Source organism: Rubinisphaera italica, assembly GCF_007859715.1.
Taxonomy (GTDB): Bacteria; Planctomycetota; Planctomycetia; order Planctomycetales; family Planctomycetaceae; genus Rubinisphaera; species Rubinisphaera italica.
The window spans coordinates 1,510,399-1,741,084 of sequence record NZ_SJPG01000001.1 but is presented as its reverse complement, the minus strand read 5'-3'; the positions used below and the strand labels follow the sequence as shown (position 1 = coordinate 1,741,084).

The window sequence follows — 230,686 nt, the reverse complement described above, 5'->3', positions numbered from 1 at the left end:
GTTCCCAAGGGATGTCCCGGGCTTCCTGCTGGCTCGATACCTGCAGTCTGTTCGCAGCCCGTCAACTTACTGAGTCTGTTTCCGACGTTGCTGGAGCTTTGTGGCCTACCCGCGGAGTCTGAGCATGACGGTCCCACTCTGGTTCCCTTGTTGCGCGATCCCAAGTCCGAATGGCCTCACGTTTCCATCACATACCTCGCAGATCCTGGCAGTTACGCCGTCAGTGGAGATCGTTGGCGACTCATCCATTATGCCAACGGTGATGAGGAACTCTATGACATTCAATCTGACCCACATGAGTGGAAGAATCTTGCTCAAGACACTATTCATGCTGAGACGCTAGCGGAGTTGCGAGCATATGCCCCCCGAACTTTCGCTCCCAAACGCACTCCTACTGAAAACTAAAGGCCTATCGCCACAGCGTTGATCACTTTCAATGCCGATAAATCAATAAAGATTCGATAATGGTCGCGGTCGCGGATGATTTTTTGAGATTCGTGTTGTTGGTGGTTGCCCTACCCTTCACTGCGATCACTTACGATGGGGACCATACTGGATCGATGTCTGTTGCAATGATCCACAAACTCACAAACTAAATGATCCACATACTGCTTTCCAAATACGATGAACCTATTCAAGCACTCGTATTTGATCGTTTGAAAAAAAGCGACCATACCGACTTTTCCTGAAAAGTAGCGAAAGTACAGTGGTCGACTAGTAAAGGCAGCCTAGACTATTAGGCTAAGCTAAAATCGTGCACCGTAGTTAACTACGATGTGAAGTCAGTCAAGGTCTACATTACGCTTGGTTACTTACGATTCCTTTCAGCATTTTAATTAATAACGTCTCATCCACTCCATGCAATCTCACTTTAACTCCGAATATCCGTCTGTCGAACATCTTCGAGCACGAGCCAGGTCGCGGATGCCAGCTTTTGCCTACGACTATCTCACAGCCGGGTGTTTTACGGAGATCAACTTAGCGCGGAACAAAAGCGACATTCGCAATGTGCAGCTCAAGCCTTGGTATCTGCGTGATTTCGATGGAGCCGATCAAAGAACCGAGCTGTTCGGCGAAACGTATGATGCCCCATTTGGAGTCGCGCCCGTGGGTTTACAAGGGCTGATGTGGCCCAAAGCGTGCGAGTATCTGGCTCAGTCTGCTGTTGACCACAATATCCCATTCACGCTGTCCACCGTCAGTACCGCCAGCATCGAAGAAATCGGAAAGATCACCAACGGCAAGTTCTGGTTTCAGCTGTACCATCCAGCAGAGGACTTACTGCGCGACAAACTGCTGGAAAGAGCATGGGAGGCGGGCTGCCGCACACTGGTGATTCTAGCAGATACACCAACTTTCGCTTATCGTCCAAAAGAGATCCGAAATGGCCTTTCGATTCCTCCGAGGATGACTCCTCGTAACATCGTTCAGATGTTCATGAGTCCAACTTGGGCAATGGGGCAATTAATCGCCGGCAAGCCTGAGTTTCAAACGATGAAACCCTATATTCCCAAAGGTTTAAACATGAAGCACCTGGGCTTGTTTATGAACAAGACCTTTTCGGGGCGACTAACTGAAGCCAAGATCGCACAGATCCGTGAAAAGTGGCAGGGCAACTTAATCGTGAAAGGAATCGTCAATCCAGATGACGCAGAGATCGCCGTCAAACATGGTTTGGAGGGATTGATCGTTTCCAATCACGGTGGTCGACAGCTTGATCGAGGACAATCAACCATCGTTCCTTTGTACAAGCTCGCTCCGGAGTTCGGCAGCAAGTTGAAAATGATGATCGATGGTGGAATGTACTCGGGAGCTGATATCGCAGCGAGCCTGGCATGTGGGGCTGACTTTGCGTTCATGGGACGCACTCCGATGTTTGGCGTGTGTGCCCTCGGCAGATACGGTGGTCATCACACTTTTGAAATGCTCAAGAAGCAACTGCAACAGGTGATGGAACAGGTTGGTTGTGCAAGAGTAGGTGACTTATGTGACCATCTGATTGCTGAAAGCGTCCCCATCTGACTCTCCACATCCTGGCCAATAACATCATGGGCGAACTGAGCGTCGTGTAGGGTGTTAACAGAGCACCAACTTATCAGGCAACTCATCGAATACAGATCTTCATGAAGGAAAATACGTGCATTGGTTTTGAGGTTACTGTATTGTCTGTGCCGTCAGTCTCAAAAAATAACTTGGAAACGAACTATAGCCAGCAACTGTTATGCGTGACTTTCCGTTGAGAAAGCGGAACGAGGAATGAACGACATCGACATAACAATCCGCTTGATATTTCTTGCACACGTTGCAGCCACACTCTATATGACAGGGCTGATTTGGTTTGTCCAGATCGTGCATTACCCATTGCTGGCTGCGACTGGCCGTGCAGAGTTTTCGGCATACGAGAAACGGCACATGTCGCTGACAACTTGGGTCGTGATGCCTCCAATGCTCGTTGAGATCGCCACAGCCGTTCTACTGTTCTGGTTTCGTCCGGCTGATGTGGCGAGTTGGCAAGTGTGGTCCGGGGTCATTCTGCTCGCGATAATCTGGCTTTCGACAGCGTTTCTTCAAGTCCCCTGTCACGAAAAGCTGGCAAATGGCTTTAATGCCGAAGTCCAACAGCGTTTGGTTGCAACGAACTGGATAAGAACCATCGCCTGGACACTGCGTGGTCTATTGGTATTGGGCATGATGTGGAACACATGGGCGGTGACATAATGGTGAATACCGATTATTTTTCATACAGGTCCTTACCTGCCAAAATCTCTGGAATCTCAAATCCATTTTCAGTGTTTCGTTTGCGATTCTTAATCGACTGGGCTACTGGTTCAGCGACCTTTCCATTGCATTCTGAAATTCGGGATCAGTCAGACCATTCTCCCCAAGTGCGTGCAGCACCGCTTCGGGATACGGTTTAGGGCGAATGAGCAGTTTACATCCCTCCCAGCGGAGATTGGAAAACCTGGGCACTTCTCCTTGCCATTGGCCGAGAGTTTTGTTTGTGGGAAGTACTTTGTCTGCCGGTCGGAAAGTGAGATTAGTAATCCCATATCAATCCCAGAGCGTCGTACCGTCTTCGGTAACGAAATCACTCACACTAAGTTCAACACGATGCTTGCCTGCCCTCTCCAAGGGCACGATGGCGGCGTATTGTGAAGCCTATTCTCGATTATGGAAGCGTGCCTGTCTCGTGTGCTGGGTGTCACTCAGAAATGGAATTAGTTAACCATTTTACGAGGTTGGCGTTCTTTGAGGAAGTTTTTCCGTTCAACACAATCCAATTCCAGGATTCTAAAAAAAACACTTTGATTTTGCAAAGAAGGTATAGCATGTCGGAGTTAGACATCGATAGGAGTGGCGAGTACACTTTAGTGCTGTCAAAATGAGTTAATTTCACCTGCAACCCAACAGGATTTCTAATGAGTGATCGAATCGTAATGCGTACCGGAGAGTCTCTTGTCGCTGGCGGACCTCCGTTTACAGCTGCCGAACCGGAAGTTGTCATCGGCGAATTAGACGGGCCCGTCGGAACGGCGATTGCCACATTGACGGGTGATCAATCGGTCGGCCACTCGAAGGTCTTTGCAATTCTCGACACGGATATTCAAGTACGGCCAGTGACTTTAATGGTGAGCAAAGTGACCGTGAAGAGCTCAGCCTACACGAATATCTTAATGGGGACCGTGCAAGCGGCGATTGCCAACGGGGTGCTCGACGCAGTTCGATCCGGTGACATTCCCAAGGAAAAAGCCAACGATCTGGGCATCGTCTGCTCGGTTTGGCTCAATCCTGGAGCCGCGACCGACGAGAACCTCGATCACAAGGCTCTTTTCGAAATTCATCGCAAGGCGATGGCACAGGCCATTCATAAAGCCATGCATAACGAACCGTCCATCGACTGGCTACTTGAGAATCAGGACAAAATTACACACAAGTACTATCAAAGGGGACTCGATGGAACTCTATAGCAGACTGGGACAATCCTCATGTTGTTTCAACATATTCCATATGTTGTCGTTTGCTCGACTACTGCAGTTGACTTTAACGGCTATAAACAGTGAGTGTGTGAACGAAATAGAAAATCATTATGGTTGAGATAAACGAGCTTAAACCGAACACATTCTTTATTGAAGTGTCAGGTGCAGGACTTCCGGAAGTGGATGGACTCTTCGTCCCCTCAACGGCTCCGCCAGCCAAATCGGAATCGGGAACGATATCAAGTCTCGGTTATTGGAATGGCAAAATGGCTTGGGATCGAGCCGATGGCCAAAGTGCTAGAAGCCCCGCCCTGTCGTATTCCAACAGCTACCAATCATGGAGAATCTGCCGTCTGGATGGCCATCTCGCATACGACATGACCTGCGAAGATGATTTACCGCCTACCGACAGGGAATGGCACGTTTACAAAAAAGGAGTCGCACCTGCTCCGAAGGTCGTGATCCATCACTACGATCCCCGGCAGCCTTGTCCCGAACCCAACGTTGTCTTTGTTCTAGGAGGTCCTGGAGCTGGAAAAGGAACGATGTGCGAACTGGCCGAATCGCAACTTGGGTGGACGCATCTTTCGACTGGAAATTTACTTCGAGCTGAACTCGAAAAAGGAGGCGAAACCGCCACAACCATCGAAGAATTTCTTGCTGCTGGAAAGTTAGTTCCAAATGAAATTACAGTGACTCTGCTCAAGAACGCGATGGAAAACATTACGAGAACGACAGGCAAGAATAATTTTTTACTCGATGGATTCCCGCGATCCATGGATAATTTGGAAGGATGGTACAAGATATTCGGTCGAGAAACTGAACTCCCTAAGATGTTGTACTATGAGTGTCCTTTTGCAGTTCTCGAAAAGCGTGTTCTTGGCCGCGCGAAGTTTACAGGGAGAATCGACGATAATGCTCAGAGCCTGAAGCAGAGATTCGAGACGTTCAAAGCCGACACATTGCCGACAGTCGAGTATTTCAAAAGTAAAGATAAGTGTGTGGAAATCGACACCAGTCAAGATCGACAAACCGTCTATTCCCTCGTCCAGAGCAGCCTGGCTGAGTTCACCAATAGTGATTTTGCTACCAAACCGCTCACCCAGAGAGCGGAGATGCTTCTCGGCCTGCGACCTTTTCCCAACTAATTGATGAGCAGGATGAACTGCTTAACATCGAAACGGAAAAAGACAGTGCGTGAGTCTTCGAGAGTAAGTCAGTTCTTTCCCCAAGTACAGCAATTTTCAATAAAAGGTTGAAACTGTTGGCGATCCTCATCCCTGCTATTTCTCACGACATTCTGGAGATTATTGACGAGTTTCCGACATGGGGGACAAGAAAGATCTTTCGGCTCCGAAAAACTCGTCACCTGATTCAGACGAATTCCGGACTGCAAGCTAACTTCTCATTCCATATCTCAATTAGGAACTGGCTTGTTTCTCAGGAATCCTAGTCAAACGGGATATTGGTAGGGCCGGGTTTAGTCTTCTTTTTTTGGAAACAGGTCGATTCCCATTTGCAAATGTGATCACTCTGGTTGCGATTCGCTTCTTACTGGCAGTTTGTCGGGCATACTCGAGTTGCTACGCAATATTCTCACCCGAGGCTTCAACGGTTTCTCGGAACCGTTTTGTGTATTATGTCTCTCGATCATGAATGAGGATCAAGGGACGCTTCTCACGATCGCGACACGAGCTTGCGAATTCAAAATCACTATCACATACAGATCGCGCATTCCCTGTGCGATCTGCGATTTGACTGAAAAGAAGTCGCTGGCCCACAGCGTTTCCGACGTCGGTTAATACTCTGTCCATGAATCGGAAGATCGTGATCTGTCACACTTCACAGAGCGGTTTTTAGCAGCGGGATTTCCTGGGTCAGTTGAATGAGAGTGACACTCGGTCGACCATCGGCTTAGACTTATTCCTGGTCGTATCTGTCAGCCTCATCTCGAATCCAAATCCATAACCGGACGATAGATTGGTCAGATCGAGTTTCGCAGGAGTTTTGTCCACATGTTTAGACAAACCTTGGCTGTAGTCATAGGTTTCGTTGACTTCCATCCAGTCGGTCCACTCATCGAGTTTCCCATCGTTGTTCGTGTCGACACCTACTCGTGTTTCGACTTTCTCAACCCAAGGACCGGGGCTCGTATAATCCGTGCTCTGCTGAGTAAATAAATAGAACTTTCCTTCCGCAAAACCAATATCTGGGTCTGGGTGTCCGTTGCCGATCTTATCACACCAGGTGAAAGGTTTATCGATGCTGGGACTTGTAAACCAGCCAACACTCATCGTATTTCCACCCACAGGGTCGTAGTCACCAAACAGGTAGTATTGTGTACCGATACAGATCGCGGCCCAATCGCCATAAGCCTCCTGCTCCGGTTCGTGCACGTGGTACTCTCCAATGTTGGTATCCCAGTCCGGGTGTTGCAGCCAGTGTGGATGTTTGTAAGTGGCAATCTTGCCGGTATCTTTGGTTCGATTATCCACGGCGGGATCCAGGAACTTCCAATCCTTAATTCCATCATCGCTGACGGCGTGTCCGGCCAAGGGCGAGTCCCATGATCGTTTACTGGCATTGATCGGGCTCCAGTCCTCGTAGATCACATGAAAGCGACCCTGCTTGTCGCGAATGAATCCAGCGTCGGAGCCATGTGACGGATCCTTGACCGCAATTCCCATATTCTTGCCCGGCTTTCCATCGGTCAGGTCCTCATCAATATATAAGTGTGGATCCTGATCGTTGGGGTAGTCATAGTAGATATAGACCTTGCCATCTTTTTCTTCAGCGCTAGTCACCCAACGAGAGAAGCCTTCGGTCACTGCCCCGTGATGAACCCAGTTGATCATATCCCGACTTTGCCAGGCGTGATAACCTCCAAGGCCCTTCTTCAATCCACCTGGCGCGTCGAACTGACCCGGCCACGGCGTCGTTTGCAACTTCACTTCGAAGCCATCGAGTGTCGCTGGTTCAGATTTAAACGCCTTGTTACGCTTGCCTCCATAACGACCGAATACCCAGTAGTTGTTTGAGCCGATGACAAGAAAGACAGGTGCGTCTGCGAGATTCTGAGGACCAAGGTTCTCAACGGGATTCCAGTTCTGCCAAACAGGCGACTGTTCAAATACGATCGACTTCGCATGGCGTTTTTGGTCGAATCGTCGGAGCTTACTGGTGAAAGCCGCAACTTTGTCGTTCGGAACCACCAAGCCGTCTTTGATTTCGAGATGGGATTGCTCGGACATTGCCGCAGTCCAATCGTCCTGTGAATCAATCACCCAGTTGTCCTCAGCCCAGGCTGAAGTTGTAAGGACCAGTGCAAGTAAGGCAAGAATGCAAGGCGTTATTTTCTTCTGTTTCATATCGAAATCCTGTCTGTATTCTTAGTCTTGAACTTAATCGCGAGTAGGCATCGTGACACCAGCAGGCAGGTACTTTACGTCTCGATCATTCTTCACTTTTTCACCGGGAGTGCAGCGACCGTTTTGCACCTGTTCTTCTAACAGTATCAATAACTCTTTGACCTTCGCTGGATGATCGTTTACAAGATTCACCATCTCCGAGTGGTCATCTGAGAGGTTATACAACTGCATGGGCGGCAAGCCCTTCTTCTTTGCATCGCCTTCTCGCGGAGCACTCCAACCGCCGCTTCCGCTCGATAGACACAGCTTCCATGGTCCCTGCCGGATCGCGAAAGAACCGCCGATTGAATGACTTATCAGTGTGTCTCGACCTGAGCTTGCTTCGCCCTGAAATACGGGTAGCAAGCTGTAACCATCTTCACCGCCAAGCGATTGTTTCTCTTGTCCGGTAATCGCTTCCAGTGTCGCATACACGTCGGTCAGGCAGGCCATTGCTTCGGTCTTGCGACCTTCCTCAATCTCACCCGGCCAACGCACGATAAAGGGCACACGGTGCCCACCCTCGTAAATGTCCGCCTTATGTCCTCGATACTTTCCGCTCGGATCGTGCCCATTTTCTATAAGCAGAGGAAAGTTCGCTTCTGGCGAGCAGCCATTATCGCTGGTGAAGATCACAAGCGTATTCTCGTCCAACCCGACTTCTTTCACCGTATGCAAAAGCTGGCCCATGAGATCGTCGAGCTGCATCACGAAGTCTGCATAGGGATTCAAGCCGCTGGCGTCTTTGTAGGGCGGTACCGGGACGATTGGTGTATGTGGGGCGGGTAGTGCCAGATACAGGAAGAATGGTTTGCCTTCCTTAGCGAGCTCGGCTTGCGACTTTACATAGTCTATTGACTTGTCAAACAGATGCGGCAGCACTTCAGGAATATTGAAATCCGAACCGATTGGCCCTTTGCGATACCATCCATAACGATCCTCTGCTTTAGTCACTCCTTCCTCGCGATCTGGTTGTGCTGTGATTTGTCCGGTATCTACCCAGACATAGGGAGGCATGTCCAATGAACCACAGTGCCCGTAGTATTGGTTGAATCCGTTGATGTCAGGACCGTTCTTCACCGATTTAGTGAAGTCGATTTTCTTTCCGGTCATATGCCAATCCCAACCGAGGTGCCATTTGCCAATCATTGCGGTGTGATAACTGGCTTTCCGCATCATGTGACCGAGCGTCGGACGGTCCTCCGGGATCAGGTGTGAACTGGTTCCGCTGAGAACACCTTTAGCAAGTCGCGATCTCCAGTTGTACCTTCCTGTCAGCAACCCGTATCGCGTCGGCGTGCAGACAGAACTCGGGGTGTGCGCATCCAGAAAAGTGAGCCCCTCATTCGCCATCTTTTGAAAATGTGGTGTCTTGATCTTACAGTCTGGATTCGTTGGCGAGATGTCGCCGATTCCCAAATCATCCGCCATAATTAAAATGACGTTTGGCTTCGCGGCGAAGCAACAATCGACATCCAATACTGCCAGTAGTGAGCAGACAAAAGTCGTAGAGGCGATGACTCGGACGAAAGTCTTTGATTTGTTCATTAAGTAAATCCAGTCTGTAATGGACAACGCGGAGTCAGGAAGTCCCTTCAGTTTACCTGCTAAAGTCACCATTTGCGATGATTATGGCCAAGCCACACTCCTTTCAAACGATTTCACATGCCCTGCGAAATACGCTTGTTCCCGATCTATTCTAAAGTGAGCGTCTCGAATGCTTGCGGCTCTTTGCGATATGGAGGCAGACGGTCTCGCCTCATGTGGCTGCGATGTTGATTGGAATCATCGACGAACTCGCTTACCGATCAATCAAGAATAGGCATGCTGAAGAGAATAAAATTGTTCACAACTACCATGCATGATCAACTCGTCTTGAAAAGAGAGTTGATCCACGGACATCCAGATTTGAACTTGGACTAAAAACATATGGCACAGTTTGTGTCCTTATGAATGTTTACTTTTCAGTCCTCTACTGTTCTATTTCTGATGCTCTCAACGTCACCTCGACAAGGTTATCTTCCAAAATCGCGTGGCCCCCCGTGATGGAGACTCCGATTCGATCTCGCTGGCTCTCATACCTGTTCCTAACGACAACCGGCGTGCCTACCGGTTGATCAACCTTGATCCCAATGCTACCGTAGTTTGAGATGTGGTTGTCTGTTGCAGTGACACTCGATTTAGTGGTCTGCACCGCGTGCCGCCAGCCAGAAACCGTGTTGCCGATGAATACAATATCGGAACCTGGCAACCCCCACACGGCAAACTGCGGCGGTCCGCCCTCGCGAAGTGCGGGGCAATCAAACGTATTGTTCGTCACGCGAATGATTCCCTCCGTGCGGATGCCCGCTACACCGCTGCCGCGGAATGTGTTGTCTGAGAAGTTCGCCTCGGCTCCCTGAAAGACCATCACGAGCGGAGGTAGCCCTGCAGGCCGTGAGAGTTCATTACCCGACAGCCAAACTTTCCAGCCGGAGTGAATACCGATAGCCACCTTTTCGTTGTCGAAAACACGGTTGTTAAGCACGTATGCACTGCCAGAATCCGTTTCATCAAATCCGATTCCTACTGCTTTGTTCTTCGAACACTCATTACCAACAATCATCGGCCGTGCATTGTGCTTACAACCGATACCTGCCATCGCGTTCTTGCGGCAACGATTATTGCGAAGCATTGGCTGGCACTCATCCTCGCAGCCAATGCCTGCCATATCGTTCTCAAAGCAGTCGTTGTCTTCGACGACAGGTCGTGTGTCTGCTCCGGTGCGAATGCCGATACCTGCACGGCGATTGTGAAAGCAACTGTTACCCCGAACGATCGGCTGAGCCCCTTCGCTGATACCGATCCCGGCTCGAATATTTTCGTAGCAGACATTCCTGATAACCAGTGGACTGGAACCATCATGGCCAATACCGGCAAAAAAATTCTGGAAGCAGACGTTCGCTTCGATCGTTGCCGTGGAACCGTGCATCGAACCGATGCCACCTCCCATATTCCGATAACATATATTCTGCACCACAAGAGGCGAGCAGCGTTTGCCGTCAGTTCCCTGGATCGCGATACCAGAATATCCGATGTGGTGCACAATATTGTGCTTGATAACACAGGTGACGCCAATCACGCTAATCCCAGCCGTGCCGGGTTGGCCGATGTGCTCATGAGACTGCTCGTTACCTTGCGTCGCGTGATGCTTGTTCCACTCGGAATCGTCGTAGGCTCCGACATTAGTCACGGTGAACCCATCGAGCGTAGAGCCTTCAGCCATCGCCACGCCTGGCCCATCCCCTTGCACTCCTCCGCCGTCGATGATTGTCACCTCAGCCCGCTTCAAACCGAGTTTGCCTTTCTGGTCGTCGCCCTCGCTACGTAGTGTCACGCGGTCTTTCAGCCGAAGCCGTTCGTGATATGTCCCCGCCTTGACAAACACGGTGTCGCCTGTCTCTGCCGCGTCGATTGCTGACTGAATTGTTTTATAGTTTTCAGGAACCCGGATCTCTTTTGCTGAGACGCTCTGCGAAGACACCAATAAAAACACGACAACGAGGCTGTGACGAATCATTCTATTTGGTTTCCTGTACGATTACTCAGATAAGGTGACATCAACGACTCTACTAAAACATATGCCTTTGTTTCCAACACTATCTGAAATAATCTCGTCAGCGATCTTCATAAATAGCAACGTCCTGAACAGAATACGATATAATCAAGGATTTTTCTATTGTAAAGTAGAAGCCTTCAACCATTCAGAATCCCGGCCGATCTCAACGACTCACATTCAACACCGCCTTCCTCTCACACGACTTCACCAATCGCCCGACATAAGACTTCACTTCAATCTCATCCATTATCAGCTTATCGAATTCATCAGGCTCCTCTCGAACAGGCGGTAGATGATTGCCAAGCATCCTTGATTCCACTCGGCTGTATATTCGTCTCCGCGTGGACGACCGGAGTGGTAACGATTAGTCAGTTGGACGTTGAGTGACAGCGGATTGATTGACGAGTCCTGATGATGGGTAAAGGACAACACGCTCGCCTTCTTCGAGTCCTTGGAGCACCTGGGCCTGGACACCATTATTGCGGCCGATCTCGACCTTTCGCTGAGTCGCGAAGCCGTCCTTGACGACGAACACTGCCCAGCTCGCTCCGTCACGGAACAGGGCGCTGGAAGGGACAGTCAGGGCATTATCGTCTTCCCATACCACGATGCGTGTCTCGACGCGGAAACCATGCCCCAGGCCAGTCTGTTTCAAGAAGGGATCTGTGAAACGGACGATCGCATTAACACGCTGCTCCTCAACGCCAAGGGCAGAGTATTTGGTGAAGCCCCAAGGCTCGACGTGCTTGACCACACCTTTGAGGGGATTGATTCCGCCCCAGTCCTCGACGATGACCCGTTGCCCCCGGGTGACTTGTACGGCATCAGTAGAAAGCAGTTCGACGACGATTTCCAGGTCGTTCTCGATGTTGCCGATCTCCAGTATCGGGGTGCCAACTGAAAGGGTTGTTTCACTCCGCTGGAGAACCCGTAATACTTGCCCCGATATTGGTGCGTAAACTAAAGCCTCACCTTCTGCAAGTTCGCTTGAATATGTCGGGAGTGTCTGTTGGTTGAAGCTAATCAGCCGTGCTCTTACGTTAGCCAGTTCGGCTTTACGGATGCCGATCGTCGCTTCGGCAGTTTGCACCGTTGTATCAGCGGCCCGTTCGGCTCGGACAGCCTGGTCCAGTTCCGTTTGAGTTATGGCATCACGCGATTTAAGCTGCCGCGCACGGTCGAGTTCGCTGCTCGCCAGTTCCTTGTCAGCGATCGCCTTGTTCAGTTCCGCCTGGGCTGCGCGGAGCGATGCTTCGGCCGCGGACACAGCTGCGCGGGCCTGTTCACGACTGCGCGAGTCGAGAGCATCGGGATTGCTCGGCATCATGTGAGCCACAATGCTCTCGCCGACTGTCACATGATCGCCTGGTTCCACATCCACCCTCAGCATTCGGCCTGCAAAAGGGGTCGAGACCACATATGTGTTGTGAACCCGCGTCCGTCCTTCCTCGTCGATCGTGTCAACCATTGGGCTGTACGATACCACACCGGTATCCACCATCATCGGCTGTGGCTGGAACGCGATGAACAGACCGGTGCCGATCAGAACAACGACAATCAGAGTTAGAACGTATCGGGATCGTTTAAGGGCCATCGATTTACTCGCGCGTCTTGAGTGCAGAAATGAGGTCGGCTCGGTCCATATCGCGTTTGACCAGCCAACCGGAGACCATGGCTGCTGCCACGACGGACATAGCCGCCTCGCCATAGCACTTCAGGTCTAAAGTTGCGGGGATCTGATAGAGGTCGGTGCTGAAACCTTTTGCAACGACGAACGTGAGCCAGTATCCCAACATTGCACCAATCGGCAATGCCAAAAACGTGACTAAAGCTAACTCGCCGAGCAACACGAAGGCCGTTTCCCCTTTGGTGAAGCCGATCACACGCAGGCTCGCAAGGTCGCGTGCTCTCTCGGCATAGGCAATACTGGCCGCGTTATACACAATGCCGAATGTGATAACTGCAGCGATCAACGCCATCACATATCGAATCGCCCCCGCACCACTGTCGATTATCCGTTGAAATGCCGCTCGACCGTCTTCTTTAAGACTAACGCCAGCCACAGACGGCATATTCTTGAGTTTGCGATAGATCTCACTACTGCGAACAGCGTCGATCCGCAGGTATGCGCCTGAGACCCGGTTCGGCTCGCGGAGGACTTGATTGAGCGTCTCCAAGTCCATGTACGCAGGTGATCCGAGCAGTGTTTGTGCGACTCCCGCCACAGGGACAGTAAGAGTTGGGCGACGGCCCTCACGGACCTCAACAGTCAGCAGTTCGCCAGGCTGGATGTCGAGGATGTTTGCCAATGACTGGGCCAGGATCATACCATCCTTACGCATCTCGATTGTAGAACTGTCGCTGTCGAGAGCGCGATAGAGTCGCGCCGAAGGCACCAGTCCATTGACCGCACCGCGGTGAGTCTTGACACCATTTCGCATGACTACGGAGACATTGCGGACAGGCTCGACTTCAATGACACCGGGCATCCGACGCAGTTCCAACACCACCTTGTTCGACATTGCTTCATTGAAGGTCACCGTTACGTCACTGCGATCGACGACACTGAAGGACAAATCCACGGTATGATCAAAGCTCGACATGATGGAGATCATTGACACCGACAAAGCCATGCCAGCGGCAATCCCCAGTATAGCGCCTGCCATCCTGCCAGCATGCCTGGTCACTCGTCGGAGCACCATTCGGCTCGGTTGGTCGAGCACGGAGTTCAGCGCCCGGCCGATACGTCGGGTGCGACTGTAGTCGGGCGGAACGGGGGGCCGCATGGCGGTGGCAGGGGTCAGGACGAATACTCTCCGCAGCACCACAAGCCCACCCACCGAGGCCGTAAGCACACTCACAGCGAATCCCATTACGAATGAAGACGGATTCACTCGGAACACCAGGAAAGGAAACTTGTAGTACTCGACGTAAAGCCCTGTCATCGCGCGACCTGAAGCCACACCCATCAGGCATCCCGCCAACGCCCCTCCCAGTGAAATTGCCAGGATCAGTTTGAAGTAATGGCAGCCGACTTCCAGGTCGGTGTAGCCAAACGCCTTTAGCAAACCGATCTGATTTCTTTCCGCTTGCACCATTCGTGAGACAACGATGTAGAGTAAAAAGGCCGCGACTGCCAGGAAGACGGGCGGTACTCCTGTGCTCGATGCACGTAGCCCTGTAATCTCTTCACTGATAAAGCGGTTGGAGGTTTGGTCCTCCCGGCCGTAGGCACCCAGTCCACCATAGGGCTCCAATATGCGGTCGACAGCGTTGATAATCGCTGCCTTGTCCGCGTCACGTCCTAGAGATAAGAGTGCCTCGTTAAATGCACCATCCATATCGTAGGCGGCTTCCAAAGCGGTGCGGCTCATCCAGATTACCCCAAAACGGCTGTCATCGGGCACCAGTTCGCCGGGAGCCGTGGTGTAAAGGAACTCCGGCGACTGTGCCAAACCAACGATGCGAAATGACCGCCTGGCACCGTTCATTGTTGCCGAGAGTGTGTCCCCTGGTTGAAGACTATGGGCAAGTGCAAAACTTCGTAATAGTAGTATCTCGTCCTCACGTCGGCTGTCCAACTTACGCCCATCGGTCAGGTAGACATCGTTGAGCCGCGGTTCACGATAGTCGGGCAATGAAACTGCCTGGGCCTGCACGGGAAGATCGCGTGCCACAATGTCCACAAGTGCGTGACCAGTCACGCGGCCTTCGACTGACGCGACGCCCGGAATGGCAGCGAGGTCGTCGACCAGCCGTTCCGGAGCGCGGGTGACAGGTGCAAAAACCTCCGCGAAGCGATGTCGCTCGTAATAGGCACGGCGAGTCTCGTCGAGCGAGGCAACCAGCCCTGTCATCATCACGAGCATCAGCACGCCCACGGCAAGAACCAAGCCGATGGCGACGGCTTGCCCCTTGATCCGCCACAGGTCACGCAGCAGTTTCAGGTCGAGCGGACTCACAAGTACCTCACCATTCGACTTCCTCTGGGGAAACAGGATGCTCATGAACTTCGATATCACGGATGCCGCCGTCGGCAAAGTGAATCACTCGGTTAGCCATGGCGGCAGTCGCGGCGGCGTGCGTCACGATCAATACCGTAGCTCCTAGCTGCTCGTTCACGTCTTTCAGTACGCGGAGTACGGCCCTCCCCGTTTTGCTGTCGAGTGCCCCGGTCGGCTCGTCGCAGAAGAGCACACTCGGTTGCTTCGCCACCGCACGGGCAATGGCCACTCTCTGTTGCTCGCCACCAGAAAGCTGAGCAGGAAAATGGTCAGTCCGCTCCTTCAAGCCGACCAACGCTAGTGCTGTGTCGGCATCCAGGGGATCACGGGCAATCTCAGTTACCAGTTCGACGTTCTCCCGAGCCGTCAGGCTGGGCATCAAGTTGTAGAACTGAAACACAAATCCGACATGTTCGCGACGGTAAAATGTGAGCTGTTTGTCGTTCATTGCAGTCAGGTCCTGGTCGAGGAACAGAGCCTTCCCATCGGTCGGCCGGTCCAGCCCGCCAATGATGTTTAGCAGCGTGGACTTTCCACTTCCAGAGGGGCCAAGCAACACGACGATCTCGCCGGACGGAATCTCCAAGTCGACACCCCGCAGCGCGTGTACGGCTACCAGTCCCGTGCCGTACACTTTTGTAAGACCTTGTGTCGTGAACACCGGGGTTGAGGGAATGTCAGGAGTTCCTTTTTCAAGAGTTTTATATACAATAAACAAAGTGTACCGCTAATGTCGTCAGCATGTCGAGCGTCGGTATGGCACGTCCTGATGTTCATCGATGCTGCTTCACTCGGTCGATGCCTGATGTATTAATCCACAAACTCACCAACCAAATGATCCAGGTGCTGTTTCCCAAACGCGATAAACTTGTTCAAGCACGCGTATTTAATCGTCTGAATAAAGCGTTCGCAGCGGCCATTGTGATTGGGGCTCGCTTTGGGCAAAGGATTCGTTTGGATCCCTTTATCGACCAGCTTCGCGGTGAACTCTTTCGTAAACTTTGTACCCATATCGTGCAACACGATATCGGGTTTGAGGCACGTTGAGCCGTTTCTTCGATGAACAACTCCGTCTGTTTTTCAACCCAGGCGGAGTTCGGATGCAGCGTCTATTCCGTCACGATAACTTCACGCGTCGAGACACAGTTCCAGTCCAGCATGTAAATATCAGGCAGCCCTAAGGCTAATTCTATCCATGAGGAAGTAACTTCTGGCAGAAAATAGAAGAAATCGATATAAGTGGAGTAGAAAGTTAATTCTTCAACATTGGCAGGACAAATGGATTCGCTCGCTCAAAACCTGGCAGTTGACCTCGGAGTATTGAAGGTCCTGACAGGCATTATTGCAGCTTTGGTCCTCGGGACTGTTGTGCGATTGTCATTACTAGTCGGCAAAGATACAGAGACCCGTCAGAAAAAAGTTGGTAGTTTGATTGCCTGGTGGGTGTTGGCAATGGTCTTTACGATTGCATCCCTTCTGGGAACGTCAGCAATAATTATATTGATCGGTGTGATCAGTTTCATGGGGTTGCGTGAGTTTCTGGAAATTACCGATTCTCGATTTCATGAAAAACCTTTGCAGACGATTGCATTTCTGGCGCTTCCTGTCCATTACCTGTTTATCCTGTTGAAATGGTATGAAGCTTTCTGGATATTCATTCCCTCGATTATTTTTTTGCTGTTGCCGATCCGTTTAATCCTGGCTGGTCACACCGAAGGATACATTGAGAAAGCTTCGATGGCGACATGGGGTCTGTTTCTGACGGTCTATGGTTTTTCTCATTCTGGTTTGTTGCTGTCACTTCCTGAGGAAATTAATCCATCCGGAGGCCCAATCGGGCTCTTCTTGTTTCTGGTCATCTTGACGGAAGTCAACGATATTGCCCAAGCCCTGTGGGGAAGAAAATTTGGCCGTACCAAAGTTGTCCCCAATGTCTCGCCCAACAAAAGTTGGGAAGGACTGCTCCTCGGAATGCTTACAACAGTCATCATAGCGATTGTGTTAGCCCCCTTGATTACGCCATTGGCTGGAGAGGCTCGTTCTGCGTTCGAACTCAGTTTTGGGACTGCATTAATATTGCCTGCAGCCGCAGGACTCTTGATAGCGACCGGAGGCTTCTTTGGTGATCTCAACATGTCAGCCGTTAAACGTGATTTGGGAATTAAAGATGCCGGGCACTTAATTCCTGGTCAGGGGGGCATACTCGACCGAATCGATAGTCTGACTTATACTGCACCACTCTTCTTTTACTTTGTTTATTTTACGTATCGGTGATAATCGTCAGAAGGGATCAGTGTGTGCGAAAAATCATCAGATCGAAACCAGGACCGAACGACCTCCCTGCTGACAATTCCGAATATTCTATGCTTCATCCGCTTAATCGGTTCACCGGCATTACTGGGGATTGCCTGGCATCAGGATCAAATGCTCTTCCTGTGGACTTTTCTAGGGCTGTTTTTGACCGATTGGTTCGATGGAAAATTAGCGATCTTGCTCAATCAGAAGTCGGTCTATGGAGCCCGCCTGGACAGTTACGCTGATGTGTCTCTCTATGCATCGGTACTCCTGGGTATCGGCTGGCTCAAATGGGAGATAATCCAGCAAGAAGTCGTATGGATTGCGTTAGGTGTCAGCAGTTATTTCTTGACGTGTACAGTGGGGCTAATCAAATACGGTCGCATCCCCAGCTATCATACAAGAGCAGCGAAAATTTGCTGGATGTTGGCAGGACTAGCGATCGTCTCACTATTGATGAATTGGCCAATCTGGCTCTCTCGTCTGGTGATCATTGGAATTATTTATACCAATCTGGAAACTGTCACGATGACGATCGTTTTGCCGGAATGGACGAATGACCTGCGAACTCTGGCAGCAGCGTTTCGAATGAAGAGAAAAATGGATGCTGAAAATGAAACTGAATTTCATAGCGAATAGTAGTTCACTTATCTTTGAGTTCAGTTTTCTCCGGATAAGTTTTCCAGTATTGGCTGGAAACCCAACGAATCAACACTGGGAATAACCCCATTAAAACCAGAGCCAGAAGTAATTTTGGTGACAATATTGCTGAAGCACCTTGTTGAATGACTTCCTTCAGGGTAGGAATTTGCGTTCCCGCGAAGACGAAGACCATTGTCGAGGGAATGATACCGAGTTGTGTTGGCCACCAGAAGGAGAAGGTTGAGAGAGAAGTTGCTCCGCAGGCATAGTTGGTGAATGTGTAAGGCGAATGCATTAGACGCAGTGCGAGCAGATAAAATGCACCATTCTTTTCGAAAGCCTGGTCGAGTTTCTGCATTACAAACACTAATCGAGATCGTAAAGCATCCCGCAGAAGAGTTCGGCTGATGAGAAATGTCACGATGGCTGCCGCCGTCAATGCGCAGTCGGCGATTATGACCGCTTGCCAGAATCCGAATAACCAACCGTAAATTACCGATTTCCCTCCGGTACCTGGAATGATCGAGAGTAAAAAATAGCTGAGCAGTCCGATTACAAATCCCAGGATCGGTTTTGCCATGAGGAACGTGCGGATATGGATTTCGTAAGTAAGCAGAATTTTAAACAGCCCGTAGCGGCGAAAAAGCAACCCAGCAGCAGTGATTAAGAACGTGAGTATGAGAAATGTCAGAATTTTGCTTTTCATGTCTGCTCGTAAAATCGCATGCCAGGACGAGGAAACGAATGACGACTGACCGGTTCGAATCGATCATGTTCATGAAAGTAGATGTAGTGGGTAATTTGAATCATCCGCGAGTCGACTCGCAGTAAATTCAATGAGTTCTTTTCTTTTTCACGGCCACGTCCGCGGTAAGATGTCGTGGTTCCGCTTTGCACAATGATAATTCCTCGATCACGATTTCGACCGGCATAGAGATCAAGCGTATTGCCTATATATGCTCGATGCAGGTGCCCTCCCATGATCATATCAACTTTGAGATCGACAAATATGTCAATCGCCCTTTTGGCTTTCGGCATCGTCGAATCCCGTTCGTAATCGGGAGCGGGGGCAAAATGGTGATGAGCGACGACAATTTTCAAGGTCTTCTCCGGAAGATCGATAAAGGCCTGTTTGCAGAAGTCCAGTTGCTCAGGAAAAATACGCCCGTTTGAGATGGACGATTTCGGAGCTGTAGAATTCAAGGCAACAATAGTTGCCCCTTCCAACTCAACTGTGTAATCGAGCCGATCTTCGATAATTTCCCGATAATTCCTGAGAGGATCGTTCAGCCGTTCCACGACACGGTAAAGCGGCACATCATGGTTCCCGGGAACCACAATTTTAGGTACGTCAGGTAGCCGATCCAGAAACTCTTTCGCCTGAATGAACTGTTCCTGCGTGGCACGCTGAGTAAAGTCACCGCTGACGACAATGCTGTCGAGTTGCAGTTCTGCCGCCAGTCGCTGAACAGCTTCACCAACTCTCGGTAAATACGGAGGACCAAAATGGAGGTCAGAGCAATGCAGAATGTGAAGCATAAGCGAGTTCTCGATCTGCGGAATCGTTTAAGATGCTAACGTGGAATATCAACAGATATAGCAGAACGAATGAACTCGAACGTGTCAAATACTTGTCAAGATTCCAGCAAAGACACAGCCCTGCTGTCTGTCATAACATTCTGATATTTTCTGTCCGGGTTCCCGGCACGTCGAGAGGTTATTATTGTCACAACGATGAGGCTTAAACCCTTGCTTTCAAGCGAAACCTTCAGGTTCTTCAAATTCAAATTTGTGTGTTCGATTAAATGACAAACGTGAATTGAAAATCTCAGAAATCGCCTAAAACATATTTTTGGCATTCCCTTCTTAGTTGTGTGCGAAATGACTTCAGTCCGACGTTCACAACCATGAGCCCACCGGCTTTAGCCGCTGGTAATTCAGTTTGATCGTGACTGCTAACTCGATCGAATGCAGTCTTCAGCGAATCGGTCCCGATTCCCAGCCCCCTGCTGGTCTCTCAATGAGATGGTCAGTTGTCGTGTATGTTGATCGATACCAAGAAAGAGCATGGTGGTACTGATGTAAAAAAGCGTGATTGTGATTCCCCAGCCGTAGGAAAATCACAATTTCCATTCCAAGCAACTCTTTCATCGATATCAACGGGGGCACGTCACATTACTGGAAAGGGGAATACCAAAAAGTTAGCAATCACTGCCTGCATACATATTTTCGTGATGACTTTGAACTCCTTGATAAAGAGCAAGCCGACATGGAATCAAAATCTCCTATCCCCATGACAATCTCTGCCCCCTATTATATCCAGCTTTTTCATCAGTTGCCTAAGAAAGCAATCCTTTGACAACCTGAGCACCATCAACTCCTGTGAGCTTGAGATCGAGACCCTGATATTTCACGGAAAAGCGATTATGGTCGATGCCCAGACAGTGCAGAACACTGGCATTTAAATCGTTAATATGCACCGGATCTCTCACAATATTATAGCAATAATCATCAGTCTCTCCGTAATCAATGCCCGGCTTAAATCCGCCACCGGCAACCCAGGTTGAGAAACAGCGACCGTGGTGGTCACGGCCGTGATTATCATTCGTCAGTTTTCCCTGACTATAAATTGTTCGACCGAATTCACCACCGAAGATGACAACCGTATCGTCTAATAACCCACGTTGTTTTAAATCTTTGACGAGGGCGGCTGCGGGCTGATCCACCTTGTCACAATTATTGCGGATTGCTTTGGGGAGATTCCCATGCTGATCCCAACCACGTTGAAAGAGCTGAATGAAGGGCACGCCGCGTTCTGCCATCCGACGTGCTAAAATGCAATTCGCCGCGAACGTTCCCTTTTTCTCTGAATCGGGACCGTACATCTCAAAAGTCGCTTTCGTTTCTCCACTCAAGTCCATCAAACCCGGGACCGAAGTTTGCATCCGGTACGCCATTTCGTATTGCGCAATGCGTGCTTCTATTTCCGGGTCTCCCGAAATCTGGGATTTTTCGGCATTAATCTTTGCCAGTCCATCCAGCATTTTACGACGCAGTCCTCTGTCCAATCCTTTGGGGTCAGAGAGATACAAAACGGGATCACCAGCGCTACGAAACTGAACTCCCTGATGTCGTGAGGGCAAGTTGCCGCTGCTCCAGAGCCGTGAATAAAGTGCCTGCCCTGGTGCATTGCCAACGGATATCATCACCACATATGCGGGCAGTTCTTTGTTAGGACTGCCTAGTCCATAACTCAACCACGCCCCGAAACTGGGGCGTCCCAACTGTTGTGTCCCCGTATTAATGTAGGTAATCGCAGGATCATGATTGATGGCTTCGGTATTCATGGTACGAATAATAGAAATGTCATCTGCGATGGAAGCCGTGTGTGGCAGGATGTCTCCATTAATCCAGGTTCCCCGTTCGCCGTAGCGTTTAAAATTGAACATCGGTGCGACACAGGGAAACGATTTTTGTCCACTGGTCATTCCCGTGATTCGTTGTCCATTTCGAATTGAATCTGGCAGTTCCTGCCCATGAATTTTCTTCAACTCAGGCTTGTAATCAAAAAGGTCAATATGACTGGGACCACCAGCCATGAAAAGATAAATCACCCGTTTCGCTTTGGGTGCAAAATGAGGTAAACCGAGTGCCCCTCGTTGATCCGAATAGGACTGGTTGGCAGCGGAGAGTTTGGGGACGTCCCCCAACAATGATGCCAGTGCCGCCGCCCCCAGACATCCACGGGAGCGTGACAATAATTGTCGACGCGTTAACTGTCGCTGATATTCTTCCAGAGGATTCATTGCGTTTTACTCGTGAGTTAAAGTTTCGTCTAAATTGAGAATCATGTTGGCCACGACCGTCCAGGCAGCCAGTTGAGAGACATTCAGATTTTTATCGCGGGGCGACTCACCGACGTTGAGCAGTTCTTCAGCCGCCTGAGGATTGGCCTGATAGTGTTTTAGACTTTCTTCATAAGTATCAATAAGCACTGAGCTTTCTGTTGATCGGGGTTCTCTGGCCGTTGCCAGTAAAAAGGCATAACCAACCTGTTCGGCACTGGTTGCACCTCCCTCTTTCAGCATTCGCTCAGCAAGGTGACGTGCCGCTTCTACATATTGGACATCGTTCATTGTGACTAACGCCTGGAGAGGCGTATTCGTGCGGGGTCGCCGGATCGTACACTTTTCCCGTGTCGGTGCATCAAAGATCTGCATCGACGGAGGGGGTGCAGATCGTTTCCAGTAGGTGTATAGACTGCGGCGATACAGTTTTTCGCCGTGATCCTGAACGAATTTAGGATTTCCACTCAAACCGACTTCTTTCCAGAGCCCGGGCGGCTGATACGGTTTTACTCCCGGGCCTCCCATTTTTGTGTTAAGCAATCCACTGATAAGGAGCGCGCTATCGCGTATCATTTCTCCCTGCAATCGAAAACGCGAACCGCGTGCCAGTAATCTGTTTGCAGGATCTCGTAAATAGGCAGCCCGTGACACATCCGATGTCTGCCGATAAGTAGACGACATCACCATTAGTTTGAGCATACGTTTAACATCCCAGCCTGATTCCCTGAAATCAACAGCCAGCCAGTCCAGTAATTGTGGATGACTTGGGAATGCCCCCTGCGAACCGAAATCTTCCGGCGTTGTAATTAGCCCTGTCCCAAACAACATTTGCCAATACCGATTCACAGCGACGCGAGCCGTGAGAGGATGATTCTCTGCAAAGAGCCATTGTGCTAAACCCAGTCGATTTTGGGGAGCCTCTTTGGGCATCGGAGGCAAAACTGCTGGTGTCCCCGGTTCGACTTTTTGTTCGGTGGGAGCATCGTAAGCACCACGAGCGAGAATAAACGTATCCCGAGGCTTGGACATATCTTCCATGACCATGACAGACGTCAGTGGTTTGAGAAGTTCTGTCTCCTCTGCTTTTAATTCCTGCTTTTCCTTGAGTAACGCAATATATTCTACGTCTTCATGTTCCAGATAGTAATTAAGCAACTGCTGCTGTTGCTCTATCGTTCGCTCCTCTGGAGATACAGCCAGGATGGTCGTAATTGGAAGTTGCTTAGTGAGCGCCTCTACTTCAGACTGATTGAGCACATGGTTGAAGACGGAGACTTCGTCTATGGTTCCCTTTAAACGAGAACTGGGGTGACGACTGCCAATCAATAACGTTTTCGGAGTACGAATGGATTCCGTTAAGCGATCCTGCTCAATCTTCCAGTCCCACAGCTCACCATCAACATATATTTTCACACCCTCTGCTTTGGAAGAACCATCGTAGGTTACAAACACATGGTGCCAGGTAGAAGGTTTGAGTTTTTTCTCCGTAGTTACCTTGATGGCATTCGTCGGCCACGTATTGATGATATGCACTGAGATTTTTTCACCAGAGATGAGAATATCGTACCCACGATAACTATTGGCATCATCCATTTTCGCTAAAAGCGCGCCGTTCCCTTTCGGATCGAGATTGACCCAGCCACCGTAGGAAAATGAATCTGTCCGTTCGAAATCACACACATCACCCAGATCAACATAGGTTTGCCCATCAAAATGAATCCCCTGATCGTAAGGAGACTTGACCCAGTCAGCCTTACCATGAATGGTTCCTGTACGCTTCTGATCCACTTGATCAACAACCTGATTTCCTTTGCCTTCATCAAGCCTAAAATTCAGGATGAGCCCCTCTGGTTCGGATGACGTTGCAAGTTGCTCTTTATCTATTTTCTCCAACCAGTCTGTAAACTGAGGCTCGACTGACTTTTGACGAGCGGCGATTTGCATCTGGTTTTCTTTGATTCGGGCACGTGCTTCGGGAAGTTTTTTTTGTTTTTCCGGATCAACCAATTCTACAGTCGGTTTGGCATTCCCCTTCCGTGTCTGACTACCGGCGTCAGCACTGATATTGAAAAATCCAAAGAAGCGGTAATAGTCTTCGTGTGAAATCGGATCATATTTATGATCATGGCATTGAGCACATTCCATGCTGAGTCCCAACCAAACCATGGACGTCGTTTTCACTCTGTCTACGGCGTACTCAACACGGTACTCCTCAGGAATCAAGCCTCCTTCATCTGTTGTCCCGTTATTCCGATTAAATCCTGAGGAGACTTTCTGAAAGGGGCTTGCATTAGGAAGCAAATCTCCCGCCAGTTGCTCCGTTGAAAACTGATCAAAGGGAAGATTTTCGTTATACATCTGCACGATGCGATCGCGCCAGGCCCACATATCGCGCGGCCCATCAGCATGATACACACTCGTATCACCATAACGAGCTGCGTCCAGCCACATCAAAGCCATTCTTTCGCCGTACTTTTTTGAACTCAAAAGACGGTCAACCAGATTTTCATAGGCGTTGGGAGATTCATCATTCAGAAATTGATTAATCTCGGAAATTGTGGGAGGCAGCCCGGTCAAATCAAATGTAAGTCGGCGGATCAAGGTGCGACGGCTGGCTTCACTCGAAGGCTGTAACTGCTCGGATTCCAGATTTGCCAGAACAAACTGGTCGATAGGATTACTTACCCACTGACTGTTTTTGACGGTTGGTAATTCTGATTTTTCTGGAGATAGAAACGACCAGTGACTGGTCCATTCGGCTCCCTCATCAATCCAGCGTTTAAGCAATTTCTTCTGTTCGGGAGTTAACTCTTTGTTTGAATCAGCGGGAGGCATTTTCAGATCAGCATCAGTACTACTGATCCGTTCATAAAATTCACTTTGATCGGAATGCCCGGGAACAATCGAGTCCGCTTTTGCTGTTTCTGCCAGGTCGAGCCGAAGATCTGCTTCACGATGATTCGTATCGGGACCATGACAATGAAAGCAGTTTTCAGAAAGAATCGGTCGTATATCTCGACTGAAATCGATTTTCGTAGTCGCAACTGAATTCTTTGTCAGATCATTTTCAGCTTGACAGACATTGATGGTTAGAGCGAGAAAACCTGACCACAATAAGTGAACGGAGCGAGGCAGCGTACGCATACTCAATTATGTCCTTAAAATCTGAACACAATTAACGATCCTGGTGCGTCTCAAGAAATTCCGAAACTGCGACATCGCAGAACGAGGAGAACAGGTGGGACCCAATTGAATGATCGTTATTTCTATCGTAAGTCTGCCTGAAGACAATTGTCAAGGCTCTTCCGATGTAAGCGGGATGCCGTTAGCGTAATGATCACACGAAAAGATTTATTAATATGGATGCTGGTGACGTACAACACACTCTTAGTAACGACTCGTATGCGGACTGATTCTGGAAGTCATGAAATAAGGGGATTTACAATAGACTCGAGTGCTCAACGGTAATTCGGAGAGGCGTCGTTAATCCAATACGCTGAGGATCATAGAGCTGAGCACTACGCTGGATGAGTTGGTCGAAGAATTGCAAAATCTTGTCTGGCCGTGTGGAGACCTGACGAGCGAGCAGGGCATCGCCCTGCTGGTCTCTCAGGAAGTCTGTAAGATGTCGTGCATGCTGATTGATACCGATAAAGAGCATGGTGGTCCTCCTGCAAGAATGAGTGCGTGTAATTCCCCAGCGATAGGAAAATCTCAATTCCCATTCCAGGCAACTCTTTCATCGATATCAAAGGACCATTGAGAAAAGATCGGTTGGGACAAATCATTGCTCGTCCCCACGGCTGGAAACGAACAGAATGCAAAATACATAGACGTGTTTCATTACTTTTTCCACAGGACTCAAAAGCTGAAGAATCGTCGGGAATCTTTATCCGGCCATCCAGGGAAATTCCAAACCTGTTTGAATATCGAAACTCGTTACCGTACCTTCAATCACGATCCCTTGTTAATATCCTGTTAATAGAAGTGTATTAATTCGATCCCATCAGGAATGTCTGGTTGGCGTTGATTCGGCAACTTCAATCGCTCTGAAAATTGGAGTTAATCGACTTACTGCAGGCTCATTCGAACGAATCGAAGAAGTCATCGATCAGTTCAATATGATGGAGAACTGACGTAGAATCATTTTTCATTTATAACATTCCTTCTTGATAAAATTGAATTTGACGTTCAATGATTCTATTTTTTTAGCAAATATACAGGGTGAGCATGTCAAAAAAACTTCAGCTGATTTGCCTGCTGGGTTTGTCATTTCTGATTCCCCTACTAATTTGGCATTTACTGCCGTTGGTACCAATGTCAGGAAGTCCCGAAGAATTATTTACTGGCGGCAAAAGTTATCATACCACCCTACTGCCATTTGATCGTCATGTTCTCGGAGAAAGTCCCGTCGGACTGCCGATCATTTCTCATGTACAAGTGGTTGATTTCGACGGGGATGGCAAGAATGATATTATCGCTTGCGATGTCACAAAAAGTTGTGTGACGAAAATCAGTCAATCCAATTCCGGTGAGTTTATAGAACAGATATTAATCGACAATATTTCAGCCCCCGCTCATGCAACAATTATCGATCTTAACCAAGACGGACGCAATGATGTGATCGTTTCTGTACTCGGTAATATTTTGCCAGATGACAATGTGATTGGCCGAGTCGAATATTATGAGCAAACGGACACAGGCTATAAAAAGAGAGTGCTGCTGGATGATGTGCGAAGGGTCGCAGACGTTCAAGCCGCCGATTTCGATTCCGATGGCGATTTGGATCTTGTAGTTGCAGTTTTTGGATATGCACGGGGAGAGATTTTGTGGTTGGAAAATATGGGCGATGAAGTTTTTCTCGATCATCAACTCCATAGTGCACCGGGCACGATCCATGTCCCAGTTGCCGACTACGATAACGATGGTGATCTCGACATTGCAGCTATTGTCTCGCAAGATGAGGAAGAATTATGGACCTTTGAAAATACTGGTGATGGGAATTTTCGCTCTCACAGGATTTGGCGAACAGTGAATCTGGACTTGGGAAGTGCTGGTCTGGTTCAGTCCGACCTGGATAATGACGGGGATATGGATTTAATTTTACCAGTCGGTGATAATCTGGAAGATACTGAAGCTTACCCACAGCCTTACCATGGCTGTCTATGGCTGGAGAATCAGGGAAACTGGAAATTTCAGATGCATCGGATCTCTGACCTGGGCGGAACATACGCTGCATCTGTGGCTGACCTGGATGATGATGGCGACAAAGACGTTGTACTCGTCAGTATGACCAACGATTGGTACGCAGCAGAACATGCCAGCCTGATCTGGTTGGAGAATGATGGTCTCCAGAATTTCACATCATGGCAGATAGATAGTGAGCCAATTCATCTAGTGACAGTGGCGACTGGAGATATTAATGGCGATGGAATTAAAGATATCGTCACGGGGAGCCTGAATTTAAGGAAACCGTTTGAGAGAATTGGGCGAATTACAGCCTGGACGGGAACAGGTAACCACTAAGTATCTTTTTGAACATGCACGAGAAGTATTTACACACCAATAAGTTTTATTGTTGAAATCTATTTGCATTAATAATGCAAAGTGATAATACTTAAAAATTCTGAAAATTCATTCATTCTGAATAATTATACATCAAATCAATTCGATCATTGAGGCTTTCGTGAAATTGCTTTCCAAGTTGATTCCCATTGCGTGTCTTCTCGTAATTGCAGGTTGTGGCGGAGGAGATGTAGAAACCATCGAAACTGCTGCATTTAAGGGCACTGTCACATTGGATGGATCGCCTCTGGAAAAAGGCATTATCCAATTTCGTCCTGGTAAAGATGCGAGCGGTCAACCCTTACGCGGACAAATGACAGAAGCGACGATCAATGCTGGTCAGTACGAATTACCTTCTGATAAAGGTGCAGTGGTTGGTGAAAATGCTGTGCTGATTTCTGCCACTAAAGTTGTCGGCAAAGAGATGGCCGATGGAGAAGAAATCGATAAAGTCGAGCAATATCTTCCGGCGAAATACAATTCCGAAACCACGTTATCGGTCAACGTTACGCCTGAAGACACAGAACACAATTTTGAGTTGAGCACAAAATAATCTATCAACTTTAGTCTGAAGTTAACTCTTTTTCCGACGATCATTCTTTTGGAGCGACTTATGCAGAGCGAGCAAAAACAGAAAATACTGGGATTCACATTGATTGAACTTCTGGTGGTTATCGCAATCATTGCCATCCTTGTGGCATTACTGTTGCCAGCCGTTCAACAGGCTCGTGAGGCAGCCCGACGCAGTTCTTGCAAAAACAACATGAAACAATTGGGCTTAGCACTACACAACTACCACGACACCTTCAATACATTTCCGCCTGCAAGTATTCGAACACCGACAGCTAATGGAATTAGCCATTGGTCGACCAGCATGATCGGTTGGCAGGCTCGTATTCTGGGATTCATGGAACAGTCTGCACTTTATGACATGATCGATTGGGAGATTTATACTGGAAATTCCGGACCTAACAACACAGTTGTCCGAGGGACAGAAGTTGCTGCTTATCGCTGCCCAAGTGATCCAGGAAATCGTGGTAAGACAGGACAAACAACATATGCTCCTACTAACTATGTTGCCTGTACTGGAACGTCAGGAAGCTATGGTGCTGGAGGAACGGTATTCCAAAATAATGGTTTTACTGTTATGTATCAAAACAGTAAAACCCTGATGAGAGACATTACGGACGGAACATCCAACACAATGATTATTGCAGAATGCCTTGTTGGTTCAGAAGCGCTTGGTGCAAACGCAACTGGAACGGCTCCGGCATTGGTTTGTGATGGTACAGGGTCTGTAACTAAGGATCGAGCCTACTCATGGTTTTATGCCAATGCCATGCCTAACTGGTCTTTCGGTACAATCATTGGACCAAATTCCAAAATCACGGAATGCCGTAGTAGTACAGGAGGGCCTGCTGTCCTGGGAGCTCGCAGTCAACATAAAGGGGGAGTTCAAATCCTTCTCGGTGACGGAGGGGTTCGCTTTGTTTCGGAAAACATTGATCTTGCCACTTGGCAAAATCTCGGTCACATGAGTGATGGGAATGTCCTTGGTGAATTTTAAGACGCTTATTTGAAATGCGACAAAGCTACTCGTCTTGTATGAGTGGCTTTTTTTGTGTCTACTTTTCATCAAGAGTATCACTTCACCGCATTTAATCCAGTCAGATGAAATTCTACGATTATGATTTTCGCATGTCGTTTATTGCTCTTGATAGTTGCTGCGGAGTTACTCTTTGGAGCATACGCATTCACGACGAGAAACCGGCAGATCGGCCCTCAGATTCCAGAACGATCTCAAACGGATCCATTTAGCTGGAATGAGCTGAATGATTTATCCAAACAGGTACAGCTTATCAACAGCAGCAGTGAATGGCAGAAACTGGCAGAAGCTCTGATCGGCAAAGGCTTTTATATTCAAGGAGAGCTCGCATTTCGCGAGGCAGTAAAAAGAGATTCCGCTAATCTGACCGCGGCTCAGGGGGTGGCTTTCTGCCTGGATCGTACCGGGCGAATTGCTGAGAGCAACAAATTGTATCAACAATTGGTTTCTAAAACGTCTGGAGAAACACGTCAACTGATTTTGTATGCAATCGCACGGAATCATTTGCGAATCGAAGAACCGCAAACTGCCGAACAACTGTTTTACGAAAATTATGATTTCATCCCCGCAAAGCTGATGTTCAATAAGTTGCTGGTAAAGTCTGACCGGGGTGAGCAGGCGCTCCCACTCATTAATCAATTTCTCAGAAAGTTACCTCAATCGTTATTGTTCCAGCAAGTCAAAAGGGAAGCATTGATTGAGAATGCGGATCAAGCACAGGCATTGCATGCAGCCGACATGATTGAACGGGCTGAATTACTAATTCCAGTCAATTTCAACACCGACTTTTTGACGGAAAGAAATCAGAATTTTGGATTCAACCGGCACTGGTATGAATATCAGACGATTTCAGAGAAATTACCTCCAGCACAAAAGCTAACTGTATTACAGGAGCTTCAAGACAGTCAAAAAGATTATCTCTCCCCCTACACGCTTGTGCTTCTGAAAGAATCTGCGCGAGCTGCAGCGGATGCGAAAAACGCTGAGGTTTTAAAACATCACCTGAATCAAATCGAGAACTATGAAATCGTAGATGCTGAAATCTGGGAGCTTCGGGGAGATTTATTTGATCTGACTGGAGATTCTGATCAAGCAATTCAATGCTGGAATAAATCCGTCTCGATGACACCCAACAATATTGTGTACCAGAAGTTGGCGAGTTTGTATGCCGAAACGGAACAAAATACAAAAAGAGAACAGGCATTAGCCGATGCTGCCCTTGATACAGGATTGACCGCTTTTCGAAATAACGATCTGGTAACAGCCGGAGAGATGCTTAAAATCTCGTCGAAACTCAATTCTAATTCGGCCAGATGTTGGTTTTATCAGGCTGAGTTGGATCGCTTAAAAAAACAGTTTTCCGCAGCCAAGCTCAAATATGAAAAATGCTTACAAATTAACCCGTATCACGGCAGGGCAAGGTTACAGTTGCAACACCTACCTCAGATCCCACCGGCACAATGAATGTGATCTGTGATCCAGAATGTCGTGACAATTAGCACTGAAAAAAAAACTTTGGGTTCGTATTGAACCCAAAGTTGGTCAATTTGTCAGGCCGATGAACTGAAATTAGAATTCGATCGTGTTTACTTCTCCGCTATCGCGGCTGGCAGTGGCTCGCAGCGAATTCATATCGACATTTTCAGAGACAAACTTTACGGATCCGTCAGCCAGAACCACCTGACAGCCCCCCTTGTGGTTACTTCCCATGGATACGTCGTTGAAATTGTTACCACTGGTGTAGGTAGTCGAATTGGGTGAATGCAGCACGTTTTTAAAGGATGCGGAAGCGGTGCCGTTAGATCCACGAGTCCAGAGACGATAATGTGAGGCTGCCGTTCCAGTGCCTGTGCGAGTAAGCGAAATCTCCATCACAGCGATTGTGTTCGAGGTTCCGTCAACAACATCGCGGAATTTCACTTTGCTGTTACGGGAAAAAAGCCCCTGTTGAGAATATCCACCATGAGCAGCCAGTGTTGTGGTCAGGCACTCATTGTTACTACTGTGTCCAGAACAAGTGTAAGTTGGAGTTTGACCGTCAAAGTTTTTCGGCCCCCCGTTACCGTAATAGTGCATCGTGTAATCACTTGTTCCTGATTGGACAAGAATCGTTCCACTCGGACACATGTAAGTGTCCACTTTTGTCTTAGAAGCGGTCGAGCTGCTTGCCCCTATGCCGGAAGCACTTTCAAAGTTGAAGGTGTCGTACAAAGCAGATTGTTCGATAAACGGAAGGATAAATACATGCATACTCAACTGTGTGCGGCCATGGATCGAACCTGGAGGAAACACACTGTGGGTGTCGTGATAGTTGTGCAGGGCCAGGCCAATTTGCTTCATATTATTTTTGCAGGCACTTCGACGGGCTGCTTCACGGGCCTGCTGGACTGCAGGAAGCAGTAAAGCAACCAGTATGGCAATGATTGCAATGACCACAAGCAGTTCAATTAGGGTAAATCCGCGACGAACAGAAACTGTGCACATAAAATACCTCGTAATAAGAAAAGAATGAGTAACCTGGGCTCAAAAATGAGAGAAGGCCAAGGGATACTAAGGCAGTGGTAAAAATGAGAAAATCACGCATGAATTTGCGCGGAATAAATGTAGCTATGTTAACAACTCAAAGAATCCAAGTATGAATACATACTAATCAGATCAAATAAAATATACAAGAAGTGAAGAACATTTAATCTTAAAAAATAATTCTGGAATCCAATGGTTGCTTCAAACTTTAACTGCCTGCACTGCTGTTTTTTATGACACTCTGATTTTTTCTGTCCGAGTGCCCAGCATGACTAGAGTATAATATTTTAGTCGTGACTGGTAATTTCATCATTTATAGTGCCTAGGAAATCGGCACTGAACCTCAGTACCCTGCCCTTTCTAAATCCGTGCTCCTTCATAAAACTCCATATTCTTAATTCTCGATCACGACCAGATCCTCGCACCTCTGACAACACAGAACTCGATTTGTTTTTAGACGTTGCACGAAATGGTCAATTGTCGTGCATGTTGATCGATACCGAGAGAGTGCATGGTGTTGCTTTTTTAAGAAAGAGTGAGTGTGATTTCCCAGTAACAGGAAAATCACAATTCCCATTCCAGGCAACTCTTTCATCGATATCAAAGGCTTGGGCGCGACCAACGCGTTGTAGGCGGATCAGTTGACTGTGTTGCTGGACAACGCGAACCGTATTATTATTTACTGGGGATGTTGGGTGGTCGAAACATGTTGAAAACATCTTGGCTATGCGGTTAAGACATGGTAGCTACGACATCAGCTTTGACGTAGAGATCGATGCGACTGCGATAAACACAGGAGATTTACTGGTTGTGATTTCTAGTTCAGAAGAGCCCAATCAGTTGAATGCTTTTGCAAAGCGTGCAGGGGCGTTTGTCGCAACGATTGTCTTGCTGACAGCAAAGCCAGATTCGACGATTGGTAGTTTGACGGATGTCATTTATTAAACTGGCATTCCTGATATTTATACCAACAGCAATAGTGTTTTTCATTGTAGACTCTGTGCTTTTTTGAAGAAATGATTTCGCGCATCATTTGGAAAATGGGGTTTAGTAAGAGGAATTGCATACACACCATGTGAACTTTGAACCAAAATTTCATCGCTGACTGAAGTTGATGCCCCGAACGCAGAACAGCCCTTCCAAAGGAATATTTTCAAAATGTTTGACATGCGATTTCTACTGATTTGTATCGCCGTCTACGGAGTGCTAATCAGCGCAAACGTCTTTGCTGAGAATGTTGTTGATTATCAAAAAGACATTCTCCCGATCATCTCGAATCACTGTTTCACTTGCCACGGGCCGGACTCGGCGACACGTGAAGGTGGCCTGCGATTAGATCAGCGCGATACTGCCATAGCTGAAGGCGATTCTGGCGAGCAAGCGATTGTGCCAGGCGATTTTAGCGCCAGTGAAATCATTCGTCGTGTCACTTCGCCAGATCCAGATGTACGAATGCCGCCTGCTGATGGTCCGAAGGCACTTGATCAGAAGCAAATCGAATTATTGAAAACGTGGATCAAAAACGGCGCAGAGTACCAGACTCACTGGGCGTTTAAACCAGTCACAGAACCAGTCGTACCAACAACTGGAGGCAGTGATTGGCCGCGGAATGAAATTGATCACTTTGTCTTTGCGAGATTGCTCGATAGGCAATTGAAGCCAGCCTCCGAAGCGACTCGAGAAACGCTGATTCGACGAGTGGCGTTCGACCTGACAGGTTTGCCCCCAACTATTGACGAAGTCGATGAATACCTGGCAGACCAATCAGATCAAGCCTATGAGCAAATGCTCGATCGATATCTGCAGTCGCCGGCATACGGCGAACACATGGCTCGGCACTGGCTGGATCTGGCTCGATATGCCGACACCAACGGTTACCAGTATGACACCGAACGTGAACAATGGGTCTGGCGCGATTGGGTCATCGACGCCTACAATCGCAACATGCCGTTTGATCAATTCACGATTGAGCAACTGGCGGGTGATCTGCTTCCAAATGCGACAGCTCAACAACGCCTGGCAACGGGCTTCAATCGGAATCATGGCATCACCATTGAAGGCGGGATTATCGATGAAGAATACCGCACGGAATATGTGATGGATCGAGTGATTACCACCGGTGGAGTCTGGATGGGGTTGACCGTCGGATGCGCTCGGTGTCATGACCACAAGTACGATCCGATTTCTCAGCATGAGTTCTATCAGCTGTATTCGTTCTTCAATCAGGTGCCGGAAAGAGGCATGCGAGGCTTCACTCCCAGCGAGACAATTCCATCGCCGCTGGCAAGTAATCGACAGCAAGAATTAGAATCAAAGCTTCTCGAATTGCAAGCTGAACTGGATACCCCTGTCGATCTTGATTCCTACCTCGATACATGGACGGAGCAAATCGCAAAGTCACCTGTTGGCGGCTGGAAGGTTCTCATCCCGGAAACTCTAAAGTCATCAGGCGGTTCGACGCTCACGCCACTTGAGGATCATTCCGTTCTGGCGGGCGGTGCGAATCCGCGGCAGGACATCTATGACATTAGCTCCCGGACCGATGCCGTTGATATCACGGCAATTCGTCTGGAAGCATTAACTCATGATTCGCTCCCCAACAACGGTCCCGGGCGACACTCCAATTCGAACTTTGTGCTCAGCGAGTTTGAATTAACAGCAGTTTCGGTAGTTGATAATTCGAAGATTCAGACTGTGAAAATTGCACGAGCTATCTCGGACTACGAACAGATAAACTACGAAGTTGCCAAGGCAATCAACGGCACAGTTGCCAACAACGATGGCTGGGCGGTTGACGGCCCGACTCGGAAGGAACCCGCAACAGCGATCTTTGTTGCAGAAAAGCCGTTCGGATTTTCTGGAGGGACCATGTTGCGATTTCGCCTGCGGCATGAAGCCGGATTCGCGACTCACGGTATCGGTCGGGCACGTCTATCCGTCACGACCGATCAGGAAAGAGATCTCCGTCTTAAGGGAATACCAGCTGAAATTCGTCTTATCGCAGCCACAGACAAATTGGCTCGCTCTGCAGACGACATTGCTAAGCTGCGAGACTACTTCATTGCACATCACGATCCTCAAAGTGATCTCAAACAGCGTGTCAAGGAAATCGAACAGCAACTGGCCAGCGCGTTCCCTGCAACGATGATCATGCAGGACATGCCTCAGCCTCGCAAAACCCATGTGCTACATCGAGGTCAATACAACGAACCGACAGACGAAGTCTCGGCAGGTATTCCCGCCGTGTTCCCATCGATGCCAAAGAGTGCTGCTGCCAATCGGTTGGGATTTGCCGAATGGTTGGTGGCCCCTGAGCATCCGCTGACGGCCCGCGTTGCAGTGAATCGTTACTGGCAACGTCTGTTCGGAATTGGACTCGTAAAAACCTCAGAAGACTTTGGTGTCCAGGGATCTCTGCCAAGTCATCCGGAATTACTGGATTGGCTGGCGACCGAATTCATCCGTAGCGGCTGGGACGTAAAACACATTCAACGTTTAATGATGACGTCGGCAACGTATCGACAGACATCGCGAGTTGGAGCGACCGCATACCAGGCCGATCCAGAAAATCAATGGCTTGCAAGAGGCCCCCGCATGAGACTTGATGGTGAGGAAATTCGCGATGCAGCACTGTTGGCAAGTGGATTGATGGTGAATCAGCTGGGCGGAAAAAGCGTCTATCCGTATCAGCCTGCCGGGCTTTGGATGGAGCTGAATAATCGTCCGGGTTATTCCAAAGAATATCCGCAGGGCAGTGGCGACGACCTCTACCGTCGCAGCGTTTACACATTCTGGAAGCGAACCGTTCCTTCGCCGATGCTGAAGATTCTGGATGCCCCCGAACGTGAGTTCTGCACCATTCGTCGTTCGCGAACGAATACGCCATCACAAGCGCTTGTTCTATTAAATAGTGTGCAATTCGTCGAGGCTGCCCGGCATCTTGGTGAAAGAATGATGAAGTACGATGCATTGCGACTGGAAGATAAGCTGACGTTTGGATTCAGGCTGGTCACAGCACGCAAACCGACGGAGCTTGAGATGGAGGCGATTATGGAAGCGTTTGAGTCTGAACGACGTAAAATGGCCGCCTCACCGCAGACGGCATTAAAGATATTGCAGGTGGGGGAATCGGAATTCGATTCCACACTGGATCAATCGCAGTTGGCTGCGTTCGCCACGATTGCAAGATTGTATTTGAATCTGGACGAAGCGATTACAAAAGAGTAACGGCTGATGGGCACCTTTCATTCCTCGACAGACGCCAACTAACTGCAAAGAACAGGAATACAACACGTGAACAACCCAATTCTGGAATCTCAACTCCTACAAACTCGGCGACACTTCTTCGGTCGCAGTTGCACCGGTATTGGTGTCGCCGCGCTGGCGTCTTTGATGAATGAATCCTTGCCGGCCCATGCGAATCCGGTACCGGATGTCGTCAGTCAGCTGTCTCAGTTCGCACCGAAAGCAAAGCGGGTGATTTATCTGTTACAATCGGGAGCGCCGTCGCAGGTTGATCTGTTCGACTACAAACCGTCACTTAACAAACTCGATCGCACAGAATTGCCGGACAGCATTCGGCAGGGGCAACGACTGACCGGCATGACAGCCGGACAAAAGAACTTCACCGTTGTCAAATCGCCTTGGAAGTTTCAACAGCATGGACAGTCGGGAACGTGGCTCAGCGAGCTATTACCGCACATGTCGAATGTTGTCGACGACATCTGTGTGATTCGTTCGATGCACACAGAAGCGATTAATCATGATCCGGCGATCACGTTCTTTCAATCCGGAAACCAACAACCGGGTCGGCCAAGCATAGGAGCGTGGCTGAGCTACGGTCTTGGCAGCGAAACTCAGGATCTGCCTTCATTTGTGGTGTTGCTCACCAAGAACACGTTTCATCAGGCTCAACCGCTTTACGATCGTCTGTGGGGCAGCGGTTTTCTTCCATCGAAATATCAAGGGGTGAAGTTTCGCAGCCAGGGTGATCCGGTATTGTATCTGAATGATCCCACTGGCCGTTCCAATTCTGACCGCCGCACGATGCTCGACCGGCTTGAAAAACTGAATCGCATGCACGAAGAGGCCATTGGTGATCCGGAAATTTCGTCCAGGATCGCTCAATACGAAATGGCCTATCGCATGCAGACATCCGTGCCCGAACTGGCAGACACTTCCGACGAACCTGCCAGCACGTTCGATCTATACGGAGAGGACGCAAAGCAGCCCGGTTCGCATGCCGCCAATTGTCTGTTAGCACGGCGACTTGCAGAACGTGGTGTGCGTTTCATTCAGGTTTTTCATCGCGGCTGGGATCATCACAGTAACGTGCAGAAATATCTGCCGACGCTTGCGAAGGAAACCGACCAGGGCTCAGCTGGACTGATTCAGGATTTAAAACAACGCGGTATGCTTGACGAAACGCTTGTCATTTGGGCAGGTGAATTTGGCCGCACTGTTTATTCTCAAGGCAATCCCAACACATTCGGTCGAGACCATCATCCTCGATGTTTCTCAATCTGGATGGCCGGTGGAGGAATCAAACCAGGAATCAGTTACGGCCAGACGGATGACTACTGTTACAATATCGCCGAAAATCCCGTGCACGTTCACGACTTTCACGCAACGTTGCTGCAATGCCTGGGAATCAATCACGAGGATCTCACATACCGCTTTCAGGGGCGTGACTTCCGTCTAACGGATGTTCACGGCAAGGTAGTCCGTGAGATCTTGTCTTAACTTTTGTCGTCTATGTCTTATTGACTTTGACAACATTTCGTACTTGCATATGTTGGGAATAAAGCGTGTTTCGCAACTCTGAAAATTGCCGGCAAACAAACATCGGAATGGATCTATCGTTTCTTGCGATGCTGTGTTTGTTTTATGTTTTGAACTTGCCGGTCGCGTACAGCGATGAAACACAATTACCGAACGCTGAAGGTTTGAAGCTCTTCCAATCTCACGTCAGAACTGATCTGATTCATCATTGCCTGGATTGCCACGGGGGCAAATCCACGAAGGGCAACTTCGATCTGACAACGCGAGAAACGCTGATGGATAGTGGCTTCGTTGGGGAATCCTCAGATGAGAGTTATCTGATGGAGCTGATTCGTCATACAGAAGAACCAGCGATGCCATTCAAAAAACCTAAGCTTAAGGACGACGTAATCAAACGCATCGGCGAATGGATCGATCTGGGAGCACCCTATGATTCGCCACTGACGGACACGACTTCAAAACCACAAGGCCCGATGGTTGTTACCGATGAGGACCGTAAGTTCTGGTCGTTTCAGCCATTAATAAAACCGCAGCCGCCCAAGGTCAATAATGAAGCATGGTGCCGAACGGAAATCGATCGGTTCATTCTTTCGGCTTTGGAAGACAAGAATATGACTGCCAATCCGGACGCCGACGCGAGGACATTATTCCGGCGTGCATCCTATGGGCTGATTGGTCTGCCGCCGAAGAGTATATCCGATCAAGCAACTCTGAACGATGCCGTCTGGGAAAATATGATAGACGAATTGCTGGCGTCACCTCAATACGGCGAACGCTGGGCGCGACACTGGATGGACGTGGCTCGGTTTGCGGAATCCTACGGTTATGAACAGGATTATGACCGCCCTAACGCATATCACTACCGCGACTTTTTGATCAAGGCATTCAATGACGACATGCCATACGATCAGTTCGTCAAGTGGCAGCTGGCGGGTGATGAATTTGCTCCAAATGATCCGTTGGCAAAAATGGCAACCGGATTTCTGGGCGCTGGCGTCTTCCCTACTCAGCTGACCGAAGCAGAATTCGAATCGACTCGCTATGACGAACTGGATGACATGACGGCAACAACCGGTGTTGCATTTCTGGGATTGTCGGTGGGGTGTGCTCGATGTCACGACCACAAATTCGATCCCATTCCTTCTCGAGATTACTATCGTTTGGCAGCCACGTTTACCAAGACGATTCGCAGTGAAGTCGAGCTTGATCTAGAACCCGAAGCGAACGAAGCAAGACGTCGCGTCTTTGCAGAAAAGACGCAAGAACTGATCACGGCACTCAATGACTACGAAGCCGGTCCGTTGCAGGCGGAGTTCGATACCTGGATCCAATTGGGTGACGAACTCCCGACAGAAGACTGGATCGTGCTTACTCCCAGTCACATCGAATCCAAAGGCAACTATGAGATTCAGCCGGACAGTTCCATCCTGGCAACCGGGGAAACACCTAACCAGAACACCATCACATTCTATGCGAAAGTTCCGCAACGGAATCTCACGGCGATGAGAATCGAGGCATTAACTGATGATTCTCTTCCCCGTAAAGGTCCCGGACTTGCTGGCAACGGCAACTTCGTATTGAGCAATCTGACCGTTGCGTATGAAGTCACTAATATCGGAGAGCCGAAATCGGAGGAAAAGTCGGAACTTCAGACGAAGACCGTGATCTCGAACGAAATCAAGCTGTCCGCCACCCAGGCGACACATGAGCAAAACACTGGTGAACTCTCGGTAGCGGCTTCCATCGACGATAATACGACATCTGGATGGGCGGTCGACGCGGGTGGCATCGGTAAGGATAACGCGGCAGTTTTCACATTTGCCCAGCCCTTGCTGCCATCGGAATCGGGACAATTGAAGATCGTAATGAAGTTCGACCATCCGAACCCCAAACACGTGCTCGGGCGACTTCGACTCTCCGTTACAACCATAGCCGAACCACCCGTCGTTGTTGGTGGAACTGGGCCGGACGCGGCGACACTCGCTGCTGTTCGTGCCGTGAAGTATGGTTCACAAGATCCAGAACAACTCAAAGCCGCATTCGCCTGGTTCAAGTCAACTCAATCAACATGGAAAGCTCTCAACAAATCGCTCGCCGACCACAAAGCCAAGGGCGCGGGTGTGAAACTTACGAAAGTACAGATCAACAGCGAGAACGTTCCCAAACTCAGTCATCACGCGAACGGTCGCGGCTACCCGCACTATTATGAAACAACGCACCTGCTGTCTCGCGGTGACGTCCATCAGAAGCAGGAAGTCGTTACGAGTGGACTACTGCAGGTGCTGAATGCCGACGGAGCAGATGACTCACGATGGGCGGTGGCGAAGCCAGAAAACGCGACCACGGAATTTACCCGAGCAAAACTGGCCACATGGTTAACAGATCCAAACAACGTTTCAGGGCAGCTTGCTGCTCGAGTCATCGTGAATCGAATCTGGCAGCATCATTTCGGCCAGGGAATTGTGTCAACTCCCAATGATTTCGGTTTTCAGGGAGAACGGCCAACACACCCTGAGCTTCTCGACTGGTTGGCCGCTGACCTGATCGAAAACGGCTGGAAGCTAAAGCGGCTGCATAAGCTGATCATGCTCAGCAGCGTTTATCGTCAGTCATCAGCATTTCATCCCGAGCGTAACAAGATCGATCCAGACAACAAACTGCTCTGGCGACGAACGCCTCGCCGCCTTGAAGCAGAAGCCATTCGAGATTCCATGTTGGTCGTCGCCGGACAGCTTGATCCAACGATGTATGGCCCCGGCACGTTAAACGCTGACATGAAACGGCGTAGCATCTACTTCTTTATCAAACGCAGTAAGCTGATTCCAATGATGATGTTGTTCGATTGGCCAGAACACCTGGTTAGCATCGGACAACGATCGACGACTACGATCGCTCCACAAGCGTTGATGTTCATGAACAGTCCTCAGGGACGAAACTATGCCCAAGCATTCGCTGCGCAACTGAGTACCGATGCCCCAATTACGGATGCATATCAGCGTGCATTCGGCCGCCAGCCCACCGAGCAGGAAGCACAGTTAGCAGAAGCATTCCTGAAGCAACAAACCGATGTTTATCAACAGGCTGAAAATCCCCAAGCGGCCTACACTGCCCTCACAGATCTTTGCCAAACATTGTTCAGCATGAATGAGTTTATCTATGTCGACTAATCTTGAACAATCCACATACGACTTTCAGTCCAACCTGCTCAGTCGTCGCCACGTGCTGACCAAAGCAGGCTGTGGATTCGGCATGCTGGGACTGGCCGGTCTGCTACAAGATCAGGGTCTATTGTCATCGGCCTCAGCCGAAGACCTTGGCAGTCGTGCTCTGAATCCGTTGGCACCGCAGGAAACACATTTTGCGGCAAAGGCTAAACGAGTGATCTGGATCTTCGTTAACGGCGGCCCCAGTCACGTGGATACGTGGGACTACAAACCGGAACTCGAACGCTGGAATGACAAGTCTATCAAGGAATTCGCTCCAGAATTTACGAACACCACCGGCTTCTTTAAGAACGCCGTCGGCAACTTGATGAAGTCTCCATTCGCATTCACTCCACGCGGTGAGTCCGGCAAGATGGTTTCAGAGATCTTTCCAAAGCTGGGCGAACACGTCGACAAGATGGCCTTCATTCATTCTGGTCATACGGAATCTAACAACCATTCGCCTGCGTTGTTCGCGATGAATTGCGGATTGCCGCGAATGGGTTTTCCTTGTGTCGGTTCGTGGGTGACGTATGGATTGGGTAGTGAGAGCAGCGACCTGCCTGGCTTTGTGGTGATGAGTGATCCCAAAGGCCGAGGGCTCCCCAAGGGGCACGCTTCTAACTGGAGTTCCGGATTTCTTCCGGGAGTATTTCAGGGCACGCATCTGAGTCCAACCGGAGCTGCAATTGAAAATCTGCTGCCAGTTCAGGACATCGAGAACGCTCAAAGAAATCAATTGGATTTGCTGAATCGCCTGAACAATCTGCATAAGGAACAACACTTGGCCGAAGCCGAACTTGCCGCCAGAATTGAAAGCTTCGAACTAGCCTACCGAATGCAGTCGTCAGCTCCCGAAGCGCTGGATATTGATTCGGAACCCAAGCACATTCAGGATCTGTACGGAATCGGCGACGAAAAGTGTAACCATTTTGCTCGACAATGCCTGACAGCTCGACGAATGGTCGAACGGGGCGTGCGCATGGTGCAGATTTATTCCGGCGGCATGGAAAACCAGCGATCGTGGGACGGCCATAACGATATTCACGGCAACCACAGCCAGTTCGCCGGAGAAACGGACACACCTGTCGCCGGTCTGCTTTCGGATCTCGATCAGCGAGGCCTCTTGAAGGACACGCTTGTCGTTTGGTGCGGTGAATTCGGTCGACTGCCTGTAGCTCAGAAGGCCGCTAAACCTGGAAGAGACCACAATCCACATTGTTTTACCGCCTGGATGGCCGGTGGCGGCATCAAGGGAGGCACAACCTATGGCGAATCAGACGACATCGGTTACAAGGCAGCCGTTGACAAGGTTCACATTAACGACCTGCACGCCACGATCCTGCATCTGCTGGGTATCAACCACACTCGCCTGACCTACAAATACAATGGCCGTCGCTTCCGCTTAACCGACGTCGGTGGCGAAGTTATTCAGCCAATTATTTCTTAGCCGCTGCCAGCCTCTGGTCTAGCCCATTTTCAAATGGTTTCTGCAGTCGCATGGACATCAAATGGCTTAAAACACTGAGTTTGCTCCTGCCTTACGCTGCAGTTCATTTTTGAAAATGCTCTAACGAAGTGACCCCTGCAGTTGACAAGGGTAAAATTGCACGACAAAAGAAACTTACAGATTTGTTGATGTCAGGAACGCATTATTATGCAATTTCGTGTGTTTGGGATTAGTGATAACTCAACGCTGGTTACGTTAGCAGAGACCAAACTCTCCGCTTCCTGGCAGGAGGATGAAATCAATCGCTGGATCGATATTGAAGCCCCCAAACCTCAGGAACTTGAGGCTTTACTCACTCCTCTGAAATTACGCCCGGAAGTTCTTAAGGCCTGCCTGCAGACGGAACGTACGACACGAATGCTGTCCCAGGCAACTGCGATGTATATGGAAGTCCCCACTCACCTGGGTTGGGACGAACCTGAGAAACCTTATGTTTCTTTCCTCTGTTTACAAACGACAATCATTACAATTCACCATGACAAGCTGCATACCATTGAGGATGTCATCCGGGATCTGGATGGTGATGTTCCTCTCTATGCGAACAACTCATCTGCCCTGCTCTACTATTTACTGGTTGAAATTGGCAAGCAGAACGTGGATGCAGTTCTACAAGTGCGTCAAGAAGCTGAACTGATGGATCAGGCTTCCCATGAGAATCTCGATTCCCTCGATCCTGAGAAGATTTCCACATTGCGTAGAAGGATCAGTCACCACGATTCGGTGCATGACGACCATGCCTATTGTGCAGCGGTCTTGCAAACCATCGAATCGGCTGCATTTCGCTTCAGTGAGCAGTCCAGATTCTTTGGCGATATGCTGCAGTTATCAAAGGTTTCAGGTCAAATCATCGCCGGAGCGGCGGCTCGAGTGGACAGTTTACAACGTGATTATGAATCCGTCGTACAGAATCGTGTGGATAGTCGTCTGCAGTTTCTGACGATTATTTCTGCTGTGTTTCTACCATTAACGCTGATCTCAGGGATTTATGGCATGAACTTCGATGACCTGCCGGGGATGGGAGTGAAATCAGGATATCTCATTGTCATCGCAATCATGCTGGCGACCGCTCTTTTCACTGCAATATTTTTTTATATCCGGGGCTGGTTTGAGTAACCCGTCCAGGTCTTCACAATTTTTGATCGGTTTGCCAACTGAGTAAATTTCTACGGTCCTACACGCAGCAATCACACCGATAGTGAGGCCGGACCGACAGTTTATGGTGAATCGAAGCTGCCGAAGATCCTTGGGCTCAGACAACCAGATGTAAATGAGTGCGAGTCCAATGAGGAAGCGACTCTCAACCACTTCAGCCAGGTTGCTTGATCAGTGACGTTTAAAGCTCGGAGCCAACCATTACTCTTAACGGACTGAACAGGCTTAAGACTACTGGGTGGAGCGTTTTCTACGTTTTCATCGAGACTGTCATCTCTGAGAGTTATTGGCCGAAATCTTTGGGCAGTTGTAGTGACCAAACTTCCTGACTCAAGGGTTGGGCGTGTCCGCCGGCGAGCCAGATTTTATCTTGAAACACAAATGCGGAATGTTCATGGCGCGGCTTCCAGATTGTTTCGGTTTTGAGCTGGGTCCAGTCGCGTCCGTTTTTCGAATACCAGACGTCATTCCAGTTTGTGTGCGGCTCGCCCGACCAGCCACCGAGCACCCAGATGTGATCTCGATAGACTACCGAACTGAACCACAGGCGGGCATGCCAGGGGGCGTTAGCTGTTTCCTGCCGCCAGGTTTTGCCATCAGCAGAACTCCAGACGTCATTATATGCCGTGTATTCGGGAACGTAGTTGCCACCACCTAAAACGTACATACGCCCGTTGAGCGTAACAGCCTGATGATAGGCACGTGGCTTCCACGGAGCGGCTGCCGTGATTTCGCTCCAGACTTTACCGTCTGCCGATGCCCAAACGTCGTTCTTGAGATGACCTGCATTGCCAAAGTAATAATTTTCAGTTCCACCGAGCATAAACATTTTGTCATCGAGAGTGACGAGCCCGGATGCGAGGCGGGGCGACCACTGGGCTGGCCCGGCTTGATCCCAGTTTTTACCGTCCGTGCTGGACCAGACGAGATTACCGGCTTCGTGTCCAGGCAGACGTCCGTTGTACCAGCCCCCCATCAGCCACATGCGGTTGTTGAAAACGACGGTCATCGGCAGATCGGAATGAATCCAGGGAGCGGACGTTTCAACACATTGCCAGTTTGCTCCGTCCGCAGAATTCCAGACATCCCGAGGTGGCGCGGCATAGGAGTTGAACCAGCCTCCAAAGATCCACAATTTGCCATCGTAGACGAGTTCGCCTTGCGAATCCCGCGCCTGCCACGGGGCGTTGCCTTCAAGCTTCCATTGAACAGCCGGGCTTTCTGCAACTGCCGAGGAGGTGCTTGGTAGCAATACCAGACAGATTATGAAAATATAACAGCGCATATCGATTATCCTCTTTTCGCGAATCAGTCATCAACTCGTGTCATCCGGTCGACCAGCTACGCTTTTTCGAGCAGTTTAGCGACGCCTCCCGAGAGCAGCGTGTCGATCTGGGGATCGCACCAGGCGACCGAGACGGCATAGCCTCCTTGCGGATAGGCGTCTTTGGTGGGGATGTACCACGGGCCACCGTCTCCATAAGCTGCACAGGCAACAAATCGATCTGGAGCCGCCCCCTGAGCGCGGAGTTGATATTCCACGAAACTTTCGGAGGGCAGATGCAGCAGCGACGTTTGATTGACATGCAGGGCCGAGAGCGTAATCGGAATCTGTTTTTTGAAGCGACTTGTGTACGAAACGGTGTATGCTGGCCGATTCCTACTAACCGGACTTTGAGCCGGATCCTCAATCTGCTTAACAAGGGCATTAATATCGAAGCGTTCGTCGGGCGGCGGTAAAATATCGGCGGTGGTCCACTGCAGCGACTGAATCGGTTCGGGCGTGAGCGCAGCTTCCGAGGCGACTATTCCAGCATAAATCCGGTCGGTTAAAATGGGCCTCAGTTCGGCAGAGCCGTCGTTATATTTTCCAGCCCCAATGTTTCCGCCACATCCGTTGAAATAAACATGCAGGCAACCGGGCTCATCAGCTTGACGTTTCCGACGTGCCAGTCCGCAAAAGTCGGCAGAGACGCGGCCATCTCCGTAGTAGCTCATCGGATGGCAGGCGTAATAATGACAGGCGACAACTTTTTTCTCACCATTGTAAAAGGCAACCGTTTTGAGCATGGGATCGATAAGACCCTCGGGATATCGGCGGAGCGGTTCGCTACGGGAACTACTGCCCCGCTGCGCGACAACCAATCCATTCAGGCCAATAATTCGTCGATTGCCGGCCACTTTTTCGACAGCCGCTTCTCCCTGTGCGATGTGAGTGATGGGAACTGTCTGTTTCAATGCCGCTTCAATCGCGGCGCGTCCGGCGTCAAGACATTTCTGATAGAAAGCGAGATCGACGATGTGAGTAAAATCCTTGGTGGCGGCGACCATCCGCTCGGCTTCGAGGCAGGCAAACGGTGCATTATGCTGATGCACACATTGCACGGCAACTCGATCTGGCGTGGTGCCTGCCGCCTCGGCGAGGGCTTTCCGCCACTCAACGTGGGCCTCGTTGAGCAGCCCTGTCCAGTCGACGGAGCAAATGACGATCGGGTCCCCTGCCCCGAGCAAAACAAAACCAATCGCTTCGAGGGGATCATCGTAAGCGACGACGGGCTTGATCCAGCCACCACAGAGCGGATGACCCAGCGGTGGAGAGACATCAAATCGGAACGGTGCTATATGCAGATTTCCGGCTGAGCTTGCAGACTGTGCCGCATGCAGTTGAGAGGCTGTGAGACCACTGGCGGCGAGAATAGCGGATGTTTGCAAAAACTGGCGACGTCCGACGTTGAACATTCGTGGATTCCCTGAATTGAATTGCGGGCGGGCATTGACGATTAATGTCACGTGACATCATAATCGCATAATATCCACGTGATGAAAAGTCCCGAATCGGTATGACCTGAAAATATGGCGTAAACGCGATTGTGTCAGCGTCATGATGTCTGCTGGTTTTAGTGGGAATCAGAATCACGCACGCCGCATTCGAGACCCTACCCAAGAGGTATTCATGCCAATTCTGAAACTGTTTTCGCTGCCGGTTGTCATTGTCTTCTTTCAGGTAATCGGCTTATTACAAACGGGTGCAGCTGCGGAACCTGCGTTCAATCTCACTCTGCGATCTCAGGTACCAACCGGGCCGGACGGCCTGCGGTTCCATTATGTGGAATCTGACGAAGTCTGGAAGCCGAGTGAGACGGCTATCATTGTCTGCGATGTGTGGGATTCCCACACCTGTTACAACGCCGTGGAAAGACTTAACGAATTTGTCCCCCGACTGGAAGCAACGCTGAACGCTGCCCGCCAGCAAGGCGCGACAATTATTCACGCGCCAAGCGGCTGTATGGATGCATACGGCGATCACCCTGCCCGAATGCGAGCCATCAATGCCAAACCCGCTGATCGGTTGCCTGCCGAAATCACCTCGTGGTGTTATTCGATTCCCGCCGAAGAACAATCGCTGTATCCGCTTGACCAATCCGACGGTGGCAATGATGACAGTGACCAGGGGCGGGCCAAGTGGCAGGAGCAACTGGCAGCCGAAGGTCGTAATCCGGGGCGGCCCTGGCGCAAACAGTCACCGTTGATCAGTATTGATGCCGAATGCGATCTGATTTCTGATCGTGGAGATGAAATCTGGAATGCGCTAGAGGAACGCGGCATAAAGAATGTTTTACTGGCTGGCGTGCATGTCAACATGTGTGTACTCGGTCGCCCGTTCGGCCTGCGACAGATGGCACAGAACGGCAAAAACGTGGCCCTGATGCGAGACCTGACCGATGCAATGTACAACCCGAATCGATGGCCTTACGTCAGTCATTATTCGGGAAATGATTTAATCATTTCACACATCGAGCGGTTTGTCTGTCCAACGATCACGTCCGATCAATTCGTGGGTGGGAGATCGTTTCGCTATCGTGGAGATCAGCGACCGAATGTCGTGATGGTCATTGCTGAGGATCCATACGACACAAAAACATCGTTGACAAATTTCGCTGTCAACGCGTTGGGCAAAGACTTTCGGGTCACCATTCTGCATGCCGACGAGGAGAATCGCAATTCTATTCCAGGACTGACAGCGATTGAATCGGCCGATGTTGTGCTGATGAGTATCCGCAGGCGGACATTGCCACCCGAACAATTGAATCTCATCAAACAATATCTGGACGCTGGCAAACCGCTGATTGCATTGCGATCGACGAGCCATGCATTTGCACTACGAAGTGAGGATGTGCCCGCCGGTCTGAAGGACTGGCCTGAATTCGATGCGGAAATCATCGGCGGCAATTATCACGGCAGTTATCCGGACGAACTCTTGGCGACAACGCGTATCGCCGAGTCGGCTGACCAGTTGGAACTACTGAAGAATGTGCCGCGTGAGCCATATATACAAGGCGGGCATATGTACAAAACCGGACCACTTCAACCAGGGGCTCAACTTCTGTTGACTGGCCATGTAGACGGACACGAGCCCGAACCAGCCGCTTGGATTTATAAGCGATCTGACGGCGGATCGACCTACTATTTCGCGTTGGGACATCCTAAAGATTTTAGGCAGCCCGGTTTCATCCGACTGCTCGCTAACACTGTCTACATGACAACGGGCCTGCCGGTGCCCGAGGCAACGCCCGGCAGCGGCAGGCGGAATGAATCGAGTCAGCGCTGGATTCGTATCGGTGTGCCGACAACGGAGACTACGCTGAGTGAAGAAGACGCAGCTCAGGGTAACTCTCCCAGTTGGTTTCGTTGTGTGATCGATCTGACCGGGACCTCTAAGCAGGCGCAGGAGTTGACTGTATCACTGGAGAATACTAACCAACAGTTCGATCTGTTCTGGAATGGAACATTGATTTCACGCCGAGCCGACGGCATCGGTCAGCGTTGGACAATTCGGGCAACCGAGGCCGAGATCAAATCCACCAATCTTCTGGTGCTTCGAAGCAATCAGTCCAATACGGGACTAGAGATGTCACCTCGCCTTATGGTTTCCGGTGGGCAGGTGATCGATCTGGCGGGGTGGTGGCAATTGCGTGTCGGTGAAGATGATAGCTGGTCATCATGGCCAGCCGAGCAGTTTTTCGGACAGCAGGAAATCACTTTCAAGGTTGAAGAACTGCTTTGGAATGCACGAATCTTGACCCGTAAGGGTGAATTCACACCCGGCATCGAAGGACCTGCCTGTGATGCGGCGGGCAATTTGTATGCGGTGAACTTACAGCGTCAGGGAACAATCGGCCGTGTGACTCCTGCTGGCTCGGCGTCTGTGTTTGTCGAAGTCCCCGAAGGCAGCATTGGGAATGGCATTCGTTTCAATGCGGACGGCGATTTCTACGTCGCCGATTATCAGGGGCATAATATTTTGCTGGTGGATGTCGACACAAAACAGATCCGCACATTTGCCCACAACCCAGCCATGAATCAACCCAATGATTTAGCCATCACCAAAGACGGGACAATTTTTGCAAGTGATCCGAACTGGAATGAAGGAACTGGTCAGATTTGGCGAATTGATCCAGATGGCAGCACGCTTCTGGTGGCCAGTCAGATGGGAACTACGAACGGGATTGAAGTCAGCTCTGATGAAAAAACGCTGTATGTGAATGAAAGTGTGCAACGAAATGTCTGGGCGTTTCCGATTAACGCTGATCGTTCACTGGGGGAAAAGCAGCTCGTCCGCCAATTTGCCGACCACGGGTTTGACGGCATGCGGGCCGATGTGGACGGGAACTTGTACATCACCAGGTATGGGAAAGGCACGGTTGTCAAGATGTCACCCAGTGGTGAAATTCTCCAGGAAATCGATGTACTGGGGACGCAACCGAGCAACATTTGCTTCGGCGGACCAAACGGAAGGACGGCGTATGTGACTGAAGTGGAGTCCACTCGCGTGGTCCACTTCCGTGTCGATCGGCCTGGACGATCCTGGCAACTGATGCAGCAGAAGAACTGAATTACTTACGCTCGATCCGAGAGTCGGTGATCATCAGATCAACAGAAGTTGACCGAAGACGTGGAACAGCGGGCTGATCTGCTGACGCTAACATGGACTTACCCAGGTAGAGTGGACACGGGATTATGATCAATCCCTGCAGCATAATTTGTCAATCGCCCGAAAACGCTGGGTTTACTTCTGAATAACGCTGCAATTTATTTTAGAATATGCTCAGACGGTTTAATCGCTCTCTGAGACTGGACGGCGAGGTCGCTTTAAACGAGTGTTCTTCGTTCGTTCACCCTCAGCATCAATAATTTCATCAACATATTCTTCGCTCTGATCGATCACATGGACGGGATTATTTCGCGGCTTTTCGGCATGCTGCTGTAATTCAGCGACATCGAACTCGGTCGCCTCTGGTTTTTGATTTTCAATGGGGCTTCCACTTTTTGCAATACAATAAAGATTCGCCGAACTACGCAGCACCATTCGTCCGTTGCTTACTGCAGGTGAACCCCAGAAGTTCTCATTCTCTGTCGTGATCTTGTTGACCGCCAACAGTTCCACATCATCCTCCAGCCCAAAAACGTACGCTTGTCCACTTGCATTCAAATAAAACAGTCGATTATCCACAACGACAGGTGATGCATAGTCAAGTGAGCCAAAACGAGCGTTACCAGTCTGCTGAAAATCTTTTAAGCGAATTTGTAAGAGTCGCTTGCCTGACTTACTATCTACAGCTGTGAGAATACCATTCGAAACGACATACACTTTTGATTGATGAAGTACGGGCGATGCATACGTTGCACTGACTGAACTTGTCCACACAGTGTAATCGTCCTCAATATTTCCCAGTCCGTCGATCTCTAATGTTAAACTTCGACTACCCTGCCCTGAAAAAGCAAACACCTGGTGTCCAAGTGAAATTACGCTCGTGTAGGCCTGCTGAGAACCTGTTGCCTCCGAGTACCATCGCAGTTGACCAGTTTCTGGATCGAGCCCCCAAAGTTCTCCAGAGACCAGCATCACAAGGTCTGTTCGCTGGCTGTCGACTTCCACTAATATGGGCGTGCCCCACATACCATCCAAGCCTGTTGCTTCCTGTTGCCATTTCTTTTTTCCTGTCACTTTATCGAAGCCAATGATTGATTGACTTTCGGCTGAAGCAGTGATGATCAATGTATTCTTGTAAAGAACAGGACTTGAGGAGGATCCCCATTTAGGAGGATCAGATTCCTTTCCTGCATTCGCATGCCATAGTTCGTTGCCATTGAGATCAAAGGCATAGACGCCCCCTTTGCCAAAGAAACAGTAAATATTTTCTCCATCGGAAACAGGTGTGTGCGATGCATACCCGTGCGATGAAACTCCAGACTGATCATAAAGATCTTCAGGTAACGAAGCCTTCACATTATTTTGCCACAGTAACGTGCCTGTTCTCAGATCGACGCACAGGAGATTGCGAACTAAACTTTCGATCTCGCCTGGATGATTGGGATCAAGCCCATATCCGGAATAGCATGTCACTATAACTTTGTTACCAATTATGATCGGACTGGACGCTCCAGGTCCTGGGAGAGGTAACTTCCAGGCAAGATTCACGGTCGGCGACCATTGATTTGGCAGAGACTCAGAATTTTCGACAACGCCAGAACCAGCGGATCCGCGAAAACGTGGCCAGTCATCTGCATACGTAGCAACGCAGGAAAGTGCTATCAATAACACAGAGTCTCTCAAATACATACTCATCTTCTTACCTGAGTTGTAGTGGAATATGTTGGAATCCATTTTGAAATGCACGGGTTGATGGATTCACTGCCATATGTGCTGATCCATGTCCATGCATAATTCTTAATCAAGAATTAGCATGTGCAGAACTTCCATCACGAACTTAACCTGGCCCTCGGTTTAGGCAATACGGTCGACATGCCACCGTCGACAGAGATCACCTGGCCGTTAACCCATTTGTTTTCTTCATCCAGAAGCCAACTAATACATGAAGAGATATACTGTGGCTCTCCTAATGTCCCGAGTGGATTCATTGATTCTGACAGTTGTCGGGATTGATCATTTTCCCAAATTTTTCGAGTCATTTCCGTGACGGTGAATCCTGGGGCAACACAATTGACTCGAATATTTCGATTTGAATAACTGGCAGCTGCTGCTCTTGCTAATCCAGCAACCCCCGCTTTGGCAGCGGCTATGGCTTCGTGGTTTGACATTCCAATTTCGGATGCCACGGAAGTTACAAATACAATCGAGCCACCAGTCTTCTGCATTGGTTTCAAGGAAGCTTTTAACACATGAAAACAGGAATTCAGATTCACATCAATCACTTCCTGCCAATCCTCAAATGACGTTTGGCTGCAGTTATTCAGATACAAACTGCCGATCAAATTCACTACACCATCAAGCTTTCCAAATTTATCGATGGTGAAAGCAACCGCCGATTGGAATGTTTCTGGCTGAGATAAATCTATGATTTGTGTAGCTACACTAAATTTGGCAGCCAGTTGATCAAGCTTTTGATGATCTCGACCGGCGGCGACAACCTTTTGCCCGCGCTTTAAGAGATTTTCAATCAGTGCATTTCCTATTGTGCTAGTCGCCCCGAAAACGAGAGTACTCATAAAATATACTTTGCAAATAAGCGGTTGAATGTCATTTATTTGACTATAGCCATTGCCGCGGCTTAGCCAAATTCCTGATCAGTTATTTTCTATTCCTTCAGGGATGAGGGGACCGAGACAGATACCTTTTGCTTCATCAATCGACTTCTTGTGGAAATAAGCCATGAACCAATCAGAACGATAGTAAAGCCCAAATACAGATAAAGGCCGGGCCAGCTTTCAAATCGAGAACGTCCCGTAAACGTCTGCATCAGTCCAAATCCAGTGAACGCGACAACCAGCGCAAGCCCGGTTTGAACCAGCAACAGTCTGGTTTGAGTTTCATAACCGAAACGCTCTGATAGCCACGAAATCAGCGGTAATACTTGAATTGCGTGCAGCGGGATACCATGCGGAAATTTGAGCACGCCTTTGGCACCAAATGTCTCGGGAGCTTTCCCAAACGACAACTCAAGGTAGCCGATTCCAAGAATGAGGAAACCGATCAGACAACCAGTCAGCAATAAACTCATTCCGCCACGGATGGCCCACTTCATGTCTATCGGGACATTCAAACAATCGAAAGATCGCAACGTCAAATCTGCAATCACAATCACACTCATCGTTATCAATAATTCAGTTGTTAATTGTACGGATGAGTTCAAGGTTGAAACGATATTGAAGTGGGAACGCTCAGACCGCCAGGTCTGCATCGTGATCAACATGACCTCAGCAACAAGAAAAATTCCAACAAGACTAAAACTGAAGGAATCGCGTTTTTTTGTCAGAACCAGTCCCGCTACCCAGGAAAGTGAGAGGAGGGTTACTCCAGTCGAAATACCGAATAGAATCGGTTTTCGCCAGGAAATTGGACCACTCCAGGAATCTCCCTCCATAATAAATGCGACAACATGAAAGCAACCGCTAAGCATCAGAAACAGACCGCAGCCGATCATTAATCTGATTGCGAAACGGTTTTGTTTGCCATTCATGTTCAGTCCCGCGAGCCGTGAGGAAATTTATTACAATTGGATTGTTTCGATTAATACTTCGGGGTGTGTGCTACTGGCACCCTAATTTTTCAGTTGGAACAGAGCGTTCGTGTGTCTTGAAACTATGGTAGCGAAGCAAGGGACAAACCCAAGGTTTGAAGTCAACAGGATTTTTCGTTCCGTTTCTAAATCAAGAGATCTCTGTATTGTGATTATCGATGCTCTTCCTGCGAACGGACATCATTTTTGCACCTCGCTGGTAAGTGGAGAGAGAATATCTCTCCGACTCGCATACCCTATGTAAAATGCCCAAGCACCTATTTACGGCTCAAAGTGGCTCTGAGCACGCTTAATTACCTCTGAAGATCTCTCCAAATGCGTAAATTGATTGATTTCAATTACCAATGGAGTTCCAGTATCGAAAGAGTGATAACAGGTGGAGTGGCCACCGGGACGGGCTCGATTTATTGCAATTTCATACCAAATGACACGAGCGGAGCATTTCGAACGGCGTGAAAAACGGGGAGACCAATACATAAATCTGCGACAATGAACAGTCGACGGAGTCCATGCCATCAGCAATCCGATGTGCAGAATTGTGATTTGACGATTCGGAGCATATCATCAGTGACAACTCAATTCTTTGAACCAGATGGAGCAATTCGATGCAGCGTCTTACCTTTCTTCTTGTGCTTTCTCTCCATTCAATTGCACACGCAGAGGAATGGCCACAATGGATGGGACCGAACCGTGACAACGTCTGGAAAGCAAACGGCATTGTTTCTGAATTCAACGAGGATGGGCCACGAATTCTCTGGAAAGCAGAAATTGGCGGAGGGTATTCTGGCCCGGCAGTTGCAGATGGTCGCGTCTATGTAACCGACTATGTCACCAGCGATGATGTTAAAGTTGCCAACTTTGATCGCAAGCAGTTTTCAGGAACTGAACGCGTTTTGTGTCTGGACGAGAAATCAGGCAAACAAATCTGGAAGCATGAGTATCCCGTTAAATACTCAATTTCCTACCCTGCTGGGCCACGCTGCACCCCAAATCTTTATAAAGGTCATGTTTACACTCTGGGAGCAGAAGGAAATCTATTTTGCTTCGAAGCCAAAACCGGCAACGTGATCTGGTCGAAGAATCTTCCAGAAGATTACAACACGAAAACTCCTCTCTGGGGCTATGCCGCTCATCCGCTCATCGATGGGAACAAGCTGATCACATTGGCTGGTGGAAAGGGAAGTCATTGTATCGCACTTGACCTGAAAACCGGCGAAGAGATTTGGCGAACATTAACTTCCCGCGAGCAGGGTTATTCTCCCCCTACCATTATCAATGCAGGTGGGACACGCCAGCTTGTTCTCGCTCATCCTGAAGGAATTTCCTCGGTGAATCCAGAGACAGGAAAGGAATACTGGACAGAACCTTATGAAGCCAGCAATGGTTCAATCATCATGTCTCCAATACACCACAAAAATCTGCTCTACGTAGGTGGGTACAGCAATAAGAATATTTTGATCGAACTCGATCCCAAAAAAGCGGAAGCCAAAACGGTATGGCGAGATCAGCCACGTATGGCAATCTCTCCAGTGAATGTACAACCTTTTCTGATCGATGAAACGATAATTGGTTTGGATCAGAACGGCCAAATGTATGGCATCGATTTACCGACGGGCGAACGCCTCTGGGAGACTTCCGAGCCGCTCCATTCAGAACGACCACTTGGTTCCGGCACGGCTCTCATTGTGAAACATGGAGATCGCTTTTTTCTCTTCAACGAGCATGGAGAGCTGATCATCGCGAAAATTTCACGCGAGGGTTATGAAGAAATCGATTCCATGAAAGTCATCGAGCCGACCAATGTCGCCTTTGGTCGAGATGTCGTCTGGAGTGCCCCTGCCTATGCGAATAAAAGCGCATTCATCCGCAACGATAATCAATGCATTCGAGTTGATCTCTCTGCGGAATGAGGGAATGCCTGCATTACAGCTTATTTCGATTCAGGAAGTCTCCAGGAATTTCGGTCATTTTCTGTGCAATCACCCGCAAACAGTGGATAGGGAACACACTCCTCAACTGCTAATCAGATGTTTCCTGTCGTTTGCACCAGTTCTTTGATCGATAAGTTATCGAGAATTCGGTTAGATAATTGCGGAATGTTGTGACAGCCTCCAAGGAAGGCCGCATTGGGAAATTCACTACCGGAATTTGAATTTGCTTCACAGGCTGCTTTTATGTAAAGTCATATATGCATGTTTCACTATTTGCAGGACTATACATATGAGCTCATTCCACGATTCTGTTCACGGCTGTACTGGTTTCCGATCGATGCCGCGCCGTCAGGTCCTTCAGGCGGGTGTACTCGGCACGCTCGGATTGTCGATGGCCGATCTGTTTCGACTGCAGGCTGAGGAAACCTCGCCAACAGCAGGCGCTTCAGGGAAAAAGATAGAACCACGTGCCATGAGCGTGATTCAGATCAACTTACCCGGCGGATTTCCGCATCATGAGTCATTCGATCCTAAGCCCGAAGCGCCGGTTGAATATCGTGGCTCCTTTGGCGTAGTTAAAACGAGAACTGGCGATGTGTTCAGCGATAACCTGCCGATGCTGGCGGGCATTGCTGACAAGATCACAGTAGTCCGTTCCGTCGTGGGGAAGATTCCCGACCACGGGCTGGCAACCTATCACCTGCACACTGGTTACACGCCTTCGACGGTGATCGACTACCCGCAGATCGGATCGGTCGTTTCGCACGAACTCGGGGCCCGTGGCGAACTCCCCTGTTATATCGCGATTCCCGGTAAGAATGCCTCCAGCGGGGGGACGGGGTTTCTCCCGAGCATCCATGGTCCGTTCGAAACTGGCGGCGACCCGGCAACACAGAAGAAGAACTTCCGCGTTCGTGACTTCTCATTGCCTGCTGACCTCTCACTCGAACAGCTCCAGCGGAGACGGGCGGTTCGCGACATGGTCGAACAGCGAATCCGCGGACTCGAAGCCAATCCGGTTCTGCTCGATACAATGGATGAGTTCCACTATCGAGCTTACTCACTCCTGACCTCAGCTGATGCCCAGAATGCTTTCTCATTTGATAGTGAAACCGATGAGACATTCGAATTGTATGGCAGCGAGGTTACAGGTGACATCAAAGGACCTGATGGCAGGCTTCACCCCAAAGGACTGGCCGAGCGGCTGATTATTGCTCGACGACTTGTCGAATCCGGTGTGCGTTTCGTAACACTGGAATACGGGTCCTGGGATTGCCACAGCGGTGTCGAAAAAACGTGTCTCGATCAGATGCGGCCCTTCGATTATGCAATTTCGGGACTGGTCTCCGACTTGGATCGCCGTGGTTTGCTCGATACGACTATTGTCTGGGTTACGAGCGAGTTCGGCCGCACACCGAAGGTCAATAAAGAGAGTGGACGCGACCACTGGGCTCGCTGCTATTCAATGATGCTCGCTGGTGGTGGTTTCCAGCGAGGCCTCGTTCACGGTGCCAGCGACTCAACAGGTGGCGAACCTGTCCGAGATGCGGTGACGCTTGAAAACCTCATCGCGACGATCTATCACCAGATGGGGATCGATGCAAACAAAGAGCTGGTCGCTTTTGGTACGCGACCTATCGAAATTATTCGCGATGCTCAGGTCGTCAAACCGCTGATCAGTTAGCTTATCCGATAAGTGTCGATGAGATTTTTCCTGCAGGAGCAAGAGCAGCATGCGCGCGTTCATTGGGCCAATTCTTTCATTATTAATCTGCTTCGTACTATCGAGTGGTCTCGTTTCGGCTGACCCGTGGATCGCCGGAGTGACTCCACGGCTTGTTGGACGAGGCACAACAAGTGAAATTGTGATCGATCGATGGCGGCATGAAGCAATTGACGTGCTGTTCTACCCAGATCATTCCGTAGGACCGGATGATAAGAGCGGCGATCAAACTGGTATTCGTTGCGTCGGTACTCAGTTCGATTCCAAAAAGCAGCGGCTCATCTGTCAGCTCGAGGTCGAGACGGACTGCCGACCCGGCGAGCATCCTTTCCGCGTCCTCACTGCTGTGGGACTCTCATCAATGGGTACGGTTCATGTGGGGCCCTTTCCTGTCATCGATGAAGAAGAGACCAAAGCCAACACAAACGATACCCCGGAAACGGCTCTGCTGATCGATTCAGACATCACCGTTAGAGGTACTCTTTCCAACAGTTCCTATGAGGATGTCGACTGTTTCCGCGTGGCTGGCAAAGCCGGTCAAAGACTTTCTGTTGAAGTTGACATGGTCAAAATGGGCGACGATCTTCGGTGGAATCCTGTACCCGACGGTTACGATTCCGTCGTCACAATTCTCGACCCATCCGGAAAACGGATCGCAAAAAATGATGACTCATCGCTGAATCGCCAGGATCCACTTTTGTCGATGAAGCTGCCAGTCGATGGTGACTACACGATTATCCTGCAACGGTCGATGTTTATTCCAGAAGCGAGGGAATACGCGATCCACATAGGCCGGTTCTTCCGACCATTGGCCGCTTATCCACTTGGTGGACCGACTGGTTCGTCACTCTCAGTCGAATTGCTGGGAGACCCACTCGGCCCGGTTTCACAAACGATCTCGCTGCCCAAGTCAAGTGGTACATTTCCACTCATGGGCGACGCACCATCACCACTCCCTATGCGATCGAGCCCGTTTCCCAATGTACTTGAATCTTCCGGTGAAAATGAGACTGTTGTGTCTGCAATCCCAGTTGCGGTAAATGGGATTCTCGCCAATTCAGACGAGACAGACCGCTTTCGCATCACTGTGAAAAAGAGTGTGCCGTTGCAGGTACGAGTATGGGCCAAAGCACTCGGCTCGCCAGTGGATCCTTCAATCCGGTTGCGACCTGTCGATCCGTCAGGAGAACTTGGAACTATTGAACTTCAAGCCGACGACGCGACGCGACCTGAACGCGACATCTTTGGCGGGCAAGGCGATTTCCCTGATACATTTGACCCGTCCGTCATCTGGACTCCTAAGCAGGATGGCGACTATGTTCTTGAAGTCTTCGATCCGCGTGGTGTCGGCGGCCCCACTCACGTTTATCGTGTTGAAATCGCTCCACCCGAAAATATTCTCCACATTGGCCTTCCGTTTGAGGGATATAAACCTGAGAGGCCGCGAAAGACGTCGCTGTCCGTGCCACGAGGGAGTCGCTGGACGGTGAAGCTTTCGCTCTACCCTGCTCAGGGGAGCAACATTACCGGGCCTCTCGATTTCTCGGTTGAAGGACTGCCCCCCGGTGTGAGAATGCTGTCATCACAACTTCCATCCCTGCAGTCAGCCTGGCCGATGACGCTCATCGCTGATGAGGACGCCCCCCTTTCAGCATCAATCATTCAAATCAAGGCTCAACCTGCTGAAGGAGGCGATCCATTCGTAACCGTCAATCAACAGAACTTGCAGCGGGTATCGTATTCACACTATCCGTGGCGAAACATTCGAGTAGATCGATTTGCGACCGCAATCAGTGAACCAGCGGGATTCGAGGTCATACTCGATGCACCCAAGCAGCCGCTGATGCGAGGGTCCGAACTCACAATCCCCGTACGGATCGTGCGGCAACCGTGGTGCGACGAACCCCTTGAAATACAGTGTGAATTCGCACCACCAGGCGTCGGCACATCGCCAGCTGAGATCATCCCCTCCGGAGAAAGCACAGCCAATCTGACGCTCTCTGCCAATGCAAGCGCGAAACTTGGCAGCTCGCCGCTCTATGTCATGGTCACCACGACTCAGGCTCGAGGTGGACGAGAAAATAGCTCGGTCAGAGGTGACACGGATCAGGGTTCTGAACGTGTGAGAGTCTCGTCGGAAGTCATTAATATCGAGGTCGCCGAGCCGTTTGTATCGCTTGCGAGTGAACCACAAAGTGTCCGCCGGGGCAATAAAATCAAGTACCGCTGGACCGTCAAACAGTTACGTCCCTACGAGGGACAGGCGAGTGTTCGCATGCTTGGCCTGCCAGTCGGTCTGGTAGCGGTCGGGCCTGAGCCAACTATCGATAAAACGTCCAATGAGGTTGAAGTGGAACTTGAGGCACACGACGAAGCATTGCTCGGTCTGGTTGGCGAACTTAATTGTGAAGTGCGGTTCATTGTCGGCGGCGAAGATATTCTCCTGAGAACGGGTTCGGGCAAGCTGAGAATCGACCCGAGACTTGAAAAGTAACCATACGGACAAATCAGAACGCAGAAACAAACAAAGGCTAATTACTGTGAATTTCAAATCAATTCTGACTCTGCTGATTGCAGGTTTGTCATTGTTCCCGAATGTCATCCATGCTGCCGATTCCCTCGGCGACAAGACTGACTCAAGCAGTTCGATCGTGCCAAGTTTCCGGCGTGATGTCATGCCGGTCTTTTTTCGGGCAGGATGCAATTCTGGTACCTGTCACGGTTCGGCCCGCGGCAAGGATGGTTTTATGCTTTCGCTGTTTGGCTACGATCCAGACGGTGACTACCGACGGACAGTCGCGGAGATGCCGGGACGTCGTGTGAACACAGCTCTCCCCCAGGAAAGCCTGCTGCTTCTCAAAGCCATTGGTGCCGTGCCTCACACCGGGGGCAAGCGATTTGAACGTGACAGCGATCTGGCAAAAGTCCTCATCGCCTGGATTGAGGCAGGAGCCCCCGATGACGTCGGCAACGTGCCAGAGGTGGCGGGAATCGAAGTTTCTAAACCTTCAATTGTATTTGACAAGGCCAGTGATACTGTAGATCTGCAAGTGACGGCGACCTATGCCGACGGCTCGACCCGCGATGTCACTCATCTGGCTTTGTTCGGCACCAACAATTCGAGCGTAGCCGAAATCGACCCTGACGGCCGCGTCTCCTCCAAGGGGCCGGGAGACACAACTGTATTTGCGCGATTCAGTCGGTTTACCGTCGGAGCCGAGGTGATCGTGCTGCCATCCATTGAAGGTTTTACCTGGCCCAATCCGCCGGAGAATAACTTTATTGATCGGCTCGTCTTTGAGAGACTGCAAAAATTGCGGATTGCACCTTCAGAACTCTGCGACGACGAAACATTCCTCAGGCGGGTCACGCTCGACCTTGCCGCCCGGCCTCCGACAGTCGAGGAATACGAGGCCTTTATGGCTGACACTTCGGCCGACAAACGGTCGCAGAAAATCGATACTCTACTCGATAGTGAAGACTTCACCGACTACATCACCGCACTTTGGGGGGAGTTGTTCCGGATCAACAGCCAGGACTACACGGGGCGAGCCGACTCTCACAAGCCGGCAAACGCTTTCAATGCCTGGCTGCGTGATCAGATTGCCGCCGACCGACCGTTCGACGAAGTGGTTGCCGATATGACAACTGCAGTCGGCAGTACGAACATCGATGGCCAGACCGGCCTCTACACGATGCTCATTAAAGACTACAAACTGAATCCCAAAGTGCTGGCAGCCGATTACTCCCAACTCTTTCTCGGCGTGCGGATGCAATGTGCAGAATGCCACAATCATCCCTTTGATCGCTGGACGATGGACGACTATTACGGCTTCGTCAGTTTCTTCACCTGTGTGGAGCGAAAAACTGGCAGCGACAGTCGCGACAGGACCGTCATTTTCGATCCTTCTGCCCCGCCAGCAAAGCATGCCCTCGATGGCCGTCCCGTTCCGGCTAAACTCCTCGGTGAAGTCGAACCAGTCGGCGGCGAAGGCGATCCCCGACGAGCCTTGGCAGCCTGGATCAAAGATCCTGAAAACGATCTGTTTAATCGGAATATCGTGAACCGGTTGTGGGCTCACCTGTTTGGTGTGGGAATTGTCGATCCGGTTGATGACTTCCGGGCAACGAATCCTCCGGCTAACGGTCCCTTGCTCGAAGCACTTGCGGCTCGGTTTGCAGAACACGGCCGAAAACTGCGGCCTATGGTTCGAGACATCTGCAATTCGAGGGTGTACCAGCTTTCGATCGAACCGACACCTTCCGGTAAGGATGATCAGCGACAGTTCTCACACGCTCAACTCCGACGACTTCGAGCCGATGTCATGTTAGATTCAATTGTGGCCGTAACCGGTGAGCCACGTTCATTCCCCAAGACCCCGACTGGCACTAAGGCCATCAACTACATCAATCGGCATCATTACTATACAGCCACTGGTGATTTCGTACTCGATACTTTCGGCCAGTCTCCCCGAGATACGGTTTGCGCCTGCGACACAAGGACCGATCCCTCACTTACGCAGGTCATGCACTTGCTCGTGGGCGACACCTCCGGCCCAAGAGTGCACACGGCGGCTACTCGCGGAGTGCTGAAGAAGATCATCGAAAGTCAATCTACACCTGAAGGTGTTATCGAGGCGATTTTTATACGCGTTCTCTCCCGTCGTCCAACAACAGCAGAAATGCAGATGATTCGCGAACTCGTGAATGAGGAAAATCCATCGACCGTTTATGAGGATATCTTCGCCGGACTGATCAACTCGAGTGAGTTCCTCTTCAATCACTGACACATTGACTCGAATTTGCCTCCCCACCAAAAAAGATCACACTTACTCGATTCGGAGATAATGATGAATTTCCTGCTCAGCCACTTATCGCTGCCCGTACTTTCGGCAGCGGTCCTTCTGGCCAGCAGTCCTTATGTCTGTGCTGATGACGGCAAAGAAAAGGACACAGACAAGCCAGTCACCTATGAGGATCATGTCTTTCCAATTCTTAAAAAAAATTGTGCGACCTGCCATGGAGACGGAAAGCAGGAAGCCGGGCTGAATCTTGCGAATTACGCAAACACGATCAAAGGGAGCGGCGGCGGTGAAATCGTGGTGGCCGGTCGGTCTTCAGCGAGTCGTCTGATTGAAGTGTTGACATCGACAGAAGACGGGGAGCGGATGCCACCTGATGGTGATCCCCTCTCTCCTGAAGTGATCGAACTGATCAAGAAATGGATAGATTCCGGGCTGCGTGAAAACGCAGGAAGTTCTGTGGCCGAAATGCGGACACTGGGCTTCAAAGCCACGACTCCGACAGATGAAGCGGGACCAGGTGCTGTTCCGGTGAACCTGTCGACTTTCCCCAGCGTGACCACGTTGCGTCCGTATCCACTACTGGCCATTGCCGCCAGTTCGCGGGCACCTGTTGTTGCCACAAGTGGCTATGGCGAGATCAAGCTGTTCGACCCGACAACTCATAGTTCATATGGAGCAATCCCGTTTCCAGAGGGAGAGCCGCTCGTGCTCACATTCAGCCGATCCGGGCGTCTGCTCCTGGCTGCTGGCGGCAAGCCCGTTCAAAGTGGATCTGTTGTGCTCTTTGATGTGGCCACAGGGAAACGACTGGCTAGCGTGGGCGACGAGCCCGACGCGATCATGGCGGCTGATATCTCACCTGACGAGAAACTGGTGGCGATCGGTTGCACGAGCCGACTCGTGAAACTCTTTTCCACCGAAGATGGCAGCCTCAAGGCAACCATTGATAAGCACACCGACTGGGTCACTGCCGTCGCCTTTTCACCTGACGGAAAATATCTGGCAACTGCGGACAGGATCGGCAATATTCACATCTGGGACGGTAAGTCCGGGGGAGTGATACTACCACTTTCCGAACATAAGAAATCTGTTCGCGCTCTCTCCTGGAGAAGCGACTCGGGTGTCGTTGCTTCCTGTAGTGAGGACGGCACAGTCGTCTGGTGGGATGTGAAAGATGGCTGGCCACTGGCGAACAGACCAAACGCTCACACGGATGGCGTGCTCGACTGCCAATTCGGACCGAACGGGGAACTCGCCACCTGTGGCCGCGATGGGACCGTTAAGATCTGGTCGGCTGAGGGGAACGAACTGAAAAAGTTTACCATTACCGCCGAAGAAACTGCCAAGAGTCAGCTTCCGCCAGGCGTACAACTGCTGCCGACCAGAGTCGCGGTGGCAAGCGACGGCTCCACAGTCCTGGTCGGAGACACAGCCGGAAACCTGCACTCATGGAAGTTTCCCTGAGCTGATTGTAATTACCTGCAGCAGACAAACGTCTGCATTGCTCCATTTCAGATAATGTGTTTTTACTGCAGTTTACTGTAGCGGCTTTTGATGGTTTGAGCCTTATATTTCCAGTCAATCACACGTTACATATTCTTTGAAACGGCTATAGAATCTAAAATATAATCAAGGCATCTATGATCAAGGTATCATCGCATCTTGCGATAGCCCGACGAATGGAACACTTGAGGATTTCACTGGCGACATTCGCTGCGGTCAGACGAGCAATATATTCTCAAGTAATTGTAATCTCATAATGGGAGTTGAAGGTTTTCAATCCCTCAGTGTCTGCAAGTCGGTTCATATATTTTAAGGCATTGGCTGGGCATTTCAAAACCTTTGACATCGAAATCTCCCAAGTAAATCATCATTGCATTCTGAAGCCATTAGACCATTTTCAAATGATTTCTGCAGTCGTATGGACATCAAATGGTTTAAAACACTGAGTTTGCTCCTGCCGAACGCTGCAGGTGTTTTTGAATATGCTTTAGATCCATTGTGTGTCATGTTGGCTCGACACGTTGACTATGTGAGCCTGGAATTCTTCCAACGTCAGACTTGCGTTCCAATCACCGTGCCCCTGAAATCCCCCCCCCATATAGCGGAACGGTACAAGTGTTTGGAAGAATATTGTGGTACTGGATTCGAAATCAAATTTCAATTCAGCACAAAATGAAATAGTGATTCTGAAGATCGTCACACTGAAAATAGAAAATCCGCCTTGACAACGTTTACACTTGTAGTTATTTACACATGTAAACGTTAAAGGAGGATTCAAAATGGCTCATGTTTCGATTTCAGATGCCGAATGGCAGGTCATGAATGTTGTGTGGGAAGAGCAGCCGTTGACGTCGCAGGAGATTGTTGCCCAACTGGCGGATCAGGCCGACTGGGCAGCTGCGACGATTAAAACGATGTTGCATCGTTTAGTGAAAAAGAAAGTGCTTACTTTCGAACAGCAGGGGAACCGCTATGTCTATCGGTCCTGCGTCCGTCGCGCGGACTGTGTTAAACAGGCCAGCCGTTCTTTTTTGCAGCGTGTCTTTGAAAGCGAGCCGGCTCCGTTACTCGCTCATTTTATGCAAACCACAAAACTCTCCGCAGAAGAAATTGCAGATCTTCGTCGCATTCTCGATAAGAAGGAGGCTCAGAAATGAATGGATTCACGACTGCTTTAAATTGGGTCGAAAACTCATCAGAAGAAATGTTAATCATTGTTATCACTTCAGCGATTGCAGCTGGGCTAGTCGCTGCCCTCGTTCTGGCAATCAATCTGTTTTTCCGGCGCTGGCTGACATCAAAGCAAATGGGACTGTTGTGGGGACTGGTGCTGATTCGTCTGGCGATGCCTTTTGCTCCCGAGAGTACAGTGAGTCTTCAAAACTTTTTCGTGTCTTCCGTCCATGAGGCACCTCGACATATGGAGAGACGGGATGCCTATGTTGCAGCATCCACACCAAACCAGGAACTGTTGGATTGGCCTGAATGGCAAATTACCAAATCCGTCGAAACGGCGGCCCCCACGATTGGAGTTGTCGAGTATCTCTTCACATCGTTCATTTCAATCCTCGAATTAGTAATTAGTCTGCAATATTTACCACTGATCTGGCTTTGCGGTTCAGTGGCGATTTTTACACGGATGCTTGTCATTCACTGGCGGTTTGCTCGAAAGGTCCAGCAATCTCCCATCTCTAAGGATGAACGCTTATTGCGATTATGGATATCATGCTGTGAACAGGCCAGTGTTCGTCGCAAGCTGCCTGTCATTCTTTTTGATGGCGTTTCCCAGCCTTCCATTATGGGAGCATTTCGGCCCCGGTTATTACTGCCGACAGACATTATCGAGCTGAACGACGAACAACTCAAACTCATCATGCTACATGAATTGGCGCATGTTCGCCGATGGGACGTTGCCATCAATTGGGGACTGTTTGCAAATCGAATTCTCCACTGGTGGAATCCAATCTACTGGCTTGCAGTCACGCGGTATTGCAGCCTGCGTGAACAAACTTGCGATGCGATGGTCTTACACTGGATGAGTTCGTCTCCTGAAGAAAACACGAATCGCGACTATTGCAGAGAGTACAGCGAATTACTCCTGACATTAGCACAGCGGCCTCATTTCAGTTCGCGTTGGAAAGTCTCTTTGCCCGTTTCCATTCTGGGATTATTTTCGGCCTCTGTTCAAAAAAGATCGGTCTCGAATCGATTGCATGCACTGCATCGTGCGACAATCAAACGTCACGCCGCTGTGACCTCAGTCGTATTTACGACCATTGTTGTTATTGCCGCTTGTGGATTAACGAATGCAAAGCAACCAAGTGCTGAACATTATATTGAGGATTATTTATCGACTAACACCGGCTCTTTTACTTTTCCTTGCCAGCCATCATACGATCAAACCGAACCCTTTAAGGTCATTGTCTATTCGATGGACGAAGCTCTGCATGGTATCGCTAAACAGGAAGGAATCACCGACGAAGACGCCCGTAAATTGCTGGTAGCCCAGGTAAACTTTTTCTTTGAATGCATCCAGCCACCGGTTCCGCTTGAAATGCATCAGGAAAATCCAGAGCACTTAATACCAGAGCAGCTAAAGCCGACGGCCAACTGGAAAGATTTGCACCTTGTTGTAAACGGGCCAGAAACAGTTCATAAGGAATTCGGTATTCAAGTCGATGCCTGGCAGAAAAGTGGACTCAGTCAGATCACCATCGAAGCCCGATTTATTGTAGTGAGTAAGAATATTGCAGATTCCTTGGGAATCAAATGGGACAAACAGGAAGATAATACCGTGAGACCATCGGGTTCAGAACATGAGAAGAGCACGCCAAACGACGAGCACTTTCTTATTCCTCGGACAACAGTGCTGACCACAAAACAGGCATTTGAATATATCCAGGCGGCTCAGGGAGACGAACGATCCAATATCTGGTTCGCCCCTAAGGTGACACTCTTCAACGGGCAAAAAGCAACCATTTCCGATATTGTCCAACGTCCATTTGTCGTTGGCGTTTCCAGGAATGAATCAGGAAAATTAGAACCAGAGATCAGAATTATTGAAGACGGGGTAAAATTGACCTGTCGAGCAACCCTTGCAGCAGATAGTTCCATAATCCATTTCAGTGGAATTTACGACTGCAGTTCCATTGATGATGTTCAAACTTTTTCTTCAACGGTGCAAGGAAGGAAAGCCTCTATTCAGGTTCCCAGCGTGACAGCGCACTGTCTCCATTTTTCCGAAGAATTGAAAGATTCCCAAACTTTTCTCATCGAGTGTTATTCCGATCAAAAGCAGAAAGAATGTGTTTACCTGATGATTGCCCCATACGTCATCAAAGATCCTGATTGATAACTTCAGGAATTAGGTATGGGACAACTTGTTCAATCAATGCCGTCATGGAACGCACATGCATTCAAAAGCCCGGCTCTCTCAATTAGTCGGGCTTTTTTTGCAGGTCGGGTGAGCTCATCATAACGCTGACGAACGGGAATCCATATCGGAAGTAAGTCCAGACTGTATGGCAGACCGTCTGCATCACCTATTGGTGGATCTCGAAATTGCTCAGGATATTTGAGTGCAGATGCTCTGCTTGCACGAAAACACTTCTGGATCGTTGCAAATCAAACGACGGGTTGCATAATCTCGATGGTAGACCAATGTGCCTGCGATAGACCAACGACTTTCATTACGGCAAACAATAAAAGTGTGACATCCTGCAGGCTGGTGGGAGTCCACCAATAAGGAATTCCTTACTTCGATATCTCAAACACGACAAGTACTGGCCGATGGTCGGATGCGATTGATTCATCGATCACTTCAGAACTTATCATTTTAAGTGAAGAGCCACGATAGAAAATGTAATCGATACGAGAACGAGGGTTTTGTGAAGGAGCAGATGGCTGTTTCTGTTCATCAATGGCATTCATCCACTCTTGTTGAAGTATCTGTATTGGCTCTTCATCTGGCTTAGCATTCATATCTCCTGCGAGGATGGTTGGGATGGACCTGTCGTCAAAGAATTGATTAATTGCTTTTGCCTCAGCGACACGGTCTTCAGGAACATTGTGCTGAAAGTGTGTGCTGATAAACCGCACCGGCATTTTGTTTGGTAAACGTACAATCACCGAAATAGCTGCTCGCGGATAGGTGGTCTGTTCGGGGGTGCTTTCTGTGTAAGGCAGTGGCTGAATGTGAACGTCTTCATAATTGAAGCGAGACAGAATGGCATTTCCAAAAAGTCCCCCTTCATAGTGCTGTGTTGGACCGAACCGAACTTTCAAGCCGGTAAGGTCAGCCAGTTGACGAGCCTCGTGGAGTTGACCTGATCGTCTCACTCCGACATCAACTTCCTGCAGAGCGACAAGATCGGGTTTCGCTTTTTCGATGACCTTCGCCAGCCGAGGGATATCGTAAACCTTGTCCATGCCTTGGCCATAATGAATATTATAGCAAAGGACCCGGAGGACTAGCGGTTCATCAGCTTGTGCGTTGGCAGATTGAAAGGACATCAAGAACAAAAGAGGAATTACAAGAGTCCAATGTCGAATTGTCGTTAACATCAATCACATCACTTTCTTTTTGAGTAATTCGAACATTTTCGGTGCGATAAAATCAAAAAGCAAGGATTATCCAAACACTTCGGAGACAGAGAATTGAAATGAGAACACACTCATCTGCTGGAAGATGCCTCTCGCCTGGATCTCTAAATCATCGATGAAGGAAGATCGATATCTTCTAAGCGCCTTCAGTGATGTGTCGTTGTCTGTACTTTCCATCGCTTTCCCGCTTGCCCGGAGTCAGTCCAACATCAGAGTTCACCCGCTCTTGGAAATCGTATTGATCCCTATCAGCCAGAACCATCTCACTGGTCACATAGCCCACTCGCGGTATGGAGCGGAACAACTCTCGTTGCTGCTGTTGCTGGATTGGAGATGAAGTTTGAAGTGACTCAGCCCGTAAGCATGTTGAGGCATGCCATCGTACTCACAGGGACTCTATTTCTTATCTAGGGCGGTTTTTCAGTATTTCATGGACAATCCGAGACTCTTCCACGCCTGTTAGCTTGAAGTCCAATCCCTGGTTCCGATAGGTGAACCGCGCATGATCGATTCCTAACAGATGAAGTATCGTTGCGTGCAAATCGCGTACATGGACGGGATTTTCGGCGACGTTATAGCTGAAATCGTCCGTGGTCCCAAAAGTCAAACCGGGTTGAGTCCCTCCTCCAGCCATCCACATCGTAAAGCAGCGTGGGTGATGATCCCGACCACCTTCCGGACTATCCCACTTTCCCTGGCCAGCAACACTCCGGCCGAATTCTCCTCCCCATAGTACCAGTGTTTCGTCGAGTAACCCTCTCTGCTTCAGGTCTGTTACCAGGGCAGCGCTCGCCTGATCTGTATCTCGGCAGCGAGCAACGCACCACGAACTGAGTCGACTGTGATGATCCCAATCGGGATGAATCAATTGCACGAATCGAACCCCTCGTTCAATAAGTTTTCTAGCCATAATACAATTTGCCGCATAAGTTCCCGGCCTGCGGGAATCCGGTCCATACAATTCAAAAGTTGATTCCGGCTCATCAGACAGATCTGTCATTTCGGGAACACTACTTTGCATACGCCAGGCCATTTCGTACTGACTGATGCGCGTCTCGATTTCAGGATCCCCGGTCAGTTCCAAACGCTTTTGATTGAGCTCGGCAATTCCATCCAACATCGAGCGTCGAATTTCTCGTGGCATCCCAGCCGGATCTTTCAGGTAAAGTACCGGATCCTTGGCATTTCTCAGTTTCACCCCCTGGTAACGCGATGGCAAAAAACCACTCCCCCAATAATGCTCGTAAAGAGGTTGGTCGGATGGGCGCTTCATTTGCGAAATCAGAACAAGATAATCGGGCATATCGCGATTCTCGCTCCCCAATCCATAACTGGTCCAGGCCCCTAAACTGGGGCGTCCGGCCAAGTGATGTCCTGTTAAGAATTTCGTCATCGCCGGGGCGTGATTGATCTGATCGGTGACCATCGACTTGACGAAGCACAGATCGTCGGCGACTTTGGAAAGATACGGAAGCCATTCTCCCAGGCTCGCGCCACTCTCACCGTATTGGTCGAACTTCGTGCGAGAAGGCATGATAAGCTGTTTTTGATTGGCTGTCATTGTCGTCAGGCGTTGTCCTTGACGTACACTTTCCGGAAGTTCTTTGCCTGCCCATTCCTTCAGGCCTGGCTTGTCGTCGAATAACTCAATCTGGGACGGTCCCCCCGATTGTGTAAGGAAGATCACATTTTTCGCTGTGGGGGAATGATGAGGCAATTCCGGAAGACCAATTGCTGGATTTATTTTAGCAGCTGCATCGGCACTATTGTTTTCCAAACACTGTAAAGCCATCGCCCCTAAGCTGACAGAAGTGGCTTGTCCTAGAAAATATCGTCGAGCCTGCAGCCATAATGGGCTTAGATTATGATTTTTTGAATTATTCATGACTGATCGCTTCATCAAGATTAAAAATGAGACTGGCTATAACCATTAAGGCCGCTTGCTCCACATACTGGGAATCATCCTGATTTTCGGGTTGACCAAAGTTAAGAAGCCTTTTCGCGTCGTCAGGATGCTTCGCGTAATAAACATTTGTGCGTTCGAATTCCCGAATTAGAATGGCCTGTTCTTCCGCTGTCGGACTGCGTGTCAGCACACGTTGAAATAGCTGATCGACCTGATGTTCAACAGAAACTGAATCCTTCATGATACATTGTGCAAGTTCCCGAGAGGCCTCCAACTGAGTCTGATCATTTAGCAATGTCAGTGCATGCAGTGGCGTGTTTGTGAGTCTGCGACCGACCTCACAGACGCGGCGTTGAGCACTGTCGAACAAAAAGGTTGGAGCGGCTGAACGTCTCCAGAACGCGTAAATGGTTCTTCGAAATTGTGCTGGACCTTGGCTGGATTCATACACAAAACGTCCCATGAACATTTCTTTCCAGACTCCTTCCGGCTGATACGGCATAACAGGGGGGCCACCAATGGCTGGATTTAACAAACCACTGGACAGCAGAGCCGCATCTCGGATCATCCAACTGGGCAGGCGAAAGCGGGTGGCCCGTGCCAATAATCGATTTTCTGGATCCATTTCGTAAAGCTCTTTTGAGACATTGCTACTTTGTCGATATGTCTGACTGGTAACAATTTCTTTTAAGAGATGTTTCAAGTTCCAGTCACTTTCAACGAGCTCTAAGGCAAGCCAATCGAGTAGATCTGGATGACTCGGGAATTCCCCCTGCAATCCGAAATCATCAGGCGTTCTTACCAGTCCGGCTCCAAAGCAAAGTTGCCATAAATGATTCGAGATAACCCGACTGGTCAAGGGATTTTCGGGGGAGACAATCCAGTTCGCTAAATCCAAACGTGACAGCTCATTCTCGGAAGAAAGCGACATGATGGCTGAGGGCACATCGGCAGAAACAATCTTCCCTTTATTATCCCAGACGCCTCGTTCCAGAATGTGAGTTTCCCGCTTTTCCGCTTTTTCGGACAGAACCATCACATTGAGCTTGCCGGCTGCTTTTTTAACCTGCAACAACTGATTCTTCGCCTGCTCCAGAGCAGCATTGACTACTTGAAACTCTATGTGATCCACAAGGAACTGAGCAAACAATTCACTGCGTAACTCAGAGTTCACTTCCGCTGAGGAGTTCACCTCTGCTAATGCGAGTTTTTCGAGAGGCATCGGCTCTAAGCTACGAACTGCCTGGCCGGGTTGATCAGTCACGGAGACTCGAAATCGTCCGATGTTGGCATTGCCTTCTGTCGATCGATGCAGCAGAACAACGACCAATTCTTCACCCTGCTCCAAAAAAAGAGGATCTCCAAGTTCAAAGACTGCAGTGTGAGGAACGATTTCTTCGATGCCTGCTGTTGTCCAGCCGTTGCGTGGATCGTCATCTAATGTGTCTTTAATAAGACCATATCGACGACCTTTGGTTGGAGGTTCGGCATCAGCGATTGCGTTGGTTATTTGAATATCCTGCAGTTGCGATCGACCTTTTTGATGAACTTGTAACTTGATGTCAGTCAATATGAATTCGCCGTTCTCTCCCCGCGTATACTTTCCGGAAGTATGGCTGGCATGCGGAAAGATCTCGAGTCGGATACCTGTGATTCGAGTGTGACCATGGTTAACGAATACAAGATAATCATCTTGCCGCGGGAGTGGCCCGGAAGTTTGGACGATCCCATCACCAACATGATCGAGAACGGTGCCTGCTACAGATTCCAGCCGGCCTGGCTGAATGATTGTCCAACCTTGATATTCCTTTTCCGTTTGTTGAACAAGCTGATCTAACCAAACTGCAAATTCCTGTTCAGCTCTTTTTTTTACGGAGTCTACTTTTTTCGCCCTGAATTCTACTAACTGTTCGGCTTCGGCTACGGCTCTGTCGACATAAGGAGATGAATATTCTAAATAAGGTTTGGCTTTCCGCCCGGCACTTCCGTCTTCATCGATATTGTTGAAGAAAGCAAACAGACTGTAATAGTCCTCCTGAGTAATCGGATCGAACTTGTGAGAATGGCACTGCGCACACCCCAGTGTCAGACCCAGTAAGACAGTGCCGGTGGTATTGACACGGTCGATAACATAATCAATCCGAGATTCTTCAGGGTCTCGGCCACCCTCCCCATTTGTCATGTGCTGACGATGAAAGCTGGTCGCGAGAATTTGTTCGTCTGATGCGTTGGGAAGAAGATCGCCAGCAAATTGTTCACGGATAAATTTATTAAACGGCTGATTACTGTTGAATTCATGAATAACCCAATCGCGCCACGGCCAGTTTGTCCGAGTGGCATCCTGTTGAAATCCATCCGTATCGGAATAACGAGCGGCATCCAACCACCACATTGCCATCCTCTCACCATAATGGTCCGAGGCCAGCAATCTCTCGACGAGCTGCTCATAGGCGTCAGCGGATGTGTCACTCAAAAATTTCTGAGCCTGTTTGGATGTTGGAGGTAGGCCCGTTAAGTCAAAGCAGACTCTTCTAAGCAGCGTTCGCTTATCGGCTGGCGATGATAAGGAGAGTCCTGCTTTTTTGAGACGCGTGGTTACGAAATAGTCAATCGGATGCTGTGCCCGGTCAGGGATCACCGGACGAATCGGTTTCTCATAGGCCCAATGCTTCCCCCAGTGTGCCCCTCCTTCAATCCATTTTCGCAAGATCATGACTTCAGCATCGGTAAGAGGCTTACGGTGAGAATCCTGAGGAGGCATCAACAGTGTCTCATCATCCGTAGTAATTCGTGTCATCAGTTCACTCTCACTGATTTTGTGAGGAACAATAACCGCATATCCGCCTCGATCAGCAAAGGCGTCTTCTTTGAGATCCAGACGAAGATCTGCTTCTCGGTGAGACTCGTCTGGGCCATGACAATGGAAACAACGGTCTGAAAGAATCGGCAGTACATCTCGGCTGAAGCGAATCTCTTCAGCGGATGACTCGGATCGCGAACACAGAAGGGCTGATATCATGAGCAATAGAATCAATTTTACAGGCATGAATAATTTCATTATTGCGTAACTCTTTAAGACAATATTGGATACTTCTATTTCATATACTTTATCAAGGATTTAAACAGTGTCTTGAATAACGCTTCGCATTTATGGTATGTTTTGACCATGACAGATAATTCACCGCATAACTTCCAGTCACAGTTTTTTGAGAATAATCCTCTGGCGGAATCCTTGATTTCGCTGTTCGATGCCCTGCCACAAACATATTTTTACGTCAAAGACTGTCAAAGTCGGTTTGTGAAGGTGAACCATTTATTTTTAGAGAACCATGGATTAACGGATGAATCACAGGCATTGGGAAAATGTGATCGAGATTTTCATCCCCCCTCGCTTGCTCAGGCGTACATGGATGAAGATCAACGGATGATGGAAAGCCGCAAGGCTTTGCCCGGTCAGGTCTGGCTGGTGCTTCACCGCAGACGCACTCCCCGTTGGTATGTTTCCACCAAAACGCCATTGTTTAATATCTCAGGGGATGTGGTCGGGCTTGCGGGTGCAATGTACAGAATTGAAGATCGCGAAGAATTAGCACGGCACTTTCACGAATTATTGCCAGTCATCACATTTATCGAAGAAAACTTTGCAGAATCGATCAATATGAAGGAGATGGCCCAACTGGCCGGAATCTCTTCAACTCATTTTAATCGACGTTTTCGCCAGTTACTGCATAAGACTCCCCTCGAATATCTCAGGGCAATTCGAACTCAAAGCGCTCAACGTATGTTGACTACAACCTCGCGCAGTCTGGCTGAGATTGCTGCCGCATCAGGCTTTACTGACCAGAGCCATTTGACCAGACGCTTCCGTCAGGTCACTGGTATGACACCTGCTGCTTACCGCAAAAAGTTCAGGAACTGAATTACGATCAGCAGAAGCCGAAAGTCGGAGATCAACAGAAGTTGACCGAAGCCGTGGGGCTACGGACTGAAGTTACAGAGTTCTTATGAACTGCTGTTGCAGTCCAGTCAACATGCTCGGATGAATTTTACCAGAAGAGAAGCATGAACCTGTATGGTTTCGCGACAAGGCAGGACCGTCGAATCAAACTCGGGCCTCATCGTCTGGAAAACGAATTTCTCAAACGGCATAGTTATTGACTGGAGTCGCAGCCGAAGAAGGCTCCGTGGGAGCACTGGAATCAAATCCCAGCCACTTATACCGTGTTCCAAATGAAAACCGGAGAAGTTCAACGATTTTTAAGAACACTGGTTATCATTCAGATGAATACCGGAAAATAATCAAACGCGGGTGGCGGGGGCGCTCTCGAAGAGAAGCCCCCGAATCTTTGAACTTCCGGGGGCTTCCGCTGAAGCGGAGCGCCCCCGCCACCCCGGAGGTTCTGTTCAAGATGTTACAGGAAATCCGGTTTTCAATTGGAACAGGGTTTAGGTGTTTTCCTTTAAACCGATTTTCCAGTGTCGAGCACATTCATTGCAAAGCGATTTGTACGAGATTTCACACAGATCAGGGCAGAAATCGAGATGATCAAACGAGCAGAATCAGGGGTACAAATCGAGCAAAGCTTTGACCTTAACGAATGTTCTCTATAAGCCAGTATGCATCGAATTATTTCGATACATACGATAACGAGTTCGCACAAGTTCTTGTTGATATTATCCGCGATCTTTGTCATAATTCAATTCTTCCGATTGGATGTCCAATCCCACCTGAATTGCCTTCCTCACCACTGACCTTAGGTTTTGACGCCATGCTGGCATCGTCAACATTTTCAATACATCACCAGGAATGGATCATCTGGTTGTTTTTCATCTCACTTCCGTTTGCTGAGATCTCGGCGTCAGAGCCACCTTACTTTGAAACGGAAATTCGACCGATCCTCCGAGAGCACTGTTTTGACTGTCACGGTGCGACCGCCGAATTGGAAGGAGGTCTCGATCTTAGACTTGTGCGATTTATGAAATCCGGCGGTGATTCGGGAATGGCAATTGTTCCTGGCAACCCTGCTTCAAGCCTGCTGTTGGAACGTGTTCATGAGGGCGACATGCCACCCGGTGAGTCTCGGGTTTCGCCAGAGAAGATCGCAATCCTGGAAGAGTGGATTCGGCAAGGAGCACCAACACTCCGTGCCGAATCCGAGGAAATCGGGCCGGGAATTCCGATTACCGAGGAGGAACGTAATTACTGGGCATATCGACCAATTACTCGGCCAAGAATTCCGGAATTCTCCACAGACGAACGCATCCGAACGCCAATCGATGCCTTGATCGCCAACGCAATGCCGGAGGGTTTGACCTTTTCATCAGATGCTGATCGGTTCACGCTCATCCAGCGGGCCTACTATGCTTTAATTGGCCTGCCTCCCACGCTTGAGCAGATCAACAAATGGCAGCAACATGCAGATTCCAATTGGTACGATCAGTTAATTGAAGAGTTACTGGCTTCACCACATTACGGTGAACGTTGGGCACGACATTGGCTGGACACTGCTGGTTACGCCGACAGTGATGGCTACACCGTCGCGGATCGCAGTCGAGAATGGGCCTGGCGTTATCGCGATTATGTCATCAAGTCGTTCAATACGGACAAACCCTTCGACCAGTTGATCATTGAACAACTCGCCGGAGACGAACTCGCTGGACCGATTGTCGGCGATTTGACAGAGCGTCAGATTGAACTTCTAACAGCAACTGGTTTTCTACGAATGGCAGCGGACGGAACTGGTAGCGGCGACAACAGCCCCGAAGCCCGCAACAAAACCATCGCGGATACGCTACAGATTGTCGGCACGACGCTGCTAGGGTCGAGTGTGCATTGTGCTCAATGCCACGACCACCGCTATGACCCGATTTCCCAAGTAGACTATTTCGCTTTACGAGCTGTTTTTGAGCCGGCATTGGATTGGAAAGCATGGAAGCCGCCAGCAGCACGCTTAATTTCACTCTCAACCGAACAAGATCGAGCCGAAGCCGCAAAAATTGAAGAGGAGGTCAAACAGATCGCTGCAGAAAAAGCGACTAAACAGGCAGCGTTTATCAAGGAAGTCTTCGAAGAGGAATTGTTGAAGTACGAAGAACCGCTGCAGTCGCAATTACGAACCGCATACGAAACCCCAGCGAAGGATCGCGATACGGAGCAAACCAAGTTGCTCGCCAGTAATCCGAGCATCAACATTTCTGCTGGAGTGCTTTACCAGTACCGCCCAGATGCAGCCGAAGAGTTGAAGAAATTTGATGCCCAAATTGCTGAGCTGCGGGCGAAAAAACCGGTCGAGCAATTCATCATGGCGTTAATCGAACCTCCCAACCATCAGCCTGTCACGCATCTGTTCCACCGAGGTGATTTTAACCAGCCCAAACAAGTTGTTGTACCAGCCGGTTTGACCGTTGCTGCGGCAGAAGGAGAGCGTGTCACGTTTCCGAACAACGCCCCGGAGTTGCCGACCACAGGCCGAAGACTTGCTTTTGCAAATTGGCTGACCAACCCTGAAAATCCTCTTGCTGCTCGTGCAATTGTTAACCGGATCTGGATGCATCATTTCGGACGCGGAATCGTGGCAACACCGGGAGATTTTGGAAAGCTGGGCAGTGAACCGACACATCCTGAACTCCTCGACTGGCTCGCACGCGACTTCATAGATCACGGCTGGAGCCTGAAACATTTACATACACAGATTCTGACATCAACTGCATGGCGACAAAGTTCGTTTCGGCATCCTTCAGGTGAGGCAATCGATGCTGATAATCAGTATTACTGGAGGAAGTCACTGCAGCGTGTAGAAGCGGAGATTCTTCGCGATTCGATACTGTTGGCTTCAGGAAGTCTGAATCCCAAGCTTTATGGCCCTCCGGTTGAAGTAGCTGAAGATGAAACCGGGCAGGTCAGGATTGACAGTAAGCAACCGAGGCGGAGTCTGTATGCGCAAATTCGTCGCAGTCAGCCAGTCGGTATGCTGCAGGCTTTTGATGCCCCTGTGATGAAGGTGAATTGCGACGTGCGATCTAACACAACGGTCGCACCACAATCATTAATGATGCTCAATGGCGAGTTTGTGCTAGAGCAGGCTGGATTGGTTGCCGATCGAACGATTGAACTTGCTGCGATGGACTCTCAGCAAACAATCCAGTTCGACCTTTCCCAATTACCTTCACCAATCTGGAGTTATGGAACCGGTGAAGTGAACGAGGAAACAGGAACTGTTAGCAAATTTGTTGATCTACCGCACTTCACAGGGAGTTCCTGGCAAGGTGGACCGAAGGCTCCCGACTCAGTGTTTGGTTGGGTGATCCTCAACGCCAACGGCGGTCATCCTGGCAACCGGAAACTTCCGGCACTGCGCCGTTGGACTGCTCCAACGGATGGACAAGTCAGCATTGCCGGGACTCTCCAACATGGCAGCGAAAATGGCGACGGTGTCCGCGGTCGAGTCTTTTCATCTGGCGGCCAGAGGGGTCTCTGGCAAGTGCAGAACAACTCGACCCCTACAAATGTAACCACTTTTACGGTCCAGGCTGGCGAAGCAATTGATATGGTCGTCGATTGTCTGGAAAATGAAAACTCAGACTCGTTCAATTGGCCAGTTAAACTGACATTCACGCCCGTTGGCGGGGATGCGGTCGTTCATGATTCTATCACCGCTTTTCGTGGGCCAGCAGATGATTTTTCCGAGTTGCCAGCCCAGATAATTGCGGCGTGGCAACTCATCTTGGCACGCTCTCCCAGCCCAGATGAATTGAAGATGTCAATGGAGTTTGCCAGCCAGCAACTCAAGTTGATGACTCATCATTCTGCAGGCACAGCCCCAAATCGCACACCGGGCAAACAGGTATTGGTCAACATCTGTCAAATGCTGATGAATTCCAATGAGTTTCTTTATATCGAATAAACACGGAGCAGTCCGGTCATGAATTCTCACCTACCAATAAACTCTCGACGCCAGTTTCTACAGCAGACCGGCATGGGTGTCGGTGCTGTCGCGTTGCAATGGATGTTGAATCGTGAATCGGCGACCGCGAAACCGCCTGTCCTGAAGGACAAACCACACAACGATCTCCTACCACGAGCCCCCCACTTTGAGCCTCAGGCGACAGCGATGATTTCTCTATTCCAGCATGGTGGGCCAGCACACATGGATCTCACGGACCCGAAACCCGAATTGAGCAAACATCATGGTATGGATTACTCGGGCGACATCCAGTTTTCATTCGTCAACGAAGCGAGTAAAAAATTATTCGGAAGCCCGTTTCATTTTCAGCCATACGGAGAAAGCGGAACCGAACTTTCCGAACTGCTTCCTCACACCGCAGGCATCGTCGATGATCTCTGCCTGATACGCAGCATGCACACAGGGGCAAATGGTCACGAAGTCTCCATCCGATATTTTCACGGCGGCATCCCTGCCGTCTTGGGCAGGCCTACGTTTGGTTCCTGGCTGACATATGCATTAGGCAGTGAGACGCAGGACTTGCCTGCATTCATGGTCTTGTCCGACCCGGGTGGTCATCCTGTCGACGGAGTCACGAATTGGAGCAACGGTTTTATGCCGTCCATGTTCCAGGGGACAGTGCTACGACCGAAGGAACCACGTATCTTCAATCTACAGCCTCCTAAGCATTTATCCGGTCCGTTTCAGCGTCAGAATCTTGACTTTTTGCAATCTCTCAATCAGCAGCATCTGGAGGATCACCCGGGGGAATCTGACCTGGAAGCTCGAATAGCCAGCTACGAACTAGCGGCCCGCATGCAGACGGCAGCCAGTGATGCACTCGATATTTCTCAGGAAACCGCATCGACCCATTCGATGTATGGATTGGATCAACCTGAAACACGCGATTATGGCACGCGCTGCCTGCTAGCCCGCCGATTTGTTGAACGAGGCGTACGCTTCATACAACTGTTTCACAGCGGTCAGCCGTGGGATAACCACAGCAACATTAAAACAGGACTGGCATCGATCTGCAAAAAGACCGATCAACCTGTCGCAGCTTTGGTCAAAGACTTGAAGCAACGCGGAATGCTCGACTCCACACTGGTCCACTGGGGTGGAGAAATTGGACGACTGCCAGTCACTCAAGATCATGGATCCCCTGAGAAGGCAGGCCGCGATCATAATGGGCAGGGCTTTAGTATCTGGCTGGCGGGCGGTGGAATTCGCGGCGGAATGACATTTGGTAAAACCGACGAGTTTGGCCACCGCGCGGTCGAGAACATCGTTACTCCAAACGATTTCCAAGCGACGATCATGCACCAGTTTGGCCTGAATCACGAGCAGGTTGTTTACACACATGGCAACCAGCAACAAGTTATCACTGCGAATCGTCCCGCACGGGTCGTCTAAGAAATTATCACATGAATTCCAAGACTTTTCACAAATCCAAGTTCTTTGAAGGAACTTGGATTTGAAAAAGATGATTGTAGTGAATGGATTTGCCTCTTTGGGAACCTGCGAGTTTTCCAATAAATAAATGTTTTATAAATTGTCTGCATCGGCTATTATTCAATTATGAAAAATTCCATCAATCGTCGACGTTTCATTCTTCGATCAGCTGCCGTCTCTCTCGCTTTGCCGGGGTTGCCATCATTGGTGACAGGGGCGGATATTAAGAGCTCAGAGATCGCAGAGTCTCAGGGTGCAGGTACTGGTGCTCGCCGGTTTGTTGCTGTGGGTAACCTACTCGGCTTTCAGCAGAAGCATTTCTTTCCAGAGACGACAGGGAAAGCGTATGAAGAAACGCCACTACTGAAACCTCTGGCTGCGAATCGCGACCAGATTACGGTCTATCGTGGCCTGGACCATGGTCTTCGCGGAGGTCACTTCGCAGTGCATACGTTTTTATCGGGCTTGCTGCATCACGAGTCAAAAAACCGCGCAGATGGCAACGTCACAATTGATCAGTTCATTGCTGATGAAGTAGGCAATCAAACGAGATTCCCATCGTTAACGGTCGGCTCGGAAGGTGGTATCCATGGCGGTTGTCAACTTTCGTGGACTAAGTCCGGTGTTCGCGTTCCGCCAATCACGGGACCTGCAGAGTTGTTTGATCGACTGTTTGTCACCGATTCTGAAGAACGTCACAAACAGCAAGTGAAGGCAAACTCTTTGCAGGCTTCTGTTCTCGATTCAATCCGCGAGGAAGCCGGGGCTCTTTCCAAGCGAGTTAACACAGAAGACAAAGCGAAGCTCGATGAATATTTCAGTTCGATTCGCGATGTCGAAAAACGATTAGAGCTTCGCCAACGTTGGGCAGATCAACCCAAGCCGAAAGCACCTTTCGATAAGCCAGCTGACAAAAACACGGTCGAAGATCTCCCAATGCTTTATGAGTTGATCGCACTCGCATTGCAGACAGACTCGACACGCATCGCAACTCTCGAAATTGGTGGCAGCTTTTTGCCTCAGCATCTGGGGATCGATAAGTCCTATCACGGCTTATCGCATCACGGCAACGATGAAGAAACGATTGCCCACCTTGTCACGCTCGAAAAGTATCAACTGGAGCAGTACGGAAAGTTCCTGACCCGCCTTGCTGGAATTCAGGACGGCGAGCAATCGCTATTGGACTCGACAGCGGTCCTCTTCGGCAGCGGCATGGGCAGCGCCAACTCTCACACCAACTCAGACCTGCCGATTATTGTGGCTGGTGGTGGCTACGGAAAAGGAGAGTTTAAGCAGGCACCGACCAGCGGCCCCGGCAAGATTCCGTTGTGCAATCTCTTCCTGGACATCGCTCAGCGCATGGGCGTCCAGAAAGAATCCTTCGGAACGAGTACCGGAACTTTTTCGTAACCATGAATATGCATTTTTTTGAATTTGTTCGAGCAGCAATATTTAGAGTCAATTGTGTCATTGCCTTTTCTATAGCAATCTCCTCATCGATATTCGCGGCTGAAACGGATCCTAAAGACAAAGATTTTGTTGCCAGTTTTCTAAATATGCACTGTCTTGATTGTCACAACGCCAGCACATCAGAGGGCGAGCGTGAATTCGAATCATTTGCCCTTCCGATTCAATCGCTTCAGCATCTGATCACCGCTGATGAGATCATTGATCAGGTCACTCTCCGAAAAATGCCGCCTGAAGATGCGGAACAGCCGAGTGATGAGCAGCGAGTTATGCTTGTCACTGCACTGCGAGATCGTATCCAGGAAGCGCGCAGTCAGTTCGAAAGCTCAGGGTCACGCACCATTATGCGCCGACTCTCCAATCGCGAATATGAAAACACACTGGCGGTTCTATTCAACCGCCGTGTCGATACACTCGGGCTTACGGCTGATTTCCCAAAGGAAAATACCAGCCAGCACATGGATAACATCGGCGAGTCTCTGGTCACATCTGGTTTCCTGCTGGATCAATATTTTGAAGCAGCCACGCGACTGGTCGAGGCTCGACTGGGAAGATCTGAGATGAAGCCACAGTCGTGGCACTTCACCGACAATTTCAAGCAGTATGAAGAACTCTCAAATTCTCACCGAAGTGTTTTTAATTACGAGTTTCTATGTCTGTACGAACAGCCCAATACCGATACACGACAAGGCGGCTATGGCCACATCGAGGATTTTCTGGAAGGTGTGCCGGTCTCCGGGCTTTACGATATTGAAGTAAATGCTCAAGCGATGCATCGAGATACGCATTACGATCCCAAAATCTTTCGCATCGACTTTTCGGAACCCTTTCAACTCGCTGTCGTTCCCGGAGATGTCACAAAAGGACACATCCATTATCCCCAGGCGATCGAACCGATTTTGGCAAGTGCAATCGTGCCGGATGACCAGCCAGAGTGGTTGACATTTCGTGTCTGGCTCGAAGCGGGGCAGACGCCTCGTTTCATCTTCCCGAATGGTCCTTATGAATCACGGGCATCAGTGATCGCCACCAACAAACGATATAAAGACGAATTCAAGAAGCCGCAGGATGGGGTCAGTCGCACAACCCTGCTTCGTGAAGGGGAGCTGCCCCATATCAAGATCGGCGAAATCAAAGTTCATGGGCCGATTGTTGAACCGGGGGGAAGCAAAGAAGAAATCGCGGTCTTTGGAAGCGAAGGCTTTCAGGAAGCTCGTGCGATGCAGCAATTGTTTGCTTTTGCAAAACATGCCTATCGGCGTCCGCTTAATGAAGCCGATCAAAATCGGATTGAAGCTCTTTATCAACAACGATTATCCGAGCAAGCCACACCACGCCAGGCAGCACTCGATACCTTGAAGATGATCCTGTGCTCGCCCTCTTTTCTTTACCTCAGCGAGATCACTCCCGAAGAGGAACGTGAACTCCAGCCGTATGACCTCGCTTCCCGCATTTCTTATACCTTGTGGACGGCTCCGCCTGATGACAAACTTTTTGCCGCTGCCGAATCAGGCCGCTTATCAGAGACAGAGGAATTGAAGAAGCAGGTGCGTCGTCTGCTCAGTGATCCCCGTTCTGAGGAATTCGTCAACGGCTTTCTCGATAGCTGGCTCAATCTGCGAGCGATTGGCGATCTGCCACCGCCACGAAAAGAGGCTTGGGAATACTACGCACAAAATTTACCCGAATCGATGAAACAGGAAGCTCGACTCTTTTTCAGGACCCTCCTTGATGAGAATGGATCGGTGGCCGATTTTCTCGATTCTGACTACACATTCGTTGATAAGAAATTAGCGAATCTTTACCAGTTACCAGAGAAAGACACACTTCGGCTGGCGGACGGATTTCAACGTGTCAGCCTGACGGATAACAAAAAGCGTGGTGGGCTCCTTGGAATGGCTGGCGTGTTAACCGTCAGCGCCAATGGAGTCGATACCTCCCCTGTGACTCGTGGCGTCTGGGTGATGGAAAATATTCTCGGAACCATCCCTCCGCCACCACCAGATGAAGTTCCAGCTTTCGATGCCGATGTTAGTGGTGCGAAAACCATCCGTGAAAGACTAGCCAAGCACAGTACCGATCAAACCTGTTTCGTCTGCCATCGAAATATCGATCCACATGGTCATGCCCTGGAATCCTTCGATCCTATCGGGCGCTGGCGAGATAAGTACGCTGGCTCCAAATCACCCAAAGTCGATCCAACGGGCAAGTTTCCGTCAGGAGAAACGTTTGAAGACTTTGATAGTTTCAAGAAGGTTTTGATCGAAACTCGCCTTGATTTATTCACTCGTAGCCTCATTGAAAAACTGCTTACCTACTCAACTGGTCGGCACATGGAACGTTCGGACCAGTTCGAGATTGAAGACATCCTGGAACGTGTCAAAGCCGATCACTACGGGCTTCAATCCATTGTCGTCGAAGTCCTGACATCCGATACCTTTCGCTCTCGCTGAACCAATCACGTTGCCACGCTATGGCAATTTCGGAGGCTTTCTGGCGATTAACCAGTAGATCGGATTGATCATATCGTTTTCACCTCTGCGCGGTCCATAAATACCACAATGAGGTAGATTTATAATCGATTGTCATCACGATTTGGACTGTGAGTGACTTTTGCCATCCACTGCAGTGTATTTCAAATGAAAACCGGAAAACAATCTAACTTTGGTGGCGGAGGCGCTCTCGAAGTGAAGCCCCCCGAATCGTTGAACTTCCGGGAGCTTCCACTGAAGTCGAGCGCACGCCACCCCGAAGGTCCTTTTCAAGATGTTACAGGATATCCGGTTTCATATTGGAACAGGGTTTAATTCTGTAGCAGATCTCAGTTTTCACTAAACGATAAGATGTCGGGTATTTCATCAACTGTCGAGAACTCATCGAAATATTTCTAACTGTCGTGAAAAATCGAAGGGATACGTTTTTTGTCAACTGATTGCAATTAAGGGAGTGCAAACACCATGAAGCTTTCGCCGGCTTTCGTTCGTAACTTACCGGCTCCTCCGGCTGCGATGACTACGTATTGTTTTCCGTCGATCATGTAAGTGCTCGGGTTCGCGTATCCTCCTGCGGGTAATTGATAGTCCCACAGCATTTTTCCGGTCGATTTATCGAAAGCACGGAATTTTTCATCAGTCGTTCCGCCAATGAAAACCAGTCCGCCTGCGGTCACGATGGTCCCTCCGAAACTTTCGGTGCCGGTTTGTGGAATTCCTCTTTCAGTCAACTCGGGATACTCACCGAGCACGGTTCGCCAGAGATATTCACCAGTGTTGAGATTGATGGCATTGAGCAACCCCCAGGGAGGAGCGATCGCTGGATACCCTTCCTGATCTCGAAACTGAATGTATCCTTTATGGACAAAACGAAACGGAGACCCGGCTGGGGCGGGAACGAGTGTCATGATGTTGGGTAGATTTGTCGAGTTGAGGTACAGGATCGCAGTTTCCGGATCAAAGCTGGCTCCCGACCAGTTTGCACCACCATGAAAGCCGGGAATGACAACCGTTCCCTGTAAACTGGGCGGATTAAATGCCGGTCCGTTGCGTAGCGTTTTCAGCTTCTCAATTACGAAGTCGCGGTTCTTTTCGCCGATTGTTGTCACATTCGATTCATCAAAATGTTGAGCCGCGAAAGGAGCCGGCTTGACAGGAATCGGCTGCGTCGGCCAGGCCTGTTCTCCATCGACATCGGACTCTGGAACCGGCTCTTGCTGAATCTCAAAAAGTGACTTGCCAGTATCGCGATTTAACAGGTAGACATATCCCGTCTTTGTCACCTGAGCGACCGCATCGACGGACTTGCCTTCACGGATAACCGTCACCAGATTCGGATAGACCGGCAGATCATGATCCCATAAGTCGTGTCGGAGAGTCTGGAAATGCCACTTCCGCTTTCCAGATTTCGCATCGATCGCAATAACACAATTGGCGAAAAGATTTTCCCCTTTTCGATCTCCACCATAAAAATCAAAGGCCGCTGATCCGGTCGCACAAAAGATGAGTCCCCGTTGGGGATCGCTGCTCGCTCCGCCCCATGCATTTGCGGCTCCCCGATCTTTCCAGGAGTCGCCCTCCCAGGTTTCATTGCCAAATTCCCCAGGCCGTGGAACAGTATGAAAACGCCACAATTGTTTGCCGGTCCTTACATCAAATCCACGAATATCTCCCGGAGCAGAAACTCCAGGACCTTCCCCACAGGAAACTCCGAGAACAACCACATCACCACAAATTGTTGGTGCAGATGTCGGACCGTATCCGAGTTTTGAGAGATCCTCCTGAAAATCCTCGCGTAAATCTTTGACGCCCTGCTCTCCAAACTCTGGATCAAGCTGACCGGTTTTTGCATCGAGTGAATACAATAATCCAGCTGATATCCCATGTAGAATCCTTTGTTCTCCGTTCGGTTGGCCATCCGACCAGTACGCTACTCCCCGATTAACTCCTCCTGAGGCGAGCGGATATGACTGGACCGAATGTTCAAGCGGATCGAATTCCCACAGTTTGCTTCCCGTCGCGGCATCTAAGGCAACAAGCTTCAGGTAGGCCGTTGTTACATACATCACCCCATCAATGATTATTGGTGTGCATTCAATAATTTTTCCACGTCCGTTGGATAGTTCGCCAGTTTTATACTCCCAGGCAAGGTCAAGCTGTGCAACATTTTCCTGGTTGATTTGCGACAGAGTCGAGTACCGCATATTTCCACGATCGCCACCAACCGTCATCCAGTCGGCATTTTCCTGAGCAATCGCGAGACTCGTGTTCAGCAGACTAACAGCAATAAGACCGATCTGCATAACAGCAATCGCCTGCGAACGAGTTCGCGTCTGTTGAACTTGACGTTTAATGGAGAGGTGATTGATATTCATTGTTGCCTCAACTGGAGTAATTAACGCGACATGGAATCGCACCTGACAATATTGATTTTGCTGACTACACCATATTATATCAACTGTGGGTTTCTGAATGGAATGTCCGATACCCTACTCAAGTTGACTATGTATGGAGACATCTGTGCCGTATGATTCCAGACTGATTGCTTGAGTTATGACTCAAGCATTAATCAATATTGCATGTCAATTATGTAATTTGGTGAATTTAGTCTGGCCGTTGACACTTCAGGCATTTACTGGTGTGGTTTCTGCATTGGAGAGACAAATAATTTCTATGCATTACTGAATTCAAGCGACACTTGAGTGTTGTATTCTGAAAGCCGCAAAAGGAAAATGGTGTTGATGTAGTCAAGATTGATCCAATTCCTTTATTGTATGAATACAAAGTTTTTCAAACCTCGCGAACGTAGCCCAGCGCTCTCTGCTAAAAGTTTATGATGAAGACCTCCTGGCTGCTTTGCTTAACTTAAGTTTTCTCGATGCGATTTTGTTTCATATTATTTGCATACCTTTCAGGTGTGGCAGTCGTTTCAGCTGCAGAACCGTTTGAGGCGTTTCTGAATAGTCATTGCCTGCGTTGTCACGGTCCTGAAAAAGTGGAACGAGACCTGAGGATCGATCAGCTGTCGCGAGATTTCAAATCCGGCGAAGATGCCCACTTATGGGGAGAAATCGTTGAGCGGATCAATTCAGGCGAAATGCCACCCGAAGAGGAACCTCAGCCCACCGAAAATGAGATTGCAGCCGTCATTACACAACTTGATACCCAAATCCGAGAAGGACGCGCTGCTCGCATGGCGGCCCGACCGCCGGTCGCACACTACCGACTGAGCCGAAAGGAATATCAGAATACCGTCTACGATTTACTAGGTGTTCGCTATGATCCAGCCAAGCCGGGCGAATTAAATGCCGATCCACTCTGGCACGGCTTTGAGCGAATCGGCTCATTTCTTTCTCTGTCGCCTTCGCATGTCGAGCGATATTATCGTGCCGCTGAGACCGTCCTAAACCGTGCATTTCCCGACAAGCCTCCCGAAACTCAAACTGTGCGTATGACAGCCGCTGATATTCGGTACGGTGGCGGAAAACAGCAACAGGAGTACCTCGATCGTTTTGGAATCAAGCGGCCGCTCCGTGCACTCATCTTTCCTGGTCGGGATTTGCAGGCATTGAGGCCACACTGGTTTGGCCGGACGGGATCAGAACAGAGCGGTTTGTATCGCGCGAGAATGCAGGTCAGCGGAATTCGTCCACAGGGAGGTCAGACGGCTCACCTCCGCATCGGGGAACGAACAGGAGAAGGCACTAACGAGGGACTGGTCGAATTCGATATCCTCGCGCCGGAAGATGAGCCGGAGATCATCGAGTTTGAAGTTTTCCTCGAGATGCCCACCAGTCTTGAGTTCAATGTTGTCGTTTCGGACATCATCTCTCGCGATAAAGGCGGACACCATCGCAATATTCTGGGTGGCTCCAACTATATTTTCACTCATACCAGTGAAACCCGACTGTTGAATCCGACTGGCCCCAAATTATTCGATGAAGCGGGGAATGGAATTTTCTCATTTGTCCTTCTGGACTGGATTGAATGGGAAGGCCCCATTGAAAGTCAAACCGAGCGTGCGACACGCGCGGGTATATTTCCTCCCGATGATGCAACACCGGAAGTGGTTGCAAATCATCTGCAGCAATTTGCGGAACGTGCATGGAGACGACCTGTTGCCAGAGAAGAACTCCGATTCTATCTGAGCTCTTACGAAACCGAACTCGCTGCTGGCGAGAGCATCAATTCGGCTTATCGAGTCGCTCTACTGGGTGTGCTGACTTCTCGCAATTTCACCTATCTCGTTGAAGGCGATATCCAGCCACGCCAGCAATTGACCGACTGGGAACTGGCCTCGCGACTCTCGTATTTCCTCTGGAGTTCCATGCCCGATCAGAAATTGTTTGATGCTGCTCAAAACGGGACACTAACTGGTGACGGACTTGCTTCGCAAATCGATCGCATGCTTGCGGATCAGAAAATCAATCGCTTTATCGACGACTTTCCGCGTCAATGGCTGCAACTCCATCGACTTGGCATGTTTCCACCTGATGGCAAACTGTATCCAGATTATGATGTCTGGCTGGAAGCGAGTATGCACGAGGAAGTGATTCAGGTTTTTCGCGAAGTATTTGCAAACAACCTTCCCGTCAATACTTTCATCGCCTCTGATTGGACGATTGCCAATCCGCGATTGTGCGAATTCTACGGCCTGCCTGAGCCGAAGACATCTGGTTTTCAGCGAGTTACATTACGTCCCGAGGACCACCGAGGTGGACTACTGACAACGGGAGCCATTCTCGGACTGACTTCCGATGGCACACGACATCGTCCAGTTCATCGAGGTGTCTGGGTCAGTGAAGCCATATTCGGAAAAACACCACCTCCACCACCTGCCAATGTCGATCCCATCGAACCCAATCCTCCAGAAAGTCCCAAGGCGACGATCCGACAAAAAATCGAGGCTCACGCACAGAATGCGAACTGTGCCGCCTGTCATCGCAATATCGATCCGCTCGGGCTGGCATTCGATCAGTTCGATGCCATCGGTCAATGGCGGACTCATGAGAGAGTCGAGAAAGGGACCGGAGCCGACCCCCCTGTCGATTCCAGTGGCACCATGCCAGACGGTCGGACCTTCACCGATGCAGAACAATTCAAACAGCTGCTACTAGAAGATCGCGATCAATTTCTGCACGCTTTCGTCGAGCACTTATGCACCTACGGCTTACGTCGCGTTCTTACCGTTGATGACCGAGAGGACATCGAAGAGATTGTAAAGGAAGCGAAGCTGAAGCAGTATCAATTGAAGGACATCGTTCGAGTTGTCACCATGTCCGATTTATTCCAGAAACGTTAATCAATTTATAGAGTAATATATGAAACATTCCTGGCTGATTGATCGCCGTCATGTCCTGCGTGGACTTGGTAGTTTCATTACACTGCCGCTTCTGAACGGCATGCGCCCCCTGCGAGCAGCAGAAATTGAAACTCCACGACGGAGTGCTTTCGTTTATATCCCCAATGGAGTCAACACACTCGATTATCAAATCACAACACCGAATAAAGACTATACATTCTCACGTTCTCTCCAACCGCTCGAGAAGCATCGTGGTGTCATCACTCCGATCAGTGGTTTGCATCATCCGGGCGGATTAGGGCATCATCATAATTGTCAGAAGATCTGGCTCACGGGTGGTCATCTTGGTCCGACTGATCGCAATACGATCTCGGTTGATCAGCAGATGGCAGAGGTAACCTCGCCGCATACTCGTTTCCATTCCTTGGAAATCTCCAATAAAGGCGAGTCGCTGGCCTGGACTGCAGATGGAATCCGACTCCCGGGGATGAGCCGCTGCAGTGAGATTTTTGCTTATCTTTTTGAAGAACCGAAGAATGGTACTGATTCTCAACGGCGGGAACTTCGCCGTAAGGGAAGCGTGCTTGATGCCAATCTCGAAGAAGTCCGCTCCCTTGAGAGAAAAATGGGAGTCGAAGATAAGGGCCGAATGAATCAGTACCTCACTGCGGTTCGCGAAACTGAAATTCGTACCAAACGTGCCGATGCGTGGCTTGATGTCCCGCGTCCTGAGATCTCCGAGACTGATCGCCAGAGAAACGATCGAGATGTTCCTCAGACTCAGGCGGGGGATTATTTCCGAACCGTCTATGATCTGATCCTGCTCGCCTTCCAAACGGACGCCACTCGCGTGGTCACTTTCAGTAGTGGACTTGAAGGTCAAGGGTTGGCAATTCCGGAACTCGGTATTTCTCAGTCGCGTCACGAACTGAGCCATCACAATGGTGATGTTGGACACATGGAAAAGCTCACAAAAAGTGACACTTTCAGCGTAGAGCAGTTCAGTTACTTTTTAACTCGCCTGGCCGAGACTCCAGATTTTGATGGTCGTCCTTTACTCGATACAACAATGTCCTTGTTCGGCAGTGGCATGGCTTACGGGCACAGTCACGGCAATGCCAACCTGCCTCTCGTTCTTGCAGGTGGAACTGGCTGTGGATTCAAGCATGGTCGCCATCTCGATCTCAATCAGGGCCATTTCGATGGCTACCAACTCGACGATCCCGGCCAGCATTATCGCCTATGCAGTCGCCCTGCCAATGAGAACGCTCACATGAGTAACCTGCTGTTGACGATGGCACAAAAAATGGGCGTGGAAACTGATCGCTTTGCGGACAGCAACAGCGAACTGGAGTTGTGATGAACCGTGCCCAATTATTGAATTTGATCAAGATAAATCGTCGAAGATTTCCGGGTTACATCCTGCTGTTCATTCTTATTGGTTTCTTCGGCGAAGTTCATGGTGACGAACCTTTCCGACCGGAAGCGGGAACGTTTCCACCGATCGAAGAGGCCAAAGCCTATCGGGGAGAACTGGTTTTTGTCGACCATGTGAATCGCCGTGGTAGCCTGCGTCTGCATGTGAATGGTCATTTCCAGGAGGGCCGACTGCATCACTTCGCCATGCTCCCCTACGGCGAAATCCACTACCACGGTGCACCAGCCGACTTGAGAGACATTCCCATCGGCACAGTACTATACGGACTCTTTTACCTGCCGCCCGACCCTGAAACGTCCGCCGTTCCCAACGTTAAAGGAAATGACAAAACCGCTCCACCGGAAACTCACGCAATTCTGTTAGAAGATGGCCCAAGCCTTTGCCTGCGCAAAGGAAAAGCCTGGAAGCTCAAGGAAGTAGATATCAATGATTCAGAAAGTCATCTGACCGCTCGTCTCGACAGAGCAGATGGCGGTGAGGGACTAGATGGCGAACATCAATTCACGATCGATGCCTCGACACGCATTTGGCGCGGCCGGGAGTTGCTCGGACTCGAAGACCTCATCACTGAAGGATTCTGGCCTGCATCGGGAAAGAAACTGTTCGATGGTCAGGATATCCAACTCGCCCTCACCTGGCATCCCAGATATCTCTATCAGCAGTTTCATGTCTCCGATCTCTGGCTTGATGAAACCGCGATGAATGTCGCCATGGAGCGTCAACGCCAACGGCATATTCGCCACATCCACACACGCTGGATGCCTGCAAGAGTGGATACGATCCAGTACGGCGAATTCGGCCAGGCCACTATAACAGCCAGCTTGTTTGGTGGTATGGATGACAACTTATACGCAGACTTCAAGCCAGGAATTGGCGGCAAAATGGCTGCAGCCGAAAATACGCTACGGACCTGGTGGCCCGACCATGATGGTATGGATGGAAAGATATTATCTGTAGAAACTGCAGAAAAAGATCCTCCGTTGGGAAGCAGCGGCATTCAGATTCAATTCGAGGTCCCGCTTATTCTGGAAGGCTTCCGCCCGGGACGTATTGTCCGCATTCGCCCTCAGGGGTGGCCGAATGTCAAACCGCCAGTTGAGGAGCGAGTTCGCAGTTTCGAGGAGCGTTGGCCCAGTCCAGATTTATTCCTGAAGTGAATAGCACCGTAACCGTTCATACGGACTCTATCACCGACAGACTTGACCAGAAGCCGGACCATTCCCCAGCAAGATTAACCAGATGAGGAGAATACGGATCTCCCATCGGTTTATCGGGAGGAAATTCAGGATAGTTGCCTGTCCAATAGCAATATAAACAGGAGCAAACACAGCGTTTTAGGACATTTCGTGTTCACGCGTCTGCAGATACCATTTGAAAATGGTCTAGTGATGCATTCCAGCTTTGATAGTAGGTAGAGATGTTTTAAAGCTCGATAACGGAGTGCGATACAGTTTTTGAGAACTTAGTGTAGTGTCATTCCAATGCGGGAACTTATTTGGATTGAGAAGCATTTGCTTCGTCTAGAATCTCATGGATGACATGTCCATGCACATCAGTCAAGCGACGGTCGATACCATTCTGGAGGAATGTCAGTCGAGTATGATCAAGCCCTAAGAGATGCAGGATCGTCGCGTGAAAATCGTAGCAGTATGTCTGCCCCTCGGCTGTTTGATATCCCCAATCATCACTCTTGCCATGGGCCATTCCTGGTTTGATACCGGCTCCTGCTAACCATGTAACAAAGGTTCCCCCGTTGTGATCCCGACCTTCTCCACCCTGAGCGAATGGAGTACGGCCAAATTCTGTTGTCCAAATGAGCAAGGTATCTTCAAAGAGTCCGCGAGATTTTAAATCACCAATGAGTGCCCCGATCGGCTGATCGACGCTCATTGCGATTGGTGGCAGCTCATTAGGGATGCTGCCATGATTGTCCCAATTGCCAGTAGCTCCTTGCGGTCCACTCCACACCTGGACGAATCGTGTTCCTCGTTCAATCAAGCGTCTTGCCAGAAGACAACGACGGCCAAAATCATCTGTGACCGCTTCACCTAAACCATAAGCCTTCTGCGTACTATCGCTTTCACGACTCAGATCAAAAGCTTCCGGCGCGGAAAGCTGCATCTTGGCTGCCAGTTCATAGGAACGAATTCGGGCATCCAAACGGGTATCATCAGGTCTCAATTCGGCATGAGCCCGATTGATTTGTTGCAGGAGCTTCATGCCATCATGGTCGGACTGTTTGGTTGCAAATTTGAAATTCTCATGAGGAAAAAGAGCTGGCACTGGATTTGGTGACCCGGCATTGATGACCGTTCCCTGATGAATGGCAGGTAAAAAGCCCGAAGAGAATGGTCCACGCTGGTTGTATGGCAACCCTTTTGAATCGGGTAAGACGACAAAAGTCGGAAAGTTGTCACTGAGATTTCCCAGACCATAGGAGATCCAGGCCCCCATGCAGGGAAAACCGGGGAGGAGAAAACCGGAGTTCATCATATAAGTTGCAGGGCCGTGGACATTCGTCTTTGAGGACATCGCCATAAGGAAAGCCATCTCATCGACCCACTTGGCTTGATGAGGAAACACACTGCTAACCCATCGTCCACATTCTCCATGCTGTTTGAATTCAAAAGGGCTTTTCATGATTGCACCGGGCATGGCGGTGAATCCTTCAGGTTTTTCATTAGGCCCCAACTTCTGGCCGTGTAACTTGATTAGTTCAGGCTTGTAGTCGAAGGTATCCATCGGGCTGGCGCCGCCCGTCATAAACAACTGGATGACACGTTTCGCTTTTGGCGGGTGATGCAGTCCCTCTTCGATTGCGGAACCATTCGAGGCAGCGGCATCCCGAGCGAGGATTTGGCACATTGCAATCCCACCCAGTCCTCCTCCAATCTTCCAGAGAAACTCACGTCGCTGACTCGCCGAATCAAATGATTTCATATTGGACATGCTCGCTAATCGACAAAGAGGAATTCATTACTATTGAGCAGCACCCGGCAGAGTGCGGCCATGCCATGCGTCCTCACGAAAGTTTCAAACGCTTCTGCCTCTGAGGCTGTTGGCTCACGCAGCCAACACAGACCGACGGCTCGTCGAACCCAATCCTTCTGGGAAGCATCTCTTTTGATGCTTTCAGCAAGCCAGACCGAGGCATTCAGGACAAAATCGTCATTATATAACATAAGAGACTGTAGGGCAGAGACTGAGAAGCCGCGCTTCGGAGTCAGTAGGGCCATATCGGGAAAGTCCAGCGTTTCCATGAATGGATCTGGAATTCCCCGCCAAACAACTCTGTAGATACTACGGCGTCCGGCATTCTCCGAATTCCAGTCATAGGCGGAATAGTCTAGAGAAGGTGTTGCTTGTGGTCCCTGCGATTTATTGAATTGTTCAATTCCCGGTCCGCCCATTGTCAGGTCGAGCCGTCCCGTAATTTGCAGCACAGAGTCGCGGAAGACTTCCGCGTCCAGGCGTCTGCGGTTCATACGCCAGAGCAAAAGATTTTGGACGTCAATCGGGTTTGAGTTCACCAAGCTCGATTGCTGCCAGGTTTCGCTCGTAAGAATCAACCTGTGCAACTCCTTGAGAGACCCCTTCGCTTCATCTCGAAACCACACGGCGAGCCAGTCCAATAACTCAGGATGTGTCGGTTTACCTCCCATTCTCCCAAAATCATTCGGTGTTTCACAGAGCCCTCGACCAAAGTGATAATACCAGACGCGATTTACGATACTTCGCCAGGTCAGTGGGTTGTCTGGATGAGCTAACCAATCGGCAAGAGCCGCTCGTCGTAACGATTCTTTTTTTGAATCTATATTTTCAAATCGAGCTGGCAGACTTGGAATAACCGAGAGTGTCCCCGGCCCCACTTCGTGAACCGGCTGATCAATTGCTCCTCTTCGTAACAGGTGAACGACCTTTGGCTCCTGTGGATTCGCCAGTCTTTTTGCATGCGACCATGACGAGGAAACTCCGTAGACGACCAATTTTGCTGGCAAGGCTGCCAGTGCCTTTTCGACATATTGTTCCAATGCAACTGCAGCGACCGCATCAGATTCGGCAGTCGTCCTCTGATCAGCCGGTTTGTTCAGCGCTTCGAATGCAGCCTTTGGGAGGGCTTTTGCGATACCCCCCTCAACATCGGTCACAGACAGACGAAACTTTCCGATAAGGTGTTTAGGCGGATATAGCTGCTTCAGAGTCACGACCAGTTTACCACCAGCAGACACATCAACGGATTCTGAAAGTTCAAAGACGATTTGATGTGACTCGTTAACCTTCGGATAGATAGCCCATCCCGTTTTGAGTTCGTGATCAATTGCCTGGGCGGAAGTCCAACCCTCCTGATCAAAATCAGCCGATGCCCGAGCAATATTCAGCTTCACCGCCCCATCAGCATGATTTGGAAACCAATGGAGGTTGACCTCGGACAGATGAAGATTTCCGTTTGCTGCACGTCCCGGACCTCCCTCAGGGAGACGTTCATCTTTTAAGACTTCCAATCGAACTGCCGAAAGTCGTTTCCTATGGATTTCCGATGTGACGATGTAGTGTTCCTGATCGCTGACTTCGCCTTCAGCAAAGATTGATCCATCGTCTTGCTGAGTTAAGGTTCCACCACCTGTGGTCACAAAGACCTCCGGTTCCAGGACCGCCCATGCCACCGGTTGTTTTTGCCAGGCAGTTTCCCATTCACTGACAATGTTAATGTACGGCTCTGCGAGCAATACCGTCTCATCCCGCCGGGCAATAGCCGATCGTAAATTCTCTAAGTCCTGCCGTCGTTTCTTCACCTCCGCATTTGCATCGTATTCGAGATCTCCTTTCCCTACGCCTGCAAAAACGGCCTGTAGTGCGTAGTAGTCCTCTTGCGAGATTGGATCGAATTTATGAGTGTGGCAGCGAGCACAATTTGCGGTCGTGCTTGCAAAAGCAGCCATTGTCTGGGTGACGATATCGTCTCGATCAAGGTAATCAAAAGTAACGGGTGCTGTGCTCGCACGACTTAACTCCAATGGTCCAGCCGCAATGAAACCTAACGCCGCGGTGAGTTGTGGATCGTCAGGATAGAACACATCAGCCGCCAACTGTTCTCGAATAAATTTCCCCCAAGACACATCCGCATTCAATCGATCAATCACGTAGTCCCGAAATCGCCAGGCATTTGGTCGCTTCACGTCATGTTCACATCCATGGGAGTCTGCAAAATGAATCACGTCCAGCCAATGCCGCGCCCACCGCTCTCCGTATCGAGGCGACGCCAACAATTCGTCGACGAGTTTTTTCCAGGAAAATTCATCCTGTTTGTTGGCAATGGCTTCGATTTCCAATTGTGTCGGCATAAGACCGTGCAGGTTGTAGTAAAGCCGACGAACCAAGGTTCGCCGATCGGCTTGTATTGTGGGTTGAAGTCCCTTTTCCGTCAGTTTGGACCGAATAAAAGCATCGATCGGATGGCCATTCCCAGGAACCGATGGCTTCTTGAGTGGTTTTAGCGACCACCAGTCAAGTGGATCCGAGTGGGCATTGTTCAGTTTTCGGGGATCAGGTGCCCCACGTTCTACCCACTCCACCAGCAGTGCAATTTCTTCTGCTGGCAGCTTTTCTTCTGGAGGCATCTGCTCCAGGCTGATCATGTCGATCAGCAGACTCTCATCGGGATTCCCAGGAATAATCGCGGGCCCAGAATCTCCACCCAATTCCCAACCTGATCTGGAATCAAGCGACAGTCCCGCACTGATTTTATGGTTGTGAGAGTGGCACTGAAAACAACGCTTTCGAAGCAATGGCTCGATCTTCGAGATAAAATTTTCATCGGCATGCAACATTGGGGATGCAAGCAAAAGGAAAGCCAGGGAAAAATATTTCATCCTCTTATTCTCCTCTCGATCTAACGAATCGCCAGAACGATTTTCGCATCCACTTCAGCCAAAGTGATCAAAGTTCTGCTGTCTGCGATTCCAAACCCCACAAAGGTTGCAATCACACTTCCTGAACGATTTAAAATTTTGCCGCCAAACTGTGAGTTCGTCTGTACCTTTCCCCCAATTCAAGTCGCAAAGTCTACTCCAATCAAAGGGGGATTTTACTGGTCGAATCGCGAATTCTCATCATTCTCTCATTCTTCGTTTCTTACACTCCGCTCACCTCAAATTATGATAATTGTGTTTGGACTTACCCAGGAATAGCTGGCGTCTCAATGGTCCTGAGCCAGTGCACTCTATTGAAGTTCATTAAGAATCGTTTTCCATGCATCGATGGAGTTCTTAAGGTTGGTGCGCTTATCACCTTTCACGGCGAAACATTGCAATCCAACCGGACCTGTGAAATTCAATTTTTTTAGTGCCGCGAAGAGTCGCTTCTGCGGAAAAGTGCCTTTGTCGAGCGTTTGAATTAGTGTGTCCCAATTCTTTCCATCCAAGTTGGCGCCGCAAGTACTGACTGAGAAGAGGTAAGGAGCAGCTTTCCCAAGGACACTCTCCAGGTCCTCCGCTTTTTCGTTCTTAAGAAAGTGGCAGAGATTGAACATGATGCCGAGATTCGGGTGGCTCACCTTCTCGACAAGGTCGATCGCCTGTGGCATCGTCGCCACTGCGTTTCCGTGATGCGGGTAGACTGCCACGCGAATATTTAACTGCGCCGCCATCTCCGCTGTCTGGCGAATAGACTCGATCACCTCCGGCGAAATATTCTTAACCGTCAACTCGATCATACCGCCATTTTCCAGTGATTTAACGAGATTGGCGTTTATCGGCTTATCTGATGCTCCGAGATAAACACTTAACACTTTGAGTCCGTGCTTCCTGTATACGTCGACACGCTGCTCCAACTCGTCCCCGCCAACATAGATCTGGCTAATACCATTGTATCCAAGCCCCTTGAGCATTATCGCCTCATCCTCATAAGACATGGGCGGCATACCATTAAAGAAAGCATAGAACTCCGGCTTAAAAGCATCGTCCGCTCGTGCGGTCACGCACATGGTCAGAATGAATGAGATGATGAGGTAGTATGGTTTCATATTGTTGTCTAACGATCTAATGCTGAGCCGCTGCTGAACAGTGACATCCGCAAACCAGAAATCCGAAGCGACAAATCCAAACGCGGGTTGGAGGTTGGCTTCAGTACTGTGTTAGCTTTCTAGCTTGTCATACAAAATCTTTTGGTTCGTAGCAAATGCTGGAAATGCGACCTCTGACCACCAGCCCTCGCCGATACTAGGAAACAGGCGGCGTATTTGCTCGCTTAAATCTTGAAATCCCTGCATCTCCTCATGCGTTGAATAGTTCAACTGCTGCGAATCCATAAAAAAATCCAAACAAATCAAATCCATGCTGAATAAGTCTCGCTTGCAAGTCACAATCCTTGCGACTAAATCCCAGCGAAATCTCCATACCTCTGTATCATTTTTGAATAACACAACCTCAGCGTCACTAACTGAGAGCCGCAACTCCTCCTTCCGGCGGTGAAATGCCTTCTCTAAAATAGCATGAAGTTTATGGAACATACGTGTAAGCAGCATGGCAGGTATTTGTCCGCCGAAGTAAGGTCATATTTGACCGCTTTATTGCGGTCGAGTAGGGATCAAATAACTCATAAACAGAAGAATGGCCAGGCATTTTGCGACGAATTTCTGATGATCCATCAGGATACGATACCGCATCGAATTTGGTACATGACCGTATTTTTCACAACACCATTAAGAGTACTCTCCGGTTTCGGGCTCTTCAAGAACGATATCATTAAATTAAGTTCGCCGCGACAACATCAGGTTATGATCAGGTTATGAAATCGATTTGCAATTACTACCAGATTCCGAAATGCTCCCCCCCAATCCTGCACCTAAACAACCTACCTAAGCTCCCACTCAGTCATCGGATCCCTCTGCTCAACCCGTGGTAAAAAACGGATCGCTTACTGAACCTCAGTAGCCTGGTTCAACAGGTTCATGTTTTGCGAAATCCGAACCCGGCTCACGTGGCCTATTGTGCTTGAATTAGTATTTTCTCGGCGCGACTGCAAAGGCGGTTCAACTGCTGATTCGTCGAAATAAAGTTCATGATCATCTGGGTTGATCATCAGCGACTCCGAATTCAGATTCGACCAGTCTGCAACTCCGGTGAAATATTTTGTTATGCGGATTAATGAGTTTCACATCTTGCTGCAAGTTGCAAAGCCCCCGTTCTTCGTTCTACCATCCCGGCTGGTTGATTCCATTCCGGTCTGCAAGTCGTGCATATCGCGTTTCTACATTGCTCCATACATCATCCAGATCATCAATCACATAAAGGATCTGAGCGTTTTCTTATTTTGGGCGAAAGCGGTTGAACCAGCGATGCCACCGATATGCCTGTGCCATCGTTATTCGCATTTCGGTGGCGCGTTGTTCAATCGAATGCCGTAATTGTTCCGCGACAAGTTCAGGATCGCCATTTTTTTTGACAGATTTTATGGTTCAATCCGAGTATAGAAAAGGTGAGAGGTCGGAGTATCGGCTTGTTTTGAGCGGAATATTGTGGAATAATCAAGTCGAATGGATGTTTGCTGACTGATTGGTTGGTGTGGTTGACTGGTGTTGTCTGAAGTTCGTTCATATGCAGAGGTTTTCATATTCTGCTTGATGATCATTGCTGCCCTTTCCGTTTTCCTGATCGAGGCGATGATTCAATAAGAATCGCTGGAGATGTCCCCCAATGGACATCTGCCCGGACTGGCATCGGCTGGCGATGGGTTACAATTATCGACGCTGACGTGCAGGCATCGATATAATGAATCGGTCGCCGAAGTGGTTCACGTGCTGCTCAACGACAACGAGTATTTTAGAGAGATTGAGATGACCGGCGCAATTACGTCGACCGGCGTTTTGTTTCAGGCTATTTTTTGCTTCAACATGAAATGACGATATGAAATTTCACGAGACGGGTTCACGATATCAGCTGACATCTTCCCGGTTTTTACTGTTGCTGGCGGCCTGCATGGCCGTGTTCGGGGGGCTTGGGGTTTCGCGGGTACAAGCCGAACTGAAAGCTGGAGCGGCGAAGATTGATATTACAAATCGGGACGTTGCCGAACCTCCCGAACATTTGTGGGCGCGGGCACTGGTGCTCAGCGATGGAGAAACAACTGCGGTCATTGTGACGCTTGATGTGGTTGCGATTGCAGAGATCGGACCGATCAAAAATGATTTTCTACCGACGGTGCGGGCCGCTTTGAAACAGGATTTGCAGCTCGATCCGACGAGGTTGCTCGTCAATGCCAGCCACTGCCATGGTGTTGTCTGCACGGATGTGGCCGACCGCACGATTGCCGTCGTTAAACAAGCTTACGAAAAACTGGAGCCGGTGCGGGTCGGCTGGGGTACTGGTTTTGAAAACCGAGTGATGGAAAACCGACGGCTGCTGCTCAAAAATGGCAAACAGGTCGATGTGCGGCATGCCTATTCGCTGCCAGCCGATGAAGAGGTCGCAGAGATCGGACCGATTGATCCCGAGATTGGAGTCCTAAGGCTGGATCGGCTCAACGGGGAAACGCTTGCAGTGCTGTATAACTTTGCCTGTCATCCGATTCTGGGTACGCCCCGCACGGCTGGCAATACGGCTGATATGACCGGCTACGCCTCGGCGGTGATCGAAGACAATCTCAGCCCGGACACAATCGCTCTATTTGTGCAGGGCTGCGCGGGGGATATCAATCCCATAATGTATAAAGATGTTAGCGTGCCTCGACATGCCGAACATCTGGGAAATCGACTCGGCTTGAGTACGCTCAAAGCAATTCGGCAGATTAAATGCACCACAACAACCGATTTCAAAATGCTACACACGACGTTGCAGTTACCACGGGCCGATCACACGTCGCGGATCGCTTCGCTGCAGACGGAGCAGGATCGGCTCGTCGAGGCACTAACGGGCACAAGCCTGAATTTAAAAACTTTTGTGCCCTTGCTGGTCAAGTACAAACTGTCCGAAAAGTATCCGTCATATTATTCTCACGGGTATCTGCACGATCAGCTGATCGGCCGCGATGACTGGGAGAGACTCGACGCAGAGAACCGCAGGAATCTGGAAGCTTACATCCGCAACATTCACACCATGGAAGAGCTCACGCGGGTGAAGACTAACGTCAACCTGCTCAAACGGCATCAGGCGAAATCTGAGGCGCTGAACGCAACAACCGTCGATGCCGAAATTCTGGGACTGCGGGTGGGCGAATTCACCCTCGTCACCTTCCCCGGCGAACTGACCGTCCAGATCGGACTCGACATCAAACAGAACGCTCCGCGTGATGCCACCTTTGTGGCTGGATATACGAACGGGTATCTGTATTACGCGCCTACCGATGACCAACTCAACAATCCCGGCTGTGCACAGGAAGACTGCGATTCCCTGGTCGGCCCAGGTTGGCTGCAGCTGTTCACTGCCCAGGTAGAGGAATTCCTCAAGCAACTGTGATTGCTCCCAACCAACACCGCAATTATCTTTCGAATTGCCATGAAATATTGAGAAGCATGATCAGAACATAAAGAAGAGCGCGAGATTGAAACAATATACGGCCAACTGTTGATTTGAGAATGAATTGCATGATCTTGCAGAAATCAAGCGTGAGGTTCGAATTGAGCAAACATCACGTTTTATGGAAATGAATCAGGATGCGCTGAAGCCGGTAATCAACAGTAGTTGACAGGTGCCGAGGACTACGGACTGTAGTCACAGAGTTCTTATGAACTGCGGTCGCAGTCCGGGCAACATGCCCTGGTGAATTATCCCAAAGAGAATGGATCTGAAGGTTGCATCTGAAGGCGAGGACCGTCGAATCATATCGGGACCCATCGTTTGGAAAATCATCGGACATGTGTAGGCACACTACATTTAGAGATGCTCCAAATGAGTTGTTTCTACCATAATTGGGGATAGGTCTGGCTTGTCCATTTTTTCTCTTATTTCACTGAATGTGTTTACCATCAAATAATCCATTGAATTGAAGGCTTTACATATTTGACTTTTCTAACCCTCGAATGATAAGGTCCTAGCATTGATTCCCGCCACCTTCTTTGTTTGACACACAACATGACCACGATCGACTTTGTTGTCATTATCACGTACTTCATTACCATGATCGCCATTGGCTTGTGGGCAATGAGGCGAGTCAAGGGGCAGGAAGACTACTTCATGGGTGGTCGCGGCTTTGGAAAGTTGCTGCAAACTTTCGCTGCCTTCGGAGCAGGTACGGGAGCTCATGAACCCGTTCAGGTGGGGCGTACCGTATGGACCAGCGGGCTCTCCGGTGTCTGGTCGGCGATGATGTGGCTGTTTGTGACTCCAGTCTATTGGTTCACCGCAGTTTGGTATCGTCGCATGCGTCACCTGACTTTGGGTGACTGGTTTGTCGAACGCTATCAATCACAGCTTTTGGGTGCTGCGTACACGGCGTTCGCGATTTTGTTCTATATGTTCTATCTGTCGACAATGCTGTCCGCAATCGCAAAGTTTTCTGTGCCACTGATGGGTACAGATATGATGTTCGGCATGGAATTGAAGTATGTTTTGGTACCGCTGATTTCGATGATTGTAATTGCGTACGGAGTCCTCGGTGGTTTGACAGCTGCCTACTGGACGGACCTGATTCAGGGCATCTTTATTATCCTGCTTTCCATACTGCTTATTCCATACGGACTTTGGGAACTGGTCGAGAAGTTTGGCGATCCGAGCACTCAAGGACTGCTGGATGGATTCACGATTTTGCACCAACGCGTCTCTGCAGAGAATTTCGGCCTGTTCACGGGACCGAGTGCAGGAGAATTTCCGCCACAGTATATATTTTCACTCACACTGCTGGCCCTTGTTGGCATCGTGGTACAACCTCACTTCATTGCAACTGGCGGCGGTTCTGCCAAAAGCGAAGATGAAGCTCGGATTGGTCTGGTTGTCGGCAACTTCCTGAAGCGACTCTGCACAGCTGGCTGGGCGATCACCGCTTTGATTGCGTTGGCTCTATTAGCAGGCAACGTAGAGATTGCAGCTGATCCCGACAAGGTTTGGGGAGTCGCCGCTCGAGAGATTCTTGGGCCGCTGAATATGGGTCTCGTCGGTTTAATGCTGGCCTGTTTGCTGGCCGCGATGATGAGTTCGGCTGATGCGTACATGATTGTAACGAGTGCTCTTGTGGTGCGCAATGTGTATTCGCCGTACATAAATTCGAATGCTTCTGAAAAGGAATGCGTGCGAATAGCCCGGCTGTCGGGGCTGACCATCATTGTTGGTGCAACGATTGTTTCGCTGGTCATGGGCGATGTGTTTGGGCAGTTTAAGCTCGCCATCGAACTTCCGCTGCTATTCGCCGCCCCGTTCTGGGTAGGAATCTTCTGGCGACGTTCGAATGCGATGGCCGTTTGGCTGACGATTGGCTTTGTGGGCATGGTATTCTTTGTACTGCCATATCTATTGCCTGTGTTAAATCCGTCGATGAGGACCGACCCGGCGTATACGGTCAGCACGGAAGTCGTCACGACTACACGCGAACGAACCGCAACGGAAGTCGATGTTGCTCGTCGAGAAGCCTGGGAAACGGCGAAGGCTCAGGCAGAAAATCAATACGTCAATGACCCTGCTAAACTAGACGCTGCATTGAAAAAACTGGGGGCATCTCCTCCCGATGCCGTTGTGGGCGAAACCATTCAACTCTCAATGACGACAGGTGGGGAGTCGATCTTCTGGAATGATGTTCGAGCGGATAATTCCAATCTGATGACTGTCCGTGAAGAAACTTCAGAAGACGGTACACGTATCGTGGTCCAGAAGCGGACCGGGGAATTCAAGGGTGAAGGCCCATTAAAGATCGACTTCCTGATCTATCAATGGTTGGGGATCATCGATTTATCAGATGCTTCGAAAGCCACGCTGGAAACTCTGCGCCTCCCCCCACGAGTCATTCTGCCATTCGTGTTTCTGATGCTGGTCAGCTTAGTGACTCCTCGAGGCAACGCCGAAAAACTGAATCGTTATTATGCCAAGATGAAAACGGAAGTCGATCCTGATCCCGAGAAAGATACAGCCAAACTGGCTGAATCCTACGCTAACCCGACTCGTTTTGATGATCGCCGTCTGCTACCGGGCACCGACTGGGAATTTATGAAACCAAGTCGGAAAGACATCACCGGCTTCCTTGTATCAGTCGTCGTGTGTTTCATCATCCTTGCGCTGTTAATATGGGTAGCAAATATTAAGGCATAATTTTTAAAGAGACTCAGACTGATAGCACAGTGAGGCATTCTTGAGTTGATATAAGATTTGTACTTCGATTTTCAAAATTTGTTGTATTGCAAAACAGTGCTGAGAAATGATTCCTCTATTCGGAGGACCTTCCAGCCCATAGCAAACGTGGTTCAGTCGAATAGTAGTGCCGCCCGACAATCATCTCAAAACCAAACGGCGGTCATTGAGGGTCACTCAAATGACCATCTGTTGGAAACCTGTCAGGCTTTTTATTCACGAACGGATTGCTCGAAATGGTTTAACACTGCATCTTTTTGCAGGGCAGATTTTGCCAATTCTTTGCCAGATCGGAACCACGGAACAAAAGACATAAAAACACACCGCAGGCCAGCAATGGCGTGCGGTGTGAAAATCAAAAAGCATTACAGAGCTTCGGTTATGGCTTCAGCTTATCTTTCGGAGCTTTTCCGATAGGCCATAATTCAAAACGCCTGATGAATATCTCAGCCTGTTCGGTTTGTAGAAGCAGTTTTCCGAAATCTGGTTTTGCTTCAAAGGCTTCGTTAACCACTACACCGTTAACCTTATAAGTTAAGTGCCCGCCATCTGCGATCACTTCCAGCCGAGTCCATTCGCCGAATGGACTCTCGACGTCCTCTTTTCCTCGAAAGTTGATCTTATCAGCCCAGTCGACATCTCTTCCAAACCAGTTGATACGTCCACTGGAAATTGTGATTGGCTCTCCGCCTTTCTTCCAGACCTTTTCTCCATCCCGATCCTTAGTAATTTCAGCTGTCAAAGAAGTTGGTAGAGTCTGACCAGTGATGGGATCAGTCCCTGACAACACAAGGATGTCACCGACTCCACCTTCAATAATCTGAGCTTCGATTGATGCCATCCACGTTTTCGCGTAACCACCATCCGGCCCCCAACAATGAACCAGAAGACCAGAATCTCGCGCGCGATCTATTCGGTCGCCCCACGTTTTCTCGCCCCACTTAAATTCCAGGATGAGGTGATAATCGCGATAAGATTCATTGGTGATCAGACCGCCATATCCATCACCTGAAACATGAATCATGCCATCATTAACAGTGAATACTTTTTTGGGATCAGAGTATTGAGTATCACGAATCCATGTATACATTCCTTCCAGGTTGCGACCATTGAAGAGTTCAATCGGGCCATCGGTCGGGCTGATTGCGGTGTCGCGTGAGGGAGGAACTGCTGGGTCGCCCGGTAATTCTCGAATCGCAATATTACGGAACTCGACCGGATCATTATGACCAGCAAAACCAAAGTGACCACTCTTACGCTTCGCTCCGGGAGGAACTTCACCATCTTTTGATTCCTTAACTTCCGATAAGTCCGCGTCGAGAATCGTGGTACCGTTCAGTTCAACTTTAATCTGCGATCCGCGCATCGTAACCTTCTGAAAGTTCCACTCTCCTGTCGGGCGTAGATAGCCACGATGGGCTGGTACAAGCCCATAGACTGAGCCATGGTATTGACGCGGATCGAGCTTGGCATATTTCGGATCTTCCGAGTCGAAAACCTGTAACTCAAGCCCTTCGATGTGTGGCTGACCTTCGCCAGAGTATCGAAGGATGAGCCCATTATTCCCGCCCTGTGGAAGCTTAAACTCCAAAGTTGAAACGAAGTCCGAGTATTTCTTTTCGGTAAAGAGTGAACCTCCTACTCCTTCTTTGCAGATGAGTTTTTCATTCACGACTTTGTAACTGTCGACTGCTCCCGTCCAACCAGCGAGATCTTTCCCGTTGAAAATTTTCTCGAAGCCACTGTTGTCCTCCTGAGCTTGGAGAAGGTCATTGGCCTCACTCGCTGGAATTTCACGAACGTAAATTTCTCGGAAATAAAGGGTGTTGCCATGGTTTTGCAGTTCGATCTGTCCATTGCGATAAATTGGCAGGTTGCGTTCCCAGAGATTTTCCATCACAACATTGTCGGCGACGAGTTGATCGTTCAACTTTATGGTCACTCGCTCGCCAATCATGCGAATGTAAAATGTGTTCCACTCTCCAACCGGATTATCTGCTTTGACAAGCGGGAACCGCGGATTGTCTTTATTATTCCACAGCGATCCGGAACCATTCTCAGCTCCGTGCCGGAAATACGGTTCGTACTCGGTATCCCAGATTTGAACCTGTGGGCTGCCTCGCAGATAAATTCCGCTGTCGCCAGCCTCGAGGATTTTCCAGTCGACGTAGAGTTCAAAATCTCCATAGTTATTCTCAGTACAAAGACTTTTGCCCTTTCCATCAAAGACGAGGATACCATTGTCTACCTTCCAGTGTGCTCGCATAACTTCGTCCGCTTCCAACTGCGCGGTTGCCAGCTCTTCATCAGACATGGATGCACGAGTCTTTGGATTACCAACGAGCCCTTTCCAACCGGACAAATCTTTTCCATTGAAAATTGGCTTAAACCCCTTGGGGGCGTCCGCCTGAACCGATTTGGTAAGCAGGTTCATTCCTGCGAGCATTATTAGAGTCATCAGAATTACTGATGGGAAACGACGTGTACGTAACATTATTTTTCTCCGCAGGTTGATGGTCTCTACAGGGTAATATTTTCTGCAGTCCCACTAAAAATCAACTTCGATACAAACACGAAGCAAAGTCGGTTTAGAAGTTCCGTTGAGAAAAATACCTGTTGGGCGGGGTGGTTACCACGAGGTTTGTGAAGATTCGCATTTCGAAAAATCATCACGTGGTCATAAATGTGGAAGGACATATCTGAATGAAATGGACGCGAGCTCATATCGAAAACGGTGCAGATTTTTCAGATCACTTTTCAACTATGCTATATCGTCCCTGCAAGCGAAGCAACTATCGAGACTTAAGGTTTGCTTTAATTCATCGTATCAACCTTTCACCACACATGAGACTTATGGTGAACTTTAGTTAGTGTCCGTCCTTTGACGATCTTTATGATGTGTTCAGTTTCCCGGACTGAAAAAGCATGCAAACAATAGTCAGATTTCAGTCAGTCGTGTATAATAAACTGTTTATGCGGTCGTAGTTTAAAGAGTTCCTGATCGACCGAATGGCCTCTCCAATTTCTCGCCTTGTTTGATTGATGATTGCAGTATGACTTACTCGCGATTAAACCCTTCATTGCTAAATTATTTTCATATTTTCATTCTGCTTTTCGCGGGTACATTTTTTGTACAATATAGCCAAGCGGCAGACTCTGACCCGACGAACTCAGTCGATTTCACGCGTGATATCAGGCCGCTTTTGTCGAATACCTGTTTCAAATGTCATGGTCCAGATGAGCAGACCCGATCCGCCGATTTACGGTTGGATACTCATGAGGGAGCCACAGCGGATTTAAGAGGATATCGAGCCATTGTTGCCGGGGATCCAGATTCCAGCGAAGCAATGCGTCGCATTCTTTCAGACGATCCCGATCTCATGATGCCTCCGCCAGATAGCGGTCGAGAACTATCCGGGCAACAAAAAGAGCAATTTGCGAATTGGATTTCCAGTGGTGCAAACTATGAACAACACTGGTCTTTCAAGCCGATCAAGTCTCCACCTGTCCCAGCCTCAGAGAATGGAGCGGACGGGAATTCAATTCATCCTATCGATGCTTTTATTCGTCGCCGGCTAGAGTCACTGCAGTTGACTCCATCTCAAAAGGCGTCCCCCTCGACATTGATCCGCCGCGTTTCACTCGACTTGATTGGCTTGCCTCCCAAGGCTGAAGATGCGAAGGATTATATTAGCAGCGAGTCGCCAGAGAAATATCTGGAACTGGTCGACCGTCTGCTCGCAAGTCCCCACTATGGCGAAAAATGGGGACGACACTGGCTCGATCAAGCTCGATACGCCGATAGCAATGGCTACACCGTCGATTCCCCTCGATCAATCTGGCTCTATCGTGACTGGGTGATCAATGCTTTCAATGACGATATGCCATTCGACGAATTTACTCTTCAACAGCTCGCCGGCGATCTCCTGCCGAACCCAACGCCAGAGCAGTTGATAGCGACTGGTTTTCACCGCAACACGTTGGTCAATCAAGAAGGAGGATCTGACAAAGAGCAGTTCCGGAATGAAGCTGTTGTCGATCGAACGAATACAACAGGAGCGGTCTGGCTCGGATTAACGGTAGGCTGTGCACAATGCCATACCCATAAATATGACCCACTTACTCACACGGAATACTACAGGCTGTTTGCCTTTTTCAATCACACTCAGGATGTCAATTCCATTTCACCACAACTTCAGGTCCCCTCTGACCAGCAACGCGAACAACTGGCAGAATTGAATGAGAAATTCAGGTCCGCAACTGCCGCAGTAAAAGCACGCAAACAACAACTCGACTCAACGATCAGCGAGCCGATTTCGACGGAATCAATTTGGACGGCCATCACACCAGAAAACAGCACGTCCGCTGGTGGAGCCATCCTCACTGTTTTACCAGACGGTTCTGTTCTCGCGTCCGGGACCAATCCGAACTCTGAAGAATATACCGTCACGTTCACATCACCGCTGGCACAGATTTCGGCGATTAAGCTCGAAACACTCATCGATCCTTCATTGCCAAAGCAAGGACCAGGACGAGCCAGCAATGGGAACTTTGTACTCCATGAAGTTGATTTGAAAACAACCGAACAGATCGCTCAATGGGTCGATGCCACCGCGGATCATTCTCAGAATCAGTTTCCAATAAAAAACGCGATTGATGGCAACTTAAAAACCGGCTGGGCAATCAACGTCACTAAGGGAAACATGAACATGAATCGTGAGGCGATAATTTATTGCCAACCCCTCAAGTCGAACGCTGACAAACAGGAATTCCAGTTGACGCTGACTATGGCAAACCCGCAATACAGCATCGGTCGATTCCGGCTGCTGATTTCTGCAGCTGATCACCAATTACTTGGCTTGCCGGACCCGGAATTGACGCGGCTTACTCAAATCCAAACTTCTCTCGAAGCAGACCAGAAAAAACTGATTCAGTCGATCCCGACAACTATGATAATGTCGGAATTAAAAATACCACGGGAATCACACAGATTAATTCGTGGAGATTTTCTCAGGAAGGCAGAGCCAGTAACACCCGGAACTCCTGATTTCTTGCCGGGGATCAATAGTCGACAAAACAGTGAATCTCCTTTGATGACTCGGCTCGATCTGGCACGTTGGTTGACTCAAAAAGATAACCCGCTCACGGCTCGAGTCACCGTTAATCGAATTTGGATGCAGCTGTTTGGCCGTGGGTTGGTCGAAACCGAAAATGACTTCGGACTGCAAAGTACTCCTCCAACTCACCCTGAGTTACTCGATTGGCTCGCCAGTGAATTCATGACAAGCGGCTGGTCGGTTAAGCATCTGATTCGTTTGATCGTCACTTCGAAAACTTATCAGCAAGCTTCGGAAGCCAGGGAAGATGCTTTTCGCGTTGATCCTCTCAATAAGTATCTGGCTCGGCAATCGCGTATTCGGCTCGATGCAGAACTCATTCGAGATGCCGGACTCACGGTTTCAGATTTATTGACTGAAAGAATTGGTGGACCGAGTGTTTACCCGCCTCAACCGGATGGCGTTTACACCTTCACTCAAGTCAACTCCAGTTGGCCCACAAGTAAAGGAGAGGATCGTTATCGACGTGGCATGTACACGTTCTTTAAAAGAAGTGCGCCTCATCCCTTGTTGAGCACATTTGATACTCCATCGTTTAACACAACATGTACTCGTCGAGATCGTTCCAATACACCATTGCAATCACTCACGGTCGCTAACGATCCTGCCTTCTTCGAAATGGCTCAATCGCTCGGAAGGCGGATCTCTACTGCACCAGGGACATGGGACGAACGGTTGCAGTATGCATTTCTAATCTGCTTTTCACGCAAAGCCACAAATTCAGAATTGAATCGAATAAATACTTATTTTGATTCACAAGAAAAAGTATTCGACCAGGATCAGAAACTGAGGGCAACCATTATCGGACAACGCGATGATGGCAAACCAGTTACATCCGAACAAGCCGCATGGGTCATGGTTGCCCGTGTGCTCATCAATTTAGATGAATTTATTACTCGGCAATAATCATTGAAGACAGAAAGATCACACAACAATGATTCCTGCATCGCATCTGAGTGACCTGATGGGAAGCCTTAGCAATCAAACCCGTCGGCATTTCTTTCGAAATTGTGGGCTGGGGATTGGAGCTGCTGCTCTCGGCGAATTGGAGAGGCCGACAACTGCATCGGCTCAGTCAGACTCAAAGCAATCTGGCTTGCCGCATCATGCCCCTCAAGCAAAAGCGATTATTTTTCTATTCATGGCCGGAGGTCCGAGCCAGCTCGACCTGTTTAATGATAAGCCCGCATTACGGAAACATCATGGTGAGCTTCCCCCTGCCAGTTTTCTGGAAGGTAAGCGATTTGCGTTTCTCAAGGGAAATGAAACTCTGCTGGGCAGTCCCCGAACATTCGGACGTTATGGAGAATGCGGGCAGGAAATTTCCGACTTGTTGCCTCACCATCGTGCAATCGCCGACGATGTCTGCTGGTTGCACGGAATGCAATCGGACGTATTCAATCATGGACCGGCAAAGATTTTTTTGAATACCGGATCTCCTCAACCTGGAAGACCGAGCATGGGTTCCTGGCTCACCTACGGTCTTGGCAGCGAGACAAAGGATCTCCCGGGTTTTGTCGTACTGCAATCCGGGCCGCGCGGTCCCCGGGGTGGTTCGGCGCTGTGGTCAAGCGGTTTCCTACCAACCACTTATCAGGGAGTTCCTTTCCGCAACGGCCCGGAACCGATTCTTAATTTGTCCAGCCCTGCAGGTATCACGCGTGAACAGGAGCGAAATTTTGTCGATACCGTTTCAGACATGAACCGTATCAATTTGGAAGCCGTTGGAGACTCAGAAATCTCGACTCGAATTTCAGCCTATGAAATGGCTTATCAAATGCAATCGAGTGCCCCCGACCTGATGGATCTTTCACAAGAGACAGAAACCACACTCAAAAAGTATGGAGCCGAACCGGGCAAGCCTTCCTTTGCAAATAATTGCCTGCTCGCACGTCGACTCGTGGAACGTGGTGTTCGCTTTATTCAGCTATATCACACGAACTGGGACCACCACGGTGGACCGACTGAAAACCTGGAAGAACATCTGCCTGATATCTGCCGGGAAGTCGATCAATCGTCCGCTACACTTGTACGGGATTTAAAAGAACGAGGTCTGCTGGATGAAACGATTGTCGTTTGGGGCGGAGAATTTGGCCGCACACCAATGGGCGAAGTCCGCCAAAACACTGGTCGCGATCATCACATCGATGCTTATTCCATGTGGGCCGCCGGCGGTGGCTTTTCCCCAGGATTAATTCACGGTAAGACTGATGAACTCGGCTTTGGAGTTGATGAAAAACCAAAACATGTTCACGATTTGCAGGCGACAATACTTCATCAAATGGGCATCGACCATGAGCGTCTCACCTACCGCTTCCAAGGTCGAGATTTCCGCCTGACCGACGTGCACGGGCATGTTCTGCATGATTTATTATCGTAGTACTATGAGCGACACCAGAATGCGCCATCATCACCAACAAGTCACTTGGGTAACAGTCGCATCAGTAGAATCCTGACGCGATGCAACGTTCTCTTTTATTAATCAGCATCGTCTCGCCAGACTCAAATGCTGTGGTTATCCCTTATGCATATTTCGGTGCATGTTTAGACCAGCCGAGTGTCCACTGCAGTTGAACCCGGGCTACGATATACTCGACTAATGCTACCAGATAAGCAGGCCATGCATCTCCAGTGAGCTCGAACAGATTGCAGAGCTTCCTGCGATAAGCCCTGACCATATGACTGGATCATGCGTGGCACGCCATGAGCAACGCGAAGGGCGTGGTCGCCCGTATTACCCACGCCCATCACTTCGTTCTGGGTCGTGCCACTCAGATAATCATTGATCATAAAAGTAATTGATGCAGGATATTGAGCGAATCTCTCATTTCAAGAGTATCCATAAATCGCGCACGGCTATATGAAGCATTTTCAAATGCTCTGGCTGGTCTGGCTAACTTCACTCATGTCAGATCAACCTCCTTCAACTCACGCGACTTATCCGGCCGTTATCTTCACAGATACTCATGTAAGGAGTTCCTTGACGACACGGCATTCCTGAGCATCAGTCAATGTTTGTTCCTGACTGTTTCGCAGAAACGTTAGTCGTTCATGTTCGAGGCCGAATAGATGCAGGATGGTAGCGTGATAATCGTGGTGGTTCACGATATTTTCAACCGCTTTGTAACCAAAATCATCAGTTGCTCCATGAGTGTACCCGGCTCGAAATCCTCCGCCGGCGACCCACATGCTGAAACCATACGTGTTGTGATCACGTCCAACTTTCGTGGGGGCACCGTCGTTTTCAATCACGGGCAAGCGTCCCATTTCTCCGCCCCAATGCACAATCGTTTCGTCGAGCAAGCCGCGCTGCTTCAAATCTTTGACGAGGGCAGCCGAAGGTTTGTCGACCTTTTTGCACGCTTTCGGCAAACTCACGGTCAGTCCAGAATGATGATCCCAGAATTGGTTGCTGGTGAAAACCTGGACAAAACGGACGCCCCGTTCGACTAACCGTCGTGCGATGAGACAACGTTCGCCGTATTCTTTGGTCGCAGGGTCATCGAGGCCGTACATCTGATGAGTCGCTTTGGATTCTTTAGATAAGTCGAGCGCCTCTTTCGCGGCATGCTGCATGTGTGCGGCCAGTTCGTAAGTCGAAATGCGCGCATGCAATTCATTCTGATGTGGTCTTTCAACAAGATGTTTCTGATTCAGATGGTTTAAAAATTCCAAGGCCCGTGCTTGTGGGGCACCCTGTAAATGAGCAGGGACATCGAGATTCAGAATACGAGGCTCTTGGGGTCTGATCACTGTTCCCTGATAGAGGGCGGGGAGCCAGCCGTTCGACCAGTTTTCCGTTCCCATCACTGGAAGTTGCCCCGGATCGATCAAAGCCAGATACGCGGGCAGGTCTCGTGTTTCGGCTCCCAGTGCATAGGTCAGCCAACTTCCCAATGAAGGTCGACCGGAAATGATCCGACCTGTGTTTAGCGCGGTGATCGATTGCCCGTGGTTATTGACCCCGGTATGAGTGCTCCGTATAAGCGTGATATCGTCGGCAATCTCTCCGGTGTGGGGGATCAGATCGGAAAGTTCCATCCCGCATTGGCCACGGGGCGCGAATTTCCAGGGTGATGCGAATATTTTCGAGGTGGAATTGGCGCGGTCGTCGTACTTCAGTTCCCCGGGATAGGTTTCGCCGTCGTGTTTGCTCATTTCCGGTTTGGGATCAAAGAGATCGTGATGGCTGGGGCCCCCTTGCATCCATAAGGAGATCATCGATTTGGCGCGGGCAGGTTGATGCGCCGGTTTAGGCTGCGTATCGAAAATTTGCGGTTCGAGGGGAGGCTTCGTCCCCTCTGCACCGTGACTGGCTTGCTGGGCCAAGCAGCTAACCGCCAGTCCACCCAGGTTGAAGGCGGAACTAGCCAGGAAGTGACGTCGGCTACCTGCATATTTTTCGGCTGAAATCTCTTTGTTCATAAGAACTTCCTGATGAATTTTAGGCAGGAGCGCAAGGAGAGAGTCTGAGTCGCGTCAGGTCGATTAATCAATGTAGAGAAACTCGTTAGAGCTCAGGAGAATCTGGCACAAGTTCGCCAGCGCGAGCAATGCAGGATCATCGTCCTTCCCTGCTCGCTCAGCCAATGTTTCCTGCTGTTCAACCAGAAACTGTTGTGCGTCTGCCAATTCTGACTGGTCGGGAAGACGAGCATATACGCGCTGCCACAGCTGATTAATTTTCTGAGGGTTATCTTCTTTATACTCGGTATTCAATAAGGAGGCGAAATCTTTGGCCTGTTGCATTATGAAGTCGCCGTTCATCAGCATGAGCGATTGTGGTGCGACGGTCGAGAAACTGCGAAGTTCGCAGTTCGGTTCCATACGAGGATTATCAAAGACTTCGAAAATCGAAAGCGGACGGGTGCGACGAACCTGCACATAGACACTGCGTCGCAAATCTTCCCCATGCATTTCGAGCACTTTTCCAGGCCGTCCGGCACTCAGGTTTTCAATGCCAATCACCCACTGTCCAACCGGATCAGACATGACCGGTACGGGCGGGCCATACATTTTCTCGTTCAAGTTTCCACTAATTTCCAGGACCATATCGCGCAGAACTTCCGCTTCAATCCGCTTCAGTCGTGCACTGCCATACAAGGCGATATCGGGATCTCTGGTCAAGTAGGCAGTATCTGTTGAAAGTGCCTGTTGATAAGTGTGGCTCAGCATGACCATTTTGATGAATTTTTTGATATCCCAGTTTTGCTGCACGAATTCATCAGCTAACCAATCAAGGAGTTGAGGATGCGAGGGAGGAGTCCCGAGTCGACCAAAATCGGACGGCGTAATGACAATTCCACGACCGAGCAGATGCAGCCAATTACGGTTGGCAAACACACGCGCAGTCAACGGATGTTGACCGGAGGTTAACTGCTTAGCGAATGCGAGCCTGCGTCCTGTAGAAGGGATCGCAGGATCGTTATCGGGAATTTGCGATTCCACAACGTGATTCAAAATCGAAAGCCCAGCCGGTTTGACCTCTTCTTTGGGTTGTTGATGGTCACCACGGTTAAAAACAAAAGTGGGAGTTAAATCACTGGCGGTTTCGGTTAATGCACGAACGAAAAATTCTTCCGGCTTGGTTTTGCGGAGTTCGGCAGCAGCATCGGCCATTTTCTTCAATTCGTCGGCTGCCGGTTTGTCGTACAAATACAGGGAACCGGCAGTGATGCTGAGACTGGGGTATTTTTTATATATTTCTTTTTGTTCAGGCGTGCGATCCTTTTCGGCAATTTCACGAGCAGCGACGGCAATTTCACGCTCGGCTTCGGTCAACTTGGCCAATTCTTTTTCGTAGTTGCGATCGATAAATTCCTGCTGTTTCACCAGGCGTTCATCGAGTATTTTCTTCGCCTCTGCTTCAATCGTAGCCGCTTTGGCGCGATCTTCGTCGGTATATAAAGAAATGCTCCGCTGGCTGGGCGTTTTCCATTTCTTCCAGTTCAATGCTGGCTCGAAGACGGCTCGCAAACGATAGTAATCCGCTTGCGGTATCGGATCGTAACGATGTTCATGGCACTGAGCACATTCGACAGTTAAGCCGAGAAAAATGCTGCTGACAATTTCCACAGTATCGGCCACAACTTCGTTTTTTGTCAGATCGTCGTCGAGCTGTTTAGACATCGTGCCATCGGGGGCCATTCGCAAAAACCCGGTGGCAATCAACTTTTCGATCGCGTCGGGAGGCATATTTTTGTAAGGCGGAGACACCATTTCGTCCCCCGCCAACTGTTCTTGAACAAACAAATCGTAGGGCTTGTTTTTATTCAGTGATTTAATCACATAGTCGCGATACTGCCAGGCCCATTTGCGTTCGGGATCGGTTGTTGTCACTCCTTCCGAATCTGCATAGCCAGCGACATCGAGCCAGTGACGAGCCCAACGTTCTCCAAAATGGTCGTTAGCCAGCAGGCGGTCGAGCAAACGCTCCCAGGCGTCTGGCTGATCATCCTTCACGAATTCCTCGACCATTTCGGGTGTTGGGGGTAAGCCCCACAAATCGAAACAGGCGCGACGGATAAGCGTTTTACGATCCGCAAGAGGCGAGAATTCAAAACCAGCCTCTTCCAGTTTGTGCAATACGAATCGATCAATCGGCTGCTCGACCAATTCAGGCTTGCGGACGTCCGGAAGTTCCGGACGGGTGACTGGCTGATAGGACCACCATTCCTGATCTTCAGGCAGAATGACCATCCCCGGTGCCAAAGTTTCCGGTTCGGAACGGAGCGTGGGAGCCGATTGAGCAACCCAGCGGGTGATCAGATCCTGTTGTTCGGAAGAGAGGGGATGACCTGATCCTGAGGGAGGCATTTCACCGCTCGCAATGCGATCGAGCAGATAACTTTCGTCCGGTTTCCCGGGAACAATTGCAGGTCCTGAATCACCGCCCTGCACCATAAAACGGCGAAGACGCAGATCCAGTCCACCGTCTACTTCTGCTTCTTCCCCATGACAATGAAAGCAAGCCGCTTGCAGAATCGGACGGATCTGTTTTTCGTAGGAGATCTCCGCCTCCGGGACTATCGTCTCCTCTGCAGACAAAGGAGTAATCAGGCAGGTTCCCAGAAATCCAGCGATTATTAGCGATTTCATGATAATGATATTGCCTCTCAACAAAACTCAGGGTGGGCAAAGGAGGGAGGGAGTATGCATCTGCGAGGCTGATATCTCGCGATATCCTAGTTGCTATCTTAGAGGGCATCCTTGTGAAAATCAAGAGAATTCTCAATTGGGGCTGATAATATCTAGAGCATATTCAAAAATCACCTGCAGCGTTCAGCAGGAGCAAACACATTATTTTTAGGACTTTTGATGTCCATGCGACTGCAGTTACCATTTGAAAATGGTCTAACTCTGTTTTACCGATGACTTGAGTAAACCAATGCTGGCGTCAGTAGAATTCTGCAATCAAACATGATGGTGTCTATACTCGTTCAATTTAAATGGTTATCTCATAGAAATTGTGAGCCGATCAAGAAACAGTTCTCGACTATTTCAGATGCGCGAATTCATTTTCAATTAATTTCGTTTACTCAATTGCCCCCCCAATACCTTCCATAACTCCTGTTCTGTCAGAGGAGCACTCCCCTCCTCCTTTCGACACAATAACAGAATTGCTTCCTGAATTGCCGGAGACAGGTTCGCCAGATTCACGTTCTGAAAACCTCAAGGATTCTGATGGAGACGGTTCAGTTCCGACTACTGAATGCGAGCCAGACGAACCATTCCGATTGGGTTACGACGTGGTAAACAACATTTACTGAACAGAGTGCAAGAACAAAGCACTAAGAATCGATGTTCGCAGACATTTACTATTTCAGACTGATTTCGAAAGGAAATTGTCCGCCTTCAGCGCTGACCTCAGCATAGAGCTTTGTCTGTTGAGAACTGCTGAAACGTGCAGGAATATGCTCGATTCCATTTGCAGTCTGCATTTCGGGGGCCATGTCTTTTGGGAATGGTGAACCATCCGGCTGTGCAAACTTGGAAATGGTGACGAGATGCTTACCCGGTAGACATCCCTTGCGGTCATCAACGAAATTGAGTTCATAATGGCCCTTCTCATCGGTCAAACCGAAAGAGGGTTTCCCAATGGTATCTCCATTGGGAAAAAAAGTAACCATCGCCTTGACCACAGGCTGCCCATCTGCCATCACTGTGCCAGCGACGGGGGCAAGTGGAATTTCGGGGGTATTCGAGGAATTACATCCAGATAATGCAATCAAGAGCAGCAAGCAAAGATGAAAGGCAGTCGTATTATAAGAGGGAAGCATTTTAAAACTCGCGATTAAAGTAGGGAGAAATTCTAAACAGGAGGAAAGGCCAAACCGATCCCCCTGAGTTGAGAAAATCCATTTTTACAATTCGCCCAGGACCTGGCCATCGGAAATGTATGCCAGGTTTGTACGAGTGGAAGCATTTATATTTTCGCTCAGGAATTTTACAGATCCGTCACCCATGAGAACCTGTACGCCTCCTTTATGGAGACTGCCAGTCGTCCCCCAATCGGCCAATTGGGTTTTGGATACATTTTGGAATGGAGGAGTGGTCCAACTGCAGCAGTCACGAAAGTCGTTGATGCCTCTGCTGTCAGCAAGATCGACACCATTGCCGACCCATTTAGAATAACCCCAGGTTTGACCTACGCCGTTTTTGACATCCAGAGTTGTTTCGGCAACAGCGACCGAGTTACTTGTACCGTCGGTAATGTCTCTCATCCGGCAGGAAGAATAGACACCAAACATTCTCCGAGATGTTGACGTCCAATCTCTCCAAGATGTCGTGCTGCTGCTGTACCTGGCAACGGAGAAGTCATAGTTAGTTTTAGCGCCTGTAAAACCTGCTGATGCTGCGTTCGTATAAATACCGTATGTATTATCGTTACCTGTGTAGGTATTACGTCCATTATCAGAAGGACAAAGTAAAGCTGGTATCAAAGTGCTGACAACAAGTGCATTACCACTGGTTTGAATTGTCGACTCCGGTTGCACCAGAGGAGCAGGTGCAGTCCCCCCTGTTCTGACATACGAACCAGCGGGGTAGCGAGAATCGAATTGGTCAAACAAGGCAGCCTGTTCGAGGAAAGGCAATAAGCCAGTCCAGCCTCGATGATTCAATGTAAAACCGGTCGAGTTTGATGTGTTAGCATTGTTATTGCTCTCGATGGCACCATCAGCCGAAGTGCTATAAGGGAAAACACTGTGTGTATCGTGATAGTTGTGCAATGCCAATCCAATTTGTTTCAGATTATTTTTGCAGCTTGTTCTACGGGCAGCTTCTCTGGCCTGTTGTACAGCGGGCAACAACAGTGCAACCAGGATGGCGATAATCGCGATTACTACTAATAGTTCGATTAGTGTGAACCCTCTCAGACGTGCTTTGCTCATTGATTTCTCCTGAAATTAAGAATCTCTGCGAATTAGAGATGAATGAATCAGACTATGGCGAGCTAATTGGTTAACATGCAAATCTCGAACCATTACTGTGTAAAAATGACAATCCCTGCCTAAATGGTATTATAATAGGAGATCAGAGTGTCATCAAAAATAGTGAATGGAATGTGCTGGCTTCAGATTATGCGCAAATCATCAGCAGATATGCTTAATGGTAAATCCCTATTGAGCAGAAAAGTGAAGCCTCAACGCATGCTTATATGCTAACCACAGCATCGCAAACGCAGATTTATCGCAACGGTACCTAATTGCGGTTTCCCGTTTGAGTGCTTGAGCCTGTTGCTCAGTTAAGCCTCAGAAATTGGGTTACTTACTATTCAATCATCTGCGGTCTTTCCGATACGGACATGGTGTCCGATAATTGGGGGGAAAGATCTGCTGACTGTCAACGAATGCTCAGATACTGGGACGCGAATCAGGGATGTCTCCGCAAAATATGCAGGTCGGATGTGAGAGCAGGACTTAATGATTGTACACAATTATTGCACAATGATTTAGTGAATCGTTCCATCTAACCATGCGGGGTGGAACGATCCAGCAGAATATCGCTTACAACGTGTGCGTGCTCCACACCGGTGAGACGCTGATCGAGCCCCTGGAATCGATAAGTGAAACGTTCATGATCGATTCCAAGACAATGCAACATCGTTGCGTTGAGGTCTCGGATGTGAACTCCATTTTCGGCGATATTGTAGGCGAACTCATCGGTCTGTCCGTAGGAAACACCACCGCGGACACCGCCGCCAGCCATCCACATGCTGAAGCATCGGCCGTGATGGTCGCGTCCGCTTCCCAATTTGCCTTGGCCGTAAGCTGTGCGTCCAAACTCGCCACCCCAAATCACCAGAGTGTCGTTCAGCATCCCACGATTTTTTAAATCCGTAATCAACGCAGCGGAAGCCTGGTCAGTATCGAGACACTGGGCGCGAAGATGAGTCTGCAGGCTGACGTGTTGATCCCACCCTCTGTGGAAAAGTTGTACGAATCGCACATCCCGCTCTGCCATGCGTCGGGCCATCAGGCAATTGAACGCGTAGGTTCCCGGCTGTCGAGCATCCTCGCCATACAATTGAAACGTGCTTTCCGGTTCATCCGAGAGGTCAGCAATTTCGGGTGCTGCCGCCTGCATACGGAAAGCCATCTCATATTGAGAAATTCGAGTTTCAATTTCTGGATCGCCACTGGTTTGGAATTTCAGACGATTCAGTGCCGCCAGATGATCAAGCTGATCACGACGATTCTCGCGCGTGATGCCATCGGGATCTTTCAGATATAATACGGGATCCCCGCTGCTACGGAGCATGACGCCTTGATGATTTGACGGCAGAAAACCGCTGCCCCACAACCGAGAGAAAATCGGTTGCCCCGGATTCTTGCCGTTGCCTTGCGATAGTAACACCACATAAGCTGGCATGTTTTGATTTTCGCTGCCCAACCCGTAACTGGCCCAGGCGCCTGCACTTGGCTGGCCCGGAATTTGCGAGCCGGTATTGATGAATGTGATCCCAGGATCGTGGTTGATCGCTTCGGTATTCATCGAGCGAATGATGGCGATATCATCCGCGATCTTGGAAGTATATGGAAGTAAATCGCTGATCCAGGCACCACACTCACCATGCTGCGCAAACTGACCGATCGGACCACAAACGGGGAATCCTTTTTGCTTCGCAGTCATTCCAGTCAAACGTTGATTGCCACGCACGCTTGGTGGAAGCTCTTCGCCATGTTTCTGTTCCAGTATAGGTTTGTAGTCAAACAGATCGATATGCGAAGGGCCGCCTGACATAAACAGATAGATGACTCGCTTGGCAGTCGGCTGGAAATGCGGCAGACCGAATTTATTAGCCTTTCCACTCACTTGGGATTGCACATCGGCATTAGCATAGCCTTGTAACAATGTCCCTAGCGCTGCGGCCCCCACACCACCGAAAGCCTGGCTAACAAATTTGCGACGGGAAGCGAGATTATGGATATTCATTCTCGTGTAATCGTTTCGTCAAGGTTGAGAATTAGGGATGCAACGCAGCGGATCGCGGCGACATGAGTGGCCTCGACGCCACCGGCTCCATAGTCCGCTCCCAGATAATCGACTGTTTTTTCAGGCGAAGCTTCAAAATAGGAAGACTGCTGCTGGAATGTAGATTTCAAAATCTTCATCTCCCTCTTTGACGGCCTTCTCGCGGTTGCCAGCCGAAAGCCATATCGGAGTTGTTCATCCAGCAAGTCACTCGCATCAATCATACGTTCGGCGAGTCCACGAGAAGCTTCGACGAACTGCGGAGCGTTCATCAGCACAAGGGCTTGCAGTGGGGTGTTGGTCAGTGATCGCCGCACCGAACAAGTCTCACGGTTGGGGGCGTCAAAAGTTGTCATCACGGGTGGTGGCGAAGTACGTTTCCAGAACGTGTAGAGGCTTCGGCGATACTTCAACCGACCAGTATCGGTGAAGTAATGCTGAGCCGAAAAAAAGCCGCCATACCCAAAGTGACTGACCTCTTTCCAAAGCCCGACCGGTTGGGGCGGATAAACACTCGGGCCACCGATCTCTTGATTCAACAGGCCTGCGATTGCGAGTGAACTATCGCGAACCGCTTCGGCAGACAGTCGATACCTTGGGGCTCGGGCATAAAGCCGATTGTATGGATCGACTTCCAAAAGATGCCCATCGATATTTGAGGATTGGCGATAGGTTCGCGACATGAGCATCTGCTTCAGCAACGCACGCACATCCCAACCCGATTCCACAAATTCCGCCGCCAGCCAATCGAGTAGTTCGGGATGCGATGGCCACTCTCCCTGAGAGCCGAAGTCTTCGGTTGTCTTTACGATCCCTGTTCCAAACAGCAACTGCCAATACCGGTTCACCGTGACGCGGGCGGTCAACGGATGGGCGGGGTCGGTCAACCAATTCGCCAATGCCAACCGATCCGCAGGCATCGATTCGGGTAACGCCCCGAGGAACTCGGGAACTCCGGCTTCGACGATTTCGCCGTGCTGATCATATTGTCCACGTTCGAGAATCGGCGTTTTGCGATCAGCGGCCCCTCTATCCATCACCATCACTGATGTCTTACCACTGGCATGCGACTGTCTCAATAATTCAATCTCACCATCGATTGTATTAAGCAGTTTCTGCATATCCACATTGACTTTGGCAAATTCGGCAGCAACGAGATCTTGCTCTTCTTGACTCCGTTCCAGATCCGGCTTTCGCAGGGCGACAATCAACGCAGATGGAATGTGATGCTCATCAGTCGCATCTAATTTTGCAAAGACATCCCCCCAGGGGGGCGAACCGTGGGCAGCGACGACCGAAGCGGGTAGAAAACCTTTGATCTCGCCAGGTAAATTCCACCCCTCGGGAGCAAGCGAAGAGACCAACCAGGTTGAGTCGGTTGCGAGGAACTCATTATCGTTGAACACAGCGAGTGAGAGCAGCGCAGCTTTCCCACCCCCTTCTGTCCAGTCCTTCGCTGCCACAGCGATCAGATTCTCACCTGTAACTAAGAGTGGTTGAAGATTAAAAACCGTCGGCGTCCGCCAATCCGGATTCTTTCCGAGAAGCTTTCCGTTGACCCAAATCTCGGCTTCATTATCGCAACTCACCATCAAGTCGGCTTTCGAGGGAATCTCTTCGAGGTTAAATGTTTTACGAAACCATGCGAACTCTCCCGCCGCCTGCGGGTTGGACCAAATCCAAGACAACTCTTCGGCCTCGCCCTGAACTGGAACCCTAAATGGTTGTGTCATCTCGACGAGTGCCTGTTTATCAAACTTTGCGAGCGTCTCTTTTTCCCACTTCAGACGTGCATCTCCCAAAAGATTCTCCGGATACGCTTTGGCGAGCTGCAGGGCTGCAATTCGTTCTTCGAGGGAAGCACGAAACTGGATCTCATCCGGTAGAATTGGATCGACAGAAATCATCGGTTTCGTATTTCCATTCTTGCCTCCTCTACCGGTTTCGGTCGAAGTGTTGAAGAACGCAAAGAATTGGTAATAGTCCTTTTGCGATATCGGGTCATACTTATGATCGTGACACTGGGCGCACCGCATCGTCAGCCCCATGAAAGCCGTGGAAACCGTATCGATTTTGTCAACGATGGACGCGACTCGATACTCTTCAGCGATCGTACCGCCCTCATGTGTATTCATGCTGTTGCGGAGGAATCCTGTAGCGATGAGTTGGTCTTCGGTAGCGTTTTCCATCAAATCGCCCGCAAGCTGTTGACGAAGAAATTCGTCGTAGGGCATGTTGTTCTGAAAAGCTTTGATCACCCAATCTCGCCAGACCCACATATCTCGATGGTCGTCGATCGAATAGCCATTCGTGTCAGCAAATCGAGCAACGTCCAACCAGTCCATCGCCAATCGCTCCGCAAACTGCGGACTGTCCATCAGACGATCAATAGTCGCTTCATACTGAGCATCAGGATTTTGAAGAAACGCCTCAACCTCAGCCAATGTCGGTGGCAAATTGGTCAGATCCAAATAGAGACGCCTTACGAGTGTCTCCGGCGTTGCTTCGGGCGAGAAGTGAAGTTCCTCCTCGGCTAATCTCGCGGCGATAAACTGATCAATCGGTCCTTCGATTTTTGCTGTTGCCGATGGTGGCACCGGTCGCTGGACCGGTTCGAACGCCCAGTGCCCGGAATATTCGGCACCTTCACGAATCCAACGAGTCAGCAGATCGATTTCTTCAGGCTCAAGTGGGTTCTTATGCTCCGGTGGCGGCATCCTCATATCTGGATCGTCATTATTGATCCGCAGCACGAGTTCGCTGGTATCTGGATCACCTGGAACGATTCCGGCGTAGCCACCCAGATCTTTGAACGCGCCCTCACTGGTGTCGAGACGGAAATCTGCATCGCGATCTTGTGAGTCCGGTCCATGACAGGCAAAACACTTGTTCGACAAAATTGGTCGGATATCACGATTGAAATCCACTCGTGTTGGTGATTCAGCCAGGACCGATGCAGCCGGTAGCAACAGAAACAGGGTCAGGAATCGGTATATCACGTATTGCATGGATTGTTTGTATTTCGTTTATGACTTCGTTGTCTTCTCGCAGTCACAGCTCGATGCTATCGGTTAAGCATATTTCGACAGGGTGAACTGTAAATAAAGTCCCACAAAACCCATTGATCAAGTTGATTTCATCGACTGACTGGTTTGATCATTCACGACAACTCTCCAAGGGCCGTACAAGAACCAGTATACGCGTAGGTCAGGAGATGATCAACGAATTTATCCGGAAGGAGAACTGCTGGAAAGCAACGAAAGCTTCCAACCAATCAGGAGTCAGGCGGTAGTGGGATACCGACGGAATTTTTTTTGCGACATTGATGAAGGAACTGGCCCATCGAGATCATTATCGAACACGAGGTCAGGCGTGTCGGAGCTTGTTTGAATACATTGAAACGTTTTATAATTGGCAATGTTCTCATTCGAGATTGGGATATATTCTTCCAATGGAATTCGAGCAGGCGATTAAAACTTAATCCCGCACCGACCAATCTGTGTTAGTCCAAAATCATAGGAATGAGTTGTAACCAGAAGTTATGTTCGCCACATTCATTGACCAACCTCGTCATCTCTTAATCAGGAACGGCTTGCTAATGATTCGACTGAATTCTTTCCCTGCAACTGCATTAGGAATCATTCTATTTCTCTTCATTGGATTCAACGGGGAGCAGTCTCAAGCCGATGTTCCAAAGAATTGGAAACAAGAAGCGGAACCACGAATTCGTGCGATTTATGAACGTGGTGAATATAATGGCAAGAAATTTGATTCCGAATGGCTTCCCAATAGCTCGGGATACATCACTCGAGAAAAGCGACCTCAGGATAACCAACCCGTTGAGTACTTATATGATGTTCAATCCGGAGAACGTACTGAAGTCGACACTAATAAGGCAGGCAAGTCGGATCGCGATCCCCTGCGATCCCCAGATGGGAAAAATATTCTGGAATTTCGCAAGCGACAATTGTTTGCCCGCAATCTGACCAGCAATCAACGGACTCAATTAACGAAACGACCAGAGGATCGAGAAATCTGGTATCGACAACCTGTCTGGAGTCCTGACGGAAAAAGAGTCCTGTTCATTGAGTCGGACGAAACCGACGTCAAACTGCGGCCAACTCTTGAACCAACCGATCCGTCATATCCAGAAGTTCGCAACCGTCGCTTTGCTCGGGTGGGTGAGACGATTGCAAATTTACGTGTCGGAGTTGTCGATCTCGCTGGAAGCGATATTCAATGGCTACCGATTGTGGTTCCAGCCGAAGGTTTCTATCTGGGACAGGTTGACTGGGCCGGGAATTCTGAAGAAGTTCTCGTCGAAACATTCAGTCGGTTCCGCGATAAGCGAGAGTTCCTGCTGGTAGATCTCAATTCTTCAGAGGTTAAGAGTCTCTACCAGGAATCTAACGAGGCCTGGGCGATTGGCAGTCAACAGACAAGCTCCGGGCTGATCTGGATTCGTGATGGTCAGAATTTCATCGTCATCACTGAAAAAGATGGTTGGCGTCACGCCTACTTGTATTCTCGTGATGGTCAGGAAGTCGCACTACTAACGCCTGGCGAATATGACATCATCGAACGGGCCGTCGTAGATCAATCGGAAGAATGGTTCTACATTTACGCTTCTCCTGAGAATGCGACACAGAAGTACCTTTATCGTGTCCCTCTGGATGGATCGGGAACGCTCGAACGCGTCACGCCTAATGACCAGCCGGGAACTCATAAATACGAATTTTCTCCAAATACCAAGTGGGCTTTTCATACCTGGTCGACATTTGATTCTCCGCCTCAGGTCGAACTCGTGGAATTGCCTGATCATCGCCATGTACGCGTTCTGGAAGACAACCGTGAGCTTCGCGAAAAGGCAACAAAGATAATCACTCAACCAACTGAGTTTCTTCAGCTCGATATCGAGGACGGTATTACTCTGGATGCCTGGATGATCAAGCCGAGAGGTTTTGATCCGACAAAGAAATATCCCGTATTCGTATACGTCTACAGCGAACCCTATTCACAAACTGTGCTTGATGAATGGGGAGCAGGTCAAAGTCATTTTAATCGAGTTGGTGCCGATCAGGGTTATCTTGTTGTTTCAATCGACAGTCGAGGGACTCCTTCACCAAAGGGAGCAGCGTGGCGGCGTTCGATCTTCGGCAGTCTGGGGCCAATATCCACAGAAGAGCAAGCCGCAGGTTTGAAGGAACTGGGACGAATACGACCATTCGTCGATCTCTCCCGAGTTGGAATCTGGGGCTGGAGCGGGGGCGGCTCTAATACACTCAATGCCATGTTCCGCAAACCCGAACTTTACGACGTTGGTATTGCTGTTGTCCCAAAACCTCAGCCACATCTTTATAACGCGTGGTTCCAGGAAATCTATATGCGAACTCGTGAAGTAAATCCCGAAGGCTATGAACGATCAGCTCCAATTAATTTCGCTGAAGGACTTCAGGGGAAGCTATTGATCATGACTGGTTCTGGAGAAACGAATACACACATTCAGATCATAGAAGGGCTGGTCGATCGATTAATCGAACTTGGGAAGCCTTTCGACTATATGGTTTATCCCAATCGAGATCACGGACTTCGTGAGGGCAAAGGAACACAAACGCACGTCAGAATGCTGATCCTCAGATATCTCCTGGAAAACCTTCCCTCTGGACCACAGTAGAGTAATCGATTCATACGCAATTTGTATTTTGCGTTCTGTATCAGCAATGACAGCCTTTGATCGCAAATTTGCACAATCGTATGCACACTGCAATTAAAATAGTTCCAATGGGAATAGAGGATGGCGACGATGAATGTAAACAAACTTTGACATATCCGCGGCTGTCATTCCAGGGGTGTTCACTCTTATAAAGTGATCTGAAATGGAAGCGTACGCTGCGACGGGTGCGTGGACGCCTTTAGCGATAATAATTCCATATTTTGAGGGATCAACTCCAAGATGAGTAATCTGTCGCAAGCTGAAAGGGGGAACCCGATTGGTAATCAGAACGAGTGTCAGTTCCTCATTCTGCACGACAACGGAGGTCCCCTGATTGAAGCTCTGCTGCCCGCCATGCCGGGGCTCTTCTTCCGTGAATCTTCCATCACTGACAGCCATCACCTCAAATTTACCCTCAATGGGCTTGCCAACGGTTCCGGGTAACTTTCCTCCTATCTGCAGATTCAAAATTGCTCCTACCCCTGCAGATTTCGCCTGCTCAGCCGAAGCAGGGTCGATGATAACTCCCAATGCAGGTCCGGCGTGCTGTTGTTGAATGATCTCGAACAGGATGGTGCAGTCTCCCGGTGAGCCGCCGCCAACGTTATCCCCCATGTCGAGCAGGCATGTTGTTCCAGGAAATTCATGAGCCTGTTGCACTGCGTCTGTCATGGAGAGCAGCCGACTTTTTAAGTTATGACGTCTTTGCCAGAGTGCTTCGCCAAGCGAATTCGCCAATGGTTGAGCAGACAGCACATTGCCATCAGTCACAACAATTGTTGAGGAACCAAGTTCTGGAACGTCTGCATAGGGAAAGCCGAGAACGATCGAACTGCTCAAAACGCCCGGGGTTTCCTGCATATGCTGCGCGTGTGCAAGCAATTCTGCGTAGGCTCCCTCAGAAGAAAATTGACGTTCAATCTCAATCGCAATAGGAGGGAAGCATGCTGCCTGGGAAAGTTTCACTTCACCTTTGACAGCGCGTGTGATGAGTTTCGCTGCTTCAATTCCCCGTTGCCGCTGATCCATATGTGGATTCGTCTTGTAAGAAATGATCGCATCTGTAGCCGAGACCATGAGTGGAGAAAGATTCGCGTGGGGATCGATTGTGGCGATGATGGGCATGCTCGCTCCCATTCGATCTCGAATCTCTTGCAGCCAAAGCCCGTCAGCGTCGAGTGCATCTTCGGACACCATGGCGCCGTGTGGTGCGAGCAACATTGCATCGAGCGGCGGCGACTGATCCAGCTGCGCATGGAGACGGGAGCGAAGCTCAGAAAATGTAGACGCACTCAGGATTCCTCCAGGAGCAGCTCCAGCAGCCAGAAGAGGAACAATGTCGACCCCCTGCCCGGATAGTCCCGACAGGAAGCCCCCCAACTCGTGATGACTATCTCTAAGTTGCCAGATTTCATCCCCGCACAGCAGCATTCCGGATTGAAAACTTTCCAGAACTGTCGGAATGGGATTGAAGGTATTGGCCTCTAACGCGATTGACGCAATGCCGATTCTCATGTGCGGAATCATCTCTCTGATATTGAGTTAATTTGAATTCTCTCTGCTTCCAGCACGGGACTTCAGTCAGCGGTGAATGAGATTTGTCACAGCGTACACTGGAATTTCGGAAAAAGGGGAATAGTATGTTCCGTATTATGGGGTCGTCAATTGCCATCATCGCCTTTCGATCCCTGGATACCATTTCCGCCAAACCATGCATGCTCGCTCGCCCAACCTAACGATAGTCGTTGCACGAAGGAACCGAAGAGATGAATAGCCAGAACAGAAATCTGTTGTACTCCGCAGTCGTCAGTGATGCACTGGACATGATGGGGTACTTTAATCAATGCGCTAAGCCTGGCCTTTCATCACTAACGGTGTCGCGAAAACTCATTGGCCGTTGCCGAACAACTCTGTGGGGCGATATGTTCCACAAAGACCCGACTCCTTATGCAAAAGAACTTCAGGCTGTTGACTCCTTGACAGCTGGCGATGTTGTAATTGCAGCCGCACATGGCTCGATGCGATCGGGAATCTGGGGAGAACTCCTGACGACAGCAGCCAGCAACAGAGGATGTCTGGGCGCAGTAATCGATGGAGCCGTCCGCGATGTCTCCAAGATGCGGGAGTACGACTTTCCTGTCTATGCCCTCGGAGCCTGTCCGCTCGACAGTCAGAACCGACAACGGGTCTGTGATGTTGATATTCCCGTCGAACTCTGCGGAGTGATTGTAAACTCAGGCGACCTCATTGTGGCTGACGAAGATGGTATTGTGATTGTCCCCCAGACCATTGAAGAAGAGGTGCTCAAGCTCGCCTTGAGCAAGATCAGCGACGAAAACCAAGTCCGCGATGCGATCCGAAACGGCATGCTGGCAACCGAGGCCTACGCTAAGTTCGGCGTGCTGTAGAACGAGAAATCGAGCAATCTTGTGCCAGCTATAGTCAACCTGGAGCATACTTAAATGCAGTGTGCCTTCGCATGCACGACTATTGCCCTGAAACTTTTTTCTCTCAGGCAAAACGTGGAAAACAAAGTTTGGAAATGACATATAAGCTATGCAAAAGGAGTTTGCCAAGCGTTGTTAAAGATTTTGTCCGAGCAAGTTTAGACGGCAGTGTAACGGTACATATTACTAACGTTTAGATCACAGAGTCCCGCAATATTGTAGGGGGCGATCGCTTGAGCCACATCATCAAAAAAACGATGCGTGGTTTGAAGGTCTGTTTGGCGCAGTGCAATCTCCAGATTATGTCGAATCTGGCATACGATTCTACGATATTCACCATCATCTGCACACAGGAATGCTCTACCTGGTGAGTATCCAGTTATTAAACGGCGATGCTCATAGGTTGTTGCTGCAGCAAAATACAACATGGTAAACGGCACGAACAAATCGAAGTTACGCAAACTGAGATAGCTGCCCTGGACCAACTTGTCGATTAGCTCGAACTCCGATTTTATCATCATCTCGTAAACCCGTAATTCCGTTGAGAATGACTCACGTCCCCAATAATTTTCAAGAAGATGTACTAAGTTTTCGACACCGCACAATGTATGCGCTATACCCGCGCTGAAAAAGGGATCGATGAAACCTGCCGTATGCGGCAACAGCGCCCAGTTGTCTCCCACTATCTGCGACCATTGTCGCTGGAGTCTGCCCGTCCGAGTGAGTCCTCGTTCTGGAGCAACAATTTGAGCAGATGCAAACTGCCTGCTCAGCGAGGGATAGCGATTCAATATCGCCTCCCATTCTTTGTCAGCCGAAATTACTGAATTCAGCGGGTGACGGTCTGCATCCAAAGTAATACCTACACTTGTTACACCATTGTCAAACCTCAGTTGCCACATCCAGCCTTCTTCCAGGACATGATGCAGAGCTGCAGCATCGCAGCAGAACGGATGTATGTTCGTGTCGGATTGTTGTGAAGTCAGAATGTCCTGCCACGGAGTGACATCGGTAAAGTGTGCAAATAGACTTCGAGAACTTGTTCGCAACTGGTGGAGACAACTGCTCAAATCAAGTGCCCGAGGTAGAAACGCAGCCTCTCCAGTAGCATCAATCAGGAACTCAGCTCGAATTGCGAGAGAAGCTGTTTCGCTCGTTGCCCTGAGTTGCCAAGTCGGCCAGTGTTGCTGGTGAGTCAATTTCATTTGATCAAAGTAAGGAATCCCAGCTGCTTTTACCTGATTCACAAGAAACGTGTCGACATCGGATCGCATCCAATGGGTATCGGAATGTTCGTCGTCTCGACTTGCAGCAACCAGTAGTTCATTACTGTGGTCGGGTAATGAGTGAAAAGGTTGTTCTGGTCGATGTTTAAAGTACGAGAAGCCCCGCTTGAGACCGCAATTCAGTTCGGGGTAAGTTTGCTTCCAAGTTCCATAGTGAGACAACGGAAGTAGACTTGGCAGATCGTACCGTTGAGCAAGATCACCGAGAATCAAATCAGCGATCGGTGTCGATGACTCTCCAATGGCAAAACGGGGATGGCTTCCACTTTCAAGTAAGACCACACGAAGGCCAATACGATTGAGAAGAAGAGCGGTTAAGCTGCCGCCAAAACCCGCACCAATCACGGCAACATCCACCGAGAGATTATCCGTCATAATCGAACCTTTTGACAAGAACACGCAATCGGAGGTAAGTTCTTCTGCACGAGATTCATACGATGCAAGCGTTCGCGGCGTTGCTCAAAACAGCGATCACAGTTCGCAAAACGCTCAAGATCCCACAAATCGACAATGACTCGTCCACGCGCATTTGCTACTGCCAACCCCTCTTCCATGACCCGCTCCAGCGAGCTTAAACATGGGGGAACAAAATGCATTTTCGCCTCCAATTGTTCCATCATACCATTACCAGATCGCGTCGGAATGACAGCGCAGCAACCGACACCATTTGCAAAAGCGTATTCAATTGATTTTAACGCCCATTCGACACCTTCCTCTTCCAGCAGAAAAGGTGGCTTGAGTAAAATAAAGCTGCGAACGGCAATTCCGTGATTGAGCAAATATTCGACCGCCCGTGTGTAATCATTCAAATTCATTTGCTTGTTAAGCGCGGGCAATACACGCGGATGTATGGTCTCCAGCCCCATCGCTATCTCCAGCGAGGTCTCTTCAAGCATACTTTGAAAATGTAAACATTTATCCGTACATAGTCGTGGATGGTTTTCGACGATTACGTTTTCAAACCTCCTCACGCGCTGAGTAATATCGGAATAATCCGCAGGAGGAATGGCTTTGGAATCAAAGAAATTCCCGCTGTTATAGAGTTTGATATGTTGTGCAGGAGGCAGTCGATCGAGTGCATAATCGATTTGTTGAGGGATAGCGCCTGAAGGAACTGATTGGTCGGTCGTGTTCATCCAGAGATCACACATCAAACAACGAAATGGACATTCGCGATTGGTAAGAAATAGGGTCGACACATCGACCACCTGGCCATTCGCTGCTGCCTCTGATTCGTGTGTGAAGGCATAAGGACGCTTTGGATCGACAGCATGCTTAGGGGGCCGCAACCTGAGAATTTCTTCATCATTCAGGTGCGCATACTGATTATTCATACTGCCCTGCGAATGCTTGCCGATAGGTTGTTTCTTCAGCGGGGAATAATTCCTTGAACAGTTGATCTTCCATCGCACCTTGCTGAAACCGCCGTTTTTCGAAGATGGGCATCGTCAGGCCCGTAATCGCCTTCACACCCCGTCTTATAATCTCGCCCTTAAGTTCGTAAAGTCGATCTTGCTGCCAATCCGTCAATTCGACAAAAGGAATTCCTTCTGCAACTTCAATCACATTGGGCAAAGCATATGGACTAAAGCCGTGAAATCCGAAATGTCTAGCTGGTGCATGCGTGCGAACATGCCCACGGCTTTGTCCTCCAGAGTAAACCAACGAGTGCTTGACCGCCTGCACACCCCAGCCCTCTTGATACAAAAGGGGATTGTTCAGAACACTTCGAATCGTGAGTTCCGAGTTTTCTTCAATGGGATAATCCTTAAGATTCTCATCTCCTCCATCCCCATCAATCAGATATTTCCAATCAGGATAGCGATTTCGAATACCACGACACAGAGCCAGAGTCATTGTCGCAGCCTGAACGTCGAGTGGCTTGTAATCCTCAATAATCTTAACCGCTTCACGATAATCCAAATCATCGCGATGGACAGGAATCTGTTCCCAAAACAGTGTTAAATCCAGTTCACTAAGAAACTGTTCGGCTTGTGCGGTATCCGATCCCCCCTCATCAACAGTCAATGTAAATGCCTTGAGCCGTGCAGGAGACTCGCCACGTTTGAGCAAAACATGATAGAGCACCAAGAGTACCGCTCCACTGTCAATCCCACCTGAGAAGAGGACCCCTAGCGGTTCTTCTTTGGAAATCGTATTGAGCCAATGGTCGATTTCACCCGCCAGTTTACCCATATATTTTCGACTAATTTCGTCGAGATCGGTACTCCATCGATTCCGCTGCGGAGTGAAATAGCGGATCGCCTCGGGGTTGGGATCAGGACACCCCACTAGCGCGAGTTCAACAATATGGTGAGCCGGGACCATGCGGGTGTAAGACGGATGAAACTGCCCTGCCAAACCTTCGTTGCATAGAAAGTTGTAAATCTCGTCAATCCGTTCAGCCACAATCAGGCAAGGCCCCTCTGTTCTCTTGGCAAGAAAATATCGCATTGGACGCCCAAGAGAACGTGCCATGCGGATCTGCTGCCCCTGTTTGTGAATTAGAGCAAAATGACCATCAATTGCCCGAACCTGTTGGGGATCTCCTGAACCAACCCGCTCTGCAGCTTGGTCAACAGACATATTGAAAATGAGATTTCCCGCAGGATTGAGCAAGTTGACCAATCGTTCAACTGGCACGGCTGAATGCATGAGCGCCTCGGTAGAAATGAGAGTTGATTATAATTTTAGATTATGGCAGATTCCTGAATGCGATACAATGTGCCTGTCAGGCGAGGTCTTAGACCAATTTCTCTGTCTGATATTTCTTGACAGGTTAATCAGTAAAAGTCCAGGATTGCTTTGGGACAAGCTCTGCTCTACTCAACGATTCTGAGATGACCAAATCCCTGATCATTCATCGTCAAGTCTAAATAATCCGCTGAGACAGATGAGACGTCTCCACCAGGCCACATAATTTCAATTTCCTCAATGACTTCTTCCTCAGGAATTACAAACAGTAATTCATTCGGGCTCGACGACAGGTAACCCATTCCGGCTGTCGTCCACTCCACAAGCTCTGAAGACTTCATTTTTATACAGACTCGAGCACCAATCGCATCACGATTCACCTTACGTCCTACAAGCGATACTAATAATCTATTTTGTGGCTGCTGAACTTCTCCGAAAAGGAGCACAGCTGGCTCAAGAATATTTGCGAAAACTAAATCGAGTTGGCCATCTCGGTTAATATCTCCTGTAGCCAATCCCCGCCCGCGATGAGTCTGGCCGAAATAAGAAGACGGTACCGCATTCATCCTGTTCAGTCTTCCGTCATTATTAATGAGAAGAAGAGGTTCCTGTTTTAATTCGCCGTTCGTCGGATATCGAACCGCATGTCCGTTAGAAATAACGACATCGTGGTCTCCGTCCAAATCGAAATCGCCTGCGACGCAACCAAAGCCAACAAAAAGTTTACCAAGTCGATTGAGTCCTGCTTGTCGACTCTCGTAGCTGAAGTTTGATCCCCCTAAATTCATATACAAAGCGGAGAGTTCTTCCTCGTAATTCGTGACGAATATATCTGCTCGGTGATCGCGATCTAAATCTATGACCGCCAATCCCATACTGCCATTTGAATTGGCCATATCGTCAATCGCCAAACCCGAAATTAAAGCTTTTTCCGTGAATGTCGCATTGCCATTATTGGAATAAAAGAAATTGGGAACCGTATCATTAGCTACGTAAATGTCGAGATCTCCATCTTCATCCCAATCAGCAAGCAAAACCCCCAAGCCCTTTCCTTCTGGTGAAAGGCCCAGAGCTTCACGATTCGCTGTAAATGTTCCATCTCCCGAATTGAGATAAATGACGTCGTCTAATCCGGAGAAATCTGGGGGTGCACAGACATCACGATGGCCATCTTGATTGAAACAAATCGGATTATTTTCAATACTCCAGTTCACATAATGTGTGATATAGATATCGAGAAACCCATCGTTGTTGAAGTCTCCCCATGCAGCCGAAGCGGACCAGGAGGAATCATGCAGTCCGACTTGATCAGTCACGTCGGAAAAACTGCCGTCACCATTATTGGATAAGAGCTGCAACCCTCCATATCCAGTGATTAATACATCGGTAAAGCCATCGTTGTTGTAGTCTCCGTTAGCGATTCCATGCGTGTAATGTCGGACAACTTCTGTTCCTGCCGCATAAGAGACATCCGTAAATTGCTCAGGAGCCGACTGACGCAAAATTCGAGTTGGCAAGCCCTCCAAAGTGCTCTCTGAAAATGTCCCCCCTCCAGGGAAGATCAAGTCTAACCAGCCATCCCGATCGTAGTCAAAAACCCCGACACCACCACCTAGCGATTCAACAATTGAAAACTGCTCTGCCTCTTCGCCGTTGTTGTAGATGATTTTCAGTTGTTCTAACGCTTCCGAGCATCGGAAGGTAACGGTTTCCTCAGCTAAAGTATCCGACTCAAATTGCGAATCAGTGGATGATGACGGCTGATCATTAGAGTCCGATCCACCACAACCCAGTACGAGAACAATTGGACACAGAACCAGTGAGAGCATCGAGTAGTGAATGAGTTGGAGATATGGCATCGGTTCCCGTATTCTCGTTCTTTAGGCAAATTATTTGCTATGTTTATTATCATAGTGATCCAGCATTTGTCGGGCTTCGACATGATCTGGATCATACAGTAAAACACTTTTTAGCCAGATAATTCCCTGAGATTCGGAAATGTGTTCCATCATTACACGCGCAACCGCCATCCTCGCCTCGACATCATTAGGATTTATTGAAAGGCGGCGGATCGATTCATCACACTCTTTAAGAGCGCTTTGTGTGTCACGATATTTTTCGACCTCGGCTTTAGCCTGCTCGGAAAGACCTAATTTTCTAAGAATTTGCGAATACTGATAACGCGAACGCCAATCCTGAGGATTGGCTGTCAGGGCTTCTTCGTAGGCTTGCCTGGCTCTATTGTTGTCGTTATTGAATTGGGCGAGACGACCTTTCACCGCGTAATAGCGAGATAATGCAACAGAAGATGGGTCGCCTAAGTATCGATACATTTCCAAGTCGTCAGCAGGTTCAGTCGTCGTCACTTCGCTAAGATAGCGTGCTGCTCTTTCAGGTTGTTCCAGTTCAATTGCACATTGTGCCATTGAAACCAGTGCGGGATTGGGATTCCAGCTAGAGTCACGAGCTTGCTCATACATCATGAGTGCTTTTTCGTACTTCTGGTTTCTAAAATAGATTCTACCAAGATTGTAAGCAGCAGGGGCGTGTTGTTGAGAGCGTTGCAACGCTGCCTCGAAAGAGGCGATTGCTCCGTCAAGCTCGACTTGATGTTCCAGGAGTCGTCCGGCCAGAAAATGTGGCTGCGGATCATCTGGAAGATCCGCTTTCCACAATCCCAGGACTTTCTCGGCTTCATCAATTCGATAAACCATGAGGCAACCACGGACGTACGCATCGCAAATGTCGGAAAGGTCTTTGCCTTTCATTAACAGATCGGCCAACTGGTTTTTTAAGGGACCAATTGTTCCGGTCTGAGCTGAAGCCAGTATCTGTTCATGAACGATTCGTTCTTTATCAGCTCCAGCTTCAGCCGCTTTGCTCAGACACGAATTCATTTCCTCAAAACGACTCAGACGACGATTCCAGCGTGCATCTAACAAGTGCAAGGAGATGGAATCTGGTGACCAATGAAGACCAGATTGTATCCAATCCTGTGCGGCTTCCAAGTCTTGAGAGTAAAGTGCACTCTCTGCCCTGTTGACACAATAAACAGGATAAAAATTCCAGAATGTTCCGAGTAGAACCACAATGCCCGCCAGCAGGATGATCCACCGTACGTAGCGGTTGCGAATTTCATCGATGATTTTCACTGGTCACAGATCTCCATGACACCGATATCACGAGTTGAGTCTCGTTTGATTAAAGCTTGGCCGCCATTGATGAGGCGAGCGATTTGATCTTACTCTTGTCTGTGGCGGACTCAAGTTGATTGTAGAGCGACAACAATTCGTCGGCTACCGCTCCGTCAGTCGATTTCAAAGATTCAATACTTTCCTTCAGTCCTACCACAGCACTACCAGCTGTTCCAGTATCAGCAATCTCCTGTAATCTTGCCTTAAGCTCGGCTTTGGTATCGGCAGCATTCAAATCCCCAACCGATTTTCCAGCCAGATCCGGGGCAGGTCCACTTTCACCACACCCGATTGAAAATGAAGAACAAACAATTAATGCGAAAAGGAAGGTTGAATACTTTTTCATCTAAGCAAAGATCCTCAAATTAACTTTTCCAGAATTGCAAAAGACGTCCTGTGACAGTACACAGAACGTCTTATAAGAATTATTCTGACGTAAATATGACTAGAACTCGCCAATTACATTTCCATCAGAGATATGTCCCAATCGCTGCCAGGTATTAAAATCGATATTCTCTCCTACAAAACGGACTGCGCCGTCACCCAGTAAGACCTGGACACCACCCTTATGACGACTTCGAGCCGTCCAGACACCCTTACTATCATACCAGCCACAACCAGTGCAAGGATGACAATCCGGATTCTGTGAGTTCGGTGTATTCAAAGTATTGAATACCGTTTGGCCACCAATACCATTCATCCATTCTCTGCGTGTATGGCTATGCAAGCTTCCAGTATTCGCGCTACACGTTGTCCCGTAACTGTCCAGTTGGGCACGTGTCGCAAAGACATCTGGAAAGCCACCAGGGAATGCCTGTGCCCGAACCAAATCCTGTTGAGGACTGTAGACGCTTGCATTGTCTCCGTGCAACGCTTCAGACATGGCAATGACATTTGAAGTCCCATCATTCAGATCACGGAATCGAATTGTTCGATTCCGATTGAACATTCCAACCTGGTCGCCGATTGCAATTCCCCAAAAAGTCGTCGGTCCGGCACTGACAACATAATTCACACCCGCTTCTCCCCCAGGGTACGCATTGTCCGAAGGACACTGATAACCAGCAATTTTAGTATTTTTGAGCGTACTATTTGGTGCCTGATCGTACCTGAGATTAAAATCCATTCCATCGTAGATGGCTGACTGTTCCATGAACGGCAGCAGCATCGCATGAGTACTGAAACCTCTCCATGCATTAGTACCATTGCCTGAGTCATGCCATGATCCGAAGTTACCCTCAGGAAAACAGTTGTGGACATCATGATAATTGTGAAGTGCCAGCCCAAGCTGTTTAAGGTTGTTCTTACATGAGGAACGACGAGCCGCTTCACGGGCCTGTTGAACAGCAGGAAGCAATAATGCCACAAGTATGGCAATAATTGCGATAACTACCAAAAGTTCGATCAACGTAAATGCATGGCGCAGTTTTAGCATGGGTTCACCCCTCAAAAAGAATTAACGAATGTTAAAAGGAATTAAAAGAATTAGGTAAGAGTTTACCCAAGTTTAACACGTATCGTAAAAATTAGCATCTACAAATCATTATATGAAGTAAATTTAAAGAGTTTACCAACAAATATTTGGAAATTTTTGATATTCATCTTAAAAAACGGTAGACAAATGATTCAATTCAAGCCAATTGTCGTCTATCGAATCTGGCCATCTTCAGGAATTCGATTTTCCTGCTTCATGCGATACAGCCGATTGACTTCAACATATTCAACACATTTGTTGTCTAAATTTCCAAATTTTTGTCAGTCGATCATGGCTCACGTTAAATTGCCCAAACTGAGCAAGCATTTCGGCTGAAGTAGAAATCCACTAAATGGCGACACCTGATTGATTATTGCCCCGAAAATGCAGAAAGATCAGCCAGAACAGTACCGATTAAATTTGTTATCAAGAATGGGAGTAGCTTCTGACTGAAAGCCAGCTGGCTATTGGCTCATCGCAGTATGATGATTTACTGTTTCTACTTCAGGGTGTTTTGAAAAAAATTGTCTGCTGTATCAACCATTTCATCAAACCAGACTTGTTTACCAAGAAACGGATGCGGTGCATTTTTGATGACCGAGAGCCCGGAAGGAATGCTGAACTCCTCCATTCGACCTCGGAAATTCTCCGCGTGCGTACTGGGATCGTCTGTTTCACCTGTAATAAACCAGCAGGGTGGGTCATTCTTGTCGAGATGATTTAGCGGAGAAGCGAGGCGGTAAGTCTCTGGCTTCTCGTCCAGAGAGCCTTCGAGAAACTGCCTCCAGATTTGGCCGCGATCTTCTATTGCAGAGATTTCACGCGTGCGTTGCGACTGCAGTTCAGTTTGTGCCCCCATTGGTACGGCTGCCTGAATTGTACTGCTGAATTCTGGATTGCCACCTTGACCTTCAAGTTCTGCAACACCGCCTGAAGTCGCCAACAAGGCGGTCAGGTGACCTCCAGCGGAAAGTCCGAGGGCACCAATGTTCTCGGGATCGATCCCATATTCCCTGGCGTGGGCTCTTAAAAATCTTACTGCGGCTTTACAATCGTGGATTGCTGCCGGAAAGGGAGCTTCACCACTCAACCGGTAAGAAATCGTCACGGCGACATACCCTCGTGCAGCCAGCGCTCGGGCAACGTTTCCATGATTGGCTCGATTGCCATTCGCCCAGCCCCCGCCATGTATGCATACGATTGCAGGCAATTGGCCCCAAATTGATTTCGGCCGATAGATATCCATTTCCAGCGTGCGATTTCCATAGCGCGCGTAAGTCACATCTAACTTTTGATCTAAACTGTCCAGTAACGCATGAGACAACTCGGTTCGCCCATCGACTCGGGGTTGGGGAGCAGCTTCGCCGGCTGGACGGGCATCGAGTCGCATCTCCTCCTGGAACAGAATTGCCATGCCACGCAACTTGCGAATGATCTCTCCATTGCGAACCAACTCGGATTCTCCTGGATCATTTGCCAGATCATACAACTCTAGACTTGGATTCAAATAAAGTTTCCAGTTGCGCCAACGTACTGCGGCTAGCGCGCCCTGACTACCGTGATAGAAAAATGCGTTGTGATATTCGTTCCGTTGGAACAAGGATTTCCATTCACCTGATGGATTCCAACGCCGTCGAAGTGGGACCAATGCGTTGAGTGATGCCTTCTGGCCTGGTGGTGGCACGACGCGGCTTTCCCCCTTCAAAAGCGGGCTGATGTCACGCCCATCAATGACTCGGTTTTCTGGAACTTTGATTCCCGCGAATGTGGCGAGAGTCGGGTACCAGTCCATTGCATTCACGACTTCCGAAGAGTTTTGACCAGCGATCAATCCAAGCCCCGGCCCCCAGGCAATTGCAGGGACACGAATACCACCTTCATAAGTCGAGAGCTTGTGCCCACGAATCTTCTGATCCGGGGTACGTCCCGGTCCACGTCCGTTATCGGATGCATAGATCACAATGGTATTGTCGTCAATATTCAGACGTTTCAAAGAATCGAAAATGCGTCCGACATTGTGATCCATTTCCTGAATTGCATCCCCGTATTCCCCCCACTTGGAACTTCCCTGAAATTCTTCACTTACGCCAAGTGGATTATGCAGCATGGTATGTGGCAGATAGAGAAAAAATGGGCCGTCTATATTTTCTTCAATGAATTGAATCGCCTCATCAGTATAGAGTTTTGTCAGTTCTGCTGGATCAGCAGGTCGTATGACGATCTCCCCATTTCGCATCAGGGGGACGCCTCCCTGGTCTTCAAAATAGACAACTTCAACAGGATCAAGATTGTGCAGTAATCCAAAATAGTGATCGAATCCCTGATTTCGTGGCAGGAACTGCTCGTGAAATCCAAGGTGCCATTTGCCAATACAGGCCGTAGCGTAACCGTTGTCTTTAAATAACTCGGCCAGTGTCAGCTCATCGGTATGGATTCCTGATGTTGAATCAGCACGATGCACCCAGATCTCGTTTCCGATACGCCGGGGATAACATCCAGTCAACAGACCCGCTCTTGATGGGCTGCAAATTGGAGCAGCCGCATAATAGTCTGTAAATCGTATCCCCTCCTGTGCCATCGCATCGATCCGTGGCGTCGCAACCTCAGTGGCTCCGTAGCAGCCCAGGTCATAATATCCCTGATCATCAACCAAGATGAATACGATGTTGGGTTTCCTAGCCTGTAGCGAGGCAGGGATTAGCAGCAATATTAGGGCTGTCAGATAGGACATAACGAAGTTATTCACGGTATTCTGTTCTCTCATTTGATCATACATCGCTTCGTTCAGTATTTCTACATTCATTTAGACTTCCCACTTCCCAAAGAATAGTGGATAAGTCGATTATTAACCATCGCTGGCCGTCTTCATGGAAATCTTCGGGTTCAGCGAAGTGGACCTAAGGGGCGGTAGACGCGAGGGGTTTGCCGGTGCTGTCAGCAATCGCAATCAACCTGCTGATCATTGGCCTTACATTCAGAATATCGATGATCGGCATGAAAGACGGTGAGGTTTGAACTGATCGTCGGAAGTGGTACGATAGGCAACATCAGTCAACTTCAAGTGATCAGCGAGATTGGTCTCGTTTTGAAATTCGCTCCGTTATATTTGAGTGGCTCAGAAATGTTAGACCATTTTCAAATGGTTTCTGCAGTCGCTTGGATACGAATTGGTCTAAAAACGCTATGCCTGCTCCTGCCGAACGCTGCAGGTAATTATTGAATATGCACAAGAAAACAATTTCCCATGAAGTGGTTCCCGTTGACTGATAAAATATGAATCGATGCGTTTTACAGAAAGGCGTTTTGATGACTCGTTCATTACTTTATCTGATTGTTATCCTTTGGGGGATCGCGATTCCGTTGGAGAAAACCGAGGCAGAGGCTGTAAAGTTTCGGGCAGGAGCATCTGCAGTGGATGTTTCTCCTCAGCAGTTTCCCGTCAGTTTGCGAAGTGGAAAAGCGATGGATGCGAGCGCAGTTCATGATCCACTTCATGCCCGCGCAATCGTACTGGATGATGGCGAGACGACTCTCGCGATTGCCGTTCTCGATGCCCTGGGGGCTCCTCCAGAAATGCTTAACGAAGCGAAGCAGATTGCTGCAGAGAAAACGGGAATTCCGATCGAGCGGATGCTGATCTCGTCGACTCATTCTCATTCGACGCCGCCTTCTAATCGAACGGAAGGTTCGCCGGGCGATGTGGCGTATCGTGTATTGCTGGTTAATGGTCTCGCTCAGGCGATCATTGAAGCATATGAAAAACTGGAGCCTGCATCTGTGGGCGTGGCGTCACATGACCTTCCTGACGAGGTCTTCAATCGACGCTGGTTTTTGAAGCCAGGCAAGATGCCCGTGAATCCCTTTGGGAAGATGGACATCGTCAAGATGAACCCCGGTACAAGCCCGGACGTTCTCGATCGACCGGCTGGCCCGACCGATCCGGAGTTGATGATCCTGTCACTCCAAGACGAAAAGCGAAAACCAATTGGACTGCTGGCGAACTACGCATTGCATTATGTGGGTGGCATCAAGGAGAAGCATGCATCGTCTGATTACTTTGGTGAGTTTTCACGCTTGATGCCGAGTCGCTTGCGAGCTGATCCCGAGTTTGTGGCGATGATGTCCAATGGAGCTTCAGGAGACATCAACAATATTCCTTTTCTCGTGAATCGCCCTCCTCGTGAGCCGTTCGAACAGATCCGAATTGTTGCTGCTAAAGCAGCCGATGCGGCCTATTTTGCGTACAGGAAAATCGATACATACGACCGCAACGTGACACTGGACATGTTAGAGAGGGAAATCGACCTTAAGTATCGGCGACCGAGCGAAGAGGATGTGGCTGCCGCACAAAAAGTGCTCGCATTGACGGATCCAGTTGAGATTTCCAAATTGCCCAATAAAGCACAAGGCTATGCCCGTCAGACAATTCGCGCAAATGAGCGTGAAGAAGAATTTTTAACGGTCACCATACAGGCAATTCGAGTTGGCGAGTTTGCGATTGTTGGCATTCCTTTTGAAACACTCGTTGAGATCGGCCTGGAAATCAAAGACCGCAGTCCGTTTACGAAAACAATGGTGATTGGTCTGGCCAATGGTCGGCATGGTTACCTGCCTCCTCCAGAACAACATCGACTCGGTGGGTATGAAACCTGGCTCGGTACAAACATTGTCCAAGAAGACGCCTCAGTGATACTGACTGAGAATCTCCTGGAGATGCTGAATGAATTGAAGAGTTCAATCAAATATGGCAATTGATCGAAAATCGACGCTATCCAACAAACGTATCCAATCGTAGCGTGTAATTCCCCCTGATCGATTGAATCGCGATCCGCAGTACCCGAAACCTGTTCTATGGTCGTTTCCACGAATATGTAGCGACTGTTTGATTGGAAATATAGGTCTTAAACCATTTTGAAAAACGTATTTCCAGTAACATCTTGAATAAGACCTCCGGTGGGGGCGTTCCGCTTCAACAAAAACCTCCGGGAGTTCTACAAGGCGGGGGCTTCTCTTCAAGATCGCCCTGCCACCCGGGTTTGATTATTTTCCGGTTTTCATTTGGAACGCGGTAGAGTGGATTTTTCAATCCGTATCACTTGATGGAAAGATTCACTCGTTTCGTTCTGCCAGCAAGGCCTAACTTTTGGTGCGGTAGAGAAACGCATCCGAAGTGAGGAGAGAAATAAGCAATGCATTCATACTGCCACCGCTGTCTTTGTAGGCACGATGCGCTTCTTGTAGAATCGGCCCGTCGTTGAGGGTTTCGTTGCGCCCCATCCAGAAACGAAAAGCATGCCGTATGAAAACCTGTTCGGCCCGCTTACTTTCAGCAAGTCTTTGGATCATCTCGATGGCATTGGCGACTGATCCATCGATTGTCGGGTCGCCGGAATCTATGATTTCGCCAGTTGTGTCGACAGGCTTTTCGAGTTCCGTCTCTCGATACAGGCCCGCATGATTAAACATTTCAAATGGCAATCCCAGCGGATCCATTTTCTGGTGACATGTCCAGCAATAGGTTTCTGTCGTGACACGCATGCGTTCACGAAGCGTATTGTGTGGTTCATTTGGAAGCATGGCATCGACTGTGATTGGGACATCGGGAATGCCGCCGCCCAGCAATCGCTCTCGAATCCACCGGCCACGCAGGATTGCGTGATTGTCCATGGCATCAGAGTGAGAAACGAGCCAACTGGGATGAGTCAGAATTCCCAAACGTTGACCTTCGGGCGCTGTAGCCAGGATACGTTCTGGTTTCATAGACCCGTTGCCAAAACTTCGACGACTGACACGGGCATAGATATCCGGTCCTGACAAGTCAGCCTCAGTGATGTTGTGATTGACAGTCTCCTGCTTTTTCTTTTTGGGTTTCGGGGGTTCCTTTCCCGGGTTTGCCTTCAGCCAGGCTTCAAGTTTGGCCGCCTCAATCAATGCCAACTCTTCTGCAGCTTTCTTTGCGGCTGCAACAGCTGCGGCCGTTTCTGCTTTCGAGCGTCTCCTACCGAAATAGACATTATCCGCCTTGGTTGCGACAACTTTGTCCGTGGTCAGCAACTGCTTCAAGACATCTTTGTCTTCTTGCAGGATCAGTTCGATCAGGCGATCCGTACTCGCCGTTGCATCGAACATGGCATTGTAATGAGATTGCCCTCGATTACTAACGCCTGTTTCAGATAACGCTTTGGAGTCCTTGCAGATGTAACCGCCCAAGTCATAGTCAAAGTAATCACGAAAGAAGCGCAGAACACGTGGCTTGCGAATGCTATCGTCAGCGAGCATCCGTACGACTTCACGTTTCACATCATCTCTGGTCCGCATACGCCCCTCGGCGATTGCTTCCCGCAACTGTTCGTCTGGCTTGATGTATCGCAGTGCGTGATTGACTGCCAGTCCCAGTTCCCAGTCCTGAAGCATAATACGTCCATAGGCATCTGGTTTACCGGTCTCGACGAGTTCCGGTCGAAAGAGCGCATCGCGATCGAGAAAGATGGACGATAAACCGAGGGTCGCGCCCTCTTCCTTGCCGAGTTTTTCTATGGACTGCTTAACAATTACCAGGTAATCTTCGGATTCCTGATTAGTTGGAGGACGGAAGGTCAACGCTTCAAAAAGCTCATCAATCGCAGCCCGCAAAAGGTCATCGTTTACTCCCTCTGCCTGCATGAGGTCATAGACCGGCGTCAACGGACGTACGATCTTCGTGCTGTAAACAAGACTTGTCGGCAAACCGCGAATATCGCCTTTCATCTTGTCCGCAATGGAATTGGGATCATCTGTGATTTGATACGGCTGAGCGATACTCAAAGGACCATAAGCCATGTAGCGAATGATGTCGTCAGCAACATCCAGAATTTGCGTCGCTTCCGCACTATTAACGGTGTAGAAGTCGGGATAGTTTTCTAATCCGTGTGCACGAGCCGATGAGAGAACGGCAGGCAGACTTTTGACCGCAGTCGCATAGGCCACGGTTCCACCTTGCCATTTAATGATGCGATCCGTACCAAAGTAAAGCTTGAGTTCGCCACCATGGTTTGTGGGAACGACATCCCCGTGAGTGCGCAGACCAGGCATTGCTGGATCGTACTCCGGCTCCTTATTAATCAATTCATTAAGACGCGTAATGTGCTCCTGGGGAGTCAATCGCCAGATGCGTGCCGGAGATGATGTTGGTGCGAGTTTAATGCCTTCAGGGAGTGGGCCAAAGAGCAGGTCATGGTCGACGTAGTTGCCTTTATTTGGATCAAGATGATCGTGAAACCCACCTTTGTCACTCATCACGCGAGTGAGTTCACCGACAATCCAGTCCGAGAACTGGAGCCGGTCGATCACTTTCGGTTGGTCCATGTCCTTAGGAGGCATCTCCTTTAAGGTAACCTGTGCCCACACACTTCTCCAAATGGCGGCATTGACTTCATCCACTGGCCCCAGGTCATGAAGCGAGAGATTGCCTTCGGGTTCTGTCTCTCCATGACAGTCCACGCAGTGATTAACAAGAAATGAATGAGCAAAACTGTCAAAGTCTTTAGAAACTTTTTGTCCTGGCGTGTAAGTCTCACCTCTTGTCACAGAAAGTAAGCTACACAGTAACGTGATCCCAAAAATGAATCCGACCTTGATCATACCAGCAGTTCCTTGATAGGTCCTACGCCGGTATCGAACTTCCTGGCCAGCTTTTCATCCATATTGAAGTAATCACACGAAACGCCCGCCGCCTGCAGAATTGTTGCATACAGCGAGTTGATGGGGCGTTTGCCGTCCAGTTGTGTAAAGCAACCCGTTTTGAATGTACCGTCAAAATTGCCCAACAACATGACCGGCCAGTTGGCTCCGCTGGTGTGCTGCTTATCGGCATTGTTACTTGTGTAGACGATCAGCGTGTGGTCCATCATCGTGCCATTGCCTTCAGGGACACTTTCCAGTGCTTTCATAATCCTCACCAGCATACGGCTATTGTACTGACGAATCTTAATCCAGATCGGGTTTCCAGGTTGTTCCATATGTCCCAAATTGTGTCCCTGTTGTTCGATACCCAGTCCCTTCCACGCACCAAAGATCTCACCACGGCCCGAACCTATGGTCAGTGTATTGGTGATACCCGAAGTGAGCGATGAGATTCCAATATCCAGCAGAACATCATGCCAATCTGTTTCAAACTCGGGATTTGTGTAGCGCGAGTCCACCGGAGGTGCGAATTTACGTAAGTGATCAGCAACCGTGCCGAGGCGATCGCGCAGGCCATTGACTTCCTTGAATCCCTCGACAAATTGTCCATAACGCTGTTGGTCTGCAGTCGGAAGAAAACGTCCCTTTGAAGCAGCTAACTCCTCAATCTGATTCAACACGTTTGATCGTGCTTCGTGCTGGAGGCGAATGTCACCAGTCGAAATCCCCCCGTACAGCATTTGATAAAGATGATTCGGATTCGAATGCATGAAGATCGGCTGACCTGCGCCGCTGGCGGAAAGAGTCGCAATCGTCGGCTTGGTCGTCATATTCTCAATGGAGTCCATACCGATGCACAAATGAGGCAGAAGCGTCTGCGGCAGAACCTTACTCAGCTCAAAATCAATCGTCGATCCGCTGGGGGGAACACCATCGCTACCGCGATAACCACCCAAAGCCCCAAAGAAGGCGCTATGTGACGGGCTGGTATGCAGACCATGCAAGCCATTGATGATATGCAGCCGTTCCTTGTAAGGTTCCAGTGCACTGATTGGCTCAGGAAGTTTAGCTTTCGCCAGCGAACTGCTGCGTTTCATACCTTCTGGAATGCAGGTCTCTGGATCAAAGCCCTGATTCTGCATAAAGAAGACGATACGCTTCGGTGTGGTGTTACTGGTGGAAGACGCCAGAAGACGTTCGGGAAAAAGCGGGAGGCCGAATGCAGCACCAGCACCGACTGCCATCCCTTGAATCATTTTTCTTCGATTAAGCATGATCGATCTTTCAAAAAGATTTGCAGTGATATCAACGTGATCTGTATCTCAGTTGGAAATTGTTAATCCATTCAGTAGACCTGTCAGACACTAAGATCCCCTGTGACTGATCAGTTGGCAGTGGCAGGCAGCTTTGAGGGAGAATGCGGCTTGGTTGGATAATAATTATAACTAAAATAAATGCTTGAAACAATACATTTATTTTAACTTATTCGAGAGATGCTGAAACCTGCATACTGACAATTTCATGTAGTAAAAACCAAATATTACGATTACTCAACAATACTGCATTCCAGCTTAGATTTCGTAATCCCAAAGGAATTCGTAATTTCTCGCGAAAGTTGGAATAAATTGTCGGAGTTTCTGTCATCGTATCAAGGATTATTTTCGATGGGGCGAATTCGAAATGTCTCGACGAGAATGGCATAGAGAGCCGGGATAATATAGAGCGTCAGCATGGTGGCAGCCAATAAACCGTAAATCATCAACCAGGCCATGCCTTCCCAGAGCGGTCCGCCGGAGAGCGCCAATGGGAAGAGTCCACCGATTGTGGTAGCTGTTGTCAGGAAGATGGGAAGCATGCGTTGCTTACCAGCAGAGATCAGGCAATTTCGAAATTCATCGACATTCAATCCTGCAATGGGTCCGTTTGCACTTCCGGCAGACGAGAGTTCGTCACGCTTCTGCGCGATCAGAATATCGGCGAATTCAATGAAGATAATTCCCGTGTTGAGAACAATTCCGAATAAAGACAGCAGTCCCAGTTGAGACATAAAACCGAGCGGGTTCTGTGTGACCCATAAGCCGAACCAGGCACCGATCACTGCCAGAGGCAATGTCATCAGAATGACAATCATTTTCGACCATCCATTGTATTGAATCACCAGAATCAGAATGATGCACAAAATGGAGATCCCGAATGAAGTCATCATCTGTGCTGACGCATCCTGACTTTCCTCCAACGCACCGCCAATCTCAATTCTGTAGCCGACAGGAAGAGATTCGATCAACGCTTTCATACGGTCAGAATTCCAAACACTTAAAACGACATCATTACCCTGAACGCCATCTTCAACTTCAGCAGTCACCTCGATCGTGCGGTTTTGATCGCGTCGATCAATTTTTGCAGGTTGCCAGACCGGAGTGATGGTGGCGACGGAATTGAGTGGAATTTTGCCATTGGTTCCTTCAACGAATGCGGTATCTATTCCTGACAAATCCTGGCGATCTTCGGGGCGAAGTCGAAAGTAAACAGGGACGAGATGATCCTCTTCGCGAAAAGTCGTCAGTTCCAATCCTGTGAAATAGGAATTGAGCGTATCAGCGACCGCCGCATTCGTGATACCGGAAAGATTCGCCTTTTCTTCATCGATATTGACATTGAGTTGAAATCCATCGATCCCCCAGGAATCAGCGATGTCCCAAGTCCCACTTTCCTGGTGAATCATCAGCTTCACTTCATCTGCGATTTTTCGCAGTTCGTTGATATCAGCAAATCCGTCACCAGAGACTCTCAACTCAACGGGAGCGGCATCTGGTCCCATCTGCAGTCGTTTTGCAGTGATGCGTGCACCTGCAATGGGAAGAATGTCGCGTTCTTTGTTTCCGAAATCGACTGCTTGACGCAAGTCGCGTATCATTCCATCGGTCAGAGATCCATTCGTTGTCCGCACGAGTATTTGTGCCGTATTGGAACCGGCTGGTTGAGGAGCGACAGAAAGTGCCCATCGTGCGCCTCCCTGACCGATGATACTTCGCATTACTCTTAGACGCTCAACGTCATTGCCATTCTTATCCGTAATTAGACTGAGTTTCTTAATCGCAGACTCCACTTGTGCGACAACCGCATTGGTTTGCTCAATGGTAGCCGTTTCGGGAAGTTTGATATTGACGTAAAACTGATCCCGACGATCAAGCGGAAAAAATTCTGAACTGACAGGCAGTTGAAGTGTTGCAAACAATAAACCCATGGCTGCAATGGCACTGATCCACTTGTACTTAATGGCGACCCATGCGGTTGCACCGTAAACCTGCATGAAAATGTTGTCGTCTTTCTGCTTTGTCTGATTAGGCGACGTGGTTTTCCCGGAAGAACCTTTTCGTCGTAAGTTTTCAAACAATTCATTCAACCACGGGAGAGGAGCGGAAGGACGATCTGGATTCTTAGGAGCACGAATGATCGAGGCTGCAAGAACAACGCAGATCGTCATTGCATAAACCCAGCTGAGTAACAATGTTGTAGAGAGGGTCACAGGCAAACTATAAACATATTCTGCACTTCCACCCTCCAGGGCAAACAACATCGGTAAGAAAGCCGCAACGGTTGTCAGCGTTCCTGTCAGCATGGGAAACATGAGAGTATTGGTTCCACAGACAGCTGCGTCCGTCGGTGTCATCCCCTCTAATATATTGGTACGTGTCTGATCGCAAACCTGGACAGCATTATCGACCAACAGACCTAGTGCGATGATGATTGACGCCAGCGAGATTTGCTCCAGTTCGACCCCGAACAAACTGACGATGGCGATTGAGCCGAGAACGACAAAGGGAATATTTGCAGCCATGACCAGTGAAGTTCTCACGCCCAGAAACAGATAGACAACGACCACAACAATTAGAATGGCAGAGATGACGTTATTAATCACATCATCAATTTTTGCGGTTACGTTGTCCGACTGTTGAGAGACCGGGCGGATCTCGATATCGCGAGGGAGGGCCTGTTCGACATTGACGAGTTGATCGATCCGTGCCATTGCGCTTTCACAAACGTCAACAATATTGGAGCCCGATTTCATCGTCATCCCCAGCATCACAGCTGGAAATGTACCTCGGTCTTCCGTAAAGCGACTAATGACAGCGGGAGGGTCTTCGTAATCGCGTTTCACAGTCAATCCAAGATCATTCAGAGAGACTCGATTACTGGAATCTCCGCTTTGAACCGTCCCGACAGTCAGCATTTCGATTTCGCTCATTGCATCGAATTCGCCCCCCGGCTTGACATTGAATTTGCCATCTTTCGTGTCAATCGTTCCACCAGGAGCAACAATATTCCGGGCTTTGAGTAAATCCTTGAGAGTCGAGCTCGTCAAATTCAGTTGCGACCACGCTCCTAAATCGGCTTCGATAAATATTGCCTCGTCCTGAACTCCATATTTATCTACTTTTGCAACTCCAGGAAGGAGGCGGATTGCGTCCTTGACTTTGTCTGCATAAATCTCAAGTTGGCGGGGGCTGTAGCGATTTTGATCCTCAACTTGATCCTGCCCTTCCAGCGGCACTTGATAGATCCCCAGCAGGAGAATCGTTGTGTCACCAAATTCATCATTGACGATCGGATGAATTCCTGGGTCCGGCATCGGGACGAGATCAACTTTCGCTCGAACTTTATCCCAAACCTGCTGAATGTCTCCTGGCGGAACATTATCTTCTAAATTGACATAAATGATCGACTGACCATTCGTCGTTTCCGAGTTCAGATAATCGATTTCTTCGATGCTATCGAGTTCTTCTTCCAGCTTGTCGGTGACAAGTTCCTCGACTTTGATCGTCGGAGAGCCTGGCCATTGAGTCGATACAACACAGGTGCGAATTGTGAATTCGGGGTCTTCACGCCGTGGCATTGTGGCAAATGTAATCACTCCCCAGACCGTGACCAGACCCACGAAAGTTAACACAATCGGACGATAACGAATCGACAGCGTTGAGAGATTCATTGTATCTCCTCCGAGTCACTCACAGGAGCGACTGGTTCGCCATCGATCATGTAATGAGCCCCCTTGACAATATATCTGCGACCTTCCAGAGCAACATCGTCAACGGGTTCAATCCGAAGTAAACTGGTTGTCGTCTTCTTGCCAGAACTCTCCGCGATCCGAATTGGGATTCGCTTTGCGATTAATTGTTGGCCTTCTTCTTCCACAATAAAGAGATAGGAGTTGTTGTCTGTCCTGACAATTGCATCCATGGGCACATACAAGCCTTCAATAGTTTCAGCTCCCGACAAATTGACTTTTGCCAGATCTCCCGGCCGGAGGATCCATTTGCCTCCGGAATCCAGCAGGACCTGATCTCCGTTCCAGGTTTCCGGAGTGCCCTGTTTGACTTCAATTTCACCGATAATAAAATTCTTTTTGGGGGCGAACTCTTCGTCATTGACAATGACATGCTGAAACACCCAATTCCCCAGGAATGGTACTTTTAGAGATTGAGGAGTAATACGAACCTTGCGGACATCGAGAAGCCCATTAAGTGGTGGTCGTTCTCCAACGGTAACGTTCGTAACCTGCCACAGATAATATCCTTCATCGTCCTGAAGAATAGCACCTTCTTCAGCAAATAGCGTGTTTTCATTCGCTCCCGGCAAAAACTTAAAATCCAGACGCCAGATATGGGATGTGGTCGCCAGATCCTGTTCATTTTCCAAACCATTCACTTTCTCATTCATAACCAGCAAAGTCACGGTATAAGTTCTGGTAAGTGGATCTGCCACGGGATCAATTCTGTATAAATATCCTTCCCGCTGCTGAACAGTTCCATCCGGCATGTTGACCATGACGGGTAAGATTTCAATCCTTTCCAGACGCCGCGACTCCTCGGCAGAGACCTCAAATTCAACTTTTATCGGATCCATCATCTGGACGGTAATGGCAGGCTGCCCAGCGGAAACAACACTTCCGGGAACGACAGAAACGTCTGCGATCTGTCCCTTGAAAGAAGAAAACAGTTTGCAGTCTTCGAGGTTTCGTTCTGCATCACGCAGATTTTGTTTGGATTGCAAGATCGCATTCTTAAGCGATTCAATTTCTGCCTTCTGCGACTTTTTATTGGATTCGAGCACAAGCAATTCTGCCTGGGCGTTTTTGAGATTCGCCTCGACCTCGTCCACTTCACCTTGGGAGACCGCATTTTGCGCAAGCAGTTGCAGGTTTCGATCGTATTCCGTTCGTATTTTTGAAAGGGTGGCTTTCGCTGCCGCAATTTGGGCGGGAAGACTTTCCTTGAGCGTTATTTCAGCCACCGCCAGATTCTGCTCGGCTTTCACAACATCCGATTTCTCCAGAGCGACCGCGAGTTGATAACGTTCGCTTTCGATTTGCCCAATTGGCGTTCCCTCAATAAGGAGTTTTCCACTTTCATCAATAACACGACCTTCAACTTCTGTGTTTGGTTCCAGAACATACTGCACACGTCCACCGACTTCAAAACCAATCTCTTCGGTTTTCCAAGAGGCCACTGATGCAGAAATTGACGACGAACTCGGTGGAGGCTGCTTTGTTAGTAATTGAACTACAACAGGTCGAGGCCGCTTCTCTTTAGTCTCCTGCTTCTTGCGATCGCAGCCAATGGCAAATGAGAAGAATACGATTGCCACAAAAGTTGCGTATCGATGAAATCGGAATATGGCAGGCATTTAGTCGACTTTACAATGTGCTATTGGGATTTTGACAGAAGCTCAGAGCAGTTGGCTACTCGTAGACGTCACACATTATGACGAGAATTCATGCAATAAGAAATTCATTCAACAAGAAAGTATAAAAATACCAGATGCTAGATTGCAATGGGCCTCCCCAGGAATGGTGCGAGCGGGGTTATGGTTATGTCCACTTTCGCCATCGAGATACAGATTCCAGTTGTAGATCTGCAAGATCGTCTTACTTAATGCGGACTAGCGACTTTCCAAGATTGTCTCCGTCGAACAATCCGATAAATGCGTCGGCAGCGTTCTCCAGTCCATCGGTGACAGTTTCTTCCCAATGAATTTTGTCGTCACGAATCAGAGTAGTCATTTCACGCAGAAAGTCGTCACGGTCGTGCATGTGATCTCGCACAATGAAACCTTGCATACGAATTCTCTTACCGATGATCTTGAACAGGTTTCGCGGGGCAGCAGAAGGTTCCGTCGCGTTGTAAGTTGAAATCATTCCGCAACAAACAACACAGCTGAAGTCGTTCAGATGATCCAGAGCTGCCTCCAGATGATCTCCACCAACATTATCAAAATAGACATCTATTCCGTCGGGAGCAGCCTTTCCGAGCGCATCACTGAGATTATTTGTTTCCTTGTAGTTGATCACAGCATCGACCTTTGCGACATCTTGCAACCATTCTATCTTCTCGGGCTTACCAGCACTTCCGATCACCTGGCAGTTGTTCGCTTTGGCAATCTGACAGACGATTGAACCAACCGCTCCCGAAGCGGCTGATACAAATATCGTGCAGCCGGGTTGAAGCTCAGCCACGCGTTTAAGACCAACCCAGGCGGTCATGCCGGTCATCCCCAGCACACCAAGAAACGCCTGTAAAGGCGCAAGATTCGCATCAATCTTTGCGACGCCTTCTCCATTTGACTTCCAGTATTCCCGCCAGCCAAGATTCCCGAGCACATAGTCGCCCTCTTTGAACTCACTGTTCTGTGACTCGACGACCTTGCCGATACAGCCACCTTCCAGTGACTTTCCGATCTGGAATGGTTCAACGTAGCTTTCACCATCTTTCATGCGTCCACGCATGTATGGATCTACGGACATCCATTTATTCTTGACAAGGAATTCGCCTTCTACGATTGGCGAGAGTTCGCTCGTTATTAATTTAAAGTCCGAAGGCGACGGCTTACCGTCTGGACGAGAATGAAGATGAACTTCACGGTTGCTTGTTGTTGTAGATGTACTCATGTCAGACTCCATTTGGTAGATGCTCCGTCGACTCAACGAAATGTGAAGCCGAATGCGTGAATTGAATCCTATGGCACTGTTTTGTTATTTGTTGATAGCTCTATTTTCTGTTACCCAGGTGGATGATTTTCTTGTTGACAAATTCGAGGATGCCGAGATGCGATAACTCCCTTCCGTAACCGGAATTCTTGATGCCGCCAAACGGCAATTCTGCTTGAGATTTAGTGGGCTGATTGATGAAGACCATACCTGTTTCGATTTGTTCAGCGACGCGACGCCCTCGCTCGATGTCTTGCGTGTAGATGCTACCGCCAAGTCCATAGGAAGAATTGTTGGCAAGCTCAATGGCTTCAGCTTCGTCTTTGACTACATAGACGCTTGCAACCGGACCGAACAGTTCCTGATCGAACGTGGGCATGTCTGGCGTAATATCAGACAGGATTGTGGGGTTGAAGTACGCACCTTGGCGATCCGGTCGATCACCACCGAGGACAACCGTCGCTCCTGCATTGATGGTTCCCTGGACTTGCTTCTGCAACTTCACTGCAGCCTCTTCGGTCGACAAAGGAGACAACGTTGTCTCTTCGTCCAACGGGTTACCCATCTTCAGTTGCGACATCTGTTCCTTGAAGGCCGATAGAAATTTGTCAGCCACTTCTGCGACCACGATAAATCGTTTTGAGGCAACGCACGATTGCCCCGCATTTACCATTCGTCCCTTAACCGCCAACTCGACTGTCTTTTCCAAATCGGCATCTTCCAAAACGATGAACGGATCATTCCCGCCGAGTTCGAGCACACTGCGTTTGAGATTCTTACCAGCCAATGCTGCAACCGCCGCTCCCGCCTTTTCGCTGCCTGTCAGCGAAACGCCTTGAACACGCGCGTCCGACACAATGTCTTCAACGAAGTCAGTGGGAATGAACAAGTTCGTGTAAACACCGTCGGGAAGTCCGCACTGCGAGAACAACTCAGCGATCGCCTCAGCACATTGAGGCACATTGTTCGCATGCTTCACCATCACGGTATTGCCAGCCATGATGTTGGGAGTCGCAAACCGAATCACTTGATAAAAGGGAAAGTTCCATGGCATCACACCCATCAACACGCCGAGTGGTTCGTAGTGAAGATAGGCATCTGCATCGACATCTTTCATCGGTTGATCAGCGAGAAATTTCTCAGCTCCGTTGGCATAATACTCCGCAATGCTCGCGCAATACTCAATCTCATACTGGCTTTCAGATATTCTCTTCCCCATGTCAAGTGTGATTGTACGAGCAAATTCATCAGCATCCTTTCGCAATAATTCTGCGAATTTTAAGAGAGCCTTTTTACGTTCATCAAAAGATGTCTTTCGCCAGCTTTGGTAGGCATGGTGTGACTTCCCAATCGCATCAACGACATCATCTTTAGATAACGCCGTGTAGGTCTCAAGTTCTTCATTCGTGGCGGGATTGATGCTTATGATCGTCATGGGATCTTCCTATTTCTGTTTGATTGCTGATATTTCGTTTTACAAAGTGCTTATTGTCAGTTGAATTCATTCTCTTCAAAGAAATAAGAACTACCAGGACAAACATGAGCGCTACCACACCACGGCGGTCATTATGCGACCATTGCCGTGACTCACGCATTCTGTAACTAGTGGATCGTTACGCTTAAACTTTGGGTTGTGTGCCACTGGTTTCGACAGTGCAAGTCGAGACTAAAAGGGAAGTTTGATACACTGACAAAGCCAGTGCCACTCTATTGTTAGTTGGAACAGAGCACTATTGCCCTTTCAGGGCATAGAGTTGGGCCTCAAATGACGGTAACGCACTCCGTTGTCGTGCTTTAAAACACCTCAGCCCAAATTATGACTGGAGGTATGCAAATTCCAATAAAATCATAACCCGAAGCGTCAGCGAGGGGCCCTTGTGGAATTCATAATCAACGAGATCTTGTCCATGTCATCCCTGTTAAACTGATAGCAAAACAAGCAATTTTCATGCCACGCAGATCAGTATTTCACCTAAAATAACAGGCACGACTTGATATTTGAGTTTAACCGAATTACGAATCGAAAGCCGTCCCCTTGCTGACGCTTCGGGTTAAGAGGCTTTGGATTTATGAATTCTGTCTTTTCGCAAAAATCCAGTCACAAATTAAGCCAATATTTTTTCGACGACCGAACCTTGCCCAGGTTCAACAAGAGTCACGGATTGTCCGTTTGTTGGATGGGCCAATTCGGTGTGATTGAGTCCCATCTGATGCATGATGGTTGCATGGAAATCGTGTTGTGTGACAACATCTTCGATTGCCCGATGACCGAATTCATCCGTTTTCCCATGGACATGACCAGCCTTTATTCCACCGCCAGCCATCCAGATAGAAAAGCCTTCCGTATTATGATCACGGCCAGGTTTTCGACCTTTACCACGATCCTGAATAACCGGAAGCCGCCCCATTTCTCCACCCCATTGCACGATCGTACTGTCCAGCAATCCTCTTTGTTTCAAATCTGTAACCAAAGCTGCCGAAGGCTTGTCGATCCGTTTACAAGCACCGGTGAGAGCAGCAAAGATATTCTCATGCATATCCCAAGCATAATTCCAGATTTGCACGAAGCGGACCCCACGTTCGACAAGTCGACGGGCTAATAGACAGGCTTCTGCCAGCTTGCGAGTTTCACCATCCTGTGTCCCGTACATTTCATGAATGGATTTGGACTCTTTATTCAAATCGAGGGCTTCTGTAGCCGACGTTTGCATGCGAGCCGCTAATTCATAACTGGCAATTCTTGCAGAAAGATCCTGCTCGCCGGCATGCTCCTGAAGATGCGACTGATTCAACTGCCGGAGCAAATCGAGCTGACGAGATTGTGCATCGCCCTGCAGGTGCTTGGGCGGATCCAAATGTGCAATCCGAGGATTTTGCTCACGGACAATCGTTCCCTGATAAATCGATGGAAGATGCCGACTGTCCCAAAATGGGGAACCGGGGGGATCGCTATTGACGATTAACGCAACAAACGCCGGCAAGCTTTGAGTTTTCGCTCCCAGGCCATAAACAAGCCAACTTCCCAAAGAAGGCCAGCCATCACGACCGCGGCCCGTTGTCAAAGCGCGCATCCCCGCGACATGATTCCGGATATCAGGAAGATTCATTGAGCGGATCAGGGTCACATCATCGACGATATTGGCAAAGTGTGGCAGAAGTTCATCATTCACTTCCATGCCTGACTGACCACACCTGGAAAATTTCCACGGCGTAGGCAGTACAACAGACGTTGCCTGTCCGGCATTATCATATTTGATATCACTCCCCGGAAACTGCTCTCCGGCATATTTATCAAGGATCGGCTTGCGGTCGAACAGATCCAGATGACTCGGACCGCCACCAGTGAAGATTGAAATCATCGCTTTGGCTTGCGGTGGATGGTGCGGTTGTTTCGGTAACAGATCATATTCAATCGGTATCAGCGATGGCTTAGCCGGGGCTGCAGGCACGCTATCCGCGCTCAGTAGAGAAGCAAGTCCCAGTGAAGAAATGCCCAACGCATTCTGAGACAGAAAGTGTCTTCGAGAATTACAGGATGAATTAGGTTTCATGATGTTGATCAATCCAGGTAAAGAAACTCATTAGAACTGAACAGAATCTGGCATAATGAGGCCAAAGCCAATTCATCCGGTTGCTTTTGTTTCTGATTTTCAAAGTGAGCTGCTTGAGAGCTCAGATAGGCCGTAGCGGCTTCCATTTCAGCTGGGGAAGGAGTCCGCGAATAAGCGTGATTCCAAACGGCTGTCACTTGATCGGAAGGTGACCCGTTTTCACCAAGTTCTTTGCCAATTCGTTTCGCAAATGCTTCTGCCTGCTGGAGAACGAAATCGCTGTTCAACAATGCCAAAGACTGTGTCGCTACTGTGGAAACAACACGTCGCTCACAATTCGGCTCCATGCTGGGGGCATCGAACGCTTGCAACATAGCAACTGGCTCTGTTCGTCGAACCTGAATATAAACCGTCCGTTTGAGTTCACGGCGATCTTCGGAAATCTTTCCGCCGCCGACAGTCAACACCCCTCCCGCATTGGTGGAAACGGGAACCGGTGGTCCGTACATTTCCAGATTCAATTGCCCACTCACAAATAAAATCGCGTCTCGAATCGATTCGGCTTCACGTCGTTGAACGGGCATCCGCCACAAATATCGATTCTCTGCATCAACAGCCATTGCTGTCGGACGTTGTTTGGATGATTGACGATAAGTTCGTGATGTCATCACCAGACGATGAAACTGTTTCAATGACCAACCCTGATTCATAAACTCGGAGGCGAGCCAATCGAGTAATTCTGGATGAGACGGTGGATTGCCCTGGGTTCCAAAGTCACCGGTCGTATCCACAATTCCTCGCCCGAAATGGTGATGCCAGAATCGATTGACGAGCACACGCGACACAAGAGGATGAGAACCATTAACGAGTGATTTTGCATATTCGAGACGTCGTCCCGAAGTTGCTAACTTTGACAGAGATTCTCCCGCAGGATCAGCTTCAGTCGGTTGAACTGTAGGTTTGGATCCATGCTTAAAGAGAGACAAACCGCCTGGAGTCACAGGATCGCCAATCGGCGAGTTCAGATCACCTCGATAAAATACGAACGTCTCAGGAACTTGACCGGCTACTTCATAAGCGACCCGCAAATAGTCAGGTTGAGGTTTCGTAGCGCGAATTTCGTTCGCCTTTTTAGACAGATCCTCATAGGACTTTTTCAGCTCGGGACCATCTTCATACCGTTCTAAAAACAAATGCACTGTATTGCGGCTTAGCAAGCCCAGCATCGGATACTTTTCTTCGAGTAACGCTGTTTGTTCAGGCGTCCGATCTGCCTTCACAGTCTGGTAGGCCGTTCTTGCAACTTCCTGATCGGCTTCCGGGACAGATTCCATCGTTCTTTCAAAAATAAGATCGACGACCTCCATCAGTCGCTTGTTATAGGCATCTGAGATCGGCTTTGCCTCCGCTTCAATTTCTGCCGCTTTCTGTTGATCTTCTGCTGAAAGCACCGCAACCTGACGAGACTTTGGCTGTAACCATTTTTGAGTATTGTAGACGGGGGCGAATAAGGCTCGCAGGCGGTAAAAATCATCCTGTGGAATCGGGTCGAACCGATGATGATGGCATTCAGCACAAGCAACCGTCGTGGCCAGAAGTGACGACGTCACAATCTTGATCGTCTCAGTGATCGTCTGATTCTGTGCAAGGTTGGCGTCCATCGGAGACGATCCCGTTCCATCGGGAGCCATCCTTAAGTAACCAGTCGCAATCAGCTTTTCCCGTGCAGATTCGTCCTTGTTCGCCAATGCAACGGCATTCGCAGAAGTTGCCTGAACCAGCTCGTCACCGGCGATCTGTTCGACAATCATTTCGTCCCAGGGTTTGTCTGCATTGAACGAGTTGATCACGTAGTCGCGATAATGCCAGGCATCATTACGGAGGATATCTTTATCGTTGTAGCCCTCGGAGTCTGCATAGCCAGCTGCATCAAGCCAGTGTCGTCCCCACCGCTCCCCATAGTGTGGGGAGGCAAGCAAACGTTCCAGCAATTGCTCGTAGGCATCCTCTGCCGGGTCATTCACAAAATTCGCCACTTCCTCCGGTGTTGGCACTAATCCGGTTAAATCAAAGGTGACCCGTCTGATGAGCGTCACTTTGTCGGCGATCTCCGAAAATTCGAGTTGATGCTCAGCAAGCTTCCTCGAAACGAATGCATCAATTGGGTTGGAATACTCCGACTGAGGAACATCAGGACGCTGAATCGATTGATAAGCCCAGTGAGCCCGTTCGACTGACGATATTAAAAATTCTCCCGGTTCAGGATTTTCTTCCGGCTCCAGGTCTCGAATCTTCGCGCCCTGATCGATCCACTGTCGTATTCGTGTGACGTCTTCCGGGGGGAGATGTTCTTCCTCTTTCGGAGGCATCATGCCACTTTCGACATAATCGATCAGCAGGCTTGATTCACTATCGCCCGGCACTATCGCTGGTCCAGAGTCTCCGCCTGAAACCATCATTCGCCGGAGTCGTAAATCCAATCCCCCTGACAAATCACGATCTTCACCATGACAATGAAAACAGTGTGTTTTCAAAATGGGACGGATATCGGTTTCATAGACAAGTTCCCCGGCACAGACGAATGTTGATGCACCAAACACACCAAGCAAACATAATCTCAAGATAACCGGTCGAACAAAAGCCAGGTATTGCATTGCGACAACAACCTCTATGAAGGGAATAAACGGCAGGTACGTCGGAGAGAAGCGCATGCAGTCAGTGGAGGAATTTAATCATAGGTGAAAAGCATGAAGATTCAAGAGCATTTTGCTCATTCTGGTTTGGAACCGTAATTACGAGACCAGGTTTTATCACCATTTGCGCATCTTATTAATTGCACATCTTATTAACTCCTCCTGCTCAATCCCTCACGTCCTTCTACTGAACTCAAATGACCAGTCAAGTCATTCGTTCACTGGTAAGTGCTGCAGAAGATAACGTGTCATCAATTCTCTGAGGTGACGTTCTGTATTCTCGCGTTCTTTGATGGCGTGGGTTCGGTTGGGATAAGCCATCAAGCTGAATTGCTTATTACAGGCGACTAGTTTATCAATCAGCAATTCGAGCGTCTGGTAGTGGCAGTTGTCATCGCCTGTCCCATGAACAAGCAATAGATTTCCTTCCAAATTCTGAGCAAAATTGATTGGGGATCCTTCCTGAAATGCTTCCGCATTCGTTTCCGGCAGGCCCATATAGCGTTCCTGGTAAATGGTGTCGTAGTAACGCTGATCTGGAACTGAGGCAACTGCGATTGCAGTTGAATAAAGATCGGGATACTTAAAGATCGCCTGCAGACTTGAGGAACCACCACCACTCCATCCCCAGATTCCAACACGCTTGGAATCGAGGTACGGTCTTTCCTTCAAAACTGCTCTAACTGCTGCGGCCTGATCTTTGGGCGGAAGAATTCCTATCTTCTTATAAATACTTTTACGCCAGTCTCGACCACGAGGGACGTGCGTTCCTCGATTATCAAAACTCATGACCACATAGCCCTTCTGGGAAAGCATGAAATGCCAGAGATGATTGCTCTTCCCCCACTGGTCAACCACAGTTGTCCCAGCTGGCTCCCCATAGACGTAGATCAACAGAGGATAACTGGCGCGCGGATCAAAATCAGGTGGTGTCATACACCAGCCATCAAGCTCTATGCCATCACCGATATCGACTCGAAAGAACTCGACTGGATTGAGATCCAGTTTCCGAACACTTTCAGCAACGATTTCATTTTCCTCGAGCATTCGGACGGTTTGAAATTCTTGAATACTGATTAATGCTGTATGGCCAGGCCAGTCGGCATGGGATGTCCGATGAATTGCCCACTTGGCATCATCGGAGAACTGATAATCGTGAACTCCAACCGTTTCTGGCGCGGTCAGTTTTATAGCTGGACTCCCATCGAGAGATCCTCGAAAAAGATAACGCCGGGTTGGATCATCGGGAGAGGCGATGAAATAAAAACATTGGCGTTTTTCATCTACCTGCAAAAGTTTGATGACATCATAATCACCTGGAGTCAACAATCGAGACTCTTCACCATTACGGGAAATCAGGTAGGCGTGTCGCCATCCATCACGTTCACTGATCCAGATGAATTTATTACCATCATCCAGCCAGAACAATTCATTATGCACATCAACCCAGGCCGCATCTTCCTCTTTCAGAATTGGTGTGACTTCTCCCGAATTTACATCTGCCAGAAATAGCTGATTGCAATTTTGCAGTCGATTTAATTGCTGGATGACTAACTCTTCTGAACTCTCCGCCCAATCCATTCGTGGGATGTAATATTCGTGAGATTCTCCAGGTGTCAGAATCCATTGATTATTTCCTGATTCGCAATCAACAACTCCAATTTGACAGGCAGGATTTCGCTGACCAACTTTTGGATAGGCGAACCAGGTTACTTCCGGATAGAGCGAGTCTGTATTGTTAACGAGTGGAAACTGATCGACATCAGACGTATCAATCTGCCAATAGGCAATACGTTTTCCATCAGGACTCCAGCGAAATCCATCCCGAACCTGGAACTCCTCTTCATAAACCCAATCGGTCGTGCCATTGATAATGTTTTCGTTGTCCGAGACAGTCAGACATCGTTGAGAAAGATCTGACAGGTCCTGAAGATAAATATTACGATTTCTTACGTAGGCGACCTGCGTTGCGTCCGGAGAGAATTTTGCGAACATCATCGTCGCTGGTTCTCCTGCACCTCCCAGCTTGACCAATTGCCGCGTTGAGCAATCAAACAGCCAATAGTCGCCTCGGGTATTCTTCCGCCAGACTCGTTGTGCGTTCGTATAAACTAATACTTTCGACTGATCATCCGACAGCTCATAGTCGTCTATTTCTAATGGAGTCGATTCCGCTTCAGGAATTAAATCCTCCTTAGCGACAAGAGTTTTATATTCTCCCGTTGCAGCTGAATAACGCCGAATTTCATGATGGTCTTTGTCATCATTCACTTCTGCAAGCAGCGTGTAACTGCTGGTCCCCTCAATCCAACGCGCGGAATAGTCTTTGAGCTCAAATTCTTTAGCATCGAAGATTCTGTCAATGGTGAGAAGAGTCTGCTGTTGCTTTGAATCAGTCACGGAGGAGACATCTTTCATTTTTAAATCATCATCGCTTAAGGCTGAATATCCGGGCATCAGCATAAATGCCAAGACAGTTCGGGAAAGAGATTTTCTCATCACCATCATTTTCCATCCTCTAATTTCGATTCACATTAGAAACCTTGCAATCTCTTTTACTGGAATGAGTTGTCGGTTGTCTAGAATTGAGAACTTTTGAATACTCTTGGTTTCAGGAAACAGTCGGACATTGGAATCCTGCTTTATGGATAACAGAGAAAAATTTTTGCAAGGTTCAATTTGTGCATTTTTATCTCCAGAGAGCATCATTACCTGAAATCGGCAGTTGAAAATGTTGATCACTCAACCCTGTTACTGAAGTGATCCATCATAATCGTCGAACCAATCGAATATGCATTTGGATTTCATTTGCTGTCAATATTTGTAAAGCTGATCAGGATTGATCTCTATCCTCTGTTCATTGAAATTCAAAAGATTTTTTGTATTTGTGACGTTCCAATGAATCTAGAGAGATGTGAATTGATTACAGGTCACACTTTTTCCAGGCTGGACACCAAAACCACTTTTATGAGACATCAAATGACCAAATCGATCAGCTGCCTTGCATTTTTGATGAGCGTGCTCACCAGTACGTTGACCTTTGCTCAAATTCAGAATACCGAGCAGGACAAGACGGCCGTTCTGCGGCAAAATAATCTTGTGGCATGGTGCATCGTTCCATTTGATGCGTCAAAACGCGGACCAGCAGAGCGTGCTCAGATGTTGAAGGAACTCGGGATCACTCGGTGCGCATACGACTGGCGTACCGAACACGTCCCGACATTTGAGCAGGAAATCCTGGAATACAAAAAGCATGGCATCGAGTTCTTCGCCTTCTGGGCCGTCAATGAAGAGGCCTTCGCGTTATTCGAGAAACACAAACTGCATCCTCAGATCTGGCAGACACTCAACGATCCTGGTGGAGAGAACCAGGCTGCCAAGGTCGAAGCAGCCGCTCAGCAGAGGCTGGCTCTTGCGACTCGGACTAAAGCGATGGGTTGTAAGCTCGGTTTATACAACCACGGCGGCTGGGGTGGAGAGCCAGAAAATCTAGTCGCTGTATGCGAGCGACTGCGCGAACTGGGACACGATCATGTCGGCATCGTTTACAACTTCCATCATGGACATGGGCATATCGAGGACTGGACCGAGTCCCTCACTCTGATGTTGCCTTATTTGCATTGTCTGAACTTGAACGGCATGAATGACGGAGCGCAGCCAAAAATTCTGGGAATCGGCAAAGGAACCCATGAATTCAAGATGATTCGTTCGATTCTGGATAGCGGCTACAACGGGCCGATAGGCATTCTCGACCATCGTCCAGAACTTGATGCCCGCGAATCACTGCTGGAGAACCGCGATGGCCTGGAGTGGGTCCGCAAAGAAATTGAGAAACCAGGAAGTGGTGGCCACTCCCCCATCAAATTGAAACCGATTGACTTGAAGCCGCCACGCGCGACATCACGCCTAGACCGTGGTCACCTCTTCCCCGGAGCGGAATCGTACCGACGTCCCCCGATCACGGTTGAAGTGCGAGCCACGCTTCATCGCAGTGATCAGTACAACATCCTGGTGGCAAGCGACACGAAGCAGTCAAATGATCATTGGGAACTGTTTACGATGAACGGAAGCGGTCAGCTGACGGCTTATCTGCCTGGACAGAATCCAGACCATGTTCGCAGTAATGCAAACATCTGTGACGGCCAGCCACATACACTGACGATGAGTTACGAACCTACTCGAGTGAAGCTCTATGTCGACGGCACACAAGTCGCTGATCAGGCGATTGAAGGTCGCGATGGCAATACCAGTGTGCCTGGATCGCTGGCTATTGGCAGGCTCGTTGAAGGAAGGTTGGGTTGCAGCGGAACGATCGACTGGGTGCGGATTTCCAGTGGCGTAAGAGAAATTCCGAAGAAGCCGGTAACGACGGTGAAACGCGACGACTCGACTATCGGTTTGTGGCAGTTCAGCCAGGAAGATCAATTACCGAAACATTCCGGGCACAGTTCTATGAATCCCTCCATAAAGCCACTGCCGTATGATGCAGAATTTGTCGCCAACCTGGTGCAGGATTCCCGAAATTCTGGCGATGCCATCCGCGGAGCCGTCATTTTCAGCGACGCGAAATTGGCTTGTTTGTCCTGTCACAGGATTGGTACTCATGGTGGAACCGTGGGACCAGCTTTATCAGTAATCGCGAAAGATCGAAAACTCACTCACATTGTCGAATCGGTGTTTTGGCCTAAACGTGAAGTGAAGCCCGAATTTACGACATGGCAGATATTGACTGTGGATGGCAAGATTGTCACGGGATACAAAACGGAAGCCACCGAACAGAATATTACACTGAGAGATCCCGCATCGGGAAAGTTGACATCAATCGCTAGAGATGACATCGATGAAGAAGTGGTCGGAAGTACGGTGATGCCGGACGGATTGACCGCTGCAATGACTCGCCAGCAGCAATTGGATTTGATCCGTTTTCTGAGTGACCTTGGGCGCGATGGTCAATCGCTCTCACCAGAAATTGAGCACGTGATCTCGCATGCGCAAAGTCACGGCCCGGTGAAGTTCGACTACACAAAGGCTCCAATTCAACCGCAGCATTGGCCGAACTCAACCCATCATGTTAATCGAGATCGCGTATACGACTTTTACACAAAGCAGGCCGAACATTTTCGACAGCAACGCGATGTTCCGATGCTTCTTTCAGCATCCCCCGGGCTCGACGGTGGGCAACTGGGACACTGGGGGAACCAGTCTGAAGCAGACTGGTCAAGCAATCGCTGGAACGAGACTCAACTGGGAATTGTCCAGGCCGGTGTGTTGCACGCTAAAGGGCTGACAGTTCCGCGCGCTGTCTGCGTGCGACTTGGCGACAATCATGAACTTTCTGCTTGCTTCAACCCCGACACGCTTACTTACGATGCTGTTTGGTCTGACGGATTTGTCACCTTTTCCTCAGTCCGGCACGGTTTTCTCGGTGGTCTTCAATTACAGGGAACACCACAGGCGTGTCCGGAGCAAAATACACCGAAGCAATCTTTTAAATATCACGGCTACTACCGACACCACAATCGGATCATCTTCGCCTACCGAATTGGTGATGTTGAATATCTTGATGCGCCATGGGTGAAGGATGGATATTTCATGCGAGAAGTCGCACCTGTTACAGAACATTCGCTACGATCAGTCATTACTGGTGGGCCTTCCCAATGGCCGCAGATTCTGGAAACCAAAATCAGTCCGGGCAACGGTCGACCGTTTGCCATAGATACCATTGAACTGCCAACGGACAACCCGTGGAATGCTTTGCTGTTTTGCGGTGGTCATGATTTTCTTTCCGATGGCAGCGCGATGATTTGTACAATGCAGGGTGATGTTTGGCACGTCACCGGCCTGGACTCTGGAATTGACAATCCAGGCGTTGCCCGCTGGAAGCGATTCGCATCCGGCCTGCATCATGCGCTGGGTTTGGTCGTCGCCACTGATGGAATATACGTTCAATGTCGAGATCAACTAACACGACTGACCGATATGAACGGTGACGACGAAGCCGATTTCTACGAATGTTACTGCAATGATTTCATGACCTCATCGGGAGGGCATGATTTCATTTGCGGACTGCAGCAGGATCTGCAGGGAAATTTCTACACGGTATCCAGCAATCAAGGTCTGGTCCGCATGACTTCTGACGGCCTAAACGCCGAGGTGATTGCCACTGGTTTTCGGAACCCGGATGGGCTGGGAATACTTCCCGATGGAAGCGTGACAATTGCTTGTTCTGAAGGAGGATGGACACCTGCTTCCACAATTTGCCTGCTGCCTGACGGGAAAAATGCACGAAGCCATTCGCCACCACACTTTGGTTATGGCGGGCCAAAAAACAATCAACCTCCCGAGTTGCCGTTGGCTTACCTGCCACGAGCCATGGATAATTCCAGCGGCGGCCAGACGGTAGTCCCGGCCGATACATGGGGGCCAATGCAAGAACAACTTCTCCATTTATCGTTCGGAATGGGAACATGGTTTACAGTTCTGCAAGACGAAGTAAAAGGGCAAGTCCAGGGAGCCGTCATGCCGATGACCGGTGATTTTCTATCCGGGGTTCACCGGGGACGATTTTCTAAACATGATCATCACCTGTATGTGAGCGGTCAGCAGGGATGGGGAAGTTTTACTCAGAACGAGGGGTGTTTTCAGCGTATTCGCTACACGGGCGATCTCTTTCAGATTCCTACTGAATTTCACGTCCACGAGAACGGGGTGCGAATCACGTTCGCTCAACCGGTCGATCAAGCGTTCGTAAAGAACGTCAGCAATCACTTCGCACAGTGCTGGAATTACCGCTATAGCGGCGCCTATGGCTCACCCGAATATTCGCCAAGCCATCCGGGTATCGAGGGGCATGATCCACTGCGAATTCGCAGCGCCCATGTGATGACTGATCAGCGATCTATCTTCATTGAAATTCCAGAACTGCAGCCAGTCAGTCAACTCCACCTGCGACTGCACGTCAACTCCGATGAGGAATACACTGTTTGCAATCCCGCTGGCAGCGGACATGATTTATTTCTCACGGTGCATCAAATGGATGCTCCGTTTCAGGACTTTCCCGACTACACGCCTGCCGAGAAGACAATCGCCGCTCACCCTATTTTGACCGACATGGCTTTAAATGCTGTGCGAGTTCCCAACCCATGGCGTAATAAGATAAACGGAGCCCATCAACTCGAATTACAGACCGCTGGAAACTTGACCTACGCAACACGAGAACTTCGCGTTGGCGCCAATCAGCCGATCGCATTTACTTTAGAAAACCCGGACGTCGTTCCACATAACTGGGTGTTAGCCCGCCCTGGAACGCTTGCACATGTGGGCGAGTTGTCCAACCAGCTGATCGCCAACCCCGAAGCGTACGCTCGCAACTATATTCCTGAGTCCGATGACGTCATTTGTTATACCGACATCGTTGGTCCCGGACAAAGCCAAACGATCTATTTTCAGTCTCCTTCTCAACCAGGACGCTACCCTTTCCTGTGCACTTTCCCAGGCCACTGGATGGTTATGAATGGCGAATTGATCGTCGAATAGAGATTCGTCGCATGGCCTCAGGATCAGTCTGAGATTCCAGAAGATCATATCCTCTAATTTGAGAACATTGCGAATTTTCAAAATTTGTATTCTCGCTGCCCTTCCCTCATTCGGACTTCGGGAAAAGTGCCATGAGACTATCGGCGAAGAGCTTGTGCCCGTACATGTTGGGATGGTTGATATTGTTGTCCATCAATGTGATGTAGGGAATGCCCTGCCGCCAGAGCCGACCGTACCGCAGAGATCCTTCGGCAACCGCAATCTGGTTCTTCTTCGCTAAATCACGGACTCCTTTCACGTAGGCGCGGGGATCGTCATCGATGTTTCGCTGGCTCGATAATCCCATCCAGCCTGGACGAACATAGTGCGGGGTCAGAATGATCCACTCCGCGCCAATTTCCCGGAAGTCGGCAAGGATCTTACCGTAGCGTTCCTCCACTTGAGCTTCAGAAAGACCGCCATCGTTGACGAATTCAGAGACGATCAAATCGGGCTTTTTGTTCAACACCTTCTCCTGATAGTTGTGTTCACTGCCCGGTGGTTCGCTAAGGTAACTCCCAGTATTTCGTCCACCCCACGCCTCGGTGACTAATTCAATCTTTGCGTTTGGATAGCGTGCTTTCAGACGCTCGACAAACATCGTCTGGTAGCGATTGAAAGTCGTTACGCTGTCGCCCCAGGCGAGGATTGTCAATGACTCTCCAGACTCAAGTTTTTCCAAGGTCTTGGGAAGCAGTATTTCTGCAATCGATGTACTGTTTGCTTGCGGCTCCGGATAGACGGTTTCCAGGATCGGATAAAGGTGGTCGTTAGTCAGAGCGTTGAGACGGCCTGAAATATATATGTTCGCCAGTCGGATCTCACCCGGCTCCAGCGCTGGCGGTTCAGGCATGGACGCATGCGGCGTTCCCATTTTGTGCACGATCCGACCATCGTCACTGAGCACGACAGAATCGAGACGCTGTTTTGCATATTGATAGTCGATGTACACAGGCTGGTCGGGAGCGATCTCTCCTTCTGGCAAACGACCGACGGTACCGGAGACAAGGTCTGCCTCGTAATCGATGCCTTTCTTAAACGTCTTTGCCTCAGGTTCCAGCCCGTCTCGGATCACAAGGCTCTCGGGGTCGAGCAAAGCTTCCACCGTGCATTCCGCTGCAACCACTCCTTTGAGCCGAACACCCCTTCTCCAGCCAGCTGAAGTCTTGGCGTCGAAATCTGGAAGTCTGTCGTATTTCTCATGGGCGACCGTGACGATATCGGGGCCGGGGATTTCCACCTCGGCAGCAACCGGATGGGAGCCCGGTACCGTCACCGAAACAGTCCAATCTCCCGTCAACTGAACCTCCGCAGGTGTTTCAATTGGGGCAGTTACCCCAACAGATGCAAAACCGCAAATCAGGACGGCGACGAACATTATTTTCATTGACATCTTCGTTCCCATATTCATAGTTTGGATTTGTCCAGGGATCTTTCTTAATGTGAGAATACGTTGCCTAATGAAGACTTACAAGACAATTGCATAACAATCGAACCATCCAACCTGCAGAGGCTGATAATACAAATTTTCAAGACTACAAGTCATCTATCGTTGAGGGAATGTTTCATAAATTCATTCCTGGTCTCATTAGAGAGCCATTTCATCGGCTAAGGTAATTCCGGGTTTCATTTGGACCGCGGTTTCAGCAACAAAAAAACCCTGCCGCATACGACGGCAGGGTTACAAAACATCACTCGATTCGTCTTCGCACGCAGGCGAAAGATACGTCATTGACTTTAATGGGCAGATTTCTGCAGGAGCGAGCTTTGTAAGCTGAGTCTCCAGATGCCCATGCGACGGCCCTCGGTCAAGCCAAATGCTTCTTAGTGGCAACCGCATCCGCGGCAGCTGCGGCAGCTGTTACAGCTACGACATGAGCGACAGCTTCGGCAACTACGACATGAACTGCAGCAGCGGCCTTGTGGGGCTTGCTTGTCAGATCGCAATTTGCTGACTTCTTTGACCAGTTTCGTACCCGTTGTTTTTGTGAAAGTTTTCATCGTTCTTCTCGCTTTCGTGGTGGACTAAAATAGTGAGTTTGTTTTGACATTCAGTGATGTCTCATACTCTTACAGCGAAAGAGGAACGTGAACGGGGACAAAATCTTCCCTGGTTTTTTATAAAATCTCAGAACTTTGTCCGAATACCTTCAATTGAATGTGAATTTCACATTCCAGGACATGTCAACAAAATAGTACCGAGCGTTGAAGGACAGGATTTGGTAACTTCTAATTCTCTGAGTCGTATCGAACAGCGGTTTCGACTTCTTGTCATTCGGAGAACCACTAATGCAATTTACGAGGATGTCTAATGTCTAAGCTATTGTCGACGATGCTGATCTGTTTGTTTGGAACTCTGGCAACCGCGAATGCGGAACCGCCAGTTCGCCAATTTGATGCTCCAGGCTCCCCCTCATTCAAAGTGCTGGAAACCGGCGAGAATCCGCCTCTGGATGCGTATGACAATTTTGTGATCGGGCCGGAGTATGTGTCCGCCCCTGAAGGCAAAGTCGCACAAGACGTTCCACGCGGCAAGGTCCAGCAATTTACGATCGATTCCACAGAAACCAAAATTTATAATCCGGGGATTGCCCGCAACGAGTTTGGAACGGTCGATCCGAAGAACCCTAAAACTCTCATCGTCGACACTCACGAAATCGACTATAAGAGGCAGATTACGGTCTACATTCCTGCTCAGTATGAAGCCGGCACAGAGGCGCCGTTTATGGTCTGCCACGACGGCCCCAAAGGGAAACCAAGTATGGAGTTGCCGCGGATTCTCGATAACTTGATCGCACAAAAGCGAATTCCTCCGATCATCCTCATCCAGATCGCTAACGGTGGCGGTGATGCGCAGGGGCATCAACGCGGCAAAGAGTATGACAACATGTCGGCACTGTTTGCCGAATATATCGAAACCGAAGTACTGCCTCGCGTCGAGAAGAATTGCAATGTGAAACTGACTAAAGATCCCGAAGGCCGCGCGGCGATGGGCTCCAGTTCAGGGGGCTCTGCAGCATTGATCATGGCCTGGTTTCGTCCTGATCTCTATCGGCGTGTGCTCACCACTTCTGGTACTTTCGTAAACCAGGCATGGCCATTCGATCCAGAGTATCCCGATGGTGCCTGGGGCTTTCACAGTACAATCATTCCCAACAGCCCCAAAAAGCCGATTCGACTGTTCATATCCGTAGGCGATCGCGACCTGCTCAACCCCAATGTCATGCGCGACGATATGCACGACTGGGTCCTGGCAAACCACCAGATGGCCAAAGTGCTTAAAGACAAAGGCTATGAGTATCAGTATTTATTCTGTCGCAATTCAGGCCACGGCATCCGCAATGCCAAAGAACAATTTCTCCCTCATGCCATTGAATGGGTATGGGCAGGTTACGGTGACAAGAAGATTAAATGATCCGAACTTGAATGTCCAAATCCGTGAACACATCGTTGCGGTCATAGTTCCATCGAAGCTTTCAAAACGACCCGTCACTTGTTTGAGTGGTTCACACATTCGACTCTTGAGTTTACCGAATGACTGACGGAGATTTACGAAGCTGATATGGACACTTCTATTGTTGCCTCCGCAGTAACCCAGATCGCTTTTCTGTCTCGGTGGACAAAGCCCATAAGAGGCATTCCATCTGATAGCCTGTTCTGAAGAGATCTGTTAAGGATTGCACCAACCCGAAAGAAACTTTGGAGGGCAGCCTCGCCATGGTTAACTCGGGCTGGACTTACTAAGTTTTGGAGAATGATCTCCACGTAGCCGTGTTAGCAGACTTGCTGATCGATTTAATGTAAGCTAAATAAATATTGAATTTCGCGTCGCTCGATCGCTGTCGTTTACTGAATAAGGATTCGAGGATGAACTACACGTTACGACTATTTTCACGAGTATTCCCACGGGCTGTTTTCTGTTCTTTACTTCTGTTTTGTTTCGCGGCAAGCAGAGATGTTGAAGCGGCCGAGGGATGGAAAGCGGGTGTTGGGCGGGTTGTCATTACTCCCGAACAGCCGATCTGGATGTCTGGTTACGCAGGCCGAGATAAACCTGCAGAAGGCAAACTGCACGACTTGTGGGTCAAAGCGATTGCGCTCGAAAGTGGATCTGGAAAACGGGCGGTTTTGATCTCCCTGGATCTGGTCGGCATCAGTCGTCAGGTAGCCGAGCAATGGAGCGGGCTGCTTGAGAAGAATTTCAGTTTGAAACGTTCACAGATCGTGTTTTGTACTTCGCATACCCATTGTGGTCCCGTTGTCGGAGAAACACTTTCGTCGATGTATTTTCTCGATGAAGAGCAACAACGCCTTGTAGACGATTACACTGCAACATTGCCTGAGAAAGTCAATCAAGCGGTCGCTGCCGCGATTGAGAATCTACATCCGGCTGCACTCAGTTTTGGAACAGGTACGGCTACGTTTGCGGTTAATCGTCGTGAAAACGTGGAAAAAGATGTGCCAGACCTTCGTGAGGCAGGCAAAGAACTCAAAGGGCCGATTGATCATGCCCTGCCGACGCTGTTCGTGAAAGATACTCAGGGGAAAGTGGAAGCGATTGTCTTTGGCTATGCCTGTCATGCGACCACGCTGGGTTTTTACCAATGGAACGGCGACTGGCCTGGGTTTGCTCAAATCGAACTTGAAAAAGCCTATCCCGGTGCCACCGCCCTGTTTGTCGCTGGCTGCGGTGCCGATCAAAATCCAATCCCCCGCCGGACGGTCGAACTGGCAGAAAAGTATGGTAAAGAAATTGCGGTCGCGGTTGAAAATATTACCGACGAGGACACAAAGCCCTTAGCCGACAACCTTGTAACCAAGTACAAGGAAATTACGATTCCGTTTTCGGAACTGCCAACCCGATCGCAACTGGAAACCGATACGATGTCTTCGGATAAGTACGTCGCAAGCCGCGCGAAAATGTTGCTCAAAACTCTAGATAGCGCCGGTGAACTTTCAGCGACTTATCCCTATCCGATCCAGGTCTGGTCACTTGGAACAGAGACTATCGTTTTTCTGGGTGGAGAAGTGGTTGTCGATTACTCACTGCGATTGAAAGGAGATCTGAATCAACCGGAACTTTGGGTCGCAGGTTACTGCAACGATGTTATGGCTTATATTCCGTCCCGTCGCGTTCTTTTGGAAGGAGGGTACGAAGGGGCACGATCGATGATCTATTACGGCTTGCCTACGGTTTGGGCGCCCCAGGTTGAAAACCTGATTGTTGATCAGGTGAGCGAAATGGTTTCCTCGAATGCGGAATAGATCAAGTGCAGAGACTTGATCTTCTGCTACAATAAGAAGCATAATACTTAACGATAAGTCGATGAACGTAAAAAGCAGACCCACCGTTGTTCTCAATCCTAATTAAAGGAACCCGCCCGATGAGTCCCCGCAAACTACATTTCAGTAGACGTGATTTTCTAAAAACAACATCCGCTGGAGCAGCTGCCATCTCAGCGGGTGTCTGGACGGGAGGAGCGATCGCTGAGCCGACTTCTCCCCTGCAAAAATTAAATATTGGCTGCATTGGAACTGCCAACAGAGCTGCAGCGGATATCGCCGGCGTACATTCGGAAAATATTGTTGCTCTGGTAGACGTCGATAAAAATTATCTGGCACGTAAACTGTCGGAGTTTCCCGACGCACGCACTTATTCCGATTATCGAGAAATGCTCGATGCAGAAAAGGGAAAAATTGATGCGGTCGTCATCGGCACCACCGATCACCATCACGCACCTGCGACCATTCGGGCGATTCGGGCCGGTTTGCATGTTTACTGTGAAAAACCATTAACCCATACTGTCGAAGAAGCTCGGTTGATTTCTCAGGAAGCCAAAAAACACGGAGTGGCCACGCAGCTTGGAACCCAAATTCACGCAGGAGATAATTATCGCCGCGTCGTGGAACTGATTCAGTCGGGTGCAATTGGCGACGTGAATGAAGTTCATGTCTGGGTTGGAAAAGGCTGGGGAGGGGGCGACCGCCCTGAAGAAAGCCAGAAACCACCAGAGACACTGGCGTGGGATTTGTGGCTGGGACCAGCTCCTGAGCGGCCCTTTGCGGCTGGACGATATCACCCCGCTCAGTGGCGACGCTGGTGGGACTTTGGCCAAGGAACGTTGGGTGACATGGGCTGCCATTACATGGATTTACCATTCTGGGCGCTCGGGTTGAGACATCCCACAAGTTGTGTAGCCGAGGGACCGGAAGTGCATCCGGAATCGTGTCCGCATGGATTGACTGTACATTACGAATTCCCAGCTCGTGATACACAGCCCGCTGTTAAACTCACCTGGTACGATGGCAACCAAACTCCCAAAGAAGTTGCCGGCGAACGTGTTCCTGGTAGCGGAGTGATGTTTGTCGGTAGTGAAGGCAAGCTGTTTTCCGGATACAGCAATTATCGCCTCTTCCCTCAGGATAAATTTGCCGACTTCCAAGTTCCCGAGCAAACCATTCCCCCTTCAATCGGACATCATGCCGAGTGGATCAAAGCGTGTAAGGATGGTTCGCCCACGACCTGCAATTTCGATTATTCCGGAGCACTCACCGAAACGGTATTGCTGGGGAACGTTGCCTACCGCGTAGGCGAGCGGTTGGAATGGGATGCTGAAAATCTGCAAGCGACCAATTGTTCCCGGGCAGATCAGTTTATCCGTAAAACCTATCGCGAAGGTTGGGAAGTCAGCTAGAGCATTTTGCTCAGTGATGAAAAAACCGCCGCGGTACTTGCGTATCGCGGCGGTTTTTTATGGTAATTAGCTAATCGACTTTTCGGGCAGACCGTTATTGATCACCCAGATAGTTGAGCTGGATTTCGGTATTGGGAAGTTCTTTTTTCAGCTTCTCAACTCCCGCCTCAGTCACCGCTGTTCGGGTGACCTTTAAGTCTTTGAGGCTTTTCAAGGATTCAAGTTCGGAAAGTCCAGCATCAGATATCGCAGTCGAGCCCAAATGGAGAAACGTTAGATGCTGCATCTTCTGCAAATACGGAAGTCCCGCGTCTGTCAATTGCGTGTTATCCAGATTCAGCCAGGTCAAATTCGTCAGGTCTTTCAAATGAGAGACTCCGCTATCGGTGATTGCGACCCGCCACAAATTCAAACGCTTCAAAGGCAGCATCGTCGCAATCGGAGCCAGATCCTCATCAAACAAGGAACTATTTTCGCTCAAATCCAAATCCTCCAAGTGAGAAAGTTGGGCGATCTGTTCAATACCAGGGCGTGAAACCTGCGATAACTTTGAAACTCGGAGTTTTTTTAGTTGTGGAAATAACATTAACTGCTTGAGATCTTCATCACCGACCAATGTGCTGGCCAGATACAGTTCTTCAAGTCCCTGCAGATTTTTCAATTCTGCCAAACCCTCTCCACTGACCCAGAGAAAATCGAGTAGTAAGGCTTTCAGTCCAGTCAATTGTCCTACGCTCACCATGCCTGCATCGTCGACAGTCGTCGCCCCCGATTGTCCCGATAACCTCAACGCTTTCAAGTTTTTTAATTCGGTTATTGATGCCAATCCCGTGTTGCCGATGCTGCAATCTCTCAGATCGAGATTCTTCAAAGTTGTGCATTTTCCGATCGGTTTCATGCCCTCATCACTGAGGTTCGACTCATTAAAAAGCAGCGACTGCAGGTGGGTCAACTCCGGTAGCTTATTCAGAATTTCCGGTTCAACCTGCTGCTTCCGGAAATCGATTTGTGTAATGAACCCCTCTGCATCCTTTTCCACTTTCGCGCCTGAGGCTTCAATAGACGCAACCGTTTCTGAGTTGTCCGCTGGCATTTTTGCTGGAGCGGTCGCCGTTGGCGTAGCGGTTTTATCTGAGGGTTTTGCTTCAGACGGTTGAGGTTCATCGGCAGGCTTGCAGCCGGAAACAATCATCCCCAGCATAAGTAACATTCCAAAATACTTCATCGCAAATCTAATTCCTACTATTGTAATTATGTGTAATCTTGCGGCAACATCCAAACGAAAGAGACTTCGACGAACATTTCCCGCTAAAAGTTCGTATTCCAAGTATTATTTTCTATCCACCGCATAACTCTCTGACTATTGATACGACAAATTAACTCATGATTTCATGAACCACGCGACCATGGACATCCGTTAGACGGAAATCCCGGCCCGCATGTCGATACGTCAATCGTTCATGATCCAGCCCCAGCAAATGCAGAATTGTGGCATGCAAATCGTGAACGTGGACCTTGTCTGTGACAGCCTTGAATCCGAAATCGTCAGTTTCTCCGTAAGTCATTCCACCTTTTACTCCTCCTCCGGCCATCCACATTGTGAATCCGTGATGGTTATGATCTCGACCGTTGCCATTTTCAGACGTCGGAGTTCGGCCAAATTCACCACCCCAGACAACGAGCGTATCATCCAGCAATCCCCTTTGTTCAAGATCATTCAACAAAGCCGCAATCGGCTGATCAATATCCTTGCACAGCTTCGGGACTTTCTCGTTGTGGCCACTATGCGTGTCCCAGGGTTGGCCATTACCATAGTAAACCTGAACGAAGCGAACGCCTCGTTCCACCATTCGTCGAGCCAGGAGGCAACCATTTGCAAAATGACCACTGCCATACGCTTCGCGAGAGGCCTTCGATTCTCGATTCAAATCAAAGGTAATATTCGCTTCAAATTGCATCCGGTAGGCAGTCTCCATCGCTTCTGTCCGGGCATTTAAATCCGATGTGTTCTTACGAGATGCGAGATGGTCTGCATTGAGTTGTCCGAGCAGGTCCAGTTGTTCGCGTTGAATGCTGTGATCCCAGTTTGTGTTCTTCAAATTGGGCAACATCTTATCGGGTTCAATCGTCGAATGATTGACATAGGTCCCTTGATACTTTGAAGGTAAAAATGCGCTATTCCATAAGATCGAAAAACGGACCGGACGTCCCGGGCACAAAACGACATACCCTGGCAGGTTATTGTTCTCACTCCCTAATCCATACAGCATCCAGGCTCCCATGCTCGGACGTGTGGGTATGATTGTGCCATTATTCATCTGCAGGAGAGCTGGACCATGGTTCGGATTGTCGGCATGCAGAGATTTAAGGACGCAAATCTTATCGATATGATTACTCAGCTTCGGCAATAATTCACTGACAGGCACACCGCTTTCGCCGCATTTGTTAAACTTGAACGGCGAGGGAAGCAATCCACCGGTAGGCCGTTCTGTGAGCAGATCTGCACCTTCAGGTCTTGTACCTGCATATTTTTCGAGTGCCGGTTTGGGATCGAACAAATCAGACTGATACGGTCCGCCATTCATAAATAAGTGAATCACACGTTTTGCTTTCGGGAGAAAATGGGCTCCCGGAGCAGCGAACGAATCGGAGGCTGCAAGTTCAAGAGGCATTCCCATCAGATGGGCGGCTCCCAATCCCCCAGTGACTCCACTGATGTGCTTCAGAAATCGCCTTCGTTCAACTGATTTATTTTGTTGTTGAGTGTTCATATGGAAAACCTGCGTGATGGGATTGTATTTTGATGAGCACTTTGAATTCAGTTAATCAATAAAAATAAATTCATTCGAAGCCAGCAAAACATGAACGTATTGTTGCCATCGCTGCCGATAGACTTCCTCTTTCGTATCGCCAATGTAAGTAAGCCCCAGGTTCAGTTCTCGTTCGGTAGGTTCGCGTGAGAACAATAGCCAATAAGCTTGTGTGATTCTGGTCCGATCATCCTCTGAAGACTCTGAAAAGATTCGATAGACGATTTGTTTCGACTGTTCTGCCAGTAACTCTCCATTCAGGGCGTACAGTCCCTGGAGTGCAGTCGTAGTCGATGACCGCATGGGACTATGCTGTGTCGGATCCGGGAAGTCATGGATCATGAATGTCGGTGACATATCCCGTCTGTTGATCGTGGCATACAATGTTCTACGAAAGTTATTTTTGTCATCAAGTGCGACGGATGGTCCTCCCAAACTCGGATTAAGGCTACCACTGATGAGTAACATGGCATCGCGCCACTCTTCGAATCCAAGCCTGCGACGGTTCATATGAGAGAGAAAACGATTTCCAGGATCGATCTGGGCTACGTTTGAATTGGAGTTCGTTGATTGCTGCCACGCAGCTGAGAGCAGAATTTCGCGATGAAGCTGCTTAATAGACCAGCCTTGTGAGATAAATCGTGCGGCTAAATCATCCAGCAATTCAGGATGAGACGGCCGTTCCCCTTGACGGCCAAAGTTACTTGGCGTGCTAACAAGTCCTTGACCAAAATGCGCGAGCCAAATTCGGTTGACGATAACACGAGCCGATAGCGAAGCCGCCTCTGTTGTAATCGAATTTGCCAACTCCAATCGCCCGCTTCCCTGCTGATACGGCTCAGGTTCCTGGGTCAACACGGTGAGAAATCGGCGAGGAATCACAGGGCCGGGTCTGTTGGGGTTCCCTCTGATAAACGAAGGAAGATCACGAGGTTCCGCACGATATTCCATGCGAGTTCCGTCCTGTGGAGTTTTCCCGGCACGAACAACATAGGTCGATTCTTCGGCCAGGGCATTCGCCAGCGGTGTCTCGTAAAAAGGCGTGGAAGCTTTTATTTCCTTAATCCTGACGACAAGTTCGTCGATCTTTCCCTGAGGTATCGGCTTTTCTTTTTTCAACTTCGCAATCTCTGTTTCCAGTTTGCCGACTTCTTCCTTCGCGAGCCGCACGGGTTCGTACTTTTCTTCACTGATCAAAGGACGCTCAGCGAACCGAGTACTGGCAAAAATTCCAGCCAGGGCGTAGTAGTCATCGGCACTAACAGGATCGAATTTATGGTCGTGACAACGTGCACAGGCGACAGTTAATCCAAGAAATGTTCGAGAAACTGCATCGACTCGTTCCTCCCACTCATCAGCGACAATAACTTTTATGATTTCGCATGGCAGCTTCAGTTCTTTCCAGTATGTTGGGCTGAGGCTCAGGAACCCAAGGGCAGGCAAATCCTCCGGTCCTGTCTCTGGCATTAAGTCTGTTGCGAGTTGACGTCGAACAAATTCGTCATAGGGCATGTCTGCATTGAATGCATTGACGACCCAGTCACGGTAAAGATGCGCCTGACTGGTTTGCGGCAGCCAGCTGGCTGTTCGATCGGTGTACCTCGCCAGATCTAACCACCATCGTCCCCATTTCTCACCATACCCAGGAGTACTTAAGAGTTGATCCACCAGTCGCGAATAAGCCTCACTCGAATCATCATTGATGAAATTGTGAACCTGTTCGCGAGTGGGCGGTAAACCGATAAGATCAAAACTGAGGCGTCTTATCAGCGTGGCGCGTTCAGCTCTCAGAGACGGTTTGAGTTCATTTTGCTCCATAGCCGCCAATAAGAAATTATCAATTCGAGTCTGTGGCCAATCTGGACTATTAACATTGGGAAGATCCTGCTGTTGCACAGGCTGGAACGACCAATGCTTACGACCTTCTACAAAATCGATAGATCCGTTTGTTTGTGATGGCTCGTCTGATGATGGCGGAAAATAAGCCCCCTGTGCGATCCACTGTCTCAAGTGATCGATCTCTTGCTCGGGCAGCTTTCCCTTCGGCGGCATCTGTATATCGCCATCGTAGAGGACGGACTCGATCAGCAGGCTCTCGTCTGGTTTTCCTGCAACCAGAATCTCACCGCTGTCCCCGCCCTCGGCAATTGAACTGGCACTGTCGAGGCGTAAACTTCCATGGATCGTTTTGGCTTGAGACGAATGACAGGAGTAGCAATGTTCGCTAAGCAATGGGCGAATTTTTCGCTCGAAGTATTCGAGTTGATTAGCTTCCGAAATTGGCTGTTCCGCAATAGAAAATTCCGTATAACCCAATATCACAATCAGTAAAGAAAACGCGTGTTTCAATTGAAGATACTGAGAACAATTGAGGAGAGGCATCAATTTGGTATTTCCCATTACAAAGGCAGGTGGGACATTAGATTGACGATCGTCACAAAACGCTTGTGGTTCGATGGTGAGGTACTCATATTGTCTTTAATTCATCCTCAGATTGCAATGTAGGTTGGGGCTTAAGGATAGGGTTACCTGAATATTCGATTTGTCAGAATTGACAAAAAGATGCTCTATGGATTGTCCACTGGTGTGGAATGACCGTAGTCTTCGAGATCAAAGGTTTTACGATGGACTTTGAAAACGATGCAAAAGAAATTCTCGTAAACGTACGAGTGCCATAGTGCCTGGCCCCAGCCCTGCATTATTTTGCTCATTGAGAAAACAGGGATTGAAACCGCTTTCAGACAAGTTCAGACAACGGTTGCCCGTTTTCTTGCACGGCAAAACGGGGACGTCCTTGATGATCGAGGTATTGCGTATCCAGTGGGACATCCATGTGCCGGTAGATCGTCGCTGCAAGATCACCCGGAGTAACGGGACGTTCGGCAATTTCGCCGCCATCTTCACTGCTGGCCCCAATCACCTGACCATGCCGGAACCCCCCGCCCGCCAGACACATCGACATTACCGATGGCCAGTGGTTGCGGCCATCTTGGCTGTTTTGAGTTCCCATGTTCGGTGTCCGCCCGAATTCCCCCATCGCAATAACGAGCACATCATCAAGCAGGCCTCGTTCTTCCAGATCAGACACGAGTGTGGTCAACAGGTGATCAAACAATGGAAGCAACGGCTTCAGGCCTTTGGTAATCCCCCCATAAACTCCACCGGGAATGCCATGATTGTCCCAAGTGCCAGAAGCGGTATGATGACTTAAATCCAGCGTGACATAACTGACGCCAGACTCAACAAGCCGCCGGGCCAGTAAGGCCTGTTGACACCAGAGATGATCGCCGTATCGTTCGCGAACGCTCTCCGGTTCCAGAGACAGATCGAACGCCTGCTTCGCCTTGCCGCCAAGCACGAGATCGTAAGCCCGCTGCTGATAGGCATCGAGTGCCATCTGCGAACCGTTCAAATCGAGACCTCGCTGCAAATTATCCAGGTCCTGCCGCAACGTATGACGATCAAGCAAGCGTTCATGATTCAATCCTGCTGCGAGATTGAATAAATCTGCCCTGGAAGTTTTGTTGAGAGGTTTCCCCAACAGGTCGTACTGCGGTAATTCTGCGGCTAAATTGCCATTAAATGGATCGTACTTCTTACCCAGATATCCGCCCCAGGCGACATGCGAGTGGTGTTTGTGAAACGTGACATAAGGGGGAATATCAAGTCGACCGTTGTCTCGATGTCGGGCAACGATTGACCCGATCGCAGGGAACATATGCCCGTTCTTCTTAGTCCTGGGAGCAGCATCCCGGTGACCGGTTTGCATCACTTGATTCGGCTGATGACTGCTACGTTCAGAGTCGACCGAGCGGATGAGGGTAAATCGATCCATCATCGCGGCCTGCTTGGGAAGATGTTCACAGATGAAAATGCCAGGGACCTTGGTTTCGATGGTCGAAAACGGTCCTCGGTTATTCAGCGGGCGGTCCGGTTTCGGATCCCAGGTATCAATATGGCTCGGGCCGCCAGTCATCCAGAGTAGAATAACACTCTTTTGCCGCATTGGCTGTCCAGCCTGACTCGCCTCAACCCGCAGTTGCTGTAGTGCCGGGAGCGACAATCCCCCCAACCCGGCAAAGCTGGCTTTGAGCATATTACGACGACTGAAGACACACAGGCCTTCCTGTTCATGAGGATGGAAACTCGTGAAGGCGTGATTATTGTGCTGAAGTTTACGGCAGGGCACGGCGTTCGTCCTTAATGGGGGGACGCGAAGCTGAGCGCTTCGATAATTCTTTTTAATGTTTCCGCAATCAACTTACAAGGTTTCTTCAGTCGTTTTAGCTCGCCAGATCTCTGCACGGCCTGAGCATGACGACAATAACATGGCCAACCAATCGATGCCGATAGACAATTCTGACCTATGAGCAAACAAACTTGCCTCAGGCATCAGCTGGAAAAGGCATTACTCGATTCCTCAAACCTCATTCAGAATCGGAACGTGGAGAGATTCTGCGTCTTGAAGCAAAACCAATGGTCGGCTGTTCTCCAATGGCGGCCCCTGGATGACAACGTCAAAGTCTTCAATCTGATTCTGAAGATGAAATTGAATCAACTGGAATTGCCCGATGTTGTTGCTTTGATGAATAGCCTTAAGAATAGTTTTGTCGACCTCAGTAAAATAACATAGAATTTAAGTTTCGACTCTGACATTCCCATGAAAGGAGAACCGTATTCATGAGCAGCAGCTTTGATCGTAGAAGTTTTGCAAAGCGCGCTTCTGCCGCAATGCTAGGCGGAATGATGGGCGGTCGTCTGTTCGACCTTCCATCCTTACTTGCCGATGAAACGGACAAACCAGACAAACACCTGGTTTTACTCGGGCTGAATGCACTCGCGAGGTGCCATGAAATGAACTATTTCGTGGATGGTCATCGCGGAGCGAGCATGATCTCCGCGCATCTTTTGTGTGAGGACAATCATCTTGACGCCGGTTGCACGTCGCGAATCTCTGAACTGTTTGATCTGAATTGGGCAAAGTCAAAGCTTTGCCAGCCTTTTCCCGAGGCCGATCCCGACCCTAAGGCGATCGAGAAGATTGGCACCGCGCTCGCCGAAGGTGGCACCGTGCTTCGACAAGTCGGACACAACGTAATCTTTGCGATGCTGGCAATAAAGGGGTTTCGCATGCTGCCGGAAGCAGCGACTCCGGAACGAGTCGACGGAGTCTGTGCGTTGATCCGCTCGTTTACGCCATGGCACGACATCGATCCAGACCCGTCCGTCGACCCGCCTCTTTTCACTGATGAAGCCGCCTCAGCCAGGTTCATTTTGAACGAAGCCAGCGAATCGATTGATCGTTTCGTCGGATACGGCCAGGGTTTCGCGGGCCATATGCTGACGTTTGGTCAGGCACTTGTCGAACTCGCCGCGATGGGCGACGTAGAATGGGCCGAAAGCTGCCGTGTTGCGTTTCGTAAGTATGTGACCGTTACGCGGCTCGGTCCCGACGCGGACTCGCGACTCATTCCCGATCACAAACCGAGCAAACTGCGACCATCGGAATCGGAGTACTGGGAAAGGCGAGGAGACAAGTCCGTCGGCATTGGTCACGTATTTAAGTATCCGTATGGGTATTATGATCTGGTTCGAAGAGCCGACGATCCAGAATTGGCCGCCAGATTGGACGCAAAAGCGTATCATCTCTTTTAGAGCATATTCAAATATTACCTGCAGCGTTTTTAGGACATTTTGTGTCCAAGCGACTGCAGAAACCATTTAAAAATGGTCTAAAGCATTTAGTTATGCTCTAATTGCTTGATTCAATAATCATCAAGGAAATCTTTGTGACAAGTCGTACTCGTTGGATTGGTCTATTGGTCTTCATCGTTATCTGTGTTGGCGCAGGCGGCTTGGGTGCGATTGCCACCACTCCCGAGATCGAAGGCTGGTACAAGACAATCATCAAGCCCTCCTGGAATCCGCCTGGCTGGATTTTCGGTCCCGTGTGGACGACGCTCTACATCATGATGGCAATCGCGGCCTGGCTGGTTTGGAAACAGGCAGGATTCAAGGCTGCCAAATTGCCTCTGACTACATTTGCCATTCAACTGCTGCTAAATGTTGGCTGGTCATGGATCTTCTTTGGCATGCACCAACCGGGTTGGGCGTTTGTGGAGATTATCTTTTTGTGGCTGGCGATTTTGACGACGACAATCCTCTTCTTCGAAAAGTCTGTAACTGCCGGAGGTTTAATGGTGCCGTATCTGGCGTGGGTCAGTTTTGCGAGCGTGCTGAACTTCACGATCTGGCGATTGAATCTTTGATAGAAAAGTTAGCTCAGCTTGATGCTGAGTTGTCGTTATACTCTTGCGACAACGACTAAAGAACACAGAAAAAGAACGCCGCCAACGCCGATGTTTCGATGACCCGGGAGGACCAGCAATCCTACCTGAAGAAATACGAGGCGAAGCTGGCGAGTCCGCAAGAAGTACCTAATCAAATCACCACACGAACTGTTCGAACCCAAAACCCATGCATTACAAAATTGAATCTACCTTCAATTATTCAACACTCTATTTCATACCCTCCCAATGATGATCGGACAATCCTAAGTTCATTTTCAATTCTTTGAATCCTGAATAGACAATGGGGACGACGAATAATGTCAGCAGTTCGACGGTCATGCCTCCGATGACGGGCCAGGCCATGGATTTGGCAACGTCTGATCCGCGTCCGGTCGAATAGATGATTGGTAAGAGTGCAATGATTGTGGTGAACGTAGTCATCAGGCAGGGGCGGATTCTCTTCATTCCGGCTTCCAAAGTAGCAGCGCGGATGTCTTCGATTGTTGCCAGTCGCTTGCGGGTAAAAACCTGGTCGAGATAGGTGGCCATCACGACTCCATCATCGATAGCAATTCCAAATAAAGCGATGAAACCGACCCAGACTGCAGTGTTGAGTTCAATCGCATTGATCGCCAGACAGATCATGCCACCGGCAAACGCAACCGGGATTCCTGCAAAGACGGCCATCGATATCGGTATGTGACGAAACTGAAGATAAATAATGAAGAGGTTGACCAGAATCACCAGAGGAATGACCCAGAGCAGTCTTTGATTGGCTTCGATTTGATTCTGAAACGAACCGACCGGCTTCAAGGCATATCCGGTCGGGAGTTCGAGCGTTCCTTCTTCCTGTGCCTGAAGTAATGCCTGCTCGACAGCTTGAACTGTTTCCAGATCGCCCTGTGATCCTGAGGGAGAAAATGAAACGTGAGCGACAAGGCGGGCGTCCTCACTGTTGATGACTCCCGGCCCCCAGGTGGTTGTCATTGTCGAGAGTATCGATAAGGGAACAACTTCCCCGGAATGCGTAACGACTGGCAGTCGATCGAGCTCGTCAAGTTTTTCCCGCAGGCTTCGCTCGTAACGAACCCGAATGGGATATCGTTCCCGTCCTTCAATTGTCGTCGTGATATTCGATCCACCCAATGCCGTTTCGATGACCTGATTCACCATTGCTGTGGACATGTTATATCGAGCCGCGGCCTCCCGATTGACTTCAAATTCGACATACGGTTTTCCGAGAACAATATCAGGATTGACCGTTCCCCCATTCACCTGTGGCAAGGTTTTGAGAAACTCAGAAACCTGCAGGGAAGCCTTGGCAAGTCCATCCAGATCGGAGCCATAAATGCGAATCGCCATTGAGGCTTTGATGCCACTCTGCAGCATTACGACTCGTCCTTCAATTGGCTGAAGGGGAGACGCTGGAGTCACACCTGGCAGTGTGGCGACAGCATTGATTTGATCCCAGATGTCCATAGTCGTAACCCCCTCTCGCCACTCAGACTGGGGCTTGAGCATGACATACGTTTCAATCATTGCTGCAGGTGCAGGATCGAGTGCGGATTCGACGCGGCCAATTTTTCCCAGCACATTTTCAACTTCAGGAATTTCACGAATGAGAGCATCCTGAGTTTGCAACACCTCCATCGCCTGCGAAAAACTGGCAGCAGGGTAAAGAGTTGGCATATAGAACCAGCTCCCCTCGTCCAGTGCGATCCAGTCATCGGACTTTAGTCCCGTCATGGTGTGTTTGGCATCGACATAGCCGGGAACTTGATTGAGATCGGCCCCGAGAGTCTTCGATGCTGATTCGAGCGGTTGAAGAATGGTTGGCAATCCAATCCAGGCACCAATTCCCAATGCCATAATGAGCAAAGGAACACTCAGGAAACTGAATTTATATTTCAGAAATAAGCGTAATGTTGGTTTATAAATCCAGAGGATGAATCGACTGACGGGATTCTCGTCCACCGGCCTTAATCGTTCTCCCAAAATCCAGTAACCTACCAGACAGGACAAAATTGATGATCCGACCACGAAAACAATGAACGGAATATGGAAAGAGTGAGCCAGGGTTTGTCCCATCATTCCAGCAAACCAGGCTCCGACAATTCCGAAACTGAGGCTGAACAGAATGCGGTATTTGAATTTCAATTGAGTCGAAGTCAAAAACACGCGACTGAGCAGCGGCACTATTGTAATCGCCACAATCAATGCGGCAATTATCGAAAAGGTTTTCGTCCACGCCAGTGGAGCAAACAACTTGTAGTCGCGCCCTGTCAACATAAAGACGGGCAGGAAACTGATGACTGTTGTCATGACGGCAGTCAGGACCGCCGGTGCCACTTCACCTGCAGCTTCGCTGATGAGTTGAACTCGCTGTTCTCGACCGCCGGGACGCCCTTCTCGTTCCCAGCCGGCCAGGCGATCGTAAATCGTTTCGGAAACGATAATTCCCATGTCGACCATCGTGCCAATAGCAATCGCGATTCCAGCCAACGACATGATATTGGCATCGACCCCGAAGAGATACATCGCAACAAATGCAAACAGGACTGCAATTGGTAAAGTGATTGCCACAACCAGACTGGCTCGAAGATGCAGTAGAAAGAACAGAATGACCAGAGCAGTGATCATCACTTCCTGGGTGAGGGCTTCAGTGAGTGTGGAAATCGTTTCGTTAATCAAGCCGGTACGATCATAAATAATGCGTACTTTAACGCCATTCAAACTTGGCTCAATCTGTTTGATTCGTGCTTTAACACGATCGATCACTGTGCGAGGATTTTCTCCGAATCGCATCACTACAACGCCGCCAACTGCTTCGGATCCGTTGAGATCTATAGCACCCCTGCGAAACTCTGGGCCCAATTGGACATGACCCAGGTCGCGGATTCGCAGCGGGATACCGTCTTGTGAACGAACGACTGTTTCTTCGATATCTTCAACAGCCTGTGCAGGATCTTGATCGGCTCCAATGAAACCGCGGCCGCGGATGATGTATTCCATCCCACCGGATTCCACAGTTTTCGCGCCAACATCAACATTCGATTTCTTAACGGCTTCCACAAGTTGATCCAGGGGAACATTGTGAAAACGGAGTTTGTCAGGATCGATCTCAATTTGATACTGCCGCACATACCCACCGACACTGGCGACTTCACTCACCCCGGGAACCGCTTGCAGTTCATATTTGACGACGAAATCCTGCAGGCTGCGAAGTTCGGCCAGATTCGTGTCGTCTGTGGGTTCCAGAACATAATACAGAACCTGTCCTAATCCTGTGGCATCTGGACCGAGCGTAGGGACAACACCATCAGGGAGCATCGCTCCAGCGGTTCCTAATTGTTCGGCAACTCGGGAGCGTGCCCAATAAAAATCTGTACTGTCTTTGAATGTCACTTGAACAAAGCTGTATCCGAAAAGACTTTTGCCGCGCACGGACTCTGCATCCGGAACGGCCAACAGAGCGACTGAGAGTGGATAAGTGACCTGATCCTCAATATCTTTCGGGGAGCGACCTGGCCAGGCGGTGAAGACGATCACCTGATTCTCGCCGATATTGGGAATCGCATCGATCGGGACATGCTGCACGGCATACCATCCATAACTCACTCCAATGATGGCCAGGACGAGCATGATGATCGGTTCGCGAATACAAAATGAGATCAGTGCCTTTAACATTCGATTCAATCAATACTCGTGTTTTTTACTCGATGCCTTATCTGTCACTACTAGCAGAATGGTCATTCCTGCTCAGATTTCTCGTTCGTCTTCTCCGAGTTATTGGCTTCATCAGTAATTGGGATGGTCCTTACTAATTCGCCACAACGAAGCATTTCTTCACCGTAATAGGGATTTCGTAATTGCCCTTCTGATTGAAGCCAGTCCCCTTCCCCTTGCTTAACCATCGGGCAAAAGAAATGCTGAAAGGACTGCCTGGCCTGCTCTCCTCGGACCTTGGTGGAGAGAGTTAATATCACATGACTGATCTGTTTGAATTTCTGACGGGAAGCTTCAAGTTCCAAATGATTCAGATGGGGACTATTCTCAGCGATGATCTCAATCTGCTGTTTAACCTCATCGTTCAGGGATTCGTCCTGTGAAAGTTCTGCTGCCAGTTGTGACAATATTGAGACTGACGATTCTTGCGGAAGCTTGTCCTCGGAATATGTTTTTTGTACCTCGAAATAAGATTGATAGAGCTGTTCGAGTTTTTCTCCAGTCGCCCCTTCAATCTTAGCGACGTTGATTTCTTCGAACTGCATCGGAGTGTTACGGAAATTCTCTTTGGGTTTTACGGTATAGCGAGTTGGATTAATCAAGCTTGGTTTGCCAGCCAGTTGCATTTGCGAATCAATGAGGAAATTACCAGAGGTGGCAACCTGTTCGCCAACCTTCAATCCTTCCAGGACGATTGCCTGTTCTTTCAAAATGTTTCCAAGAACAACGCTGCGTAATTCAAATCGTCCCGGTTCTGTTTCCACATAGACGACACTGTCGTTGCCTGCCATTAATAAGGCAGAGCGTGGAATAACGACGGATTTCGGTTGAGCGACTGGTTGATCGGCATATCCATAGCGTGATGTTGGAACGAGCTTCATTCCGCAAATAGGGCATTCCCCCGGCTCTTCTCGAATAATTTGTGGATGCATCGGACTGATCCATTTTCCCGCAAGTCCTTCATCATAAACTGTTCCTTGAGGACCAATCGGAATTGTCAGTTGAGCCTTGGCATAATCGCCGGGACGCAACCGTCCTTCTTCATTGCTGAATTCGACACGTACCCCTACCGTCCGGCTCTGTTCATTAACAGTGGGATCGATAAATGCGACTCGACCTGTGCGAGTTTCGCCAGGCAAAGAGGTCAACTCGGCTTCCACAATTTGTCCGAAGCGAATCCGGGAGGCATCTTCCGGATAGAGTTCGAGCATCAGCCAGACGGTTGAGAGATTTGCAATCCGGTAGATAGGCTCTCCAGCAGAAAGATATTTGCCTTCCTCGGCCAGTTTCTCGATTACTGTCCCACCGATCGGGGCAAAAATGGTGAGCCGGGATTGAGCTTTGTTCGTGGTTTCCAGTTCGGTCAGTTGTTCGTCTGTCATACCAAGCTCGACAAGTCGTTGCCGAGAGTTTTCGGCTAACCGGGTTTGAGCATCCCGTACAGACTCCAGAACCGAATTACTACTTTTTTGCAAGGCTCGTTTGGATTCCAGATATTCAACCTGGGCCGCATACAATTGAGGACTGTAGACGACTGCCAGATGATCCCCCTCCTGAACCTCTACTCCTGTGTAGTCTGCAAACAGACGCTCGACTCGCCCATCTATGTAAGAAGCAATCGTCGCTTCGCGGCTTTCATCGATTTGAATTTCACCAATCGTATTCAGAAAACTTGAAACCGTCTGCTGCTGGACTTCGGCAGTCTGAATATTCGCCAGACGGCGTTGAGCCGGTTCAATGTTGACTGCAAATTCATCCAAGTCCTCTCCTGTTTTCGCAGCGGGAACTAACGCCATTCCACAAATGGGACAACGACCTTCTCCGGGCTGGCGAATCTGAGGGTGCATCGGGCAGGTGTAACTCTTCTGAGAGTTTCCAGCCGAGTTCCCCCCTGCACCAAAACTTCCAGATTGAATCCAACCTGTTCGTTGAGCCAGTCCCAGTAACAGGATCAGCAAAATGCCTGCTGCGAAAAATAATCCCACATTCAAGAACCGCAAAATCCACCATCCCCGCGAACGAGCCGCTTGCTGAGGCCGCTCTCCAGATGAGTTGTTGTCAATGGATGTGCTGTTCATGATTCTGCTCTTAGAAACGATAAACGTGAAGGAAAGGAGCGACTGACTGAAAACACAAAACCAGCTTTGGACCGTGCCGGGAAAGGTCCCAGCCAGTCGCTCGACGCATCAAATCTTCATTTGATTTTCACTCAGGAAGCAGTATCAGCATCTTTGTGCTCTTTTTCCTGAGCTGCAGCCAACTTGGCGGCTTTCTCTTCATCGGAGAGAGCCTCCCATTTCTCGTCACAGCCGTCGCAGCAGAAACCAATGGTCTTGCCATTCCATTCTGTCATGCCTCCTTCGGCGGTCACTTTGCCCCCCATAATCGGGCAATATTCGTTGGCGGTTTTGAAACCCGACATCTCCATACCATGGTCGTGATCGTCATGGTCATGCTCTCCCATGGTCGAATCTCCAGCAGGAGGATTCGTGGGAGGAGTGTCAGCTTGAGTGCAGCCAATGACTGCGGTCGAGAGAATCATCAGAAAAATAGAACTGCGCATGGCAAAATCCTTGCAATAAATGAGGTAATTTGACGGACCGGAAGCCCGAAATTCAGTAAGAGCGGAAGACAGATCTCAACATAAGACTGTCGTCACATGAAGCAGTAGTATCAGTGTTTAAGTTTGCCAGACACAAAAAACAATTTGCCGAAATCCCGGCAATATCGTTTGATTTTCCATCACAAATGAGCGGATGGAATTCATCTGAATCAATGTCGTTGATTCGACATTCGGTAATAACATTCCCAAAACACTGGAGAGCTGATCGCTCGTTGGAGTCGTGGAAGAATTGACTGGGGGAACAGAGAGCGGTTCCGCATCTCCGCAATGACAAATAGAATCTACCTGCAAGCCTGATGTTGCCTCATGCTCAGACGTTTTCTGACAATGAGAACACCCCGCAGGACTGTTTGGAGATCCCTGCTTTTGACAACAACAGCTGGACGCTTCCGGGTTGGCACAGCAGATTTGCCCCGACTCTGAACAATGACATACCGCAGCTTGCGCAGGGAATACTGCTTGCACAAGCAGCATCAATGCTGTGAGGGAGCCAGTGATGTAGCGAGACCAGTTCACAAAATACCTGCAGAAAGAGTTTCGTACCTTTCTGAATCGTATCTGCCGAATCCCAACTGTCAACAGGCAAGAGTGAATTACACCGCCAGCACTTCCTGCCGTAACCAGATCGCTTTCATGTTATAGACAGAGGGCTCATACATAATGTTTTCAACATGACATGATGTCCGTAGTGTCGTTGAAAGAGAATTGCAATGTCGTCAATGCGTGATGATTACGGTGCGGCATGCTTAAGCGGTACCGGGACACCGGCCGCTTGTTGAATCTTGGCATTGGCGATGGTCAGGTCGCTGATGGCTTTATGATACCCCAATTCGAGCGTGAACAGATTCCGATAGTCGCGAATAACGCGATCAAACTCGACGACACCATTGATGTAAGCATCCTGGTCGGCTGCCAATGTTTGTTCGGCTTGTGGGAGAATCGAGCTCTTATACAAATTGGCGGTTTCAGCCGCTCGTTGGGATTCCGTCACCAGATCGAGCAGCATGGCATCATATCGATTCAACAACTCCTGAACGCTATTGTGAGCCGCCTGATGCTTCCATCCGGCTTCATTCTTTATCGCATCATACTTATCCCGCCAGATCGGAATGCTGACCTGAGCCCCCAGCGCCCAGGGATCTTCTCCGACGTTGACGAACGGGCTGGGGGGACGATTATCATCTGTAATGAAGTAACTGGCCGAAATCATGAATTCAGGACGTCTCATCAGTCGAGCCACTTCAATTCCCCACTCGGTGGCCTGAGTACGCAAATGAGCCGCTTGAATTTCGGGCTGCTCATTCAATGCGATCTGAGTCACTTCCTGAAGCGACCACTCGGGCTTGAGGATATCGAGCTTCGCTGGAGGTTTAATTGGCGTGCCTGCTGGTCGTCCAGTCAGCCGATTCAACTCGGAAACAACAGACTGCTTTTGCTGACGAAAGACCAGCAACTGTTCTTCAAGTTTCGAGTATTCCACAGTAGCAAGCAGAACATCTCCCTGACTGGCTTTTCCGATGGAGACTCTCGAATTCGCCACATCAATCAGAGATTCCAGTAGCAATTGATTCGCCTGTGTGATTTCAATCTGCTGTTCAATCAGATACAGCCTGGCCCATTGTGTTTGCACGGCTGCGATCACGCGCAATCGCTCGGCTGCATACTCCGCACGAATAGCCATCGCCTCAAAGCAGGCCCGTTGCTGCTCGGCGTTTAATCGGGAAAGCCAGGGAATTGTCTGACTGAGAGACATGTTGGCTTGCTGAGATCCCGAAGCTGTTTCAATCGGATTACCAAAAACATTGGCGCCCAGTTTGGGATCCGGGAGTTTGTCGACATAATGCGAACGTGAAGCAGCAGCCTGGTATTCCCGATAGAGTCGGATCAGTTTCGGATTCTGATCGACAGCGAGTGACTCCAGAAAAATCCGCTCAGAATGTGAATCTGAAAGAGAAGTTGAAGCATTTTCATTAATTGAAAAAGCTTCATCAATTGATAGTGTTTCAGTGGTTTGTATCTGCTGTGGCGGAGAGTCTTCTTTCAATCCGACCAGGGTAATGCTGGAGGAGTCTTCAGCAGAGGCGACCACACTATCAGGAGGCATCACGCGAGGATTTTCGTCAGAGACGACGGAATTCTGTTTTCCGGAAGCTGAACAGCCTGCGATCCCCAATAGGAGAACGAAATACAGAAATCGTACAGGCATAACGGCTCGCTGAATGGACTAGAATGCAAAACCAGATCGCCGTTGCATATTACGCAATGACAAAATGGGATTTGCAGTAATTTCAAGCGGCACGGTCCACTAATACTTTCGGCACGATTGTCATAATGGTTGAGATCGATCCCACATTCCAATGCCCGAAGCCTGATGGATCGTCTGGACGTAACGATTATGACGATGTTTCACATAACAGTTGGCTTGATTCACGTCTGAATGAGCAAACCGGATATTATACAACATCCTTTGGAAAATTCTGAAAGCGTTGAATACGGCGCATTGACACCAAAAAGATGCCTAACTGCTTTTGGTGACAAAAAGTTGCTGTTTAGCAATTTCAGAAATTTTCACCACCGCAGGGTGCCTGATACGCCTTTCGACAGAGATGGCATAAAATTCTTCTTTGGCGTTTGGTAATACTTTGATCAGCTCAAGTGAAAATTGTCGAGCGATTTCTTTTTGAATGACTAACGGGGCCGCAATAAAACCCACACCTGATTCCGCAAAGACTTTCATGAGTGCCGTATCATCAAATTCTCCCCTGACATTGACATGCAGATCCGACTCTCTCAACCAGTGATCAATTGACCTTCTCAAGGCCGTTCCTTCACCTGGCAACAGAAGCGGTGCCCCAGAAAATTCTTCCGGGAAATTGTTTCCATATTTTCTAATCAACTGTTTTGTCCCGAACAGTCCTATCCGGGAGGCACCGAGGTGATGATTGAAGGCTTTGACCTTGATCAATGATGCAGCTGGTGAATCGGAAAATACAACATCCAGTTCGTGTGCTGCGAGCATTGTCAGGAGTTGATCCTGAGATCCTTCATGACAAATCAATTGAATTTCATCTTCCATATCCATTAGAGGCTTGAGTAGTCGAAAAACGATTAACTTGGGCAGGACTTCTGGAACACCGACGTGAAATCTTAATGGGCGACCGCTAGGCTGACCTTTCAGGACTTCAATCAATTCCTGTCCCACCGTAAACATCTCATCGGCATATTTGAAAACCGTCTGGCCGAGATCTGTCAGGACGAGATTTCTACCAGTTCGATCAAACAATTTTCCGTTGATTTGTGTTTCAAGCTTTTTAAGCTGCCCACTGATTGTCGGCTGCGCCAGATGAAGCTTCTGACAGGCTGCAGATATACTACCCTCTTTGGCTATCGTCCAGAAATACAGCAAGTGATGGTAATTAATCCAGTCCAACGACATGGTCTTGCCTCAATAACATTTTGATTACGACATTTTTTCAAATTCATTTTTCGGCCAGTGTGTGAGTCAGTTTTTTGAGAATTTCGAGTGGGGGATTGTTCGCATTCAAGCTTCGAGTTTTATGCCACTGGATTCACCAGTGCAATTCGAGACTCATACTGAAGTTACGATACACTGAAAATCCAGTTCCACCCTAATTCTTCATTGGAACGTTCGAGTAAAACATTTCTTAATGCTCTGATCGTTCGCAATAACGTTTTGACTGGTTCGAAATGAACAGATACTTGATTGTCAGATATTAGCAAAAAACAATAACATCGTAAATAACATACTGAGGCGCATTACCATAGATATTAACAATATCTGTCAATTTATTTTTCTGCAATTAAACCCTGTTCCAATTGGAAACCGGATTTCCTGTAACATCTTGAACAGGACCTCCGGGGGCGGGGCGTTCCACTTCAGCGGAATCCCCAGGAAGCTCTTCGAGAGCGCCCCCGCCACCTGCGCTTGATTATTTTCCGGTATTCATCTGGTGATAACCAGTGTTCTTAAAATCGTTGAACTTCTCCGGTTTTCATTTGGAACGCGGTATAGCCTTTGTTTCGGAGCCAGACTTTTCCGTAGTCCTGAATGGCGGGTGCCTCAGGGTAATTGATCCTGGGCCAAAGTGGCGCGGTAATCAACTTCAGCTTGATAGAAATCCAGAAGAGCATCGATCACTTTCTCGGAGGCTTCAACGGCATATTGCTCTCTGAGTGTTACTTTGAGAAGATCAGAGGAGCCCAGTTCGAAATTCCTACGTTCTCGCTGAGCAAGATCTTCTGCATATTCGACAGCTTGCTTAGTCGAGACATACCGTTTTAATGCTGCCTGCATAGCTGTGTGAACCGTTTGAACCTCAACTGCGATTTTATCCTCTGTCATTTTTCTTTTCGCCTGCAGTTGAGTCATTTTACCTTCGATTGCAAACATCTTTCCTCTGGCTTTGCGTCTTTGGAGCGGAACATCCATGAACACAGAAGCTTCCAGTACGAATTCCCCTTTGTCATTTTTGGGACTGGTCGGCTGGCCGATGTCCTGAGAAGCAATCCATTGCGTATCAATGGTAGGACGGGTTTCGTTTTGAGCAGCAGAAAAATCGAGCTGAAGTTGTTTCCGCAAAAAGTCCATGACAATCAATTCAGGACGGTTCGAGATAGCCAGTTGGATGTCGAGATCGACAGAAGTCTCAAGTCTTTCCTCAGGAGATGGAAATCGCTGCAAATCTTTTATACTAAGAACAATTGGACTCCCCTCGTAATCTCTCAAATATAGCGAGAGCTTGATCGCTGCCTTTTGGTATTTCTGTAATACCTCTGCAAGTTTTGCTTCACGTTCGGAGACGAGTCTTAAGTTATCAGTCAACTCCGGTGGATCGATGAATCCATTCTCCACCTGCTGACGAATTCGGTCGGTGCGTTCCTGAGCGAGGACCAGTACTTCTTCTGCAATCAGGAGTTTCTCCCCTGCGGCGACCCATTCCCAGTAGGCATAACTGCCTTCCTGAATGAATCCTATCAGCAAAGCATGAATTTCGGGTTCCACCATTTTTCGTGAATAATTGGAACGCCAGAGTTCGGCACGGCGTTGATCAATATTTCGATCTTTCGCCAATGGAATATTCACACCCGTTTTAAACTCCCCCCCTTCATTGGTTTGTCGTTCCAGATACCAGGGTTGAAAGCTGCCATTGCCGACCCTGTAACCTGCGAAGAATTCACCTCCTCCATAGAGAGGTTGGGCAAATCCTAAACTCTGTCGGTAGTTCTGATAAAATCCCAAGGCATTATTTTCTGAGGCCGCCTTGAATTTGAAGTCATATGCTCCTGCTGCGGACATTTGATCGCCTTCTGCAATTCTCCGCCCCGCATAAGCCGATTCCAGCAAGGGAAAACTCTGATAAACACTCCCTATCACCGAATCGAGCGAAACGGAATTCTCCTCAATCGCAAGTTCCTGTAGCTCGGTCGGGTAAGGCGTCTCCTCTGCAGATTCATTTGCAGGTTCATTTGCAGATTCATCCAGAGGAGGTAGTTCAGACTGAATTTCCGTTGAACGGTCTGTTCCCGTGGACAAGTCGATCTGTTCCTCAAACGCGGCTAAGGAGATCTTCGCCACTTCCCTATCAGCTTTATCGATGGACGGTTCTACCTGGACAGCTGAGCTTTCTTCGCCCACCTTAATAGGTTTATTGATATTCGAGGACTCATGAGTTGACTGGGAGTCGTATTTATTGACCGTAACGCATCCTAAGAAATGCATCATCGCCAGAATTGTCAGGATACGACTGCACACTCAGAACTCTCAATCACAGCAAGAATCAGGGAAGTTGCTCGAAAATGAACAAATCTATCGAGAAGTAAATATGTCTTCTTCACTTCAGAGATTTCACATTCGAATTTCTAATATTCTATGAACGCTGTCATCATTATCGGAGCGAAATGATCTGCATCATGACTCATTAAACCGATGGATCAATCGTTAAAAAGCCAGTCAGACCTCTAACCGTAAAAAGTTCACAAGCTTACCCAGTCTTAAATAAAACCTAAGCTATTTAGGAATCTTGGGAGGTTTGGGTTTATTTTTATCCGAGCTTTTTCCATCTTCCGGTGGGAGGACAGGAAACCCGTTGAGCCGTCGCCAAATTTCATACCACAGCGGAACCCTGTCAAGAATGACCCAGCCGTTGGCACGAACTCCTTGTCTCAAATAGCGATCACCAGGCCAGTCTTGACCACTTTCGACAGGTTTGACAAGGATTCGAAATTGACCTTTGCTATTATCCGTGGCATCAATCGAAACCACTTCGCCACCAAATGTCCCGACAGCCACTGAAGGCCATCCCGCAAATTGGAGAGCCGGCCAACCTTCGAATTGCAGACGTACATGACGTCCCTTCTGAATCAGTGGAGCGTCATTTCCTTGCAGCCAGATTTGCACGGCTCTATCTGAAGTTAACGGGACGATCGTACAGATAGGATCCCCTTCCTTGAGCACAGCGGTCCCCATATTAGGGTTGATTTGAACGACGTATCCATCACATGGAGAGATTAAGGTTTGTCTTTCCTGGCGAGAGAGTTCGGTTTGAGATTCAATCAGTATTTTTTGCGATTTATTCAACTCCTGCTCTGTTTTTGCGACATCACTTTCTGCTTTGGAAATATCTCCTCGAACTTTTCGTAAAGTCGCCTCGGCATAATCAATATCGATTTGAGCTTTCTCAATTTTTGAAATTCGTTCCCGAATTTTGCCTTCCAGTTCAGACTCAGCAGAAGAAACGTATGCCTCTGCCCTGGCGACTTTTGCCTCGGCTTCAGAAAGCTTTCTTTTAACTTCCTGAACTTTTTGCAAGGAAATATTATTTTCCTGGTACAGCATTTCCATACGTTGCGCTTCTGCTTTCAACTGGGGAATCGCCGCTTCATATTCCAGAAGTTGTTGTTTTTCGGCTTCGACTTTTTTTCTGGCCATTTCCATGTAAGCATCTTGTGCAGCGATGGTTTCCTGCTTTACTTTCTTGTAGGCAACCACCTGCGAGGAGAACGAATCCACTAAGGTCAGTGCCGCTTCCAGGGCTCGCTTATTGGCAGCAAGTTGTTGTTCCACTGCGACAACAGTTCGTTCGCTATTGTTCAGTTTTTGTTCAAGACGCATCCGATAGGATTCGTCCAAATCCTGAATTTCTGCAATCAGATCCCCCTTTTTAACTTCCGCATTTTCATAAATCCCCTCTCCCCAGGAAACAATTCGTCCTTTAATTGGAGATTCGATGACCTGTGGTCGCTCTTCCGGTGAAAATGCAATCACATTGCCGGATCCATAAATCGATTGCTGCCAGGGAGCAATTGCGACCACTACAATTGTCAACAGCAAGGCCAGGAACAGTAGCTTTGCGATACGCCGGATAGAACGGGATGATTTAGCCAACTGTAGAGAAGGCATGACCGATTCATCGTAAGCGACAGGAAGCAGTAACGTGCTACTTCGCATCAAAGTCGAAGGAGTTTCAGTTTTCTTAAGGCTCAAATCAGACATGTATCAGCTCCTGGTCAGAGTCTGCAGGAGAATCGAAGTTTGGCAGGAACTGATTCCCCAAGTTCATCAGACTGTTGCGATTCGTTACCAGGACGACAGTCCAGGGGTGACGTTTATCCATAATTTCCTTGGCAATATTTACAGCATCCTGATCAGAAAATGTGTCAAGAGTTCGGTCAATCAGCAATAAACTCGGCGAGCCCAACAGAGCACGGGCCAAGACAAGTTTGGTGATCTGATCCTGGCTCAAAGGATATCCATTTTCAACAAGAGTTGTTTCCAATCCGTCTGGTAATCTGAGAATATCATCCAGCAGACCGATATTTTCCAAGACCTCTCGCATTGAATGTTGTGAGACTTCAGGACGACCAAGATGGAGATTCTCGGCAACCGTTCCCAGGAACATTTCCATATCTCGAACGAGCTGGACATGTTTTCGCAGGACGTCCGGACGAAAATCACGCGGATCAATTCCATCGATCGTAACATGACCCTCTGTCGGTTCCCTCATGCCAAACAATAGGTCGAGCAACAAGCCGGTTCCATTCAACTCATCCGCGCGAAGCACGAGACGATCGCCAGATTTGAGATGAAAAGAAAATTTATTGAGACTGAAATGATTGTCAGCCAGTTTCGAACTGACATTAACAGCTTTAACTTCCACAGAGCCAGAACTGGAATAGTGGATTAAACCATCCTGCCGTTCTACTTTCAGGTCGAACAGGGCTCCCAGTTTGTCCACAGAAGCAAGCAAATCATAATAGCTTTCCATGTGCTTACCGAGTTTCGCAAATGAGCCGACGATAACAGTGACAATCAATTCTGAGGCCACGAGTTGCCCCAATGTCAACTGCCCGGTGATTACGAGCCATCCTCCTAATCCAAGCAACACGGTGCTGGCAATAGCTTGTAATCCGAGTGCGAATAGGATTTGCCGCATCAAAATTCGAAAGTGAGCTTTGCGTGCCTTAAGATAGTCATAGGACATCTGGTCGGCTTTAGCCAACGCGAATTCTGCTGCATTGGAGTGCCGAAATGTTGTTTCTGCTGACAACAAAGACTGCAACCAGGCCGCCATCCGATACTTGGTTTTCGATTCCTTAATACTACTTTCTACCGCTTTTCGACCCAGTACGAAAATAATCAGAGCAATTGAAGCGAGCAGAATCAAATCGAACCCCAAAAGCCAGGGATGATAAAAGGCGAGCACCGCCATACCGATCAATGTGCCCAGAATCAGTGAGATTCCATCCAGAAGAAGTTGTGCAGTCACCTTTTGTACTGTCACAATTTCAAAGAAACGATTGGCCATTTCCCGGCCATACTTCCCATCCAGCGATGAAATTTCAACTCGAGGGAATCGAAAGGCAAGATCCGCTGCAATGCGCGCGAACAATCGTCGCTGAATAATTTCAACGACATATGTTTGTAACGCCCTCAAAGCTGCTGAAAAAGACAGGAAAGCAAAGAGAATCAATGCCAGAATAACAACTGGCTGAAGAAACCTGCCAAAAGCGACCGTACTGACAAGCGTTTCCACTGCCAGCGGAGTTGCCAGTGCGAGCAAGCCCGTAATCATGGCGAAAACGACAATGATTCCAACGTCACTCAACTCCGGTTTTAACAACCCAATGAGTCTATCCAGAGGTTTCGAGGAACGAGTGTTGGAAACTCCCATCGTACTTGCTGTTAATTGAGAACCGTACAACACACAGCGGATCGGACTCGTTACATTTTCACTACCTAATCTCTTTATGAGTTCTCCAGGCCGAACATTACGCCGTATGGGTTTCGCTGAATTCTCTCGAATTTCATACTTACCATTCACCATATTCAAAACAGAAATCAGACGATTTGAAGACGGATCGCAAAGAATAATATTTGAATCGTTGGTGACTAATTCTCGGAGCTGCTTTGCTGAACAATCGACCACACGGCAATTCAACGACAGGCTGCGGCTGACCTCAAGAATCAGTCTCCACCAGGAGCCCATCTCTGAATCGTCATACTGAGCGAGCGCATCATCCACGATATGATTGATCTTTGGACGATCCACCATCAATCCGGAATGAATCATGAGCTGTTCAATATGCCAGCAGATCTCTTCTCGGTCTATTTGACTCAAGCTCTTTCACTCCATTAACTTACAAAAAAATGCGTACTCTCGAAAATGATCTGACCTCACAACAGGACGATTTCTATCGAATGGTACGTAACGTCCTGATGATTGAATAATCGTTAAATCAGCATCTTTCCATAGGAATTTACGATGTATTCAACCGAAGAGACACAAATTCCGTTATTCCTCTGCCTGACATCTCAAAGATATGACTTAAATCCGTAGTCTGCCTGTGAAATCTCGGTATTGATTAGAAATTTTCATAACATCAATTCCGTTCAGATCTGCTCAGCCGGACTGTTTCCAGCTGCTATTCCCCAACAGATTTATAGGACTGAGGTATTTCTGACCAAGTGTGATCCTGCGAATATTGAAAATATTCTCCGTCCTCAATCGCAACCAGATTGAGCCATCCATTGACTATAAGATTGGAAATATTTTCATGTTTCTGGATGACCTTATCGATCATTATTTTCGGGGCAGCAATCACAGAGAGTAAACGCTGCGGATGATGCCTGTAGTCATGACCATCATGCAGAGACTGCCAGGGCAAGCCTGTCATCAGGTCTCCACCATTCCCGGAAAGTAGTCCAAACCGCCCTACGACATTGTGAATCGTTTTGTTCCCACTTCCATAACGTTTCGGATCGACAGTTGAGGCGTAATACTGCATATTGATCCAATGGGCGACGATCATGGGAGCAGTCATGATTGACTCAAGAATTTCGCCACTGGCATCGTGATTGAAGTCGTATTCATGCAGGAATGCTCGTCCCTCAAGATCAATCGTTCTCATCAGGTTTCGCGGTGCAATTACGATAGAGGCATTATCAGCCAATCCCCACTCAGGGCGGACTTCCGACCAGTCATTACTTTTCCTGAGAAGTTGCGATACATTTGAACACGAGAGATCTTTGAATCGTTCCCTGCGAGTTAACTCGCTCGCCTGAGCACAAACCTCCACGATGGATTCGTATTCGGCTTGATGGGACTCGGGAAGCTCGTCCAAGTCCATGAATGTAATGGTATCGGTAGTCGTATTGTGCAGTCCCGCCAGAAATTGGGTCTCAACGGGAATTTCAATTCCGAGTTTTTTCAGTTCGCACCGAATTGGTTCGGAATTTAAAAGTCTGGCGGCAAACCGCGCGTTCGGTTCTCCAGAGTGCCCCCCGCATGCTCCACAATCCAGTCCTGCCTTGAGTGGATTATTCTCTGTTTGACTACCGTGACCACACAACACAACGAATCTGGGAAATGACTCAGTCAGTCCCATTCCGTGTAAGATTTTACTGGCCATTTGTGCTTGATCAGTCAGACCGATTCCCTGACACTCCAGTCCATCAAAACCAGGTGCCAATTGCTTTCTCTGTGCTGAAGAAACACCATCATACCGAGCATTACCGTGAGCTGATTTCCATCCGAATGTTCGTCCGATGAGATACTGGACATAATAGAGTCCTGAAGTCTCGACAAACGAAAAACAGGAAATCGCTGAACTCTGGAGAGTTTTTATTGCGGCTCTCAGACTTCGAATCAACTGCTTACGTTCAACCGCTTCCGGCTCTGCGGATTCGCAGGTATGACAATCAGAATGCGTAGTCAAACTTTCCTTGACCTGAAACGATGGTTGCAGAAGTACGGGCACCTGACTGATTCCCGAAGCTTCCCCCAAAGGTACGAACTCCAGCGGAATTCCAAAGAATCCAGCGAATCCACCTGTTCCAATCTCTGGAGAAAGAGACTCAAGATGTCGTCGGATTCGCTCTGATCGAACATCAATACAAAACACAAATTGTGCCAGTTTCTGTCCCGCTGCTCCCGTCTTCTGTTGATCGCTGCTTTCAGAACTCTCCGCCTGAGGAGAAAGTCGCCCGAGGAGTTCACGTTGATACCCCAATTCTGCTGCTCGAAGAAGTGTGTAACGAAGCTTCACCTCATTGTTGACTTCAAGAGCAGCTGGTTCAATAGAATTGGAGTTCAAATTCAAATGTTCTGGAATCCAGGATGTCCAATTGATCTCGAATGCGAAGAGATCCGACAAGGCAACATCATAAGCCATTCGAATGGCCAGCAAGCCATTCAGATCAGAATTTTCAATTCCTGACCGCTGGCCGGAGTCGACCTGGAATCGAGTCCATGAGCTCCAGCCGGGAATGCTGTTTGCATAGCACAGCAGAACGGGTTCCCACATTTTCTGAGGGACATTCATTCGTTTTAGCAATTCGAGAATAGCCGCCTCTGGAACTTCAGGGAGATGAGAAACGAATTTTCGAAATCCAGTAAGCCCAAGTACCTCAATATTCCGATCAATCGAGGCGGCTGATTTCCAGGCCTGATAAAGCATCAAATTTTTCCATGGACTTTTCCAACTTGCCTGACCGTCGTCGTAATGAGCAGAGCAGTATTTTGAAATTTCTTCGCAGAAGACAGAATTCCATTCGGAACCTGTGCATCGATCCATGGATTCAGCAATCGTATAGATCTGCCGATCGGACTCCTCATGCACTTGAGGAGCTTCCGGATTGACAGAATTCCTGTCGTGCAAAAGTTGGATAATCTCATCAAGTGAATTTTCAGGAGCAGAGTTGAAGATTGATCCCTTAAACTCCTCAATCGCAGTTTGAATATCGCCTGAATGGAACTTTCCCTGCTTGAAAAGATTTTCAAAATAATCAAGCGGCATCAGCAGTTCTGTCTCGGAAAACAATCTCAGGTAATTTCTTGCATTCAAGAAGTTTCGATCGGAAATCTCAGCAAACGGATTGATAGCCACATAATCCTTAAGTGGCCAAACGGCAGGCACGGCTTTCTGAACCTGCCCCAGAACGACGTGCAGATGGTTTCCCTGTGATTTTCTCACAGACACTCCATTGTTATCAGCAACTTTCTCAGACTGCATTCCGAGCGACTTTGGCAGATTAATCGTAGACATGATAGGTCCAGGCTTTCTTGGGTTTTGAATGTGGAAATGAGCGGTGAGCAGTACTGTTATGAAAATTGTTTAAATTGCCGTCGATACCACGCTTCCATGTAGAATCCGTTGGATGCATGAATGTAAAGTCGGTCCAGCAGAGGAGTTGAAGCCCCGGTTCGAGTTACGGCATGGGTCAACAGTAATCCACCGAAACAAAGCCCAATCAGCAGCACAACCAACCAGGAACCAGCCACCTGCACAGGCACAGAACTGGCTTTGACCATTTCTTCAACCAGACAGTATCCGATCGTGTAAGAAGAGATCAGAAAAGCCGTGAAGAGAACACTGATCAGTTTCCCTTTCCAGGTCGTCTTCTGAAAGACTTGTGCGAGCCAGGTTGAAAATGCCAGGAGCATGACAGTTCCCAGTATCGCTCCCCCTGACTTCTCTGTAATATTCACGGAAAAGAGCGAAAAGTTGATTGCGAGTATCGCTACGGTAATCAATACAGAGGCGGTAACCGCCCATCCCGCATGAATCTTATCCCTGGTGTCGTTGACGACTTCAACCATCGCTGCTCTCCGTGCGATGACTCCACCACAGTCGAGAAAGGTATAGGCCTTGTAAAGCGAATGCGCCAGGATGTGCAGCATCGCCAGTGAAAAGGCCCCCAATCCACATTGCAGCATCATGAATCCCATCTGGGCAACTGTTGAATAGGCCAGCATTTTCTTGACGCTTGTCTGTGTGGTCATCACAATCGCAGCAAAACATGCTGTGAATCCACCAACGACTGCCAAAGTCTCAAGGACTCCGGGGCAGTAGACCAGCATTGGACTGACCCGAATGATTAAATAACCACCAGCATTGACCACACCGGCATGCATGAGTGCAGAAACTGGAGTTGGAGTTTCCAGTGTCTGGGGCAACCAGACATGAAAAGGGAATTGAGCCGACTTCGTAACCGCACCCAACATCAACAGCCAGCCGATGATTAAGGAATTGACGCTAGCGGGGACCCCTTCAACGACATTTAGTCGCACAGCGGCAAAGAGCTCAGGAAAATCAAAGGTTCTGTACTCTTGAAAAGTCAGAACGATAGCCATGATTAAGGCAATATCTCCAATACGACTGATGAAGAATTTCGTCCAGGCCGCTCGTGTCGCCGCAGTTCGCTCCGCATAATGTGTCAGGAGCATATGGAGACCTGAACTTGTTAACACCCAAGCCATGAAGAACATCAGAAGATTACCCGCCACAACCATCAGCGAGACAGCAGCTATCGTGAATGCAGTCCATCGGTAATAGCGACTTTCATATTCATCGCCATCGAGATATCGACTGGAATAACAACAGATGATCCAGCCAACAAAACTGACGAGCAGGAGCATCAGGGAACTGTATCCATCGTAATAGAGATTGAGGCCGATTGGACTGCTTTCTCCTACTGAGATGATTTCCAGAAATTGAGGAACTCTTCCTGCAAAAATGAATGCGGTCATTGCGATCAGTGAAATTGCCAGCTGGAGAGCCGCTACCGAAGTCACAAGACGACGAATTCCAATGGTCCCGCGAATGGAATTGGCCACAGGTAACAGGCCAAGCCCCATGAAGAGCAGAATCGGCAAAAGAACAGCGTAAACCATGATAGTCTCCCAGCGGTTAGCGATATTTAATACGCGATTTATAATGCACGACTTTATTGTCGTCAATTAAATATCGTATCTTTTCCGATAATTTCTTAGTTTTAATTGCAGGATGTCAAAAAAAACCAATACGCTTACTCTTTCGTGCTTACTATCTCATGAATTCCATTTCAGATTTATATTGCTAGGATGTTAGCATCGGAAAAAGAGATGGATTAAGCAGTCGCTGATGTGTTTATTAAAACAAGGGTGCTCGTGTGAAGAAATCTGCAAAAGCTACGAAGAAAAAGCCAGTCGTCGTTTCCCATTCAGAGGGAGCGAATAAACAAGTGCTGACAAAATCTCTAAAATCAACTTCTACAAAAGAGAGCTCGCGACCCCTGGAACACGCTCGCTGGACGTTTTTGACAAATCACGCCCACGTATTGATCGTGCTGCATGAAAACTCTCAGATGGTTCTCAGGGAAGTCGCGGTTGCCGTTGGGATTACAGAACGCGCGGTTCAAAGAATTGTTCAAGATCTTGAAGAGGGCGGCTTCATCAAACGGGTCAAGGTGGGACGGAAGAATCAATACACCGTGATCGAAGACAAGTCGTTACGCCATCCCATTGAAGCCCATCGGCAGATTGGAGATCTCCTCAGTTTAATATCTGAGAAGTGAATTCAGTAATGGCCTTTCGCCAGAGCAACTTACTCGTCTTTCGGAAGCAATTGCATCGCGTCGACAATGATAAAGCCTGCCGTTTGACTGTTGCGGATGGTAATCATTGTTTCAACTCCGCTTTCCAGTTGTACGTTGCCAATGAATTTGAAATGCTGGCCTGAAGGCAGAGGCTTGGTTTGATCTACAGTGAATTCTTTTTCGTGGGAGCCACTGATTACGATCACAGGCACGTTTGTGGCGCGGGTCTCGTGAGCCGAATAGCTCATCAACAATTGATATTCACCTGACTTCGGTACATTGATTCGGAAGGTAGCCGATGTGCTACCGTCGCCTTTCGTTTTGATGCCCGGCTTGCCACTAAAGAGATAACCATTGCCGATGTGCGGTTTAAAATTTGTCGAGTGAGACCATTCCCCCGTCAGCATGGCGTTCGCATCATCCAGCACGATTCCCGGCAAAGTCTTCAAGGAGATGGATCCTGTTGTCGATGGGTATTCGGAGACGTCAGGCAGTTCGAGAACCTGGCCTTGTGCTAACAGTCGTTTGCGAAGCTGTAGATACGGCAGTTCCTGAACAGTCGCATCACTTTGAGCTGCTAATGCAGCAGCGATACCGGCGCTTTGGCCGATGATCATCCAGGTCCCTTCAATCCGCAACGACGAGATCCCCACATGGCTGCACGACAATGCGACGGGCACAAGCAGGTTGTCGCATTGCTCGGGCCTGGGCAGGATCGAACGGTACGGTACGTGGTACGCATAGCCCTGTTTGGGATTCTTTCGCCTCACAGGGTAAATCGTCCCCTCATTGATCACCCCTCCACCTTCGAACGCGATACGCTGGCAGTCGTGCGAGTCGATCGGAAACGAGGAGATCGCAATCGGATCGTCCTTCTCCGGTTCTTCCAGGATGTCTTTCTGGCTGATGACGTACATCCCCTTCATTCGCCGTGACTCGCGGACGTAGAGTGCTGGCGAGAAGTGGTCGTAGCTCGCGAACTCGTCTTTGCACAAGCCGAGAGTGGAGTATCTGTTTCGAATGCTCACGGGCACAGCCGGGTCGGTCGTCAGAAAGTGATAGAATTCCAGAGTGTACTGCTTGTGAGCTTCCCAGATCTTCTTTCGCCCCGCTTCGTCAGCTGAGTGCCATTCCTTGCCTCCCCCAACCAGCCCCAACGAGAACTGCCCGCCAATGGAGTTGTTGCCATCGAGCTTGTCCCCGGGTAGCGGGTAGAGATCGAACCCAACTCGTACGCCGGCCTTCAACGCTCGGCGAACGATTTCGAACCGGGCCGGGTCGTAGTTGGATGGAGCGGGCATCGGTATGCGGTTATCTGGGTCCTCGGTCATACAGAGCCGGAAACTGTAGGTCATCACGTTGCTGTCCCCTCCCTCCTCTGCACCGGCATCATCGGTCGTGACCAGCGGCAGCAGGTTGCCCTGTTCGTCGAAGCCGTTGATGTTCATCTTTTGTTTGGGATACTGCTTGCCGGCCAGCGACTCGCCATATTCCGCGCGTTCCTCGCGGCCTATCGTCCAGTTCACCCCCGCGGCCGCCATCAGATCGCCCTCATATGAGCCGTCAACATAAACCCGGGCTGTAAATGTACCGTTCTTCGTGATCAGAGAGGTAATCCGAGGACCATCTTTCGTCACTGACTTCAAATAGCGTTCGGTCAGTACGCGGACTCCAGCCTCATCGAGCATCTGCATCGTCACACGCATCGCGACGTTTGGCTCAAAGGTCCACAGTGACTGATCCTTCACGCCAGGAAAGTAAGGAGCATTGAGTCCACGATCCGTGTAATCCTTGACGACACGCATATGCCACTCTTCGAACAACCCTCTCACCGCACTGCGAACCATTTGGTTGGAGTCGCAGTGGCTCAGCCCGCCCGTGTTCATACCACCGACATGGTCTGTCGGTTCCAGAAGGATAACAGTAGCCCCCTCGCGAGCTGCAGCGATCGCAGCGCAAAAGCCAGCCGGGGTGGAGCCGTAGACAATCACATCAGCTTCGTTCCCGGCCATGCCTTTCTGACTGAAGGTCGTCATCAAAGTAATCGTAAGTAAGAAGCATCGAATCAAAGGTGTCATAAGTAATTTCATAATTTTAAGTTCTACGAGTGCGTCTTCCACACTAATAATGTGGGTTGATGTTCTTATTAAGCACGACAACGGAGTGCGTTACAGTTATTTGATGCCCAAATCTAAGTCCTGAAACGGCACTAGACCATTTTCAAATGGATTCTGCAGTCACGTGAGCATCAAAGGACTGTAAATGTGGTATTAGCTCCTGCCATATGCTGCGGTTCATTTTTGAATACGCTCTGAGATCTCGATATCCCTGGCGAACGATCTGGTAAGTGTGGAGACTGACTGAAAACGTTAAATCACGTCGAACGCAGACCGCCGCTCACATCAGCACTTACGTTCAGCCGCGTGTAAATTTCTATTTTCAATGTATCGCCAAACGTTTTGTAATCGCCTCGCGTTGTCAGTAAGTATAATTACATTTTGTTCCGCCAAAAAGTTTATCACCAATCCCGACTGCCCCAAACAAATAATATTTGCTGCACCCCTCAAGAAGCAGACCCAACGACATTTTATACCCCAGATCTGCAAATGAGATTCTTGACCACAAATGACGACACACAGATTTACGACAAGGACTGGGGAGTGGACAGCCGGGGGCTTCAGTTGCGAATGAAGAGCGATTCTTATCGAGTTTTATACCGCTGGAGAAACGGCCCTGCAGATCAGATTGTGATCTCAAGGTTTGGTGGGGAAATATGAAGTTCCCGAATTTTCAATTCCTGGAGTTCACGTATGACTTCCTCATGATATGTAGCCTTGACATGGATCGCATAAACAGGAATGTTGAAATGATTGAGTTTGGCAAGTTCACTCTGAAATCGCTGCGGAGTCAGATGACCAGCTTTATCTGCCAGCCACTGCATTCGATTTGGAAAGCTGCATTCCAGAAAGAGGGCACTTAAATTTTGGACTTCATTTAACAGCTTCCAGACTTGTACCGTAGGCAAAGTATCAGAAATAATTGCCAAAGTCGTAGTCGCCTCCTGAATAATAAAGCCCATGGTTGGAACAACATGATTGAGCAGAACCGGTGTGATTGACAAATTTTCAATTTTAATCGGTTCCTGACTACTCAACTTCTGTTGACGAAGAAACGGAGTTTCTTCTTCTGAGAGTCGAAATAAATCTGGCCAAACGCGATCATTAAAAAAGTCAGTGTGAAGCGAGGCCAGTGTTTCTGAAGTGCCATAAACTGTCGGGCAATCGTCACTGGGTTTATAGACGTTATCCAGAAACAGCGGCAATGTGGCGACATGGTCTAGATGGGAATGGGAAAGGAATACATGCTCGATGTCCTGTTGAGTTCGTAACGGTGTGATTAGCCCGAGTGTCCCAGCATCAATTGCGATCTCATCGTTGATGAGAATGGTTTGGGCAAACTGAATGCATTCGTCTGGCCCAAGGCTGCTATTTATAATACGAACTTTCACAGACATACTTCTCCCAGAAATTTTATTTGGACGGCAGGGGGATGATTCCATCCCAGTTCTCCGGAGCAACGCGATCGTGAGAATCGAGGAACGACAACAAGAACCCAGAGGGCTTATCCTGCTCAGCGTGAGGCCGAATCAAACCAGCCGCTTCCTCAAACAGACCATGCTCAATGGCTTTGAGCGCTCGGTCGTAATTCAAATAGACTTCTCGGTTTGACTCCGGCATGCTACCGGAAGGTTGTAACGAGTAGACAGTCAGAGGCTGATGCATCCCCTTGGGGTAGAATCGTCCAAGCTTGCGAAATTTTGCGTCCATTGCTGCGAAGCGATCGCCAATAGTTTGAACAGCCGCTTCGTCAACGCAGATCTGCGTTCCAAATAATTTGGTCATCCCCTCCAGTCGTGCCCCCTGGTTAACGATCGGTCCAAAAACACCAATCTTTGACTGCGATGAAGTTCCAACCTGTCCGGCAAGTGCCTTGCCAAAAGAGACACCAAAGCCAACAGAAAAACCTCTCAGAAGACTGTCTGGCTCGCGATTGGCTTCATCGAATGCGTGTCCAATAAGCATCGCAGCCAGGAGGGCAGGAGCAGCTCCTTCGTTACCAGCGACAGGCCATCCCCAGAAACCAAGTGCGGCATCTCCCTGAAAATCAGCAATTGTGCCGTCGAAATCAAGAATGCCATTTGCCATCACTTCCAAAGCTTCACTGACACTTTCGAGTAACTTCGGAAGGTCCTCTCTTAATTCTTCAGCTTTGCGGGAGAATCCTCGGATATCACAAAAAAGAACCGCAATATCGCACTCAGCTGGTTGAATTGACTGACGGCTTGAGAGGCTTTGAATGACATTCGGTGAAAAGAATGAACTGAGGCGAGTTCTATGTTCCTGTAAGGTTCGGACTTGACGAATCGAACCGATAAATTGAGCAACTAATTCGGTAAACCGCAAATCTCCAGCCAGATCTTCTTCCGTCACAAGCAGAGATTCTTTTCTCGTGCCTGCTCCTGAGACATACAGGCACCAGCCGTCACTCGATTCTCCAATCACTGGTGAGCAGAATGCCCAGGAGAGCCCTCCCGTCATCGTGAACTGGCTTTCGGATTCTTCGCCCCAGACATGGATAACACTACCTCTCTGCGAAAGTGCTCGCAGCATCAATCGATGGCTGGGGAGAAATCGAAAATTCAGATCTTCCCGAGTTCCCACTCGAGTCATAATTGGCTTAGGCAGGACTTGAGGATTGCTGGCCGGATGAACGGTCTCGGCATCGAGATTTGAGTAAATTTGATTCGAATCGAACACGACGACAGCCACTGCATGAGCCTGTGGAATAGCCTCCAGTAATAAATCGACAAGTCGCTCTGCGAGCCTGATATCATTCTCGGATTCGCGAATTATCTCAGGAAGTTTTGCCAGGATTTCAATCTGTTGCTCGCTATTGGCAAATTTAATCCGATGCAATTCTTCAGCAAGATAGACGTGTTCATCGCGACCAACCTGATTGTCTTCCTCATGAATAGTGTCAATTGTTCCCAATGAATCGGCGAGGATCTGAAAATGGAATTCCGTACTACCAATTTTAAAGATGTCACCCTCGTCAATCCTGCATTTTCGAAACCTCTTTCCCTGGTATTGAATTGGATTTCGAGCGGCTGGAAAGGAGTCAATATGGAGTTGATTATCGACCAACTGAACGCTGGCATGCTCACGGGAGATGGCCCGATCCCATGTTACTGAAATTTCAAGTTGTGCGTCCCGGCCCAGTCGTATTTTTTGAACTGGTAACAACTGAAAGACAGCTTTGTTTTCATGATGATCCGAAGCTTGCAGGACATAATTCATGGGATTTAAATTCGTATTACTATCGAGTTGATACCGAATGAGATGAAAATGACTTCAATCAATCATCACAACTCTCCGCAGCAGGAAACCTTCTATTGACTGAGAGTTCGGACTTCATCAGTCAGCTTACGTACGCGAACAGAAAGTCTACGTGCAATATTTTCAAGAATTGTGAATTTGATGGATGGGTAGGTCTGCGTAAGTTTTTCGTAAGCCTCCAGAGGAAACTGATAACAGACGACCTTCCCATTTGCGATCACGCTGGCTGATCGATTACTGCGTTCAATGATGGCCATCTCTCCGAAAGCCATGCCCGGCGAACATGTTGTCAATCGTCGTTTCTGACCGTTGGGAAGGTCAATATAAATTGAAACCTGACCGACAGCCAGCAAGTAGATCGCCTCTGCAGGTTGGCCCTGCTTAATGATGGCATCACCATCCTCATAATAACGCTTATTGAGAAGGCGAAGTAAAGTATTCACCTCTTCACTGTGAAGCCCTCGAAGTAAATCAAAATCAGGAAGTTCCGTTAATTCGTAATTCGTTCTTGGCTGTATTTGATTTTGCAGCAGGAGATCTTCACAGAACTCGATAGCGTCATCAGTATCCGTTTTCACTCGAAAGAAGGACGACAATCCAAACGATTCGATGACAGCAACAAGTTCAGGATGGTCAATCACATGCGTGCAAATTACGTCTTTAATCTGATCAAAATTGCATTCAAAGAATTTGAAGAAAAAGTCTAAAGCTGGTCGATCGGAGCCCAGTATGCGTTTGAAATCAATAATTAAATACTCGGACGTGTCCGGCAACGCCATAATGTCTCTGATAACGATCTCTATGGAGGCGAGTGTTAAGTCGCCTTGAAGCTCATAAATTGTAATTCGTTTTCCTAGTTCAGACATTAACTTCATCTCTGATTCTGGTCGAACTCGTTTTGAACCGACTTTATCCGCTGAATAGCGCGAGCGAATGACGGACTTCGTCGAACGATTTACATTAAACAAATGCAAATCAAAGTGTTCCGAAAGTTCAGAAAACACTTGTATTCCTCGCACACTGTTGCCGCGTTCATCCAGCAATGGAGAAAAGACAGCAATCCCAAGATGCCCTGGCAGAACTCCGATAATGCCTCCTCCGACTCCACTTTTCGAGGGCATTCCAACTCGAAATATCCATTCTCCGGAATAATCATACATGCCACAGGTTGACATCACACTGAGAACACGTGTAACGCACCATTCATCGATGACGGTTTTGCCAGTAATCGGAGAAACGCCTCCATTAGCCAAAGTCGCAGCCATCACAGCCAGGTCGCGACAGTTGACTAATATGGAGCATTGCCGAAAGTAGAGATCCAGGACTTCTTCAGGAGCTGAGTCGAGCTTCTTGACATTTCGCAACATGTATCCAATCGCTCGGTTACGATCCCCCGTTTCCGATTCCGACTGATAAACACTTTCATCAATCGATACGGGACGGCCCACATAATCCGAAAACGTCTGGAGTAATCTGGAATATTTTTGTTCAAAATTGTCACCAAGAATCAATCCTGTCGATGCAATGGCGCCGGCATTGATCATGGGGTTGAACGGTCGACCAGAATCCTTCTGCAAACTAATTGAATTGAAAGCATCGCCGGAGGGTTCAACACCGATACGATCATTCACGTATGCAAGCCCGTTGTCCTGCAGCGCCATCCCGTAAACAAACGGCTTAGAGACCGACTGAATCGTAAAGTCTTGAGCGGTGTCGCCGACCTGATATATTTGGCCATCGATTGTCGCAATGCTTATCCCAAACCAGTTCGGATCAGCACGACTCAACTCCGGGATATAATCGGCTAAAGCACCATCCCGACTATCTGCATATTTCGCATGGACCTCCTGTAAATATGCCAGTAGTGGATGAATTCTCGCTCTGATATTACCTTCTTTGCAATCATTGGAATTTGTCATCAACAGCCTCAAGTTGAGTATCACAGCAGAGTCGAGCGCAGCAGGGATTTTGAATGAACATACCAGAAGGAATCACCCATTAGCAAGTCGATGACATCGACATTATACGTCATCAACAACGCGAAAAAGGTGCACTTCGGCGCATCTTTCAATGTCTCCAAATTTGAAGGGAATTGTTAATGCTCGTGCATGAACACTCATAGAAAGCTCCGTGTAAACACACTCTTCTGCTTCGCCCCTCGTTATATGTCGTCTCATTCTGAAGTCCACGCCCTATTTCACACTGCAGGGCAAGCCAACGGTGACACACGTCAAACGACATTGAACGGTAGACAGAGCACTCCTGCTTTTTGAATGTTATCGCTGAAAACTAAAACAAAGAGTGCAACTTCAAAAAGCGTCAGCGAGGCGGAAACAATAGGGATTACTCACCTCGTTGACCATGGTCGACATAGAGAATATGCAACTCATCCTACAATGCCACACTGGCCCCTTGCTGACGTTTCGGCTCAATATTCAATGGAGTTTTACAAATTTGCGACAAGCAGCAGAATAACATTTCGCTTTTCGCAGTCCGTTATTGGACAAAACATTCAATTAGTTTTTCATCGGGAGTTCACAGTTCAATGACCAGTCGTTGAAACTTGCGTTTTCTTTGACTTTCGTGCCGACGTTTAATTCCTCACCCGTTTTCAGTTGAGCCAGTCTGTTGAAAATCAATTCGCGATATCGGTTCTGGCTGATTAAAATGTAGCGAGTCGGCTTCTCTACTGTCGGAGCATACTCCATATCCAATTCCCAGCGTCCACGACTCCATAAGAGAGGAAACTTAACAGGGATTTGTTCTTCTCCACGGACGAGTTCCCCGTTGAAATCTGGTGGCACATATTCAAACGGCAGCCCCGTCCATGGGTCTATTGGCAATTCGGCCAATTCCGTCGGCAAGAGTTCCTGCAATGACTTTGGATAAACCCCAGTTCGTTTTTGAAATGCCATCAAAGCCAGTACTGTCTGTGTGAATCGATATTCTTGATGGGTTTCAATGAATGCGAGAAATGATTGATGCTGATAAGAGATCCACAAATTCGGGTCGATAAAATAAAAACGTTGCAATCCATTCTCGACATATATTTTCTTCCAGGAATCTCCAACAACAGCATCGTTGAGAACTAAAGCATCCAATCTCCTTGCTTCACTCCATACGTCATTACTGGTGTTAATCAATGTTCGCCGGAAATGTTCCTGCTCTGAAGGTAACATCAGCGGCATGACCAGCATTGCTTCGCCAAGCAAATTATCCTGATGAGTCGAGTTGAGTTGTTCCGGAGTTGGAAACAGCGCTGTTTTCAGCTTTTCGAGTGCAATCGAGTTAATATTCTGTAAACCCTGATATGTGCCTGCATATTTATTTTCAACGATATCCGACAGCTTTGGGAGATTACTTTCGCGGACTTTGCATTCGATTGCTAATTCCTTTAACGATTCCGAGTTTTCCTCAGCATATAGATGATAAATGAGACCAGTCGATTTTTTATCAGTGCTGCGACTGTTGTAGAAAAGTCGTGCCATGTTTTCGTTACTCATGAAACTTCGATATTCATAAAGAGTTTTTGCATAGAGGGCATCATAATCCCACAGATATCTCAATTCCTTCTGTGCAGAATGATTCCCTATGAGTTCCTCAGGCAGATATCTCGACGCCCATAAGATACGACTTTTAAGATGGTGATAATCCAGCGTATTTACGGTACGTTTATTTTCAATCACTTGAGTTTCGATCAGCAATGGTTTACCAGCATCGACCTGTTGCTCTAACAATTGCATAATCTGATGAGCAATTGGTGCTCGAAGTGCCCAATGCTTTTCACGGAGAGCCATTAGTTTTGACTCACCTGTAGGATCTTCCGAGGTCGGGGTCCTCGGCTCTTCCCTCCACTTTCTCTCGACTTCTGAATGTTCAGACTCAAGTTCTACGAATTCCTGACACAGGGAACGATATCTCTGTGTAAACTCCGCATCTGTTTCCTGCTCCGACAATTTCAGATGCGCTAGACCGAATAAGCTTCGATTCAATGGAACGCTGTAGGCTCGATAGCTACAAAACCCGATAAAGCCGATTAATACGGCCAATGGCAAGGCAAGCAACATACTCCAGCGAAAGCGGAAGCGTTCATTGCGATCAGCCAATAGATCTGCTGTTTTCATCCAACTGAGATATCCGTAGGCGATGATGACCGGAGTGAAAACAATCCACAAAGAGACCTCCGCATAATTGACTCCCTGACCGATCATCATGATCCAGAAAAAGTTGATGCCCAGCGTACATAAAATCGCCAATACAATTTGCGACACCATGAGCATCATTTTCTGAGTCGCAAAAAAGACCACCAGAGCAATTACCCAGGGGCTGTTCAGATTAATTTCGCTGATCGGAATGCTTGCTTGCGATAAGCGCACCCAAAAACTGCTTGTATCACGTGTCGATCCTGCCCAGCCTCCTTGACCCGCGAATTGGATCATTTGAACCGTAAATAAAATCGAGAATAGTACGAGCAGCCAGATTGCATTTTTACTTAACCAGAAATCAAAACCTGTCGCTCCTCTTTGATACCAGAATCGCGGTCGAGATCGATTCTGCTCGCTGTAAAAGCACAACACACCCAACAGAAATGGAATCAGCACCCACGAGAAGGAAGGAATTTGCATGTCTCCCCACCACGTAAACAGGATTTCCATCACGACGGCAAACAGCATCAGCAGCATCCAAGACCATCCACTTTGACGCACCTCACACCAGAGCACCCGACTGGCAAACCGCCACTTTGGGGAGAGCCGATGTCCATAGGCAACCACATTCCACTGGAGTGATGGCCATTCCCAACCTGACAAACCTACCAGTTGACGACCTGTCAACCAGCGTTGAATTACCAGCGCATCCAATCCGGCAAGAATTACAATCAGCACACCGTATTTCCAATGCCAGCGAAAATACAAATCGGCTACATCTTGCATCAGCGTCGAATCTGAGAGGGTGATCGTGAGAATTATTAATGCAATAACTGCACCGACGAGAGCTGTGAGTAGTCGGTTCGTCAGGCAGGAAAACAAAATCCCCAACTCAAGAGCGGTAATCACAGATAACGACGGACCCCAGAAAAAATCCATGGACTCCGATGAAAGATATGCATTGGTGACTCGAGGATCACCCATCAACCTGAGGGATACTATGACCAGCCAATTTATCATAAAAAGGCAGCCGACCAATACCAATAAGCCGCACATTGCCACAATCACTTTGCTCGCCCAGATCTGCCAGGGCGGAATATCAAGACGGCGGAGCAAATTCTCTGCCCCGAATTCCCGCTCACCTGCGAACATCAGCACGCCCATCAGCAGGGCTGCTGCAATTACAGTCGCGATGTGAAATGCCAGTAACCCTACTCGCGTAGAGCTGTTAATACTACCGGTGAGAATGTAGAACGATCCGAACAAACTCAACACCAGCATCAAGCCGATGAACGGTCCAACAATTCGGTACTCTTTCCAAATCATCTGCCGTAGACCATTCATGACGATCTCCTTAAATATTCTGAAACTGCTAAGACATCTTCTGAAATGACGTAATCGAATTCCTCATGGTGTGCGTTATTTCGCCAGTGAACTCGCAGTGGCTTCCTCTGGCTTTGCTGACACAGCCTGTTCGTCTGATTTTTCTCGTGATGACATCAACAGCCGTAGTAAGACATCTTCAAGAGAAGGAGTACGGATTTCGTAAATCAATCCTGAAATCTGATTGAAGTAGTTCCTTAGTTCATTCTCATTTGTATTAAGAAACAGCCACTGCTGTTGACTCCCACTCGTCTCCTGAGAGATCACCTCGCCCGGTAAGTCCTGCTTATCGAGTGCAGTAATATCGCCCGTCAACACGACTTCGCAACAACTCTGCTTCAATTCTTCGAGACGCGCCTGCATGACGAGCTTGCCTTTGATCATAATCACAACCGCATCGGCTACCCGCTCCACTTCCGCGACTTGATGACTGGCCAGCAGCACTGTCCGCCCTTCCGCAGCCACACGAACCATACTTTCGAGAAATTCACGCCGAACAAGGGGATCAAGCCCCGAGGTCGGCTCATCCAGAATGAGCAGCCCCGGCTCATGCGCCAAAGACAACGCCAGTGACACTTTCGCTTTCATTCCCCGCGACAACTGTTTGATTTTCTTATCGAGCGGCACGCGATATTCGCTCATCAAATCACAAAATCGCTCGTAATAGCCGGAGGGGTAAAATCCCGAAGCAAACCAGCCCGTTTCTCCAACGGTCATCCAGTCATATAGACAGGGTTCATCGGGCACATAGCCAACTTGTTGACGGATTTCCTGGCTATGAACAGCCGAATCGAGACCTAATACGTGAGCAGACCCGTCATCGGCTTTCAACTTCCCGAGCAGGATATTGATCGCCGTCGTTTTGCCGGCGCCATTTTCTCCCAGAATCGCGATCACCTCGCCAGAGTTCCCAGAAAACGAAACACCATCGAGAGCAGTTTGCCGTCGAAAACGTTTGGTCACGTTCTGCAATTCAAATGCGGCTTGACTCATTTTCTCAGTCCTCTTTAAAGTCTTTATTTGTAGTCACAAGGTCAGTTATTTCCACAATCGACGAATTTCCCTGTCCATCCAGGTTCGCACTTCCGATTCACTCAATTCACTCGCCTGAGCTTCTGCTAAAACACTTGTCAGATTTTCCTGAGCCAGTCGTTTCCGTTCTTTCACGCAAATCGTCTTGGCTTCTTTCGTAATTTCCATCCCCGTGCCGCGCACCGATATGACAATTCCTTCCCGTTGCAGTTCCCGATAAGAGCGGGCAATCGTATTTGCGTTGACTGCCAGTGTCCCGGCCAACTCACGAACTGAAGGAAGTAAATCTCCAGGTTTGAATGAACCTTGTGCGATTGCGTATTTGACCTGCCGACAAATCTGCTCAAAGATCGGCACTCCGCTACCAGATTCAATTTGAAAAAACATTATCTCTACCTGGAGTCGTTAAGTGACTGTATCTAACCAGCACACCTTGTGTACTATTACATTAGTACAATAATACTCCGAGACAGCATTCGTCAAGCATAACATCTCTAAACTAGTAGAATTAAATAAGTCAGAAGCGATTTATCTGAACTCCAATCGCTGAAGTGATCATCAAATCAACAGAATTAGAACGGTGACATGGGCTACAGAATGAAGTCTCGGAGTTCTTATGAATAACTGAAGCAGTCCGGCTCAAGTGCTCTGGTGAATTTTCTATTTCGGATAAACTTTCAGTGAGAGCCATCGAATCGAACACGTGAAGCATCGTCTGGAAATTGAGCGAAATGGACAGAATCTGTCCACCCCCATGGCAAAGCACTTTACTTCTTAAGTCTTCAAGAGTGCTGAAATGCAAAATCCGCCAGCAAAACGGCAATTCTATGGACTGGCATAAGACGTGCATTGAAAGTTGATTCGAGTCAAATTCCGAATCAAATCAACTTTTGGATTGCCATGAATTACATATCGAAATCAGCAAATAAAAATGATTTATTGCACAGCTTATTGAAGGGATTGCCGACAATCCTGGTTTTAGCTGTAATGGGTGCAGCATGGATGATCATGCATCACATTAATTCATCGGGTGGATCTTCAGAGGAATCGGTGGAGACAACTGGCGAATCGGAAGAGTCTGATACAATCACCCTGCCAGAAGGAAAGTTCAAGACTGGGAAGTTTGAAAGTGTGCCTGCCGAGCAAAGGTCGGTGCAGCATGTCCACACAGTGCCCGGGAGATTGCGATACGATCAGACAAAGCATGTCGATGTCAAAGCTCCCATGGATGGAATTCTAACTGAGGTTCTGGTGACTCCAGGGGATTTCGTGAATACTGGCGACCTGATTGCGGTGATCCGCAGTCCGGAAATCGGACAGGCACGTGCTGAAATTCTCAAGCGACAGCAACAACGCGAAATTGCTCTCAAAGTCCTGGAGCGGGAAGAACTCCTGGATAGCAACTTGAAGCAACTTTCTGCCATGCTTGAAGAAGGAAAATCTGTCAAGGAGATCGAAGCGGCTTCTGCAAATCTGGCCTTGGGGAGTTACCGTCAGGAGATTCTGTCGGCTTATTCAAATTTGGTGCTGGCCAAAGAACTGACAGAAAAAATTCGCCCGCTAGTCGAGTCAGGTTCTGTTCCGGGTCGGACTCTTAAAGAACGCGAGAATGAGCGACAACTGGCAGAAACGTCGTTTCTGACCGCTCGCGATCTTGCGAAATTCTCGGTCACTCAGGCGAAGATGAAAGCAGAAGCGGATGTTTCAGAAGCTGATCGTCAGCTTAATCTGGCGTGGCAATCTCTGGAAACATTGCTCGGTTACAAAGAAAATAAAGAGACTGCGAATCTGTCTGATGAAGAGTCGTTGTCCCGTCTGGAAGTTCGTGCCCCGTTTGCTGGAAACGTGGAATCGCGAGATTTTGCAAATAATGAACGCGTCGTCCGTGGAGCGTCACTGGTTGTACTCGCCAATACCGAGACTCTGTATGTCGAAGCCAGTATCCGTGAGAGTGATTGGTCGGCAATGGAACTCAAGCAGGGGACAATTGTCAAAGTCCTGGTCCCCGCACTGGATGATCGCACATTCGAGGCCAAAGTACATTATGTGGGACGGGAAGTTCAGGCCGAGACGAACTCCGTGCCCCTGGTTGCGACGATTGAAAATCAGGAGGGTTTGCTGCGTCCCGGAATGTATGTTCGTGTGACGATTCCGATAGGAACTCCACACGAAGCACTCTCCGTAAAGCCGGAATCAATTATTCAACATGAAAATCAGCAGTTTGTTTTTGTCGACATGCAGGGGGGAAAATTCAAACGATATGATATTTCTACCGGGCAAACCTCTGAAGATTGGGTTGAAGTGACCGATGGGCTCTCTACAGGTCAGATGATCGTCACTGACGGGGCATTTCTGCTGAAGTCGGAGTTTCTGTTACGCGGCGAAGGCGAATAAGTCATTCTCATCCATTGCTTCATTATCTCTCCCTCCGACATTCCAGCTAAGAACTCTATCTCCAACAGAGTTCGACTTTTCAGACTGACTTTCCATCATGCTCACGAAAATTATTGAACTCTCACTGGTCAATCGCGGTCTAGTCATCATCCTTACAATGTTGATGGCACTGGGAGGGCTGTATTCTGCCTTGCATCTTCCAATTGATGCCGTGCCCGATATGACCAACGTGCAGGTGCAGGTTGTGACCGATGCCGGTTCGCTCTCGCCTGTTGAAGTCGAGCGCTACGTGACCTATCCCGTCGAAAATACGATGGGAGGATTACCCGATGTGGAAGAACTGCGATCAGTCTCTAAGTTTGGGATTTCGGTGGTCACAATCGTTTTCAAAGAAGGCACGGAAATTTATCGGGCACGTCAGCTCGTCACTGAACGTCTTGCCGATGCTGCGAGCAGTATTCCTGCCGGTTATGGTTCGCCCACTGTGGGACCACTCACGACTGCTTTAGGGGAAATTCTGCAGTTTGAAGTTCGCAGCGACCGACATACGCCGATGGAATTACGCACCATGCTCGAATGGGACATTGCTTCCCGCCTGCGGCAAGTGAATGGTGTTACCGAAATTAATACCCATGGCGGCTACTATAAAACATTTGAAGTCCAGCCCGATCCCGATCGAATGACCAGCTACGGCATTTCGATGGATCTGCTCTTTCAGCGACTGCAGTCGAATAATAATACCTCTGGTGGTGGGTACGTTATTCATCACGACGAACAACGTTTCATTCGCGGCGTGTCTCTCCTAGAAGATGAAGCCGATATTGAATCGGTTGTGATTCGTCGCGAACCTGATGGAACCCCAATTCTGCTGAGAGATATTGCCAAAGTCAGTATCGAACCGATGACTCGCCAGGGAGCTGTCACCCGTGATGGTCGAGGCGAAGCGGTCACAGGACTTGTGATGATGCTCATCGGTGAGAACTCTCGCGAAGTTGTGATCGCGGCAAAGGAACGTCTGAAAGAAATCGAAGAGACTTTGCCTGAAGGAGTTCGACTCGAGGTGACTTATGACCGAGCCGCCCTGATTGGCCGCACATTGAAAACAGTCCTCACCAATCTGACCGAAGGGGGCATGCTGGTGATCGTGGTACTCCTGCTGATGCTGGGCAACTTGCGTGCGGGCATCATTGTTGCAATGGCCATTCCGTTGTCGATGTTATTTGCAACCAACGTCATGGCCTTCACAGGAGTGACCGCCAGTTTGATGAGCCTGGGGGCGATTGACTTTGGTTTGATTGTCGACAGCAGTGTCATCATGGTAGAGAACTGTATTCGGAAACTCTCTCACGATAATGGCGATACGAAACATGAAGATATCATTCTGGACGCAGCTGTCGAAGTTCGAAAACCGACCATGTTCGGGGAATTGATCATTGCCGTGGTCTTTTTGCCGATCCTGCTCCTGGAAGGAACCGAAGGTAAACTCTTTCGTCCGATGGCCTTAACGGTTCTGTTTGCCTTAGGTGGCTCATTAATTCTCTCACTCACTTTCATGCCAGCAATGGCATCCATCTTCCTGCCGAAGAAGATGAAGGAAGACGAAATCTTCCTGGTACGAATCGTCAAATTCTTTTACGAACCACTCGTCAGTCGCGCGATTCTGCATCCGCTGGTGACGATCATTATTGCTCTTTCTGTATTTTCGATCAGCATTCCGATGGCTCGCAATCTGGGAGCCGAGTTCATGCCCCGGCTCGAAGAAGGAGACTTATTGATCGAAGCCCAGCGACTCCCCAGTGCAACGCTGGAAGGTTCTATTGAGATGTCGACACAGATCGAAAAAATTCTCATGAAGTATCCCGAAGTGAAAACGGTCTTCAGTAAAACAGGGCGTCCGGAAATCGCCAACGATGTGATGGGAGTTCATCAAACAGACGTTTGGGTATTGCTTAAACCGGTTCACGATTGGCCATCGCATAAGACTCGCGACGAGTTGATTGAACAGATGTCTGAAGAACTCAATGCCAATGTTCCTGGAGTGGCCTTTGGCTTTACCCAGCCGATTGAAATGCGTGTCGATGAACTGGTCGCCGGTGTGAAAGCCGATGTTGCGGTTCTGTTATACGGCGATGATATGGAAATCCTCGGGCAGAAGGGTAAAGAAATTGAAGCTGTTCTGCGGGCGATTCCCGGAGCCGTCGATGTGAAGGCCGATTATCAGTCGAACCTTTCGACGTTAACAATCAAGACCAGACCTGAAGCACTGGCTCAATACGGAATCGATGCCCAGACAGTTTTAGATGTTGTGTCCTCGCTGGGAGGACATCAAGTCGGGCAGATTTTTGAGGGCCGGGCTCGTTACCCAATTATTGTTCGCATTCCTGAACAATGGCGTGAGAAGATCAACCTGCTGGAACAGATTCCCGTGGCTGATGACAATGGAAAATCGGTGCCGTTAAAGGAACTGGCTGATATCGCGCTCGAAGAAACTCCACCAACAATTGAACACGAAGGAAATCGCAGGCGAACATTCATTTCAGCGAATGTCCGCGGTCGGGATGTCGCGTCGTTTGTGAATGAAGCTCAGACAGCGGTGGCAGAAAAAGTCGAATTTGCTCCCGGTTATGAAGTTCGCTGGGGGGGAGACTTCGAGAATCTGCAGTCGGCTAGCCGACGACTGGTCATTATCACGCCGATTGTTCTGATCATCATCATGTTGCTGTTGCACACAAGTCTCGGATCCATGCGACTGGCGATGTTGATCTTTCTCGCGGTTCCGATGGCTGCTTCCGGTGGAATTATCGCACTCTATCTGCGAGGAATGCCGTTCAGTATTTCTGCGGGAGTTGGTTTTATCGCTTTGTTTGGAGTAGCGGTGCTCAACGGTCTGGTCTGGGTTAGTGCGGCAGAACACTCCCGCAAGATAGGCATGCCACTCGATCAGGTCAGCCACGACACGGCTCTGGTCCGTCTCCGTCCAATTTTAATGACTGCGTTAGTGGCCAGTCTGGGATTTTTGCCAATGGCAATGTCGACAAGTGATGGGGCAGAAATGCAGCGACCTCTCGCCACAGTTGTTATTGGTGGTCTGATCACCTCGACACTGTTGACATCGCTCGTTGTTCCAACGATTTATCCGTGGTTCGCCCGAGGCTTACACGATATCAAACTGACTCATCACTACGATCCCGAGACGGCACTTGACTAATTGGCACCGGGTGCATCGTTAGTTGGGTAAGCACGCCCCAGAACAAAGTGATGGGCGTGGGGATTACCGACGACCATTCCCTTCTCAATATTCAGAATATTACACGAAACCAAATTCAAACTGAATATCCGGTTACCATAGCCAGTTCCGCAAATGCGTAACGGGTGATTGACTGGAAAATTAGGGCTCATACCATCAATAAGTCGCTGTAGTAATTGGAACTGTGATAAGCTCTTGCATAATTTCATTTTAGTCATCAATCCAAAACAAGAGTCCTTTCTATGTCGCAATCCACTCTAGAGCTTAAGTGGTGGAAGCAGCGTGGTGTATTAATCGCACTGTTTTCGATCATTATGATTGCCCTGTATCTGGTGTTGCGATTGGGATTCGGCAGTGGCGAAACCGTTGCGAATATCCCACTGTGGCTTGTGTTAGCCTTGTGTGGAATCCCTCTGGTATGGGATCTCTTACTAAAAATGCTGCACCGCGAATTCGGCTCCGATCTGCTGGCTGGCATTTCAATTGTCGTTTCGGCGATTCTTGGTGAATATCTTGCGGGGTCTCTGGTCGTGCTGATGCTCTCGGGTGGAGAAGCCCTGGAATCTTACGCGGTGCGGAGTGCTTCTTCAGTGCTGAGAGCACTCAGTAAGAGGATGCCCTCCAATGCCCATCGAAAAGTCGATTCTAAAGTTGTCGACATTCCGCTGGAAGAGATCGCAATTGGAGATACTCTGGCCGTTTTTCCTCATGAAACCTGTCCCATTGACGGAACGGTCATCGAAGGGCACGGCGTGATGGATGAATCGTATCTGACGGGCGAACCTTACATGATGACCAAGACGCCGGGAGCAAGTGTCCTCTCGGGGGCGATCAATGGAGAATCGGCTCTCATCATCAAAGCGGATAAGCTGGCAATCGATTCTCGCTACGCAAAAATTATGGAAGTCATGGCTGCTTCCGAACAGCAAAAACCCAAACTGCGGCGTATGGCTGATCAACTCGGAGCCTGGTACACCCCCCTTGCAGTCGCTATTGGAATTGCAGCCTGGATCGCCACGGGAGATCCCGTGCGGTTTCTTGCGGTCATGGTCATTGCCACCCCCTGCCCTTTACTGATTGCAATTCCCGTAGCAATTATTGGGTCGATTTCACTCGCCGCACGGCGTGCAATCATCATTCGAGATCCCTCCTCTTTAGAAACAGCCGACACCTGTCGAACGCTGATTTTTGATAAAACCGGAACACTCACTTACGGCCAACCCAACTTGACCGATCAGATTGTTGCACCTCCCTTTGAATCAGAAGATGTTCTCTCTTTAGTCGCCAGTCTGGAAGTTTACTCCAAGCATCCCCTTTCCAACGCGATCGTTCAGGCAGCCAAAAAGTCTGGGGCTCTGCTAAAAAATGCTTCGGAGTTGAGCGAGAAACCCGGTGAAGGTTTATGGGGAATCGTCGCTGGACGAACCATTCAGGTAACCAGCCGCAATAAATTAAGTCGTTTCCATCCCGAGTTTCTCCAGGAATTGCCCGAGCAGCAGGCTGGTCTGGAATGTGTCATTCTGATTGATGACAAGTATGCAGCTACGTATCGTTTTCGCGATATCCCCCGTCCGGATGGAGCGAATTTTATAGGTCATCTCGGTCCGCGTCACCGTATCACGCGAACTCTGCTTGTTTCGGGCGACCGTGAATCGGAAGTCAGTTATCTGGCAGAACAGGTCGGCATTACATCGGTCTTCAGCAGTCAGACACCAGAACAAAAGCTGACGATCGTGAATGAAGAAATGCAAAATGGCAACACGATGTTTGTCGGTGATGGAATCAACGATGCTCCTGCTCTGATGGCGGCGACTGTCGGAATCGCATTCGGTCAAAATAGCGATGTGACAACCGAGGCAGCAGACGTTGTTGTTTTAGATAGTTCGCTCAGAAAGATCGATGAGTTTCTGCATATCAGTCGTCGGATGCGACGAATTGCCCTGCAAAGTGCGATCGGCGGGATGGCACTCAGTCTTGTCGGCATGATGTTCGCAGCCACGGGCTACCTGCCGCCGGTTGCGGGAGCCATCTGCCAGGAAATTATTGATGTTGTTGCTGTGCTGAATGCACTTCGCGTGGCAATTCCTCCGAAAACCATCATCGATTATGAGACTTCGGAATAATCGATCCTGAATTCATGTCTCCATGAAATCGCTGGCTTCAATACTTAATGACTTGAGCTTGCTTCGTAATGTGACTCTGGAAATCCCCAGAATCGCAGCAGCTTTGAGTTGATTCCCTTTGGTGAAGCGAAGCGTCTGTCGGAATAAGTGACTCTCTGCAAGTGAAATCGCCTCGCTGTAAAGGTTTTCACTTCCCGCTTCCAACCTTTCTGTCACGAAACGACTTGAGAGGTAATCATCTGCAGTAGTCCCCAATCCGCCAATGATAGAAGCGTCTCCCAGTGAAGGAAGAAATTCAGGCAGCAGCAGATTCCCACGGGCTGTCAGCAGCGATTGCTTCATCACGCTTTCAAGTTCTCGAACATTTCCTGGCCAACGGTACGCCTGAAGCAGTTCCAGCGTTTCTGGGGTGAGTCCACGAATGTCTTTGCCAAATTCCTCGCTGTATTTCCTCAAAAAGAACTCGGCGAGAATTCGTATATCATCATCCCGTTCTCGCAGAGGAGGTAAATTGATTGTCACGACCGACAGACGAAAATAAAGATCGGATCGAAACAGACCATCTGAGACCAACTGTTTCAAATTATGATTCGTAGCCGCAATAATGCGCACATCAACGGTAATCGGGCTGTTTCCACCGACACGCTCGAATGTCTTATCCTGAAGCACACGCAGCAGTTTCGCCTGGGTCAGCGGAGACATGTCGCCCACTTCATCGAGGAAGAGCGTGCCCCCATCGGCCTGCTCCAGTTTGCCGATTCGCTGTCGGTTCGCATCCGTGAATGCTCCTCGTTCGTGACCGAAGATCTCGCTTTCGAGTAACGCGTCTGGAATGGCCGCACAATTGATCGCCTGAAATGGAGCTTTGGCTCGATCGCTATGATGATAGATGGCCTGGGCGACAACTTCTTTGCCTGTCCCGCTCTCGCCGAGTAACAGAACTGTAAGATTCTGAGAAGCAACTCTGCCGATCGCCTTATAAACTTCTTTCATGGCTCGACAACGACCAACAATGGCATCACCAGAAGTGATGTCATCGTCTTCTGCCAGAACCGGCTGAACACGAACCAGGCGACTCAGATTGAATGCTTTTTCGAGCAATGATCGGATCTCGTCCAGTTCAAGCGGCTTGAACAGATAGTCATATGCACCAAGTTTGGTCGCTTCAATTGCTGACTCAACCGTGCCATGACCAGTGATAAATATGAATGGGATTCGGGGATCCTGTTCTCGAAGTCGTTTGAATAGCTCAAGACCTGTCATGTCAGGCAAGCGAAGATCAATCACGACGACATCAGGACTTTTTTCTTTGAACAGCTTTTCCCCATCTGCTCCATTCTTGGCAGTCAGCACACAAGTCGTCTCATTACTAAAAGCCCGTTCGAAAGCTTTCAGAATAGAAGGTTCATCATCGATGACTAATAGACTTTGCATGACGCCTCGGTTCCAGATTGAAAATCCACAGAATCCTGTTCTGATTCCATATTCGCATGAGAGTAGTCATGAGTGATTGGGAGCGTCAAACAAAATTCTGCTCCCCGTATCTGACGATTCATTCCAGTCAAAGTGCCCTGATGCATTTCTGCAATTCGTTTGCAGATGCCGAGCCCGAGTCCGACCCCATTATCCTTTGTGGTGACGAAGGGAGAAAATAATCGACTTTCGACTGCAGGAGCGATACCAGTTCCTGTATCTCGAACAATGATCTGATAAGTCTCTTGAGATTGAGAAACTTCCAGTGTCAACTTGCCCCCTTCAGGCATCGCATCGAGAGCGTTCAGCACAAGATTAAGCAGCAATTGCTGAATTTGTGCGGAGTCGCCTTCAATAGTAGCAGGAATCTCGGGGAGATTGATCACCAACTCTACATTTTGAGTGGAACACCGGCTCTCAATCAATTGAGCGGTATTACGAATAATTTTCTGAATGGTAAATTTCGCAAACTCGCTGCGTTCTGGTCGGGCGTATTCAAGCAAACTGTTCACCGAACGCTCCATGCGGCGAATTTCATGGACAACCAGTTCCAGGTCATCCGTCGGTAAGCCTTCTTCAGCAAATTTATCTTTGTTGACCTGAATCAGCATCTTAATTGATGTGAGCGGATTACGTATCTCATGGGCAACTCCGGTTGCCAGTTGGGCCAGTGTCATCATTTGCTGAGCTTTTAAAGCTTCCGATTCCCGTGCCATCGTAACACGTTCCTGCTCGGCCTGCTTGGCAGCCAGAATCACAAACCAGACCGGTAAGGCACAGACCAGAGTCAGCAAGATTGCGTCAAAAAATGCTTCGCCTGTAATACCAAGAATATCAGGCATTATATAGGGCAGGACCAGCATCACAAATACTTCGGTCGTGAAAATGAGCACGAGGATGATCACGAGAATTCGCAATGGGGAACGAACAATGGTCGCTAAAATGGAATTATAATTGAACATGTCCGTCAAACGCCTTATTTCATCAAAAGAGAAATACCATAGATTTTCATTATTGCACTCAGTTCAAAGTATTTCATTATTCATCATACAGAAGTATCTGGCTGTCATATATTTCGCGGTCATCATTGTAGCGAATTTCACATCAAACGATTTTTAAGAATTTCACCTGTTAAAACACAACTGGCAGGCAACCTCCTTTGGTGGGAGATTGAGAGTAAAATCGTTGACTCACCAGATACGGACTTCACGTTGAAATCACAAGTGAATCATTTCGTACCGCAATCCATGTACCATTAATAAATCTCTGAAATTCAGGGGAGACACAACTCTGCCAGACTAGTACTGGAAAGAAAATGTTCATCGATTGGACAGTTTATAGTTCGCTAAAGATTATCAAAAAGAATCGACATGCGATAACTCTCTATAGTAGTATCAACACGGCATTCCTGCTTAGATTTCGGGTTGTTTTGATCTGCGAGTTTGAGAGGTATCAATCCGTATTCTTAGAGGGAACGTTCCACTTAGACCATTTTCAATTGGTATCTGCAGTCGCATAGACATCAAATGTCCTAAGAACGCTGCAGGTAATTTTTGAATATGCTCTAGACGACGTTCGATTACATACAGCAGTCTGGTCTGGCTGTTTTGGTAACCAATTGAGAACTTTGAGTTCTATGGGTCTGTCATTTCAAGAGGTTCTGACTAATATAACTTGAATAATCTCTGCTCCCCTTTTGTAAGGAAAGTTCACAATTCCGGTAAATTTGAAGAGTCGAAACCTGCAAGGGGAATTGATGGATGATCCCGATTTGGATCGAGCCGAACATGCAATGGCATTACAGGGACTCGCTCGGATCAATCTGGTGACGTGCAGCACACGCATGCTATGGCGGAACATACTCACGCTTTCTCAGGAAACGGAAAAACCTCTGTCGGTATTGGATGTCGCCTGTGGTGGCGGTGATGTTCTGCTGACTTTGGCAAAAAAAGGACAGGCCGCCGGCTGCAACATGAAGTGGATCGCCTGCGATTTAAGTCCGACCGCCATTGAAACGACGGCCAGTCATTTTGAAGCGGCTCAGTTGCCTGTTGAAACGCACATACAAAATGCACTGGAACCTGACCATTCCCTCCAGGCCGATGTCGTCTTCTGCTCTTTATTTCTGCATCATTTATCGGAAGATCAAGCTATTGAATTACTGAAAAGCATGGCATCCAGAGCAGAACGACTGGTTCTGGTGAGTGATCTCCGCCGTAGCCGATGGGGTTATCAACTGGCCTGGTGGGGCACGCGACTGTTGTCCCGTTCAAAGATCGTTCATGTGGATGGTCCTCGATCTGTCGAAGCCGCTTACACTGAACAGGAAGTTCATTCTCTGGCTCAGCAGGCTGGACTGGAGAATGAAACGGTGACTCGATTCTGGCCGGAACGTTTTTTACTGAAGTGGAAGGTTTCTGTTTGAATCAATCCATTACAGATATTTCGCTGACAAAAGCAGCTACTCAGTTATGGGACGTGGTCGTTATTGGAGCAGGACCTGCTGGCGCTGCCTCTGCTTTTCTACTCGCCCAAGAGGGATTTAAAGTATTAATTGTCGAAAAGAAAACATTCCCCCGAGCCAAAGTGTGCGGCTGTTGCTTAAGTGGGCGAGCAGTTCGGCAGCTTGAGCATCTGGGATTGTCGGAGGTGCTGACCCGAGCGATTCCTTTGAAATCCTTTGTCTTGAAATCGGCCAGTCAATCCGTTCGATTGCCAACCGCTGGAGGAGTCGTGCTTTCTCGGGCGGAACTCGATTACAATTTGCTGCAAAGGGCCGTCTCTGCAGGGGCAGATCTCATACAGGGAAGCACGGCAATCCTTGGGCAAGTGAACGATCACTCTCGGACTATAACGTTGCAGTCGCCTGCGGAAACTATCTTGCTGGAAGCCAAACTGATTCTCTGCTGCAGTGGATTGGGAGAGATTCCCAACAACTCTGGAGAAGAAATCCCTGTCGATGTCGAAAAGAATTCGAAGATTGGGGTCGCGGCTATTGTGGACTCTGGGAATTGGATTGAAAGTCAGACAATCGAGATGATTGTCGATCGTGCTGGATATGTGGGCCTGGTTCAACTGGAAGATGGAAAATTAAACCTTGCCGCTGCACTGAATCGCGCTATCATCAAGCAGGCAGGTGGAGTGACGCAAGTTATCTCTGGGATGCTTGAGCGGACGGGGTTTGGTACTAAGCTCTCGGCTTTCGCCCCCCAATGGCAGGGAACCTTACCGATTACAAGACAGCTCAGATGCCCTGCATTCCCTCGAACTTTTGTCTTGGGAGATGCTGCAGGTTATGTCGAACCGTTTACAGGTGAAGGCATGGCCTGGGCGTTTGAATCGGCTGAACTGGTTCAGTCTCTGGCCGGACAAGCGATTCATAATTGGAAACCGCAATTTGTACAGGATTGGAATTTCCATCACCAGAAGTTAGTCAGGAGACGGCAACTCACCTGTAAAATTATAAAAAGAATGCTGGATACGCCCTGGCTAATTCGACCGGCAATTAATCTCCTCAGCATAGCCCCGCAGATCTCTCGCCCCTTTGTCCGGTCTATCCACGGATAAAGTAGACGAACTCAATCCGAGCCTTCTCGACGAAAGTACTGATGAAAATAATTGCGATTGGAACAGCGACTCCAAAACATGTCGCCACAATGGAAGACCGGTTTCAAATCTCTCAGAAAATGTATCGAGGCTCCGAGAAGGAGCGTCGTGTGCTGCCTAAGTTGTATGAAAAATCCCGAGTCCAGCAACGACACAGTTGCATTTTGGGATCTTCCAGCGGCGACTTGATGGAGCGGCAAAGTCTCTATGAATCCGTTGAAGAACAACCCGATTATCTCGGCCCGGATACCTTAAAACGGATGCAGGCGTATCAGGAACATGCGACCCCACTGGCGGTAAATGCTTGCCAGCAGGCATTTGAAATGGCGAATCTGAACCCCAATCGTATTACTGATCTCGTCACCGTTTCCTGCAGTGGATTTCATGCTCCGGGATTTGATCTCGATCTGATTGAACAGTTGCCATTGAAGCGTTCGACTTCGAGGACACATGTCGGATTTATGGGCTGTCATGGTGGACTTAACGGCTTGCGGACGGCGGCCGCTTATACAAATTCTAATCCGGACTCAGCAGTTCTCTTGTGTGCGACAGAGTTATGCACACTGCATTATCAGTACGAAGGGGGAGCGGATCAGATTGTTGCGAATGCATTGTTTGCTGATGGAGCCATGGCGGTGATTGGACTTCCAGACTCATCAAATCATGCACCTCAAACCGGTTGGCGGGTCGCTGCTTCAACATCGTATGTCATTCCTGATTCTGTGGAAATGATGTCCTGGTCGATCGGTAACCAAGGGTTTGAAATGACACTTTCTTCCGCATTACCCCAATTGATTTACGACCACATTAAACCCTGGCTCAGTCAGTGGCTTGCCACGCACGATCTCTCCATTGAGGAAATTCGTGGTTGGGCTGTCCACCCTGGTGGACCGAGAATTCTGGCAGCTTTTCAGGAAGCCGTCGAATTGCCAGCAGACGCATTGAGGCATTCCTACGACATCCTGCAAAATTACGGGAACATGAGTTCGGCGACCGTCTTCTTCATTCTCCAGCAAATGATGCAAGACGAGAATCATCTCCCATGCCTGGTTCTAGGTTTTGGACCAGGCATCACGGTCGAAGCTGCTTTGTTATTACCCATTTAATTAGTCATCCTTGAAAATCATGGTGACTTTGGTTGCTGGATTTTCCTGGTCTGGGGGACATCAAATGGACCTTCAAATAACGCACATCGAGTCGACTTTAGAGTAGTCATATACTCCTGGGTTTCATCAACCAATAGTAGAAGGTAGGAACCACAAGCAGATTCAGGAGTGTGGACGTGGTCAGTCCTCCCAGAATAATGAAGGCCACAGGGAATTCGATTTCGTGGCCCGGAATATTGCCTCCAAGAATGATTGGCACCAGCGTCAGGGCTGTCATGAGAATCGGGGCAAGTCGCTCTGAGGCTCCCCGGAGGATTATATCGGTTCCGAACGGAACACCTTCGTTATGTTCGAGATGTCGATAGTGGTCGATCATCATGATGCCATTCCGAGCCGCGACTCCCAGGACGGTGACGAAGCCAATCAATGATCCCAACGAAATCACTCCTCCGCACAGAAAGGCTCCTGCAATTCCACCAATCACAATTTCGCTGCCTTCATCTGCACCACTTTCTAAAACCGCCAGATCTAAAGTTGTTCTTTGAACGACAAATCTCTTACGACGGAATTGAAATTCTCCCAGTCGTTCATAAACCCGAAGGCCCGCATTTGGAGAAAGTATTGGAGCAATTACTGGCCGCTGAAGGAGACCTTCCTCCATGCCAGGTTATCAATTCCAGTTTGAGCGGAGAATACATTCGTCGACTTCTCGACTCAGGACGATACGATCGCGATGCGGCCAAATTGCCAGGACTGGATTTCATTTTCATTCGCTACGGTCTAAACGACCGAGCGAGGCGAGAAGAGTTTTCCGAAAACTTCACCAAAGATTTTCACGAATTTCTTGCTCGCCTGAAAGAAGACCATCCGAACGCATTGCTTGTTCCGATGACTGTCATTCCCTTCGCTAATGAAGAAGCCAGCAAAGAGATCAACGATCTGGTTCGCCAAGTGGCCAAGAAAGAAAACTTAGAGGTCTTTGACATCTATCCACGCTACGCTGACGAATTGAAGAAGGGATTCAATATGCTCAATTATCGTCGGTATCCGCTCGAACAAATCGCCAAGCAGTATCACGAATTAGTCAAACCTTTTGTGAAGGGGCCAAGTGTGGAAATCATGAGTAATGAACTCGCCCCCATCCTCGGCCATCTGGAAGGTTGGTATGCAGATCGGCATCCCAACTTGGCCGGCTACAACGTGATTGCCGATGAAACCGCGAAGTATCTGTCAAAACGACTGCGTGAAATCAAGGACGAATAATGACATGAATTTTATGCTTTACGTAATTCATGATTATTCCGCGACACTCTTTTATCGATGCTTCATGAACTTAATCTTTTCCTCATGACCACTGAGCACTAAGTTGCCGTAAATCAGGTTTTGCTTTTGACTGCGAATCAGCGAAGTAGTGCTCTTCGACTTGAGCAATGTCGGACTGCAAAGCGGCTTGCTGTTCCGGGCTTAAATCCACAGTTTGAGCGTGTTTTCTGAGTCGAGTCAGAAGCGTGAATGGAGTAAGTGGTTCTTCTGCGATTGCCTCTTGAGCTGACGAAGCTGACTGTCGTTGACGGGCTAAGCTCACAAATCCAATCAGTATGAACAGCCCGGCAACACTGAGTAGAATTCCGATTGTCCAGGCATATCGATTCGAACCATACTCGGCATTCAAGGCAACAATTCGTTCCGTTTCTTCAAGATCGGCATCGACATAGCGCTGATAACTGCTTTTCTCCAGATCAACGACAGGATCGGGGAAGGCAAATTTCTCTGGCGTTGGTATTGAAGGATTGGCAGCCGTGTAATGTAGAGTCCAGGTTCTTTCGGAGCGAACAATCGGTTCCTCGGCTTCCTGATCAAATTCGATGACGCTGACTCCGGAATCATCTGTACTATCTATTTTAAATGCTGGAACCTTTGTCTCGACGAGATGTGAAAGTTCGGGAATCAGTCCGCGACCGGTGGCTCGGACTTCTACCTTGAGTTTCCCTTTATCGGACTCCCGTTCATCGAGTACCTGAATAAGCTCGGCGTCACTCCACTGAGAGGGAGTAGATTTTTTACCGGCATCAATTGGCAGAGGCGAAGTTGAGATCGGCAAAACGACATAGCCTGAGGTATCCATGAAATCGAGATCTAATTTCAGACCGGGGATTTTATCCACTTCGGGTCCTCGGGCTTTAAGTAGGAGATGAGCATACGGCGTGATTCGCCAGCCTTCGCGAGATTCATTGGCCCGGCTTTTCGTTTCCGGGTGATTGAAGGTAACCGAAAGCACTTCAAAATGATCCTGCAGCATGAGAATAGCCGCATCCTGAAATTTGTCCCGATAATTTTCGGTAGGGCGTCCGTAGTTGTAAGAGAAATACATATTTTTCTGGTTATTGAGGTACTTGGAAAAGCCTCCTGCTTCCC

At 48.9% G+C, this 230,686-nt stretch carries 134 protein-coding genes (2 of these 134 running past the window's edge); 56 read left to right on the top strand and 78 right to left on the bottom strand.

The window, feature by feature from the left end; all coding sequences use genetic code 11:
- The 5 genes from Pan54_RS06400 to Pan54_RS06380 all read left to right on the top strand — a co-directional run.
- Positions 1 to 405, top strand: the final stretch of a protein-coding gene (locus Pan54_RS06400; protein ID WP_146502712.1) for a sulfatase. Its footprint begins 1,017 nt before the window's first position; 405 of the gene's 1,422 nt are visible here — the last part of the coding sequence; the start codon falls outside the window, past its left edge; its stop codon occupies positions 403 to 405.
- Positions 406 to 924: 519 nt separating this feature from the next.
- Positions 925 to 2,022, top strand: a complete 1,098-nt coding sequence (locus tag Pan54_RS06395; RefSeq protein WP_207310061.1) for an alpha-hydroxy acid oxidase — start codon at positions 925 to 927, stop codon at positions 2,020 to 2,022.
- A 234-nt stretch (positions 2,023 to 2,256) separates the two neighbouring features.
- Positions 2,257 to 2,718, top strand: coding sequence for a hypothetical protein (locus tag Pan54_RS06390; protein ID WP_207310060.1), 462 nt, complete (start codon positions 2,257 to 2,259; stop codon positions 2,716 to 2,718).
- Positions 2,719 to 3,419: 701 nt separating this feature from the next.
- Entirely contained in the window at positions 3,420 to 3,968 is a 549-nt protein-coding gene (gene fae, locus Pan54_RS06385; RefSeq protein WP_146502710.1) for a formaldehyde-activating enzyme, read from the top strand.
- A 119-nt stretch (positions 3,969 to 4,087) separates the two neighbouring features.
- The gene (locus Pan54_RS06380) at positions 4,088 to 5,125 is read left to right on the top strand and encodes a nucleoside monophosphate kinase (RefSeq protein WP_146502709.1); all 1,038 of its coding nucleotides are present in this window, start codon (positions 4,088 to 4,090) and stop codon (positions 5,123 to 5,125) included.
- Positions 5,126 to 5,854: 729 nt separating this feature from the next.
- Here the strand turns inward: Pan54_RS06380 and Pan54_RS06375 are convergent.
- The 7 genes from Pan54_RS06375 to Pan54_RS26725 all read right to left on the bottom strand — a co-directional run bounded on the left by Pan54_RS06375 (position 5,855) and on the right by Pan54_RS26725 (position 15,997).
- A complete protein-coding gene (locus Pan54_RS06375; protein WP_146502708.1) occupies positions 5,855 to 7,345 on the bottom strand; it encodes a hypothetical protein in 1,491 nt (496 codons plus the stop codon).
- A 33-nt stretch (positions 7,346 to 7,378) separates the two neighbouring features.
- A complete protein-coding gene (locus Pan54_RS06370; protein ID WP_146502707.1) occupies positions 7,379 to 8,932 on the bottom strand; it encodes a sulfatase family protein in 1,554 nt (517 codons plus the stop codon).
- Positions 8,933 to 9,356: 424 nt separating this feature from the next.
- The gene (locus Pan54_RS06365) at positions 9,357 to 10,943 is read right to left on the bottom strand and encodes a right-handed parallel beta-helix repeat-containing protein (protein ID WP_146502706.1); all 1,587 of its coding nucleotides are present in this window, start codon (positions 10,941 to 10,943) and stop codon (positions 9,357 to 9,359) included.
- 403 nt (positions 10,944 to 11,346) lie between these two features.
- Positions 11,347 to 12,576, bottom strand: coding sequence for an efflux RND transporter periplasmic adaptor subunit (locus Pan54_RS06360; RefSeq protein WP_146502705.1), 1,230 nt, complete (start codon positions 12,574 to 12,576; stop codon positions 11,347 to 11,349).
- Positions 12,577 to 12,580: 4 nt separating this feature from the next.
- A complete protein-coding gene (locus Pan54_RS06355; RefSeq protein ID WP_146502704.1) occupies positions 12,581 to 14,989 on the bottom strand; it encodes an ABC transporter permease in 2,409 nt (802 codons plus the stop codon).
- On the bottom strand, positions 14,952 to 15,704 hold the full coding sequence (locus Pan54_RS06350) for an ABC transporter ATP-binding protein (RefSeq protein WP_207310059.1): 753 nt from the start codon (positions 15,702 to 15,704) through the stop codon (positions 14,952 to 14,954). The genes Pan54_RS06355 and Pan54_RS06350 overlap by 38 nt, the downstream gene beginning before the upstream one ends.
- Positions 15,705 to 15,796: 92 nt before the next feature.
- Positions 15,797 to 15,997, bottom strand: a complete 201-nt coding sequence (locus Pan54_RS26725) for an integrase core domain-containing protein (RefSeq protein WP_390621921.1) — start codon at positions 15,995 to 15,997, stop codon at positions 15,797 to 15,799.
- A 267-nt stretch (positions 15,998 to 16,264) separates the two neighbouring features.
- Here Pan54_RS26725 and Pan54_RS06340 point away from each other — a divergent pair, with 267 nt between their 5' ends.
- Both Pan54_RS06340 and Pan54_RS06335 read left to right on the top strand, forming a co-directional pair.
- Complete coding sequence (locus Pan54_RS06340) at positions 16,265 to 17,260, top strand: phosphatidate cytidylyltransferase (protein WP_146502703.1); 996 nt, start codon at positions 16,265 to 16,267, stop codon at positions 17,258 to 17,260.
- Positions 17,261 to 17,281: 21 nt separating this feature from the next.
- Entirely contained in the window at positions 17,282 to 17,920 is a 639-nt protein-coding gene (locus tag Pan54_RS06335) for a CDP-alcohol phosphatidyltransferase family protein (protein WP_165441614.1), read from the top strand.
- Positions 17,921 to 17,924: 4 nt separating this feature from the next.
- On the opposite strand, the gene Pan54_RS06330 is transcribed toward Pan54_RS06335, so the two are convergent.
- The 5 genes from Pan54_RS06330 to Pan54_RS06310 all read right to left on the bottom strand — a co-directional run bounded on the left by Pan54_RS06330 (position 17,925) and on the right by Pan54_RS06310 (position 25,432).
- Positions 17,925 to 18,629, bottom strand: a complete 705-nt coding sequence (locus Pan54_RS06330) for a TVP38/TMEM64 family protein (protein WP_146502701.1) — start codon at positions 18,627 to 18,629, stop codon at positions 17,925 to 17,927.
- The gene (locus tag Pan54_RS06325; RefSeq protein WP_146502700.1) at positions 18,626 to 19,462 is read right to left on the bottom strand and encodes a metallophosphoesterase family protein; all 837 of its coding nucleotides are present in this window, start codon (positions 19,460 to 19,462) and stop codon (positions 18,626 to 18,628) included. The genes Pan54_RS06330 and Pan54_RS06325 overlap by 4 nt, the downstream gene beginning before the upstream one ends.
- A gap of 800 nt (positions 19,463 to 20,262) precedes the next feature.
- On the bottom strand, positions 20,263 to 21,729 hold the full coding sequence (locus tag Pan54_RS06320) for a DUF1501 domain-containing protein (RefSeq protein ID WP_146502699.1): 1,467 nt from the start codon (positions 21,727 to 21,729) through the stop codon (positions 20,263 to 20,265).
- Between the two features lie 6 nt (positions 21,730 to 21,735).
- Complete coding sequence (locus Pan54_RS06315; RefSeq protein ID WP_146502698.1) at positions 21,736 to 24,915, bottom strand: DUF1553 domain-containing protein; 3,180 nt, start codon at positions 24,913 to 24,915, stop codon at positions 21,736 to 21,738.
- Between the two features lie 295 nt (positions 24,916 to 25,210).
- Entirely contained in the window at positions 25,211 to 25,432 is a 222-nt protein-coding gene (locus Pan54_RS06310) for a hypothetical protein (RefSeq protein ID WP_146502697.1), read from the bottom strand.
- A 569-nt stretch (positions 25,433 to 26,001) separates the two neighbouring features.
- Here Pan54_RS06310 and Pan54_RS06305 point away from each other — a divergent pair.
- From Pan54_RS06305 to Pan54_RS06290, 4 genes are all read left to right on the top strand, one after another.
- Positions 26,002 to 27,297, top strand: coding sequence for an FG-GAP repeat domain-containing protein (locus tag Pan54_RS06305; protein WP_146502696.1), 1,296 nt, complete (start codon positions 26,002 to 26,004; stop codon positions 27,295 to 27,297).
- A gap of 160 nt (positions 27,298 to 27,457) precedes the next feature.
- Positions 27,458 to 27,889: a hypothetical protein gene (locus tag Pan54_RS06300; protein WP_146502695.1), complete on the top strand. Its 432-nt coding sequence runs from the start codon at positions 27,458 to 27,460 to the stop codon at positions 27,887 to 27,889.
- Between the two features lie 60 nt (positions 27,890 to 27,949).
- Positions 27,950 to 28,903, top strand: coding sequence for a DUF1559 domain-containing protein (locus Pan54_RS06295; protein WP_146502694.1), 954 nt, complete (start codon positions 27,950 to 27,952; stop codon positions 28,901 to 28,903).
- 120 nt (positions 28,904 to 29,023) lie between these two features.
- Positions 29,024 to 30,406 carry a tetratricopeptide repeat protein gene (locus Pan54_RS06290; RefSeq protein WP_146502693.1) on the top strand — a complete coding sequence of 461 codons (1,383 nt, stop codon included), beginning with the start codon at positions 29,024 to 29,026 and terminating at the stop codon, positions 30,404 to 30,406.
- 105 nt (positions 30,407 to 30,511) lie between these two features.
- On the opposite strand, the gene Pan54_RS06285 is transcribed toward Pan54_RS06290, so the two are convergent.
- Positions 30,512 to 31,426, bottom strand: coding sequence for a DUF1559 domain-containing protein (locus tag Pan54_RS06285; protein WP_146502692.1), 915 nt, complete (start codon positions 31,424 to 31,426; stop codon positions 30,512 to 30,514).
- A 765-nt stretch (positions 31,427 to 32,191) separates the two neighbouring features.
- Here Pan54_RS06285 and Pan54_RS06280 point away from each other — a divergent pair.
- From Pan54_RS06280 to Pan54_RS06255, 6 genes are all read left to right on the top strand, one after another.
- Positions 32,192 to 32,410, top strand: coding sequence for an SIS domain-containing protein (locus Pan54_RS06280; protein WP_146502691.1), 219 nt, complete (start codon positions 32,192 to 32,194; stop codon positions 32,408 to 32,410).
- Between the two features lie 213 nt (positions 32,411 to 32,623).
- Positions 32,624 to 35,692 (top strand): PSD1 and planctomycete cytochrome C domain-containing protein, encoded by a 3,069-nt coding sequence (locus Pan54_RS06275; protein WP_146502690.1) that lies wholly within the window; start codon positions 32,624 to 32,626, stop codon positions 35,690 to 35,692.
- A gap of 66 nt (positions 35,693 to 35,758) precedes the next feature.
- Positions 35,759 to 37,207 carry a DUF1501 domain-containing protein gene (locus Pan54_RS06270; protein ID WP_146502689.1) on the top strand — a complete coding sequence of 483 codons (1,449 nt, stop codon included), beginning with the start codon at positions 35,759 to 35,761 and terminating at the stop codon, positions 37,205 to 37,207.
- Positions 37,208 to 37,314: 107 nt separating this feature from the next.
- A complete protein-coding gene (locus tag Pan54_RS06265; protein WP_146502688.1) occupies positions 37,315 to 40,413 on the top strand; it encodes a PSD1 and planctomycete cytochrome C domain-containing protein in 3,099 nt (1,032 codons plus the stop codon).
- Complete coding sequence (locus tag Pan54_RS06260; RefSeq protein ID WP_242631239.1) at positions 40,403 to 41,899, top strand: DUF1501 domain-containing protein; 1,497 nt, start codon at positions 40,403 to 40,405, stop codon at positions 41,897 to 41,899. Before Pan54_RS06265 ends, Pan54_RS06260 begins: the two co-directional genes overlap by 11 nt.
- A 207-nt stretch (positions 41,900 to 42,106) precedes the next feature.
- Positions 42,107 to 43,072, top strand: coding sequence for a magnesium transporter CorA family protein (locus Pan54_RS06255; protein WP_146502686.1), 966 nt, complete (start codon positions 42,107 to 42,109; stop codon positions 43,070 to 43,072).
- A gap of 322 nt (positions 43,073 to 43,394) precedes the next feature.
- Here the strand turns inward: Pan54_RS06255 and Pan54_RS06250 are convergent, their stop codons facing one another.
- Together Pan54_RS06250 and Pan54_RS06245 are read right to left on the bottom strand one after the other, a co-directional pair.
- Complete coding sequence (locus Pan54_RS06250) at positions 43,395 to 44,396, bottom strand: Kelch repeat-containing protein (RefSeq protein ID WP_146502685.1); 1,002 nt, start codon at positions 44,394 to 44,396, stop codon at positions 43,395 to 43,397.
- 56 nt (positions 44,397 to 44,452) lie between these two features.
- A complete protein-coding gene (locus tag Pan54_RS06245; RefSeq protein WP_146502684.1) occupies positions 44,453 to 45,850 on the bottom strand; it encodes a hypothetical protein in 1,398 nt (465 codons plus the stop codon).
- 214 nt (positions 45,851 to 46,064) lie between these two features.
- Between Pan54_RS06245 and Pan54_RS06240 the strand changes: the two genes are divergently transcribed.
- The gene (locus Pan54_RS06240) at positions 46,065 to 49,004 is read left to right on the top strand and encodes an SMP-30/gluconolactonase/LRE family protein (RefSeq protein ID WP_146502683.1); all 2,940 of its coding nucleotides are present in this window, start codon (positions 46,065 to 46,067) and stop codon (positions 49,002 to 49,004) included.
- A gap of 222 nt (positions 49,005 to 49,226) precedes the next feature.
- On the opposite strand, the gene Pan54_RS06235 is transcribed toward Pan54_RS06240, so the two are convergent.
- The 3 genes from Pan54_RS06235 to Pan54_RS06225 form a co-directional block, all read right to left on the bottom strand.
- Complete coding sequence (locus Pan54_RS06235) at positions 49,227 to 50,777, bottom strand: PQQ-binding-like beta-propeller repeat protein (protein ID WP_146502682.1); 1,551 nt, start codon at positions 50,775 to 50,777, stop codon at positions 49,227 to 49,229.
- 95 nt (positions 50,778 to 50,872) lie between these two features.
- On the bottom strand, positions 50,873 to 51,619 hold the full coding sequence (locus Pan54_RS06230) for an SDR family NAD(P)-dependent oxidoreductase (RefSeq protein ID WP_146502681.1): 747 nt from the start codon (positions 51,617 to 51,619) through the stop codon (positions 50,873 to 50,875).
- Between the two features lie 89 nt (positions 51,620 to 51,708).
- Positions 51,709 to 52,590, bottom strand: coding sequence for a hypothetical protein (locus Pan54_RS06225; RefSeq protein WP_146502680.1), 882 nt, complete (start codon positions 52,588 to 52,590; stop codon positions 51,709 to 51,711).
- Between the two features lie 665 nt (positions 52,591 to 53,255).
- Between Pan54_RS06225 and Pan54_RS06220 the strand changes: the two genes are divergently transcribed.
- From Pan54_RS06220 to Pan54_RS06190, 7 genes are all read left to right on the top strand, one after another.
- A complete protein-coding gene (locus Pan54_RS06220) occupies positions 53,256 to 54,560 on the top strand; it encodes a PQQ-binding-like beta-propeller repeat protein (protein ID WP_146502679.1) in 1,305 nt (434 codons plus the stop codon).
- A 310-nt stretch (positions 54,561 to 54,870) separates the two neighbouring features.
- Positions 54,871 to 56,265, top strand: coding sequence for a DUF1501 domain-containing protein (locus Pan54_RS06215; RefSeq protein WP_146502678.1), 1,395 nt, complete (start codon positions 54,871 to 54,873; stop codon positions 56,263 to 56,265).
- Positions 56,266 to 56,314: 49 nt separating this feature from the next.
- Positions 56,315 to 58,798, top strand: a complete 2,484-nt coding sequence (locus tag Pan54_RS06210) for a PPC domain-containing protein (RefSeq protein ID WP_146502677.1) — start codon at positions 56,315 to 56,317, stop codon at positions 58,796 to 58,798.
- Between the two features lie 46 nt (positions 58,799 to 58,844).
- Entirely contained in the window at positions 58,845 to 61,091 is a 2,247-nt protein-coding gene (locus Pan54_RS06205) for a DUF1549 domain-containing protein (protein ID WP_242631238.1), read from the top strand.
- 60 nt (positions 61,092 to 61,151) lie between these two features.
- Positions 61,152 to 62,573, top strand: coding sequence for a c-type cytochrome domain-containing protein (locus Pan54_RS06200; protein WP_242631237.1), 1,422 nt, complete (start codon positions 61,152 to 61,154; stop codon positions 62,571 to 62,573).
- Between the two features lie 818 nt (positions 62,574 to 63,391).
- The gene (locus Pan54_RS06195; protein WP_146502676.1) at positions 63,392 to 63,769 is read left to right on the top strand and encodes a BlaI/MecI/CopY family transcriptional regulator; all 378 of its coding nucleotides are present in this window, start codon (positions 63,392 to 63,394) and stop codon (positions 63,767 to 63,769) included.
- The gene (locus tag Pan54_RS06190; RefSeq protein ID WP_146502675.1) at positions 63,766 to 65,964 is read left to right on the top strand and encodes a M56 family metallopeptidase; all 2,199 of its coding nucleotides are present in this window, start codon (positions 63,766 to 63,768) and stop codon (positions 65,962 to 65,964) included. The genes Pan54_RS06195 and Pan54_RS06190 overlap by 4 nt, the downstream gene beginning before the upstream one ends.
- Positions 65,965 to 66,365: 401 nt before the next feature.
- Here Pan54_RS06190 and Pan54_RS06185 read toward each other — a convergent pair whose 3' ends face one another.
- The 3 genes from Pan54_RS06185 to Pan54_RS06175 all read right to left on the bottom strand — a co-directional run bounded on the left by Pan54_RS06185 (position 66,366) and on the right by Pan54_RS06175 (position 72,139).
- Entirely contained in the window at positions 66,366 to 67,124 is a 759-nt protein-coding gene (locus Pan54_RS06185) for an endonuclease/exonuclease/phosphatase family protein (RefSeq protein ID WP_207310058.1), read from the bottom strand.
- Between the two features lie 493 nt (positions 67,125 to 67,617).
- Positions 67,618 to 69,099: a DUF1501 domain-containing protein gene (locus Pan54_RS06180; RefSeq protein WP_146502673.1), complete on the bottom strand. Its 1,482-nt coding sequence runs from the start codon at positions 69,097 to 69,099 to the stop codon at positions 67,618 to 67,620.
- Positions 69,092 to 72,139 (bottom strand): PSD1 and planctomycete cytochrome C domain-containing protein, encoded by a 3,048-nt coding sequence (locus tag Pan54_RS06175; protein WP_242631236.1) that lies wholly within the window; start codon positions 72,137 to 72,139, stop codon positions 69,092 to 69,094. Before Pan54_RS06175 ends, Pan54_RS06180 begins: the two co-directional genes overlap by 8 nt.
- 147 nt (positions 72,140 to 72,286) lie before the next feature.
- On the opposite strand from Pan54_RS06175, the gene Pan54_RS06170 reads away from it, so the two are divergent.
- The 5 genes from Pan54_RS06170 to Pan54_RS06150 all read left to right on the top strand — a co-directional run bounded on the left by Pan54_RS06170 (position 72,287) and on the right by Pan54_RS06150 (position 82,435).
- Positions 72,287 to 73,039, top strand: coding sequence for an AraC family transcriptional regulator (locus Pan54_RS06170; protein WP_146502671.1), 753 nt, complete (start codon positions 72,287 to 72,289; stop codon positions 73,037 to 73,039).
- Positions 73,040 to 73,718: 679 nt separating this feature from the next.
- Entirely contained in the window at positions 73,719 to 77,024 is a 3,306-nt protein-coding gene (locus Pan54_RS06165; protein WP_146502670.1) for a DUF1553 domain-containing protein, read from the top strand.
- Between the two features lie 18 nt (positions 77,025 to 77,042).
- Positions 77,043 to 78,476: a DUF1501 domain-containing protein gene (locus Pan54_RS06160; RefSeq protein WP_165441612.1), complete on the top strand. Its 1,434-nt coding sequence runs from the start codon at positions 77,043 to 77,045 to the stop codon at positions 78,474 to 78,476.
- Between the two features lie 165 nt (positions 78,477 to 78,641).
- Positions 78,642 to 79,925, top strand: a complete 1,284-nt coding sequence (locus Pan54_RS06155) for a DUF1552 domain-containing protein (protein WP_146502669.1) — start codon at positions 78,642 to 78,644, stop codon at positions 79,923 to 79,925.
- 2 nt (positions 79,926 to 79,927) lie between these two features.
- Positions 79,928 to 82,435: a DUF1592 domain-containing protein gene (locus Pan54_RS06150; RefSeq protein WP_146502668.1), complete on the top strand. Its 2,508-nt coding sequence runs from the start codon at positions 79,928 to 79,930 to the stop codon at positions 82,433 to 82,435.
- A 485-nt stretch (positions 82,436 to 82,920) separates the two neighbouring features.
- Here the strand turns inward: Pan54_RS06150 and Pan54_RS06145 are convergent, their stop codons facing one another.
- Positions 82,921 to 84,849: a pyrroloquinoline quinone-dependent dehydrogenase gene (locus tag Pan54_RS06145; RefSeq protein ID WP_207310057.1), complete on the bottom strand. Its 1,929-nt coding sequence runs from the start codon at positions 84,847 to 84,849 to the stop codon at positions 82,921 to 82,923.
- Between the two features lie 503 nt (positions 84,850 to 85,352).
- Here Pan54_RS06145 and Pan54_RS06140 point away from each other — a divergent pair.
- From Pan54_RS06140 to Pan54_RS06130, 3 genes are read left to right on the top strand one after another with little or no spacing between them, the layout of a single operon-like run.
- Positions 85,353 to 87,776, top strand: a complete 2,424-nt coding sequence (locus Pan54_RS06140; protein WP_146502667.1) for a DUF1592 domain-containing protein — start codon at positions 85,353 to 85,355, stop codon at positions 87,774 to 87,776.
- Positions 87,777 to 87,795: 19 nt separating this feature from the next.
- The gene (locus tag Pan54_RS06135; protein ID WP_165441611.1) at positions 87,796 to 89,136 is read left to right on the top strand and encodes a DUF1552 domain-containing protein; all 1,341 of its coding nucleotides are present in this window, start codon (positions 87,796 to 87,798) and stop codon (positions 89,134 to 89,136) included.
- Positions 89,136 to 90,371, top strand: coding sequence for a hypothetical protein (locus Pan54_RS06130; RefSeq protein ID WP_146502666.1), 1,236 nt, complete (start codon positions 89,136 to 89,138; stop codon positions 90,369 to 90,371). Before Pan54_RS06135 ends, Pan54_RS06130 begins: the two co-directional genes overlap by 1 nt.
- Before the next feature lie 334 nt (positions 90,372 to 90,705).
- Here Pan54_RS06130 and Pan54_RS06125 read toward each other — a convergent pair whose 3' ends face one another.
- From Pan54_RS06125 to Pan54_RS06110, 4 genes are all read right to left on the bottom strand, one after another.
- The gene (locus Pan54_RS06125; RefSeq protein WP_146502665.1) at positions 90,706 to 92,154 is read right to left on the bottom strand and encodes a DUF1501 domain-containing protein; all 1,449 of its coding nucleotides are present in this window, start codon (positions 92,152 to 92,154) and stop codon (positions 90,706 to 90,708) included.
- Between the two features lie 14 nt (positions 92,155 to 92,168).
- On the bottom strand, positions 92,169 to 95,084 hold the full coding sequence (locus tag Pan54_RS06120; protein WP_146502664.1) for a PSD1 and planctomycete cytochrome C domain-containing protein: 2,916 nt from the start codon (positions 95,082 to 95,084) through the stop codon (positions 92,169 to 92,171).
- 350 nt (positions 95,085 to 95,434) lie between these two features.
- The gene (locus Pan54_RS06115; RefSeq protein ID WP_146502663.1) at positions 95,435 to 96,235 is read right to left on the bottom strand and encodes a sugar phosphate isomerase/epimerase family protein; all 801 of its coding nucleotides are present in this window, start codon (positions 96,233 to 96,235) and stop codon (positions 95,435 to 95,437) included.
- 111 nt (positions 96,236 to 96,346) lie between these two features.
- The gene (locus Pan54_RS06110) at positions 96,347 to 96,736 is read right to left on the bottom strand and encodes a hypothetical protein (protein ID WP_146502662.1); all 390 of its coding nucleotides are present in this window, start codon (positions 96,734 to 96,736) and stop codon (positions 96,347 to 96,349) included.
- Between the two features lie 1,161 nt (positions 96,737 to 97,897).
- Here Pan54_RS06110 and Pan54_RS06105 point away from each other — a divergent pair.
- From Pan54_RS06105 to Pan54_RS06095, 3 genes are all read left to right on the top strand, one after another.
- Positions 97,898 to 98,113, top strand: a complete 216-nt coding sequence (locus tag Pan54_RS06105; protein WP_146502661.1) for a hypothetical protein — start codon at positions 97,898 to 97,900, stop codon at positions 98,111 to 98,113.
- 4 nt (positions 98,114 to 98,117) lie between these two features.
- Entirely contained in the window at positions 98,118 to 99,665 is a 1,548-nt protein-coding gene (locus Pan54_RS06100) for a hypothetical protein (protein ID WP_146502660.1), read from the top strand.
- 615 nt (positions 99,666 to 100,280) lie between these two features.
- Positions 100,281 to 102,443 carry a sodium:solute symporter family protein gene (locus tag Pan54_RS06095; RefSeq protein ID WP_146502659.1) on the top strand — a complete coding sequence of 721 codons (2,163 nt, stop codon included), beginning with the start codon at positions 100,281 to 100,283 and terminating at the stop codon, positions 102,441 to 102,443.
- A 418-nt stretch (positions 102,444 to 102,861) separates the two neighbouring features.
- On the opposite strand, the gene Pan54_RS26260 is transcribed toward Pan54_RS06095, so the two are convergent.
- Positions 102,862 to 104,976: a 3-keto-disaccharide hydrolase gene (locus Pan54_RS26260; RefSeq protein WP_242631235.1), complete on the bottom strand. Its 2,115-nt coding sequence runs from the start codon at positions 104,974 to 104,976 to the stop codon at positions 102,862 to 102,864.
- A gap of 709 nt (positions 104,977 to 105,685) precedes the next feature.
- Here Pan54_RS26260 and Pan54_RS06080 point away from each other — a divergent pair.
- Together Pan54_RS06080 and Pan54_RS06075 are read left to right on the top strand one after the other, a co-directional pair.
- The gene (locus Pan54_RS06080; protein ID WP_165441610.1) at positions 105,686 to 108,505 is read left to right on the top strand and encodes a PSD1 and planctomycete cytochrome C domain-containing protein; all 2,820 of its coding nucleotides are present in this window, start codon (positions 105,686 to 105,688) and stop codon (positions 108,503 to 108,505) included.
- A 28-nt stretch (positions 108,506 to 108,533) separates the two neighbouring features.
- On the top strand, positions 108,534 to 109,979 hold the full coding sequence (locus Pan54_RS06075; RefSeq protein WP_242631234.1) for a DUF1501 domain-containing protein: 1,446 nt from the start codon (positions 108,534 to 108,536) through the stop codon (positions 109,977 to 109,979).
- A 584-nt stretch (positions 109,980 to 110,563) separates the two neighbouring features.
- Here the strand turns inward: Pan54_RS06075 and Pan54_RS06070 are convergent.
- From Pan54_RS06070 to Pan54_RS06045, 6 genes are all read right to left on the bottom strand, one after another.
- Positions 110,564 to 112,024, bottom strand: a complete 1,461-nt coding sequence (locus Pan54_RS06070) for a DUF1501 domain-containing protein (protein ID WP_207310056.1) — start codon at positions 112,022 to 112,024, stop codon at positions 110,564 to 110,566.
- A 63-nt stretch (positions 112,025 to 112,087) separates the two neighbouring features.
- The gene (locus Pan54_RS06065) at positions 112,088 to 114,697 is read right to left on the bottom strand and encodes a PSD1 and planctomycete cytochrome C domain-containing protein (protein WP_146502657.1); all 2,610 of its coding nucleotides are present in this window, start codon (positions 114,695 to 114,697) and stop codon (positions 112,088 to 112,090) included.
- Between the two features lie 719 nt (positions 114,698 to 115,416).
- Positions 115,417 to 115,878, bottom strand: a complete 462-nt coding sequence (locus Pan54_RS06060; RefSeq protein WP_146502656.1) for a hypothetical protein — start codon at positions 115,876 to 115,878, stop codon at positions 115,417 to 115,419.
- A gap of 84 nt (positions 115,879 to 115,962) precedes the next feature.
- Entirely contained in the window at positions 115,963 to 116,991 is a 1,029-nt protein-coding gene (locus tag Pan54_RS06055; RefSeq protein ID WP_146502655.1) for a DUF1559 domain-containing protein, read from the bottom strand.
- Between the two features lie 577 nt (positions 116,992 to 117,568).
- Positions 117,569 to 119,035, bottom strand: a complete 1,467-nt coding sequence (locus tag Pan54_RS06050) for a DUF1501 domain-containing protein (RefSeq protein ID WP_146502654.1) — start codon at positions 119,033 to 119,035, stop codon at positions 117,569 to 117,571.
- Positions 119,032 to 122,082 (bottom strand): DUF1553 domain-containing protein, encoded by a 3,051-nt coding sequence (locus Pan54_RS06045; protein ID WP_146502653.1) that lies wholly within the window; start codon positions 122,080 to 122,082, stop codon positions 119,032 to 119,034. Before Pan54_RS06045 ends, Pan54_RS06050 begins: the two co-directional genes overlap by 4 nt.
- Before the next feature lie 314 nt (positions 122,083 to 122,396).
- Between Pan54_RS06045 and Pan54_RS26720 the strand changes: the two genes are divergently transcribed.
- Positions 122,397 to 122,555, top strand: a complete 159-nt coding sequence (locus Pan54_RS26720) for an IS3 family transposase (RefSeq protein ID WP_390621920.1) — start codon at positions 122,397 to 122,399, stop codon at positions 122,553 to 122,555.
- Between the two features lie 117 nt (positions 122,556 to 122,672).
- Positions 122,673 to 124,748 (top strand): S9 family peptidase, encoded by a 2,076-nt coding sequence (locus tag Pan54_RS06035; protein WP_146502651.1) that lies wholly within the window; start codon positions 122,673 to 122,675, stop codon positions 124,746 to 124,748.
- 93 nt (positions 124,749 to 124,841) lie between these two features.
- Here Pan54_RS06035 and Pan54_RS06030 read toward each other — a convergent pair whose 3' ends face one another.
- Positions 124,842 to 126,302: a M81 family metallopeptidase gene (locus tag Pan54_RS06030; protein ID WP_165441609.1), complete on the bottom strand. Its 1,461-nt coding sequence runs from the start codon at positions 126,300 to 126,302 to the stop codon at positions 124,842 to 124,844.
- Between the two features lie 251 nt (positions 126,303 to 126,553).
- Between Pan54_RS06030 and Pan54_RS06025 the strand changes: the two genes are divergently transcribed.
- A complete protein-coding gene (locus tag Pan54_RS06025; protein WP_146502649.1) occupies positions 126,554 to 127,195 on the top strand; it encodes an RraA family protein in 642 nt (213 codons plus the stop codon).
- A 197-nt stretch (positions 127,196 to 127,392) separates the two neighbouring features.
- Here Pan54_RS06025 and Pan54_RS06020 read toward each other — a convergent pair whose 3' ends face one another.
- The 8 genes from Pan54_RS06020 to Pan54_RS05985 all read right to left on the bottom strand — a co-directional run bounded on the left by Pan54_RS06020 (position 127,393) and on the right by Pan54_RS05985 (position 138,685).
- On the bottom strand, positions 127,393 to 128,895 hold the full coding sequence (locus tag Pan54_RS06020) for an NAD(P)/FAD-dependent oxidoreductase (RefSeq protein ID WP_146502648.1): 1,503 nt from the start codon (positions 128,893 to 128,895) through the stop codon (positions 127,393 to 127,395).
- Positions 128,892 to 129,656, bottom strand: coding sequence for a radical SAM protein (locus Pan54_RS06015; protein WP_207310055.1), 765 nt, complete (start codon positions 129,654 to 129,656; stop codon positions 128,892 to 128,894). Before Pan54_RS06015 ends, Pan54_RS06020 begins: the two co-directional genes overlap by 4 nt.
- 190 nt (positions 129,657 to 129,846) lie before the next feature.
- Positions 129,847 to 131,175, bottom strand: a complete 1,329-nt coding sequence (locus Pan54_RS06010; protein WP_146502646.1) for an asparagine synthase-related protein — start codon at positions 131,173 to 131,175, stop codon at positions 129,847 to 129,849.
- 167 nt (positions 131,176 to 131,342) lie between these two features.
- Entirely contained in the window at positions 131,343 to 133,073 is a 1,731-nt protein-coding gene (locus Pan54_RS06005) for an FG-GAP repeat domain-containing protein (RefSeq protein WP_146502645.1), read from the bottom strand.
- A gap of 30 nt (positions 133,074 to 133,103) precedes the next feature.
- Positions 133,104 to 134,366 (bottom strand): tetratricopeptide repeat protein, encoded by a 1,263-nt coding sequence (locus Pan54_RS06000; RefSeq protein ID WP_146502644.1) that lies wholly within the window; start codon positions 134,364 to 134,366, stop codon positions 133,104 to 133,106.
- A gap of 49 nt (positions 134,367 to 134,415) precedes the next feature.
- Positions 134,416 to 134,754 (bottom strand): hypothetical protein, encoded by a 339-nt coding sequence (locus Pan54_RS05995; protein WP_146502643.1) that lies wholly within the window; start codon positions 134,752 to 134,754, stop codon positions 134,416 to 134,418.
- A gap of 99 nt (positions 134,755 to 134,853) precedes the next feature.
- Entirely contained in the window at positions 134,854 to 135,843 is a 990-nt protein-coding gene (locus tag Pan54_RS05990; protein WP_146502642.1) for a DUF1559 domain-containing protein, read from the bottom strand.
- A gap of 538 nt (positions 135,844 to 136,381) precedes the next feature.
- Entirely contained in the window at positions 136,382 to 138,685 is a 2,304-nt protein-coding gene (locus Pan54_RS05985) for an alpha/beta fold hydrolase (protein ID WP_242631233.1), read from the bottom strand.
- Between the two features lie 503 nt (positions 138,686 to 139,188).
- Here Pan54_RS05985 and Pan54_RS05980 point away from each other — a divergent pair.
- Positions 139,189 to 140,637 (top strand): neutral/alkaline non-lysosomal ceramidase N-terminal domain-containing protein, encoded by a 1,449-nt coding sequence (locus Pan54_RS05980; protein WP_146502641.1) that lies wholly within the window; start codon positions 139,189 to 139,191, stop codon positions 140,635 to 140,637.
- 381 nt (positions 140,638 to 141,018) lie between these two features.
- On the opposite strand, the gene Pan54_RS05975 is transcribed toward Pan54_RS05980, so the two are convergent.
- The 9 genes from Pan54_RS05975 to Pan54_RS05935 form a co-directional block, all read right to left on the bottom strand.
- Positions 141,019 to 143,502, bottom strand: a complete 2,484-nt coding sequence (locus Pan54_RS05975) for a DUF1588 domain-containing protein (protein ID WP_146502640.1) — start codon at positions 143,500 to 143,502, stop codon at positions 141,019 to 141,021.
- Complete coding sequence (locus Pan54_RS05970; RefSeq protein ID WP_146502639.1) at positions 143,499 to 144,818, bottom strand: DUF1552 domain-containing protein; 1,320 nt, start codon at positions 144,816 to 144,818, stop codon at positions 143,499 to 143,501. Before Pan54_RS05970 ends, Pan54_RS05975 begins: the two co-directional genes overlap by 4 nt.
- 374 nt (positions 144,819 to 145,192) lie before the next feature.
- Positions 145,193 to 148,531 carry an efflux RND transporter permease subunit gene (locus tag Pan54_RS05965; protein WP_146502638.1) on the bottom strand — a complete coding sequence of 1,113 codons (3,339 nt, stop codon included), beginning with the start codon at positions 148,529 to 148,531 and terminating at the stop codon, positions 145,193 to 145,195.
- A complete protein-coding gene (locus Pan54_RS05960) occupies positions 148,528 to 150,228 on the bottom strand; it encodes an efflux RND transporter periplasmic adaptor subunit (RefSeq protein WP_146502637.1) in 1,701 nt (566 codons plus the stop codon). Before Pan54_RS05960 ends, Pan54_RS05965 begins: the two co-directional genes overlap by 4 nt.
- Before the next feature lie 241 nt (positions 150,229 to 150,469).
- Positions 150,470 to 151,489, bottom strand: a complete 1,020-nt coding sequence (locus Pan54_RS05955; protein ID WP_146502636.1) for an NADP-dependent oxidoreductase — start codon at positions 151,487 to 151,489, stop codon at positions 150,470 to 150,472.
- A 100-nt stretch (positions 151,490 to 151,589) separates the two neighbouring features.
- Complete coding sequence (locus Pan54_RS05950; protein WP_146502635.1) at positions 151,590 to 152,963, bottom strand: NAD-dependent succinate-semialdehyde dehydrogenase; 1,374 nt, start codon at positions 152,961 to 152,963, stop codon at positions 151,590 to 151,592.
- 670 nt (positions 152,964 to 153,633) lie between these two features.
- Positions 153,634 to 155,079, bottom strand: coding sequence for a DUF1501 domain-containing protein (locus Pan54_RS05945; RefSeq protein ID WP_146502634.1), 1,446 nt, complete (start codon positions 155,077 to 155,079; stop codon positions 153,634 to 153,636).
- Between the two features lie 8 nt (positions 155,080 to 155,087).
- Positions 155,088 to 157,733 (bottom strand): PSD1 and planctomycete cytochrome C domain-containing protein, encoded by a 2,646-nt coding sequence (locus tag Pan54_RS05940; protein ID WP_165441608.1) that lies wholly within the window; start codon positions 157,731 to 157,733, stop codon positions 155,088 to 155,090.
- 249 nt (positions 157,734 to 157,982) lie between these two features.
- Complete coding sequence (locus Pan54_RS05935) at positions 157,983 to 160,271, bottom strand: S9 family peptidase (protein ID WP_165441607.1); 2,289 nt, start codon at positions 160,269 to 160,271, stop codon at positions 157,983 to 157,985.
- A 480-nt stretch (positions 160,272 to 160,751) separates the two neighbouring features.
- On the opposite strand from Pan54_RS05935, the gene Pan54_RS05930 reads away from it, so the two are divergent.
- Positions 160,752 to 165,308, top strand: a complete 4,557-nt coding sequence (locus tag Pan54_RS05930) for a DUF6797 domain-containing protein (RefSeq protein ID WP_207310054.1) — start codon at positions 160,752 to 160,754, stop codon at positions 165,306 to 165,308.
- Between the two features lie 106 nt (positions 165,309 to 165,414).
- On the opposite strand, the gene Pan54_RS05925 is transcribed toward Pan54_RS05930, so the two are convergent.
- On the bottom strand, positions 165,415 to 166,740 hold the full coding sequence (locus tag Pan54_RS05925; protein WP_165441606.1) for an SGNH/GDSL hydrolase family protein: 1,326 nt from the start codon (positions 166,738 to 166,740) through the stop codon (positions 165,415 to 165,417).
- Positions 166,741 to 167,658: 918 nt separating this feature from the next.
- On the opposite strand from Pan54_RS05925, the gene Pan54_RS05920 reads away from it, so the two are divergent.
- From Pan54_RS05920 to Pan54_RS05910, 3 genes are all read left to right on the top strand, one after another.
- Entirely contained in the window at positions 167,659 to 168,762 is a 1,104-nt protein-coding gene (locus Pan54_RS05920) for an alpha/beta hydrolase (protein WP_146502630.1), read from the top strand.
- Positions 168,763 to 169,214: 452 nt separating this feature from the next.
- Positions 169,215 to 170,612 (top strand): neutral/alkaline non-lysosomal ceramidase N-terminal domain-containing protein, encoded by a 1,398-nt coding sequence (locus Pan54_RS05915; RefSeq protein ID WP_146502629.1) that lies wholly within the window; start codon positions 169,215 to 169,217, stop codon positions 170,610 to 170,612.
- Between the two features lie 119 nt (positions 170,613 to 170,731).
- A complete protein-coding gene (locus tag Pan54_RS05910) occupies positions 170,732 to 172,042 on the top strand; it encodes a Gfo/Idh/MocA family protein (protein WP_146502628.1) in 1,311 nt (436 codons plus the stop codon).
- Between the two features lie 94 nt (positions 172,043 to 172,136).
- On the opposite strand, the gene Pan54_RS05905 is transcribed toward Pan54_RS05910, so the two are convergent.
- The 4 genes from Pan54_RS05905 to Pan54_RS05890 all read right to left on the bottom strand — a co-directional run bounded on the left by Pan54_RS05905 (position 172,137) and on the right by Pan54_RS05890 (position 179,041).
- Positions 172,137 to 173,267, bottom strand: coding sequence for a leucine-rich repeat domain-containing protein (locus Pan54_RS05905; RefSeq protein WP_146502627.1), 1,131 nt, complete (start codon positions 173,265 to 173,267; stop codon positions 172,137 to 172,139).
- Between the two features lie 151 nt (positions 173,268 to 173,418).
- Complete coding sequence (locus tag Pan54_RS05900; RefSeq protein WP_146502626.1) at positions 173,419 to 174,813, bottom strand: DUF1501 domain-containing protein; 1,395 nt, start codon at positions 174,811 to 174,813, stop codon at positions 173,419 to 173,421.
- 51 nt (positions 174,814 to 174,864) lie between these two features.
- Complete coding sequence (locus tag Pan54_RS05895; RefSeq protein ID WP_165441605.1) at positions 174,865 to 177,234, bottom strand: PSD1 and planctomycete cytochrome C domain-containing protein; 2,370 nt, start codon at positions 177,232 to 177,234, stop codon at positions 174,865 to 174,867.
- A 355-nt stretch (positions 177,235 to 177,589) separates the two neighbouring features.
- Entirely contained in the window at positions 177,590 to 179,041 is a 1,452-nt protein-coding gene (locus Pan54_RS05890) for a DUF1501 domain-containing protein (RefSeq protein WP_242631232.1), read from the bottom strand.
- 491 nt (positions 179,042 to 179,532) lie between these two features.
- On the opposite strand from Pan54_RS05890, the gene Pan54_RS05885 reads away from it, so the two are divergent.
- On the top strand, positions 179,533 to 180,507 hold the full coding sequence (locus Pan54_RS05885; protein ID WP_146502624.1) for a hypothetical protein: 975 nt from the start codon (positions 179,533 to 179,535) through the stop codon (positions 180,505 to 180,507).
- A gap of 134 nt (positions 180,508 to 180,641) precedes the next feature.
- Complete coding sequence (locus Pan54_RS05880) at positions 180,642 to 181,121, top strand: TspO/MBR family protein (protein ID WP_146502623.1); 480 nt, start codon at positions 180,642 to 180,644, stop codon at positions 181,119 to 181,121.
- A gap of 249 nt (positions 181,122 to 181,370) precedes the next feature.
- Here Pan54_RS05880 and Pan54_RS05875 read toward each other — a convergent pair whose 3' ends face one another.
- The 11 genes from Pan54_RS05875 to Pan54_RS05830 form a co-directional block, all read right to left on the bottom strand.
- On the bottom strand, positions 181,371 to 184,829 hold the full coding sequence (locus Pan54_RS05875; protein ID WP_146502622.1) for an efflux RND transporter permease subunit: 3,459 nt from the start codon (positions 184,827 to 184,829) through the stop codon (positions 181,371 to 181,373).
- A 62-nt stretch (positions 184,830 to 184,891) separates the two neighbouring features.
- On the bottom strand, positions 184,892 to 186,946 hold the full coding sequence (locus tag Pan54_RS05870) for an efflux RND transporter periplasmic adaptor subunit (RefSeq protein ID WP_146502621.1): 2,055 nt from the start codon (positions 186,944 to 186,946) through the stop codon (positions 184,892 to 184,894).
- 131 nt (positions 186,947 to 187,077) lie between these two features.
- Positions 187,078 to 187,431 (bottom strand): hypothetical protein, encoded by a 354-nt coding sequence (locus Pan54_RS05865; protein WP_146502620.1) that lies wholly within the window; start codon positions 187,429 to 187,431, stop codon positions 187,078 to 187,080.
- A 117-nt stretch (positions 187,432 to 187,548) separates the two neighbouring features.
- On the bottom strand, positions 187,549 to 188,007 hold the full coding sequence (locus Pan54_RS25730; protein ID WP_165441604.1) for a hypothetical protein: 459 nt from the start codon (positions 188,005 to 188,007) through the stop codon (positions 187,549 to 187,551).
- Between the two features lie 214 nt (positions 188,008 to 188,221).
- Positions 188,222 to 189,697 carry a TolC family protein gene (locus Pan54_RS05860; RefSeq protein WP_146502619.1) on the bottom strand — a complete coding sequence of 492 codons (1,476 nt, stop codon included), beginning with the start codon at positions 189,695 to 189,697 and terminating at the stop codon, positions 188,222 to 188,224.
- 312 nt (positions 189,698 to 190,009) lie between these two features.
- Complete coding sequence (gene nhaR, locus Pan54_RS05855; RefSeq protein ID WP_207310053.1) at positions 190,010 to 190,927, bottom strand: transcriptional activator NhaR; 918 nt, start codon at positions 190,925 to 190,927, stop codon at positions 190,010 to 190,012.
- A 645-nt stretch (positions 190,928 to 191,572) separates the two neighbouring features.
- Entirely contained in the window at positions 191,573 to 193,264 is a 1,692-nt protein-coding gene (locus Pan54_RS05850) for a TolC family protein (RefSeq protein WP_146502618.1), read from the bottom strand.
- A gap of 255 nt (positions 193,265 to 193,519) precedes the next feature.
- A complete protein-coding gene (locus tag Pan54_RS05845) occupies positions 193,520 to 195,004 on the bottom strand; it encodes an HlyD family secretion protein (RefSeq protein ID WP_146502617.1) in 1,485 nt (494 codons plus the stop codon).
- Positions 194,997 to 197,129: a peptidase domain-containing ABC transporter gene (locus Pan54_RS05840; RefSeq protein WP_242631231.1), complete on the bottom strand. Its 2,133-nt coding sequence runs from the start codon at positions 197,127 to 197,129 to the stop codon at positions 194,997 to 194,999. Before Pan54_RS05840 ends, Pan54_RS05845 begins: the two co-directional genes overlap by 8 nt.
- Positions 197,130 to 197,433: 304 nt before the next feature.
- Positions 197,434 to 200,055 carry a YbcC family protein gene (locus Pan54_RS05835; protein ID WP_146502616.1) on the bottom strand — a complete coding sequence of 874 codons (2,622 nt, stop codon included), beginning with the start codon at positions 200,053 to 200,055 and terminating at the stop codon, positions 197,434 to 197,436.
- Positions 200,056 to 200,111: 56 nt separating this feature from the next.
- Positions 200,112 to 201,683 (bottom strand): proton-conducting transporter transmembrane domain-containing protein, encoded by a 1,572-nt coding sequence (locus Pan54_RS05830; protein ID WP_146502615.1) that lies wholly within the window; start codon positions 201,681 to 201,683, stop codon positions 200,112 to 200,114.
- A gap of 257 nt (positions 201,684 to 201,940) precedes the next feature.
- Here Pan54_RS05830 and Pan54_RS05825 point away from each other — a divergent pair, with 257 nt between their 5' ends.
- A complete protein-coding gene (locus Pan54_RS05825) occupies positions 201,941 to 202,345 on the top strand; it encodes a helix-turn-helix transcriptional regulator (RefSeq protein WP_242631230.1) in 405 nt (134 codons plus the stop codon).
- A 29-nt stretch (positions 202,346 to 202,374) separates the two neighbouring features.
- Here the strand turns inward: Pan54_RS05825 and Pan54_RS05820 are convergent, their stop codons facing one another.
- The 7 genes from Pan54_RS05820 to Pan54_RS05790 all read right to left on the bottom strand — a co-directional run bounded on the left by Pan54_RS05820 (position 202,375) and on the right by Pan54_RS05790 (position 214,709).
- Positions 202,375 to 204,402 carry an FAD-dependent oxidoreductase gene (locus Pan54_RS05820; RefSeq protein ID WP_390621940.1) on the bottom strand — a complete coding sequence of 676 codons (2,028 nt, stop codon included), beginning with the start codon at positions 204,400 to 204,402 and terminating at the stop codon, positions 202,375 to 202,377.
- A gap of 704 nt (positions 204,403 to 205,106) precedes the next feature.
- A complete protein-coding gene (locus tag Pan54_RS05815; protein WP_165441603.1) occupies positions 205,107 to 205,874 on the bottom strand; it encodes a 3',5'-cyclic-nucleotide phosphodiesterase in 768 nt (255 codons plus the stop codon).
- A gap of 22 nt (positions 205,875 to 205,896) precedes the next feature.
- Positions 205,897 to 207,723: an adenylate/guanylate cyclase domain-containing protein gene (locus tag Pan54_RS05810; RefSeq protein WP_146502612.1), complete on the bottom strand. Its 1,827-nt coding sequence runs from the start codon at positions 207,721 to 207,723 to the stop codon at positions 205,897 to 205,899.
- 92 nt (positions 207,724 to 207,815) lie between these two features.
- Complete coding sequence (gene glsA, locus Pan54_RS05805) at positions 207,816 to 209,681, bottom strand: glutaminase A (protein ID WP_146502611.1); 1,866 nt, start codon at positions 209,679 to 209,681, stop codon at positions 207,816 to 207,818.
- Between the two features lie 597 nt (positions 209,682 to 210,278).
- Positions 210,279 to 213,251 (bottom strand): ABC transporter permease, encoded by a 2,973-nt coding sequence (locus Pan54_RS05800; protein ID WP_146502610.1) that lies wholly within the window; start codon positions 213,249 to 213,251, stop codon positions 210,279 to 210,281.
- 75 nt (positions 213,252 to 213,326) lie between these two features.
- Positions 213,327 to 214,283, bottom strand: a complete 957-nt coding sequence (locus Pan54_RS05795) for an ABC transporter ATP-binding protein (RefSeq protein ID WP_146502609.1) — start codon at positions 214,281 to 214,283, stop codon at positions 213,327 to 213,329.
- Between the two features lie 45 nt (positions 214,284 to 214,328).
- Positions 214,329 to 214,709, bottom strand: coding sequence for a GntR family transcriptional regulator (locus Pan54_RS05790; protein WP_146502608.1), 381 nt, complete (start codon positions 214,707 to 214,709; stop codon positions 214,329 to 214,331).
- Between the two features lie 621 nt (positions 214,710 to 215,330).
- Here Pan54_RS05790 and Pan54_RS05785 point away from each other — a divergent pair.
- From Pan54_RS05785 to Pan54_RS05775, 3 genes are all read left to right on the top strand, one after another.
- Positions 215,331 to 216,716: an efflux RND transporter periplasmic adaptor subunit gene (locus Pan54_RS05785; RefSeq protein ID WP_165441602.1), complete on the top strand. Its 1,386-nt coding sequence runs from the start codon at positions 215,331 to 215,333 to the stop codon at positions 216,714 to 216,716.
- A gap of 97 nt (positions 216,717 to 216,813) precedes the next feature.
- Complete coding sequence (locus Pan54_RS05780; protein WP_146502606.1) at positions 216,814 to 219,924, top strand: efflux RND transporter permease subunit; 3,111 nt, start codon at positions 216,814 to 216,816, stop codon at positions 219,922 to 219,924.
- 281 nt (positions 219,925 to 220,205) lie between these two features.
- Complete coding sequence (locus Pan54_RS05775) at positions 220,206 to 222,086, top strand: heavy metal translocating P-type ATPase (protein ID WP_146502605.1); 1,881 nt, start codon at positions 220,206 to 220,208, stop codon at positions 222,084 to 222,086.
- Positions 222,087 to 222,098: 12 nt separating this feature from the next.
- Here the strand turns inward: Pan54_RS05775 and Pan54_RS05770 are convergent, their stop codons facing one another.
- A complete protein-coding gene (locus Pan54_RS05770; RefSeq protein WP_146502604.1) occupies positions 222,099 to 223,520 on the bottom strand; it encodes a sigma-54-dependent transcriptional regulator in 1,422 nt (473 codons plus the stop codon).
- Positions 223,505 to 224,521: a sensor histidine kinase gene (locus Pan54_RS05765; protein WP_146502603.1), complete on the bottom strand. Its 1,017-nt coding sequence runs from the start codon at positions 224,519 to 224,521 to the stop codon at positions 223,505 to 223,507. The genes Pan54_RS05770 and Pan54_RS05765 overlap by 16 nt, the downstream gene beginning before the upstream one ends.
- Before the next feature lie 794 nt (positions 224,522 to 225,315).
- Between Pan54_RS05765 and Pan54_RS05760 the strand changes: the two genes are divergently transcribed.
- Genes Pan54_RS05760 through Pan54_RS05750 form a run of 3 tightly spaced genes read left to right on the top strand, consistent with a single transcriptional unit; the run spans position 225,316 to position 228,271 of the window.
- Positions 225,316 to 225,984 (top strand): methyltransferase domain-containing protein, encoded by a 669-nt coding sequence (locus Pan54_RS05760; protein WP_146502602.1) that lies wholly within the window; start codon positions 225,316 to 225,318, stop codon positions 225,982 to 225,984.
- Entirely contained in the window at positions 225,981 to 227,126 is a 1,146-nt protein-coding gene (locus Pan54_RS05755) for an NAD(P)/FAD-dependent oxidoreductase (protein WP_165441601.1), read from the top strand. The genes Pan54_RS05760 and Pan54_RS05755 overlap by 4 nt, the downstream gene beginning before the upstream one ends.
- A 14-nt stretch (positions 227,127 to 227,140) precedes the next feature.
- Positions 227,141 to 228,271: a type III polyketide synthase gene (locus Pan54_RS05750; protein ID WP_315852393.1), complete on the top strand. Its 1,131-nt coding sequence runs from the start codon at positions 227,141 to 227,143 to the stop codon at positions 228,269 to 228,271.
- A 106-nt stretch (positions 228,272 to 228,377) separates the two neighbouring features.
- On the opposite strand, the gene Pan54_RS05745 is transcribed toward Pan54_RS05750, so the two are convergent.
- Entirely contained in the window at positions 228,378 to 228,932 is a 555-nt protein-coding gene (locus Pan54_RS05745) for an efflux RND transporter permease subunit (protein WP_146506317.1), read from the bottom strand.
- On the opposite strand from Pan54_RS05745, the gene Pan54_RS05740 reads away from it, so the two are divergent.
- On the top strand, positions 228,893 to 229,534 hold the full coding sequence (locus tag Pan54_RS05740; protein WP_207310273.1) for an SGNH/GDSL hydrolase family protein: 642 nt from the start codon (positions 228,893 to 228,895) through the stop codon (positions 229,532 to 229,534). The genes Pan54_RS05745 and Pan54_RS05740 overlap by 40 nt on opposite strands.
- Positions 229,535 to 229,616: 82 nt before the next feature.
- Here Pan54_RS05740 and Pan54_RS05735 read toward each other — a convergent pair whose 3' ends face one another.
- Positions 229,617 to 230,686, bottom strand: the 3' portion of a protein-coding gene (locus Pan54_RS05735; protein WP_146502598.1) for a hypothetical protein. The gene runs 2,818 nt beyond the window's last position; the window shows 1,070 of its 3,888 coding nt (coding positions 2,819–3,888); its start codon lies beyond the right edge, outside the window — the gene reads right to left on this strand; the stop codon is at positions 229,617 to 229,619.

Bases quoted from the DNA above. Each gene is read 5' to 3' on its own strand.
- Pan54_RS06070 (WP_207310056.1), bottom strand. From the start codon at position 112,024: ATGAACAAAGAGATTTCAGCCGAAAAATATGCAGGTAGCCGACGTCAC.
- Pan54_RS06005 (WP_146502645.1), bottom strand. From the start codon at position 133,073: ATGCCATATCTCCAACTCATTCACTACTCGATGCTCTCACTGGTTCTG.
- Pan54_RS05920 (WP_146502630.1), top strand. From the start codon at position 167,659: ATGTCTAAGCTATTGTCGACGATGCTGATCTGTTTGTTTGGAACTCTG.
- Pan54_RS06365 (WP_146502706.1), bottom strand. From the start codon at position 10,943: ATGATTCGTCACAGCCTCGTTGTCGTGTTTTTATTGGTGTCTTCGCAG.
- Pan54_RS05745 (WP_146506317.1), bottom strand. From the start codon at position 228,932: ATGGAGGAAGGTCTCCTTCAGCGGCCAGTAATTGCTCCAATACTTTCT.
- Pan54_RS05915 (WP_146502629.1), top strand. From the start codon at position 169,215: ATGAACTACACGTTACGACTATTTTCACGAGTATTCCCACGGGCTGTT.
- Pan54_RS06210 (WP_146502677.1), top strand. From the start codon at position 56,315: ATGCGCGCGTTCATTGGGCCAATTCTTTCATTATTAATCTGCTTCGTA.
- Pan54_RS06100 (WP_146502660.1), top strand. From the start codon at position 98,118: ATGAAATTTCACGAGACGGGTTCACGATATCAGCTGACATCTTCCCGG.
- Pan54_RS06245 (WP_146502684.1), bottom strand. From the start codon at position 45,850: ATGTTCAACGTCGGACGTCGCCAGTTTTTGCAAACATCCGCTATTCTC.
- Pan54_RS06280 (WP_146502691.1), top strand. From the start codon at position 32,192: ATGCGGTTAAGACATGGTAGCTACGACATCAGCTTTGACGTAGAGATC.
- Pan54_RS06105 (WP_146502661.1), top strand. From the start codon at position 97,898: ATGTCCCCCAATGGACATCTGCCCGGACTGGCATCGGCTGGCGATGGG.
- Pan54_RS06235 (WP_146502682.1), bottom strand. From the start codon at position 50,777: ATGGATTCCAACATATTCCACTACAACTCAGGTAAGAAGATGAGTATG.
- Pan54_RS06375 (WP_146502708.1), bottom strand. From the start codon at position 7,345: ATGAAACAGAAGAAAATAACGCCTTGCATTCTTGCCTTACTTGCACTG.
- Pan54_RS05835 (WP_146502616.1), bottom strand. From the start codon at position 200,055: ATGTCTACGATTAATCTGCCAAAGTCGCTCGGAATGCAGTCTGAGAAA.
- Pan54_RS06340 (WP_146502703.1), top strand. From the start codon at position 16,265: ATGGATTCGCTCGCTCAAAACCTGGCAGTTGACCTCGGAGTATTGAAG.
- Pan54_RS06130 (WP_146502666.1), top strand. From the start codon at position 89,136: ATGAACCGTGCCCAATTATTGAATTTGATCAAGATAAATCGTCGAAGA.
- Pan54_RS06220 (WP_146502679.1), top strand. From the start codon at position 53,256: ATGCAGCGTCTTACCTTTCTTCTTGTGCTTTCTCTCCATTCAATTGCA.
- Pan54_RS06250 (WP_146502685.1), bottom strand. From the start codon at position 44,396: ATGCGCTGTTATATTTTCATAATCTGTCTGGTATTGCTACCAAGCACC.
- Pan54_RS06015 (WP_207310055.1), bottom strand. From the start codon at position 129,656: ATGAACACGACCGACCAATCAGTTCCTTCAGGCGCTATCCCTCAACAA.
- Pan54_RS06355 (WP_146502704.1), bottom strand. From the start codon at position 14,989: ATGAGCATCCTGTTTCCCCAGAGGAAGTCGAATGGTGAGGTACTTGTG.
- Pan54_RS06190 (WP_146502675.1), top strand. From the start codon at position 63,766: ATGAATGGATTCACGACTGCTTTAAATTGGGTCGAAAACTCATCAGAA.
- Pan54_RS06360 (WP_146502705.1), bottom strand. From the start codon at position 12,576: ATGGCCCTTAAACGATCCCGATACGTTCTAACTCTGATTGTCGTTGTT.
- Pan54_RS05895 (WP_165441605.1), bottom strand. From the start codon at position 177,234: ATGCCTCTCCTCAATTGTTCTCAGTATCTTCAATTGAAACACGCGTTT.
- Pan54_RS06030 (WP_165441609.1), bottom strand. From the start codon at position 126,302: ATGAGAATCGGCATTGCGTCAATCGCGTTAGAGGCCAATACCTTCAAT.
- nhaR (WP_207310053.1), bottom strand. From the start codon at position 190,927: ATGTCGTTGGACTGGATTAATTACCATCACTTGCTGTATTTCTGGACG.
- Pan54_RS05970 (WP_146502639.1), bottom strand. From the start codon at position 144,818: ATGCTTAATCGAAGAAAAATGATTCAAGGGATGGCAGTCGGTGCTGGT.
- Pan54_RS06195 (WP_146502676.1), top strand. From the start codon at position 63,392: ATGGCTCATGTTTCGATTTCAGATGCCGAATGGCAGGTCATGAATGTT.
- Pan54_RS05930 (WP_207310054.1), top strand. From the start codon at position 160,752: ATGACCAAATCGATCAGCTGCCTTGCATTTTTGATGAGCGTGCTCACC.
- Pan54_RS06110 (WP_146502662.1), bottom strand. From the start codon at position 96,736: ATGCTGCTTACACGTATGTTCCATAAACTTCATGCTATTTTAGAGAAG.
- Pan54_RS05925 (WP_165441606.1), bottom strand. From the start codon at position 166,740: ATGTCAATGAAAATAATGTTCGTCGCCGTCCTGATTTGCGGTTTTGCA.
- Pan54_RS05775 (WP_146502605.1), top strand. From the start codon at position 220,206: ATGTCGCAATCCACTCTAGAGCTTAAGTGGTGGAAGCAGCGTGGTGTA.
- Pan54_RS05885 (WP_146502624.1), top strand. From the start codon at position 179,533: ATGAGCAGCAGCTTTGATCGTAGAAGTTTTGCAAAGCGCGCTTCTGCC.
- Pan54_RS05875 (WP_146502622.1), bottom strand. From the start codon at position 184,829: ATGTTAAAGGCACTGATCTCATTTTGTATTCGCGAACCGATCATCATG.
- Pan54_RS05950 (WP_146502635.1), bottom strand. From the start codon at position 152,963: ATGACGATCATAAGCATCAATCCCGCCACGAATGAAGAACTTGAGACC.
- Pan54_RS05770 (WP_146502604.1), bottom strand. From the start codon at position 223,520: ATGCAAAGTCTATTAGTCATCGATGATGAACCTTCTATTCTGAAAGCT.
- Pan54_RS06175 (WP_242631236.1), bottom strand. From the start codon at position 72,139: ATGATATCAGCCCTTCTGTGTTCGCGATCCGAGTCATCCGCTGAAGAG.
- Pan54_RS06290 (WP_146502693.1), top strand. From the start codon at position 29,024: ATGATTTTCGCATGTCGTTTATTGCTCTTGATAGTTGCTGCGGAGTTA.
- Pan54_RS06285 (WP_146502692.1), bottom strand. From the start codon at position 31,426: ATGTGCACAGTTTCTGTTCGTCGCGGATTTACCCTAATTGAACTGCTT.
- Pan54_RS06115 (WP_146502663.1), bottom strand. From the start codon at position 96,235: ATGAAACCATACTACCTCATCATCTCATTCATTCTGACCATGTGCGTG.
- Pan54_RS05935 (WP_165441607.1), bottom strand. From the start codon at position 160,271: ATGAGAAAATCTCTTTCCCGAACTGTCTTGGCATTTATGCTGATGCCC.
- Pan54_RS06215 (WP_146502678.1), top strand. From the start codon at position 54,871: ATGAGCTCATTCCACGATTCTGTTCACGGCTGTACTGGTTTCCGATCG.
- Pan54_RS26260 (WP_242631235.1), bottom strand. From the start codon at position 104,976: ATGTTACGTACACGTCGTTTCCCATCAGTAATTCTGATGACTCTAATA.
- Pan54_RS06260 (WP_242631239.1), top strand. From the start codon at position 40,403: ATGTCGACTAATCTTGAACAATCCACATACGACTTTCAGTCCAACCTG.
- Pan54_RS05780 (WP_146502606.1), top strand. From the start codon at position 216,814: ATGCTCACGAAAATTATTGAACTCTCACTGGTCAATCGCGGTCTAGTC.
- Pan54_RS05865 (WP_146502620.1), bottom strand. From the start codon at position 187,431: ATGCGCAGTTCTATTTTTCTGATGATTCTCTCGACCGCAGTCATTGGC.
- Pan54_RS06310 (WP_146502697.1), bottom strand. From the start codon at position 25,432: ATGCTCTTTATCGGTATCAATCAGCATGCACGACATCTTACAGACTTC.
- glsA (WP_146502611.1), bottom strand. From the start codon at position 209,681: ATGACAAATTCCAATGATTGCAAAGAAGGTAATATCAGAGCGAGAATT.
- Pan54_RS05945 (WP_146502634.1), bottom strand. From the start codon at position 155,079: ATGAAACCTAATTCATCCTGTAATTCTCGAAGACACTTTCTGTCTCAG.
- Pan54_RS06120 (WP_146502664.1), bottom strand. From the start codon at position 95,084: ATGAAATATTTTTCCCTGGCTTTCCTTTTGCTTGCATCCCCAATGTTG.
- Pan54_RS05785 (WP_165441602.1), top strand. From the start codon at position 215,331: ATGCATCACATTAATTCATCGGGTGGATCTTCAGAGGAATCGGTGGAG.
- Pan54_RS06305 (WP_146502696.1), top strand. From the start codon at position 26,002: ATGTCAAAAAAACTTCAGCTGATTTGCCTGCTGGGTTTGTCATTTCTG.
- Pan54_RS06055 (WP_146502655.1), bottom strand. From the start codon at position 116,991: ATGAGCAAAGCACGTCTGAGAGGGTTCACACTAATCGAACTATTAGTA.
- Pan54_RS06225 (WP_146502680.1), bottom strand. From the start codon at position 52,590: ATGAATGGCAAACAAAACCGTTTCGCAATCAGATTAATGATCGGCTGC.
- Pan54_RS06125 (WP_146502665.1), bottom strand. From the start codon at position 92,154: ATGAAATCATTTGATTCGGCGAGTCAGCGACGTGAGTTTCTCTGGAAG.
- Pan54_RS06330 (WP_146502701.1), bottom strand. From the start codon at position 18,629: ATGAAAAGCAAAATTCTGACATTTCTCATACTCACGTTCTTAATCACT.
- Pan54_RS06295 (WP_146502694.1), top strand. From the start codon at position 27,950: ATGCAGAGCGAGCAAAAACAGAAAATACTGGGATTCACATTGATTGAA.
- Pan54_RS06255 (WP_146502686.1), top strand. From the start codon at position 42,107: ATGCAATTTCGTGTGTTTGGGATTAGTGATAACTCAACGCTGGTTACG.
- Pan54_RS06045 (WP_146502653.1), bottom strand. From the start codon at position 122,082: ATGCAATACGTGATATACCGATTCCTGACCCTGTTTCTGTTGCTACCG.
- Pan54_RS05760 (WP_146502602.1), top strand. From the start codon at position 225,316: ATGGATGATCCCGATTTGGATCGAGCCGAACATGCAATGGCATTACAG.
- Pan54_RS05790 (WP_146502608.1), bottom strand. From the start codon at position 214,709: ATGTTTTTTCAAATTGAATCTGGTAGCGGAGTGCCGATCTTTGAGCAG.
- Pan54_RS06060 (WP_146502656.1), bottom strand. From the start codon at position 115,878: ATGCTTCCCTCTTATAATACGACTGCCTTTCATCTTTGCTTGCTGCTC.
- Pan54_RS05955 (WP_146502636.1), bottom strand. From the start codon at position 151,489: ATGAGTACATCTACAACAACAAGCAACCGTGAAGTTCATCTTCATTCT.
- Pan54_RS05860 (WP_146502619.1), bottom strand. From the start codon at position 189,697: ATGCCTGTACGATTTCTGTATTTCGTTCTCCTATTGGGGATCGCAGGC.
- Pan54_RS06315 (WP_146502698.1), bottom strand. From the start codon at position 24,915: ATGCGTACGCTGCCTCGCTCCGTTCACTTATTGTGGTCAGGTTTTCTC.
- Pan54_RS06230 (WP_146502681.1), bottom strand. From the start codon at position 51,619: ATGAGTACTCTCGTTTTCGGGGCGACTAGCACAATAGGAAATGCACTG.
- Pan54_RS05830 (WP_146502615.1), bottom strand. From the start codon at position 201,683: ATGGTTTACGCTGTTCTTTTGCCGATTCTGCTCTTCATGGGGCTTGGC.
- Pan54_RS26725 (WP_390621921.1), bottom strand. From the start codon at position 15,997: ATGGGTACAAAGTTTACGAAAGAGTTCACCGCGAAGCTGGTCGATAAA.
- Pan54_RS06240 (WP_146502683.1), top strand. From the start codon at position 46,065: ATGCCAATTCTGAAACTGTTTTCGCTGCCGGTTGTCATTGTCTTCTTT.
- Pan54_RS05995 (WP_146502643.1), bottom strand. From the start codon at position 134,754: ATGAAAAAGTATTCAACCTTCCTTTTCGCATTAATTGTTTGTTCTTCA.
- Pan54_RS06390 (WP_207310060.1), top strand. From the start codon at position 2,257: ATGAACGACATCGACATAACAATCCGCTTGATATTTCTTGCACACGTT.
- Pan54_RS05960 (WP_146502637.1), bottom strand. From the start codon at position 150,228: ATGCCTGCCATATTCCGATTTCATCGATACGCAACTTTTGTGGCAATC.
- Pan54_RS06020 (WP_146502648.1), bottom strand. From the start codon at position 128,895: ATGACGGATAATCTCTCGGTGGATGTTGCCGTGATTGGTGCGGGTTTT.
- Pan54_RS05795 (WP_146502609.1), bottom strand. From the start codon at position 214,283: ATGAGTCAAGCCGCATTTGAATTGCAGAACGTGACCAAACGTTTTCGA.
- fae (WP_146502710.1), top strand. From the start codon at position 3,420: ATGAGTGATCGAATCGTAATGCGTACCGGAGAGTCTCTTGTCGCTGGC.
- Pan54_RS06325 (WP_146502700.1), bottom strand. From the start codon at position 19,462: ATGCTTCACATTCTGCATTGCTCTGACCTCCATTTTGGTCCTCCGTAT.
- Pan54_RS05985 (WP_242631233.1), bottom strand. From the start codon at position 138,685: ATGAATGTAGAAATACTGAACGAAGCGATGTATGATCAAATGAGAGAA.
- Pan54_RS05810 (WP_146502612.1), bottom strand. From the start codon at position 207,723: ATGAATTATGTCCTGCAAGCTTCGGATCATCATGAAAACAAAGCTGTC.
- Pan54_RS05940 (WP_165441608.1), bottom strand. From the start codon at position 157,733: ATGCAATACCTGGCTTTTGTTCGACCGGTTATCTTGAGATTATGTTTG.
- Pan54_RS06150 (WP_146502668.1), top strand. From the start codon at position 79,928: ATGAATATGCATTTTTTTGAATTTGTTCGAGCAGCAATATTTAGAGTC.
- Pan54_RS05975 (WP_146502640.1), bottom strand. From the start codon at position 143,502: ATGATCAAGGTCGGATTCATTTTTGGGATCACGTTACTGTGTAGCTTA.
- Pan54_RS06140 (WP_146502667.1), top strand. From the start codon at position 85,353: ATGCGATTTTGTTTCATATTATTTGCATACCTTTCAGGTGTGGCAGTC.
- Pan54_RS05980 (WP_146502641.1), top strand. From the start codon at position 139,189: ATGACTCGTTCATTACTTTATCTGATTGTTATCCTTTGGGGGATCGCG.
- Pan54_RS06010 (WP_146502646.1), bottom strand. From the start codon at position 131,175: ATGCATTCAGCCGTGCCAGTTGAACGATTGGTCAACTTGCTCAATCCT.
- Pan54_RS06380 (WP_146502709.1), top strand. From the start codon at position 4,088: ATGGTTGAGATAAACGAGCTTAAACCGAACACATTCTTTATTGAAGTG.
- Pan54_RS06185 (WP_207310058.1), bottom strand. From the start codon at position 67,124: ATGTCCTTTCAATCTGCCAACGCACAAGCTGATGAACCGCTAGTCCTC.
- Pan54_RS05905 (WP_146502627.1), bottom strand. From the start codon at position 173,267: ATGAAGTATTTTGGAATGTTACTTATGCTGGGGATGATTGTTTCCGGC.
- Pan54_RS06320 (WP_146502699.1), bottom strand. From the start codon at position 21,729: ATGAATCCTCTGGAAGAATATCAGCGACAGTTAACGCGTCGACAATTA.
- Pan54_RS06160 (WP_165441612.1), top strand. From the start codon at position 77,043: ATGAATTCTCACCTACCAATAAACTCTCGACGCCAGTTTCTACAGCAG.
- Pan54_RS06170 (WP_146502671.1), top strand. From the start codon at position 72,287: ATGACAGATAATTCACCGCATAACTTCCAGTCACAGTTTTTTGAGAAT.
- Pan54_RS06395 (WP_207310061.1), top strand. From the start codon at position 925: ATGCCAGCTTTTGCCTACGACTATCTCACAGCCGGGTGTTTTACGGAG.
- Pan54_RS05900 (WP_146502626.1), bottom strand. From the start codon at position 174,813: ATGAACACTCAACAACAAAATAAATCAGTTGAACGAAGGCGATTTCTG.
- Pan54_RS05800 (WP_146502610.1), bottom strand. From the start codon at position 213,251: ATGAATGGTCTACGGCAGATGATTTGGAAAGAGTACCGAATTGTTGGA.
- Pan54_RS06275 (WP_146502690.1), top strand. From the start codon at position 32,624: ATGTTTGACATGCGATTTCTACTGATTTGTATCGCCGTCTACGGAGTG.
- Pan54_RS06035 (WP_146502651.1), top strand. From the start codon at position 122,673: ATGATTCGACTGAATTCTTTCCCTGCAACTGCATTAGGAATCATTCTA.
- Pan54_RS05765 (WP_146502603.1), bottom strand. From the start codon at position 224,521: ATGTTCAATTATAATTCCATTTTAGCGACCATTGTTCGTTCCCCATTG.
- Pan54_RS05845 (WP_146502617.1), bottom strand. From the start codon at position 195,004: ATGTCTGATTTGAGCCTTAAGAAAACTGAAACTCCTTCGACTTTGATG.
- Pan54_RS06200 (WP_242631237.1), top strand. From the start codon at position 61,152: ATGATGAATTTCCTGCTCAGCCACTTATCGCTGCCCGTACTTTCGGCA.
- Pan54_RS06095 (WP_146502659.1), top strand. From the start codon at position 100,281: ATGACCACGATCGACTTTGTTGTCATTATCACGTACTTCATTACCATG.
- Pan54_RS05820 (WP_390621940.1), bottom strand. From the start codon at position 204,402: ATGACGACCTTCAGTCAGAAAGGCATGGCCGGGAACGAAGCTGATGTG.
- Pan54_RS06180 (WP_146502673.1), bottom strand. From the start codon at position 69,099: ATGAATAATTCAAAAAATCATAATCTAAGCCCATTATGGCTGCAGGCT.
- Pan54_RS05990 (WP_146502642.1), bottom strand. From the start codon at position 135,843: ATGCTAAAACTGCGCCATGCATTTACGTTGATCGAACTTTTGGTAGTT.
- Pan54_RS05965 (WP_146502638.1), bottom strand. From the start codon at position 148,531: ATGAATCTCTCAACGCTGTCGATTCGTTATCGTCCGATTGTGTTAACT.
- Pan54_RS06370 (WP_146502707.1), bottom strand. From the start codon at position 8,932: ATGAACAAATCAAAGACTTTCGTCCGAGTCATCGCCTCTACGACTTTT.
- Pan54_RS06135 (WP_165441611.1), top strand. From the start codon at position 87,796: ATGAAACATTCCTGGCTGATTGATCGCCGTCATGTCCTGCGTGGACTT.
- Pan54_RS05870 (WP_146502621.1), bottom strand. From the start codon at position 186,946: ATGAACAGCACATCCATTGACAACAACTCATCTGGAGAGCGGCCTCAG.
- Pan54_RS06065 (WP_146502657.1), bottom strand. From the start codon at position 114,697: ATGAAATCGCTAATAATCGCTGGATTTCTGGGAACCTGCCTGATTACT.
- Pan54_RS06155 (WP_146502669.1), top strand. From the start codon at position 78,642: ATGAAAAATTCCATCAATCGTCGACGTTTCATTCTTCGATCAGCTGCC.
- Pan54_RS06145 (WP_207310057.1), bottom strand. From the start codon at position 84,849: ATGAATATCAATCACCTCTCCATTAAACGTCAAGTTCAACAGACGCGA.
- Pan54_RS06025 (WP_146502649.1), top strand. From the start codon at position 126,554: ATGAATAGCCAGAACAGAAATCTGTTGTACTCCGCAGTCGTCAGTGAT.
- Pan54_RS06265 (WP_146502688.1), top strand. From the start codon at position 37,315: ATGGATCTATCGTTTCTTGCGATGCTGTGTTTGTTTTATGTTTTGAAC.
- Pan54_RS06165 (WP_146502670.1), top strand. From the start codon at position 73,719: ATGTTCTCTATAAGCCAGTATGCATCGAATTATTTCGATACATACGAT.
- Pan54_RS05910 (WP_146502628.1), top strand. From the start codon at position 170,732: ATGAGTCCCCGCAAACTACATTTCAGTAGACGTGATTTTCTAAAAACA.
- Pan54_RS06050 (WP_146502654.1), bottom strand. From the start codon at position 119,035: ATGAATATCCATAATCTCGCTTCCCGTCGCAAATTTGTTAGCCAGGCT.
- Pan54_RS06075 (WP_242631234.1), top strand. From the start codon at position 108,534: ATGATTCCTGCATCGCATCTGAGTGACCTGATGGGAAGCCTTAGCAAT.